General features: G+C 62.9%; 219 protein-coding genes, 1 tRNA gene, 6 pseudogenes and 1 riboswitch (2 of these 227 cut by a window edge). Of the genes and pseudogenes, 107 read left to right on the plus strand and 119 right to left on the minus strand.

Annotation, left to right across the window (positions count from 1 at the left end):
• A protein-coding gene (glmS, locus tag N2602_RS34515; protein ID WP_260380891.1) for a glutamine--fructose-6-phosphate transaminase (isomerizing) crosses the window boundary here: on the minus strand, positions 1-1,576 show its 5' portion. The gene continues 251 nt to the left of window position 1, outside the view; only the first 1,576 of its 1,827 coding nucleotides appear in the window; it begins with the start codon at positions 1,574-1,576; the stop codon falls past the left edge of the window.
• A gap of 772 nt (positions 1,577-2,348) precedes the next feature.
• On the opposite strand from glmS, the gene gmd reads away from it, so the two are divergent.
• From gmd to N2602_RS34535, 4 genes are all read left to right on the plus strand, one after another.
• Positions 2,349-3,461: a GDP-mannose 4,6-dehydratase gene (gene gmd / locus N2602_RS34520; protein WP_260380892.1), complete on the plus strand. Its 1,113-nt coding sequence runs from the start codon at positions 2,349-2,351 to the stop codon at positions 3,459-3,461.
• Entirely contained in the window at positions 3,437-4,444 is a 1,008-nt protein-coding gene (locus tag N2602_RS34525) for a GDP-L-fucose synthase (protein ID WP_311738749.1), read from the plus strand. The genes gmd and N2602_RS34525 overlap by 25 nt, the downstream gene beginning before the upstream one ends.
• Before the next feature lie 421 nt (positions 4,445-4,865).
• Complete coding sequence (locus N2602_RS34530; RefSeq protein ID WP_409241872.1) at positions 4,866-4,988, plus strand: hypothetical protein; 123 nt, start codon at positions 4,866-4,868, stop codon at positions 4,986-4,988.
• Positions 4,989-5,061: 73 nt separating this feature from the next.
• Positions 5,062-6,131, plus strand: a protein-coding gene (locus N2602_RS34535) for an IS3 family transposase (protein WP_260380893.1) whose coding sequence is annotated in 2 segments (ribosomal slippage) — positions 5,062-5,323 and positions 5,323-6,131 — 1,071 coding nt in all. Because the reading frame shifts where the segments join, the coding sequence is not laid out codon by codon here.
• Between the two features lie 84 nt (positions 6,132-6,215).
• On the opposite strand, the gene N2602_RS34540 is transcribed toward N2602_RS34535, so the two are convergent.
• From N2602_RS34540 to N2602_RS38850, 3 genes are all read right to left on the minus strand, one after another.
• Complete coding sequence (locus N2602_RS34540) at positions 6,216-7,712, minus strand: S10 family peptidase (protein ID WP_260380894.1); 1,497 nt, start codon at positions 7,710-7,712, stop codon at positions 6,216-6,218.
• Between the two features lie 530 nt (positions 7,713-8,242).
• Positions 8,243-8,584, minus strand: coding sequence for a helix-turn-helix domain-containing protein (locus N2602_RS38845; RefSeq protein ID WP_311738752.1), 342 nt, complete (start codon positions 8,582-8,584; stop codon positions 8,243-8,245).
• Positions 8,581-8,910: an autoinducer binding domain-containing protein gene (locus N2602_RS38850; RefSeq protein ID WP_311738753.1), complete on the minus strand. Its 330-nt coding sequence runs from the start codon at positions 8,908-8,910 to the stop codon at positions 8,581-8,583. The genes N2602_RS38845 and N2602_RS38850 overlap by 4 nt, the downstream gene beginning before the upstream one ends.
• Before the next feature lie 553 nt (positions 8,911-9,463).
• Here N2602_RS38850 and N2602_RS34550 point away from each other — a divergent pair.
• Positions 9,464-9,628 (plus strand): annotated as a pseudogene (locus tag N2602_RS34550) (ClpX C4-type zinc finger protein); the annotation flags it as partial.
• Between the two features lie 1,193 nt (positions 9,629-10,821).
• Here the strand turns inward: N2602_RS34550 and N2602_RS34555 are convergent.
• The 3 genes from N2602_RS34555 to N2602_RS34565 form a co-directional block, all read right to left on the minus strand.
• On the minus strand, positions 10,822-13,899 hold the full coding sequence (locus N2602_RS34555; protein WP_260380895.1) for an efflux RND transporter permease subunit: 3,078 nt from the start codon (positions 13,897-13,899) through the stop codon (positions 10,822-10,824).
• 1,429 nt (positions 13,900-15,328) lie between these two features.
• Positions 15,329-16,354, minus strand: a complete 1,026-nt coding sequence (locus N2602_RS34560; protein WP_260380896.1) for a PDR/VanB family oxidoreductase — start codon at positions 16,352-16,354, stop codon at positions 15,329-15,331.
• Between the two features lie 10 nt (positions 16,355-16,364).
• Positions 16,365-17,435, minus strand: coding sequence for an aromatic ring-hydroxylating dioxygenase subunit alpha (locus N2602_RS34565; protein WP_260380897.1), 1,071 nt, complete (start codon positions 17,433-17,435; stop codon positions 16,365-16,367).
• Positions 17,436-17,604: 169 nt separating this feature from the next.
• Here N2602_RS34565 and N2602_RS34570 point away from each other — a divergent pair, with 169 nt between their 5' ends.
• Positions 17,605-18,564, plus strand: coding sequence for a LysR family transcriptional regulator (locus tag N2602_RS34570; RefSeq protein WP_260380898.1), 960 nt, complete (start codon positions 17,605-17,607; stop codon positions 18,562-18,564).
• A 317-nt stretch (positions 18,565-18,881) separates the two neighbouring features.
• On the opposite strand, the gene N2602_RS34575 is transcribed toward N2602_RS34570, so the two are convergent.
• Positions 18,882-19,139 (minus strand): hypothetical protein, encoded by a 258-nt coding sequence (locus N2602_RS34575; protein ID WP_260380899.1) that lies wholly within the window; start codon positions 19,137-19,139, stop codon positions 18,882-18,884.
• Between the two features lie 182 nt (positions 19,140-19,321).
• On the opposite strand from N2602_RS34575, the gene N2602_RS34580 reads away from it, so the two are divergent.
• The 5 genes from N2602_RS34580 to tnpC all read left to right on the plus strand — a co-directional run bounded on the left by N2602_RS34580 (position 19,322) and on the right by tnpC (position 22,244).
• On the plus strand, positions 19,322-19,579 hold the full coding sequence (locus N2602_RS34580; protein ID WP_260380900.1) for a hypothetical protein: 258 nt from the start codon (positions 19,322-19,324) through the stop codon (positions 19,577-19,579).
• Complete coding sequence (locus N2602_RS34585) at positions 19,576-19,737, plus strand: hypothetical protein (protein ID WP_260380901.1); 162 nt, start codon at positions 19,576-19,578, stop codon at positions 19,735-19,737. Before N2602_RS34580 ends, N2602_RS34585 begins: the two co-directional genes overlap by 4 nt.
• 63 nt (positions 19,738-19,800) lie before the next feature.
• Positions 19,801-20,202, plus strand: a complete 402-nt coding sequence (gene tnpA, locus N2602_RS34590) for an IS66-like element accessory protein TnpA (RefSeq protein WP_260380902.1) — start codon at positions 19,801-19,803, stop codon at positions 20,200-20,202.
• Positions 20,199-20,546, plus strand: coding sequence for an IS66 family insertion sequence element accessory protein TnpB (gene tnpB, locus N2602_RS34595; protein ID WP_027584861.1), 348 nt, complete (start codon positions 20,199-20,201; stop codon positions 20,544-20,546). The genes tnpA and tnpB overlap by 4 nt, the downstream gene beginning before the upstream one ends.
• 45 nt (positions 20,547-20,591) lie before the next feature.
• Positions 20,592-22,244 carry an IS66 family transposase gene (tnpC, locus tag N2602_RS34600; protein WP_260380903.1) on the plus strand — a complete coding sequence of 551 codons (1,653 nt, stop codon included), beginning with the start codon at positions 20,592-20,594 and terminating at the stop codon, positions 22,242-22,244.
• A 93-nt stretch (positions 22,245-22,337) separates the two neighbouring features.
• Here tnpC and N2602_RS34605 read toward each other — a convergent pair whose 3' ends face one another.
• Entirely contained in the window at positions 22,338-23,783 is a 1,446-nt protein-coding gene (locus tag N2602_RS34605; RefSeq protein ID WP_260380904.1) for an IS4 family transposase, read from the minus strand.
• A gap of 547 nt (positions 23,784-24,330) precedes the next feature.
• Between N2602_RS34605 and N2602_RS34610 the strand changes: the two genes are divergently transcribed.
• Both N2602_RS34610 and N2602_RS34615 read left to right on the plus strand, forming a co-directional pair.
• Positions 24,331-24,609, plus strand: coding sequence for a hypothetical protein (locus tag N2602_RS34610; RefSeq protein ID WP_260380905.1), 279 nt, complete (start codon positions 24,331-24,333; stop codon positions 24,607-24,609).
• The gene (locus tag N2602_RS34615) at positions 24,610-24,738 is read left to right on the plus strand and encodes a hypothetical protein (RefSeq protein ID WP_260380906.1); all 129 of its coding nucleotides are present in this window, start codon (positions 24,610-24,612) and stop codon (positions 24,736-24,738) included.
• On the opposite strand, the gene N2602_RS34620 is transcribed toward N2602_RS34615, so the two are convergent.
• Positions 24,735-25,493: a ThiF family adenylyltransferase gene (locus tag N2602_RS34620; RefSeq protein WP_260380907.1), complete on the minus strand. Its 759-nt coding sequence runs from the start codon at positions 25,491-25,493 to the stop codon at positions 24,735-24,737. The two genes, N2602_RS34615 and N2602_RS34620, sit on opposite strands and share 4 nt — an antisense overlap.
• Positions 25,494-25,828: 335 nt before the next feature.
• Here N2602_RS34620 and N2602_RS34625 point away from each other — a divergent pair, with 335 nt between their 5' ends.
• Positions 25,829-26,041: a hypothetical protein gene (locus tag N2602_RS34625; protein WP_260380908.1), complete on the plus strand. Its 213-nt coding sequence runs from the start codon at positions 25,829-25,831 to the stop codon at positions 26,039-26,041.
• Positions 26,042-26,365: 324 nt separating this feature from the next.
• On the opposite strand, the gene N2602_RS34630 is transcribed toward N2602_RS34625, so the two are convergent.
• On the minus strand, positions 26,366-27,118 hold the full coding sequence (locus tag N2602_RS34630) for a hypothetical protein (protein ID WP_260380909.1): 753 nt from the start codon (positions 27,116-27,118) through the stop codon (positions 26,366-26,368).
• A gap of 77 nt (positions 27,119-27,195) precedes the next feature.
• Here N2602_RS34630 and N2602_RS34635 point away from each other — a divergent pair, with 77 nt between their 5' ends.
• Together N2602_RS34635 and N2602_RS34640 are read left to right on the plus strand one after the other, a co-directional pair.
• On the plus strand, positions 27,196-28,419 hold the full coding sequence (locus N2602_RS34635; RefSeq protein ID WP_260380910.1) for an ABC transporter substrate-binding protein: 1,224 nt from the start codon (positions 27,196-27,198) through the stop codon (positions 28,417-28,419).
• Between the two features lie 476 nt (positions 28,420-28,895).
• A pseudogene (locus N2602_RS34640) lies at positions 28,896-29,206 on the plus strand (IS21 family transposase); the annotation flags it as partial.
• Positions 29,207-29,709: 503 nt separating this feature from the next.
• Here N2602_RS34640 and N2602_RS34645 read toward each other — a convergent pair.
• A pseudogene (locus N2602_RS34645) lies at positions 29,710-30,017 on the minus strand (TauD/TfdA dioxygenase family protein); the annotation flags it as partial.
• A 653-nt stretch (positions 30,018-30,670) separates the two neighbouring features.
• Here N2602_RS34645 and N2602_RS34650 point away from each other — a divergent pair.
• Positions 30,671-32,011 carry an LLM class flavin-dependent oxidoreductase gene (locus tag N2602_RS34650; RefSeq protein ID WP_260383789.1) on the plus strand — a complete coding sequence of 447 codons (1,341 nt, stop codon included), beginning with the start codon at positions 30,671-30,673 and terminating at the stop codon, positions 32,009-32,011.
• A gap of 1,466 nt (positions 32,012-33,477) precedes the next feature.
• On the opposite strand, the gene N2602_RS34655 is transcribed toward N2602_RS34650, so the two are convergent.
• The 10 genes from N2602_RS34655 to N2602_RS38870 all read right to left on the minus strand — a co-directional run bounded on the left by N2602_RS34655 (position 33,478) and on the right by N2602_RS38870 (position 40,459).
• Positions 33,478-33,927, minus strand: coding sequence for a hypothetical protein (locus N2602_RS34655; RefSeq protein WP_260380911.1), 450 nt, complete (start codon positions 33,925-33,927; stop codon positions 33,478-33,480).
• A 16-nt stretch (positions 33,928-33,943) separates the two neighbouring features.
• Positions 33,944-34,144 carry a hypothetical protein gene (locus N2602_RS34660; protein WP_260380912.1) on the minus strand — a complete coding sequence of 67 codons (201 nt, stop codon included), beginning with the start codon at positions 34,142-34,144 and terminating at the stop codon, positions 33,944-33,946.
• 850 nt (positions 34,145-34,994) lie between these two features.
• The gene (gene panC, locus N2602_RS34665) at positions 34,995-35,852 is read right to left on the minus strand and encodes a pantoate--beta-alanine ligase (protein ID WP_260383790.1); all 858 of its coding nucleotides are present in this window, start codon (positions 35,850-35,852) and stop codon (positions 34,995-34,997) included.
• Between the two features lie 2 nt (positions 35,853-35,854).
• The gene (gene panB, locus N2602_RS34670; protein WP_260380913.1) at positions 35,855-36,736 is read right to left on the minus strand and encodes a 3-methyl-2-oxobutanoate hydroxymethyltransferase; all 882 of its coding nucleotides are present in this window, start codon (positions 36,734-36,736) and stop codon (positions 35,855-35,857) included.
• Between the two features lie 207 nt (positions 36,737-36,943).
• Entirely contained in the window at positions 36,944-37,285 is a 342-nt protein-coding gene (locus tag N2602_RS34675; RefSeq protein ID WP_260380914.1) for a hypothetical protein, read from the minus strand.
• Positions 37,286-37,851: 566 nt separating this feature from the next.
• A complete protein-coding gene (locus tag N2602_RS34680; RefSeq protein WP_260380915.1) occupies positions 37,852-38,721 on the minus strand; it encodes a hypothetical protein in 870 nt (289 codons plus the stop codon).
• 211 nt (positions 38,722-38,932) lie between these two features.
• Entirely contained in the window at positions 38,933-39,247 is a 315-nt protein-coding gene (locus tag N2602_RS38855; protein WP_311738762.1) for a hypothetical protein, read from the minus strand.
• A gap of 34 nt (positions 39,248-39,281) precedes the next feature.
• The gene (locus N2602_RS38860; protein ID WP_311738764.1) at positions 39,282-39,872 is read right to left on the minus strand and encodes a Fic family protein; all 591 of its coding nucleotides are present in this window, start codon (positions 39,870-39,872) and stop codon (positions 39,282-39,284) included.
• Between the two features lie 15 nt (positions 39,873-39,887).
• Positions 39,888-40,175, minus strand: coding sequence for a hypothetical protein (locus N2602_RS38865; protein WP_311738766.1), 288 nt, complete (start codon positions 40,173-40,175; stop codon positions 39,888-39,890).
• Positions 40,172-40,459: a hypothetical protein gene (locus N2602_RS38870; protein ID WP_311738768.1), complete on the minus strand. Its 288-nt coding sequence runs from the start codon at positions 40,457-40,459 to the stop codon at positions 40,172-40,174. Before N2602_RS38870 ends, N2602_RS38865 begins: the two co-directional genes overlap by 4 nt.
• Before the next feature lie 188 nt (positions 40,460-40,647).
• Here N2602_RS38870 and N2602_RS34690 point away from each other — a divergent pair.
• Positions 40,648-40,929, plus strand: a pseudogene (locus N2602_RS34690) (zincin-like metallopeptidase domain-containing protein); the annotation flags it as partial.
• A gap of 45 nt (positions 40,930-40,974) precedes the next feature.
• On the opposite strand, the gene N2602_RS34695 reads toward N2602_RS34690, so the two are convergent.
• A complete protein-coding gene (locus tag N2602_RS34695) occupies positions 40,975-42,141 on the minus strand; it encodes a hypothetical protein (protein WP_260380916.1) in 1,167 nt (388 codons plus the stop codon).
• On the opposite strand from N2602_RS34695, the gene N2602_RS34700 reads away from it, so the two are divergent.
• From N2602_RS34700 to N2602_RS34730, 7 genes are all read left to right on the plus strand, one after another.
• On the plus strand, positions 42,140-42,433 hold the full coding sequence (locus tag N2602_RS34700) for a hypothetical protein (protein WP_260380917.1): 294 nt from the start codon (positions 42,140-42,142) through the stop codon (positions 42,431-42,433). The genes N2602_RS34695 and N2602_RS34700 overlap by 2 nt on opposite strands.
• Positions 42,434-42,581: 148 nt before the next feature.
• Positions 42,582-43,622: a S1/P1 nuclease gene (locus tag N2602_RS34705; RefSeq protein WP_260380918.1), complete on the plus strand. Its 1,041-nt coding sequence runs from the start codon at positions 42,582-42,584 to the stop codon at positions 43,620-43,622.
• Positions 43,623-43,726: 104 nt separating this feature from the next.
• Positions 43,727-44,329 carry a hypothetical protein gene (locus N2602_RS34710; RefSeq protein WP_260380919.1) on the plus strand — a complete coding sequence of 201 codons (603 nt, stop codon included), beginning with the start codon at positions 43,727-43,729 and terminating at the stop codon, positions 44,327-44,329.
• Between the two features lie 526 nt (positions 44,330-44,855).
• Complete coding sequence (locus tag N2602_RS34715; RefSeq protein ID WP_260380920.1) at positions 44,856-45,140, plus strand: hypothetical protein; 285 nt, start codon at positions 44,856-44,858, stop codon at positions 45,138-45,140.
• 102 nt (positions 45,141-45,242) lie between these two features.
• Positions 45,243-46,181, plus strand: coding sequence for a tail fiber domain-containing protein (locus N2602_RS34720; protein ID WP_260380921.1), 939 nt, complete (start codon positions 45,243-45,245; stop codon positions 46,179-46,181).
• Positions 46,182-46,297: 116 nt separating this feature from the next.
• Positions 46,298-46,429 (plus strand): hypothetical protein, encoded by a 132-nt coding sequence (locus N2602_RS34725; RefSeq protein WP_260380922.1) that lies wholly within the window; start codon positions 46,298-46,300, stop codon positions 46,427-46,429.
• 125 nt (positions 46,430-46,554) lie between these two features.
• Positions 46,555-47,727 (plus strand): hypothetical protein, encoded by a 1,173-nt coding sequence (locus N2602_RS34730; RefSeq protein ID WP_260380923.1) that lies wholly within the window; start codon positions 46,555-46,557, stop codon positions 47,725-47,727.
• Here N2602_RS34730 and N2602_RS34735 read toward each other — a convergent pair.
• Together N2602_RS34735 and N2602_RS34740 are read right to left on the minus strand one after the other, a co-directional pair.
• On the minus strand, positions 47,724-47,987 hold the full coding sequence (locus tag N2602_RS34735) for a hypothetical protein (RefSeq protein ID WP_260380924.1): 264 nt from the start codon (positions 47,985-47,987) through the stop codon (positions 47,724-47,726). The two genes, N2602_RS34730 and N2602_RS34735, sit on opposite strands and share 4 nt — an antisense overlap.
• A 1,986-nt stretch (positions 47,988-49,973) precedes the next feature.
• The gene (locus tag N2602_RS34740) at positions 49,974-50,258 is read right to left on the minus strand and encodes a hypothetical protein (protein WP_260380925.1); all 285 of its coding nucleotides are present in this window, start codon (positions 50,256-50,258) and stop codon (positions 49,974-49,976) included.
• 478 nt (positions 50,259-50,736) lie between these two features.
• On the opposite strand from N2602_RS34740, the gene N2602_RS34745 reads away from it, so the two are divergent.
• The 3 genes from N2602_RS34745 to N2602_RS34755 all read left to right on the plus strand — a co-directional run bounded on the left by N2602_RS34745 (position 50,737) and on the right by N2602_RS34755 (position 54,068).
• Positions 50,737-51,114, plus strand: a complete 378-nt coding sequence (locus N2602_RS34745) for a nucleotidyltransferase family protein (RefSeq protein ID WP_311738771.1) — start codon at positions 50,737-50,739, stop codon at positions 51,112-51,114.
• Positions 51,115-51,339 (plus strand): DUF86 domain-containing protein, encoded by a 225-nt coding sequence (locus N2602_RS34750; protein ID WP_260380926.1) that lies wholly within the window; start codon positions 51,115-51,117, stop codon positions 51,337-51,339.
• 1,127 nt (positions 51,340-52,466) lie between these two features.
• Positions 52,467-54,068, plus strand: a complete 1,602-nt coding sequence (locus tag N2602_RS34755) for an FAD/NAD(P)-binding protein (protein WP_260380927.1) — start codon at positions 52,467-52,469, stop codon at positions 54,066-54,068.
• 136 nt (positions 54,069-54,204) lie between these two features.
• Here the strand turns inward: N2602_RS34755 and N2602_RS34760 are convergent, their stop codons facing one another.
• The 3 genes and pseudogenes from N2602_RS34760 to istA all read right to left on the minus strand — a co-directional run bounded on the left by N2602_RS34760 (position 54,205) and on the right by istA (position 57,109).
• A complete protein-coding gene (locus N2602_RS34760) occupies positions 54,205-54,417 on the minus strand; it encodes a hypothetical protein (RefSeq protein ID WP_260380928.1) in 213 nt (70 codons plus the stop codon).
• Between the two features lie 404 nt (positions 54,418-54,821).
• Positions 54,822-55,565, minus strand: coding sequence for an IS21-like element helper ATPase IstB (gene istB / locus N2602_RS34765; RefSeq protein WP_260383791.1), 744 nt, complete (start codon positions 55,563-55,565; stop codon positions 54,822-54,824).
• A gap of 11 nt (positions 55,566-55,576) precedes the next feature.
• A pseudogene (istA, locus tag N2602_RS34770) lies at positions 55,577-57,109 on the minus strand (IS21 family transposase).
• Positions 57,110-57,482: 373 nt separating this feature from the next.
• On the opposite strand from istA, the gene N2602_RS34775 reads away from it, so the two are divergent.
• On the plus strand, positions 57,483-57,950 hold the full coding sequence (locus N2602_RS34775; RefSeq protein WP_260380929.1) for a hypothetical protein: 468 nt from the start codon (positions 57,483-57,485) through the stop codon (positions 57,948-57,950).
• Positions 57,951-58,715: 765 nt separating this feature from the next.
• Here the strand turns inward: N2602_RS34775 and N2602_RS34780 are convergent.
• The 8 genes from N2602_RS34780 to N2602_RS34815 all read right to left on the minus strand — a co-directional run bounded on the left by N2602_RS34780 (position 58,716) and on the right by N2602_RS34815 (position 67,782).
• Positions 58,716-59,909, minus strand: a complete 1,194-nt coding sequence (locus tag N2602_RS34780; protein ID WP_260380930.1) for a Swt1 family HEPN domain-containing protein — start codon at positions 59,907-59,909, stop codon at positions 58,716-58,718.
• Positions 59,910-60,043: 134 nt separating this feature from the next.
• Positions 60,044-60,307, minus strand: coding sequence for a hypothetical protein (locus tag N2602_RS34785; protein ID WP_260380931.1), 264 nt, complete (start codon positions 60,305-60,307; stop codon positions 60,044-60,046).
• A gap of 1,224 nt (positions 60,308-61,531) precedes the next feature.
• Entirely contained in the window at positions 61,532-61,717 is a 186-nt protein-coding gene (locus N2602_RS34790; protein WP_260380932.1) for a hypothetical protein, read from the minus strand.
• Positions 61,718-61,728: 11 nt separating this feature from the next.
• The gene (locus N2602_RS34795; RefSeq protein ID WP_260380933.1) at positions 61,729-62,304 is read right to left on the minus strand and encodes a mobilome CxxCx(11)CxxC protein; all 576 of its coding nucleotides are present in this window, start codon (positions 62,302-62,304) and stop codon (positions 61,729-61,731) included.
• A gap of 725 nt (positions 62,305-63,029) precedes the next feature.
• Positions 63,030-63,854 (minus strand): amidohydrolase family protein, encoded by an 825-nt coding sequence (locus N2602_RS34800; RefSeq protein WP_409241873.1) that lies wholly within the window; start codon positions 63,852-63,854, stop codon positions 63,030-63,032.
• Positions 63,855-63,927: 73 nt separating this feature from the next.
• Positions 63,928-64,626 (minus strand): hypothetical protein, encoded by a 699-nt coding sequence (locus N2602_RS34805; protein ID WP_260380935.1) that lies wholly within the window; start codon positions 64,624-64,626, stop codon positions 63,928-63,930.
• 160 nt (positions 64,627-64,786) lie between these two features.
• A complete protein-coding gene (locus N2602_RS34810) occupies positions 64,787-66,436 on the minus strand; it encodes a nitrilase-related carbon-nitrogen hydrolase (RefSeq protein WP_260380936.1) in 1,650 nt (549 codons plus the stop codon).
• The gene (locus N2602_RS34815; protein WP_260380937.1) at positions 66,433-67,782 is read right to left on the minus strand and encodes a cobyrinate a,c-diamide synthase; all 1,350 of its coding nucleotides are present in this window, start codon (positions 67,780-67,782) and stop codon (positions 66,433-66,435) included. The genes N2602_RS34810 and N2602_RS34815 overlap by 4 nt, the downstream gene beginning before the upstream one ends.
• An 859-nt stretch (positions 67,783-68,641) precedes the next feature.
• Here N2602_RS34815 and N2602_RS34820 point away from each other — a divergent pair.
• The 3 genes and pseudogenes from N2602_RS34820 (at position 68,642) to N2602_RS34830 (ending at position 71,485) form a co-directional block, all read left to right on the plus strand.
• A complete protein-coding gene (locus N2602_RS34820) occupies positions 68,642-69,010 on the plus strand; it encodes a hypothetical protein (protein ID WP_260380938.1) in 369 nt (122 codons plus the stop codon).
• A gap of 48 nt (positions 69,011-69,058) precedes the next feature.
• Positions 69,059-70,615, plus strand: a pseudogene (locus N2602_RS34825) (ISL3 family transposase).
• A gap of 69 nt (positions 70,616-70,684) precedes the next feature.
• On the plus strand, positions 70,685-71,485 hold the full coding sequence (locus N2602_RS34830; RefSeq protein ID WP_260380939.1) for a zinc ribbon domain-containing protein: 801 nt from the start codon (positions 70,685-70,687) through the stop codon (positions 71,483-71,485).
• A 181-nt stretch (positions 71,486-71,666) separates the two neighbouring features.
• Here N2602_RS34830 and N2602_RS34835 read toward each other — a convergent pair whose 3' ends face one another.
• Genes N2602_RS34835 through N2602_RS34845 form a run of 3 tightly spaced genes read right to left on the minus strand, consistent with a single transcriptional unit; the run spans position 71,667 to position 74,609 of the window.
• The gene (locus N2602_RS34835; RefSeq protein ID WP_260380940.1) at positions 71,667-72,641 is read right to left on the minus strand and encodes a hypothetical protein; all 975 of its coding nucleotides are present in this window, start codon (positions 72,639-72,641) and stop codon (positions 71,667-71,669) included.
• Complete coding sequence (locus N2602_RS34840; RefSeq protein ID WP_260380941.1) at positions 72,628-73,950, minus strand: class I SAM-dependent DNA methyltransferase; 1,323 nt, start codon at positions 73,948-73,950, stop codon at positions 72,628-72,630. The genes N2602_RS34835 and N2602_RS34840 overlap by 14 nt, the downstream gene beginning before the upstream one ends.
• Entirely contained in the window at positions 73,863-74,609 is a 747-nt protein-coding gene (locus N2602_RS34845; RefSeq protein WP_260380942.1) for a hypothetical protein, read from the minus strand. Before N2602_RS34845 ends, N2602_RS34840 begins: the two co-directional genes overlap by 88 nt.
• 453 nt (positions 74,610-75,062) lie before the next feature.
• On the opposite strand from N2602_RS34845, the gene N2602_RS34850 reads away from it, so the two are divergent.
• Positions 75,063-75,707: a recombinase family protein gene (locus tag N2602_RS34850; protein ID WP_311738773.1), complete on the plus strand. Its 645-nt coding sequence runs from the start codon at positions 75,063-75,065 to the stop codon at positions 75,705-75,707.
• 153 nt (positions 75,708-75,860) lie between these two features.
• On the opposite strand, the gene N2602_RS34855 is transcribed toward N2602_RS34850, so the two are convergent.
• Together N2602_RS34855 and dndB are read right to left on the minus strand one after the other, a co-directional pair.
• Positions 75,861-76,800 (minus strand): IS630 family transposase gene (locus N2602_RS34855; RefSeq protein ID WP_409241874.1). Its coding sequence is split into 2 segments (ribosomal slippage): positions 75,861-76,463 and positions 76,465-76,800, totalling 939 coding nucleotides; the frame shifts between segments, so codons are not numbered across the junction.
• A gap of 99 nt (positions 76,801-76,899) precedes the next feature.
• The gene (dndB, locus tag N2602_RS34860; RefSeq protein ID WP_260380944.1) at positions 76,900-77,976 is read right to left on the minus strand and encodes a DNA sulfur modification protein DndB; all 1,077 of its coding nucleotides are present in this window, start codon (positions 77,974-77,976) and stop codon (positions 76,900-76,902) included.
• A 298-nt stretch (positions 77,977-78,274) separates the two neighbouring features.
• Between dndB and N2602_RS34865 the strand changes: the two genes are divergently transcribed.
• Positions 78,275-78,817, plus strand: a complete 543-nt coding sequence (locus N2602_RS34865; RefSeq protein ID WP_260380945.1) for a recombinase family protein — start codon at positions 78,275-78,277, stop codon at positions 78,815-78,817.
• A 263-nt stretch (positions 78,818-79,080) separates the two neighbouring features.
• On the opposite strand, the gene N2602_RS34870 is transcribed toward N2602_RS34865, so the two are convergent.
• The 4 genes from N2602_RS34870 to N2602_RS34885 all read right to left on the minus strand — a co-directional run bounded on the left by N2602_RS34870 (position 79,081) and on the right by N2602_RS34885 (position 81,353).
• The gene (locus N2602_RS34870) at positions 79,081-79,434 is read right to left on the minus strand and encodes a hypothetical protein (RefSeq protein WP_260380946.1); all 354 of its coding nucleotides are present in this window, start codon (positions 79,432-79,434) and stop codon (positions 79,081-79,083) included.
• 137 nt (positions 79,435-79,571) lie between these two features.
• Positions 79,572-80,039 (minus strand): DUF6538 domain-containing protein, encoded by a 468-nt coding sequence (locus N2602_RS34875; protein WP_260380947.1) that lies wholly within the window; start codon positions 80,037-80,039, stop codon positions 79,572-79,574.
• A 375-nt stretch (positions 80,040-80,414) separates the two neighbouring features.
• Positions 80,415-80,491, minus strand: a tRNA-His gene (locus N2602_RS34880).
• Between the two features lie 427 nt (positions 80,492-80,918).
• Positions 80,919-81,353: a phasin gene (locus N2602_RS34885; RefSeq protein ID WP_172788978.1), complete on the minus strand. Its 435-nt coding sequence runs from the start codon at positions 81,351-81,353 to the stop codon at positions 80,919-80,921.
• Positions 81,354-82,011: 658 nt separating this feature from the next.
• Here N2602_RS34885 and N2602_RS34890 point away from each other — a divergent pair.
• Positions 82,012-85,368, plus strand: coding sequence for a PAS domain S-box protein (locus N2602_RS34890; protein ID WP_260383792.1), 3,357 nt, complete (start codon positions 82,012-82,014; stop codon positions 85,366-85,368).
• Positions 85,369-85,530: 162 nt separating this feature from the next.
• Here the strand turns inward: N2602_RS34890 and N2602_RS34895 are convergent, their stop codons facing one another.
• The 11 genes from N2602_RS34895 to N2602_RS34945 all read right to left on the minus strand — a co-directional run bounded on the left by N2602_RS34895 (position 85,531) and on the right by N2602_RS34945 (position 96,902).
• A complete protein-coding gene (locus N2602_RS34895; RefSeq protein ID WP_172788976.1) occupies positions 85,531-86,703 on the minus strand; it encodes a thiolase family protein in 1,173 nt (390 codons plus the stop codon).
• Between the two features lie 326 nt (positions 86,704-87,029).
• On the minus strand, positions 87,030-88,619 hold the full coding sequence (gene serA / locus N2602_RS34900; protein ID WP_260380948.1) for a phosphoglycerate dehydrogenase: 1,590 nt from the start codon (positions 88,617-88,619) through the stop codon (positions 87,030-87,032).
• Between the two features lie 166 nt (positions 88,620-88,785).
• Positions 88,786-89,958 carry a phosphoserine transaminase gene (locus N2602_RS34905; protein WP_260380949.1) on the minus strand — a complete coding sequence of 391 codons (1,173 nt, stop codon included), beginning with the start codon at positions 89,956-89,958 and terminating at the stop codon, positions 88,786-88,788.
• Positions 89,959-90,037: 79 nt separating this feature from the next.
• Positions 90,038-90,244, minus strand: coding sequence for a hypothetical protein (locus N2602_RS34910; RefSeq protein WP_260380950.1), 207 nt, complete (start codon positions 90,242-90,244; stop codon positions 90,038-90,040).
• A gap of 157 nt (positions 90,245-90,401) precedes the next feature.
• Complete coding sequence (locus N2602_RS34915) at positions 90,402-90,866, minus strand: GNAT family N-acetyltransferase (RefSeq protein WP_260380951.1); 465 nt, start codon at positions 90,864-90,866, stop codon at positions 90,402-90,404.
• A gap of 17 nt (positions 90,867-90,883) precedes the next feature.
• Complete coding sequence (locus N2602_RS34920; protein ID WP_260380952.1) at positions 90,884-91,474, minus strand: glutathione S-transferase family protein; 591 nt, start codon at positions 91,472-91,474, stop codon at positions 90,884-90,886.
• A 70-nt stretch (positions 91,475-91,544) separates the two neighbouring features.
• The gene (locus N2602_RS34925; RefSeq protein ID WP_172788711.1) at positions 91,545-92,432 is read right to left on the minus strand and encodes an outer membrane protein; all 888 of its coding nucleotides are present in this window, start codon (positions 92,430-92,432) and stop codon (positions 91,545-91,547) included.
• Positions 92,433-92,599: 167 nt separating this feature from the next.
• On the minus strand, positions 92,600-93,433 hold the full coding sequence (locus N2602_RS34930; RefSeq protein WP_172788712.1) for an outer membrane protein: 834 nt from the start codon (positions 93,431-93,433) through the stop codon (positions 92,600-92,602).
• A 238-nt stretch (positions 93,434-93,671) separates the two neighbouring features.
• The gene (locus N2602_RS34935; protein WP_212259977.1) at positions 93,672-94,922 is read right to left on the minus strand and encodes an MFS transporter; all 1,251 of its coding nucleotides are present in this window, start codon (positions 94,920-94,922) and stop codon (positions 93,672-93,674) included.
• A gap of 249 nt (positions 94,923-95,171) precedes the next feature.
• Complete coding sequence (gene glmM, locus N2602_RS34940; protein WP_260380953.1) at positions 95,172-96,515, minus strand: phosphoglucosamine mutase; 1,344 nt, start codon at positions 96,513-96,515, stop codon at positions 95,172-95,174.
• A 219-nt stretch (positions 96,516-96,734) separates the two neighbouring features.
• Positions 96,735-96,902, minus strand: coding sequence for a hypothetical protein (locus N2602_RS34945; RefSeq protein WP_172788715.1), 168 nt, complete (start codon positions 96,900-96,902; stop codon positions 96,735-96,737).
• Positions 96,903-97,030: 128 nt separating this feature from the next.
• Between N2602_RS34945 and N2602_RS34950 the strand changes: the two genes are divergently transcribed.
• Both N2602_RS34950 and N2602_RS34955 read left to right on the plus strand, forming a co-directional pair.
• Positions 97,031-98,167, plus strand: a complete 1,137-nt coding sequence (locus tag N2602_RS34950) for an alpha-hydroxy acid oxidase (RefSeq protein ID WP_172788716.1) — start codon at positions 97,031-97,033, stop codon at positions 98,165-98,167.
• A 181-nt stretch (positions 98,168-98,348) separates the two neighbouring features.
• Positions 98,349-99,677, plus strand: a complete 1,329-nt coding sequence (locus N2602_RS34955; protein WP_212257604.1) for an IS1182 family transposase — start codon at positions 98,349-98,351, stop codon at positions 99,675-99,677.
• 118 nt (positions 99,678-99,795) lie between these two features.
• Here the strand turns inward: N2602_RS34955 and N2602_RS34960 are convergent, their stop codons facing one another.
• From N2602_RS34960 to N2602_RS34990, 7 genes are all read right to left on the minus strand, one after another.
• Entirely contained in the window at positions 99,796-100,422 is a 627-nt protein-coding gene (locus N2602_RS34960; RefSeq protein WP_260380954.1) for a hypothetical protein, read from the minus strand.
• Between the two features lie 57 nt (positions 100,423-100,479).
• Positions 100,480-101,319, minus strand: a complete 840-nt coding sequence (locus N2602_RS34965) for a shikimate dehydrogenase (RefSeq protein ID WP_260380955.1) — start codon at positions 101,317-101,319, stop codon at positions 100,480-100,482.
• Positions 101,320-101,383: 64 nt separating this feature from the next.
• Positions 101,384-103,126 carry a SulP family inorganic anion transporter gene (locus tag N2602_RS34970; protein WP_260380956.1) on the minus strand — a complete coding sequence of 581 codons (1,743 nt, stop codon included), beginning with the start codon at positions 103,124-103,126 and terminating at the stop codon, positions 101,384-101,386.
• 105 nt (positions 103,127-103,231) lie between these two features.
• The gene (locus tag N2602_RS34975; protein WP_008566993.1) at positions 103,232-103,504 is read right to left on the minus strand and encodes a helix-turn-helix domain-containing protein; all 273 of its coding nucleotides are present in this window, start codon (positions 103,502-103,504) and stop codon (positions 103,232-103,234) included.
• Positions 103,505-103,770: 266 nt separating this feature from the next.
• Positions 103,771-105,819 (minus strand): elongation factor G, encoded by a 2,049-nt coding sequence (locus tag N2602_RS34980; protein WP_260380957.1) that lies wholly within the window; start codon positions 105,817-105,819, stop codon positions 103,771-103,773.
• A 154-nt stretch (positions 105,820-105,973) separates the two neighbouring features.
• Positions 105,974-106,453, minus strand: a complete 480-nt coding sequence (locus N2602_RS34985; protein ID WP_172788721.1) for a DUF992 domain-containing protein — start codon at positions 106,451-106,453, stop codon at positions 105,974-105,976.
• A 316-nt stretch (positions 106,454-106,769) separates the two neighbouring features.
• Positions 106,770-107,972, minus strand: a complete 1,203-nt coding sequence (locus tag N2602_RS34990; protein WP_172788722.1) for a pyridoxal phosphate-dependent aminotransferase — start codon at positions 107,970-107,972, stop codon at positions 106,770-106,772.
• A gap of 577 nt (positions 107,973-108,549) precedes the next feature.
• Between N2602_RS34990 and N2602_RS34995 the strand changes: the two genes are divergently transcribed.
• From N2602_RS34995 to N2602_RS35020, 6 genes are all read left to right on the plus strand, one after another.
• The gene (locus N2602_RS34995) at positions 108,550-109,200 is read left to right on the plus strand and encodes a glutathione S-transferase family protein (RefSeq protein WP_172788723.1); all 651 of its coding nucleotides are present in this window, start codon (positions 108,550-108,552) and stop codon (positions 109,198-109,200) included.
• A 155-nt stretch (positions 109,201-109,355) separates the two neighbouring features.
• Complete coding sequence (locus tag N2602_RS35000; RefSeq protein WP_162832045.1) at positions 109,356-109,532, plus strand: hypothetical protein; 177 nt, start codon at positions 109,356-109,358, stop codon at positions 109,530-109,532.
• 85 nt (positions 109,533-109,617) lie between these two features.
• Positions 109,618-109,764 (plus strand): hypothetical protein, encoded by a 147-nt coding sequence (locus N2602_RS35005; protein WP_260383840.1) that lies wholly within the window; start codon positions 109,618-109,620, stop codon positions 109,762-109,764.
• A gap of 228 nt (positions 109,765-109,992) precedes the next feature.
• A complete protein-coding gene (locus tag N2602_RS35010; RefSeq protein WP_260380958.1) occupies positions 109,993-110,805 on the plus strand; it encodes a PAS-domain containing protein in 813 nt (270 codons plus the stop codon).
• 86 nt (positions 110,806-110,891) lie between these two features.
• Entirely contained in the window at positions 110,892-111,347 is a 456-nt protein-coding gene (locus tag N2602_RS35015; protein WP_260380959.1) for a GNAT family N-acetyltransferase, read from the plus strand.
• Positions 111,348-111,595: 248 nt separating this feature from the next.
• A complete protein-coding gene (locus tag N2602_RS35020; RefSeq protein ID WP_260380960.1) occupies positions 111,596-112,537 on the plus strand; it encodes an aldo/keto reductase in 942 nt (313 codons plus the stop codon).
• Positions 112,538-112,568: 31 nt separating this feature from the next.
• On the opposite strand, the gene N2602_RS35025 is transcribed toward N2602_RS35020, so the two are convergent.
• From N2602_RS35025 to N2602_RS35040, 4 genes are all read right to left on the minus strand, one after another.
• Positions 112,569-112,892, minus strand: coding sequence for an antibiotic biosynthesis monooxygenase (locus N2602_RS35025; protein ID WP_260380961.1), 324 nt, complete (start codon positions 112,890-112,892; stop codon positions 112,569-112,571).
• Positions 112,893-113,149: 257 nt separating this feature from the next.
• On the minus strand, positions 113,150-113,509 hold the full coding sequence (locus N2602_RS35030; protein ID WP_260380962.1) for an endonuclease domain-containing protein: 360 nt from the start codon (positions 113,507-113,509) through the stop codon (positions 113,150-113,152).
• A gap of 236 nt (positions 113,510-113,745) precedes the next feature.
• Positions 113,746-114,963 carry a DUF1501 domain-containing protein gene (locus N2602_RS35035; protein ID WP_260380963.1) on the minus strand — a complete coding sequence of 406 codons (1,218 nt, stop codon included), beginning with the start codon at positions 114,961-114,963 and terminating at the stop codon, positions 113,746-113,748.
• 2 nt (positions 114,964-114,965) lie between these two features.
• The gene (locus tag N2602_RS35040) at positions 114,966-116,522 is read right to left on the minus strand and encodes a DUF1800 domain-containing protein (protein WP_260380964.1); all 1,557 of its coding nucleotides are present in this window, start codon (positions 116,520-116,522) and stop codon (positions 114,966-114,968) included.
• 116 nt (positions 116,523-116,638) lie between these two features.
• On the opposite strand from N2602_RS35040, the gene N2602_RS35045 reads away from it, so the two are divergent.
• Entirely contained in the window at positions 116,639-116,842 is a 204-nt protein-coding gene (locus tag N2602_RS35045) for a cysteine-rich CWC family protein (protein ID WP_260380965.1), read from the plus strand.
• Positions 116,843-116,948: 106 nt separating this feature from the next.
• On the opposite strand, the gene N2602_RS35050 is transcribed toward N2602_RS35045, so the two are convergent.
• From N2602_RS35050 to N2602_RS35060, 3 genes are all read right to left on the minus strand, one after another.
• Positions 116,949-117,644: a glutathione S-transferase family protein gene (locus tag N2602_RS35050; protein ID WP_260380966.1), complete on the minus strand. Its 696-nt coding sequence runs from the start codon at positions 117,642-117,644 to the stop codon at positions 116,949-116,951.
• Positions 117,645-117,759: 115 nt separating this feature from the next.
• Positions 117,760-117,990 (minus strand): hypothetical protein, encoded by a 231-nt coding sequence (locus N2602_RS35055; RefSeq protein WP_212259384.1) that lies wholly within the window; start codon positions 117,988-117,990, stop codon positions 117,760-117,762.
• The gene (locus tag N2602_RS35060; RefSeq protein WP_172788733.1) at positions 117,987-118,766 is read right to left on the minus strand and encodes a sulfite exporter TauE/SafE family protein; all 780 of its coding nucleotides are present in this window, start codon (positions 118,764-118,766) and stop codon (positions 117,987-117,989) included. Before N2602_RS35060 ends, N2602_RS35055 begins: the two co-directional genes overlap by 4 nt.
• A gap of 262 nt (positions 118,767-119,028) precedes the next feature.
• Between N2602_RS35060 and N2602_RS35065 the strand changes: the two genes are divergently transcribed.
• The 4 genes from N2602_RS35065 (at position 119,029) to uvrB (ending at position 123,597) form a co-directional block, all read left to right on the plus strand.
• Entirely contained in the window at positions 119,029-119,943 is a 915-nt protein-coding gene (locus N2602_RS35065) for a LysR substrate-binding domain-containing protein (protein ID WP_172788734.1), read from the plus strand.
• A gap of 100 nt (positions 119,944-120,043) precedes the next feature.
• The gene (locus N2602_RS35070) at positions 120,044-120,268 is read left to right on the plus strand and encodes a hypothetical protein (protein ID WP_172788735.1); all 225 of its coding nucleotides are present in this window, start codon (positions 120,044-120,046) and stop codon (positions 120,266-120,268) included.
• Positions 120,269-120,316: 48 nt separating this feature from the next.
• Positions 120,317-120,544, plus strand: coding sequence for a hypothetical protein (locus tag N2602_RS35075; RefSeq protein WP_172788736.1), 228 nt, complete (start codon positions 120,317-120,319; stop codon positions 120,542-120,544).
• 92 nt (positions 120,545-120,636) lie between these two features.
• Positions 120,637-123,597: an excinuclease ABC subunit UvrB gene (gene uvrB / locus N2602_RS35080; RefSeq protein ID WP_311738778.1), complete on the plus strand. Its 2,961-nt coding sequence runs from the start codon at positions 120,637-120,639 to the stop codon at positions 123,595-123,597.
• A gap of 104 nt (positions 123,598-123,701) precedes the next feature.
• On the opposite strand, the gene N2602_RS35085 is transcribed toward uvrB, so the two are convergent.
• Complete coding sequence (locus tag N2602_RS35085; protein ID WP_212259382.1) at positions 123,702-124,088, minus strand: hypothetical protein; 387 nt, start codon at positions 124,086-124,088, stop codon at positions 123,702-123,704.
• A 649-nt stretch (positions 124,089-124,737) separates the two neighbouring features.
• Here N2602_RS35085 and N2602_RS35090 point away from each other — a divergent pair.
• The 5 genes from N2602_RS35090 to N2602_RS35110 all read left to right on the plus strand — a co-directional run bounded on the left by N2602_RS35090 (position 124,738) and on the right by N2602_RS35110 (position 128,209).
• The gene (locus tag N2602_RS35090; protein ID WP_260380967.1) at positions 124,738-125,175 is read left to right on the plus strand and encodes a nuclear transport factor 2 family protein; all 438 of its coding nucleotides are present in this window, start codon (positions 124,738-124,740) and stop codon (positions 125,173-125,175) included.
• 200 nt (positions 125,176-125,375) lie between these two features.
• Positions 125,376-125,816, plus strand: coding sequence for a nuclear transport factor 2 family protein (locus tag N2602_RS35095; RefSeq protein WP_212259380.1), 441 nt, complete (start codon positions 125,376-125,378; stop codon positions 125,814-125,816).
• Between the two features lie 371 nt (positions 125,817-126,187).
• The gene (locus N2602_RS35100) at positions 126,188-127,096 is read left to right on the plus strand and encodes a hypothetical protein (protein ID WP_260380968.1); all 909 of its coding nucleotides are present in this window, start codon (positions 126,188-126,190) and stop codon (positions 127,094-127,096) included.
• A 247-nt stretch (positions 127,097-127,343) separates the two neighbouring features.
• Positions 127,344-127,766: a hypothetical protein gene (locus N2602_RS35105; protein WP_172788742.1), complete on the plus strand. Its 423-nt coding sequence runs from the start codon at positions 127,344-127,346 to the stop codon at positions 127,764-127,766.
• Positions 127,767-128,071: 305 nt separating this feature from the next.
• Positions 128,072-128,209, plus strand: coding sequence for a hypothetical protein (locus tag N2602_RS35110; protein WP_007614812.1), 138 nt, complete (start codon positions 128,072-128,074; stop codon positions 128,207-128,209).
• Positions 128,210-128,247: 38 nt separating this feature from the next.
• On the opposite strand, the gene N2602_RS35115 is transcribed toward N2602_RS35110, so the two are convergent.
• The 3 genes from N2602_RS35115 to N2602_RS35125 form a co-directional block, all read right to left on the minus strand.
• The gene (locus N2602_RS35115) at positions 128,248-128,394 is read right to left on the minus strand and encodes a hypothetical protein (protein ID WP_164934669.1); all 147 of its coding nucleotides are present in this window, start codon (positions 128,392-128,394) and stop codon (positions 128,248-128,250) included.
• A 277-nt stretch (positions 128,395-128,671) separates the two neighbouring features.
• A complete protein-coding gene (locus tag N2602_RS35120; RefSeq protein WP_260380969.1) occupies positions 128,672-129,151 on the minus strand; it encodes a MaoC family dehydratase in 480 nt (159 codons plus the stop codon).
• The gene (locus tag N2602_RS35125) at positions 129,151-129,603 is read right to left on the minus strand and encodes a MaoC family dehydratase (protein ID WP_260380970.1); all 453 of its coding nucleotides are present in this window, start codon (positions 129,601-129,603) and stop codon (positions 129,151-129,153) included. The genes N2602_RS35120 and N2602_RS35125 overlap by 1 nt, the downstream gene beginning before the upstream one ends.
• 166 nt (positions 129,604-129,769) lie before the next feature.
• On the opposite strand from N2602_RS35125, the gene N2602_RS35130 reads away from it, so the two are divergent.
• Complete coding sequence (locus N2602_RS35130) at positions 129,770-130,066, plus strand: DUF4282 domain-containing protein (protein ID WP_018648333.1); 297 nt, start codon at positions 129,770-129,772, stop codon at positions 130,064-130,066.
• A 148-nt stretch (positions 130,067-130,214) separates the two neighbouring features.
• On the opposite strand, the gene ychF is transcribed toward N2602_RS35130, so the two are convergent.
• The 4 genes from ychF to N2602_RS35150 all read right to left on the minus strand — a co-directional run bounded on the left by ychF (position 130,215) and on the right by N2602_RS35150 (position 133,293).
• The gene (ychF, locus tag N2602_RS35135; RefSeq protein WP_172788745.1) at positions 130,215-131,312 is read right to left on the minus strand and encodes a redox-regulated ATPase YchF; all 1,098 of its coding nucleotides are present in this window, start codon (positions 131,310-131,312) and stop codon (positions 130,215-130,217) included.
• 5 nt (positions 131,313-131,317) lie between these two features.
• On the minus strand, positions 131,318-131,923 hold the full coding sequence (gene pth / locus N2602_RS35140; protein ID WP_260380971.1) for an aminoacyl-tRNA hydrolase: 606 nt from the start codon (positions 131,921-131,923) through the stop codon (positions 131,318-131,320).
• 58 nt (positions 131,924-131,981) lie between these two features.
• Positions 131,982-132,701 carry a 50S ribosomal protein L25/general stress protein Ctc gene (locus N2602_RS35145; protein ID WP_172788747.1) on the minus strand — a complete coding sequence of 240 codons (720 nt, stop codon included), beginning with the start codon at positions 132,699-132,701 and terminating at the stop codon, positions 131,982-131,984.
• A 331-nt stretch (positions 132,702-133,032) separates the two neighbouring features.
• Positions 133,033-133,293 carry an accessory factor UbiK family protein gene (locus N2602_RS35150; protein WP_100235986.1) on the minus strand — a complete coding sequence of 87 codons (261 nt, stop codon included), beginning with the start codon at positions 133,291-133,293 and terminating at the stop codon, positions 133,033-133,035.
• A 197-nt stretch (positions 133,294-133,490) separates the two neighbouring features.
• Here N2602_RS35150 and lgt point away from each other — a divergent pair, with 197 nt between their 5' ends.
• The 7 genes from lgt (at position 133,491) to N2602_RS35185 (ending at position 140,399) form a co-directional block, all read left to right on the plus strand.
• A complete protein-coding gene (gene lgt, locus N2602_RS35155) occupies positions 133,491-134,336 on the plus strand; it encodes a prolipoprotein diacylglyceryl transferase (RefSeq protein WP_172788748.1) in 846 nt (281 codons plus the stop codon).
• 20 nt (positions 134,337-134,356) lie between these two features.
• Entirely contained in the window at positions 134,357-135,475 is a 1,119-nt protein-coding gene (locus N2602_RS35160; RefSeq protein WP_172788749.1) for a class I SAM-dependent methyltransferase, read from the plus strand.
• Positions 135,472-136,239 (plus strand): peptidoglycan editing factor PgeF, encoded by a 768-nt coding sequence (pgeF, locus tag N2602_RS35165; RefSeq protein ID WP_260380972.1) that lies wholly within the window; start codon positions 135,472-135,474, stop codon positions 136,237-136,239. Before N2602_RS35160 ends, pgeF begins: the two co-directional genes overlap by 4 nt.
• Before the next feature lie 113 nt (positions 136,240-136,352).
• On the plus strand, positions 136,353-136,970 hold the full coding sequence (locus N2602_RS35170) for a hypothetical protein (RefSeq protein WP_260380973.1): 618 nt from the start codon (positions 136,353-136,355) through the stop codon (positions 136,968-136,970).
• Positions 136,971-137,164: 194 nt separating this feature from the next.
• A complete protein-coding gene (locus tag N2602_RS35175; protein ID WP_172788752.1) occupies positions 137,165-138,118 on the plus strand; it encodes a ribose-phosphate pyrophosphokinase in 954 nt (317 codons plus the stop codon).
• A 221-nt stretch (positions 138,119-138,339) separates the two neighbouring features.
• Complete coding sequence (locus tag N2602_RS35180; RefSeq protein ID WP_260380974.1) at positions 138,340-139,368, plus strand: putative zinc-binding metallopeptidase; 1,029 nt, start codon at positions 138,340-138,342, stop codon at positions 139,366-139,368.
• Complete coding sequence (locus N2602_RS35185) at positions 139,365-140,399, plus strand: ATP-grasp domain-containing protein (protein ID WP_260380975.1); 1,035 nt, start codon at positions 139,365-139,367, stop codon at positions 140,397-140,399. The genes N2602_RS35180 and N2602_RS35185 overlap by 4 nt, the downstream gene beginning before the upstream one ends.
• Before the next feature lie 112 nt (positions 140,400-140,511).
• Here N2602_RS35185 and N2602_RS35190 read toward each other — a convergent pair whose 3' ends face one another.
• Entirely contained in the window at positions 140,512-141,069 is a 558-nt protein-coding gene (locus tag N2602_RS35190; RefSeq protein WP_260380976.1) for a 6,7-dimethyl-8-ribityllumazine synthase, read from the minus strand.
• 78 nt (positions 141,070-141,147) lie between these two features.
• Positions 141,148-141,307, minus strand: a riboswitch (FMN riboswitch).
• Positions 141,308-141,740: 433 nt separating this feature from the next.
• Between N2602_RS35190 and N2602_RS35195 the strand changes: the two genes are divergently transcribed.
• Together N2602_RS35195 and proC are read left to right on the plus strand one after the other, a co-directional pair.
• Complete coding sequence (locus N2602_RS35195) at positions 141,741-142,241, plus strand: YbjN domain-containing protein (RefSeq protein WP_212259371.1); 501 nt, start codon at positions 141,741-141,743, stop codon at positions 142,239-142,241.
• A gap of 178 nt (positions 142,242-142,419) precedes the next feature.
• Positions 142,420-143,244 carry a pyrroline-5-carboxylate reductase gene (proC, locus tag N2602_RS35200; protein ID WP_260380977.1) on the plus strand — a complete coding sequence of 275 codons (825 nt, stop codon included), beginning with the start codon at positions 142,420-142,422 and terminating at the stop codon, positions 143,242-143,244.
• 124 nt (positions 143,245-143,368) lie between these two features.
• On the opposite strand, the gene N2602_RS35205 is transcribed toward proC, so the two are convergent.
• From N2602_RS35205 to N2602_RS35225, 5 genes are all read right to left on the minus strand, one after another.
• Positions 143,369-143,761 carry a thioesterase family protein gene (locus tag N2602_RS35205; RefSeq protein WP_260380978.1) on the minus strand — a complete coding sequence of 131 codons (393 nt, stop codon included), beginning with the start codon at positions 143,759-143,761 and terminating at the stop codon, positions 143,369-143,371.
• Positions 143,762-143,857: 96 nt separating this feature from the next.
• Positions 143,858-144,061, minus strand: a complete 204-nt coding sequence (locus N2602_RS35210; RefSeq protein WP_025033847.1) for a tautomerase family protein — start codon at positions 144,059-144,061, stop codon at positions 143,858-143,860.
• Positions 144,062-144,161: 100 nt separating this feature from the next.
• On the minus strand, positions 144,162-145,682 hold the full coding sequence (gene hisS / locus N2602_RS35215) for a histidine--tRNA ligase (RefSeq protein WP_260380979.1): 1,521 nt from the start codon (positions 145,680-145,682) through the stop codon (positions 144,162-144,164).
• 203 nt (positions 145,683-145,885) lie between these two features.
• Positions 145,886-146,410: a YegJ family protein gene (locus N2602_RS35220; protein WP_260380980.1), complete on the minus strand. Its 525-nt coding sequence runs from the start codon at positions 146,408-146,410 to the stop codon at positions 145,886-145,888.
• A 264-nt stretch (positions 146,411-146,674) separates the two neighbouring features.
• Positions 146,675-147,757, minus strand: coding sequence for a branched-chain amino acid aminotransferase (locus N2602_RS35225; protein ID WP_260380981.1), 1,083 nt, complete (start codon positions 147,755-147,757; stop codon positions 146,675-146,677).
• 338 nt (positions 147,758-148,095) lie between these two features.
• Here N2602_RS35225 and N2602_RS35230 point away from each other — a divergent pair, with 338 nt between their 5' ends.
• From N2602_RS35230 to N2602_RS35240, 3 genes are read left to right on the plus strand one after another with little or no spacing between them, the layout of a single operon-like run.
• Positions 148,096-148,638 carry a MarR family winged helix-turn-helix transcriptional regulator gene (locus N2602_RS35230; protein ID WP_172788761.1) on the plus strand — a complete coding sequence of 181 codons (543 nt, stop codon included), beginning with the start codon at positions 148,096-148,098 and terminating at the stop codon, positions 148,636-148,638.
• A complete protein-coding gene (locus tag N2602_RS35235; RefSeq protein ID WP_212259367.1) occupies positions 148,635-149,366 on the plus strand; it encodes a response regulator in 732 nt (243 codons plus the stop codon). The genes N2602_RS35230 and N2602_RS35235 overlap by 4 nt, the downstream gene beginning before the upstream one ends.
• Positions 149,367-149,384: 18 nt before the next feature.
• Positions 149,385-150,773, plus strand: a complete 1,389-nt coding sequence (locus N2602_RS35240) for an ATP-binding protein (protein ID WP_172788763.1) — start codon at positions 149,385-149,387, stop codon at positions 150,771-150,773.
• A 175-nt stretch (positions 150,774-150,948) separates the two neighbouring features.
• Here the strand turns inward: N2602_RS35240 and N2602_RS35245 are convergent, their stop codons facing one another.
• Positions 150,949-151,479, minus strand: a complete 531-nt coding sequence (locus tag N2602_RS35245) for a DUF3617 family protein (RefSeq protein WP_260380982.1) — start codon at positions 151,477-151,479, stop codon at positions 150,949-150,951.
• 45 nt (positions 151,480-151,524) lie between these two features.
• Positions 151,525-151,833, minus strand: coding sequence for a hypothetical protein (locus tag N2602_RS35250; protein WP_172788765.1), 309 nt, complete (start codon positions 151,831-151,833; stop codon positions 151,525-151,527).
• A gap of 182 nt (positions 151,834-152,015) precedes the next feature.
• Between N2602_RS35250 and N2602_RS35255 the strand changes: the two genes are divergently transcribed.
• From N2602_RS35255 to N2602_RS35270, 4 genes are all read left to right on the plus strand, one after another.
• Positions 152,016-152,477, plus strand: coding sequence for a hypothetical protein (locus N2602_RS35255; protein WP_260380983.1), 462 nt, complete (start codon positions 152,016-152,018; stop codon positions 152,475-152,477).
• 117 nt (positions 152,478-152,594) lie between these two features.
• Positions 152,595-153,287: a ribonuclease T2 gene (locus N2602_RS35260; RefSeq protein ID WP_260380984.1), complete on the plus strand. Its 693-nt coding sequence runs from the start codon at positions 152,595-152,597 to the stop codon at positions 153,285-153,287.
• Positions 153,288-153,415: 128 nt separating this feature from the next.
• Positions 153,416-154,288 carry a 23S rRNA (adenine(2030)-N(6))-methyltransferase RlmJ gene (locus N2602_RS35265; protein WP_260380985.1) on the plus strand — a complete coding sequence of 291 codons (873 nt, stop codon included), beginning with the start codon at positions 153,416-153,418 and terminating at the stop codon, positions 154,286-154,288.
• Positions 154,289-154,541: 253 nt separating this feature from the next.
• Positions 154,542-154,757, plus strand: a complete 216-nt coding sequence (locus N2602_RS35270) for a cold-shock protein (protein WP_008544396.1) — start codon at positions 154,542-154,544, stop codon at positions 154,755-154,757.
• A gap of 71 nt (positions 154,758-154,828) precedes the next feature.
• On the opposite strand, the gene N2602_RS35275 is transcribed toward N2602_RS35270, so the two are convergent.
• Positions 154,829-155,452, minus strand: a complete 624-nt coding sequence (locus N2602_RS35275; RefSeq protein ID WP_172788769.1) for an outer membrane protein — start codon at positions 155,450-155,452, stop codon at positions 154,829-154,831.
• Positions 155,453-155,700: 248 nt separating this feature from the next.
• Here N2602_RS35275 and uvrC point away from each other — a divergent pair, with 248 nt between their 5' ends.
• From uvrC to N2602_RS35310, 7 genes are all read left to right on the plus strand, one after another.
• Entirely contained in the window at positions 155,701-157,761 is a 2,061-nt protein-coding gene (gene uvrC / locus N2602_RS35280) for an excinuclease ABC subunit UvrC (RefSeq protein WP_260380986.1), read from the plus strand.
• Between the two features lie 96 nt (positions 157,762-157,857).
• Positions 157,858-158,475 carry a CDP-diacylglycerol--glycerol-3-phosphate 3-phosphatidyltransferase gene (gene pgsA / locus N2602_RS35285; RefSeq protein ID WP_172788771.1) on the plus strand — a complete coding sequence of 206 codons (618 nt, stop codon included), beginning with the start codon at positions 157,858-157,860 and terminating at the stop codon, positions 158,473-158,475.
• The gene (gene moaD / locus N2602_RS35290) at positions 158,472-158,723 is read left to right on the plus strand and encodes a molybdopterin converting factor subunit 1 (protein WP_172788772.1); all 252 of its coding nucleotides are present in this window, start codon (positions 158,472-158,474) and stop codon (positions 158,721-158,723) included. The genes pgsA and moaD overlap by 4 nt, the downstream gene beginning before the upstream one ends.
• Positions 158,724-158,727: 4 nt before the next feature.
• Positions 158,728-159,195 carry a molybdenum cofactor biosynthesis protein MoaE gene (locus tag N2602_RS35295; RefSeq protein ID WP_172788773.1) on the plus strand — a complete coding sequence of 156 codons (468 nt, stop codon included), beginning with the start codon at positions 158,728-158,730 and terminating at the stop codon, positions 159,193-159,195.
• Positions 159,195-160,154: a 50S ribosomal protein L3 N(5)-glutamine methyltransferase gene (gene prmB, locus N2602_RS35300; protein WP_260380987.1), complete on the plus strand. Its 960-nt coding sequence runs from the start codon at positions 159,195-159,197 to the stop codon at positions 160,152-160,154. Before N2602_RS35295 ends, prmB begins: the two co-directional genes overlap by 1 nt.
• Before the next feature lie 91 nt (positions 160,155-160,245).
• The gene (locus tag N2602_RS35305) at positions 160,246-160,830 is read left to right on the plus strand and encodes a phage holin family protein (RefSeq protein WP_212259359.1); all 585 of its coding nucleotides are present in this window, start codon (positions 160,246-160,248) and stop codon (positions 160,828-160,830) included.
• Positions 160,830-161,960: a YihY/virulence factor BrkB family protein gene (locus N2602_RS35310; RefSeq protein ID WP_260380988.1), complete on the plus strand. Its 1,131-nt coding sequence runs from the start codon at positions 160,830-160,832 to the stop codon at positions 161,958-161,960. The genes N2602_RS35305 and N2602_RS35310 overlap by 1 nt, the downstream gene beginning before the upstream one ends.
• A gap of 47 nt (positions 161,961-162,007) precedes the next feature.
• Here N2602_RS35310 and N2602_RS35315 read toward each other — a convergent pair whose 3' ends face one another.
• Complete coding sequence (locus N2602_RS35315) at positions 162,008-162,847, minus strand: class I SAM-dependent methyltransferase (RefSeq protein WP_172788777.1); 840 nt, start codon at positions 162,845-162,847, stop codon at positions 162,008-162,010.
• 313 nt (positions 162,848-163,160) lie between these two features.
• Here N2602_RS35315 and N2602_RS35320 point away from each other — a divergent pair, with 313 nt between their 5' ends.
• Positions 163,161-164,639 (plus strand): EAL domain-containing protein, encoded by a 1,479-nt coding sequence (locus tag N2602_RS35320; RefSeq protein ID WP_172788778.1) that lies wholly within the window; start codon positions 163,161-163,163, stop codon positions 164,637-164,639.
• Positions 164,640-164,654: 15 nt separating this feature from the next.
• Entirely contained in the window at positions 164,655-165,509 is an 855-nt protein-coding gene (locus tag N2602_RS35325; RefSeq protein WP_260380989.1) for a TIGR01459 family HAD-type hydrolase, read from the plus strand.
• A 140-nt stretch (positions 165,510-165,649) separates the two neighbouring features.
• Here N2602_RS35325 and N2602_RS35330 read toward each other — a convergent pair whose 3' ends face one another.
• A complete protein-coding gene (locus tag N2602_RS35330; RefSeq protein ID WP_008567674.1) occupies positions 165,650-166,045 on the minus strand; it encodes a response regulator in 396 nt (131 codons plus the stop codon).
• Between the two features lie 230 nt (positions 166,046-166,275).
• Here N2602_RS35330 and N2602_RS35335 point away from each other — a divergent pair, with 230 nt between their 5' ends.
• The 7 genes from N2602_RS35335 (at position 166,276) to arfB (ending at position 175,280) form a co-directional block, all read left to right on the plus strand.
• Positions 166,276-167,259 (plus strand): bifunctional riboflavin kinase/FAD synthetase, encoded by a 984-nt coding sequence (locus tag N2602_RS35335; protein WP_172788780.1) that lies wholly within the window; start codon positions 166,276-166,278, stop codon positions 167,257-167,259.
• Between the two features lie 202 nt (positions 167,260-167,461).
• Positions 167,462-170,470: an isoleucine--tRNA ligase gene (ileS, locus tag N2602_RS35340; protein WP_260380990.1), complete on the plus strand. Its 3,009-nt coding sequence runs from the start codon at positions 167,462-167,464 to the stop codon at positions 170,468-170,470.
• A gap of 10 nt (positions 170,471-170,480) precedes the next feature.
• Positions 170,481-170,975 (plus strand): signal peptidase II, encoded by a 495-nt coding sequence (gene lspA / locus N2602_RS35345; RefSeq protein ID WP_260380991.1) that lies wholly within the window; start codon positions 170,481-170,483, stop codon positions 170,973-170,975.
• 98 nt (positions 170,976-171,073) lie between these two features.
• The gene (locus tag N2602_RS35350; RefSeq protein ID WP_260383794.1) at positions 171,074-171,799 is read left to right on the plus strand and encodes a hypothetical protein; all 726 of its coding nucleotides are present in this window, start codon (positions 171,074-171,076) and stop codon (positions 171,797-171,799) included.
• Positions 171,800-171,987: 188 nt separating this feature from the next.
• Positions 171,988-173,382, plus strand: coding sequence for a M16 family metallopeptidase (locus N2602_RS35355; RefSeq protein WP_409241875.1), 1,395 nt, complete (start codon positions 171,988-171,990; stop codon positions 173,380-173,382).
• Positions 173,379-174,743: a pitrilysin family protein gene (locus tag N2602_RS35360; RefSeq protein WP_260380993.1), complete on the plus strand. Its 1,365-nt coding sequence runs from the start codon at positions 173,379-173,381 to the stop codon at positions 174,741-174,743. Before N2602_RS35355 ends, N2602_RS35360 begins: the two co-directional genes overlap by 4 nt.
• A 120-nt stretch (positions 174,744-174,863) precedes the next feature.
• On the plus strand, positions 174,864-175,280 hold the full coding sequence (arfB, locus tag N2602_RS35365; protein WP_260380994.1) for an alternative ribosome rescue aminoacyl-tRNA hydrolase ArfB: 417 nt from the start codon (positions 174,864-174,866) through the stop codon (positions 175,278-175,280).
• Positions 175,281-175,338: 58 nt separating this feature from the next.
• On the opposite strand, the gene N2602_RS35370 is transcribed toward arfB, so the two are convergent.
• A complete protein-coding gene (locus tag N2602_RS35370) occupies positions 175,339-175,647 on the minus strand; it encodes a hypothetical protein (RefSeq protein ID WP_172788785.1) in 309 nt (102 codons plus the stop codon).
• 317 nt (positions 175,648-175,964) lie between these two features.
• On the opposite strand from N2602_RS35370, the gene mutL reads away from it, so the two are divergent.
• On the plus strand, positions 175,965-177,779 hold the full coding sequence (mutL, locus tag N2602_RS35375; RefSeq protein WP_260380995.1) for a DNA mismatch repair endonuclease MutL: 1,815 nt from the start codon (positions 175,965-175,967) through the stop codon (positions 177,777-177,779).
• Positions 177,780-177,983: 204 nt separating this feature from the next.
• Here mutL and N2602_RS35380 read toward each other — a convergent pair whose 3' ends face one another.
• The 3 genes from N2602_RS35380 to N2602_RS35390 form a co-directional block, all read right to left on the minus strand.
• Positions 177,984-179,237, minus strand: coding sequence for an IS110 family transposase (locus tag N2602_RS35380; protein WP_172789764.1), 1,254 nt, complete (start codon positions 179,235-179,237; stop codon positions 177,984-177,986).
• Between the two features lie 295 nt (positions 179,238-179,532).
• Entirely contained in the window at positions 179,533-180,090 is a 558-nt protein-coding gene (gene rsmD / locus N2602_RS35385; protein WP_260380996.1) for a 16S rRNA (guanine(966)-N(2))-methyltransferase RsmD, read from the minus strand.
• 1 nt (position 180,091) lies between these two features.
• Positions 180,092-182,119, minus strand: a complete 2,028-nt coding sequence (locus tag N2602_RS35390; protein ID WP_260380997.1) for a pseudouridine synthase — start codon at positions 182,117-182,119, stop codon at positions 180,092-180,094.
• A gap of 117 nt (positions 182,120-182,236) precedes the next feature.
• Between N2602_RS35390 and N2602_RS35395 the strand changes: the two genes are divergently transcribed.
• Positions 182,237-182,695, plus strand: a complete 459-nt coding sequence (locus N2602_RS35395; RefSeq protein WP_260380998.1) for a nucleoside deaminase — start codon at positions 182,237-182,239, stop codon at positions 182,693-182,695.
• On the opposite strand, the gene N2602_RS35400 is transcribed toward N2602_RS35395, so the two are convergent.
• Positions 182,692-183,597 (minus strand): alpha/beta fold hydrolase, encoded by a 906-nt coding sequence (locus N2602_RS35400; RefSeq protein WP_260380999.1) that lies wholly within the window; start codon positions 183,595-183,597, stop codon positions 182,692-182,694. The two genes, N2602_RS35395 and N2602_RS35400, sit on opposite strands and share 4 nt — an antisense overlap.
• Positions 183,598-183,797: 200 nt before the next feature.
• Positions 183,798-185,081, minus strand: coding sequence for a phosphoribosylamine--glycine ligase (gene purD, locus N2602_RS35405; protein ID WP_260381000.1), 1,284 nt, complete (start codon positions 185,079-185,081; stop codon positions 183,798-183,800).
• Between the two features lie 247 nt (positions 185,082-185,328).
• On the opposite strand from purD, the gene N2602_RS35410 reads away from it, so the two are divergent.
• Positions 185,329-185,616, plus strand: coding sequence for a hypothetical protein (locus N2602_RS35410; RefSeq protein ID WP_260381001.1), 288 nt, complete (start codon positions 185,329-185,331; stop codon positions 185,614-185,616).
• A 208-nt stretch (positions 185,617-185,824) separates the two neighbouring features.
• On the opposite strand, the gene N2602_RS35415 is transcribed toward N2602_RS35410, so the two are convergent.
• The 6 genes from N2602_RS35415 to N2602_RS35440 form a co-directional block, all read right to left on the minus strand.
• The gene (locus tag N2602_RS35415) at positions 185,825-186,457 is read right to left on the minus strand and encodes a hypothetical protein (protein ID WP_260381002.1); all 633 of its coding nucleotides are present in this window, start codon (positions 186,455-186,457) and stop codon (positions 185,825-185,827) included.
• 46 nt (positions 186,458-186,503) lie between these two features.
• Complete coding sequence (locus N2602_RS35420) at positions 186,504-187,256, minus strand: DUF5131 family protein (RefSeq protein ID WP_260381003.1); 753 nt, start codon at positions 187,254-187,256, stop codon at positions 186,504-186,506.
• The gene (locus N2602_RS35425) at positions 187,256-188,098 is read right to left on the minus strand and encodes a three-Cys-motif partner protein TcmP (RefSeq protein ID WP_260381004.1); all 843 of its coding nucleotides are present in this window, start codon (positions 188,096-188,098) and stop codon (positions 187,256-187,258) included. The genes N2602_RS35420 and N2602_RS35425 overlap by 1 nt, the downstream gene beginning before the upstream one ends.
• Before the next feature lie 121 nt (positions 188,099-188,219).
• Positions 188,220-188,519 carry a transcriptional regulator gene (locus tag N2602_RS35430; RefSeq protein WP_260381005.1) on the minus strand — a complete coding sequence of 100 codons (300 nt, stop codon included), beginning with the start codon at positions 188,517-188,519 and terminating at the stop codon, positions 188,220-188,222.
• Between the two features lie 4 nt (positions 188,520-188,523).
• A complete protein-coding gene (locus tag N2602_RS35435) occupies positions 188,524-189,078 on the minus strand; it encodes a hypothetical protein (protein WP_260381006.1) in 555 nt (184 codons plus the stop codon).
• Positions 189,079-189,423: 345 nt separating this feature from the next.
• Positions 189,424-190,434, minus strand: a complete 1,011-nt coding sequence (locus N2602_RS35440) for an alpha/beta hydrolase (protein WP_260381007.1) — start codon at positions 190,432-190,434, stop codon at positions 189,424-189,426.
• Between the two features lie 137 nt (positions 190,435-190,571).
• Between N2602_RS35440 and xseA the strand changes: the two genes are divergently transcribed.
• Positions 190,572-192,185: an exodeoxyribonuclease VII large subunit gene (gene xseA, locus N2602_RS35445; RefSeq protein WP_260381008.1), complete on the plus strand. Its 1,614-nt coding sequence runs from the start codon at positions 190,572-190,574 to the stop codon at positions 192,183-192,185.
• 273 nt (positions 192,186-192,458) lie between these two features.
• Here the strand turns inward: xseA and N2602_RS35450 are convergent, their stop codons facing one another.
• Together N2602_RS35450 and N2602_RS35455 are read right to left on the minus strand one after the other, a co-directional pair.
• Positions 192,459-192,602 carry a hypothetical protein gene (locus N2602_RS35450; protein ID WP_260381009.1) on the minus strand — a complete coding sequence of 48 codons (144 nt, stop codon included), beginning with the start codon at positions 192,600-192,602 and terminating at the stop codon, positions 192,459-192,461.
• Positions 192,603-192,671: 69 nt separating this feature from the next.
• Positions 192,672-193,466, minus strand: coding sequence for a dienelactone hydrolase family protein (locus N2602_RS35455; protein ID WP_260381010.1), 795 nt, complete (start codon positions 193,464-193,466; stop codon positions 192,672-192,674).
• A 194-nt stretch (positions 193,467-193,660) separates the two neighbouring features.
• Here N2602_RS35455 and N2602_RS35460 point away from each other — a divergent pair, with 194 nt between their 5' ends.
• From N2602_RS35460 to N2602_RS35480, 5 genes are all read left to right on the plus strand, one after another.
• Positions 193,661-193,885 (plus strand): DUF2093 domain-containing protein, encoded by a 225-nt coding sequence (locus N2602_RS35460; protein WP_260381011.1) that lies wholly within the window; start codon positions 193,661-193,663, stop codon positions 193,883-193,885.
• A gap of 437 nt (positions 193,886-194,322) precedes the next feature.
• Complete coding sequence (locus tag N2602_RS35465) at positions 194,323-195,558, plus strand: TadE/TadG family type IV pilus assembly protein (RefSeq protein WP_260381012.1); 1,236 nt, start codon at positions 194,323-194,325, stop codon at positions 195,556-195,558.
• 35 nt (positions 195,559-195,593) lie between these two features.
• Positions 195,594-196,073: a TadE/TadG family type IV pilus assembly protein gene (locus N2602_RS35470; protein WP_260381013.1), complete on the plus strand. Its 480-nt coding sequence runs from the start codon at positions 195,594-195,596 to the stop codon at positions 196,071-196,073.
• Positions 196,070-196,447, plus strand: coding sequence for a TadE/TadG family type IV pilus assembly protein (locus tag N2602_RS35475; protein WP_257187557.1), 378 nt, complete (start codon positions 196,070-196,072; stop codon positions 196,445-196,447). The genes N2602_RS35470 and N2602_RS35475 overlap by 4 nt, the downstream gene beginning before the upstream one ends.
• Before the next feature lie 409 nt (positions 196,448-196,856).
• Positions 196,857-197,042, plus strand: coding sequence for a hypothetical protein (locus N2602_RS35480; RefSeq protein WP_246708894.1), 186 nt, complete (start codon positions 196,857-196,859; stop codon positions 197,040-197,042).
• Positions 197,043-197,299: 257 nt separating this feature from the next.
• Here N2602_RS35480 and N2602_RS35485 read toward each other — a convergent pair whose 3' ends face one another.
• From N2602_RS35485 to N2602_RS35515, 7 genes are all read right to left on the minus strand, one after another.
• Positions 197,300-197,635 carry a GYD domain-containing protein gene (locus N2602_RS35485; protein ID WP_172787163.1) on the minus strand — a complete coding sequence of 112 codons (336 nt, stop codon included), beginning with the start codon at positions 197,633-197,635 and terminating at the stop codon, positions 197,300-197,302.
• Between the two features lie 261 nt (positions 197,636-197,896).
• Entirely contained in the window at positions 197,897-198,913 is a 1,017-nt protein-coding gene (gene lpxK, locus N2602_RS35490; RefSeq protein WP_260381014.1) for a tetraacyldisaccharide 4'-kinase, read from the minus strand.
• Positions 198,906-200,252, minus strand: a complete 1,347-nt coding sequence (locus tag N2602_RS35495) for a 3-deoxy-D-manno-octulosonic acid transferase (RefSeq protein ID WP_260381015.1) — start codon at positions 200,250-200,252, stop codon at positions 198,906-198,908. The genes lpxK and N2602_RS35495 overlap by 8 nt, the downstream gene beginning before the upstream one ends.
• Positions 200,215-200,934 carry a lysophospholipid acyltransferase family protein gene (locus N2602_RS35500; RefSeq protein WP_260381016.1) on the minus strand — a complete coding sequence of 240 codons (720 nt, stop codon included), beginning with the start codon at positions 200,932-200,934 and terminating at the stop codon, positions 200,215-200,217. The genes N2602_RS35495 and N2602_RS35500 overlap by 38 nt, the downstream gene beginning before the upstream one ends.
• Entirely contained in the window at positions 200,931-201,173 is a 243-nt protein-coding gene (locus N2602_RS35505; protein WP_172787159.1) for a DUF4170 domain-containing protein, read from the minus strand. Before N2602_RS35505 ends, N2602_RS35500 begins: the two co-directional genes overlap by 4 nt.
• 61 nt (positions 201,174-201,234) lie before the next feature.
• Positions 201,235-202,041, minus strand: a complete 807-nt coding sequence (locus N2602_RS35510; protein WP_172787158.1) for a 3'(2'),5'-bisphosphate nucleotidase CysQ — start codon at positions 202,039-202,041, stop codon at positions 201,235-201,237.
• Between the two features lie 171 nt (positions 202,042-202,212).
• On the minus strand, positions 202,213-203,604 hold the full coding sequence (locus tag N2602_RS35515) for a TldD/PmbA family protein (protein ID WP_260381017.1): 1,392 nt from the start codon (positions 203,602-203,604) through the stop codon (positions 202,213-202,215).
• 263 nt (positions 203,605-203,867) lie between these two features.
• On the opposite strand from N2602_RS35515, the gene N2602_RS35520 reads away from it, so the two are divergent.
• Complete coding sequence (locus N2602_RS35520; protein WP_212259328.1) at positions 203,868-204,386, plus strand: DUF6101 family protein; 519 nt, start codon at positions 203,868-203,870, stop codon at positions 204,384-204,386.
• A gap of 138 nt (positions 204,387-204,524) precedes the next feature.
• On the opposite strand, the gene ubiA is transcribed toward N2602_RS35520, so the two are convergent.
• A complete protein-coding gene (ubiA, locus tag N2602_RS35525; RefSeq protein WP_260381018.1) occupies positions 204,525-205,487 on the minus strand; it encodes a 4-hydroxybenzoate octaprenyltransferase in 963 nt (320 codons plus the stop codon).
• Between the two features lie 142 nt (positions 205,488-205,629).
• Positions 205,630-206,295: a hypothetical protein gene (locus N2602_RS35530; RefSeq protein WP_172787154.1), complete on the minus strand. Its 666-nt coding sequence runs from the start codon at positions 206,293-206,295 to the stop codon at positions 205,630-205,632.
• A gap of 210 nt (positions 206,296-206,505) precedes the next feature.
• On the opposite strand from N2602_RS35530, the gene N2602_RS35535 reads away from it, so the two are divergent.
• From N2602_RS35535 to N2602_RS35560, 6 genes are all read left to right on the plus strand, one after another.
• A complete protein-coding gene (locus N2602_RS35535) occupies positions 206,506-207,261 on the plus strand; it encodes a 16S rRNA (uracil(1498)-N(3))-methyltransferase (RefSeq protein ID WP_212259325.1) in 756 nt (251 codons plus the stop codon).
• A gap of 131 nt (positions 207,262-207,392) precedes the next feature.
• Complete coding sequence (locus N2602_RS35540) at positions 207,393-208,544, plus strand: ATP phosphoribosyltransferase regulatory subunit (protein WP_260381019.1); 1,152 nt, start codon at positions 207,393-207,395, stop codon at positions 208,542-208,544.
• 4 nt (positions 208,545-208,548) lie between these two features.
• Positions 208,549-209,526 (plus strand): ATP phosphoribosyltransferase, encoded by a 978-nt coding sequence (gene hisG, locus N2602_RS35545; RefSeq protein WP_260381020.1) that lies wholly within the window; start codon positions 208,549-208,551, stop codon positions 209,524-209,526.
• 97 nt (positions 209,527-209,623) lie between these two features.
• Positions 209,624-210,670 (plus strand): glycosyltransferase family 2 protein, encoded by a 1,047-nt coding sequence (locus N2602_RS35550; RefSeq protein ID WP_260381021.1) that lies wholly within the window; start codon positions 209,624-209,626, stop codon positions 210,668-210,670.
• Positions 210,667-211,512, plus strand: a complete 846-nt coding sequence (locus tag N2602_RS35555) for a ChbG/HpnK family deacetylase (protein WP_260381022.1) — start codon at positions 210,667-210,669, stop codon at positions 211,510-211,512. Before N2602_RS35550 ends, N2602_RS35555 begins: the two co-directional genes overlap by 4 nt.
• A gap of 305 nt (positions 211,513-211,817) precedes the next feature.
• Positions 211,818-212,624, plus strand: a complete 807-nt coding sequence (locus N2602_RS35560; protein WP_172787148.1) for a DUF2076 domain-containing protein — start codon at positions 211,818-211,820, stop codon at positions 212,622-212,624.
• A gap of 647 nt (positions 212,625-213,271) precedes the next feature.
• Here the strand turns inward: N2602_RS35560 and N2602_RS35565 are convergent.
• Complete coding sequence (locus tag N2602_RS35565; protein ID WP_260381023.1) at positions 213,272-214,087, minus strand: L,D-transpeptidase; 816 nt, start codon at positions 214,085-214,087, stop codon at positions 213,272-213,274.
• Between the two features lie 316 nt (positions 214,088-214,403).
• Between N2602_RS35565 and N2602_RS35570 the strand changes: the two genes are divergently transcribed.
• The gene (locus tag N2602_RS35570; protein ID WP_172787146.1) at positions 214,404-215,189 is read left to right on the plus strand and encodes a protein phosphatase CheZ; all 786 of its coding nucleotides are present in this window, start codon (positions 214,404-214,406) and stop codon (positions 215,187-215,189) included.
• Positions 215,190-215,356: 167 nt separating this feature from the next.
• On the opposite strand, the gene N2602_RS35575 is transcribed toward N2602_RS35570, so the two are convergent.
• Positions 215,357-215,878: a hypothetical protein gene (locus N2602_RS35575; RefSeq protein WP_212259320.1), complete on the minus strand. Its 522-nt coding sequence runs from the start codon at positions 215,876-215,878 to the stop codon at positions 215,357-215,359.
• 315 nt (positions 215,879-216,193) lie between these two features.
• Here N2602_RS35575 and groES point away from each other — a divergent pair, with 315 nt between their 5' ends.
• The 3 genes from groES to N2602_RS35590 all read left to right on the plus strand — a co-directional run bounded on the left by groES (position 216,194) and on the right by N2602_RS35590 (position 219,644).
• Positions 216,194-216,490, plus strand: coding sequence for a co-chaperone GroES (gene groES, locus N2602_RS35580; RefSeq protein ID WP_025033779.1), 297 nt, complete (start codon positions 216,194-216,196; stop codon positions 216,488-216,490).
• A gap of 114 nt (positions 216,491-216,604) precedes the next feature.
• A complete protein-coding gene (gene groL, locus N2602_RS35585; protein ID WP_212259319.1) occupies positions 216,605-218,236 on the plus strand; it encodes a chaperonin GroEL in 1,632 nt (543 codons plus the stop codon).
• Positions 218,237-218,435: 199 nt separating this feature from the next.
• A complete protein-coding gene (locus N2602_RS35590; RefSeq protein WP_260381024.1) occupies positions 218,436-219,644 on the plus strand; it encodes a hypothetical protein in 1,209 nt (402 codons plus the stop codon).
• A gap of 132 nt (positions 219,645-219,776) precedes the next feature.
• Here N2602_RS35590 and N2602_RS35595 read toward each other — a convergent pair whose 3' ends face one another.
• Together N2602_RS35595 and N2602_RS35600 are read right to left on the minus strand one after the other, a co-directional pair.
• On the minus strand, positions 219,777-220,175 hold the full coding sequence (locus tag N2602_RS35595; RefSeq protein WP_172787142.1) for an META domain-containing protein: 399 nt from the start codon (positions 220,173-220,175) through the stop codon (positions 219,777-219,779).
• Positions 220,176-220,306: 131 nt separating this feature from the next.
• The gene (locus N2602_RS35600; RefSeq protein ID WP_172787141.1) at positions 220,307-221,971 is read right to left on the minus strand and encodes an L-lactate permease; all 1,665 of its coding nucleotides are present in this window, start codon (positions 221,969-221,971) and stop codon (positions 220,307-220,309) included.
• A gap of 314 nt (positions 221,972-222,285) precedes the next feature.
• Between N2602_RS35600 and N2602_RS35605 the strand changes: the two genes are divergently transcribed.
• Positions 222,286-224,037, plus strand: a complete 1,752-nt coding sequence (locus N2602_RS35605) for an ABC transporter ATP-binding protein/permease (RefSeq protein ID WP_260381025.1) — start codon at positions 222,286-222,288, stop codon at positions 224,035-224,037.
• A 305-nt stretch (positions 224,038-224,342) separates the two neighbouring features.
• Here N2602_RS35605 and N2602_RS35610 read toward each other — a convergent pair whose 3' ends face one another.
• From N2602_RS35610 to glcF, 3 genes are all read right to left on the minus strand, one after another.
• Positions 224,343-225,356, minus strand: coding sequence for a TorF family putative porin (locus N2602_RS35610; RefSeq protein ID WP_172787139.1), 1,014 nt, complete (start codon positions 225,354-225,356; stop codon positions 224,343-224,345).
• 429 nt (positions 225,357-225,785) lie between these two features.
• Entirely contained in the window at positions 225,786-226,133 is a 348-nt protein-coding gene (locus N2602_RS35615; protein WP_260381026.1) for a histone, read from the minus strand.
• Between the two features lie 85 nt (positions 226,134-226,218).
• Positions 226,219-227,447: the 3' portion of a glycolate oxidase subunit GlcF gene (gene glcF, locus N2602_RS35620; protein WP_260381027.1), read on the minus strand. It continues 94 nt past the right edge of the window; 1,229 of the gene's 1,323 nt are visible here — the last part of the coding sequence; its start codon lies off the right edge, out of view — the gene reads right to left on this strand; the stop codon is at positions 226,219-226,221.

The following is a 227,447-nucleotide window of genomic DNA, read 5'->3' on the forward strand; positions in this document are numbered from 1 at the left end:
CGAAATGCGCGTCGTAAGGCGCAATAACCACTACCGGCACGGTATCGTCGATCAGCGCAATTGGGCCGTGCTTGAGCTCTCCTGCGGCATAGCCCTGCGAGTGGATATAGGAGATTTCCTTTAGCTTAAGCGCGCCCTCCAACGCTAAGGGGACTGACGTGCCGCGACCGAGATAGAGCACATGACTTGACTTAGAGATTTCTCGCGCAGTTTTCTCAATCTCGGGCTCGGTCTCCAGAGCCGCAGCAATCAACCGCGGAACTTCAATCAGCTCGCGTGCGAGTCTCAACTCATCAATATCTGACAATTCACCACGCTCTTTGCCAGCTGCGACCGCAAGGGCAGCCATCACCATGAGTTGGCAGGTGAATGCTTTTGTCGAGGCGACGCCGATTTCCGGTCCCGCCAGCGTTGGCAACACGGTTTCGCTCTCTCGCGCAATCGTTGACGTCGGCACGTTGACTATCGATATCGTGTGCAGGCCCTTCGCCTTCGCGTAGCGCAGCGCGGCAAGAGTGTCAGCGGTCTCCCCCGACTGAGAGATGAAGATCCCGAGATCTCCCTTGCGCAAAGGTGCCGCCCGGTACCGGAATTCGGAGGCTACATCGATATCGACGGGAACACGTGCCAGACGCTCGAACCAGTACTTGGCGACGTGACCGGCATAACTTGCCGTACCACAAGCGGTGATCGAGATACGCTGAACGGCATTGAAGTCAAACGGCAACTTGAGCGGCAACATTATTCGCTCGGCAGTCATATCGACGTAATGCGCAAGCGTCTGAGCGATCACTTCCGGCTGCTCGTGAATTTCCTTGGCCATGAAATGCCGATAGTTCGCTTTGTCAACGATGACCGAGGATACGCTAGGCTTTGATGCTTTCCGGTGGACGATAGCACCAGTCGAGTCATAGATCACGCCGCTCGTGCGGGTAAGCACAACCCAATCGCCATCTTCAAGATAGGTGACAGCGTCGGTGAAGGGCGCGAGCGCGATAGCGTCCGATCCGAGATAGATTTCGCCGTCGCCGTGACCGATCGCAAGCGGCGACCCCTTGCGCGCGCCGATCATGAGGTCGTGGTAGCCTTTGAACAGGAACGCCAGCGCAAATGCGCCGCGCAGCCGCTGCAGCGACGCTTTTACCGCGTCCTGCGGAGGGTACCCATCGAGCAAATACCATTCTACAAGATGAGCGACCACCTCGCTATCTGTCTCGGAGGCAAACTTAGCGCCGTTCTGCTCCAGTTCGCCGCGCAGCTCGCGGAAATTCTCGATGATCCCATTATGAACAACCGCAACATTCTCCGTGACATGCGGATGGGCGTTGCTCTCGCTCGGCTTGCCATGGGTGGCCCATCGCGTGTGGCCAATGCCGCCATGACCCGAGAGAGGATCGGTGAGTAGGCGTGCCTCGAGATTTATCAGCTTTCCGGCGGCACGTCTTAGCTCAAGGCAGCCACCTTCGAGCGTTGCCACGCCTGCGGAATCGTATCCTCGATATTCGAGCCGCCTGAGCGAATCGACCAATTTCCCGACGATCGGACCACGTCCTAAGATACCAACGATTCCGCACATATGGATTAACGCACCCCAACGTCCAAGCAAGTAAGAGCCACGCGGGGGAAAACCTCTTGGCTAGATTCACTTACGAAGATATTCAATGCTCTCTGCGGGCTTCGCTGGGACGCAACTCCACACGCTGAGAGCTTGAGCTACGTCTCCCGGTCTTTCGACATGACATGGCCCTTTGTCTGTTAGCTTGGACAAGCATCATCGCACTTTGCCGGTGACTCGACTTCGGTAGTCGAATTCAAAAGCGCGTCTTCATTGGGTAGCTCGATAGAGATTCGCGGCCGGATCAGAGTTTTCGTGTTCGTTGGACCATCGCAACTGTCATTGTCATATGGCTTCGGCGATTGACCATGCTTGAAACTCGGCGGAGCATATCCGCTCTTACGATAAAACTTCATGATTCCTGCTCATCGAGTTCATTGCTGCGTCCGGGCAAAGCGGCACCCGCTGCTCGCTTGATAAGACGAGGCTAGGACCTTGAGATCGTCGGTTCAATCGTACGGAGGTAAGACTTGAGACGCGAAAGGGTTTGAAGAACTATACGATGGTTTGTAACCAAATCGCATGTCTGGGTATCAGCAAGATTAAGATGAACCGATGAGCTTGCTCTGGCCGAAATCCGCCGCTGCGACTTTCCATTGGCGGTGCATATCAATGTATATGATGCGTTTGATCTGCACTGCCGTACAATCATAGAGCAAGGATGGTTCAGTTCATCTGCGTGTAAACACGGAGCTTTCTTTGCGCGTAATATCCCTCCGGAAAGCCGATTTAGATGCGTACAACTGGTGAGACAGTGACAGCTGAAGATTCAAAACGACGGGTTGCGCTGATCACCGGCGTCACCGGCCAGGATGGTGCGTACCTCGCGGAATATCTGCTCGGCCTCGGCTACACGGTGCACGGAATCAAGCGACGATCGTCTTCTCTCAATACCGCACGCGTCGATCACCTGTACCAGGACCGGCATGCTGGCGACGTGCCCTTCCTGATGCACTACGGCGACATGACCGATTCCACTAACCTGATCCGGCTGATGCAACAAATCCGGCCGACCGAAATTTACAATCTAGCGGCCCAAAGTCATGTCGCGGTTAGCTTCGAGAGCCCTGAATACACCGCCAATGCCGACGGTCTCGGCGTCCTTCGCCTGCTCGAAGCGATCCGCATCTTGGGCATGGAAAAGGAGACGAGGTTCTATCAGGCCTCCACCTCGGAGCTCTACGGTCTCGTCCAGGAAGTGCCGCAGAAAGAGACGACGCCATTCTATCCGCGTTCGCCCTATGCCGTAGCCAAGCTCTATGCCTACTGGATCACCGTCAACTATCGTGAGGCTTACGGCATCTTCGCTTGCAACGGAATTCTGTTCAACCATGAGAGTCCGATCCGCGGCGAGACCTTCGTCACACGCAAGATCACGCGCGCCGTCGCCCGCATCGAGGTCGGCCTCGAGGAACGCCTGTATCTCGGCAACCTAGACGCCAAGCGCGACTGGGGCCACGCGCGTGACTATGTCGAGGGCATGCACCGCATTCTGCAGGCAGACGTGGCAGAGGATTATGTCCTGGCGACCGGCGAAACGCGGTCGGTGCGCGAGTTCGTCGAGCGGGCATTTGCCGAGGTCGGCCGGAGCATTGAATGGTGTGGCCAAGGCGTCGAGGAGACCGGCATCGACCGGGCATCGGGCAAGACTGTGGTGAAAATCGATCCGGCCTATTTTCGGCCGACCGAGGTCGATCTGCTGATTGGCGATGCTGGCAAAGCTCGCCAGAAACTCGGCTGGGAGCCTAAGACCAGCTTTGCGCAGCTGGTGAGGGAGATGGTCGCAAGCGATCTCGCCGAAGCACGTCAGGAGTGCCGCCGATGGCCAGTACGCCGTTTGAGCTGAAGCGCAAGTCGGTCTTCGTCGCCGGCCACCGCGGTATGGTTGGCTCGGCGTTGGTGCGCCGGCTCGCGAGCGAGGAGGCGAACCTACTGACGGCGGCGCGAAGTGAGCTCGATCTGCGCGACCAAGCAGCGGTGAACGCCTGGTTCACCGCGAATCGGCCCCAGGTGGTGTTCCTCGCCGCTGCCAAGGTCGGCGGCATCCTCGCCAACGACATACTTCGAGCCGAATTTCTGTACGACAACCTTGCAATATCGATCAATGTGATACAGGCAGCGCATGCGAACGGGTGCGAGAAGCTGATGTTTTGTGGCTCCTCCTGCATCTATCCGCGGCTGGCGGCGCAGCCGCTGCGAGAGGATTCGCTGCTGACCGGCCCGCTAGAGCCCACCAACGAACCCTATGCAATTGCGAAAATAGCCGGTGTGAAGATGGTGGAAGCTTATCGCAGCCAGTACGGCGCCGACTTCATCAGCGTGATGCCCACTAACCTTTACGGTCCCGGCGACAATTATCATCCCGAATACAGCCATGTCGTCCCAGCGCTGATCCGCCGTTTCCATGAGGCCAAATTGTCCGGCGCCACGAACGTTGTAGTATGGGGCACCGGCATGCCTCGGCGCGAATTCCTCTATGTCGACGATCTTGCAGATGCCTGCATCCACCTAATGAAGACCTATTCGTCGCCGGAGCTGGTTAATATCGGCAGCGGCCAGGACATCACCATCGCCGATTTGGCGCTCGCGGTCGCGGCTGCCGTCGGCTTTCGGGGCGAGATCAGCTTCGACACGTCGCGTCCCGACGGCACGCCGCGCAAGCTGCTGGACGTCAGCCGCCTGGCCAGAACCGGGTGGCAAGCCAGCATCTCGCTGGAGGAGGGCATCAGGTTGGCGTATCAGTCTTATCTCGACGACATCAACAACCGGCAGCAGGGTATGCTTGTTTGCCCGCGAGGGGAGCGCCACGGAGGAAGCTCTCGTGCATGATCATTCAGCCGTTGAATCTCCCTCCCTATTGACACGAGTTCTGTTGGCATTTGGATCTGGAAGCTGCCGGATTCGAATGTCTGAAAGCCTGAACGAGGTCGATTGAGCGCATGAAGGTTCGACCCTCTGTGGCGAGCCTGTCGATGCCGATCCCGACTGAACCTCCTTTCGGATTCGGCCGGGTGCGCTCTTCCTGGTGGGCCGAGGGCGGTCGACTATTTTCGGTCAAGGCGACGTCACTTCGTCTCGCTGCTCTATACCCTGCCCTACGCGTGTGCGGGCTCGTCCATTCTTCAACCTTACGACGCTCTCACCGTCCTTCTGCCTCGAGTCGAGCATAGCTGCATCGCCATCACCGGCTTTCACCAGAAGCTTGCGCTCCTTGCGGCTCTACCGGATTTCACCCTGGAGATCGACGGCGTTGGCGCCGCGGCTCACCTTCCGCGGCACCGATGTCGTGGAAGTCCTCGAAAGGCTTTGCAATGAAGTGGGATTTGCGGCGACGATTCGCGTCGATCAAGGCAGCGAGTTTGTGTTGATCTGAGGCCGGCAAACTGGACCAGTTTTGGCTAGAGTTGCGCTGCGTAAATCCCCTCGGCTGGGAGGAGCGGACAACGATGAAGGCCTCGAAGTTTTCAGACGCCCAGAAGGCGTTCATTCTCAAGCAGGGTGCCGACGGCGTGCCGGTCGCGGAGATCTGCCGCAGGGCCGGAATCAGCCAGGCGACCTATTTCAACTGGAAGACCAAGTATGACGGTCTGCTGCCGACCGAGATGCGGCGGTTGAAGCAGCTCGAGGACGAGAACGCCAAGCTGAAGAAGCTGGTGGCCGACCTGTCGCTCGACAAGGAGATGCTGCAGGACGTGATCCGCCGAAAGCTATGAAGCCTGGCCGGAAGCGCAAGCTGGTCGACGAGGTTCGCGGTGAGTGGCAAGTCTCGATCCGCAAGGGTTGCGAAGCCCTCGAGTTCGACCGGTCGACCTACCATTACAAATCGCGTCGCTCCGGCCAGGCTGCCCTCGTTCGCTACGGCTATCGCCGTGTCCACGTTCTGCTCCGCCGCGAGGGCTGGCACCACGGCCAGAACAAGACGCGGCGCGTCTATCGCGAATTGGGCCTACAACTGCGCAACAAATCACCCAAGCGCCGGGTCAAGGCCAAGCTGCGCGATGATCGCAGGCCGGCGACGCGGTCGAACGAGACGTGGGCGATGGATTTTGTCCACGATCAGTTGGCGACAGGGCATAAGCTGCGCGTGCTCACGATGGTCGATACCTTCTCCCGCTTCTCACCGGCGCTGCAGCCCCGGTTCACCTTCCGCGGCACCGACGTCGTGGCGGTCCTGGAAAGGGTTTGCAATGAAGTGGGATTTCCGGCGACGATCCGCGTCGATCAGGGCAGCGAGTTCGTGTCGCGCGATCTTGACCTCTGGGCCTACCAGCGCGGCGTCACGCTCGACTTCTCGCGGCCTGGCAAGCCGACCGACAACGCCTTCATCGAAGCCTTCAACGGGCGCTTCCGGGCCGAATGCCTCAACACGCACTGGTTCCTCAGCCTTGCGGACGCCCAGGAAAAGGTGGAGACTTGGCGCAGATACTACAATGAAGAACGCCCGCATGGGGCAATCGGCAACAGACCGCCGATTTTGCTGCATAACCACGATGGCGCCACCAGCCCGCCACCGTGAAAGAAGCGCAAAACTCTAGTTCTGGGTGGTCCAAAGTTCGGTCTCGCAACAGACATACGATGCACGCGAGCGCATGCTTGTTGATTAATTGGAGGCTGGTTTCATCATCGCTTCGATCTCCGCGCGAAAAAGCTGGCGCGATGCATCACGCGAGTAGAACATGTGGCCGCCCGGATAGACCACAAGCTTGACGCGCGGCGGCTCAGCGAAAGCGGGCAACTGATCGAGCACGATCTGCGAGCGGAAATAGGGCGTTACGAGGTCGAACAGGCCGTGCGCTACCAGCACCCTCATTTTCGGATCCATCGCAAGGATCTGGCGCAGCTCAAACAGCGATTGCGGGGGGCTTGGGCCATAATCCCAAGCTTGCCTGACCGCACCGTTGCTCAACTCATAGGAGCCGTCCGGCCGCCAGTTCAGCTTGCGCGTAAGGAGATCGACGGCGGCACTGGTCAGCGGCGCCTTTAGCGTGCTGCCCGAGGGATCGGCGTGTGCGGGGTCGCTAGACTCGGGGTGGGGATCGAAGCCACGCACCGAGGCGTCGTAGCGGCCGGTCACCTTGCCGTTGTTGCGGTCGAGCTCACGACTGAATTGGCCGGCATCAAAGCGGCCGGCAAGCCGGAGGCTCACTGCTTGGTCGATGCCAGTTAGCGTGGCGACCTTGTCGGCGAGGCGCGCGGCCGCCTCCTTGTCGGCCGTGCCTTTGACGAGGTCGGTCAAGAACTCGCCCCGCGCATAAGCTTCGACGTCGGCGAGATCGGCCCGCTTCACCGGTCCCTTGGCTTCGCGTACGGTCGCGACATAGCTCGGCAGCGTTGCGACGTGTTGGAGAAGGCTCGTTCCGGACTCACGGTAGTCAAACACAGGTGACACCATGATCAGACCTTTAACGCCGACACCTTGCTGCTCCTGCAACTGGCGCACCACCTTCGGCCCGCGAATGCCGCCATAGCTTTCGCCCGCGACATATTTCGGCGACAATAACCGGTCGTGCTTCTCGAGCCAGCGGCGGATCATCAGAGCGAGCGCGCTAACATCGCCGTCCACGGAAAAGAACAGCTGCCGGACATTCTCGCCGGTCGCGACGAAGCGGCTATAGCCTGTCCCGACCGGATCGATGAAGACGAGGTCAGTGAAATCGAGCCAGGTCTCCGCATTGGGATTCACCTCAGGAGAGCTCGATGGTGTGACTTCGTCGGCATTGATGGACAGCCGCCAAGGACCGGCATTGCCGAGCTGTAGCCAAGCCGACGATGCACCAGGCCCTCCGTTGAAGAAGAAGGTGACGGGGCGTGTAGCGCGGTCGCACCCGTCGAGCTGATAGGAGGTGTACGCAATGTCGGCCTGCGGCTCGCCCTGGTCGTCGAACAGGCGGATGGAACCTGCGGTGGCCGTGAATGCGAGCGCCCGCCCGGGCAGCTCGAGGGTTTGCATGGTGGTCGAGTCCGGCGGAAGGCGATGCTGCTCGGCCGCTGAGGGCGTGTCAGGTGTTTGGCCGGCGCGCGCGCCGGGACCGTCCTTCTGGTCTGCCAGCGTCGTGGCCTTGGAGCGCGGCGGCGGATTGTCGGCCCTGCTCCCCATCACGCCACCGGCAAACAGGACCAGCGCGCGAGAGGTGCGGCGCAGCGCGGTTCATCGAAGTGCATCGAGTCTCTCCCGTTCCCGCTGCTCTTTCGTCTCGGCCATCCTTAGCGCGTACGAGCCGTGTCTCCTAAAGAAGTCCAACGACACTTAGCTGACAATCGAGGAAAACTAAACCTACCAAGGTCGGTAGCATTCAGCTCACGCGCTATCGCCAGTCGCGCCAAGCAGAAGGCTGTGCTTGCTTAGGCAATCACTTGTCGACGAGAGAATGGATGACTTACGAGCGTCTGGCGCGCGCGCTCATTGGACAACCTGAAATCTCGCATTCGCACTAGCCGATCGACGAGGCCTGATTGACCAAGCGATCGATATTCCGCTGGCGGACGCGCGTCAGCGCCGCCTTCATTAAGGAGCTGATGAACGTGTCGCGCAATCAAGCATCGTCCGCGACGGCCGAAATATGGCTATCGCGGCGCCGGGCCGCGAGAAGTCCAGTGACGCCGCGCTGTTAGGCCCACAAGTCAAGATCACACGAACTCGCTGCCCTGATCGACGCGGATCGTCGCCGGGAAGCTCATCCGCGATTGCTCCTCCTCTGACGTGATCAGATCGCCACGCGCGTGGCAAAGTGTCGCGAGCCGGACGTGACCGGCTAGGCGACCGATCGGCATCGGCGCCGAAATCAGACCAAGACGAATCGCCTCGGCGATGGCATGGGTGCGGTTTGTCGTGCCGAGCTTTCGAATTGCATTTTTAAGGTGAAAGTTCACTGTATTCTCGCTGATATTCAGGATCTTTCCGATTTCCCAGGACGATTTTCCTTTCGCCACCCAGCGCAGGCAATCTTTCTCGCGCTCTGATAGGCTCACCTTGCTATCGCAGCACTGTTTGAGGGCTTGGCAATCTCCGCAAATGCAATATGGAAGTGCCAAGCCAGCGCTTTGAGCCGCACCACGTGACCTTCAGGATCGGCATCATCAAAACAGGACGCGAATGATACCATTGATAGCCGTCCTGCCGGTCCAAACAACGGCACGCTGATGCCATGCTTCAGGCCTGCCTGTCTGGCCTCCTCGAGGATGCGTTGCTCACAGGCCTGGAGCTGACACTCTTTGGCAAGCTGCTCCCATACGGCGTTGCGGAAAATCGCCCCGGCATCGTCCCTTGGATGTGTCGCGATGTTGTTGGTCGCCATCGTTGTCGATCCGACTGCACGGTCTCTCTTGATTCGAACCACCGCCTGCCGAGAGTGAGGAAGGTTGCTGGCACTCCCCACTCCAGCAACAAACAATGCCGCGCCAGCCGCTTCGTTCAATCCACAAACGAATTGCAGGGAGTTGGCGGCCTCTACCTTCCAATCCCTGCAATCTCAAACGGTCCTCGATCGGGAAAACGACTCCCGCTCAATCGCTTAGAGCCTTGTTCACGGACGACTATGTAAGCTAGACAACAAACCGCAACTAAAGGGCCGAATGACACCGACGACCTCGCCGCAATCGAAGCCCAGCAGGACGATAGTCTTTATCTCAGCACGGGAGGCGGCTGGGCCCTGGCTACGGTTGGCGCCAGTGACAATATGGTTGGCTACGATCGATCGACTATGATCGCGGGAGAACCGCGTGGCTGTGAATCGCACGGGATGTAACGCGTACGGCCTTATTTGGTACGAAATTTGCTCTCCTTAGGCTTCGTGCCGACGCGTCGGCTTGGAGCAATCGAGCGGACTCGAACCGCTGATGGAGACACGAATGAGTAAGGTCGGCACGAGCGACTCCAACAACAGGCTATATTGCTCGCTCTGCGGCAAGAGCCAGCACGAAGTCCGCAAACTGATCGCGGCTTCCACGGTCTGCATCTGCGACGAGTGCGTCGAGCTCTGCATGGACATCATCCGTGAGGAGAACAAGTCCTCGCCGGACAAGTAGCGCTACGGTGGAGAGGACTAGCTCAAGCGTATTCCAAAGTCATCTCTAGCTTGGTGCCCTAACAATAATACTGAACCAAGAAGGCTTGGCGGAACGTCAGGCAGTCACCACGCCAACGTACCGGTGAAGACTGCCGAACAACAAGCGGCCAGCATGATTTTGCGAACGCGTGCGTTTTGAAAATGCATGCCGCACAGACGCCCGCAGGAGGGACAGCACTCGTTGATATCAAGATATTTGCCCATTCCGTGCTGTCGCCAGTACTCGACGGACAAAAGAAGCCCGACCACTTTTGGCGGCCGGGCTTAAGTCAGTCTCGGAAGGAGCGACGCTGTTACACATCGCGCCAGCTTCCGTCGGCAGAGGGAGGGCTCCTGCCGACGGTCGAATTGCGGCGAGGGCATTCGCCGCTAGCTTTAACCACAGAAGACCAAAATCCAGTCCAAATGAAATCTGGCCTTTTCGTTCGATTGAATCAGGGCTCAAGGAATTCGGCTAGATACTCGTCGCTACGAAAAATATGGCGACCGACCGCAGCCCTTTGCCCGCCGCCAGTCGCTACGAACTCGCGGTGTTAGGCGAGAGACCACCTGGAAACGTCGCCGGACCGTACGAGCCCGTGGCTTGACACGACGTACACCGACAATGTTTCTCCCCGCGAAGGCAAGGATCGATAACCATCCCGATCCGATCGTCGGCTGTTTTCTTCCGATGTTATTGCTATGCGACATCATGCAAAGTTGGTAAAATCGATTGTATTGATGGGCGGCATCTACACGGTGGATCATTTCGCGGTCGTTGGCATTTTGTGTTTAGGGATGCGCATACCCTAGCACCGCCTGTCAGGATCGAACTCAATCTGCATGATGAGTGAGAAGGCTCTGGCGAGCGGTGAATCACGGGTGGCATCGTCAGCTCCACACGCAGCGGTCGTCTCGCACTGTCACTTCCGAAGCTATTGGTCATACGCTTGGCGCTCGACCGGCCTGCCATACTCTCCGCGAGCAGCGATAGATCGAGACAAGGCGCCGCAGCCGCAGATCACCTTTCGTGTCCCTCCGCGCCACGAATTGCAACCACCTCAGGATGGTCACGCCTCGGATAGACGAGCAGCCCCGTTACCTAGAGAAGCAACAAGCGAACGCGGGTTTATCATCAGGGGGCATCACTCGCGAGGTGGATCAGCTGACTATGAGGTCGAGCTCGGCGGCCTTCTCGGGGCGCGCACTCGCGTCAGGTCTGTGATCCGACGCCATCGCGACATAGACCGCCGGCAGCACGAATAACGTGAACAGCGTGCCGATAGCAATGCCTGCTACGACCACCAGCCCAATCGAGAAGCGGCTCGCGGCGCCAGCACCCGTTGCCGTCAATAAGGGAAAAAGGCCCGTGACCATGGCCGCAGTGGTCATCAAGATTGGACGCAGTCGGACGCGCGCCGCCACCTCGATGGCCGAGCGACGATCAAGTCTCTTCTTGATCTGCATCTCATTGGCAAATTCGACCATCAGGATACCATGCTTAGAAATCAGTCCGACCAGCGTCAGCAGTCCGACCTGGGTGTAGATGTTCATCGTCGCCGTGCCAAAAAATAGCGGAATTAAGGCGCCGACGATTGCCATCGGCACGCTGACCATGATGATGAGAGGATCACGCAGACTTTCGAACTGCGCCGCAAGCACCAAGAAAATGATGATGAGTGCAAACGCAAAGGTGATGGCAAGTTGGTTACCTTCCCGCACATACTGGCGGGCATCGGCGAGAAAGTCGTGGTTGTAGCCTGCGGGCAGTTCCTTTGCCTTCTCGTCCAGGAAGTCCACAGCTTGACCGATCGTGACGCCGGGCATCGGTACGGCTTGGAAGGTTGAAGAGTTGAGTTGATTGTAGCGGGTGAGCGCGTTGGGACCGGTCGCAGTCTCAATGGAGACCACAGTTGACAGGGGCAGCATCGCGCCCGTCGCAGCTTTTACATAGAAATTCCCGAGTGATTCCGGGGTCAGCCGGTGCTCACGCGGCACCTGCGGGATCACCTGGTAGGAGCGGCCCTCTAGGTTGAAGCGGTTGACGAAGTTTCCGCCAAGTAGGGTCGCGAGCGCGCTCCCGACGTTCTGCATGGTGATGCCTAGGCCATTGGCCTTAGAGCGATCTACCCTGATTCGCACTACTGGCTGGTTGAACTCAAGGTCAGAGTCGCTGACCATAAACAAACCACTCTGGCGCGCGGCATCCTTCAGCTTCGACATTTGCTCATAGATGGATTGGAAACCCTGCGTCGAGTTGATCACCATTTGCACCGGCAAGCCGCCTGAACCGCCCGGAAGTGGCGGCAGGCTAAAGGCAAATGCATTAATGCCTTCATTCTTGGACAGCTCCGCCTGCACTAACGACTTCAGCGCGAGCGATGATCGTTTGCGCTCGTCCCAAGGCTTGAGCAACATGCCGGCCATACCGCCCTGCGCACCGCTGGTGCCGTTAACCACGAAACGCAAGTCGGTCTCGGGAAACTTCTGAAACGCTTTGTCGACCTTGGCGCCGTAATAGTTGAGATAGTCGATATTGGCGTATTTAGGTGCCTTAGTTAGTACAAATAGGATGCCCTGATCCTCCTCGGGGGCGAGTTCCTTAGATGTATGCATATAAAGAAAGCAGACGAGGCCTAGCATAGTCACCGCAAACAGACCGGTAATCGGGCGATAGTCGAGCGATCGGTCGAGTTTGCGGCCGTACCACTGTGTCACGGCGCCGAACATGCGATTTACGAATGTTGCAAACCGCCCCTCCTCAGCACTCTTCAGCAAAACCGAGCACATCATCGGCGACAGCGTCAACGCGATCACGCCCGATACGATCACCGACCCCGCCAACGTGAACGCGAATTCACGAAATAGCGCACCGGTGAGGCCGCCGAGAAAGCCTATCGGCGCGTAGACAGCGGCCAGTGTAATCGTCATCGAAACGACGGGACCGACGATCTCGCGCGCCCCTTCCTTTGCGGCCTGCGTCGGCGTCGCTCCTGCTTCCAGATGGCGATGAATATTCTCCACCACGACGATCGCGTCGTCGACCACGAGACCGATCGCAAGCACCATTGCGAGGAGGGTCAGGAGATTGAATGAAAAGCCCAGTGCCAGCATCATGCTACAGACACCGACGAGCGACAGTGGAATGGTGACGACAGGGATGATGACCGACCGCAGCGAGGCGAGAAACAGAAAGATCACCAGCACAACGATAGCGACGGACTCAATAAGCGTCTTCTCCACCTCATCGATCGACGATTGAATGAATTTTGTGGAGTCGTATGCCACTTTCATTTTGACCGATGGCGGCAGGTTACGCTCGATTTCTGGAAGCAATTCCCGAACGCCTCGCACGATGTTCAACGGATTGCCTTGCGGGCTCGCCTGCACGCCGATAAAGATTGCGTGCTCGCCGTTCATGGCGACGCTGACGTCCGCGGTCTGTGCAGCAAGCTCAGCTGTCGCGATGTCCCCTATGCGAACAAAACCGTCGTCTTTGGCTTTGACGATCATGTTCTTGAACTCGTCGACACTTCGCAGATCTGTATTGGCCGTCACGTCAGAGACGATGAAATAGCCCTTAGCCTGTCCGGCCGCGGCCTGGAAGTTATTAGCTGTGATTGCAGCCGAAACATCAGCTGGAGATACGTCGTGCCCTGCCATTCTCGCGGGATCGAGCCATAGCCGCATCGCAAAACTTTGGCCGCCCAGAATGTCTGCGGCTGCGACGCCGTCTACGGTGGACAGAACCGGTTGTACCACGCGCGAGAGATAGTCGGAGATCGCGCTGGCCGTCAGTTCCTCGCTTGAGAAGCCGATATACATGACAGCTGTCGTCTGACCGGAAGATTTGGTGACGACCGGATCGTTCGATTCCTTGGGGATTAAATATCTGACCGAGTTGACCTTCGACAGGACTTCGGTGAGCGCCTCATTTGGATCGAAGTTGAGTTTGACGTAAACCTGGATCGTCGAGGTACCGAGCACGGAGGAGGACGTTATGTAGTCGACGCCCTCGGCGGAAGCGACAGCTCGCTCCAACGGAGCCGTGATGAACCCCTGAATCATGTCAGCGGAGGCGCCTGGATAAGAGGTCGTGATATTGACGACCGTGTTCGATAGCTTGGGATACTGTCGAACCGGCAAAACGGTGGCCGCGCGAAGACCTATCAGCAGGATCAGAAGACTGACCACAACAGATAAGACCGGACGTTTTATGAAAAGTTCGGTAAATGCCATCGCGACGCTCAGATTCAAAAGACTAATTCAGATCGCAAGCAGACCCGGGCCACCGCCACATTGATAAATGCGGCGACTGCCATTATGCCCGCACATGAGGACAGACGGATCACTCGCTCTAAAAGCTCGTGTTGATGGGCCGCACGCGCTCCCTGGGTTCATCGCCCGGTGGCCAGCTCGAAACACTAGAGCAGAGCGCCTGAGCAATCCGAAGAAAACGCTTACAAACCAGCCCGGCCGCATCAGCCTTTATCCAAAGTTCATCGGCTGCAGGCACAAAAACGAGCGTTGATAGAGCCCCAACACGAAGGTGGGTCCGCCTAGTTCTATCACCTTCGTCCTCACGCCCCATTGGCAGTTAACAACGTCCACCAAACGCATCAAATCAGATTACGGCTTGGTGCCGCACGTCGAGTTCAGATGATTCCGCTTCGACGTCGAAAGTACAAACAACTCGACAGCTGTCTCAACTCTACAAGGGTTAGCGTGCGATATAGAATAGGTCGGTAAATCTATACCAAGGTTTGCCGACAGGAGATGCGCCAGACTTGCGCTGTGCCAATAGAAATGGTCTCACAGATGGATTCTAACGGCCACTGCCGATCCTGGTGGGCTGCGACAATCCAACGTGAACCGCTCGTCGAGCGGCTAATCAAGGAAGCGCTGACGAGCACGACCGCGAATTCGCGCTCGTCACATTGCCGATGCGCCTCGAGCAGGTATGTTATCCTTTTTTGGCCGGCCTGGATTCTTGCTCGCCAGGTTTTCTGACTGGCGGTCGAGCGCCCTCTTACAGCACATGTCGCCTTTACTCCGCTTGCTCTCTGCCCTATCTCGGGTGTGCTTCCTGCACCTGGGCTGGGAGGCCTACGTTCACAACAATCGATTGTGATCATGATGCACAGTCCTACCAAACAGTGTTGCCGACGTTCACCGGCTCGAGGAGCTGCATCAGCAGAGTTGGTGCTGATATGCTGGAAACTTGGCCGTTCAAGTGGATAGCACTTTGTCGCGGCAGATCTGGGTTAGAGGACACTGCTCCTCTACCTCCTTTGGCGTCTTCCGTCTCATGGACTCGGTGAGTTCTGACAAAAGCCCGCGATCAAATTCGCCGTCGCGATTGCGCTTTGTATAGCGATTGTGTCAGTGCAACACGCCTTCGCTGGATTGTGCACGACCTTGGACTTAATGTCGCGAATTGCTCGGAAAGCGCCGCCATCCCCTGCCCAAGCTTTCATTTCTGATGCTGATCTCCATCAGTGTCGACGGCGTTTGTCGTCGCAATTCGTCTCGATCCGCCATTAACTCTCCAAGAGCGGCGGGTTTCTTGTAGCGTTCGTTCCTGGCCGCGGGTGAGCCGCATGATGGAAAAGGCCGCAGTCGAGAGATTGCTTGCGCCGTGATCGGCGGCGCGTTCGTGGCCCGAGGGCTAGCGGGGGTCTTGCGGACCTACACCACGCGCGTCGCGGCCATGACGCAGGATCCGCGCTCGATCGGGCGTATCGAGCGTTAGACTACCGCTCGCCACGCGCGACACGCAGGTGCAGAGCTTGCTGTTCGTCGCCCGCTCTTCACTGCTGAAGAACACGTCACGATGATTGACCTCGGTCGACGCCTCCAGGATCGGCAGCACGCAGAGGCCGCATTCTCCGCGCCGGCAACCGAAGATCATGTCGACGCCAGCATCTTCGAGCGCCTCGAGCATGGAGCGATTGGCGGGAACGTCAATTTCTAGACCCAATCGGGGAATCCTGATTTTGAACGACGCGTCTGCAATGTTGCCCGCATGGCCGAACGTCTCATAGCGAAGATGCGCTTCGGGTCGGGCCGCCTCGCGCCACAGGCGCTTGACGGTCTGCAACATCCCGAACGGACCACACACATAGAGCTCACCACGCGCGTCGAGTTGGGTGATCTCGTCGGCGATGTCGATGCGTTGTCCCTCTTCACTTATGAAGAGCTGAAGGCGTTTGCCAATATAGCGGGCAAGCTCGTCCGCGAGCACCAGGTCGCGACGGCTGCGCGCGGCATATAGCAGACGAAAGTTCGCGTCCGCCTGCTTCAGCGCCAGCGCCATCGGGTAGATGGGCGTGATACCGATGCCGCCGGCCACCAGCAAATATTCCGGCCGGCCGTAGCTCAATTCGAAGCTGTTCTTTGGCTGGGAGACCGTGAGCCGTTCACCCGCCTTGAGGTGCCACATGCCGACAGATCCGCCGCGGCTCGATGCAAGGCGCTTGACGGCGATGCGATAGAGTCCGTCCGCAGAAGGATCCACCAGCGAATAGGTGCGAACCTGCAGCCGTCCGTCGATTGGCATGAGGATGTCGATGTGACTGCCGGGCGTTGCCGTCATCAACAGGCGGTCTGGAGCGATCTCGAAGAGCCTCACGTCAGGCGTGAGTTCGCGCGTGGCACAAAGGCGTGCGCTAGTCCATTCGATCGGCTTGGCCATCTTTTTTCGCTCACTCGGCCGCAACGTTTGCGATGACATTGGCCTGTTCGTTGGTTATCATCCGGTCGATCAATCGTCGTGCCCATAGCGCGCCGGCATCGATGTTGAGGTCATAGAAGGGTGTGCGCGGGTTTTTGTCGATGGCGGCCTGCTGCGCTTCCAATATTCTGTGATCCTGATCGTAGACGCCTGCTCCACCATTGACGTGGGCAAGCTGAAGCTCTTTGGTCAGCTGCGCATCACCCTTCCGATAATCTCGGACGAAGTTCCAGAAATAGTGGCAGGTTGCTTCAGTTTCTGGCGTGATCGCCGCCAAGAACGCGCCACTAACGCCCTGCGAGCGGTCGCCTTGCGGGGCGCCCGTATTTGTCAGCGCCACCCCGACGTCGCCAACGACAACGGACGGTGCCTGGAACGTCACGATCTGCCAGCGATCAACACGGCCCGGCCGCGCAAGCTGGCGCGCCCAGAACGGAGGCGGCTCGATGTCGATCATCCAGCGCGTCATCGTTGCGGTATCGTCGGTGTGTGTCACATCGAAGGGCGCGGCCGTGATCGCCTCGTCGCCGATACTGCCGGCGTGCACGTGGGTCTCGTGCGTGAGATCCATCAGGTTGTCGATCACCAAACGATAGTCGCATTTCAGCTGATAGAACGTGCCGCCCTCGCCGACCCATTGCTTTCCGTCGTTCCAGTGAAAATCCGGAATTTTGGCAGGGTCCGCGAGCGCTGGATCCCCGGGCCACAGCCATACCAGGCGATGCCGCTCGGCGACCGGATAGGCACGCACACAGGCTGACGGATTGATCGTCTTCTGCGCGGGCATGTAGGAGCAGCGCCCGGCTGAATTGAAGACCAGCCCGTGATAGCCGCACATGACGTCGTCGCCCTTCAGGTGTCCGAGAGACAACGGCAGCAGCCGGTGCCAACAGGCATCCTCTAGGGCTGTGATGAGGCCGTCGATGCGGCGGTAGAGCACGACGTTCTTGCCGCAGATGGTGCGGGCGGACAGATCGCGGGCTATCTCGTGGGACCACGCGGCCGCGTACCAGGCGTTGAGCGGAAAAGGTTTGGCGTTCATGGGGCAGCTATCTCCATGGTTTGGCGATGGTCACGGGCTTGCCGTCTAAACTCCCATTTTCGAGCAGATTGCGTTGGCAATAGCTCTCGGACAATCGGACAGAGTTGATATCCCTTATCTACTCTTTCGATAGGGTGTTGCAGTTTTCCGCTAGGAGGATCCTGAAGAGATGGCAAAGGATTGGGATCCACTCGCGATTGATTTTGGCGCGATCCGTACCTTGCGCCTGGTCTCGGAACTGGGTTCGTTTTCGAAGGCTGCTGACGCGCTCGGCACGAACCAATCGACTATCAGCTACACAATCGACCGGCTGCGCGCGGCGTTCCACGACAAGCTCTTCGTGCGCCAGCGCGGCGGCATCGCCCCAACGCCCCGATGCGCCGAAATCGTCGAATGTGCCAGCCGCATGCTCGAAGCCTTCGAGGGCTTGGTGCAGCCTGCGGATTTCGATCCCGCCAGCGCGTCCGGGCGAGTTACGATCGCCTGCAACTATTACGAACGCTCGATCATTCTGCCGCGCACCATCGCGGAGGTGAGGCGCCGAGCGCCCCGACTGGTGTTGGAGATCAAGACAGCGCGCGCCAAAGGCACGGCGCATCTGAAAAACGGTGAGGCAGATCTTCTGGTCGGCCCTTACGACGTGCATGAGGAGAGCTTCTATCACCGCCACCTGCTGGACGACCACTATGTGTGCGTCATGCATCGCAGCCATCGGCTCGCGGGCAGGAGGCTGCGGGTGAACGACTATGTCAACGCGAGCCACGCCGTCGTGACCTATGGCGGCACCTGGAGGTCAGGGTACCTCAGAGAACTCGATCAACGTGGTTTATCGCTCACCCAGGTGGTCGCGATACCGAGCATTTCCGATCTCACGCACATTCTCCCCGCAACGGATCTCATCTCGACGGTGCCAAGCCGCATCGCTTCGAACATCGCCAAATCCGTCGTGGCGACATCGTGTCCCTTCCCCGAACCGTTTCAGATCGGCATGACCTGGACGAGCCGGACCCATCATTCCGCCGCCCACCGCTGGCTGAGACAACTCATCGGCCGAATTGCCCGCAGTTTGCCGTACAAGACCGCTCCCGCTGCGCCCTCTGGGCGCAGGGGCACCAATGCCAGAGTTTGAAGTGCCGCCCCGCGGGACACGGGGGCGTAGTCCCAGGATGAGCGCCAAACTCTTCGATTTGGGCCAATCGAAGGCTTGCTGGATCCCGTCCTGACGAACTCGGTGGCCGTCCGATCGGGGCGGCTGCGACAGCGCGCGAATTGGAACTTTGTGCAAGGATAAATGGAGGCGGCTCCAATCGAAGAGGCTTCGAACAGGTTTCGCCGGCCGACTACATGGAGAAGGAAGCCTCTCCAGGACTAATCGGTCAGCGGGCATCAGAAGCCGGCCGTGGGTAGATGCGGCTAACACGATGATAACATCAAGCTCAACGACATCTACCGTCCGGCCGTCGCCCGAGACGCGATCAATCTGCGGCCAGCTCCGTTGAGGTGCTCAAATTGCGCGCCGAGAATCTGGGCATCCCACTGTCGAGGTGTACGGCTCTCATCGATCGTCACGAGAACGTCATGGTAGAGCCTGCGCAGGTCGTTGTCGGAGGTCAACAGTGCGTCGTTGTACCGGTCCGAGAGGATGCGCCATGGCCCGGGGCCGGCGAATTGACCGCGCGGAACAGACGCAAATGCCTCGATCATTGGGGTTACGCGGGAGCGGGACTTAAAATTCTTACCATTGAGTGGCTAAGATGGTTTTTGTCCGACAAATCATCACCTTAGGCGATTGACGGAGCATACGACGCTTAGCACAGTGTTAGAACAAGTTCGGCTTTAGGACGCTGAGCGTGTGCCGGCCGCGAAGCCAACGGAAGCTCATCGTCATGGACGAAGTCGCATTGCAAAGGGCTGAAAAGCAAAAGAACCACATCATCCTGGGTGGCAAGGTCCATCTTTACCGCCGCGGGAAGCGCGGCCCGTATCATTGCTCGGCAATAATTGAAGGGAAGCAATACAGAGCAGCCACGGAGAAGGACGACCTCCGGCAGGCCGAGGAAGTCGCCGAGGAATGGTATCTCAAGTTACGGGGAATGGTGCGGAGCGGTGACCTGGAAAGGTCACCGCTCATAAGAAGGAGATGACCTTCAAGCCCGCAGCAGAGAAATTCCTGGAAGAGTTTCCTGTGCTGACGGAAAGTCAGCGCAATCCCATCCACATCGCCGGCCACGAGCGCCGGGCGCGGAAGTACCTCATTCCCTCCTTCGGCAAGAAGGCCTTTCGCAAAGTATTCCTCCGTTGAGGGCCGCCTTGTTTGACGGACGCGAACGCTGCAGGTCCTAGGGGTAATCCTAGGAGAAGCGCTATGACGATTTCGCGGGCGGAGGTGATCACATCGGTCGAGCGGCGGCGCCGGTGGTCGCAGGATGAGAAGGAACGGCTAGTTGCAGCATCGCTTGAGCCCGGAGCTAATGTTTCCGAGGTGGCTCGCATGGCCGGCCTTCATGTGAGCCAGCTCTTCCGATGGCGGAAAGAGCTTTGTAAGCAGGGTGAAGCGAGTATAGCGCCGTTCGTGCCGGTCGAGATTGGGCCGTCTGTGCCGGCGCGAGAGGTGGCCGAAGCGCCATCGACGACGGTGCCGGCGCGTCGACGGAAGAGCCAGGGCATCATCGAGATCGATCTTGGTAGCGGGCACCGGATCCGGGTCGATGGCGACGTTGATGGAGACGCGCTACGTCGTGTCCTCGATGCTTTGGTACGCCGATGATCCCGGTTCCGACGGGCGCGCGAGTGTGGCTCGCGACGGGCTACACGGACATGCGCCGAGGCTTTCCGTCGTTGGCACTCCAAGTGCAGGAGGTGCTGCGCAAGGATCCGCTCAGCGGTCATCTGTTCGTGTTCCGCGGTCGCCGAAGCGATCTTGTGAAGGTGATCTGGCACGATGGCCAGGGAGCATGCCTGTTCACCAAAAGACTCGAGAGAGGAAGGTTCATCTGGCCGTCGGTCGCGGGCGAAGCAGTGACGATCTCGCCGGCGCAGATGAGCTACCTGTTGTCCGGAATCGATTGGCGCAACCCGCAAGAAACCCAGCGTCCGACGCGGGTCGGGTAGGTGTTTTGGGTTTGAATCTGCTGCTTGATCTGATTCAATGGCTTCATGACATCGAGGCCGGACGACCTTCCATCGGATCTTGCGAGTGCCTTGGCGGCGCTGCAGGCCGAGCGTGAGGCGCGGCTGCAAGCCGAGGCGGTAGCTACCAGTGCGCGGGCGGAGCTGTCGGCCAACGAGGCGCTGGTCGCGCATCTTGAGCTGCGGATCGAGAAGCTCAAACGCGAACTGTACGGGCAGCGCTCCGAGCGCACGGCGCGGCTGATCGAGCAATTGGAATTGGAGCTCGAAGAACTCGTTACCACGGCAAGCGAGGATGAGCTCGCCGCGCGGGCCGCCGCGGCGAAAACCCAGAGCGTGCGCGCCTTCACGCGCAAGCGGCCGGTGCGCAAGCCCTGGCCGGACGACATCGAACGCGAGCGCGTCGTTATCGAGGCCCCGAAGAGCTGTGCCTGCTGCGGCGGATCGCGCCTGGCGAAGCTGGACGAGGATGTGACCGAGACGCTGGAGGAGATCCCACGCCGGTTCAAGCTGATTGAGACGGTGCGGGAAAAGTTCACCTGCCGCGATTGCGAGAAGATCAGCCAACCGCCGGCACCGTTCCATGCCACGCCGCGCGGCTTCATCGGTCCGCAATTGCTGGCGACGATCCTGTTCGACAAGTTCGGCATGCATATCCCGCTCAACCGCCAGAGCGCGCGCTTCAAGTGCGAGAGGATCGACCTGCCATTGTCGACGCTCGCCGACCAGGTCGGCCACGGAACCTTCGCCGTCATGCCGCTCTTCCAGCTGATCGAGCGTCATGTACTCGCAGCCGAGCGCCTTCATGGCGACGACACCACCATCCGCATCCTGGCAAAGGGCAAGTGCACGACCGGCCGGATCTGGACCTATGTGCGGGATGACCGGCCCTACGGTGGGCCGGCGCCGCCGGCTGCGGTCTATTACGCCTCGAGCGACCGACGGGGCGAGCATCCCCAGAAGCATCTGGCCGCCTTTGCCGGCATCCTGCAAGCCGATTGCTATAGCGGCTTCGAGCCGTTGTTCGACCCGCAAAGGAAAGCAATGCCGATCACGCCGGCATTCTGCTTCGCCCATGCGCGGCGGGGCTTCTTCGAGCTGGCCGATATCGAGAAGAACGCCAGGGAAGGCAGCAAGGGTAAACCGGTCTCCCCGATCGCGCTGGAGGCGGTCAGACGCCTCGATGCGTTGTTCGAGATTGAGCGCGCCATCAACGGCCGCAGCGCCGACGAGCGGCGCGCTGTACGCCAGGAGAGAAGCAAGCCGCTGTTCGACGACATGCACGCCTGGCTGCTGCGCGAGAGAGAAACCCTCTCGCGCTCCTCCGAGGTCCTGAAGCCCATGAATTACATGCACAGGCGCTGGACCGACTTTGCCCGCTTCCTCGACGATGGCAGAATCTGCCTCAGCAACAACGCCGCCGAAAGAGCCTTGCGCGGCATCGCTCTGGGAAGTCGCAATTGGACCTTCGCCGGCAGCCTGCGCGGCGCCGACCGCGCTGCCATCATGCTGACGATGATCACGACCTGCCGCCTCAACGAGGTCGATCCCAAGGCCTGGCTCGCCGACGTCCTCGCCCGGATCGCCGATCTTCCTGCTTCCCGTCTGCACGAACTGTTGCCCTGGGAATGGAAGCTTTTGCGGCAGGCCAGCGAGCCCACCGATCAGCAGGCCGCCTGACCTGCACACAACGCAATCATAGTGCTCGCCGCGCTCCCGCGCATGCGTCAATCAAGCGGCCTTCGTCGTCTTACGATTACCCACATCTTTGAGTCAGAGCTTCGCTCCCGTTGCGATATCGATGAATCGCGATAATCCGCGCCACATGATGAGATTCCCTGGTGGCGGATCGTTGGCGCGGGCGAGATAGCCGCCGAGCCTGGCGATCTTGATGAGATAATGCGACAATGTCTTTCGTTTGCTGCCTGGATTCTTGTCTTTGACGAGCCGATCAAGCAATTGGATTTCAGCTTTGGTCAGCGCAAATTCCGGTGAGGCATTTGGTGCTGAACGATTGAGCATCGTCATCCAAAAAATGCGCCAGCTCACAATGCAGAACACCGAGATCAGATTCGTCAATCGCTGAGCAGTCCGCAGTTGCGAGTCCTCTGCCCTACAGCCGGATTTAAGTATCTTGTGGAAGACCTCGATCTTCCATCGCAGGGAATACCATTCAAGTTTCTCGATGGCGTCCCCGCGCGATTGCACCGGAAGATCGGTCAGGAGTTTCCATTCAATCTTCTTTCTGTTCTTTGGCGCTCCTCTTTCATCAGCGTGGATCACTGTCAAAGTCAAAGCTGGATACCGCGACTGCTTGCCTATCGGTGGCAGAATACGGATTTTACGATACCGGATTTCAAGAACAGCCTGGTCTGGATTGCCCTTGCTATCCTGGACTTCGATCCGGTGGAGACCTTTGACCGCGACCTCGTCCATTATCGTTGCAACGGTATGATCGCCATCGCCTGCCAGGCGATTGACACAGGTCCTAACCACGAAATGCGTGCCAACCTCTTGGGCGGCGCAAAACAACTCATAAATATCGGCCTCACGATCACCGATATGGATGCACTTCGATGGCTTCTCAAAAAGCTCCGTGGATTGCTTGAGGTTCTCCAGCCAACGAATGCTCTCCTTGGTTTCAATGGGGATCCGTGTCAGGTTGACCTCGCGCCTGAGCGCAGCGACCCCTCTGAATTTCTTTCTGGTCCAGAACTTCACGGCGCTGAGCCCCAGTGGAAGCCCCTCAAGGGTCACCGCAAGGCTCGAATGCATCAATATTCCGCATGTCGTGTACGTTTGAGGTTTTCCGTCCAATCTTCGAGAGTTGCTTTTGGGGATGCGCTTAATCATCCCGATCAGATCCGGGCGCTCCCTTTGATAGGTGAATTCGGTCGTATCATGCAGAACAAGAACAGGCCCTTTCGCAGCCGCGATACGTTCCCGCGTCGATTTAAAATGACCAGACAGGATGTCAGCCTCGCTTACTCGTTCATTGGAGAAGAAACGATAGGCCGCCTTGGTATTCGCCCAGTCTTGGCAAACCATCGGAATGCTCTGTCCGATGTCTCCACCAATCTGCTTCAGCAGCATGCGAAATCTCTCGCCAAGTCGAGCGTCCTGGAATTCGCACAGCGCAGCTTCACGATCAAACCAAGTCACCGCGTCAGACGCCAAACGATGCGACTTCTCATCCCGGGCGCGTGAAGTCAGTCCCATAGAGCACCTCTTCTCGAATCAGGTGCCCATCAAAGAATCACAAGTGATTCTGGCGACTCAAGTTTTTCGGCTCAGTACACCTCAAAGAATGTGGGTAATCGTAAGCTTCGTCGTATGCGTACTTCGCAAATTACTGGCGGTCTCGTGAACGAGTACCGCATGCATCGAGTAGCGGACACCAAGGAAAGGTGGGGAAAGCCACCTGTCCGCTGACGATGCACCAGGAAATTGTATGCCTCCGGCAAATCCTCAAGACAGCGCTACGCCATCAATGGCTCCACGCACTTCCTGATCTTTCAGAGCCCTACCGCAAGAGCGGCAAGATTTCGCACCGGGCTTGGTTCTCCCGAGACGAGTATGGTCAACTCTACGAGGCGACCGGGCAGAGAGCCCGTAAACCCAAGAACAACAAATACAAATGGTGGGGCGAGCAGCTGCACGACCTGATCCTCTTCATGAGCAACACCGGCCTGCGGCCGGACGAGGCCTTGCGCCTTGAATACCGCGACGTGACCGTGGCCTTCGATGAAGGCACCCAGGAGACCATTTGGAGATCGAGGTGCGCGGAACGCGCGGCTACGGCCCCTGCAAGAGCACGCAGAATGCCGTGCCGGTGTTTGAGCGCTTGAACAAGCGAAACATCCCCAGCCCACCGATAGGATCTTCCCCAAGTCTCACCACGCGATGTTCAACGAGATCCTCAAGGAGCTTTGGCCTGAAATTCGACCGCGAGGGACGACCGCGCACGCTCTACAGCCTGCGGCACACCTACATCTGCTTTCGCCTGATGGAAAGCGCCGACATCTCCATGCTCGCTAAAAACTAGATGATCGAGAAATACTATGCGGCCCACCTCAAGGACGTGCTGGACGCCAGCGCCATCAACGTCCGCAAGAAGAGGCCCAAGTGGGAAGTTGCTGAAATCCGCAAGGGAGAGCTGGAGACACTGCGCTAGCTTTTCTTGAGATCGCTTAAGGAAAAGAATGGATCGCCTAAGCCATCGGCACCTCCGTGGTGAGGACAAACGGCCGGGATGAGCTCGTAAGTGGGTCGTCGACTGGGAGCTACTGTCTGCTGGTTTCCGTCCAGCTCAAGCCATGTATAGGCATCATCAAAGGGCCACCAAGGTGCGATCAGCCTTACAAACGCGCCAACGGCCAGCGATGCCAAGGTACCGTTCGTCCATACTACCTGCGGATTCACGCCGGCATCGCCATATCGATTTTCCTCTTGGCTCAAGTTGCGTGCGTTGAGGAACCCGAGGCATCTGAGACAAGGGCATCCAGGACGGGTAAAGATCATCTGTCCAGAGATTGCAAAACGCTGCGGGCCGACCTCAGCAACATCCATGCCAATGTCGATATACGGGATAGAAAAGCGTCGAGCCGCACGCTCCAACGATTCCCTCTGTTGAAACCCATCCACACACCCGAAGATGACGTGCGCATCCCTCAGTAGGTGGCTTATCTCCTGCCACCTTGCTTCTTTGGCCTCAACGGCCGCCCAAGGGCGAATGCCCAAAATTGTGCGGCGTACGATCTCGACTTTAGGCCGCGCGTTATCAACGTCCTCTTGAGTGGCTCCAACAAGACGGTTGAGATTGCTTGCCTCAATAGCCTGAGGATCGAACAACCGAAAATGACCGACACCCAAGTGCGCCAACTGTTGAGCAACGTGTGATCCTCCACCGCCCAACCCGACGATCGCCACTCTCGTGGCTCTGAGAAGCTGGTCCGAGTTGGCGCCTAGAAAGCTCTGTCTGGAAAAGTCGGCTGCCTGGCTCATGCGTAGAAGTCCGTGCTTCCGTCTTTGGCCGCCCGCCTTATTGAAAGCCTGGCCCCCACCTCAACAAACTCCGAAATACTTACGACGTCATCCGCACCCAGCCAGACTCTACCGACGGCGCTATACGGGCTAAGCACTATCGCCCCATGCGGCATGTCTCGCCCCACCTTGAAGAAATCAGGGACGAACTTGGCCTGCTCACGAAGGTCCGTTGGGCTGAACCACAATCGCCTCCCAGCCGGAAGGTCATGCAAGTGGACATGGAAGACACCCACCGGCTTCAAGAGCGCAAGCTCGAGAGCCTTGCGCATTCATTCCTGTCCAACCATCGCACCTACCGTGGGATCGGGGACGTAATCGTCGTCCGCAACGGAAAAGTAATCCTCGGCCACGAGGACCAGATGCGCATGACCTTGAGCCGCCCGGACGGTGATAATGCCGACCCTTTCGTAAGCAAATGGGTGGCGCCGTGAAAGATCCCCCTCACCGAGGTCATGAAATCTGCCGTAGCCCCGAAGAGAACGTTCATGGCTTGCCTATTGGCTCAACGAGCTTGACTTCCTCTTCCTTGCGCTGCTTGGCATTCGCGAAGTCCAGTTGGTCCGGCGCTCTGTATGGGCCAATCGGTTTTCCGGAGGCGCGAGCGCTTACTCACGAACGGTCGGAGCCGTCCATGGATGCCGCACTAGGCGCGCCTGCGGCAGACTGTAAAGTCCACACGGGGCATGACTCTAGTCATTGATTTCATACTCCGGACTGGCGATGCTTAGATCGCAATAACAGCTCGACCACTTCCGTCATTTCTTCTCGGCTGCGCTAACGCAAGGCAAGGTCCGCGTATATAGCTTGGCCCCCAGCTGCGCAAATTCGTCACGAATTTCTTGATCTATCGTGACAACGCAAGACTTCTCTATCTTCTTTTCCGAATCAAAGAGAGTGACCGAGAATTTCATCGGGATCGACTTAAGTGGATTGTCCTTCTGGCTCATAAGCTTGAGCAACTCAGACCAATTTAAGAAATTAGACCGATCGCAGCTATCACCAACGCAGGAAAGCCGTGGATAGAAGCGGGTCTCATGGGCTTCAGACTGCCCGCCCGGAATCACTCGGGGCGTTGCGACCTTTTGAGATGCCGAAGTAGTCGTAATGTCCGAAAAGTATGTCCAATCCAAAGCTATCTGTCTGTCACCAATCTTTGCCTCTACTTGCTCCCTTCGAAGTACCGCGTTGTAGGCCGGATCTCCGCGGTTAACATATGACATCGTCGAAGCTGTGACTGTCACCTTGCTATCGGCGGTGCACTCATCCGCCTTCCTCTCGCTGCATCTTAACTCCACCTGATCCGGTGGGAAGAACTGCACGTCGGCTCCTTTTACCCAGTTTGTAATATACCAACCGTACCCAATAATCGACAACGCAAAGGCCGCAAGCCCTGCCAGGTCCGTCGCCTTGTATTTCCAAATACGGGGCGAAGCAGGCTCAGAGCCCCGAGCCTCTGCCTTAGTCTTAGTCTCGGTCTCGGTCTTTGTTTTAGCTTTGCGTGAATTCAAGCGCCGTAATCCTCGCATTTTCGGGATGCAATTTCTAGTGTACAGTTGCTTGTGAGGCTTAGCCAAGGAGTTTTACGATGAGAGTCCTTGCAGTAGTCGTGGCGATTTTCTCTGTTCTTCATCCCGAACAATGCCGCGCCCAGGCAATCACCCGCATTGGCATTTTGGCCGATTTTTCGAGCGTGACTTTGGACAGCCTTAGCACGGCAGCTTCAATGGCGTTGAAGGAGGTCCCGGACCGAGACCAGCGGTTCAAGGTTGAGGTCATTTCGGCAGATCACCAGATGAAGCCCGATGTTGCAGTTGGCATCGCTAGGCGGTGGATTGATACTGAAAAAGTAAGCGCAATTATTGTGAGTGGCGGCAGCGCAGTGTCTTTAGCGGTGGCTGGCCTCACAGGAGAAAGGAAAGTGCTCTCGATTATGTTGGACGTGGCACTACCGCCAAAGGAGCGAAAGGCGCCAACGTTCAACTGGGCGTCTAACGACCGGTTGATCGGACTGACGTTGGCAAATTATCTCGTTGATGATGGTCACAAGAACTTCAGTATCGTTGCACCAGATACTGCATTTGGCAATGCAATCGCGAAAGCGACGAGCAAGGTGGTGACGGGCCTCGGCGGAAACATCATAGAGGTTTCCAACTATAGTTGGCAGGGAAGCTGGTCTGGACTGAAAGCTAGCGCGCGTGACGCCACAATTGTTATGTTTGGCAGTTTCCTGAATGGAATTGTGGATCAGATCGATGATAAGCAGATGCCCTTTCGACTTGCGTTTGGCTCACCCCTTTTACTAGCAGATATCGATAAGATCGGGCGAACTCGTGTTGAGAATGCAATATTTGCCACCTCGTTCTATTGGGACGTGAACGAGGCCACAAGGGATTGGACAAAGCGCTTTTTAAATGCGCGACGTGAACGATCAACGAGTCCACCGGACGTGACAGAGGCTGGCATATACTCCGCCGTGCGGCACTATTTGAGAGCATTGCTGGAAGCGCGAGAGAGCGACGCAGACAAGGTCGCGGAGAAGATGAAGCAGCTTCCTGTTGATGATTTTTTTGCTCCGAACGGCCGAGTACGTGCAAACGGACAGCTGGTGCATCCGGTATATATTGTTCAGATCAAGCCGGAAGGGGACATCCGCTATGCAGGAGATTTTCTCAAAGTCCTGGAAGTGATTCCGGGGATTGCCGCGCAGGAAGCAGCTTGTGGTACGCCTTGCCCGAAGAAGGGCGCCTGCCCTCAAAGCTCTGATCAGCCGGACTGCCCCTGCCCGAAAGGCAACGCGTGCCCGCAGTGAGCCACACTGGTTGAGACCCTTGGCCGGCCAAGTATCAAACTTCCCACGCCAACGCAGGTTGCGCCAGGAGCGATAGTTGACCTTCGAAGCAAGCACTGGAAAGCGAAGGATGTCGCTGCGGTACATGACGATGGCATCTTGCCCGGTAGTCGCATCACTTCGATGCGTGACAGCGATGTTGTCTGCCCGACGATCTCCGATACGAACTTGGCAGCGTCCAGGTCCCTAACGTTGAAGAACACTTTGCAGGCTGCTGATTCCGCTCGAAATCGCCCATGATTCCGAAATGAAATCGCCCGCCATTCCGATTGAAATCGCCCACCATTCCGAGATGAAATCGCCCGGGGTGAAGCGGCCTCTTCTGGCCTGATAGGTTCCTCCTTTCGGCTTTTGGCAGGAGTGGATCGGATGCCGATGGGGAGGCTTGGGATGCGCCATGTGCGCGAGGTGATGAGACTGAAGCGGCGGGGCTTTCGATCCGGGAGATCGGGCGGCGGGTCGGGGCCGTCCTCTCAACGGTGCGGCTGACGATCCGGCGGTTCGAAGCGGCAGGGCTGAGCTGGCCGCTTGCGGACGACGTCGCGGATACGGTTCTGGAGGAGCGCCTTTTGCAGGCGCCGGAGCCAAACGAGGCCAGAGGCGGCGCGCGGAGCCGGACTGGGCGACCATTCACCGCGAGCCCTAGCGCAAGCATGTGGCGCTGTCGATCCTCTGGGAGGAATACATCGCCAGCCAGCCGCATGGCCATCGCTATAGCCGCTTCTGCGAACTCTACAGGGCCTGGGCCGATCAGGTCGCGCCCCCTCTTGATTGGGCTATCGTCCTTGACGAAGTAACCCCTGATAAGTGTTGGTGTCGGAGCCGTAATAACCGACGACAGCTTTGATCGGCGCCTTCGCGCAATCAGCTTGAGGAGCGCGCCATAGAAGGCGCCGCCGATGTCGATATCACCAGTGACGACGGTCTGAATGTCCTGCGGCCCCCTGATGGTGTTGCCGACCCATTTCAGCTTCAGCGGGGCGAGATAGCCGAGGTCCTCCGCGAGCTCGATGAACGTCAACTGCCCGGCCCAGCCCTGGTAGCGGATCTCAGTCTTGTCGAGCGGCGGCTCGGCGAAAGCGGGAGCCGCGAAGCCCAGCATGAAGGCGCCGGCGAGCAGTAGCTGCGCGGTCCTGCGCGCGGTAAGCTGCCGCGCGCGCACAAAGCGAACAAAGAGGTCATTCTGATAAATCCTGTCGCTGATGCGGGATCAGGCGGCCTTGGCCGTCTGCGGTTTCGACAACTTGATTCGCGGCCGCCGCCGCGCCCTGAATCCAGCTCCAGGATCGACGAAGTGCCCTTGGTCGCCCCGACCGTCGGATGCGGCACCAGCTTGCCGAGCCTGACGGCGAAGCGTTCCTGCTCGGCATCGTCGAGATGACCCTGGTTACGGAAGAAGATCACCTTGTGCTCGAACAGCACCTGGTTGATGCCGCGACGACGTCATCGGACAGATCGCCCGACAGCTTGACGTTCTTGATCTCGGCACCGAGCCGCGCCGCGCGCTTGACGATGTCGGCGCGGGGAATGGAATTGCCGATGGTGGTCGTGTTGCTCATGATCGTGGTCTTTCCTGGGATGGTCTGGACAAAGCTCCGCCATGCGCCGGTCACGCCAGGGGCTGCGAGTGATGGGATGTTTCTGATCTAAGTCCTGAGGGACCGCGATGTGCGCCGATGGCTAGATGATCGGCCGCACAAGCGTCCCGGAGGTACAGCTCTCTGCCATCCTGCAGGCACGGCACGGCGTCCACGGCGCAGAAATCAGTCGGGCTGCTTCGTGAACGACGAATAGATCGGATCGCAGCATGGTGAACGATCTCGTTTGGACGTTGCAGATCGCAAAAGCGAACGCGATCCAGTCAATGAAACGAAACCACCTTTGTTTTTCCCGGCAGGCAATGATCGCGTCGCCGATCACACCGACGCGGAAATATTTGCGATGATGACAGCCTGCTCGAGTGCTTAATGCGCTCGGAGCAAGCCAAATCAAGCTGGCCGGCGCAGAAAATTGCCTGATCTACCCATCTTCTTCATCAGCACGACGTCACTCATCTCCGGTAGGCGGCGCGTTCACAAGCTTCATTCTCGCTTCGCTCATAACAACGCAAATCCATTTCATCGACAGCTTCGCGAGCGCCGACATAGAGTCGAGCGACGCCGCAAGCGCGGCACCCACACGCTGTAACGACCAGAGATCTGCGAGCACGCCCATGAGCAAACGGCAACTGTCCCTGAACTTCTTCATTTATCCGGACGGTCATCACGAGGCTGCCTGGCGCCACAAGGCATCGGCCACCGACCGCATCCTCGACGTCACTTATTACCAGGAGCTCGCGCAGCGCGCCGAAGCGCACAAGTTCGACGCGGTGTTCTTCGCTGACGGCCCGGCGCTTGCCGACAATGTCCGTTACGCGCAACGCTTCCGCCTGGAACCGATCACGCTGCTCTCCGCGATCGCCACCGCCACCAAACGCATCGGCCTAATCGCAACCGCGTCGACCACCTACAGCGAGCCCTACAATCTTGCCCGGCTGTTCGCCTCGCTCGATCACATCAGCGGCGGTCGAGCGGGGTGGAACATCGTGACCACGAGCTCGCCGCAGGCGGCGCAAAACTTCGGCCTGCCCGAGCATCCGCCGCACCACGAACGATATGAGCGGGCTCGGGAATATCTCGATGTCATCACGCGCCTATGGGACAGTTGGGAAGACGACGCGCTGGTCAACGATCCCGTCTCTGGCATCTTCGCCGACACCAGCAAGATCCACGCGATCGACCACATCGGAAAGCATTTTCGCGTGCGCGGTCCGCTCAACGTCTCGCGGCCGCCACAGGGCCGGCCGGTCTATGTACAGGCGGGCTCGTCCGAGGACGGGCGTGCCTTTGCCGCGCGGTTTGCCGAAGCCATCTTCACCGCGCACCAGACGTTGGGGAGCGCGCAAGAGTTTTACGCCGATGTCAAGCGTCAGGCGCGCGCGTTTGACCGCAACCCCGACCAGATCAAGATTCTACCCGGCATCTCGCCGTTCATCGCCAGCACGCAGGTCGAGGCCGACCGGCTCCAAGAAGAGTTCAACGCGCTGATCCAGCCGGAGTTCTCGCTGACCCAGCTGCGCCAGATGACTGGGCTCGATCTCACCGGCTTCGATCTCGATGGCCCCTTCCCGCGTCATCTTATCGACACTAGCGGAGCGCATGGCGTGGCAAGCCGCTTCAAGCTGGTCGTCGATATCGTCGATCGCGAGAAGCCGACCATCCGCCAGCTCGTGCAGCGGCTCGCCGGAGCGCGCGGGCATTGGGTGATCGCCGGACCGCCGGAAAAAATCGCCGACAACATCCAGGCCTGGTTTGAAAACGGCGCCGCCGACGGATTCAATGTCATGCCGCCCTTCCTGCCCGGCGGCTTCGATCTGTTTGCCGAGCAGGTCGTGCCGATCCTACGTAAGCGTGGCCTGTTCCGCCAGGACTACGCCGGCAGTACTCTTCGGGATCACTATGGCTTGAGCCGCCCGACGGGCTTATTCTCGCGTTCCCTTCAAGCGATAGCATGATCGATTGAAGGCAATCACGACTTGGGCGGCGCGTGCCTTTCCTTGGGAGGGACGCGCGCAGTCCTGGCGGTCACATACTCGATTTCGGCTTCACAGCCGTCGAGTCGAACCAACTCGCATCGCCGAAATGCGAGCCCTGTTTTCGAGAGTAGCAAGAAACAGTGCCTAGATTTGAGCACGTCTGGTGCCCCCTCGATCAGAAGGCGAGCCCCTGTTTCCGACGCCTCGATGAGGACGCAACTGCGCCACCATCTTCCATCCGCCCCCAGAAGAGCCACCCGGTGTTCATGTTCAAAGTGAACGCGCCTGACTAGCCATTTGCTTCGAAGCATAAACATCACGCCACTCGGCGGCGCCTTCAATTGGATCCATCGAGGAAGTGGAGAGCTCCACGAAGGAGAATATCTTACGGCCCCAGCCCGGTCGGACGAGGCCTTGCATCGACGATGTCGAAAAGGCTTGCCCAGACGAGCCAGAGCGAACTACTCGAATGAAATCATACTTGCGCATGAGTAACACAGGTGCCTGCCCGCTTCGAACAAGGGGCGGTTTTCCTTTGCGGTGAACCCACGTTCTTTTATCGTCTCTAGCCGCACAATTTCGGCCATTGCGCGCCAAAAATGCATTTTTAAGACACCATGTGCGACTACTGAGACGTAGCAGGACACGAATCAACATTAGTTCTGCCACAGGCGCCCATGGCCGTTTCAACCAGCCGCGAGGTGATGCGCCGCGGCCTCATCCGAGCAAGCGGTGAGAGATCCATGGATTGCTAGATAGAGTGGCGAGTACATCCTATGAGTTTGATTATGACTTCCCACGATTTGCAGCGGGTCGACGAAGAGAGTTTCGAGTAGCATTCAGCACAATGCGATAACGCCGGTCCAGCGCGCCATAGCCGCAGTTCTGGCAGGAGCAGGAGAGCTTTGAAGACATGCTGCTAATTTGGGGCACTTACGTTTTCACTCAGATTCGAAGAAAGATTCGACGGCGGGCATCGAGAAAGGTCGACGATGAGCAAAGCTGTGGAAGGCCTTGAAACAGGGATCCGCGCGAGCGCCGCCCCTACTCCGCTCGAGCGCGTGACGGTATCCCAAGACATTTCGGATTGAATTGCGATATGGAAGTTGGACCTTGCCGGCGGTCCCCACGGCCGACGCCTGCGAATGCCTCAGTCAAGACGCTGGCATGAAGTACGCAGCAGACGATGTAGCGGGACCCGCGCCGCGTTTGCGCGCCGGCGTCTGCTCGGCCCGCGATTTTGACCAGGCCAATGTGACTTGAAACTCGAAGTGTGCACGCCCTCGTCGCCTCCCGGAGGCGCTATGCCTCAACAAGGCGAACCGGGCATGGTTCAAAGACCCAAGCAGTTGCCAATTGAGCTAAGTCAATCTCAACCGCTACCTGCTATGAGGCCGCGAGCCGTATGCAGTTTCACCAACGCGCAAACTGCAATATTTTCGAACTCACGACCGTATTGCACGTCCACTTCCAACATTGAGAGGGGAAAGCCGTCGTTTAGTGGATCGTCGTCCGTCGATCTTGGCCGCAGCTGGAGGAGCCGCGTCGGCTTTGAAGGGCTCTATTGCAGCTAAGTTCTGATCGGCAGCAGCGCTGGTCTCCAGAGGAGCCCCGTGCTGATCTATTCGCGCCCCTGTGCCAGACGGCCTCGCTTCCATCGCTTCAAGGACGGCCCTGCCATGGTTCGTGATGCGCCAACCTCCATTGATGCGCTCGATCAATCCTTGCGAAAAGATGTCGAGCCCGGGTACACGCGCCCCCATTCTCTTCGTGCGCTCAGCCCATTCCGGCCCGCTCGTAGCCAAAATGGCCATGTCCCGCTTGAGGTCGGACATGGATGCAAACCCGTCCGGGTAACTGACCAGAATCTTCAATACTGTGACCTGGAAATTCACCGCAGGACCGCCGAGACTATCGCCACATCGTTGGCGCCGAGCGAAGTGCCTCCATGGCCACCTGTTTCAGCCGCTCTGCCGTAATTACACCTTTGCCGGCGGCCTCGAGCATCTTGGAGGCGACATGGGCGCGAAGTCCCGTCTCGCTGCGGGGGAGACCCTCGCAGACCTCGTCGAGAATGGCGCGCAGCAGCGCAGTCGTGGCTGGGTCCAACACTCTGCGACTCCGACATGCAAGGAGATTAATAGCACGAAAACACTAAATGCACTTAAATGACGTTCTTTCAGACCCAAAGTCTGAGTATACATGCACCGAAAAGTTTGTCCTGTCGTGGGTTGCTGGATATCCGAAGTCTCCTCGTGAAGGCGCTAGTCTCAGCGCAGGCGTAACGGCCATCCTGCCGAAATTCAGCGCCAGCCTGACACTTTTTGATGATTTTCACCGCGATCGATATGCAAACTGCCAATAGGATTGTTCAGCAGCCGCGTACCAACTTCGCTATACCGCACTCAGCAATACACTCCACTCCCGAGCAGGAGGGGATCCGCCACGAACCGGAATTCGCCGCGCATAGAACAACGATCGTGCCTGCTTGAGGATTGTTCATATTATCAGATCTTCCTTGGACGCCCCGGACGGAGCTGGTGATGTACGGGGTCGCAAGGATGGCTGGCTCTCGACGCAATCGAGCAGCAGCGAGCGATGAAGCGAGTTGGGCTCTGTTTATGGTTCTGAGCGCACCGATCATTTCGTCTTACCCAACCCGATCGGGAGAGCGGCTGAGGCGATAGTTGGCACATGCTAGGCTTGCCCAGATCACGGCCGATAAAACCGTTGGAGAGTGTCGATGACGCGGACGCAGCAAAGATCAGGCACCAGCTGCTCCGCTCCGAAAGCGCCCGCTCGATCGAAAACAAAGAAGCTGACAGCTACGATGAAGCGTCGCGCGCTGAAAGTGCAAAAATCGAAGCTGCCTGCTTCATCATCTCAGTCGCAAACCCTTGCGATTGACACGCGCGCGGCCTCCGACTTATATCTGCCCTGCTAGCTCGCCTGAACCTCGGTATCAACCAGCATAGCTATCCGGATTAAGCACAACATTGTCGATCAGCCGGGTCGAGCCGACATAGGCTGCTACACAGATCGCGGCGGGACGAGACACCCGATTTGAAACTGGCTCTAGCGTTTGGGTGTCTACAATTTCCAGGTATTGCAGCTCATCGACGTTCTCGATGGGCCGCCTGGCGCGTAACAGCAGCCGGACGGGATCGCGCTCTCCTGCCAGAAAATCGGCCTCTGCCTGGAACAGGCCTCGACTGAGCGAAAGGGCTCGCGCGCGTTCGGCGGCGCTCAGATACCGATTCCGGCTGCTCATTGCGAGCCCGTCAGGATCGCGAACCGTTGGCACGGTGACGATCTCGATCGGGAAGTTGAGATCGGCTGCCAACCGCCGGACCACCGCGCACTGCTGAAAGTCCTTCTGTCCAAAGAACGCGACATCCGGCTGCACCATGTTAAACAACTTCGAGACGACTGTGGCGACGCCGCGGAAGTGGCCGGGTCTGAAGGACCCGCACAAGGGCCGAGCTAGCGCACCTGGTTCAACAAAGGTACCAAACTGAGGCGGATAGACCTCCTCCGCCTGTGGTGCGAAGAGGATGTCAACTCCTGCCGCGCGGCATAGCTCTTCATCGCGCGGGAAGTCGCGAGGATAGATGCTGAGATCTTCCTTCGGGCCGAACTGAGTGGGATTGACGAAGATGCTGACCACGTTGGTGCCACACCGTCTCCTGCTCGCCTGGACGAGGGCCATATGACCATCATGCAGATACCCCATCGTGGGCACCAAACCGATGCGACTTTCTGGGTTGCGAGCTTCCGCCAACGTCAAGCGCAGCTCGCTAACGGTGGTTATGGTGCGTATGGTCACTGTGGTCTGCCTATCTTGCGAGGTACCCAGTTCGCGATCAGATCCTTCAGGGGCTCCGGCAGGCGATAGGATTCTTGGGCAGCCGGGAACATCCCTTCACGGACATCGGCAGCCCAGCGAGAGAGCGCCTCCTGCAACAGATGAAAACCATCGGAATAAGCTCGCACGAATTTCGGTCGGTGCCCTTGCGTCAAGCCCACCACGTCGTGAAAGACGAGCACCTGCCCCGAACATCCAATGCCGGCGCCGATCCCGATGGTCGGGATTGTGAGGGTCTCCGTGGCCCGCGCGGCCAGCTCCGCCGGTATGCCCTCGAGCACAAGAGCAAAGCAACCGGCTTCCTGGAGGTGGTGCGCATCTTCGAGCAGCCGTATTGCATCATCGTCTGAGCGCCCCTGCACCTTGAAGCCACCCATTACGTTGACGCTCTGGGGAGTAAGCCCGAGGTGTCCCATCACGGGAATTTCGCAGTCGACCAACGCGCGAACCATATCGAGGCGCTTGGCACCGCCTTCGAGCTTGACGGCATCGGCGCCGCGCTGCAGAAAACCGCCTGCGTTGCGGATGGTTTCCTGAGGGCTGATATGAAAGCTGAGGAACGGCAGATCCGCCACGAGCAAGGCGCGAGGCCGCGTGCGCGCGACCGCTTCCAGATGGTGGTTCATCATCGACAAGCTGACCGGCAGGGTATTGTCGAAGCCGAGGCACACGTTGCCGACACTATCGCCTACGAGGATGACATCCACGACGGGATCCGCGATATGCGCCGTCACGGCATCATAGGCGGTTGTCATCGTGATTCGCCGCTCCTCATTCTTCAATTGCTGAAGAAGGGGAATCGTAACCTTGGCGCTGGACGGTTGCGGTTTGTCGCTCATCTCACTGCTGGTCCGTCTCCTCGCCCGCATTGTTTCGAGCCGGCGGTTGGTAGGCGAGCTTAAACAGATTGGTCAACGGCTCCCCAAAGAAAGAAACATTTTTCTTCAAAGCGCGAAGCGGACGACAGAACGTTCCAATGATCGCGCAATCATCGTGCGGTTAATTTGCGGTTGGATGCGACGGCGGCGACTTCTTAAGGCCTTGAGTTAGCTACCAAATCTCCGTAAGTCTTGCGCGCGGAATCGAAGCCGCACGGCCGAGACGCACAGCGGCTCGTTCCGAGCGCCCAATGCGGCGAAGGCCGCACGCGCGCCGGCGAAGGATCGGTTCAATTCAATCGGATGATCGCAATTTTCTTCGCCCGCATGCGTCTGCGCGTCATAGATTCTGATTTGAAGCATGGCAAAACGCTCCTTCAGTTCTTCTCCACCTACCCGGCGCGATCTCGGCTTAAAATTCGTTTTCTCGTTGCCCTGCGCCTCAAATGCGCATGGACCGCTAATTTCCCGGTACGCCGGCAGGCACAACAACCGCGCAACCGCGCTCATCCGCTCGCTTGGACATGCCTGAGGCCCAACTCTAGGCTTGCGCTTCGCTCGCCGGCCGTCGCGGACGGACCGACCAACGGCGATCGTCTAGGATCATCCTACCAGGACAATTGGTGACGCGAGACAACGAATCCTGTCGCTTACCAGTCCTCCTTTTCCTTCCGGAGACACATCACGAGGGGCCCGACGTCCCATACTAACTTTCACCGGACGAGACGAAAATCCTGTCTTATCTCTAGCCTATCGCACGATCGCCCCGGAGAGCGCCTTTGCGTCCGGCGATTGTTACATAAGATCTCCACCCTGACTTTGCGTGCTTGGTCAGCGCTTCCTTATGTGGGTGACGATAGACATTACGATAGCCGCAAGAAATGACGAGCGTGCCGCCTCTTCCACTCTGTCTCGGTACGAACCTGTGACTCGAGTTGAAGCGCGCGCCGTAATGAGTTGCGACGAGATGATCCATTCTAGCTGCATTTGAATGCATGAGGTGCGCATAATCAGCATCGCCTGTCAGCAAGGCTGATCGGCCGCTCGTTAGGACGGCAAGAACCGTCAATCCGCTGTCATTGAGGTCTCCGACAGGGCCTCCGCTCCGGTACCAAGTCGCCAAACGGAAACCGAATGGGGGCGTTGGCGGGACGCACCAGCAGGTTGCCCTGCTCGCCAAGGATTCGCGCCAGCCGCGCGGCGCCAGGCCCAAGCCGCTGATCGGGAACAATCCACGGACAATCAAGAGATGCGGGAATGGCGCCGTGAAGATGATCCCAATCCCAATGCGACGGAATGATCGGCGGTCGCACGTTCGGATCGATGTTGAACTTCGAGGGTCGCGTGTGGCGATTGAAGGAGATCGGCAGTCCGACGTCAAAATGCAGAACGGCACGGCCGAGCTCGTCACAAAGAGAGACGAAATTTGCCTGACCGACATCTCTGACCAGGACTGTTTCCGCTTGTGGGACACCCTTGAGAATCGTTGAGATTTTGGCACCACCTGCTGGGTTTGTCAGTGCGATGCAAGCACCGGCGAGCGGGGGTGGCAGTACCAGCCTCGGGGCGACAGAGGCACCCAGACTTTGGTGTCTTGATCTCGGGCCCGTTAGCTCATCCGGTGCATCAAGTCGCCGCGCATAGGTCAAAACGCCGCGTGAGTGAACTGAATAACCATTTCCTTGGAGCTGAGCATGCCAGGCTGGCAGACCGGACCGGCCGGGTTCAATCTCAAGATAAAACCAGTCGGCCGGCGCAGGCGTAGCACCCGCAAATTGACCGAACCTCGCCGGCGTAGTCACGACACGCAGGAGCGCGAACGGTTTGGTATGGTCAGCATGAAACCCGTCCAAAAGCTGCGGTCCGGCGCCATCAACGTAATCGGCATCGATGCAATCGAATTCATAGGACGCGCGGCGTTGAGGACTCGTACTTAACGAATCCACGCGCGATACGCGCGCATAGAGCGATCTGTGCGGAAATTCTGGAGGAAAAAAGAAATGGAAGACGGCCTCCTGATTCAGTAAACAGCTGAGGCGGCGGCTTCATCGGCGCTCGTGCCTAAACCATCTTTATTCCGATCAGCTGAACAGTCCGTGTGAGAGAAGCATCCTACTACCCCAGTATGATTCTGGGAGAATTGGCGCACGTTGTGGATTACTCCGTGAACGTTGCTTGATAGAGCTCCTCAATTCTTGCGACCTCATCTGAGGTCGATTGAGAAAATTCATTATCCCGCGCACGCTTGGAGAGGTGCCCTCCGCTCTGTCGCAAGAATCCCAAAAGATTGTTGAGCGTGCGCTCCGGCATATCGATCATCTGTTCGATACCGGCGCGGAAGGTATCGAAGTTGCGTAAATATTGGGTTTCTCTCGGCAAGTCCTCTTCAATGGTCCTTTGCACGCATTCGTACAGAAATTCTGCGTGGGGCGTCGCGTCAAAGAAGCGATAGAAATCACCCGTATCGTTCATGACGTTGACGTTACCCTTTGGGGTCACCTCCCATTCAACAATGGGAAAATCTGCTCGAATAGCTTTCCAGCACTTCCTTGTATTCGCCGATCTTATCAAGAATCGCTGCAGAAACCGGAAAGTGGATCCCCGCCGGATTGAACCCGCGCCGTGCCAGCACGTGGTGCATCAAGTATCGATGAATGCGGCCATTGCCGTCTTCGAACGGATGGATATAGACGAATCCGAAGGCCAGAACGGCGGCAGCCAGGACCGGTTCAAGCTCATTTTCTGCGGCTTGATCAAACGAAATCAACCCCTGCATGAGAGAGGTAATATCTTCGTGACGCGCACTGATATGATCCGGAATAGGTCGCTGCGTCTCGCGGTCGTGCTCACCGACGAAGCCACCCTCATGACGAAAACCGAGCTTCACGAAGCGCTCATCGCCGATAACGATGCGCTGCAGGCGCAGAAACTCCGCTTCGTCAAGCGGCACCCGCCCCGCTTCGCCGATCACCCTGCCCCACCGCTGCATCCGGTCCTGCGGCGGTCTCTCGCCTTCGATGACATAACTCGACTTTGAGTCCTTCAGGAGAAGGAAGGCCGCAGTGCGCGCGAGCAGATCTTTCGGAACCTGGCTCACCACAACGCGAGCCCGTTACTTAAGGTCTTGAGCAATAAACTGCGTCAGCCTTGTCGTCTTAAAAACGAGGGGACAGAATTCCGGCGTTCCTGGCAGGTTGTTGCGGACACGATGCCGTGCCGAATTCTGGCGAGAGCTTGCGTATTGAAGTTCGGTATCGACAGCGTCGACGTAGGAGATCTTGTCTGCCGCAGGCAGGTCCAGCTGCCGCTTCAATAGCCACTCATAGAGAAACCAGATCCGGCGTGTGTACAGTCCGGTTGGCTTCGCCTTCACAAGCTCCGCAATCTCGTTCTCCTTCACGGCGAGGAAAAGCCGCTCAGGATTGCGAGGTCGAGCCCCTCGTTCTTGAGCGCGAAGGTGAGATGTCCCTCAAGTGTCGCATCCGGGGCATGGCGCGGCGTGTAGATGCGCCACCCCCCTTCCTCGATGATGCGGTGTATTGTTCCAATGGCAGACAGCGCGCGGGGAATGGGAACGGAGAGGTCGTAAGCGTCTATGAGTGCGGCATAGCCCGCGGGGGTCGCGGTCTCCGGCAGCCTGCGATCGTGAAAAACGCTCACCGGCCCTGAAAATTCCATCTGCATGAGCCAAGACTCCTGAAAAACCTTCTCCGGCCACGAATTTTGCTTGCCTAATCGTCCTCGGCGCTCGGAAAACACCTTACTCCACGAAAAACCATCTCCTGAAACGAAAAATATGAAAAATCTTCACACTAGTCCGTAGCAGAGCTTGCTGTCGAAAGGAGCCATCAAGCAGTTCCACGGAGGCCTACTATTCCACCCTGCTCCATGAGCTGACCCACTGGACCGGACCGACTCACCGCTGTGACGGTGACCTGTCCGGCCGGTTCGGTAACGAGGCCTATGCGATGGAAGAGCTGGTGGCCGAGCTGGGCGCTGCGTTCTTTTGCGCCGAGCTTGGGATTGCTGTTGTGCCCCGTGCCGACCATGCGCAGTACCTGGCGCATTGGTTGAAGGTGTTGAAGGCCGACAAGCGGGCCATCTTCACTGCGGCCTCCAAGGCTGGCGAAGCAGTTTCGTTCCTGCGCGGCTAAACGCAGAACTGCCCACTGGCCAGGGACCGGTTGGATGGGGCGCTTTCAGAAGCTGACCCTCAACCTCACATAGGGAAACACTGCCAGTCCATTCCACTCTAGCGCCTTGACCGTCGAAAATTGCTGGGTGGCTTGCAGCACGCCGCTCACCAGAACATTTGAATTAGGTGTCCAGTCCGCCCGCGCCGAAGCCTGAATGATAAGGTCCTCGCGACCGCCCGGAAACTCTGTGAAGTGCCTGCCCTGGATAAAGCCACCGGCCGACGCTGTGAGACCCGCGATCGGCGTTTGCCAAGTCACGGCACCTGACAGTCTTGCGGACGCGTTACGCTGGGTCGCTACGTCGGAGAATGTGAAATCGCCGACCGCAACGAACGTACCTGCAACGCAAAACGTCTCCTGCCCTTTGGCACCGCAGACGGTGCCTCCGAGATCCATGTTGTTGCGTGCCCAGGCAACCGACGGCGTGAAGAGCTCGACCAGGTACGGGTTGAAACCCGAGCCATATACCGTGCTTGAACCCAGAGAATAGCTCATCACATCTGATGTCGTGGTGCCGTCTGTCTTGCCCGGCGCGACAATGTTGAGAACCTGTTGGTAGGTGGCGCTGTTGATGAAGATGTCGACGTTCTTCGCTACCAGCTTCGCATAGCGCTGGTCGCTCACGCCGGTTTGGAAAATGAAGCTGTCGGCGACGCCCACCGGGACATTGACTGTGATCGAGCCTGTCGTGCCGAAGACCGTATCACCCACTGCGTTAGGGGTTTTTGCGGCGTTGGAGTCAAAAACGGATTGCGTTGAGGCTGCGACCGTTACCTTTGTGAGCCGCGGCTTCGGGACCACGACGTCCTCGGTAACTACCTTCTTCTTCGTCACCATCCGTGTCTCGCGATCAAGGCCGAACTCCTTGATGGCCTTCTCGCGCGCGTCAGCGGCCATCGGCAGCATCAGGTTCTTTTCCACGAGGATTTTATTCAGGCGGCGCTGTTGCTCTGCGGGTGGCACGGCGACGACTTCTTTCGTCGTGTAGGTGCGCACGCTCCTTTTCGTTATAACTTCCGTTTCAGGTAGATACGGCTTACGGTCCCTCGGCGGTGTCAGGGTCTCAATGCGCACCTGCAGGTTGGGATCAACCTGGCCGAACGCAGTGACAGTTGGAAGGACGACTAACGCCGCAATCAGGCAGAAAAGACTCAGAAGACCCCTTTGCATGACCCACTCCTGGAAAAACATGAAGCAACAAACGCGCAAGAATGATCTGTTCGCAGTAGCAGTGCTGATTACTTCGGGCTGCCTTGTGCCGGGAAATGGCGCCGGGGCTGACCCGGTAAGTGGTGGGGCCGATCCCAACCTGCAAAGCAGAATAGAGCAAACGTCTCCAGGCGCGGCGGAGCGCCTGCTTAACAATCTGCGGGAAAATCCGCCGCCGGCTCCGTCGAAAAAGAACACGCGGCCCCGCTCTTCCCACCAGCAACATGGAAATGAAAAGAAGAACGCACGCTGACTGCCGGTGGCTTCAGCATCCGGGAATCGCCGAATTGTATTGAACCCCCCGAGGGCAGGTTATAAAACCGCCATACAAGTTCAAGTAGAATTTTCACCCGACACATTTTTCCACAAGCGCTCCGGCGCTCAACATTCCGGTAAGCCCCATGTTCGCCAGTTTTTCTGTTTCACGCTGGTATCCTGCTCTTGTCATTCTCCTGGGTTTGGCACTGTGCCCGGCATCCGCGCATGCTTGGGGGTACAAAGGCCACCGTGTCGTGGGTTCCATTGCGGACCAGATGCTCACCGCGAATGCCAGGCAGCAGGTGGCGCAGATCCTGGGCTTCGACCTGAAGACTGCCGGCCCCTGGCTCGATTGCGTAAAAAGCGTCGTCCGTCAGGGCGACGGAACCTTCGTCTACACCGTCAACCCGAACCATCCGGAATACGAGATCCCGTGCACACAGTTCAGGACAGCCGACGAGCAGCAGCGCATGGAGGACTATGTCGCGCGCAACTGGGTGCAGTGCAGCTACAAAACCGGCAATGTAGAGCGGGGATGCCATAACACCTATCACTTCGACGATGTGGCCATTCAGCGTGACCGCTTCGACCGGAATTACCAGGGTACGAATGACCATGACCTGGTCGCAGCGACGAACGCCACCATAGCTGTCCTTCTCGGAAGGCCATCCCCGCCACCTTTTGCGATCAAGGACAAGAAGGAAGCGCTCTTTGTGCTCTCACACCTGATAGGGGACCTTCACCAGCCTATGCATGTGGGCTCGGTCTACCTGGACAAGGCCGGCAATCTTGTTGATCCCGATGTGACGCATACGATTGACCCGGCAACAGAGACCGCGGGAGCCAACAGCATCCTCGACAGAAACAGGAACTTCCATGGTGAATGGGACGACATCCCCGACGATCTAGGCGAAACCTCAACACCGGAGTTGCTCATGGCGGCTAAAGCCGTTGCGGCGATCCCAGGGCGCATTGAGAACTGGTCGGTGGCCTGGGCGACCGACACCCTTCTGGTTGCCCAGGAGGCGTTTGCGGGCGCGAGCTTCGCCCCGAGCGGCAACCGGTGGGCCATCACGTTTGGCGACCGCGATGCCTACTTGCGGCAGGCGGATACCATGAAGCGCAGGCAGTTAGCGAAGGCAGGCGCCAGGCTGGCTGCCGTTCTGAACACCATCTGGCCGTGAAGCCGTGACATTCCTGCATCGTGCATGCACGCCATCGGCTCCATACCCTTCCGTATGGCCGAGGATGCTCACAGACTCCGGAAAGAAGTAAGCTGAGTACGATGATGAAGGGCAAGATCTTTACACATCGAGAAGTCGCGGCGCGCTGGTCCTACGCCGAGGTTACCGGTCGCTTTGCTGCGGACTATGCCGCCAACCACCAACAGCCGGAGAGTGTTGCTCTGATGGCAAAAATCAAGAGCGGCGCCCCCTTTGATAGCCTGGACGCCGCTGAGCGGGACCGGCTCGGCGTTTGGTTCGATACGGGCCTGCGGCGAGACTACGCAAATGCGTTGAACAACTGGTACAACAGCTTCCGCTGCGAAAGCTGGACCAAATCGCAACTCGCTAGGGTCCATACTCTTCCAATCATTGACCCGCTCGGCCAAGGTCGATCGCTCGCCTTTCTTTCCTACCTCGCTCACCCGAGGCGGCGTCTGCCAAACGGCCAGCTTGAGACACGGGATCCGGCCGTGGCTGCGGACGCAGTCCCGATCAATACTCCTTTCGCTCAACAAGAGCCTTTGGTCATCGGGCATTGGGATGACGGCAAGCTCGTGCTTTGGGAAGGAAACTTTCGTGCGGTGCTTTTTGCGCGCACCGCTGATCCCAAGGCAGAGGTTCTGGTCTGGATGCCTCACGAGGGCAACTGGCCCGGCAAGACCTGAGCCGGTGTCTTTCCTGCCACGCCGGTAGTCACCGATTACTTCACCAATGGCTTGATAAGTGGCAGCCCCGCTGCTGAATGCATCTTTGCCAGCTAAACTGACCGCGTGCACGGACAGACAGCCCGCGTCGCTGCGCATGCCCTGATGATGGCATTGGTCGCGGCGTCTCCGCTCGCTGCACCCAACACCCGGCCGGCACACACGCGCCCGGCCGCACGGGGAGATGCCGAATCTCCGACTACGCCCGCATCCCGCCGCGAAGAAGCGCCGGGCTGCAAGGTCGGCACCGAACGCATCAGCCCCCTGACCGGGCGCAAGCAGGTGTGCAAGTGAGCACGACGTTTGCGATGTTTAGGAAGACAAGGGGCCTCCTCCGCAGGCCACGGATCTGCAACAAAGCGACACGCGACAAATCGCAAACCGTTTACAATTATCTCGCACCGCCATCACTCCCCTTTTCCTTGTTCTTCTCCTTTCACTTCCTCTGACATACAACGCCGCCCCCGGCATATGGTCGGACTACGCGATGGTCAGCCTGACCGACCCGGAAACACCAAAGCTCTACAGCAACGCCATCTGCTGGTCTGACGGCACCAACATTCTCTGCGACGGCACGGCCGGTCTCGCCAGCGGCGGCGGGACGGTTGCCGACACCATCACCTCGGGCACCACCAAAGTCACCGCCAACAACACCACTGGCTACGTCAGCTTCACCACCGGCGGCACCACCACCGGCTACATGGACACGGCTGGAAAATTTGTCGTGCCGGGCATCAGCACCACGGGAATTGTTTCTTTCACCAAAGGCTAAATCAACAACGACCTCAGCGTTGGCCGCGACTTTTACGTCGGCCGTCGTGAATACCTTACCGGCAGCGGCGCCTTCATCAACTTCAGCAACGATGGCTCTGCCTTGCAGTGGAGCAGCACCGCCGCTCAGATCATTGGTAACGTCACCAACAAATACCTCACACTCGGCACCTCCGGCACCGAAGCAATGCGCATCGTCAGCACCGGCTACATCGGCATCGGCACCAGCGCGCCAAGTACAACTCTTACCGTACAGGGCAGCAGCGCGTCCATCGTTAGCCTGTTCCGCACCGCAACCAGCGGACACGCGGTTATTGAATACGCAAACCCCTCCTATGCCATCTATGCAGGCGACGCCGCGCGGCAGTTTTGCAATCGGTCCAGCCACCAATCTCAATACAGCGCCTACCTGACGATAAAAAATAGCAGCGGTAACGTCGGCATCGGGCAGGTTACACCCACCACCAACCTCGAAGTCTCCGGCACCGTCAGCGCCACGCACTTCGCGGCCAGCGGCAGCTCCAGCTTCAACACCATCGGCTCAAGCCTGATCGCGGCCACCGGCATCTCCATCACCACCAACCAGACCAGCGTCACCACGCTCTACGCCAGCGGCGCGGTGCAGCTTGCCAACTATGGCGCGGGTACGCTCACCACCGACGCCAGCGGCAACGTCACCGCCTCCTCCGACGAACGCCTGAAGGATATCCAGGGCGGCTTCACCCGCGGGCTGGAAGCCATCACCGCCCTCAACCCCATCCTCTACCGCTGGAATGAAAAGAGCAGCAACGATATGAGCGCCACTTACGCCGGTTTCTCGGCGCAGGATGTGCAGAAGGCCATCCCCGAGGCGGTGAGCACCGACCAGCGCGGCTATCTCACCCTCTCGGACCGCCCCATCGAAGCCGCCATGGTCAACGCCATCAAGGAGTTGAAAGCCGCCAACGACAACCTCAAGGCCGCCAACGACGACCTGAAGAAGCGGCTGGACAGCCAGCAGCGCGACATCGAGGTGCTGAAGAAGCACGCGGGGATACACTAGACTAGCAGCCTCGATGGGCAACCTCACGCCCAAAGGCCGCACAGAAGGGGATAAGGACCAACAGGACGGAGGCGCGACGACACGCCCGCGCCATCCACGCGGCGATGCGCAGGCTGATGAAACCCGGCCTCTCCGAATACACGGAATTAGCCGCGAAGCTGGAAGAGCTCGGCTTCACCGGCCCGCGCGGCGGAAGAATAACGAGGGAACGCCTCTACGAGATCCGCCAGCGCCTGCACCTCAGGTAGCTACCATCACGGCCCCATGCAGATTTATGTGCCTTGCTAGGGCAGCGAACTAGAAATATTGTCGCTTGTCCGGCCTTTTGCGCCACTTTTTTGATTGAATTGCGAATTCATTTCGAGCCACACCGATGGACAAACGACTTCTCCATGCGATTGAAGGGGTCAAGGCCGAGTTTCTTGATGCGGAAATCTTCAGGCACATAACAGACGAGCTTTCAGCCCATCTTTTCTACCTGAGCTACCAACTAAGTCCTCCACGCTCAGCTCATCTCAGGCTTCTCAAGACCTATGATCCTACGATCCATGTGGTCAAAAAATTCTTCAAAAGGGCCAGGGTTTCGATCTCTGCTGGCCTTGCCATACGCGCTTTCTATTTCGCAAATGCTGTAGCGCGAACGATCGACGGCCTGATCCCTATAGATATTGATTTGGATAGGTACCCGTCATCAGCCCGAGGAAAAATTGAGGATGGCCATAAGCGGATCCTCAAAATGCTGCGGTTTGGCATTTTCGGTCCTGTTCTCCCTCCGCAAAAGTGGCGCCAAATTCTAATCTATACCCTCATGTACAAATCCCTCGAATGGACCTTGGTGCATGAGTCCGCACACATCATGCGGGGACATCTTGAAATGCCCAACAAGCTCAGGAACGCTCCTTGGGTTTCCCAGCTCATCGAATCCCAGTCAGATGACTTTGCTACACTTCGTTTTCTGATAACTCTTCGTCATTTTGAAAAAGAGCACAACTACGGTGAAGAGCCGTGGCAGAAAAACTGGGCTCACTTCGCTTTTTGCAAAAAGAGCGACCGACTTAACATCGAGCTAATTGCTATGATCTTATCGATTGCTCTGGTTGGTAAGGGGAGCGATGAAAACTTCCTGAAGACGCCACCATCTCCGGACCTGCCCTGGGAGCCTTACCCTCCCGCTGCTTATCGAATTTGGCGGGTCATGAATTTGCTGACTACACCAGTTTCGACTAATCCAGGAATGCCCCCTCTCGATCCACTCGATCCAAAAACTGACGGCATTTTGCCTGCTGAGACACTTTATTCCTACGTGGGCGGCCTTCTCGAGAAGGTGAGCATCGATCGCCAGGGACCAATGACACGATTGATGCCTATGCACCAGTCGATTATCCGCGAATACGATCGGGCCTTGATGAGTAATCTCGCACCGGTGGCGGCGTACGAAACTCGTTGGATGGGACGCAATCTTGATCCAACTCGTCATCCGCCCAATCTTGGATTACCGCCAGATTTTGAGGCGACCCGCCAGTTTTTCAAAAAGCAGACTTCCTAGGGCTTAGCGATGCGGGGGCGTCTTCTTATCTCCTTCACGGCGTTCTTTTCACCAAACAGCAACCCAACCAGTCCGCCGAAGGCGATCTTGCCCAAGTCCAGCAAGGTATCCGCTCCACTCTGCCACTGCATCGATTTTGCAAGGAATGAAGCACCGATAAGGCCACCAACGAGCAACAAGCCCACGACAAATCTGGCCAGGACGAACTTATAATCAGTGTCTTCTTCCCGAAGCCCAAATGGTTTTGCATAGAATATCATTGAACGCACCATCGCTAAATCGGATCAGGACTGCAGTAGTCCGAACCTTGAGGGACTTAGATATCAGACACAACTCATGGCTGTCTATCAAACGTGGCCACCAGCCAAGGCCAAACCTTAACAACCAGCCCACCGGCTCAAGATGGGCTTTTGAGTTGATTGGCCAGCGTTTCCGCTCGAACCTCTTTCCAAAACTCTCCTAGAGCATTTGCAACTGCGTCCCGCGCTAACCACGCCCGCGCGAAAAGCGCAGCATCACCCGCCAAGAGCCAGACACACCCCGTACCGCCACGCAGCGCCTATCGTCGTTTCGCTACCAGTAACAAGGAAAATCATCGCCCATTCATCTCTCATGATCCTCTCTTAAACTGTGACCGAAGGCCCGATTCACTCCACGGACCGGGACGTGGAGCAGTGAGGGCACGCTGTTGTCAGCGTGCCCCGAGACGAACGTCTCCATCCTTCGATGCGCTTACTTGCAAGGTTGAGCTACGCTAGCGGAAAGACCAAACTCCACATACTCCACAAGGCTCTGATCCTTCCTCAACGCAATTGCCGCCAGGAGCGACGTGCCCCTTTGGGCACATTAGAATAGGACCAGCACAACTGGTCGGGAGCGGGCACCCATTGGGCGGAGGATCCGGCAGTCCATTGAACGCCGTCAGAATCCCCTCACGGCGAGGTAGGATACTCGCGACGAACGAGCTTCCCTCGTACGCCCTCGGCCCCGCGCCGAGTCCGGCTCCGTCTTCGCTCCAATGGACGCAGGCACGCTGTGGCGGATTACCACCACAACTCGAAAAGGCAGTGAGAACCCCATTCTTGTGTGCTGCCATAGCAGTGACGGGAGAGGACCCCTGATAGACCCTTGGCCCGCCACCCAGCGCCCTCCCGTCTGTACTCCAGTGAATGCAGGCGGGCTGTCCTTCGCCGCACTGGGCGAATGCGGTTAATACGCCACTCTTGTAGGCAACCATAGCCGTTACGGGCGAGCTGCCCTCGTAGACTCTTGGCCCTCCACCTAAAGCCCTTCCATCTTGGCTCCAATGGATGCAAGCAGGCGGCCCGCCTCCGCAATTCGCAAAGGCGGTTAGCACTCCGTCATTGTACGCGATCATGGCAGTAACTGCAGAGCTCCCCTCGTAAACCGTCGGACCAGCGCCGAGCGCTTTTCCGTCTTCGCTCCAATGAATGCAGGCGGCCTGGCTACCTCCGCAATTTGCGAAGGCAGTTAGCACTCCGTTCTTATACTTCGTCATCGCGGTAACGCGTGAGGTGCCTTCATAAACCCTCGGCCCTGCGCCTAGTGCCTTCCCGTCTTCACTCCATTGGATGCAAGCATGCTGACGCGGATTGCCCCCGCAATTCGAAAACGCCGTTAACACGCCGCCATTGTATTCGATCATGCTCTGGACGGATGAACCGCCATCATACATCACGTCGCCAGCGCCTAAACTCCCGCCGGTGCTCAAATGAATTCTGGAATGTTCTGCTTCGGCTGGTTGGACCACAAAAGCTAAGACGCCCAGTATTCCGATCCGTAAGTAAAACTTACACATCTCTGCCTCCGCTGTTGCACCACAATAGACTTGGAGCCGCAAACGCTTCTGGAGGAACAGCAAAATTCATCTGCTAACGCGAACAGTTCCGCGCCAGTTGTGAAAGCTCAACAATGTGCGATTTACCAACGAGCTGGGAAGCTCGCGTTATGCTTCCTCCAACTTCAAATGCTGCAATTTACGATAGCACTCGCTTGTTTGACACGCACTGGGCGAATTTACGCTTGCGCGTGGCATGACACGTTCGGATTGAATCGAAGCTGTCGAATGCATCGGCATCAGATAAAGCTAAATGTGCGACCGACTTGCACGCGAAATATCGACCAGCGTCTGAACATCCCGGCAGCGAAACCTGCTCAAGCCCATCCGACTACGGCAAGAACCGCTACATCCCCGCCAACGGCCACATGCAGGTTTGCGTCCCGCGTTAAGGCTGTTCAAGTCGCCAGCGGGCGGCCTCCCGCAATTCGCGATTGGGGAAATCACCGGGGAAATTGATGACGGCCTGCTCAATGGTCCATTCTTTAAGACCAAGCTCTTTGAGACGCCGAAAGCCGCTCTGGATGTCGCCCTGGCTGACAAGCCGCTTGATAGCCTCGACGGTGCCATGCCTTGCCCGCATCCCGACGAAGGCTGTGGGGTGATAATCATGCTTTGCGCTGATACGGATTGACTCGTCGATCCACGCATCCAGGTCGGATATGTTGCTCATTTTCCCACACCTCCTGACTGGGAGATTATCGACGCGATTGCCCTCCGGCAACATTCAGACCCCGCGTCCGCGCTAACCATGCCCGCGCGGCAGCGCACCTCTTTCATACACACCGCAAACCACCAGTCACACCCCGAGCCGGGACATCAACATCCCCGCCGTTCCACACCCGATCTTCTGACTCATAAACCTTGGACAAAATAGTACGGCGCGTTGGCAGTCCAACCGGGCTCTACGCGCAAGCGCGCCGGGCCAGGACGTCCCGGCCTCCGGTCACGATCCCTCGCGCAAAGACACCCACACAAGAGGCGCCGGCCCACCAACCCGGCAATCCCGCCATTCGACAGCAAGCAACAGCGAACAATCAGGTGACGTCCGAAGCCCCGCATCTGCAACAAAAAATCCGCCATTCCGGCCTCACCAAACCTTGCAGATCCGTCACCTGGCCCACTCTGCCGAAAACTTGCAAATCCGTGACATGGCTGCAGGCAAAGCTTGCAGGGCGCATCCGCTTCATTTCGCTTTTGCCGCAGTTCATAAGTACGTGGTAGACTGGCCTTATGAACCGCACCGACGCCCTAAGAAAGCTCCGTACCCTGGCCAAGGGGCTGCGGGAGCCGGTGCAACGTCTCTCTACCTGTTCGGCTCGACCGCCCGCGATGAAGCCAGGGCCGGCAGCGACCTCGACCTCTTCATTGACTACGACCCGCGCGGCTCCTTCAACGCCCTCGACCTGGTTGCCGCCAAGCGTCTTCTGGAGGAAAGCCTCGGCGTGGAGGTCGACCTCACAACGCGCAACGGTCTGCATCCCCTGATCCGCAGGAAGATCGAGGCGGAGGCCACCAAGGTCTTCTAGGTGCCCACGCGTACGCCCCTGCTGCGCATCCACGACATGCTGGAAAGCATTCGGGGCATTGAGAATGCCGTGAAGGGAAAAACCTATCGCGACTACCAGCGCTCCTGGCTGTTGCGTTCGGCCGTCGAGCGGGGAATAGAGGTCATCTCGGAGGCGAGCCGCCACCTTGGCCGCAAACTGAAGTCGCCCCACAAGGAAGTGCGCTGGAGGGGCATCGCCGGATAGGCAATATCCTCCGCCACGAATACCAGCGGGTCGATGCCCGCATCATTTGGCGTGCGCTCAAGGACCACCCCCGCCGCTCAAGGAAGCCGTACTGGCGATGAAGGCCGCGCTGGACGGACAATAGCTGGCGCCGGCAGCGGAAGCTGCTCAACTACCAACCAACGGATTTGCAAGAAATCCGCCATTCCAGCCCATCACCTTGCCAACCTGTCGCCTCAACTCGACCCGGCAGATCTGCAAATCCGTGACACGCACCGCAAAACAGCCACCCTTCACTCCCTCTCATCACCCGCGAGCGCGTCTACCAAATCCGCCAGCGCCCGGCGTCGCAGATAGCGTCTTGAAATCAGTTTCGTCCACTCTGCCCGCTATGCGAGCGCTTCTTGATGGCCGTGCACTCGGCGCCAAGCTTGGCATGGTGAATCCCGTCCAAGGCATTGCTGGGCCGTCTAAATTCGGTCGAAGCAACCGATGTGCAATTGCAGCAATTTTGTAGTTTTCGCTTCCCGACGCACAAAAATGAGCGTATGACGAAAACCAGACGACCGGTCCAAACGGACTGGAACGTGCCTTTTATAAGAACTCTGAGCTTCCGTCTGCGTGCTGTACGCTTTCCAGCATTGTCCGCAGCGGTAGGGACCGCCGACTGGTCTGAAGGTCGAGGCTGTTGAGGTTGCCGCCTCGTAACAGCCGGCTCCTGCCAAGGGTGCTAAGCGCACCCTGCAGGTGGTGTGACCGTGCACCCGTGAGGGCGAATACAACTTCGTGTCGCCACTTGCGTGCTGGAGTCGAAACGAGACGCCCTTCCAGCGATGGAAGGGCGTTTTTTGTTGTTGCGACCTACGTGATGGCAGCAATGCGTGCGCATTGTGACGTTGCGCAATTGTAATTCGCCACGAAACCGTTTAGCGTTAATGCCGCGATGGGGAGGTCGGCAAGCCGAGCCAGCGCAGACAAGTAAGGAGAGCAGTCAGCCGAAAGGCTGCGGCAACCCCCCCGACTGGCGCGATCTACGGGGCCAATTGTTAAGTGTCCGTCGGGGGACCCGCCGTCATCAGCTCCTGCAAACGACATGACTGAAGTCGTGCAATTCCGCACGCGGTCAATGCTGTCTACAGGGAACGCAAATGCAAAACGCGACTCTACTCACGTCAACCGCTCCGTTTCTGAATCCTTCCGGCAAGCTGGACGGATTTGATCCACGGCACTGGATCGCATTCGTAGGGATGGGAGTTGGAGGAGCCAGCTGCTTTCGCAGCATGCTGAAGAAGGCGACCGCAGATCGCATAACCGGACAGATCGGCTTCATCTGTTTGGATATGAAGCCGATTTCTCAACAGGGTCGTGGAGTTGCATGGGCGCCTGACCAGGCGCCCTTTATTTTGGCGAACATGCATCTTCCGAAAATGAGTAATGATCCTGAAAACCCTCACGCGTTGCTGGAAGCTCTGGGGGTTGATGGAGACAATCTTTCTCAAGATGCCGCGTTCTTTAAGCGCTCCGAGATCGGAGAGGCATTCTCTAAGGATCTTGACCTCTTTGTAGAGGTTGCCCGGCATGCGGGCGTACCAGTGGTGCGGTTGCAAGGGGAGGCGGCCCGCCTCGATCGCCTAGGACAGGGCTTTGCCATCACGTTGTCAGGTGGAGGGCAGCTCTTCGCCAACACCGTGGTGCTAGCCCTGGGACACGTGCCATCGACGAACTTCAAGCATCTCGATGGTTCACCTAAATACATCGGAAATCCATGGGATTTCGAGTCGCTCAAGGCCATCCCGGCTGATGCCCAAGGTGTTTGTGTTCTGGGCTTGGGACCGACAGCTGTCGACACGATTAACATCCTGCGGCATCAGAATGGGGTGAAACAGATCCATGCGTACTCGCGCTCAGGGTGTATGCAGTACCCGCGGCCGAGATATCATCGGCACGAACTCAAAGTGCTGACCAGAGAAGCCATCAAGGAAATGGCTGCGGAGCACGGCGGTCTTACGTGGAAGGACATTCTTCGCGGAATTTCGCGGGAATTCAAAGTCGCGAGGATTGATTGCTCCGGAATGACGAGAGCCTTCGAGAATGCGCGTTTGCATCCAAAGCGGGCCATCCCGCTTGGCCTAGCCGACTGCCATGAGGACAGCGAGTGGTTCTCGGTTCTCAAGGCCTTTGACGACGTCACTCCTCTCATTTGGCACCTTCTTCCGCCAGGGGAGCGCGAGGTCTATAAGCGGGATTACCGCCAGGCTCACACCAATGTAAGCTACGGGTCGGCCTCCAAGGTGGCGAAGGACATTCTTGACTGGCTCGACGACGGTTCGCTGACGGTGGCAGGAGGCCTGGGGGAGGTCCACTTTGCCGAAGGTCTTTTCCACGTCAAACGCCGATCGAAGGACTTCGGGGAAGAGGTCCTCATTCACCTGGGCTTTGAATATCTCGTTAATTGCTCCGGCATCGGCACCGGTCTTTCAAAGGCGCGGTACCCCCTGCTGGGGTACCTTCTGAGGAAAGGCTGGCTTACACCGATGGCCGAGGGAGGAGCGATGGTCGACTTTCATAGCGGCCAGCTGTTGACCCCGGACGGCAAGCCGGTTGGCGAAGTTTACAGCCTTGCGGGGAGCATAACCTACGGAACGCATCTCCTGACGCACTGCCTCGATCAGGTGGTAGGCTCCGCAATCAGGACTGCCGACGCCATTCATGAGAAGCTGATGGAGGCCGTTGCTCCAGAGCGTGTATGAGACGCGGTGAACAGTAGTGATGGGGCCGGTTTCCGGCCCCATTTAGTATAGGTCAGCGGCAGCGCCGGCCGTGCGATGCCCTCCCCCTGGGAAGTTTTCGGCACAAAGCGTGCCACCAGTCACTCGAACAGCCGAACTATTTCTTCGGTGGTGCCTTCTGCTTCTCTCCATCAGGAGCTCGGAGCACCAGCTTGCCACTGACCGCAATCCCGGCAGCCAGGGACACGTTCAAGCCTTTGCCGTCTTCGTGCGTCCAGGCGGCGCCGACCTTGGTCCAATGCGACGTACTGCCGGAGTCATCGACGACGAAGGCCTCGTAGGCCGGTTTGGTTTTGGTGTTTTCACTCATGGGTGCACTCTTTCAAATGTTGGTAGATGCGCAGGTGTCAGCGTCTTCAGTGTGAGCGGACCTGCGTGGGAGCGGAAAGAATTGAAGGCCGATGAGAGCCAGGAAGCCCAGTTTTCCGCGGGCTCGTGCATTTATTGTCTATTGTGCGGATTCCGATGATGTCGCCCAGATGTACCATTTTGAAGTCGCCCGGGGATTCCGAGACGATGTCGCCCACCTTTCCGATCTGATCTCGCCCGAGAGCGAGGCGTTCTGGCCGGTTTGTTCTGTGGCATTGGGCGAGCCGCGCGGTCAATCTGGAATCGCGGCTTGAACCTCTCCTTCTTCAGTTGCGGTTAGTGTGGGCATGTGGGCAACGCGGTGGCGTTGTCCAAGCGCAGCGGCATGTCCACAGCGCCACGAGCTTATGGCCTTCGGGCTGCTGGCTGGGTTCGGCGCAGGCTCTCGCCGGAGAGGTCGAGCCGATGGGCGTTGTGGACGAGGCGATCAAGCACGGCGTCGGCGTAAGTTGGGTCCCCGATCAGCGCGTGCCATGTGTCCACGGGGAGCGGGCTGGTGACGAGGGTGGAGCGGCGGCCGTAGCGATCTTCGAGGATCTCCAGGAGATCGTGGCGGGCACCGGCATCGAGCGGGGCAAGGCCCCAGTCGTCAAGGATGAGCAGATCGACGCGGCCGAGGGCGCGCAGCAGGCGTGGATGGCGGCCGTCACCGCGGGCGAGCGCCAGGTCGTCGAACAGGCGCGGGACGCGCTGGTAAAGGACAGAACGATTGTCGCGGCAGGCCTTGTGGCCGAGTGCCGAGGCGAGCCAACTTTTGCCGACGCCGGACGGGCCGCAGATCAAGAGGTTGGCGTGGTCGTCGACCCAGCGCCCCTCGATGAGGCTGGCAAACAGCGCGCGATCGAGACCCCGCGCGGTGCGGTAGTCGACGTCCTCGACGCACGCTTGCTGGCGCAGCTTGGCATGGCGCAGGCGGGTTGCGAGCCGCTTGTCGTGGCGCAGCGAGGCTTCACGTTCGAGCAGCAGCGCGAGCCATTCGGCGTGGCCGAGGCTATTGGCCTCGCCGGTGGCTTCGATGTCGACGAAGGCCTTGGCCATGCCTTGCAGGCCGAGCGCGTTGAGGCGGTCGAAGGTCGGATGGGTGAGCAGGGGATGGTCTCCTAATTGTAGTAGCGCGGTCCGCGGATGTTGGCATGCAGGATCGGCGCGTCGTCCGCGGAGCGCTGGGGAGCGGAACGCCGATCGAGATTGTTGGCGAGGATCGACTTGAACTGAGCCGTAGGTGCGCGCGCCGATCTCGATCGCGCGGGCGGCCGCGGCGTCGAGACGCTCGCGCCCGTAGGAGGCGGCGAGCCGTAGGATGCCGAGGCAGGCACGGAATACCTGCTCGGGGTGCGAGCGCTCGTCGAGGATGAGGTCGCACAACGCGCTGGTCGCCGGGCCGATTGCGGCGGCGTCCTGGCGGATGCGCGCGATGGTCCAGCCGGCGTAGCGGCGATGACTCGAGGCCATGTGCTCCGGCACGGTGGTGTGCTTGTGATTGCCGCTCATGCGCAGATGGGCAGCGATCCTCTCGCCTTGTGGAAGATCTCGACGGTGCGGGCGGTGAGCCGCACCTCGAGCTCTGTGCGCGCGAAGCGATGTGGAACGCTATAGTAGTGCTTCTCCACCTCGACGTGGTAATCGATGCTGACGCGGCGGATCCGCGATTCGGCGAGCACATAGGCGCTCACGGGCAAGGGCTTGAGCGCCGGCCGGTCGATCTCCTCCAGCAGCCTGCGGCGCGTCACGCCGAGCCGCCGGATTGACCGCTCCTCGTTCAACCTGGTGAGCAACTCGCCGATCGCCGCATTGACCTCGGCGAGGCCGTGGAAGGTGCGATAGCGCAGGCGACCGAGCAGCCAGCGCTCAACGACGAGCACGGCTTGCTTGACCTTGGCCTTGTCGCGCGGCTTGCGCGGTCGTGCCGGCAAGATGGCCGTGCCGTAGTGCGCCGCCATCTCCGCATAGGTGCGATTGATCTGAGGGTCGTAGAGGCAGGCCTTGATGACCGCCACCTTGGTGTTGTCCGGCACCAGCAGCGCCGGCACACCGCCGATCGCCGCGAAGGCGCCGACATGGGCGCTGATCCAGTCGGCGAGCCCCTGCGTCCACGTCGCCTGGGTGTAGGTGAAGCTCGAGGCCCCGAGCACGGCGACGAAGATCTGGGCCATCCTGCGCTCACCGGTGAGGCGATCGAGCACCACCGGCACGCCGTCGCCGGCATAGTCGACGAACAGCTTGTCGCCGGCCGCATGCACCTGGCGCATCGTCACCGACAGGCGGCCGTCCCAGGCGCGGTAGAGTTCACAGAAGCGCGAGTACCGGTAGCCGCCAGGCTCGGCGGCAATGTACTCCTCCCACAGGATTGACAGCGTCACGTGCTTGCGCTTGAGCTCGCGGTGCACCGCCGCCCAGTCGGGCTCGGCGATGCGGCGATGACCCTGCCGGTTACCATTGCCGGTCTTGGCGAACAGGCGGGCTTCCAGGGCCGCGTCCGTGAGTTCGTCGGGCAACGGCCAGCTCAGGCCCGCCGCCTCGAACCGCCGGATCGTCAGCCGCACCGTCGAGGGGGCCGTGCCCACCCGTCGCGCAATCTCGCGGCTCGGCAGCCCAGCCGCCTTCATCCTGATCACATCGCGCACGCGGCGCATCGCAAGCCTCTCCGTCGGCATCCAGGGTCCCCCTTCGCAAAGCCGAAAGGACGGACCCTATGGGAGCCAGAAGAGGCCGCGTCACCCGGGCGACATCATCCCGGAATGCCGGGCGAGATCGTCTCGGAACGGGTGGGCGACTTCAAATCGGAATGGTGGGCGAGATCATCTCGGAACGATGGGCGACATCGAGCGGAATCCGCATGGTTGACGAAGACCGCACAGCTCGGCACCGCATTGCCCGTGCTGTTAAGGCGCATTTGCGGAAGAGAATCCCTGGTCGCGCCAATCAGATTGACACCTCGCGCTGGGATCACAGAGGGTCCGGCTCATCCCGGGCCCGGCTGCGCCAACGTGATGTAGGAGATCTCTCATGAACAAGCTCGTCACTCTACCCATCGTCAATGCGGTGCCGATGATGCCGACTGATGACAAAGTCGTGCGGCTCGCGAACGAGGTGAAGGAAGCCGAAACGCGCGTGCGCCGGGGGCGCGTCGCGCGGAACCTGCAGGAGCGAAAGGGGCTTTCGAAGCAGGCGTATGATGCCCTTTGCGAGCTGGGTGTGCTTGCCGGGAAGCTGACTCGATCAAGGCCGGCGACGGTGACAGGCCTTGTTGCAAAGGCGAGCGTGGCCCAGCTTCTAGATGGTTACTCCGAAGGGTTCTCCGCGGAAATCCAGAAGGAGTTGGCTCGCGACGTGTTGCGTCTGCTTGCGCCAGGCACCGCACCCATGTGTCGGCCGAACTCTCGATCTGTGACGGGTCGCGGCGAACCACCGCCGTCACCGAAGCCGTTTCGGACTATCGCCGCGCCGTGCGCGCAGAGGCCAAAGCGCGGCTAGCCCTGAGCAAGATGGTGGAAAAGCATCCGGAGCTGGAGGACGTACGCCCAGAAGTCGCCACAGGCATCCGCGACTGCAAGCCGATCTCTGTTCGCTGCCTTGCCGACTGGCACATGTATTTTGGCACCCAGCACGACAGCGAGTGGCCGAAGTTCAGCCGGGCACTGGATGAGGCGAGACCAGCCCATTTGCTTGCGCGCAAACGCGGGGGGAGTCACGAAAGCCGCAATTGCACCCGACGAGGCGGGGCGTGTCACCGCGCGGGCGTTCGAGAAGATATGCCGCCTGAAGCCCCAGACGCCTCGCGACATGAAGGCATACGCCAGCGTCATTGTCCGGCACATGGAAAGGGACGCCGACGCGCGGATCCGCAACAGCTATCCCTATTCAAACAACAACGACTATTAGGGCCTGGAAAGGCCGCCGGCACTCGGCCATGTACACGGCATTGCGCATCCTCAATCGTCTTGGCCGATAGTAGCGCGATCATCAGACAGCTTCACCATCGAGTTGCCAGGTGGCGCTTGCATGCTGGTGGGCAGCCCTTCCTCGGATCCCCGCGAGCGCTCGGGAACATCAACGTGCTAGAAAGAAGGTGCCGCAAGGCGCATGGCCGCAACGGTCCAAAAACCAAGAAGAAGCGAGAACGATAAACCTACGTGGCACACTCGCTATATTGCTGGGTCGCTTGAGACTCTTTCTCTCGATCAGCATCAGCCGACAGAGCAACAGGGGCCGCTGGAGCGGCCTCTGCCTCCATCGTTTCTAGATCGAAACCCCAATAGCTTTGAGAATGCGCCTGACTTCCAGATTCAGGATCAACCATTCTTCATTGGTCATGAACCGCATATGAGCCGTTACCAGCCGGATCGGACGTAATCGGTTAAACCCTTCACGCACGGCCTCCTCGCGTTTAAACGTGCCCTTGAAGCAATCCCGCCAATTCGCTGCACCCAGGATAATATCGTTGTAGTCGGTAAAGTCGGCGTAGTTGATGAGCGGCTGCTCGGCCTCGCCCTCTGACAGAGCTTTAGCCCTCTTCTCTTGCCACTTGTCCCGCATCTTCGGAGGCAGTCGTGCCTCCCAGTTGCCGCCGCTCGCTTCCGTCAGGCATTTCAGGATGAACACCCGCAGCTCTCGTTCGAGTACAAACAGCCATTGATAACCGTGCACGTTGAACGCCGGCACCATGTCAGCCGGTGGAGGCGCCAGCATCGGACTGACGGCGCCCAGGTCAATCCCTGTGACAGTCAAGGCATTCTCAAACGCCTCGGCTGGAAAATCGGCTAACTCGGCATTGAAGCCTCGTTCCTCGTAAACAGCGACCCGCCCCTCCGGATCGTCTAGAAGATCAGTGGCATCTACCTCGGTATCACGCCAGTCGCCGAGGTCACGGCGGAGATTCCCAACCAACCCTGCTTCAAAAGGCTCAACGATCCTTACCGCTGCGCCGATTGCTGACAGCTCGCTGAATCCACGGAGAGACTTCAGGCTATCCTGCATCTGGATGAAGGGCGCCCGAATGCTCTCCAGCTGGCGCTGGATGTCGTTGGGCCATTTCGGTACCGTTATGCTCTCAGCCAGCTGTGACAGCCGGGCGAGGTCATGCTGATTGGTGAGGCGGAACTGCTGCTCGAAATGATAAGCGCTCTCCTGCAAGAGCTTGAGGCCCGCCGGCAGCTCTGACATCCTTCGAATGGCCTCGCTGAAATCCCCACCCACACCAGGCATGCTTGCTTTCAGTGAAGCAAGAGCACCAGAAGCTATCCGGGCGGATTCGGCGAAGCTCGCATGAGCACGACTCGCTTGCCCTGCGAGTTTCCGGATACTCTCAAGGTAGTCATTTGCAGCGTAGCCTCCCGTGAGGCGTTGAAGATCAGTCCGGTTAAAAGCCTCCAAGTGCTTGGCAAGGCGCTGGCTGTCCTCGATTTGCTTCTGGATGAGATCTGACGGCTTCATTGATTCACCACTCTCCCGGCATTAAAGCAGAGTTCTGGAGCTTGCCCTGCGATGCATGGGTTGAAAGGTCACTGCTCAGGCTCATCCGATAAACGAGGCCCACACACGGTAAGCCTGAGCAGTAGAACCAACCGCTAGCGGTGAGCAGCGAGCCAGTCGTTGGTTCCCTTTATTGCCTTAGCTTTGGAATTTGCTGGCTTGAACTCCGTCACCACAAGCCGGTCATCGGAATCTACGAATTTAATGAAGTGGTCGAACACATCGACCGCGGTGTTGTCCAGGTCGATGAACCACATCGAGAGCAGGGCCTTATGGCCACCGTGCTTTTCCAGTTCTTTGATGATTTTATCGTAATCCTTACCCTTCATCAGGTCGTAGGTTATTATGAACTTAGGCAACGTATCGCCCTTTCATTGCTGTTAATGCAGCCGGCCAGCTTGACTGAGTATGAGTTGAGTTTGGGACGACATCGGTCCCACGGCACCACTTGATCCGCGCCGACCTGCTAATGTTGCGGATTCTGTGAAGAGGTACCCTTGCAGGGCGCCCTTTCCACATCAACCGCCCGCACGTTATCATTCTATGTGTTCGAGTGCGAGACGAACTGCTTATGGTTTAATCAGCGCGGTGTCGCTGTCCTGGATGTCGAACACCGCGCCCTTGGCAAGCAAGGCCTCGACGATCGCGGTGTAGCCGTTGGAGGCCGCGCCGAACGCGGTATTGCAGGTGCCGATAATTCCGTTGACGTCTGGACGCCGCCAGCAACATTCCCTCCGACACTCTGATATTTTTTCGATGATCGAAGAGCGTTCTGGCCTCGAGAGACTGACGACCTGATCATCTCTCCTCGCTCGGCAGACTCGCGCGCGGCCATGGGCTAGGCCCCTCGCGTCGCGACAGCCAGCCGGTTGCGGCTATTTTTCACAGATCCAGGATTGGGCGTGCCTTCTGCCGGGCTTTAGGCTTCGCCCGGAGCCGAGCAGATATTCGCATGAGAATTGAGCTACGTCTCTGCCCTGCGGGTAACAATCCCTCACACAAGAGCCACACCGGTCCAGCCGCATCAAGGCCAGGCCCTGCGGGCGCTGACGCGGCCTTGACCCGCCCGGCCCGGCGTGGCGTGGGCTCGCCATCGCCTAAGCCGACGTGCCGGCATGGTTATGCCGCAGATTTTTACGGGCTGGCGGGTTGCGTCAGGAATGCTTCAAGTGTCTGAATTTTCCCATCAGAGCCGCTTGGTTGGGCACCACGTCTCCTCACTTGAAGGCATCGTTGAGGACGGCCGCTATGCGGGTATCCGAGCATCGCTGCACGAATATCCGGCCCAGTCTAGGTGTTAATGTAAACTGCCTGTCGCTAACGGCCATGACTTGGCTCTCACAATCGCGATTTTGAAAGAACTCGGATCTTGCAGACCTTGAAAATGCGAGAGTGTCCCTCGAAAGGGCGTCGAAAGTAATTGTATTGCTTGATGATGCACGTAGTTGCATCTCTCGTGGCGAACGGAAACCCTTGCCGAGCGCATGCTCCGGCACTCGTGACAGGACGGGGCGGCCAAAGTCGCCCGGCCCGTTCTTGATCGGTCGGACCGGCAGCCATCGCCACCGATTGCCGCGCGTCGGTTAGGAGCGTCCGCAGTACGGACAGGCTCCGGGAAGCGGCCCCATCGATATTTTCAGATCCTTGCGAATGCTTTCGTGCAGCCGTCCCCGGGTTTCGAAGCCTTTGAGGACTTCCAAGAAGTCCGCCTTTTCCGCATCCGACAAGGCTTCGAACGCCTTCAGGGTCCGCTTCACTTTATCATCCATGAGAATCCTCCCTAGTTGCCGCCGCAGGCGGCGCACTCCACTTTCGGCCGCCATGGCACTTTACGCTGCATAGGAACGGCCCCGCACATGCATTTGCGCTGGCTCTCAATAAGACCATTCCGCAAACCGAATTGCTTTTCACTCTCCGTAATGCCTTTGCCGGCATCACGCGCGTCAGCCAGAGACTGCTGGCGACCTATCAAATTGTATTCGACGGCGAGATTTTCGGAGTCTCCGCGCCCTAACTTTTGCCAGGCTTCCTTAAGCAAATAGCTCTCGCGTGCCGCATTGGTGTCGTAGGCAAGTTCCTCGTCCCAGCGAGCAAGCAGAGACCACAAAACAAGCAGAGCTTGCATAAGCGCTGTCAAACCGAGCAAGCCGATGGCGAATGACCGATAGGGCTTGAGCGGCTCAAACACTTCCGACCCAAGCAGATAGGCAAGCAACATAGGGACGGCGATGCCGACAAAATCCCGCAACAAGATCTTGCGACGCAACCGTGCCGCACGCTGCTCGAATACAGCTCGGGTACCTTCGGCGTGGACGGCGTTGTTCCAAGCATTGGAACGGCGTTCGGCGTCATCCATTTATGCCCGCCTTCGTATCCGTAAATAAAAGTATGCACCGGCACGGCTCTTCGAATATCAGCATTGCCACGTTAGCAGCGCATTCCAGTTCACATCTGCTCTTGTTCTTGAGCGGCTTGAATGAATCGCGCGAAAAAATACCGCCGAACGCCGGAATCCGGCGCTGCGCGCGATGCTAGGTCGAGCTACCCTACACGGCGTTAATCGCGTATCGCTCTAAGGACGGCTGAACCGTAAGGCGGTATTCGATCAGTCGGGTCCCGTCGTACCGAATTTAAATGGTCATCAAAAGGATGCTGCTGATCAGCCTGCATAAAGGATAACGAGTTCCCGCCGAACAGCGGGAGTGAACGTCCCCGCCGGGACGCTAACGTTGGTGAGATCGCCCCTGGCTTTGCGGTGCTCGGCGGGGCAAAGCGCGCTTCACACATTGATCCGCTAACGTCATCATGCGCCATCATGGGGAGGGCACGCCCCTACCGCGGAGAGAACCATGGACCCCGGCGAGGACGTTCAAGGAGAGCTTGACCTCACGCCCGGAATAAGAGAACAGCCAGGGTCACTGGCGGACATAGATCGGGGCCGCTGCGATGTCCGCTTTGGGCGCAAAAGCTGAATTCCTACAAAAAACCCTACTATCTGCGCGGCGAGGAGCGGTGGCGAGGTCCCCGAGGGGCCGGACTCCGTCATTCCGCATGTGAGGCCCCCGGTTCAAATTGTGCTCGCTAGAGCGCATCTTTCAGCCACTGTGGGACATTCATATTCGCCTTGATGCGGCCGGCAAATCCCGGATTGTCGACGGCGGTCATTGGTTCGATAGTGAGGGGGTCTACGTCCGCCGGGCCGGGCAAAGTAGAGGCCGCGAACATCGGCCCAGCGGCTCGATCATCGTAGTCCGGGACTGGACGCCAATGGTCGTGGGCTCCGATCAACGCGGGCGCAAGGGTATGAGCCTCTCCCGCCACGTCAGGTAAGTTCGCCAATGCGTACGTTAGAGTTGCGATTGCACTACTAAGCGATGTGCCGCCGAGCGGATGATCAGCTGCTTCGATGATGTCCAGCACGAGATTTTGCTGGGCGATTCGGATGAGCTCGACTCCCGGCGAATTGGGATCGACGATCGAGGCGCGGCCAGCACGAGGTCGCCCGTCGATCACGACGGCAATAATTTTGGATTCGTCTGTGGCGATCAAGCTAGCGTACGGGTCACCCTGGGTACCCTCAACGATAAGGAGATCGGCAGCTCTGTCTGGTTCAATCGATCCGACATAGCCTTTCCACCCAATCATCGCGGCTGGGACACGCGTGACGGCATCGACCAGTTCCTGGTCGGAAAACAGGCCGCCCTCGCGATCGCTTACCAATTTTGCAATCTTTAATTCGCCCAACAGGTTTTCTGTCCCACTGGGAGCATCGCATCCGATAGCGATTGGCACTCCAGCTTTACGCGCTAGGCCGATCTTTGTGGTGGCGCCGTAAAGCAGGAAGTTGCTGAGCGGAGACCAAACGATGCCCGCCCCTTTGTTGGTCGCGAGCGTCTGAAACTGCAAGGTATTGAGCGCGGTACAATGAATTGCCACGAGGGGAGGGCCGATCAGCCAGGAGCCGTCAGCCTTCTTTAGGTTATCGAAAAGTCCTTGCGTACTGACGTCGGTACCTTCGCATAGGTGGATAATGTAGGGCTTCCCGGACGTGAGGGCCCGGCCCGACGTTCGCCTCGGCTTCTGCCGGTGAATTGAAGTCATTAATGTAATCGTCGGCAATAGGCCATTTCTTAAATGGAAACTCCACATTTCGAACAAGGCCTTCGAAGTACTTCGTGACCTCCTTGTCCGTCTGATATCGCACACCTTGCGTTGTGGTGACGCCACCAAGAAGGGCCCGACACTCGACATATCGTACAACCGCTTTGGGATAGGTCGCGTTCGGGTGATTGCAGAGCAAATAGTCTGTATTGGATACCCAGCGGATATAGCCCTTATCTTTTCGCCAAATGCCACGGTTGTCGAACCGGCGCGGCGCCGTCCACATCGGGATGAAGTTGTACGCCGGATGATTGTGCAGTTCGATTAGCCCGGGGTAGATCGTACCGCCTGTTACAATGATTGGGACGCCGCTAAAGGGGGCGGGCACGCCTCCCGACCATGGGCCGACCTCTTTAATCAGGTCATCTTTTATGCAGACGTATCCATCGGGAATCACGTCGTGGGCGTCATTCATCGTAACGATGCGCCCCCGGAGCACGTAGGACTTTGGGCCAGCCACAAATGCCCGCAGATCCTCCGGCGCAACCTCTGCGGTCTCTTCTCGAAATAGAGCCACTCTTTCCCTCCCCCAGTTGAAACGTTAACGCGCAAATGCTCGGACTGTGGTCAGCCGACAAATCGGTATTTTCAGAGATCGCATATTGTTATGAAGCCGCGCAGGCCGCGAGCGAGCCCGTCAGCCGTCCAGCAAACGGTGCGCAGCATAGGCCTCGTGCCTAACAATTGTTGCCGCCACACGGTGTGAGAAGCTTCGAGAAATCGAGAAATCGCGGAGCCTTCTTTGACCGCACGTGTTTGGTATCGATCTGCGCCATGGCTGCGCCGTCACCTTCGACGAGTTGCGGGCCGGACGGGTAGCCACCGAGATAGATCCCCTCCTTTCCCCGGCGATTAGCTACAACGATGTTGTAGTAGTCCGCGGTTCGACTGGCCCACAAGCTGCTAGCGATTGGAAGATCAGTATCTGCGCTCAGTGCCACGATGTCGACGCCGAGCTTCTCCATCGTAAGAGACGTCTCAGGCGCCATGAGGTCGACATCCTGAAGCAATGCCACTCGTCCATAGTCTCGATCGACCATCCAGAAATGAGAAGCTAACTTCTTGTCGGGAATGGGTTCAGAACGAAGCCGGTGCGTACGATCGTAGCTGTAGCTTTCGCCGTTTGACGCGAACATGACGCTCTGCGGCGGAGCACTTGCGGAATATTGGACAACGACGTCGACGTTGTTCTCTTTCGAGAAGCCTTTCAGTTTGGAGACGCCATCAGCGTCGGCCGTTTTGAAGTAGTTTGATGGAAAAACAATCAGTCTTAATGCGAGACCCTTGCCTTTGGCCTCAGCAAGAACGTTCTGCGCGGCCGTAAGGCCGGCCGCCCAGATATCCGATTGTGGGCCGGGGTCGACAGCCGCGGCAGCGAGAACAGTGGCTGGCGGCAGCCCGAACTGGCCGAACGTGTAGGATTCCAAGGTGTCTTGAGCGAGAACGGAATAGAGCGATGGGCGCCGTACAACAGGAAGCGCGCGAGTTTTGCGAACTGGGAGGTTTGCATAGACAATATGGTTGCTCGGTTCGGAAAAGTCGGCGAGCACCTCTTGCTTGTTGGATACGATGGCGGTCCGGCTGTCGCTGAAATCGTAGTCAAATGGCGACGGGATCGCGAACGAGTCCTGGTTGAAGTAAGTCGGTTTGGATCCTTTGCCGCCGTGACCGAAACGGTTTGCGACAACCATGGAGAAGTCGTTTTCCCAAGTCCGCACTTTCATAAAGTCGGTGGTGATGCCGACATTGGCGGGCGCAATAAGGATGTTTGTGCCTGCTAACGCCGCCAGACGGGGAAAGGCGCTGTAAAACATGTCGGCGCAGATCACGATAGCTACGCGTCCAAACGGTGTGTCGTAGGTCGGAATTGGTGCCCAGACTTCCGAATTATATGACGCTTCAAGCAGATTGTTGCGCTTGCGGTAGGTACCAATGACCTGTCCTCGAGGGCCGACTAGGGTGACCGCGTTGTAGTACAGGTTTGCCGAGGCATCATACTCTGGAAGCCCAAACGCAACATAGACACCGAACTCGCGTGCGACCGCGCCAATGGCACGCGTAGACGGTCCCGGGATCGGTTCGGCAACCTTGCTAAGCTGCTCGCGGCTGAAGAATGAGTAGCCGGCTGTCGCCATCTCCGTGTGAACGACGAGTTTGGCACCCCTTTTTGCTGCCTCACGCGTCAGTTCGACGATTTTGGTCACGTTCGCTTTTACGTCGCCTTCGATCGGCTGAAAGTGGACTGCTGCGACCTTAACCGTCGGTTCGGCGGCATGGACGGCGCTTGTCAATGTAAGAAAGGCAATCGCTATTCTAATGAGCCTCATAGAAATTCCCTCGACCAGGCACGACAGCTTTGAACAAAATGCTGAGGAATTGCAGGATTGGACGCAAAATGTAGGTGGATGTAACTGCCTGTGGCACCGCCACGCTGCATTCCATGTTCGAAATGCTCGCCGTTCGATGCCGTGACCTCATAGAACTCCGTACCCGCAAGGCTCTTCACGATGCGCGATTGGTGAAATTCCTGGCCTCTTGCAATTGTGCCGGCCGGTCCTAGCGCTGAAGCGGTCGTTGTCCGGACGCTGACATAGCGAATGGCGAGGTGTTTCGGGTCCATAACAATGTCGACCGGAAAGACGTCGACCATTGGCTGTGTCGTGCCATCGAAGAGGGTGAGCGACCGCCCCAGATAAATGAAGCCTCCGCACTCCGCGTACATGGGCAAGGCCAGGCATGTAAGCTGTCTTAGCTGATCGACGAGCGGAAGATTAGAGGCAAGCTCGGTCGCGAAACTTTCAGGATAACCGCCACCGAGGTAAATGCCAGATATATTGGTCGGCAAGGAGGTATCGGAGATCGGGCTGAAAGGGCACAGCTCCGCACCAGCTTGTTCGAGAAATGCCAAATTCTCAAGGTAATAGAAGCTAAACGCCGAATCGCGAGCTATCGCGATGCGCACCTTGTCGCCGCTGATCTGCAGTGGTGTTGCTATGTTTTGGCTCTTGGCGCTTGGCGCCGGAATCAAGGCGTCGATATCCAATCCAGACTTTGCAGAGCTCAGAGCAGCCCGTCTGGTCGAAGTGTTTACGGCGTTTTCGTCCGGTGTGACCAATCCCAGGTGACGCTCGGGTATGGCTAGCTGGTCGCTGTGAAGGACATACCCTAGGCACAGTGCCCTGAGATGATGGGGTAGCGCGTCGCGGACCATTGCCGCATGACGGTCACTCCCTGCGCGGTTCATCACAAACCCCGCAAATTTGAGATCTGCATCGAAGGACAGAAAGCCCGTAAGCAGAGGAATGGTGCTCCGCGTCATTCCCCAGATATCGATGACCAGGATAATTGGCACATCGAGCAGCTTGGCGACATCAGCCGCGCTTCCGCGCTCAGTGCCGTCCTCACCGTCGTACAATGCTCCCATCGCCTCGATCAGAGCGACGTCGCTGTCGGCCGAAAACCGCTCAAAGGAACTTCTAACGATATCGGGCCCCATCATCCATAGATCGAGATTGACCGATGCTCGACCAGCGATTTCACCATGATAGGCAGTGTCGATGAAATCCGGTCCGACTTTGAACGGCTGAACCGAAAGCCCCTTGGTCGTCATCGCATGAAGCAAGGTGAGTGTGACGGTGGTCTTGCCGGCACCGCTATGGGTGCCGGCGACCATATACGTCTTTGGCCTTGTCGAAGGAGCGCGCATGAGGAGACCGCTGATCACCACAGCGGGATATCAGCACGTCCCGTGTTTGAGTTCCAGTGCTTTGGTTGTGGCGCAGTCTGAATGCACAAAAGCCGTGTAGTAGCTCTCGCAAGCGCTGCGGGGACAAGAAACGTCGACGCCGTTACATAAGCGGAGGCGAGCCGGACTCGAAGGCCGATTTAACGGTCTCGCTCGCCTAACCGTTCTGTCCCGGTAGGTCGGCCAGATTGGCCTGCGGGCCCGGGACCGGATGCCTTAGCCTGTCGGAGGTTCTCTAGGTCTCGTCAGGATCGAGTACGTGGAACGATCTCCGTATAACCACCGTTTGGTCATCCATTCTTCGAAGGCCGGGCCTGCCGACGACGGTCCATTGCAGATCCTCCTGGCCCTTGAAAGGGGGCCGGGCCTCGCCCTCGGCCGACCTGGCCCTGTTCTCTTCGCCCAGATGCCCTTATGCGCGATCCACTTACGGTGGCCGCCCCGGGGCTCCCACTCGACGATTTAAAAGATTTGCTAGGACCATGAATGACTGGCAGAAATTCGCCTGACGAGAATAGATCCGGATTACCGTATTGAGAGACCGATCTCCATTTATGGAGATTAGCCTGTCGAGGGATATGGACGGTAGGCGAATTTCGCGTTTCACTAGCCTCCGCAATGGCGCGGCGAACCATCGGGTGACGAGGTTCGCGGTTGTAACCGCCGGGGTACCAGAACTATGCGATCTGGATGGGAGCGGAGGAAAGTAATCAAGGCGCTTGCCGCGACAGCAGGCGTTGCGCTTGTTGATCCATTCGCAATCCCACCGGCCAAAGCGATCGCGCCGATGGCAGCACTTGCGGTCGCTCAGGTTGCTCTCTCAGTCTTTAGTGCGATTCAGTCACTCAATGCTAAGGGCGGCGGCCTGGGAGAACAATTTGCAGCCATCAACCTCAAGTTGGATCAGATACTTGAAAATCAGATCTATGCTCTGCAGGCGATAGCTCAGCTCCAGAGGTCAATCGATGCATTGGGACGTCAGGTCGGCGGATTGCTCACCTTAGAGCGGTATCGTTCACTCGCGATAGCGATCTATAATCTGCGGGACGACTTCCAGCGATTTAGCACTGTGCTCAAGCCCACGATCGGCCAACGCAAACGCACTATGTCGCCAACTGTGCTTCGGCATGGAATAAGGGCTCTGACTCACTTTTGATGCAGTTCGAGGGATGTCTGCCGTTTCGATTGGAGGAGAATCAGCGCCATGCAGCAAGCACTCCACCGCTCCAGTCTAGTGCCGCGTGGGTTTGTTGTAGAGAGTGCGTGCTACGAGGGTGACAAGGCCATTATCACGGTCCGGGCGTCCCGGAGTGTCGGCCTGTGTCCATCATGCGGGACAGTTTCGCGGCGTATCCATAGCCGGTATCGACGACGCGTGGCCGATCTGCCGCTGTCCGGGCGGGTCGTAGAGCTCCTGGTGATCGCCCGCCGCTTCCGCTGCGAGGCCGTCCTGTGCGGACGCCAGATCTTCACCGAGCGTTTCGCCGATGGGATATTGGCCCCATCGGCGCGACGCACGGTGAGGCTGGACTCTATCGTCCACCACCTCGGTCTGGCGCTTGGCGGTCGACCGGCAGCGGGCTTCGCAAAACGGCTGATGCTGCCAGTGAGCAAGGATACTCTCCTGCGCGTGGTCCGACGCCGCAGTCGTTCGCCGGCTGACCAGCTCAAGGTTATCGGCATTGATGATTGGGCCTGGCGGCGCAATCACCGATACGCCAGCATCATCTGCAACTTGGAGAGGCGACGGGTAGTCACCTTGCTGCCGGATCGTGAGCCCGCGACCGCACAAGCCTAGCTGGCTGCTCATCCCACGATCTCGGTCGTCGCCCGCGATCGTGGCGGCGGTTATGGCGAAGCGGCAGCAAAGGCCCTGCCACACGCGGTGCAGGTCGCCGACCGCTGGCATTTGATGGAGAACGCAAGTCGGGCCTTCCTTGATGCCGTCCGCAAATCGATGCGCCAAATCCGTACAGTCATCGGCGCGACCACGATCGATCCCAAGCTGCTTACAGCAGCCGAACGCCTTCAGTATGAGGGCTATTTACGCCGCGAGGAGACCAATGCGGCCATCCTGGCTCTGTCGAAGAACGGCATACCCATCAAGCAGATCGTGCGCCAGACCGGCCATAGCAGGAAGCTGGTACGGCAGGTGATCCGCGGCGAACGCACCGATATCTTCCGGACTCGGCAAAGCTCGTTGGATCTGCATTTGCCATGGCTCGATGATCAGTGGGCGGCCGGCCGTTGCAACGGGGCTGACCTTTGGCGTCGCTTAAGAGCGCGTGGTTTCCACGGCTCGCTACGCGTCGTCAGCGAGTGGGCGACCCGCAGACGACGAGCCGAAAGAGCCGACGCACAGAACCTGCAGCGGATCCCGTCGGCCAGAACAATCGCGCGCCTCATGACGATCGGGCGGGACTTGCTCACGAAAGCGGAGACCGTCACGGTCGCGGCGATCGAAGCTGGCGTACCAACCCTGGTCGAGGCACGCGAAATCATCGCCGAATTCCACCTGATGATCCGGCGCAAGACCGAGGCGAGCCTCATCCCATGGATCCAGCGCGCCCGGGCCAGTCTCGTCGCTTCGTTCGCCAGCGGCGTCGCCAAGGATGAAGTCGCAGTTCAAGCAGCATTCACTTTGCCCTGGTCCAACGGACAGACTGAAGGTCAGATCACGCGCCTCAAGCTCGTCAGACGTCAAATGTACGGCCGTGGCAAAATCGATTTGCTTCAAGCCAGACTAATGGGTGCAGAATAGTCGGCGCTGCACCAAACTTGCGTCAGAGCCCCTTTTGGATGCCGATAGGGGGTCCCAGTCGAACGCCGATTGACAGAGATCGTTACATCCAAGGTTCCGGCGATCATCGATCTCCATTTATTTGAAGAGGTCCAGCGTCAACTCCACGCCCGCAGTCCGAAGGTCGCCGCGCCACGCGTGACGACGGGACCGATCCTGCTCACGGGCCTCGCCGTTTGCGCGACCTGCAGCGGGGGAATGACCTTGCGGACCGGCACCTCGAAGACCGGCGCCATCTATCGATATTGCGCGTGCTTGACCTGCGCCCGAAAGGGCAAGAGCGTCTGCAAGGGCCGGTCGATTCCGATGGCGAAGCTCGATACCCTTGTCACCACTCACCTGACAGAACGGTTGTTCCAGCCGGAGCGGCTGGCTGCCATCTTGTCCTCGCTCTCTTCCCGGCGATCGGAAAAGGCGGACGCGGCGAATGCCCGGATTGCCGCTCTGCAGCGCGAGGTCGCCGACGCCGATGACAAACTCAAACGCCTGTATCGGCTGGTTGAGGAGGGCATGACCGAAATGGACGAAGTCCTGAAGGACCGTTTGAATTCGCTCAAGGCCGATCGTGAGCGCACCCGGAGCGCCCTCGAGCGCGCCAAGTCGCATTCATCGGAAGCCGTTCAGATCGACCCCGTACTGCTGGAGCGGTTCGGCCGTACCATGCGGGAGAATTTTACCGCGGGGGCGATTCCATTCCGAAAGGCATATCTGCAAGCCCTGATCGACGTGATCGAGGTCGACGATACCCAAATCAGAATCAAAGGCAGTAAAGACGTGCTCGAAAGGCGGTCTTGGCCACCCGGAACGGGCCTGTTCCGGGTTCAGAGATGAGTACTAGGTGGCGCTCCCTAGGGGAGACGAAGGGCAACCCGGGAAGACACTGAAAGACCAAAACAAATCGGCTTAACTGCTCTTCGATTGCTACCACGGGCTGCTACCACCAGCAAGGTTTGCCTTGAGCTAGATTGCTTGCCGACGACAACCTTTCTGACCCTTACGTCCGGAATTGCCATCAACCGAGTGTAGGCGCCCCCTGATGCGCGGACGGATCGACTGCGGTCTTGATGTAAGCCCAGTAGGGTGAGGCCTCTACAACCGCTCGAATGGTTTCTTCGTCGATCATGCCGCCCTTTGCCGGAATACCTATCTGAAAGCGCCGGAGCTTATCGGAGTAACACTTCCGATAATAGGAATACCGCCAGCGCTCCCGATTTACCATCGTTTGTATGAACATTTCGGTAGTGGGCAGTAGAGGGCCTTTAGGATGACAAACTGCAACGTCGTCTTTCGCGGCAAATTTGTAGGGATGATATTTTGCCGTAAGGGTGTTTTTCCCGTTGAAGGCTATCGTTATACGGTCGGCGTAGGTTGGAGCGTCGCCCACGTCAAAGTAGCCTACGACGCCGTTATCGGAGTGCCCGCAAGAGACGATCGGCACTTTCCCAGGAGGAAGCTCTCCCACGCTGTGAAAATGACCCGGCTCCAAGTCGTAGAAGTCCCCTAGGCGAAACATCTTCAAATTTAGCTTCCACTTTTCCCGCTTGACGTCAGTCCGCTTCGGCAGTGCCGCTTTCACGTCGAAGCTCAAGTTAGCCGGCATCTCGTCGGGGACTTTGAGGTGGCGAAGGCGGTCCACTGTCGTCTGCCGATACCAATTGAACCGCCAGCGCAGGTCTGTATTGATATAAGATGCGATGTAAGCAAGCTGCTCAAGCGGCATGGGCGATTTGGGCTCAAGCACGGAGAGACCATTGCCCGCGCGCCCGCAGGCCACAAAAGGCGCCGCTTGCACTGTGGCCTCGCAGAACGCTGACACTGCAATGCCAGTGAACTGAAAAACTTTATCATCAGGTAAGGGAGTGACGAACCCTGTGACCCCATTATCCGGAAAGCCATTTCCGATGTACGGAACCTCGCCGCTGTCATACTCGCTATAGAGTCCAGACTTGGCTCGATGCAAGTTGAATAGTTCTTCAATCGGCTTCATCGTAGTTCTCTGACCGCGTTTCCTTCCCGAAACGAACCAAGAATGCGGCCGTTTCGCGTACCATGTCGTCTACCGCTTTCGCCAGAACTTCGGGAGAGGGCGGTTCAGAGTCGACGTAAGCTTCTGGCAAGAGCTCCAGCAGAGGATCATCATAGTCGATAGGTGCGGTCTTACATAGTCGCGGGACGTTGATTGACGATGCCCCGGGAGCTGCAATGAAAGCGCGCAACGGGGTCAAGATTGCTGGTACTTGGTCTAACTCAGTTCGAGGCGGTCTAAGTTCCTGAGCAGGAAGCCGCTTAGACTTCACCTTCAAATGACCATCACGCTCGATCCTACCCCAAAACACGGGCTGGTCCTTTGGATGTGGCTGGCCCTTTTTGATGATAACGCCCGCCACTTGCTTTAGTGCAGCAGGATAGAAGAGTTCGTCTGGCATTGTGACTACAGATAGCAGAGTGTGATTTCGCAACAGCTCATCCCTGCGCCAAACTTTCTCTTCGCGGCTCCCAAATAAGGCATCGAGGGGCAATAGGCTAAACAGAACGCCCCCATCGGACATCAAAGAAAGCGCGTGAGTGACGAACTTGTATTCATGTTCATTGCTACCGCGAAGAGCAAAAGGCGGGTTCATGAGAACTCGCGTTACCGGCTCGTTGCCTGGCTCCGCAGCCGATTTCGTGAACCGAGCAGATGCGTGTCCGTCGACGTTTTTTGCGGTTATGAACGTCGTGAAGCAATTCCCTTCGGCGATGTTGTGCTTACCGTCTCCACGGAAGATCATGTTCACAATCGCCATGACAGCGACATAGGACTCCTGCTCAATTCCGAACAGATTATACCGCTTGAACTTCTCAATTTGTTGCTTAGTGCTGTTACGGCGCACATGATCAAACGCTGCAACCAGGAAGCCGCCAGTTCCGCAAGCTGGGTCTAGGACGATGTCCTTGGGTCCCATTCCGATGGCCTCGACCGCGAACCGCGTGATGTGGCGGGGAGTCAAAACTATCCCGATTTCCTTTGCGCCGTTTCCGTACTTGAGAAACACTTCGTAGAACTGCCCCAGCACGTCCGTGCTCGAATTCATCGCCGAGCGGATGTTTAGGTTTTGGAGTTCAAGGATTGTTTTAACGAGCGCGTTTCGGAACTTGACGTGGTTCGTGGTACTTGTTGGGGGGAGCAATTTCACGAAAGGTGCGAAATCCGGCTTTTTGTTCGCCGTCAGCTCGGCTTCACTGCGCGAATTGATATCGGCGATAAGGATTGGGAGCTTTGTATCCAAATCGGGAGGAGTATCAATGACGGCCAAGAGTAACGCGGCGATCGTCTTGGCGCGATCATTTTTATTAATCCCGCCCGCGTGAAGAATTTCGTTGATCCGCTCAGCGGCCGAAATGAAAAGCCATTGTGGCGCGCAAACTCGTGGACATCCGAGCCGCCTTTGAGAAGCACCTTCACGTCGTCGGACGACAATAAGCCAGTCGCTTCTTGCTTGTTGATCGTAACCGTTACCCATTTGCCATCCACGCGGATGGCTGTGCGCATCAGGTAGCCCGCTTCCTCGTTGCCCGCGACACCGGTCGCCAAAAGCGCTTTGTATTGACCCTTGGTGCCATTGATTTTCTCGCAGTAAAAATTCGTCGCTTCGTCAAGCGCCTTGTCCAGTTCCTTCCTCGTTGCCTTCGCCTCGATCACCCACAAGAACTTTTCTGATAGTTTGATCACGTTCTCCGGGCGCACTAACCCAAAAGCCTCCTTCATCTGCGGATCAGCAAGGCACTGGTTCTGAGTCCAGACCTGTCCGTTTCCTCCTTTGCTAGGGTCCTTAACTACCCACCCGAGGTCCCGCAGACGTTGTCTAATGAAAGCATAAGCTTCCACTTCCGACTCTTTTGCCTTGGCTAGCTTTGGGCTCTTCGGGAGCAGCGGCAACTGCGCTTGCTTCGGACTCTTACCGTTCTTGGCCATTATTGTTTGCGCCCTTTGGCAGTTTTTCGGATTGATCGATAGGGTTGATCCCAGTTTGCACTCTTGCACTTCGGGCAAACGCGGGGCTTCTCATCGCTATCGCGGGTTTCTTTCTGCGGCAGCCATTCGTGCCCACAGCGGCAGCGGCAGCCCGAGAGCGGGACCACCCCAATTTCGATCGGAGCTTTTGCCACCTCACGACTCCGTAAAAGGATTTACTCTTGATAAAGACCAAAGGTAGTGAGTGTCAATAAAGAGATTACTAATGGTAGCTACGATTAAGAGCTTCCCTTCGAGAATGCATGGATCGGCGCCGCCCTTCTGAGCGAAACGAGGCGGCGCAACGTAAGAACTATAAGCTTGTATTAATACATAGTTTGTGGAGGGCCACTCGACCGAGCGCAGACTAATTACCTACATCCGTGTCTCGACTCCCAACAAGGGCGCTCGGGGTTGGACATTGAAGCGCAGCGGCAGACGCTCGCTAACTTCGCGCAGGCTGAGGGGTTCACGGTAGTGCGCGAGTTCGTAGAGGAGAACGGCAAGGGTGCTGATGCTCTGGACCGCCGACCGCAGCTAAAGGCGGCCGTTGCTGCCGCAAGGAAGATCCGGTGCCACGTAGCTGTAGCTAAGCTGGACCGGCTCAGCCGCGATGGGCATTTCATTTCCGGGCTGATGGCGCATAAGGTGCCCTTCGTGGTCGCTGAGCTAGGGCCAGACGTAGACCCGTTCGTGTTGCACCTCTTCGCTGCGCTTGCCGAGAAGGAACGCGCGTTGATTTCGACACGGACACGGCAAGCCCTATCGGCCGCCAAGGCTCGCGGGGTCACGCTGGGCAACCCGAGGCTTCAAGTGGCCCGCAAAGGCGCTGTGGCCGCTGTGAAGGCTGAGGCTGATCGCTACGCGGCCAACGTGCTGCCGATCATCGGAGGCGCAGAAGGCCGGTGCGAGCACGCTGCGGCAGATGGCAGAGGCCCCGAATGCGCGCGGTGCTCGTCGTGGCCGCCGGTACGCGCAGTCAATCGCAAACATGCTGGAACGGGCTTGAACGGAAAACAGTGGCGGACTGCGGCCCTGTCCTTCTTAAGTGACCGATAAAGCTCTGCGAAGCCTGAAAGGGCCCAAGGGTCGGCATAGGTTCAATCGCGATGTAGGGTTGGGCATCAAGTCTACGCTGATTGTGGGAACCGCAAATGTGAAGGGCCGCCGGCGAACCGACGGCCCCGCATAGTTCTGCTAAACGTGATGACATTAGGTTCGATAGCCTGAATTTTTGAGGTAGTTGGCGCATTCCTCTGAGGTAAAGGCATCGAGTGCGTGGCCGATTGCTGCGCAGACAGCGTCGACGGTTCGCGCGGCAGCTTTGCGGACCAAGTGCTTAAGCTTGGCAAAGACTTGTTCGATCGGGTTCAGGTCTGGCGAGTATTTTGGCAGGAAGAAGAGTTTGGCGCCGACCGAACGGATGAGCTGGCGAACCACTTTGCTCCTGTGGCTACCGAGATTATCCAACACGACGATGTCACCGGGCTGAAGGGTCGGCAGGAGAACCTTCTCGACATAGGTGCGGAAGCTCACGCCATCGATCGGCCCCTCGATGAACCATGGCGCATCGATCCGGTCATGGCGCAGGGCCGCCAGGAAGGTCATGGTCTTCCAGCGGCCGTGGGGGACTTTTGCGTGAAGTCTGCTCCCGCGCGGCGCCCATCCCCGCAAGGGGGCCATGTCGGTCCTGGTCCAGGTCTCGTCGATGAAGACCAGCCGTTCAGCTTCGACGCGATCTTGATACTTTGCCCACTGGGCTCGCCGCCGCGCGACCTCGGGACGATCGCGTTCGCCAGCCGCCACGCTTTTTTTTGAAGCTGAGCTTCTCGGCATGCACGAAGTCCCATACCGAGTGATAATCGACTTTCAGGCCGCGCCCGGCGAGCTCAGCAACGAGACCGCGTATGGTGAAATCGCCGTCCTTGATCCGCTGCGACAGCCAGACCGCGTGCCCACCCGAGATTGCCTTCGGCTTGTAGCCGCCGATCTGGCTGGGCTCGACACTGCCAGTCTCATCAACCCGCTTCATCCAGCCGATGGCCGTGCTGATTGCCACCCCAAATTGCTTGGCGGCCTGATTGCGGGACATCCCGCCCTCGATCGCGGCCACAACACGCTTGCGAAGATCAAGAGAGTACGGCTTGCCCATCCATGCTGGCCTCCGTCCAGCCAGCATGGTGAATCAGAAACCGGCTGATTTGGGAATCCCAAATCGATTCAGCATAAACCCATCCCGCTTTAGAGCGGCTTAAGCCGCAGCCTTGGTGATCGAGCGCTGCTCGGCTTCTGTCAGGTCCATTCCAAGCCGTCCCTTGATGTAGGACTTGGTGGCGGCACGGGCTTGGCGATTGGAAACAACCGAATTGGCCACGATGCACACATCCTGCCAGTCAGGGTTCGTTTTTGACCATTCGATGTGTTCCAAGGCCGCGAGACGGTCTCGCCAATCATCCGATTTCATCAATTCGGCCCCGAGGCCACCAAGGGCGCGCAGGACGGTGGAATGGGTCGAAATACTATCCGAGCGCACTTCACTCGCCAGTTTCTGGCCCTTCAGGACCTTGCCCCAGTCCGGCATGTGCTGCGCGACGACCGTCCAATACTCGACCAGCCGCTTGGTGTTGCCTTCAACGTCATTTTCGTCCTGGTCCTTCAGAAGATCATTATTGGCGTCGTAGACCGCCGCCAAAGTAAAAATCTTCGTAGACTTGGCCTTGAGGCCGGCTTCCACCTTCTCGGTCAATTCCTTGAAGACCGGGACCTTATCGAGCGCGAACATAGTGGCGATTGAAACAGGGTCGCGCTTATCAAACAGCACGTCGAGCGACTTGGAGGTTTTCACCACGTGCCGGTTCAAATCGGTGAACATCTGCTGAACCCGCGTGATGTTCTCCCAAGGAAACAGAAGAACCGAGATGGTCTGGCTGGCCAAATGGGGGTTCTTCTTCACGGCCTCGACAATGGCCGCGCAACGATGCTGGCCATCATTGATGATTAAGTCATCCCCCATCTTGACCTTGAGTGTGCCGATATTGTCGGACCCGTCAGGCTGCGGGGAAGAAACGAAAATCGGCTCGGCCTTGTAGGAGGCGGTAATCGAGGCGAACAGATAATCGTCTTCGTTGTCGAGAATGTAGGAGGTAATCGACGGTACGCGGCTCTTGTTGAGAGCCCGTTGCTCGCGCTGTTCCGGGCTCAGGTCCGTCCACTGACGCTCGTCAGGGTCGAACTTGAACATGTTAAGAATGGCCTCCAGCGGCATTAGGCAGGAGTAGTAGGTGCGGGTTCCCATTTTCCCGCGAAGGGCCGGTACGTGAACGTACATGTGTCTTGCTCCAAACAGAGCTCAAGTCCCTTTAGAGCGACAATCGCTCATGTCATTGGGAGAGCTCATGCTGTCAACTATGACAGCTCCTTGCTGATTCGCATAGAGCTGACTTGAAAATAGTAGCGAGCTCTTAATCACGTGCTGTGAATTGGGGGGTGCGCTGGTGGCCTCGATGGCTATGCCCTGCCGAGACACGGCGACGAGACGCAAATACTGTCTTATTAGGATTGACTTCTATGTTTCGAGACACCATAGTCTTGTGGTCTAGATCCTAATGAGACAGGAGCGCCCATCAATGACCATTATCGGCTACGCCCGCGTGAGCACCACGGACCAAAACCTCGAACTGCAAGAGACCGCCTTGCGCGCGGCAGGCTGCGACCTGATCCGTGCGGAGAAGCGCAGCGGCACAACCACGGCAGGACGTGAGGAGCTTCGCACTGTACTCGACTTCCTTCGGGCCGGGGACGTGCTGATGGTGACTCGAATTGACCGGCTGGCTCGCAGCATCGGGGACTTGCAGGACATCGTGCGCACCGTGAAGGCGCGCGGCGCATCCCTGAAGGCCACCGAGCAGCCTATCGACACCAGCACGGCAGCGGGCAAATGCTTCCTCGACATGCTCGGTGTGTTCGCAGAATTTGAGACCAATCTTCGCAAAGAGCGGCAGCTCGAGGGCATAGCGGACGCCAAGGCACGCGGTGTGTACCAAGGCCGCAAGGCTTCCATCGATCCTGCACAGGTGAAGGCGTTGCGGGCGCAAGGCATGGGGGCATCGGACATCGCGAAGGCCCTCAAGATTGGCCGCGCCTCAGTTTACCGTGTCCTTGAGGGCTGAGGGTGAGCGCCGCGCGGCAGCTAAGGTGCGTCTAAAGGGACTCCGGCCCCGGTGGGGGCCCTGGGCCACCAGTTTGGGCCCCCCTAGTTCAAAAAGTCGGGCTAAAGCCATAGGCCCCTGTCGAGCTAAACAGGGCCGCTCAGCTAGATGGCAATCTCCGCTATAGCCTCCACAAACCGACTTACTAGAACGATCGGTTTTGAGACAAGGAATTGATTGCATTAGTGGTCCGTTCAAATACTGGGTCCCGGTCGAACCGCCAATCAGTGCGAAATGTATGCGCGCCAAATAGATGTGGCCCCGGCGCCTAGTATGAACGCGCTAACAAACATCAGCACGCGTCCGATCAGCAACTCATTTATGTCCGCGCGATCCTTGATAGAGAGATCAAAGATTCTGTCTATTTTCGCCACCAGGTAACCCGTTACGAACGTTGAAATCGCCGTTCCATAATCGGAAAAATTCGACTTCTCTCCCGGTGATTGGGGGGTCATTAGTATTCCCACGACCCACCCGATTAGCCCCCCAGCAACAATAATCTGAATGCTCAGGGGTGCCGATGCTCCCTGCCGCGATGCGGTCACAAAGATCACAGCTAGCGCGGCAAATGCGAACACGTAACCTATCCAAGGCCCTATCCAAGTAGTCATGTTACCCTCCCAATAGCTTGTGGAAGACACACTTATTCAACCACAGGATGGGCGTGATGGTAAGTCTGCGCGATGGAGGCCACCAAGCTGTTCGCATGTCATGGTCATCCAACTTCGACGATCCAATCGTGCCTCCGAACGGTTGGACGCTGATCACGCTCAAGGACGCCGCGAACTACATCCGCGTTGACATTCTCGCCGTGTGGTCCGGTTGTCTCTAGCCTGCCCGAAAACCTGAGCGCTTCATCTTCCTTCAGCGTCGTGGCGTGGACCCACTCGGCCATACGCTTGATTTCGGCATCGTTGAGAGTGGAGCGCGGCGACACTTTGGATTCGGGCGATTGCTGCTGCGTGAGCGCCTCAGCCGCTCGGATCGTGCGGTCGAGATCAGCGAGCGCGTGCGTCGCCCTCCGATTTGCCTCGCGGCGGTCTTTCGTCCCGAGCGACTTCTTGAGGTATTTCTGCGTCGGCTTCTTGCTGTCGAGCACGCGAGCTACGGCGCTCTGAAGCCTGTCCGGCACCTTGCGCTGAACGCACCAAACGCCAGCAGTGTTTGTCACGAGATAGGGCATTGTGGGCATCAAAAACTACCAACACTTGCTACCAGTCAAGAGCAGCAAGACGTGATTTGCGCGATGTTTTTGAATTCTCAGCGCTTCTAGAGCCGCTGGCGCTCCCTAGGGGAATCGAACCCCTATTTCAGCCTTGAGAGAGCATTGGTGTCAACGCTCGTCACGAGTTGAGCTCGATTAACCGGCAGATCCGGGGGATGCTCGTGCGAGTCCGTTCATTTCCGACCGCAACCCGCAGGCCGGACTAAGCGGCATCTGGCCAACGTGCCATTCGGTCGCGCAAGGCGAGCGCAATGCACTAGTGCTCTCGTGGTAGCTATCTGGTAGCTACAGCAATCCGCAAGCCTTCGATGATTATGTAAGTTCGTGATTTGTTGGTACAGTTGGGTGGGCTCGAACCACCGACCTCCTGTTCCACAGACAGGCGCTCTAACCAACTGAGCTACAACTGCATCCTTGCGAGCCGCGCCTTGGGCTGCCTGAAAAGGCCTGATGCCTGAGGGGGGCTGGACGGGGCGGAAACTAGGTGCAACGGCCCGGTTTGGCAAGGCCGCAAAACCCGATATTTCCCCTCTTAAACACCAGGAAACCAGGTCGATCGGCCGGGCGGGATCACCTCTCCCCGGCGGGGAGAGGTCGGATTGCTCTGGTGCGCGAATGCGCGCCGGAGCGATCCGGGTGAGGGGCCGCATCCCGCAGTGAGACCTGAGCCCCTCACCCGGATCGCGCCGGACGATGCTTCGCATCGCCGGGGGCGATCCGACCTCTCCCTCCGGGAGAGGTGGACGGAGTGCTGGGCGCGAGCGGAGCGAACCCATTTCAAAAGAAAAAACCCGGGCCTTTTGGCCCGGGCTTCGCATCTCACACCAATCCGACCGCTCAGGCGGCGGACGGATAGTACTTCGAGGCGCTGGCCTTGATCGGCTCGGCGGTCTCGGCGGCGACGCGCTGGGTGAGCTCGACCAGCTCCTTGGCCTGGGCCTGGTAGGTCTCGAGCTGCTTGCGGGCGTGGCCGGTCCACAGCTCCATCGCTTCCGTCGGCGACTTGGCGCCGAACAGCTGCTGGGCGAAGTCGAGCTGGGCGCTCGAATTGGCCTTCATGAACTCGACCAGCTTGGCAGTGTACTCGCTCGCGCCCTTGGAGGCGGAGGTGAAGACGGCCTCGACGGTGCCGTTGTGGGTCTCGGCGGCGTCCTTGAACTTGGCGTAGTTCTCGCGGGCCTGCGCCGCGCCCTTCTCGGCGAACGCACGCATCTGCTCGGGAACCTCGAACGGGATGATCGAGGCAGAAAACGGATCAGTCGCACCTGTCATGTTGGTCCCTCACGCTAATTGAAAAAATGGAGTGAGCCTTCTGGCGCGCCCGCCGGCCCCCATCATGGGCCCTCGCATTGAGCGGGAACGAAGACTGGAAACGCGAAACAATCGAGATGGCTCGCCCAGCGCCAAGCACTATGACTGCCTATCATGTCAACATTGTGCATCGCAACGCGGCAGAGACGTGCGGTGCGAAATTTAATCTCGGGGAGGATGAGGTTCCGGGGTGGGGAACCGGGGTTGAAGTGAAGAGGCACGGAGGCGAGCGGCTTTCTTACCCTCCGCTGGAGGGGAGGGTCGATCGCGCGAAGCGCGGGCGGGGTGGGGTGATCTCTCCACTCGGGGACCGCCCGTGGGGAGAGACTGTCACCCCACCTCGGTTCGCTCTCCGCTTCGCTGCGTGCGAACCGATCCTCCCCCTCCAGGGGAGGATGGCAGCGCGCATGCCGCGCGCCCCTCCCCAACCCACGAATCCCTTGGATGCAACATCGGCTCGGCTTGCGGGGGTGGCGGGATTAAGGTTATCGCCGCTTGGGGGGCGCTTGCGGGCTTTGGGCCGTGGACCTGGTCGCGCCTTCCGGGCGATACTAACCCTTTCTTAAGGCTGTCATTCCCGGCAGCCGCCACACGTGATGCGTGAGTGACAGCCGGCCTGATGACGCGTTCGGATTTCCAGTTGCGAGGGGTGGGCGATCCGCGGCTGGCCGTGCATGCGACCTCTGCCCTGCCGGCCTGGCTGTGGTCGACCGACGGCGCGCGCGTGCTGTGGGCCAATCCGGTCGGCGCAAAACTGTTCGGTGCGGCCAACAGCGCCGGCCTCGCGGACAAGGTGTTCGGCCCCGCCGACAGCCATCGCCGCCAGGTGGTCCGGCTCGCCCGACAGCTGCCGGCGAACGGCGCGATGCGGCTCGAGCGGCTGCGCGGCTTCGGCGCCCGGCTAGGGGCGCTGATGACCTGTGCTTGCGCGCGGCTCGACTTTGCCGATGGCAGCCATGCCGTGCTCGTCATCGCGATGGACCCGACGCTGCGCACGATGCCGCTGGTCGAGCGGCTGCATCGGCTGGTCGCCGGCGCCAAGGTGCCGATGGCGGCGTTCGCGCCGGACGGTTTGTTCGTCGGCGCGAGCGAGGCCGCCCACGCCCTGCTCGGCTTTCGCGATCTGTTCGAGGCCGGCCTTGACCGCGCACGCAGCGATGCGCTGGCGAGCGGCCGCGCCGCGACGCCGATCGGCATCGGCCAGATGGTGCTGCAACGGGTCGGTCAAGGCGCCGATGTCGGCCTGGTCGCGCTGATCGAGCCGGGCGCCACCACAGGGGCGCGCGATGCCGCGCCGGAGGTCACGCCCGTCGCACGGCCGGACCCAGTGCCGGATCACGCGCAGCCTGCGCTGCCGGACGAGGCGCCGTCTGCGATCGCGCTGTTCGATGCTTTCGCCGAGCCGGCCGAGGCACCGGTCGAGACGAACGCGCCTGATGTCCCCGAGGCGCCCAAAACTCCGGTTGAAAACCAGCCGCAAGCCATTGTGTCGCCGCAGCCCGCGCCGATCAATGCGGGCATGGTCGAGCCGACTTCGGGCCAGCACTCTTCGGGCCAGCACTCTTCAGGCCATGATTCTTCGGGCCAGCAAGAGCCGGCCGCACCGCGTCAGCATCCGCTGCGCTTCCTCTGGCAGATGGATGAAGAGGGCCGCTTTGCGCTCGGCTCCGATGACTTCATCCGCCTGATGGGCACGCACACGGCCGCCGGCTTCGGCCGCCCCTGGCGCGAGATCGCCGAGGCGTTTTCGCTCGATCCCGAAGGGCGCGTGGCCAAGGCGCTCGACAGCCAGGACACCTGGGCCGGCATCACAGTGAACTGGCCGGCCGACGGCGACGAGCACATTCCGGTTGAGCTCGCGGGCCTGCCGGTCTACGACCGCAACCGCAACTTCGCCGGCTTCCGCGGCTTTGGCGTCTGCCGCGATCTCGACGCGCTCAACCGGCTCGAGGCGCTCAGGCGCTTCGAGCTGCTCGTCGACCCGCCGGCGCAGGATCGCTCCACTGAGGCCGTCGCGCTCGATGCGGAGGCCGAGCCGCAAGCCAAGCCTGAAGCGGCGGCGGAAGCAGAGGTTGAGGGCGAAGCAGTGGCGGCGCCGCCGCCGATCGCGCCATCCGAGCCCGAGCCTCAAGCCGAGCCCGACCTGCCAGAGCCCACAAGCGAGACGACTTCACACCCAACCGAACTGGACACGCCCGTGGAAACGCCTCCCAATGTCGTGCCGTTCCGCCCGCACGGCGATGCGCGGTCTCCGACGCTGACACCGGTCGAGAACAGCGCGTTCAACGAGCTCGCGCGGCAATTGTCCGAGCGGCTCGAACGCGAGCGCGAGAGCATCGCCACCGACGCGGCCGAGCCGGTTGCGGAGCTCACCGCCGAAGCGCCAGTGCCCGAGCCGGAGGCGCCGCAGGCCGCAGCCGAATGGCTGACCGAGCCCGCACCGCCGCCGCGCGGCGCGAGCGCGCGCGACCGCACGCTGCTCGACCTGTTGCCGACGGGCATCCTGATCTATCGGCTCGACCGCCTGCTCTACGCCAATCCCGCCTTCCTCGCGCGCATGGGCTATGACAGCCTGACCGCGCTGGAGCATGCCGGCGGGCTGGATGCGCTCTATGTCGAGCCGGGCGTGTCGGCGGCCAGCAGCACCTCGCAAGGCGGCACGCCTGTGACGATCAGCGCGGCGGTTGCGAATGGCGACGCACCGCTTCCGACGACGGAAGCGCATCTGCACACCATCGACTGGGACGGTGACGGCGCGCATGCACTGATCTGCGCGCTGCCGGAGGCGGCACCGATCGCCGCGCCTGCCGTTGCGGAGACCGTGGTGGAAGCAGAGTCTGACGCCGCGGACGCGGAGCCAGCGGCCGGCGAAGCCGAGGCCGAGGATCTCGCCGCCATCCTCGACACCACGGCCGAGGGCATCGTGATGTTCGATGCCGAAGGCAACATCCACGCCTGCAATCGCAGCGCGGAGGCACTGTTCGGCTATGACGGCGAGGCGCTGCTGCAGCAGAATTTGCTGACGCTGTTCGCGCCCGAGAGCCAGCAGATCGTCGCCGATTATCTGCAAAGCCTGAAGAGCCAGGACATCTCCAGCCTGCTCGATCACGGCCGCGAGGTGCTGGGCCGCGAGAAGAAGGGCGGCGTGCTTCCGCTCGCGATGATCATGGGCCGCACGCGCCCCGAAGGGCCGAACTTCTTCGCCGTGTTCCGCGATCTCTCGCACGCCAAGAAGGGCGAGAGCGAATTGACCCAGGCCCGCCGCCTCGTCGACGGTGCGGCGAATGCCAAGGCCGACATGCTGGCGCGGATCAGCCACGAGATCCGCACGCCGCTCAACGCCATCATCGGCTTTGCCGAGGTGATGATCTCCGAGCGCTTCGGCGCACTCGGCAACGAGCGCTACGGCGAATACATGAAGGACATCCGCGCGTCCGGCGAGCGCGTCATCGCCATCATCGACGATTTGCTGGAGCTGTCGCGGATCGAGACCGGCAAGCTGGACCTGAATTTTTCGAATCTGAACCTCAACGACCTGGTCGAAGCCTGCGTGACGGTGATGCAACCGCAGGCCAACCGCGAGCGCATCATCATCCGCACCTCGCTCGCCCATGCGCTGCCGCAGGTGAGCGTGGATGCGCGCGCGATGCGCCAGATCACCATGAACCTGATCTCGAACTCGATCCGGCTTGCCAGCGCCGGCGGCCAGGTCATCGTCTCGACCGCGCTGACCGATCGCGGCGAGATCGCGCTTCGCATCCGCGACACCGGCCATGGCCTTTCCGAGCGCGAGGTCGCCGCCGCGATGGAGCCGTTCCGCACCCCGCCGCCGGGCGACGCCGCCGACAGCTCGGCACTGAGCCTGTCGCTGACGAAAGCGCTGGTCGAAGCCAACCGCGCGCGGTTCAACATCAAGAGCGCCGGCCATGGCACGCTGATCGAGGTGGTGCTCGCACCGGCGCTGGCGGGGGCGTAGGGCTCCGCCGACATTGCGAGCGGAGCGAAGCAATCCAGACTGCCTCCGTGGTGAGACTCTGGATTGCTTCGCTTCGCTCGCAATGACGATGGGGATACAGCTCGAGCAAAAAAAAGCACGGCGCTTGCGGCGCCGTGCCCTTTCGCATTGCTGCGGCCTGGATCAGCTGTAGATCTCGAACAGGCCGGCGCCGCCCTGGCCGCCGCCGATGCACATCGTCACCACGCCCCACTTGGCCTTGCGGCGGGCGCCTTCCTGCAGCAGGTGGCCGGTGAGACGGGCGCCGGTCATGCCGAAGGGATGGCCGATCGCGATCGAGCCGCCGTTGACGTTGTACTTGGCGGGATCGATGCCGAGCTGGTCGCGGCAATACAGGCACTGGCTGGCAAAGGCCTCGTTGAGCTCCCACAGGTCGATGTCGTCGATCTTGAGGCCGGTGCGCTTCAAGAGCTTCGGAATCGCGAACACAGGACCGATGCCCATCTCGTCCGGCTCGCAGCCCGCGGTCGCCCAGGCGACGAAGCGGCCGAGCGGCTTGAGGCCGCGCTTCTCGGCGTCCTTGGCTTCCATCAGCACCACGGCGGCGGCGCCGTCGGAGAGCTGGCTGGCATTGCCGGCGGTGACGAACTTGCCCGGGCCCTTCACCGGCTCGAGTTTTGCCAATCCTTCCATCGTGGTGTCAGGGCGATTGCATTCGTCGCGATCGACGACGTAGTCGACGATCGATTCGGCCTTGGTCTGCTTGTCGACGACCTTCATCTTGGTCTTCATCGGGACGATCTCGTCCTTGAACTTGTTCGCCTGCTGCGCCGCGGCCATGCGGCGCTGCGATTCCAGCGAGAACTCATCCTGATATTCACGGCTGAGCTTGTAGCGCTCGGCGACGATGTCGGCGGTGTCGATCATCGCCATGAAGATGTCGGGGGCGACCTTGAGCAGCTCCGGATCGATCGATTCCTTCGGCGAGCCGCCGCCCGGAATCGAGATGCTCTCGACGCCGCCGGCGACGATGCAATCGGCGCCGTCGGAGCGGATCGAGTTCGCGGCCATCGCGATGGTCTGCAGGCCCGAGGAGCAGAAGCGGTTCACCGAGACGCCGGCGGTGGTCTTCGGCAGGCCGGCGAGCAGCGCGGCCTGGCGGCCGATGTTCGGCGCGCCATGGGCGCAATTGCCGAGATAGCAGTCCTCGACATAGTCCTTCTCGACGCCGGCGCGGTCCACCGCGTGGTGAATGGCGTGGGCCGCGAGCGACATCGGCGGCGTGATGTTGAACCCGCCGCGGCCGGATTTTGCCAGGCCCGTGCGCGCATAGGAAACGATGACGGCTTCACGCATTGTTTTCTCCCTTGTCGAACGATTTTGAACGGAGCGTATTTACGAGGCGTTCTGGCGCCATTGGTACACAGTTTGGCAGGCGCGGGGAAAATAAAACGCCGCCTCCCGGCGAAGGAAGCGGCGTTGTTCCGCGGGTCGGAATATGTCTGTAGAAGGCGAAGGAATTCGACTCTGTTGGCCTGCTGTGTCACCTCTTCCCAGCGGGGAGAGGTCGGATTGCGCCAGCAATCCGGGTGAGGGGCCGCAGCAATCGGTGAGAGCCTAACCCCTCACCCGGATCGCATCTCGCGATGCGATCCGACCTCTCCCTTCGGGAGAGGTGAAGATCAGAACGTCAGCGCCTTGGCCTGCTTGACCTGCGGCAGGGCCTGCACCTTGGCGAGCACGTCGGCCGGCACCACACCGTCGACCTCGACCAGCGCAATGGCATCGCTGCCGGGCGCGACACGGCCGAGATGGAAGGTGGCGATGTTGATCTTGGCGTCGCCCAGAAGCCCCGCGAACTTGCCGATGAAGCCGGGCTTGTCCTCGTTGGTGACGTAGATCATCGACTTGCCGAACTCGGCATCGACCCGGATGCCCTTGACGTCGACGAGGCGCGGCTTGCCGTCGTGATAGACGGTACCGGAGACCGAGCGCTCCTGGCGTTCGGTCGCGACGGTGACGGTGATCAGGCTCTCATAGTCGCTCTGGGCGGCGCGGACGATCTCGTCCACCACCATGCCGCGCTCCTTGGCGACGACGGGCGCCGACACGACGTTGACCTCGCCGAGCATCGGCCGCAGCAGGCCCGACAGCACCGCTGAGGTGATCGCCTTGATCTTCATCTCGGCGACGTGGCCCTCATAGGTGATCTCGACCTTGAGGATGCCGCTCTCGGTGAGCTGGCCGGCGAACGAGCCGAGCTTCTCGGCGAGCGCGATGAACGGCTTCAGCTTCGGCGCTTCTTCCGCCGTGATCGAGGGGAAGTTGACCGCGTTCGAGATCGCGCCGGTGAGCAGGTAATCCGACATCTGCTCGGCGACTTGCAGCGCGACGTTCTCCTGGGCTTCCGTGGTGGAGGCGCCGAGATGCGGCGTGCAGATCACGTTGGGATGGCCGAACAGCACGTTCTTGGTCGCGGGCTCCTCGACGAAGACGTCGAAGGCGGCGCCCGCAATGTGCTTGGCGTTGAGCGCTTCGACCACCGCCTGCTCGTCGACGAGGCCGCCGCGGGCGCAGTTGATCAGGCGGACGCCCTTCTTCATCTTGGCGATCGCCGTCGCATCAATGATGTTCCTGGTCTTCTCGGTCAGCGGCGTGTGCAGCGTGATGAAGTCGGCGCGCTTGAGCAGATCGTCGAGCTCGACCTTCTCGACCCCGATGTCCTTGGCGCGCTCCGGCGACAGGAACGGATCGAACGCGATCACCTTCATGCGCAGGCCAAGCGCGCGGTCGGCGACGATCGAGCCGATATTGCCGCAGCCGACGACGCCCAGCACCTTGCCGGTGATCTCGACGCCCATGAAGCGGTTCTTCTCCCACTTGCCGGCCTGGGTCGAGGCGTCGGCCTGCGGGATCTCGCGGGCCAGCGCCAGCATCAGCGTGATGGCGTGCTCGGCGGTCGTGATCGAATTGCCGAACGGCGTGTTCATCACGATGATGCCCTTGGCCGTGGCGGCCGGGATCTCGACATTGTCGACGCCGATGCCGGCGCGGCCGATCACCTTCAGCTTCGTCGCCTTCTCGAGGATCTTGGCGGTCGCCTTGGTCGCGGAGCGGATCGCAAGGCCGTCGTAATTGCCGATGATCTCGGCGAGCTTGTCCTTGTCCTTGCCGAGATTGGGCTGGAAGTCGACCTCGACGCCGCGGTCCTTGAAGATCTGCACGGCTGCGGGCGAGAGCGCGTCGGAAATGAGAACTTTGGGTTTGGTCATGGGGATGTGTCCTTCACACCCTCCCCTGGGGGAGGGTCGGCGCGAAGCGCCGGGGTGGGGTGAAGCTGCAACAAAGAAAATTGCCGGTGCGCCGTGTGGAGAGATCACCCCACCCCGCCGCACCTGACGGTGCGTCGACCCTCCCCCTCCAGGGGAGGGTAAGAACTTACGCTGCTTTGGCTAGCGTGGCCTTGGTCTCGGCGAAGGCCCAGTCGATCCACTGCGTCAGCAGCTCGACGTCCTTTGCTTCCACCGTGGCGCCGCACCAGATGCGCAGGCCCGCCGGCGCATCGCGGTAATAAGCGAAGTCGTAGCCTGCGCCTTCCTTCTCGACGAGGGCCACCAGCTTCTTGCTGAACTCCGCCTGCGCGTCCTCGGAGAGCGAGGTGATCGCGGGATCGGTGAACTTCAGGCACACCGAGGTGTTGGAGCGGATCGAGGCGTCCTTGGCGAGGAAGTCGATCCAGGGCGTCTTCGCCTTCCAGTCGGCGAGCACCTTGGTGTTGGCATCGGCGCGCGCGATCAGCGCCTTGAGGCCGCCGATCGACTTGGCCCAGTTCAGCGCATCGAGATAATCCTCGACGCAGAGCATCGACGGCGTGTTGATGGTCTCGCCGACGAAGATGCCTTCGTTGAGCTTGCCGCCCTTGGTCATGCGGAAGATCTTCGGCAGCGGCCAGGCCGGCTTGTAGGTCTCGAGCCGCTCCACCGCACGGGGCGACAGGATCAGCATGCCGTGCGCGGCCTCGCCGCCGAGCGCCTTCTGCCAGGAGAAGGTGACGACATCGAGCTTGGCCCAGTCGAGAGCTTGCGCAAACGCGGCCGAGGTCGCATCGCAGATGGTCAGGCCTTCACGGCTCGCGCTGATCCAGTTGGCATCAGGCACGCGCACGCCGGAGGTGGTGCCGTTCCAGGTGAAGACGACGTCGCTCTTGGGATCGACCTTCGACAGATCGGGGATCTCACCGTAAGCCGCATTGAGCTTGGTGACGTCCTTGAGCTTCAATTCCTTGACGATATCGCTGACCCAGCCCTCGCCGAAGGATTCCCAGGCGAGCGTGGTGACGGGCCGTGCGCCGAGCAGCGACCACAGCGCCATCTCGACCGCGCCGGTATCGGAGGCCGGCACGATGCCGATGCGGTAGTCGGCGGGGACCTCCAGCACTTCGCGGGTGAGGTCGATGGCGAGCTTGAGCTTGGTCTTGCCGATCTTCGCGCGATGCGAGCGGCCGAGGGCTGCGTCCTTGAGATTTTGGGCGTTCCAGCCGGGGCGCTTGGCGCAGGGGCCGGAGGAGAAATGCGGCACATTCGGCCGCGAAGCGGGCTTCGCTACAGTCATGATCTACCCTTCCAGATAGTAAGCCTCCCGTTGGGGGGAGGTGTCCCGCCGCGGCTGATACGGGAATCGGGAAGGTCCGTCAAGGAAGTTCGGGGGCCTCACGCGCCATTGATGGCGCTTCCGGTGCAATATCAGGGGATTCGACGACACCGAGCGCATTCAGCAAGTCCGTGGCTTCGCTGATCAATTGCGCGGCCTTGCGGCGGCTGCCGACCTTCAAAATGCATTTGTCATTGGCCTGCACGACGTAATCGTTGCCGACCTTGATGATGGAATAGCTTGTCATCGAAATCCCCGAACCGACCGAGCTCGGTGCCTGACGCTGCGTAGCACCGTTCGTTCCTTCATCAACGTGAACGACGGCTGGGTAGTTTACCGGCTCTTAACGTGAACGAACGCGCGATCCGATTTCGCTGATTGCGCAACGGCCGCGTGGTGCTGCATCAAAAGCGGACAGTCATGCCGACGTGACTCGCCGCAAAACCGAGCCGCTCGTAGAAGCGCTGCGCGTCGACGCGCGTCTGATGCGTCAGCAGCTCGACCAGATTGCAGCCCCGCGCCTTTGCTTCCGTCACGGCCCATCGCACCAATCGCTCGCCGATGCCGCGGCTGCGGCAATCAGCGGCAACGCGAACGTCCTCGAGCAGGCCGCGAATGCCGCCCTGCGAGCTGATGCCCGGCAGGATCGCCAGTTGCAGGCAGCCGACCACCCTGCCCTCGCTCTCGGCGACCACCAGCGTGAGATTCGGATCGCGCTCGACCCGCGCGAATGCGTCGTAATAGACGGCGGGCAACGGATCCTCCACGCGCTCGCGCGCGCGACCGAGATGATCGTCGGCGAGCATCGCAACGATCGCGGCGACGTCCTCGCGGCGCGCGGGACGGATGGAGACCGTTTCGGCACTCATGTCAGACAGCTCCGGATTCAACGCGCCGGCGGTAGGCCGAGAAACGCTTCGACTTCGCCGATCCAGCGGCGGACGGACGCATAGCGGCCGAGGTCGAAGGCGCCTTCATGCGCGACGCGCGTATAGGCGAGCAGCGACACGTCGGCGAGCGACACCTCGTCACCGGCGAAGAAGCGGCTGGATGAGAGATGTTGCTCCATGCGATCGAGCGCCGCATAGCCGCGCTTGACCTTTTCAGGATCGAGCTCGGAGGCGTCCTTGCCGAGATAGACCATGAGGAAGCGGCACACCGCGATGTAGGGCTCGTGGCTGTACTGCTCCCAGAACAGCCATTCGTCCATCTTGGCCGCCGTGAAGGCGTCGCGCGGAACGAGCGCGCTGTCGCGGGCGAGATAGCGGATGATGGCGTTGGACTGCGCCAGCGTGCGGCCGTCGCCGAATGCAACGGTCGGCACCTGGCCGGCGCCGTTCATCTTCAGGAATTGCGGCGTGCGCGTCTCGCCCTTGCGGGTGTCGATCTCGATCCACTGGTAGGGCAATGCGAGCTTGTCGCAGACCCACTTCACCTTGAGACAGTTTCCGGAATTGCTGTCGCCATAGATCTTCATCGCTGCCGCCCCGCTTTCGGAACGACAGAGCATCAGGGGGCGAGAAACTTGTCAACCAGGCAGGAAGGGCTCAAAACTTGTAGCCGAGGCCGACATGCGCGTTGTTCAGCGTCACCGACGTGTTCATGACGGGCGAGAACTGCACGTACTCATATTCAATTCGCGCGAACAAGCCACCCCACAGGCAATATTCGAGTCCGATGCCGGCGGTCCAGCCGACCACGAAGGCGTTGGTCTTGTGCTGACCCTGCGTTTGCGACTGAGCTGGAACGGGATTAGTCGTTCCTGGCACGATTATGGTGTTACCCAATAGGTCTGTCGTGGTCGTATCGGTACGCAGGGTTACGTTGCTGGATACCGTGCGGGAAACATCCATACGGCCGACGGCAGCGCCGCCGAAGACATACGGCATGAAGTCACCACCATCCCAGCCCATGCGCCCACGCAACGTGACCATATCCTTGACTTGAGCCGTGGCGGCCCCGGTCAGAGTCACGTTCCAATGATTGAAGGCACCTGGCGGCACCGTGTCGCCAGGCGGGTTGATGATGTCGAGAGCGTTGGAGCCGGTCGACGCGGTCTTGAGGTTGTTGAAGTAGGTGTAGGTACCTTCGAGACCAAGCACCGCGTCGTACCATTGCCAGTTGCGGCCAACGAACCCACCGAAATTCGTGCTCTGTGCCGTGTTCTTGCTGAGGAGCGACCATGACGCGGTCGGCTGCTGAAGCACGCTGTCACGAAAGATGTAGTTGGTCAGGCCGACCACGCTCTGGCCGAAATCGGTCGAGTCGGTCGTGTAACCGAAGTGACCGCCAGCGTAGGGGCCATCCCAATTACGGGTCGTCTTCGACAGACCGTCGGTGAAGCCGCCGCGCAGCACGGGCAGGTCCGGCATGTCAGCCGCTTGCGCGGCCGATACCGTCCCCAACATCGCCGCTGCCAACACCAGCCTACGCATCACCACGCTCCATCGGACTCGAACTGTTGAAATGATCATCGCCCGTTAACCTTAACCAATGGTTGCGGCAGGCGCTTTGGTCGATGCTCGCCATGAAAAATACGCAAAGCAAAACGGCGCGGGATGATCCCGCGCCGTTAAGAAGTCCTAACCGATCCGCCTTCCGATCAGCCCTTGGTGACCAGCGGCGGCGGCGGCACGTAGGCCGGCGGGCTGTTGAGATCCCAGCGCACACCGAGCTTGACGTCGTGCGAGGTGAGCTCCTTGATCTTGATCGAGGTCGGGCCGGAGGCGCTGTTGTCGAACAAGCGGAAATTGCCGGGCGCCGCATCGCCGAGATTCATGTAGCTGTAGGCCAGTTCGACGGTGAACCCGGGATTGACCTTGTAGGCGAGACCGGCATGAGCGGCCCAGGCGAAGTTCCACTTTCCGTTATCGGCGAAGTAGGCGACGCTGTTGCTGAGCAACGGGTTGAAGGACACGCCGTCGTCCCGGAAGCCGCTGATCTTGTTGTAGGAGCCGCCGACGCCCGCGCCGATGAACGGCGTGACGCACCACCAGGTGCCGAGATCGACATAGGCGTTGGCCATCACGACCCACTCGGACTTGCTGCCGGTGTAGTTGTTAACGCCCACGAAGCCGGGCCCAACGACGTTATCGCTGCCGTGCAGATTGGCTTTGCCGCGGTACTGGCCGATCACGTCGGCGCGGAACCAGTTATTGAAGCGATAGCCGACGCCGAGATCGAACAGCGGGGATGAGTCGAAGCCGAGGCCCTCTGTCGTCTTCGTGAACCCTGCCGGCAGGGTGCTCTCGATGCGCTTGGCGCTCTGGTTGGTCATGCCGATGTCGCCGCGCAGATACCAGCCGCCGAAGTCGGCGGGCGGAGCCGGCGGCGCGTACATGGGAGGGGGAGCGGCGATCGGCATGTCGGCGGCGAACGCCATCGACGAGATCAGGGTCGCCGCACCCGCGGCAAGGAGAGACTTAACGCTACGCATTGGCTTCGTCCTTATGGCCGGTGAGGCAAAATACGGGCGCCTCACGTTCTGGAAACTCACGGGGAGGACGATGCCAGTAAATGTTTAAGCGCCACTTAACCCTAATTTTTAAGGTTGATTTTTTCTGACCCTACACGCGCGCGCCGCGCGAGCGTTGCAAAATTGCCGCGCAAAATGCGACATCGGCGCCGCATTCCCTAACGATGTGTGAAGCCGCAACGCAGCAAGAGAGGATGCGTTAACGCACGTGCCGCGGCAGCTTGGGCAGGAATACCGCGAGCAGCCCGATCGCCGGCAGCCAGGCGCAGACCTGGTAGACGAACTCGATCGAGGTGTGGTCGGCGAGCTTGCCGAGCACGGCCGCGCCCAGGCCCCCGATGCCGAAGGCGACGCCGAAGAACACGCCGGAGATCATGCCGAAGCGATGCGGCACCAGCTCCTGCGCGAACACGATGATCGACGACGTCGTCGAGGAGATGATCAGGCCGATCGCGACGCTGAGCACGGCGCTGGCAGCGAGCCCGGCATAGGGCAGCGCCAGGGTGAACGGCAGCGCGCCGAGGATCGAGATCCAGATCACGATCTTGCGGCCGAAGCGGTCGCCCAGGGGACCGCCGAGAAACGCACCGACCGCGTTCGCCGCGAGGAAGACGAAGAGATAGATCTGGGCCGCCTGCGTCGACACGCCGAAACGGTCGATCAGGTAGAAAATGTAATAGCTCGACAGGCTCGAGACGTAGAGCTGCTTGGAGAACAACAGCGCGACCAGCACGAGAAGCGCGAGCGCGACGCGACGCGAGCTCGGCGCGCCGGGATGGGTGTCGGCGGCCGCCGCCTGCTTCGTCGTGATCTGCGGCGCGTACCAGCGCCCGATGCGCCAGAGAATGAGGATCGCGAGAAACGCGATCGATGAGAACCAGGCGATGCTGCCCTGCCCGAACGGCACCACGATCAACGCAGCGAGCACCGGCCCCATCGAGGTACCGAAACTGCCGCCGAGCTGAAACACCGATTGCGCAAAACCATAGCGGCCGCCGGAAGCGAGCCGCGCGATGCGCGCCGATTCCGGGTGAAACACCGCCGAGCCGAGTCCGACCAGCGCGGCGGCAACGAGAATGACGAGATATTGGTGCGCGACGCTGAGCAGCAAGAGGCCGAAGAAGGTCGAGGCCATGCCGACCGCCAGCGAATAGGGCTGCGCCTTCTTGTCGGTGTAGTGCCCGACCACCGGCTGCAGCAGCGAGGCCGTGAACTGGAACGCCAGCGTGATCATGCCGATCTGCGCGAAGTCGAGCGCGTAAGTGTCCTTCAGGATCGGATACACCGAGGCGATCAGCGACTGCATGGTGTCGTTGAGGAAGTGCGAGACGCTGATGCCGGCGAGCACGAGGTAAGCCGGCCCCGCCGCCTTGGCAGCGGCCGGCGCCACGTCGGCGACGACGACGGGCTCGGTCAGCGTTTCCTCGGAGACGACGACAGGCTTGTTCAAGGCGGCAATCCCGGCAGGCGCGGCGAACCGCAGCAACCGCTCATTACGATGCAAGCCGCGGTGAAACCACCGTCAATCGCAAATGGCTGGGATGCGCGAGGCCCTCTCCCCGAGTCGGATATAGTAGGGTGGGCAAAGGCGCCCTTGCGCCGTGCCCACGATCTTTCCGATACGGCGACAGACGCGTGGGCACGCTTCGCTTTGCCCACCCTAGGATGCTCTGCGCTCCATCCGGTCTACGATCGCGCCTTACGCCGCCGCCTGCCCCAATGCCAGAACGATGGTGTCGACGACGTCCTCGACGAGGTGACGATCCTCGCCTTCGCCCATGACGCGGATCACGGGCTCGGTGCCGGAGGAGCGGATCAAGAGACGGCCGTGGCCGTTGAGGCGCTTCTCGCCGTCGGAGATCGCCGACTTGACGTCGGAATCGTCGAGCGGCTTGCCGCCCTTGTGGCGGACGTTCTTGAGGATCTGCGGCAGCGGATCGAAGCGGTGGCAGACTTCTGAGACCGGACGGCGCAGCTTCTGCACCACGGCGAGCACCTGCAACGCCGCGACGAAACCGTCGCCCGTCGTGGCGTAATCGGACAGGATGATGTGGCCGGACTGCTCGCCGCCGAGATTGTAGCCGCCGTTCAGCATCTGCTCGAGCACGTAGCGGTCGCCGACCGGCGTGCGCACGAGATCGAGCCCCTGCCCTTTGAGGAAGCGCTCGAGGCCGAGATTGGACATCACGGTGGCGACGATGCCGGGACGCGACAGCCGCCCATCCTCCTTCCAGCTCTGCGCGATCACCGCGAGCAGCTGGTCGCCGTCGACGACATGGCCGCGCTCATCGACCAGGATGACGCGATCGGCGTCGCCGTCCAGCGCGATGCCGATGTCGGCGCGCATCTCGCGCACCTTCTTCGACAGCGCCTCCGGCGAGGTCGAGCCGCAATCCTTGTTGATGTTGAAGCCGTCGGGCTCGACGCCGATCGGCACCACGTCGGCGCCCAATTCCCACAGCGCTTCGGGCACCACCTTGTAGGCGGCGCCATTGGCGCAATCGATCACGACGCGCAGGCCCTCGAGCGAAAGGTCGCGCGGCAGCGTGCGCTTGGCGAACTCGATGTAGCGGTCATGCACGCCGTCGATACGGCGGGCGCGGCCGAGGCTCGCGCTCTGCGCGAGCCGCTTGTCGAGGGATTCGTCGAGCAGCTGCTCGATCTGCCGCTCGACGTCGTCGGAGAGCTTGAAGCCCTGCGGGCCGAACAGCTTGATGCCGTTGTCCTCGAACAGATTGTGCGAGGCGGAGATCATGACGCCGAGATCGGCGCGCATCGACTTGGTCAGCATCGCGACCGCCGGCGTCGGCATCGGGCCGACCAGCAGCACGTCCATGCCGACCGAGGTGAAGCCTGCGACCATGGCGTATTCGATCATGTAGCCGGACAGGCGGGTGTCCTTGCCGATCACGACCCGGTGGCGGTGGTCGCCGCGCTGAAACGCAAGGCCCGCGGCCTGGCCGACCTTGAGCGCGAGCTCCGGCGTGATCAGTCCGTTGGCGCGGCCCCTAATCCCGTCCGTCCCGAAATATTTGCGGCTCATATCGTCCCCCAAGCAACAACCAGGGAGTCCCCTCTACAACCACGGGCTGCCCCAACGGGACCCGCATCCCTGATTTGCCGAGGTCTTATAAAGCTATCGCGGCTAACTTGGCTTCAAAAAATATGATGAATCGTTACGGAACCGGCGCCGCGACCGCCCCGATAACATATTGTTAACATTGTAATTCCTGCGTGACCAGCGAAAAGCGGCGGAACTCGCCTAATCCGAGCGCTTCACATGGCTGTCGGCGCGGCTAGGGGCCGGCTGGGTGACATTGACTGGATCTGAGCCCGGGAAGGTCTCCTCCAGTCCCTCTTCCAGCGCCTCCTCGAGATCGTGCTTCTCCTTGATCTCTTCCGGCGAAGGTGGCGCGTGCGGCTTCGTCATGACGCTCTCCTTGGCGCTCTCCTTCCAAAACGTTCTGCAAACGATTTGGCTGTGCATCCAACCATGCTAGATGACCCCGAAATCTTCCGATGCAAGACTGTTGGGACATGACGGGCCGGGGAAACGACATGAAGCATATTACCTGTATCGACGATCTTCGCACGCTGCATCAGCGCCGCGTGCCGAAGGCGTTCTTCGACTATTGCGACCGCGGCTCCTATGCCGAGGAGACGCTGCGCGCCAACCGCGAGGACATGCAGGCGATCAAGTTCCGCCAGCGCATCCTGGTCGACGTCTCCAAGCGCGATACCTCGACCACGATCCTCGGCGAGCCCTCGACCATGCCGCTGATCCTCGCGCCGGTCGGCCTGCTCGGCATGCAGCACGGCGACGGCGAGATCCACGCCTGCCGCGCCGCGCAGGCCGCCGGCATCCCGTTCACGCAATCGACCATGTCGATCTGCTCGATCGAGGACATCGCCGCCAGTGTCGAGAAGCCGTTCTGGTTCCAGCTCTACGTGATGAAGGACCGCGGCTTCATCAAGGAATTGATCCAGCGCGCGATGGCTGCCAAGTGCAGCGCGCTGGTGCTCACGGTCGACCTGCAGGTGATCGGCCAGCGCCACGCCGACATCAAGAACGGCATGACGGTGCCGCCCGAATGGTCGCTGTCGAAGCTGCTCGACTTCGCCAGCAAGCCGGCCTGGGTTTCCGGCGTGCTGCAGGGCAAGCGCCGTACCTTCGGCAACATCGCGGGACACGTGAAGAACACCGAGGATCTCAACCGCCTCGCCGAGTGGACCGCCTCGCAGTTCGACACCTCGTTGAACTGGAAGGACGTCGAGTGGGTCCGCAGCATCTGGCCGGGCAAGCTCATCATCAAGGGCATCCTCGACGTCGAGGACGCCGAGGAAGCCGCCAAGACCGGCGCGCAGGCGCTCGTCGTCTCCAACCATGGTGGCCGCCAGCTCGACGGCGCGCCGTCCTCGATCGAGGTCCTACCGGAGATTGCGGACGCGGTCGGCGACAGGATGGAGATCATGTTCGACGGCGGCATCCGCTCCGGCCAGGACGTGATGCGCGCGCTCGCGCTCGGCGCGAAGTCCTGCATGATCGGCCGCGCCTATGCCTACGGTCTCGGTGCCGGCGGCCAGGCCGGCGTCGCCAAGGCGATCGACATCATCCAGAAGGAGCTGCTCACCACGATGGGCCTGTGCGGCGTCAACCGGATCGACGAGATCGACGATCACGTCATTGCAGTGTGAGTGCGCGGCGGTGCCGTAGGGTGGGCAAAGCGGAAGCGTGCCCACCATTGGTGCGCGAATGAGCGAGAGAGAGCGTGGGCACGGCGCAAGCGCGCCTTTGCCCACCCTACGAGACTGTGAATCTTTTGTACCGCGCGTCAGACGAATGTGATTCTCTGGGCAGACTGATCTGCTGGAGAGGATGATGGCTGACGACGGACTTTTTGGTGAATTGCCGGAGCAGTCGGCACGAACCGAAGCGGTGCCGCAAGGCGCACCTCGGCTGCGCGAGCCTGTGCGCAATCAGGTCGAATTGCGAGCGGTCGATATCGACAGCCTGATCGGGCAGGATCATCCAGCGCGGGTGATCTGGGCTTATGTCGAAGGGCTGGACCTGAGCGAGCTGGAAGATCGCGTCAAGGCACGGGAAAACAGGCCGGGCCATCCGGCGCCATCGCCACGGTTGTTGCTGGCGCTTTGGCTGTACGCCGCGAGCGATGCCGTTGGCAGCGCGCGGGCGCTGGACCGGCTCTGCGACAGCCACGACGTCTACCGCTGGCTCTGCGGTGGCGTGTCGTTGAACCATCACGGGCTGTCGGACTTCCGGGTCGGCTGTGCCGACTTGCTCGACCGTTTGCTGGTTGAACATCTGGTGGCCCTGAACGAGGCAGGGCTGGTCGATCTGGAGAAGCTGACCCAGGACGGGGTGCGGATACGAGCGAATGCCGGGACCGGATCTTTCCGGCGGGAGGCGACGCTGGATCGGCAGATGGCGCAGGCCGAGGCCATTGTGGAAGAGCTCAAGCGCGAGGTCGATGCGGACCCGGAAGCCAGCAATCGGCGGATCCGGGCCGCCAAAGAGCGGGCGGCGCGCGAACGCAGCGAGCGGGTGCAAGCCGCGCAGGCCGCGCTGGCCGAGATCAAGCGCAAGCGAAAACAGCTCGACGACAAGGGCGGCAATGGCAAGAAGCCGAAGGAGCCTCGGGCCTCCACCACCGACCCGCAGGCCAGGGTGATGAAGATGGCCGATGCCGGCTTCCGTCCGGCCTATAATGTGCAGGTGGCTAGCGCGGCTGGCGAACTGATCGTGGTCGCGATCGATGTCGACAACAGCGGCTCAGATCGTGGCTTGATGCGCCCGATGCTGGAGCGAACGCGCGCTCGGCTGAAGCGCTTGCCACGCCGCTACCTCGCCGATGGCGGGTTCTGCACTGGCGACGACATCGAATGGGCGCATGGCGAGGGCATCGAGGTTTACTGTCCACCGCCCCAATCCAGGAGCGGTGTCGATCCCTTCTTACCCCGGAGCAGCGACGGTCCTGGCATAGCGGCCTGGCGTGCTCGCATGGCCAGCGAAGCCGGCAAGGCACAGTACCAGGCCCGTACCATCTGCGAATGCATCCATGCCCGCTGGCGCAACTGGGACCTCAGGCAACTGACCGTGCGCGGCATCGAGAAGGTCCGTGCCGTCGTGCTCTGGTACGCCCTCACCAACAACATCCTGCAAGGGCATCGTCTCGCAAAAGCATAGATAACCAACAGCCTGACGCCGCCGGCTTCCCCCATCAAGGGGCGATACCACCCCTTGATGCCGAAGCCGAAACAAAACGAATTGGCTCACAGGCTCTACGAATTCAACGCTCGATCATTCACATCGGCGGCGTCAGGCCGTCGCGGCCGACGCTGACACGGCTGGTCTCGAAGGAGCCGTCCGGCAATTGCTTCAGGAAGGCGATCACCTTGGCGCCGGCCTTCAGCTCGGATTTGTCGCCGGGCACGAAGGTCACGACCGGCGTGTCGTCGGCGACGAACACCTTCTTCTCGCCGTCCTTGTACTTGACCAGCAGCATGTGACCGTCATTGCCGACGACGCTCTCGGCCACCGTCGCATTGGTCATGCTGGAATTGGGCTTGAGGTCCCAGGGCCGCGAGCCTTCGCCGGTGCCGCGCATGGCTTCCGGAAACACGTGCACCTCGACGGCGTTCTGGCTGCCGTCCGGCCCCGGCACGGTGGTCGCGCCGATGAACGAGCCCGGCTTGATGTCGGCGAGCGAGATCTTGGTAACGCCCGACACGTTCACGTCGGAGGCGAGGCGAAGCTTGACCTCTTCACCGCTGCGCGACTTGACCTGCATGGTGTCGCCATTGACGCTTTCGATGGTGCCGCGCACGCGCGTCGGCACCGGCGCCTTCTGGGCGAAGGCGCAATAGGTCGAGACGGCCACCATCGCGACGGCGATCAGCGGACGTGTGAAAGTTGCACGTTGAACAGACATGACGGTCTCCGATTGTCCCCAGGAAGAGAGAACTCCGAAAGACCCCGCACTATTCTCTCAAGACTTCGTGAGATCGGCCTCGATTAACGCGCGCAGCTCGGCCGTGACCTCGGGCCGCCGCCCGAACCACAGCTCGAAACCGCGCACCGCCTGATGCAGCAGCATGCCGAGCCCGTCGGCGGTCTTCAGGCCGCGCGCCATGGCCGCGGCGAGCAGGGGGGTCACCAGGGGAACATAGACGAGGTCGGCGACGACGGCGTCTTGCGGCAGGCGCGCGACGTCGATATCGAGCGAAGGCTGGCCATGCATGCCGAGCGAGGTCGTGTTCACGAGAAGTCTTGCGCCCGGCAGCACGTCCCCGATCGCATCCCACGGCAGCGGATGCACATTCGATCCGAACTGCCTTGCCAGCGTCCCGGCTCGTGCAAGGGTGCGATTGGCGACATGAACGCAGCTGATGCCGCGCTCCAGCAGGCCGAACACGACCGCACGCGCGGCGCCGCCAGCGCCCAACACCAGCGCCTCCTTGGCCATGTCCCAGCCGGGCGCGCTGGCGTCGAGATTGTTGATGAAGCCTTCGACATCGGTGTTGGTCGAGCGCAGCTCGCCCTCGGCGAACCACAGCGTGTTCGCAGCGCCGACGGCCCGGGCGCGCGCGTCGGGGGTCGACAGCGCCAGCACGGCTTCCTTGTGCGGGATGGTGACGTTGGCACCGACGAAGCCGCCCAGCGACAGCCGCAGCACGAAATCGCGCAGATCCTCCGGCGGCACCGCCTCGATGACATAGCCGCCCTCAATGCCGAGCGTGCGCAGCCAGTGACGGTGGATCAGCGGCGAGCGCGAATGCGCGGCCGGCCATCCGATCAGACAGGCTGCGGGGATCCTGGACGCGGTCATCTTTCCCTCGGGTCGTTTCCGAGGCGATCCATTTCGCGTCGCGCCCGCTCTGTCAAGCGCGCGGTCAGCTCGCAGCGGACTCGTCGGCGGCCCGGCCCTTGATGTCGGCGATGGCCCGCTCGAGGCTCGTGCGGTAGCGCGCCCGCGGCGGCGTGACGCCATGGGTGAGCAGCGCGCGCCGGACCGCGGGCGAGGCCCCCGTGATGAACAGCCGGATGCCCTGGCGGTGCGCCTTGGCGGCGACGCGGCCGAGCACGTTGGCCGCGGTCGAATCCAGGAACGGCACCGCCGCGAAATCGACCACGAAGGCCTTGCGCTTGTCGGCGATGCCGTCGAGCACGCCGCCGATCGCCGAGGCCGCGCCGAAGAAGAACGCGCCGGTGATGCGATAGACCAGCACGTCGCGGTCGACCGCAAGCGCGGGATCGTAACGCACGCGGTCGCCGTTGCCGTCGTCGGGACGATCATCCGCAACCAGCGGCGAGCGCTCCTCGATGCCCGTCATCTCCGCCATGCGATGGATGAACAGCACCGCACCCAGCGCGAAGCCGACCAGGATGCCCTCGGTGAGATCGCGGAAGATCGTGAGCAGGAAGGTCGCGAGCAGCACCACGGCATCGCCCCATGACGAGCGCACGAGCGTGGCGAATTCGTGCTTCTCCGCCATGGTCCAGGCCACCACGACCAGCACCGCGGCGAGCGCGGCCAGCGGAATGTAGCTCGCGAGCGGGGCCGCGATCAGCATGAACAGCAGCAGGAACACCGAATGCAGCATGCCCGCGAGCGGCCCGCGCGCGCCGGCGCGGATGTTGGTCGCCGTGCGCGCGATCAGCCCGGTGACGCAGATGCCGCCGAACAGCGCCGAGCCGATATTGGCCGCGCCCTGCGCCACCAGCTCGCAATTGGAGCGGTGACGGCGGCCGGTCATGCCGTCGGCCACCACCGCCGACAGCAGCGATTCGATCGCCGCCAGCAGCGCAAACGCGATCGCATCCGGCAGCACGGCCCGTGCCTTCTCCAGCGAGAACGCGGGCAGCGCCGGCGATGGCAATTCTCGCGGGATGCCGCCGAAGCGCGAGCCGATCGTTTCCACCGGCAGCGCGAATATTGCACAAACGAATGCGGCGAAGACGACCGCGATCAGGATGCCGGGCCAGGAGGGACGCCAGATTCGCAAGGACGCGATGATGGCGATGCTGACGATCGCGACCAGCACTGCGGACGGATTGATCGTGCTGAGGCCGCCGGCGAGCGCGGCGAGCTTCGGCACGAACTCGCTGGGCTCCTTCCCCGCGAGCGTGATGCCGAAGAGATCGCGGAGCTGGCTGGCAAGGATGATGACGGCGATGCCGGCGGTAAAGCCGACCGTGACGGGATAGGGAATGAACTTGATGTAGGTGCCGACCCTGAGCAGCCCCGCGCCGATCAGGAACAGGCCCGCCATCATGGTGGCGAGGATGACTCCGTCGACGCCGTGGCGCTCCGCGGTCGCCGCGACCAGAACGATGAACGCACCGGCCGGGCCGCCGATCTGGAACCGGCTGCCGCCGAGCATGGAGGCGATGAAGCCGCCGGCGACGGCGGTGTAGAGGCCGCGGTCCGGCGTCACGCCCGAGGCGATCGCGATCGCCATCGACAGCGGCAGCGCGACGATCGCAACCGTCAGGCCGGCGAAGACGTCGGCGCGGAAATCCGCGAGGCCGTAGCCTTCACGAAAGACGGTGACGAGCTTCGGCAGATACAATTCGGCAAAGGTCGGCTGACGCAGCTGGTGCAGCCGGCCTGCCTGATCGCCTGTGATGCTCATGTCAGCAAAGTGCTCCGCTGGCCCCACGATGCTCCGAAGCATCGTGCGTCCCAAGGTGCGACGATGCGCTAGCCCAACTTGATGCCGGGCACGATCAACGCGCGATCATGCTCCGACGCGGCGCGGCGGCCCGGGCTCCTTCAAGCGAACGCCACGTCCGCCGCTGTCGCTTCGGGCCTGCTCGCCGATCAGCTCGACGCCGGCCCGGTCGAACGCCTCGACCACCTTGATCAGGGTCTCGACCACGCCACGAACATTGCCGGTCGAAGCCTCCATCCGCTGGATGGTCGGCAGCGACACGCCGGCGAGCTCGGCCAGGGTTTTCTGGTCGATGCCGAGCAACGCGCGGGCTGCCCGCATCTGGAACGAGGTGATCACCTTGGCCTCACGTATCAGAGCTTATATGTGATATTCTGTACATATACAATGATGTAAAATACATCATCCTGAGGCTAGTGCAAGCGTCTCCTCCGTCATTGCGAGCGAAGCGAAGCAATCCGGACTGCCTCCGCGGAAAGACTCTGGATTGCTTCGCTGCGCTCGCAATGACGCGTGGAGAGACAGCGCCGCACATCCCTCTCCCCGTTAGATCGGGGAGAGGGCGTGAGAGAGTTTCTCCGTCTCTCACTGCGCGCTAGACGGACTCACGCCGCGTGCTGATGGGCGGCGATGATCTGGTCGGCGGCGCGGCCGGTGACTTCGGCCATGTGGTCGAACTGGCGCGTGAAGCTGCCGGCGCCGGCGGTGGCCGAGCGCAGCTCCACGATCAGCTCGCCGATCTCCGCTTCCGGCATCATGGCGCGGACACAGTCCCAGCCGGTCCAGCCATCGCGGGTGTCGAAGCCGAGGATCTGGCCGCGCCGCGCCGACAGGATCGCGTTGATCTTGGCGGTGGCGTCGGTCGGGCAGACGATCTCGACCATGTGGATCGGCTCCAGCAGCACCGGCTGGCATTGCGGCAGGCCTTCGTTGAGCCCGACCCGCGCCGCCGTGCGGAAGGCGAGATCGGAGCTATCGACGCTGTGATAGGAGCCGTCGGTCAGCGTCACCTGCACGTCGGTGACGGGGAAGCCGAGCGGACCGCGCGTCAAGCCATCGACGACGCCCTCCTCAACCGCCGGGATGTAATTGCGCGGCACCGCGCCGCCCACCACCTTCTCGGCGAACTTGAAGCCGTCGCCGCGCGGCAGCGGCTTGATGTCGAGCACGACATCGCCGAACTGGCCGTGGCCGCCGGACTGCTTCTTGTGGCGGCCGCGCTGGGTGATCGGCTTGCGGATGGTCTCCTGATAGCCGATCGCGGGCGGATGCGAGGTGACCTTGACGCCGAAGCGGTCGCGCAAGCGCTCGCTGGCGACACGCAGGTGCATCTCGCCCTGGCCCCACAGCACGGTGTCGTGGGTCTGGGCGTTCTGCACGATCATGAGCGAGGGATCCTCCTCGTGCAGGCGCGTCAGCGCCTGGCCGAGCTTGACGTCGTCCTTGCGGTCGGTGGCCGCGACCGAGATCGCGAGCACCGGCGGCGTCGGCTCGATCGTGATCAATGCCGCGGGCGCCGTCTTGCCGTTCGAAACCGTATCACCGGTCTTGACCGGATCGAGCTTGGCGAGCGCCACGGTGTCGCCGGCTTCGGCCGAGGCGCGCTTGGTGTCGTAGGCGCCGTTGACGGCGAGGATGCCGGAGATGCGCCCTGCGCCGCCGGAGGAGGATTGCAGCGTGGCGCCGTCGTCGAGATGGCCGGCGAGCAGCCGCGTCAGCGACAGCTTTCCGCCGTGCTGCGAATGCAGCGTCTTGAAGACGTAGCCGAGCGCGTCCTTGGTCTCGGGAACGCCGAGACGTTTTGCGGTCTCCGCAACACCGGGCGCCTCGTGACGCAACGCCTTCATCAGGCGCAACACGCCGTTCTCGCGCGCGGCGGCGCCAAGCAGCACCGGGCAAATCAGCCCTTCGCGCAATTCGCGAGCGAGATCGTCGAAGACGGCGTCGCGCGGCGGCTGGATGTCCTCGAGCAGCTGCTCCATCAGCGCATCGTCGTGATCGGCGAGCTTCTCCAGCATCGAGAAGCGGGCTTCCTTCTCGCGATCGAGATCGCCGCCTTCGAGCGCGATCACCTCGGAGGCCTTGTGCTCGCGATAGATGAAGGCGCGCTCCAGCGCGAGATCGACGAAGCCCTCGATCAGCTCGCCCTTCCAGATCGGGATCTGGCGCAGCACCAGCGGCACGCGCGAGGCGGGCTGCAGCATCGCCAGCGTCTCGCGGATGCGCTGGCTGGCGCGGTCGATCTTGTTGAGGAAAAGGAAACGCGGGATCTTCAGCTGTTCCAGCTCGCGCAGGATGATCTGAAGCTGCGGCAGCTTCTTCTCGTCGGCCTCGCAGACCACGATTGCGGCGTCGACCGCAGGCAACGCGGCGCGCATGTCGTGGGCAAACTCGACGGAACCGGGACAATCGAGGAAGGTGTAGCTGTCGCCCATGAAACTCGTGGTGGCGGCAGTGAGGCCGACGGTCATCTTGTGATGACGGGCCTCCGGCGTGGCATCGCCGACGGACGTTCCGGCGTCCACGCTGCCGGCGCGCGGGATTGCGCCCGTTCGCGCCAATATTGCTTCCAGAAGTGTGGTTTTACCGCTTTGGAAAGGGCCCACCAGCGCGATGCACCGTGGACCTCGGGGACTTCTGACGTCTTGTCCCATTCGCCGCCTCCTTCTTGTGGAGCTCGGCCCATGATTGGGTCGGCAAACGCCGATGCTCTGCCCCTCCCCGAGATTTGGCAAGCAACAAACGTCGCTGCGGTGCGTCGTCCGTAAAATCGCGCCGCTTCGCGCGGCGCGATCACACGCAAAAGTGTTACCGGCCCGGACGGAGTTCCAGGCTCTCGAGGCCCGCAGCGATATTGAGGCCGACCTGGCCCTGCACGCTGAGCGGCTGGAGCGCGATCGAATTGTTGGAGCCGCCGACCAGCACGTTGCCGCCGAGGCCGACGCCGATCGAGGCGCTGCCCTGCGCGCCGGCGTAATTGCCGGCGAGGTCGCCGGGGCCGAGCCGGTCGACCGGTGCGAACACGCCCCAGGCCAAAGCCGTCTCCTGGGTGATGCCGATGTCGAGACCGACCTTGCGGATGGTCGCGACGTAGCGATCGTCAGGCAAGCCGTCGGCGCGCAGCACGCAGCCGAGATGGGTCACCGACCCCACGATGAAGCCGACGCTGGCGCCACCGCGGCATTCGAGCACGCCGACCCGCGCCATCCGCTGCTGCGCACCAGTGCTCACGACGGAAGCAATGAGGCCGGCAGCGGTGAGTCCGGCGAAGAGGAACGAACGGCGCATGAATATCTCCGGCGATGATGTGATGCGAGCAGGACGGCGCGGCGGGTGCCGCGCGATGGTCTATGCCACAAGAGCCGTGAGCGTGCCAGATCATGCACGGGGATGAACGTGCAAACAATATAAAGGCCCGCCGGCGGCGGGCCATTTCGCAGATTTCGTAGGGTGGGCAAAGCGAAGCGTGCCCACGCATCTTTGCGATCGAGAGAGATGGTGGGCACGGCGCGAGTGCGCCTTTGCCCACCCTACGATTCCAGACTCGCGGAGAGAAATCCCATCCCACAAGAGCGGGAAGAGGACATCGCATGCCGCGACAGTCTTACCGCAGATTGCCACAGAAGCGCTGGATGCGCTTGCAGGCGTCTTCGAGGTCCGAGGTCTTGGTCGCGTAAGAGATGCGGAACGCCGGTCCAAGGCCGAAGGCCGACCCTTGCACCACGGCGACGCCTTCGGTCTCCAGGAGCTCGGTGACGAACGTCTCGTCATTGTCGATCACCTTGCCCGACGGCGCGGTCTTGCCGATCGTGCCGGCGCAGGACGGGTAGACATAGAAGGCGCCCTCGGGGCGCGGACACTCGATGCCCTTGGCCTGATTGAGCATGGAGACGACGAGGTCACGGCGCTCCTTGAACACCTTGTTGTTGGCGGGGATAAAGTCCTGCGGCCCGTTCAGCGCTTCCACCGCAGCCCATTGCGCGATCGACGACGGGTTCGAGGTCGATTGCGACTGGATCGTCGACATCGCCTTGATGAGCTGCGCCGGGCCGCCGGCATAGCCGATACGCCAGCCGGTCATGCAATAGGCCTTGGAGACGCCGTTCACCGTGAGCGTGCGGTCATAGAGACCGGGCTCGACCTGCGCGACGGTGGTGAACTGGAAGTCGTCATAGACGAGATGCTCGTACATGTCGTCGGTCATCACCCAGACGTGGGGATGCTTCATCAGCACGTCAGTGAGCGCTTTCAGTTCCGAGCGCGTGTAGGCAGCTCCGGTCGGGTTCGACGGCGAGCACAGGATGACCCATTTGGTCTTCGGCGTGATCGCGCGCTCGAGCGCCTCGGCCTGGAGCTTGAAGCCGGTCGCGGCGGTGCAGACCACCGGCACCGGCTCACCGCCCGCGAGCGCAACCATCTCGGGATAGCTGACCCAATAGGGCGCGGGAATGATCACCTCGTCGCCCGGATTGATGGTCGCCATCAACGCGTTGTAGAGCACCTGCTTGCCGCCGGTGCCGACGATGATCTGGTTCGGCTTGTAGGCGACGCCGTTCTCGCGCTGAAACTTCGCGATGATGGCTTCCTTCAGCTCGGGGATGCCGTCGACCGCGGTGTACTTGGTCTTGCCGGCCTCGATGGCGCGGATCGCCGCCAGCTTGATGTTGGCGGGCGTGTCGAAGTCGGGCTCGCCGGCTCCGAGGCCGATGACGTTGCGGCCCGCCGCTTTCAGCGCACGTGCTTTATCCGTGACCGCGATGGTCGCGGACGGCTTCACACGGTCGAGCGCAGCGGCAAGGAAGGACATCATCATCTCCTGGCGAGCGTCGTGAAGCCCTTCGCCTCACGACTCTGATTGTGGGAATGAGCCACCCTAAAACGTGTGCCGCTGCGCCGCAAGAAACTTCGGCCCGATCCCGGAAAAGTTTACGATTTGGAGCGGTTCAAGCCGCGATTTCCCGCAATTTTGCGCAACTTTGCCGCCGGAATTGCTCATATCCGGCAAAGCGTGTCCTCGGAGCAATTCTGCGTGTTGCGAGTCAGGTTCTTCTCCGTCATGGCCGGGCTTGTCCCGGCCATCCACATCTGGCCGCGCAGCACGAAGAACGTGGATGCCCGGGACAAGCCCGGGCATGACGACGCGGGAGCGTGCGCGATCGTCCCCCGACTTAACGACTATCCGACGCGCCCCGCTCCGCGTTGACGCAAGCGTGAACTAAATTGCATCGTCGCGGAAATGATCTTCCCAGGCATCGCAATGCGGTAGGGTTTTCGAGTTTTTCTATCGGCCGGCTCTTGCGGCGGATTCGCATCGGCATCATTGTTTAACCGCCTCGCGGAGCAACGAGCGCCGCGTCTTCTCGTCCTCGGATTCGAACGCCAGAATGTACAAGCTCTATTCGATGCAACGCTCGGGCAACAGCTACAAGGTCCGCCTTGCGCTGGCGCTGCTCAACCTGCCTTACGAAGCTGTGGAGGTGGACATTCTGCGCGGCGAGAGCCGCACGCCGGATTTCCTGTCAAAGAACCCGTCGGGCCAGGTGCCGCTGCTCGAGGTCGGCGAGGACCGCTATCTCGCCGAATCCAATGCCATCCTCTGGTACGTTGCCGTCGGCACACCGCTCGCGCCGGAGAACCGCATCGACCGCGCCGAGGCGCTGCAATGGATGTTCTTCGAGCAGCACGCGCTCGAGCCGAATATCGGCGCGGCCTATTTCTGGCTGTCGCTGGTCAAGGGTGGTCGCGACCTGCAGACCCATTCGCTGGAGGACTGGATGGAGCGCGGCTACGGCGCGCTCCAGGTGATGGAGAACCACCTCAAGACCACCCCCTATTTCGCCGCGCGCCAGCTCACGGTCGCGGACATCGCGTTGTACGGCTACACCCACCTCGCCGAACGCTGCGACTTCGACCTCCAGGCCTTCCCGGCGATCCGGGACTGGCTGAAACGCGTCGAAGCCACGCCCGGCTTCGTGACGATGGACTGGCGCCCGGCCGACATCGACGACCCCGCCAGCATCGCCGCGAGCGCCTGACGGCGCGCCCCGCTGCGGCGAATAGCGGGCATAACGGCCGTCTTTGCCGCAATCCCGCCACTTTCGGCGCGGGCGCCGCCGCAATATTGCCGGTTGAAACTGGGAAATTCTGGAAAGTCGCGGGTGATTCGCTCGCGTGTTGAAGGATTTAGACCATGATGCGGGCGTCCGGCACGGCGGGCTTTCAGAGCCCATCCGCTACCGTCGCGTCTTCCCGGCTCACCCATGCGGTCGCGGCCTCGCTCGCCGTCGCCGCGCTCTCGCTGTGCCTGATCGTCACCCTCACGGTGCTGTCGACCAAGGCGACCATGGCGATGGGCCTGCCGGTCTGATTCCCGTTTCATCCTGGACCAGCCTTCAGGGCGCCGTGCGGCCCGCGCCGACCGGCATCGCGACAGGACGTCGATGAAATCACCTGTGGTAGTCGTTGCAATCACCCTGACTGCGGCCATCCTGGTCGCGGCCTCGCTGCTGATCATCGTCGGCACGCGCAAGGGCGCAGGCACGTCGACGCTGAATGCGCCGACGCTGCAGCAGCGCGTCAAGCACGCGCAGATGGTCTAAAGCGCGATGCGATTAGGATGTATCGTCATCGCGCTTTAGGTTGTTGTTTGAGCATGATCTTTTCGGAAAACCGCTTCACACTTTTCCGGATCATGCTCTAAATCTTCCGAAAGCCTTACGCTTGCGCACAAGCGAATCTTAAGCACGCCGCATGAAATCGCGGCGCGGTCACGCAACAATCAGCCAGTGTTGCGGCCTTACCTCGTTCGGGAGGAGCGAGACAGGTCCATGCGGTTCGGATGGCGTGCGATCTCCGGTCCGGCGCTGACGGCAGCGACCCTGCTGCCGGCGCTGCTGCTCGATCGCCTCGTCCCCGCGCCCTCGCCCGCCCCGCTGTTCGTCGGCATCGTGGCCCTCGCCGGCGCGCTCGCAGGACTCGCCTCCGCCGTGACGACCGCTTTTGTCGCGGTGATCGGCGCGGCACTGTTCTTCCTCCATCGCCACGGCGTTTCCGGCCATGGTGCCGCCGATCTGGTGCCGCTCGGCCTCCTGGCCGTCACGGCTTTCGGCACCGCCGGCATCACCGGGCTGATGCGCGAGCGGCTGCTCGGCAGCTTCGCCGCCGAGCGCCGCAGCCACGCCACTGCCGCGCGGCTGTCGGCCGCGCTCGACAAGGTCGATATCGGCATCGTGCTGCTCGATGCCGAGACCCGGGCCGAATTCATCAACCGCGCATTCCGCGATTATTTTGCGGTGCCGGACGAGATCGCCGACGCCAAGCCGCCCTTCATCGCGCTGATGTATCACGGCCGCGACACCGGCGCGTTCGAGCTGCCCGAGGACGAGCTCGGCACCTTCATCGCGCAGCGCATGGAGATGGTGCGGGTCGGCGATGCGCCGCCGATCAACATCAAGCTGCGCAACGGCGAGGTGCTGCGCTTCGTCTGCACCGCACTGCCCGACGGCGGGCGGATGCTGAGCTACACGCCCGTGACCGACCTCGTTCGCCACACCGATGCGCCGGCAAGTGCCGACTACTACCGCTCGCTGCGCGATCCGACCGGCCGCAAGCTGATCCGGTACTTGCGCGCTGCGGAATGAGGCGAGTGTGCGATTGATCGGCAATACGATCATCACGTATGAAGGACATCCCTTCGTCGCGCACCCCCGAGATCGCGGAAATTCACATGTCGCTCATCATTCGCGCCGTCACCAGGCAGGACTACGATCAATGGCTGCCGCTGTGGGACGGCTACAACGCCTTTTACGGCCGCTCCGGTCCGACCGCGCTCGCGCCCGAGATCACGCGGATGACGTGGCAGCGCTTCTTTGATGCCTATGAGCCGATGCATGGGCTGGTCGCCGAGGACAACGGCCGCCTGCTCGGCCTGACGCATTATCTGTTCCATCGCAGCACCACCGCGATCGAGCCGTCCTGCTATTTGCAGGACCTGTTCACGTCCGAGGCCGCGCGCGGCAAGGGCGTCGGCTCGGCGCTGATCCATGGCGTCTACGAGCGCGCGAAGCTGGCGGGATCGCCGCGTGTCTACTGGCAGACGCACGAGACCAATCTCACGGCGCAGCGCCTGTACGACAAGGTCGCCGAGCGCTCCGGCTTCATCGTCTATCGCAAGATCTTCTGAGCCCCGGGGGCCTGTGGATAACTCCGCCTGTCACCCGCGCGTAACATAGCAAGACTAGGCTGCCCCTGCGTCTGGTCAGGCCCCCGTCACCGATCATGCGCCCCAAGCGGTCCCCGTCAGTCGCCGCGTCTGACAGGGGCCGCATTTTTTTGTCCGCGCTGCCGGCATGGCAGCAGCGCGGCCGCCCGCTTGCTGCTGCGGCGCGTGGTGGTCAGAATATCCGCCGCTCATCTCCGACAGGATCTTTCATGGAAATTCGCAATCTCGGCGCCTCCGGCCTTCGCGTGTCCGCGGTCGGGCTCGGCTGCAACAATTTCGGCCAACGCACCGACCTCGAGACCTCGCGCAAGGTGATCCATCGCGCGCTCGACCTCGGCATCACGCTATTCGACACCGCCGACATCTATTCGAACATGGGCGGCTCGGAGACCGTGCTCGGCACCGTGCTCGGCGATCGCCGCAAGGACATCGTGCTGGCGACGAAATACGCCAAGCCAATGGCCGAGGACGGCACCAAGCAGGGCGCCTCGCGCCGCTACATCATGGAGGCCGTGGAGGCGAGCCTGAAAAGGCTGAAGACCGATTACATCGACCTCTATCAGCAGCACGATTACGACCCGCTGACGCCGATCGAGGAGAGCCTGCGCGCGCTCGACGATCTCGTGCGCCAAGGCAAGGTCCGCTACATCGGCAACTCGAACTTTCCGGCCTGGCGGATCGCGGAAGCCGAATACGTCGCGCGTGCGATGAATGTCAGCCGCTTCGTCTCCTGTCAGGACGAATATTCCCTGCTGGTGCGCGACATCGAGAAGGACCTGCTGCCGGCCGCGACGGAATACGAGCTCGGCCTGTTGCCGTTCTTCCCGCTCGCGAGCGGCCTGTTGACCGGCAAATACCGGAAGGGCGAGGCCGCGCCTGCGGACACCCGTTTCGGCAAGGTGCCGCGGCTGCGCGATCGCTACGTCACACCGCGCAATGAGGACATCGTCGAGAAGCTCGCCGCCTTCGCCAAGGCACGCGGCCATTCGATGCTGGAGCTCGCCTTCTCCTGGCTCGCTGCGCGCCCGCAGGTCTCGAGCGTGATCGCGGGCGCGACCCGCGTCGAGCAGATCGAGGAGAACGTCAAGGCGATCGCCTGGAAGCTCAGCGCGGAGGAGACGGCGGAGATCGACAGGATCACGCTGGGTTGATTTTGCGACGACCGACCTTTGCGGCGCGGCGCTATTTCGCGCCGCGCCCCACCGTCTGCATCACCTCGAAACCCTCGAGCTGGGGATGACCGAGATAAAGCGGCTTGTTGTCGCCCGCCCTATGATGCGCGGCGCGAAACGCCTCCGACTTGGTCCAGGCCTCGAACGCCGCATAATTCGCCCATACGGTGTGCGAGGCGTACAGCGTGTGGTCCTCGGCTTCCGGCCCGCGCAGCAGGTGAAATTCGACGAAGCCCGGCACCTTGTCGAGATGGGTGTCGCGCGTGAGCCAGACCTGCTCGAAGGCAGACTCGGAGCCCTTGGCGACGCGGAAGCGGTTCATGGCGATGTACATGGGGTGGTGTCTCCTCTAGGCGCGATCGTCAGGGATGCGATGCTCTCTCGCTCCCTCTCCCCGTTCTTACGGGGAGAGGGTGGGGTGAGGGGCTGCCTCCGCGAGTTCGGTTTCGATTGTAGGCGATGTGCGCGATGCACGCACGGTGAATGTGGGAGTCGGATGGACTGCCCTCTCGGAAACAGTGTGCCAGGCCCCTCACCCGGATCACATCTGCGATGTGATCCGACCTCTCCCCGCAGAAGGGCGGGGAGAGGTTAGGTCCCGTCTCCCGCTGCCGCGAGCTCGGTCTGAATCACGGTGAGAACACCTTCGATATTCCCAAGGACATCGTTGTTCCAGAAGCGAAGCACCTTGTAGCCCTTCTTGATCAAGCGCTCGTCTCGAATTGCATCCGCTGCGGACTCATTGTGCTGCCCGCCATCGACCTCTATGACGATCCGCTTCTCGCGACATACGAAATCGCAGATGTAGCCGATGATCGGCTCTTGCCTGACGAATTTGTGCCCATCGATCCTCCGATTGCGAATGCGATTCCAGAGAACCGTCTCGACATCTGTCTGATCGGCGCGCAAGCGTCGAGCGAGTCGGATGGATTTTTCGTTGTGGCCACGCATTGCACTGCCTCCGCCCGTGATGGACGCACCGCCCTCTCACTCCCTCGCCCCGTTCTTACGGGGAGAGGGTGGGGTGAGGGGCTGTCTCCGCGAGTTCGGTGTGGATTGTAGATACGGTGCGCGCAATCGCAACCGTCTTGCGAGTCGGAAGGATTTTGTTCGTGGCAGTAGAGTGCTCTGCCCCTCACCCGGATCGCTGCGCGATCCGACCTCTCCCCGCAAAGAGCGGGGAGAGGTTAAGCTAACAGTCCCTTCATCGGCCGCGCGCTTGCGCTGTCGGGAAACACCGTTTCCGCCAGCACGCGATCGGACAGGCCGAACTGGTCCTGCAGCACGCCTTTGATCACCGAGCGCAGATCCGTCGTCGGCTTGAGGTCGCGGCCCTCATACAGGCTTGCGAGCTTGAGGCCCGGCCAGTCCGAGATGACGCGTGCGCCTTTCACCGCGCCGCCGGCGAGCAAGGCGATCGTGCCGGTGCCGTGATCGGTGCCCTCGGTGCCGTTGATGCGCGCGGTGCGGCCGAACTCGGTGGCGACGACCACGACAGTGTCGCGCCAGCGATTCCCGAGGCCGCTCTCGAACTCGGCGAGCGCGCCGTCGAGACCGCCGAGCAGGAAGGCGAGACGCCCCACGGGACCGCCTTCATTGGCATGCGTGTCCCAGCCGTCGAAAGCGAGCGCGGCAATGCGCGGGCCGTCATCGGCCGCCATCAGCTTGGCCGCGCCGCGCGCGACCTGCCGCATCTGCGCGACGGCGTTGCCGCGTGTCGCCTTCATGTCGTCGCCGCTCGCCGCCTTGTCGAGCTGGAGGCCTTGCGACAACGCGGAGGCCAAGGCGGGATCGCGGTGACGGTAGAGCTCGACGAGGCGCATCGCGGTGTCGTCGTCGGCCTGCGGCAGCGCGACCGGCGCCCAGCCCACGGTGGGTGCGTTGCCGCGCAGCACCAGCGGCGTCGTCGGCCCGACCGCCAGCCCGCTCGACACCCGCTCGCCGCGTGGCAGCGCTTCCAGCGCGCGATTGAGCCAGCCGGACTGCACGCGGCCCGGGCCGGCATAGCCACTTTCGAGCACGTCCTGGCCGTCAAAATGCGAGCGGTCGCGATAGGGCGTCGCGACCGCATGAACCACCGCCGCGTGCTTGTCGCGATACATGCGGGCGAATTCCGGCATCGCCGGATGCAGTGCGAAGAACGAGTCCAGCATGATCGCGGGATGCGCACCATCGGCCGCAAGCGCAATCGATCCGTGCAGGCCGGCATAATCGGGGTCGCCGATCGGCGCGACGGTCGAGAGCCCGTCCAGCGCGCCGCGCAAGATCACCACGACCAACCGCGGATCGCGCCCGTCGGCCGCGCGGGCGAATTTCGGCAGGTAGGCCCAGGCTGCAAACGAGGCGCCGCCGAGCAGCAGACCACGGCGGGACGTGAGGAGCCGGTTCTCGACGCAGTCGGTCATCATCATCTCCTCTGCATTTCCGGCGACATCAACAGCAGCGCCAGCGCCTGCTGCCGCGACTCCGCGCGCTCGATGGTCCGCCGCGTCTCGGCCGAGGCGGCATCGGCGGCGGCAAACTCCAGGAGATCGAGCGGATCGATGTTGTTGCCGAGCCGCGCACCGATCTGCGCCGCGATGTCGAGCCTGAGCTTGATGCCTTCAGGCGCGGCCCAGGCGGCATTGGTATCAGGAAAGCCGTTGGGGCCCGGCGGCGACCACAGCGGCTGGCCGAGCAGATTGAGGTTGTTCAGATAGGCGCCGGGATCCTCGGGCACGCGTGCCAGCAGCCGGCCGCTCGCAACCAGGAAATCGTATGGCGAGCGCATCTTGGTGAGCGGCGCCTTCCAGGCTTCATCGGAATCGACCAGCGCCGTCGCCAGCGCCTTGAGATCACCGTCGGTCTTGACGAAGACGTCGCGCAGGCGCGCAACGAGCGCCGGCGGCGGATCGTCCGCGACGAAGTGACGGACGAACTTGGCGGCGATGAAGCGCGCGGTCGAGGGATGCCGCGCGAGATCGGCGAGCGCGGCTTCGCCCTGTGCGAGGCCGGCCTGATCGTAGGTCTTGCCGAGCAGGACTTGCGGCCCGGGCTGATGCGCATTGACGTTGAAGACGAAGGAGCCGGGAACCCCGAGCTGCCCTTGCCTGCCGGCAAAGGTCCAGCCGGTGATGATGCGCGCGAGCGAGGTGACGTCGCCTTGCGTGTAGCCGGCGCCGACGCCGAGCGTATGCAGCTCCATGATCTCGCGCGCGAGATTTTCGTTCAGCCCACGCTTGCGGTTTTGGCCAGCGCGCGAGTCAGGGCCGAGCGATTGCTGGTTGTCGAGGAAGAACAGCATGGCCGGATGCTGCTCGACCGCCCTCAGCATGTCGGCGAAGCGCCCGAGCACGTGCGGCCTGATCGCCTCGCGCTCGAACGCGCCGGCCCAGATCCGCGCCAGCTCGCCCTTGCTGGCGGAGATGCAGAAATGATTGGACCAGAACGCGACGAGGCGCTCGGTGAAGCCGCACTCGACGAGCATTGCGCGCTGCAACCGCGCCAGCGCCTCGGCGCGAAAGGTTTTCTGGATCACGTTGAGCGGCTGGGGCGCGGGCTTGGCGGCGGGCTGCGGCGCGGGTGCGCTCGGCTGCATGGTCTCAGGCTTCGGTGCGCCGTCGGCGGGCTTCGCATCGGCCATTTGGCCGGTGATCTCCGCCGCGGCATTCAGCGAGAGATTGCGGCGCAAGGGCGGCTTCTGATCGGCAGGCGCTTGGGCCGGCGTCTCGACGGGCGCGGCGGCCTTCGCCGCCTCACGCGCCTGCTTGACCTCGTCCTGATAGGCAAACACGGCCTGACCGAGTTGCGGCGTCGACTGCAGACCCGGCGCTTCCAGCAGCACGCCATTGGGACGCGAAAGCTCCGTCTTCACGAAGCCGCGCGGGTCGGAGCTTGCATTGATGAGATCGCCCGATGCACCGCCGCGGGCGCCGAAGCCGAAGCGGTTGAGCGCGACGAGGGCGGCTTGCGAATCGCGGGCCATCGATGATTGTCCTTCGCGCGTTGGGAGGTGCTTTCCTGCGACGCGGGCGGCGCGTAATATACCGCAGCGACAGATGAACCCGACATGAAAATGACGGCGAAGCTTCGACGTAAATCATGACAAATCCGAAAGAAATGCCGTCAGCGCCGGCACTTGCGCGGCGTCTCACCTGCTCCCGCTGCGGCAGCGAATTCGGCTGCGATCTCTCCGGCAATTGCTGGTGCGCGGAGGAGACGGCACGGCTGCCGATGCCGATCGAGGGCGAGGACTGCCTGTGCCGGGAGTGTTTAAGGAAAGCGGCGGCGGAGGCAGTCTCGTAGTATCGTAGGGTGGGCAAAGCGAAGCGTGCCCACGCATTCTTGGCGATCAAGAGAGATGGTGGGCACGGCGCTTTGCGCCATTGCCCACCCTACGAAACTACGTGCGTTACACCGCAAATCCCGGCGACTTGCGGGCCATGCCGTCGAACGCATCCAGCAGCTTTTCGCGCCAGGCATAGACCGGATCATCCGCGTCGAGCAGCTTGAACGGGCTGACCACGCGCGCCCATTGGAATCCGCCGAACACGATGTAGTCGGCGTAGTTCGGCGCCTGCCCGCCGATGAAGGGCTGCGTCTTGAAGGTCTGACGCATGATCTCCAGCGATTTGCGGAACGCGACGATGCCGGTGTCGCGGCTCGCCTGGACCTCTTCCAGGCCCTTGCCGAACCGCGCCTCGCGCGACTTGCGGAAATAGGCGGTATCGACCTCATTCAGATTCTTTGGGATGTCGGCGATGATGAGCGGAGAGAGACCGCCGACGATCGCGATGTCGCCCCACGCATTGATCATGCGCGCCATGGCGCGGCCGCCCTCGCCGCCGAACAGCGACGGGCGATCCGGAAAATTGTCCTCGAGATAGTTCGCGATGGTCCAGGAATCGACCACCGGCTTGTCGTGATGCAGCAGCACCGGGACCCTCTCCGAGCCGTGCGGCGCGATGGCGCTCTTCTCGGTGAAGCGCCAGGGCAGCGTCTCCGCCGCAAGGCCCTTGTGCGCCAGCGCCATCCGCGTGCGCCAGCAATACGGGCTGAAGGGGCGCGTGGGATCGGTGCCGACGAGTTCGTAGAGCTTGAGTGACATTGGCTGGTGCTCCGTCATTGCGAGCGCAGCGAAGCAATCCAGACTGCCGCCGCAGAAACATTCTGGATTGCTTCGCTGGCGCTCGCAATGACGTTTGTGGAGGCAGAAGTGGGTCTCACCGCCCGTTGGCGCGCAACAGCCTCTCGCCGCCTTCCGTCACCGCGATCACCAGCCCGAGACCTGCAATCGTCTCGCGCGCGACGTAGCCGCGCTCGGCGGCGTCTTCCCAGATGGTGAGGCGCGGGCACGAGGTCTTCCAGGTCGCGAGCACCTCGGCGTAGGCGCGCGGCTCGCGCGCCACCCATTCGACGAAGTCCAGCACCAGCGGATCGGCCGTCTCGCTCATTGCAAACCTCCCTTGTCGAAGGCGGCCAGCACCGGCGCACGCAGCAACAGCCAGCCGCCATAGGCGATGTAGTAGCAGGCGATGGTGGTGATCAGCTTGTTGGACCAGGCGATGAACTGCTGGTCAGTCATGGCTTCGAGGATGCGCCGCGCCAGCGTGGTGCCGAGCATCGAGGCTGCGATCGCGACGGCGGCGAGCACGGGATCGAGGCTCGCGGCCTGGTCGATGATGCCGCCGAAATAAATCAGCTTGGTGAAATGGCTGATGAGCTGGCACATCGCTTTCGTCGCCACCTTCTCGCGCCGGCCGAAATCGCCGCCGAGGAAGAAGGTGTCGAGCAGCGGGCCGGAGACGCCGGTCATCAGCATCAGGCCCATGCAGATCGTGCCATAGACCGTGCCCTGCCAGAGCCTGTCAGGATCCGGCTTGATGTTCGCGGGCAGGAGCCGCGCCATGAACGGCGTGGCGCCGAGCAGCAGCAGCGCCGTCGGCTTGTCCGGCACGTAGCGGGTCAGCGACCAGGCGGCGAGCGCCACGGTCGCGCCGACCATGTAGTTCGCAACCGGCCGCCAGCGGATATGCGCCCGCCACAGGAACGCCCGCCAGCCGTTCGAGGCCATCTGCGTGATCGCATGCAGCACCATCGCGGTCGGCAGCGGCATCAAGGCCAGCAGCACGCCGATCAGGATCAGCCCGCCTGCCATGCCGAACAGCCCCGACAGGAACGCGGTGGCCACCATCAGCAATCCGAGGGCAGCGATCATGATGGGCGTCACGAGGGTCTCCGGGGTAGCGAGCAAGGGACGCAAGGCTGTCTGCTCCCTCTCCCCGTTCTTACGGGGAGAGGGTGGGGTGAGGGGCTATATCCGCGATCACCGTAACAGTCGGATTCGCGGAGAGTCCCCCTCACCCGCCGCGCTTCGCGCGTCGGCCTATCCCCGCAAGCGGGGAGAGGCGAAGAGGAACGTGCCTCGCTTGCCCCTCTCGCGCAAACTGAGTTATCTTGCCCTGGCATCAGCTTTCCTGAGGGTGGGTCATTTGCGGCGGCTGCTGTTTCTCAACGGCATCAAGGCGTTCGAGGCGGCGGCGCGGACCGGCAGCTTTGCCGCGGCAGGGCTGGAGCTGAGCGTATCGGCGGCCGCCGTCAGCCGCATGGTGCACCTGCTCGAAGAGCGGCTCGGCGTCGCATTGTTCGAGCGCAAGGCCAATCGCCTGGTGCTGACGCAGGCGGGCCGCGCCTATCAAGGCGGGCTGACCCCGATCTTCGATGCGCTGGCGAGCCTCACGGCACAGGTGACGGCGCCTGCCAGCGTGCGCGTGCTCACCATCGGCGTCGGCCACACCTTCGCGATGCGCTGGCTGATCCCGCGCCTGTCGGAGTTTCGCAGCGAAGAGCCCGACATCGAGGTGCGCTTCACCACCGGCGGCGCCGCGGTGCCGTTCGGCGAGGACTGGAGCTGCGGCATCAAGCTCGGCACCGGCGACTGGCCCGGCCTCGTCGCCGAGCCGCTGTTCGCCGGCGATCTCACCCCCGTCTGCGTGCCGCGCCTGGCTGGCGGATTAAAGCGCCCGGCCGACCTGAAGGGACCGAGCCTGATCCGCGTCGCGCACTCACCCGAGGACTGGCCGATCTGGCTGAAGGCGGCGGGCACGGCGAGGATCAACGCGCGCGGGCCCGAGTTCCAGTTCTACGGCCAGGCGCTGCAGGCCGCGGCGGACGGGCTCGGCATCGCCATGGGCATCCGCCCCTATATCGACGACGATCTCGCGGCCGGCCGGCTGGTGGCGCCGTTCGACCTCTCGGTGCCCAAGGGCATGCGCTGGTACCTGCTCTATCGCAGCTTCCAGACCGAGCAGCGCGACTTTGCCGCGTTCCGCCGCTGGATCATGCGGGCGGCATCGGAACCCGCTGCCCGCCCGCGCAAGATCGGCCGCGCTGCAGCGCGGAACTGAAGGCGGGCAAAAAAGCCGCCTGCTTGTGAACGGCTTCACATCCCAAAATCCGCAAATGTGGTCCCCTGACCCTCCGAAAAGAAACGTGGGACCTACACTCATGACGACCCTCTACGACGGCTTTGACATCGAATCCTTCGAAGCTGGCAAGGGGCTGTGGCACGCGCGGATCCGCCGTGCCGATCTCAGCCCGGTGGCCATCGACGGCGTGCTGTTTCCGGCCATGGAAGTCGGCTTCGCCTGGCCCGATCGCGATGCCGCGATTGCCGATGCCAAGCACCACATCGATCGTTTCCGCCTGCGGGCCGACAGCGACGACGAATAGGCGGTCCGCAGGCGGACCAGGGCGGCGAAAAAAGGGGGCAAACCGGTCATGTCCATCATCGAAACCGATGCAGCTCGGCCGCGGATCTACGCCCGCTCAGTGCTGTCCAATTGCCCGGAATGCGACGGCGATCTCACAGTGCTCCGCGTGATCGGCGGCCGCGCCGGATGCGAGTACTGGACCATGCGCTGCACCGATTGCGGCGGCATTCATCTCGACATCCTCGAGCCGAATGTCGCCGCCGGGAACGACGACGGGCCGCTGCCGGCGGCGTGAACGGAAGGCTGCTGCCAACCTGCTGTCAGCAGCCTGCATGGCCACGGGCATTCACCCTTTATTGCGGGGCGGACTCGTCCCATATTCGCCTCATGGCGAAGAAACCTGCTCCCCCCAAATCCCCCAAAACCAAGGCTCCGAACTCGAAGGCGCATCGCCCCGATGTGCAGCCGATCGGGCCGGCGCTCGCCGAATTGCTCAATCCCGCGATCAATCGCGGCGATGCGGGCTTGGGATCAGGCACAGGCCTGCAGCCGCCGCCGGACAATTCGCGCGACCGCCGCGCCGGGGGCGAAGCCGCCGCGCATCGCGCGCGGGCTTCGACGCCGAAGGAATTTCCGCAAGATGCGGCGCGGCCGATGCCACTGCGGCCCAATCCGCAGCCGCCGGGCGCTCGTCAGTCCAGTGAGCTTGCTGGGCTGGAGGAGGCGCCGCAAGCCAATTACGGAACCGCGGCCACCATTCCGACGCTCGATCCGGAACTGGCGCGACAGCTCGGCCTGCCCACGGAGGAGGACGATGCCGAGGCGCTGGCGCGTCCGCCGCGTTCCAAGATGGAGGCACTGGGCGTCAAGGCCACCGCGGATGCGCTGGAATCGCTGATCCGCGAGGGCCGGCCGGAGTTCCGCAAGAACGACGGCTCCATGAAGGTGTGGACGCCACACCGGCCGCCGCGCCCGGAAAAGTCCGAAGGCGGCGTGCGCTTCGAGATCAAGTCGTCCTACGAGCCCAAGGGCGACCAGCCGACGGCGATCGCCGAGCTGGTCGAGGGCATCGACCGCAACGACCGTTCGCAGGTGCTGCTCGGGGTCACCGGTTCGGGCAAGACCTACACCATGGCCAAGGTGATCGAGGCGACGCAGCGCCCGGCTCTGATCCTGGCGCCGAACAAGACGCTGGCCGCGCAGCTCTATGGCGAGTTCAAGAACTTTTTTCCCGACAACGCGGTCGAGTATTTCGTCAGCTATTACGACTACTACCAGCCGGAAGCGTATGTGCCCCGCACGGACACGTACATCGAAAAGGATTCGTCGATCAACGAGCAGATCGACCGCATGCGCCACTCGGCGACGCGCGCGCTGCTCGAGCGCGACGACGTCATCATCGTCGCCTCGGTGTCCTGCATCTATGGTATCGGCTCGGTCGAGACCTACACCGCGATGACCTTCGCGCTGAAGAAGGGCGAGCGCATCGACCAGCGCCAGCTGATCGCCGACCTCGTCGCGCTGCAGTACAAGCGCACCCAGGCCGATTTCACCCGCGGCACGTTTCGCGTCCGCGGCGACGTCATCGACATCTTCCCGGCGCACTATGAAGACCGCGCCTGGCGCGTGAATTTGTTCGGCGACACCATCGAGACTATCGAGGAGTTCGATCCGCTCACCGGCCACAAGCAGGACGAGCTCGAATTCATCAAGATGTACGCCAACTCGCACTACGTGACGCCGCGCCCGACGCTGGTGCAGGCGATCAAGTCGATCAAGTTCGAATTGAAGCAGCGGCTCGACCAGCTCAACAACCAGGGGCGTCTCCTGGAAGCGCAGCGGCTGGAGCAGCGCACCACCTTCGACCTCGAGATGATGGAGGCGACGGGCAGCTGCGCCGGCATCGAGAACTATTCGCGCTACCTCACCGGGCGCCGCCCGGGCGAGCCGCCGCCGACGCTGTTCGAATACGTGCCCGACAACGCGCTGATCTTCGCTGACGAAAGCCACGTCACCATCCCGCAGATCGGCGCCATGTTCCGCGGCGACTTCCGCCGCAAGGCGACGCTGGCGGAATACGGCTTCCGCCTGCCCTCCTGCATGGACAACCGCCCGCTCCGCTTCGAGGAATGGGACATGATGCGGCCGCAGACCGTCGCGGTGTCCGCGACCCCGGGCAGCTGGGAGCTGAACGAGAGCGGCGGCGTGTTCGTCGAGCAGGTCATTCGCCCGACCGGGCTGATCGATCCTCCCGTTGATATTCGCCCTGCCCGTACGCAAGTGGACGATCTCGTCGGCGAGGTCCGCGCCACCGCGCAAGCGGGCTATCGCTCGCTGATCACCGTACTCACAAAACGCATGGCCGAGGACCTCACCGAATATCTGCATGAGCAGGGCATCCGCGTCCGCTACATGCACTCCGACATCGACACCATCGAGCGTATCGAGATCATCCGCGACCTGCGGCTCGGCGCGTTTGATGCGCTGGTCGGCATCAACCTCTTGCGCGAAGGCCTCGACATTCCCGAATGCGCGCTGGTCGCGATCCTCGACGCCGACAAGGAAGGCTTTTTGCGCAGCGAGACCTCGTTGATCCAGACCATCGGCCGCGCCGCGCGCAACGTCGACGGCAAGGTGATCCTCTATGCCGACCAGATGACCGGCTCGATGGAGCGCGCCATCGCCGAAACCAACCGCCGCCGCGAGAAGCAGGTCGAGTACAACAACGCCAACGGCATCACGCCGGAGAGCGTGAAGAAGCAGATCGGCGACATCCTCAACTCGGTCTACGAGCGGGACCACGTGCTGGTCGAGGTCGGCGGCCACGACATGACCGACGACGTCATCTCGATCGGCCACAATTTCGAGGCCGTGCTCGCCGATCTCGAAACAAGGATGCGCGAGGCCGCCGCCGATCTGAACTTCGAGGAAGCCGCCCGCCTGCGCGACGAGGTCAAGCGCCTGCGCGCCACCGAACTCGCGGTCGTCGACGACCCCACCGCGAAACAGCGCGTGGTCGCGGGCAAGGCCGGCGCTTATGCCGGCACCAGGAAATATGGTGACGCCGCCAACCTCCCCGTCAGCGCCATGAAGAACAAGAGCGCCGCGACCGCGCTCAAGGCCGGCGGCGGCAAGGGCTCCCGCGTGCACAAGCCGCATCTCGACGAGATGCACGGCCCGGAATCGCTGCCCTATCGCGAGAGCCGCGCGCTGCCGTCAAAGCCGTTCGGCAGCACGAGCCGGATCATCCAGCCGACGAACTCGCGGCAGTCGGGGCCGGAGTTCGGGCCCGCGCCGAAGTCGACGGGCGGGGCACCGGGACGACGTGGGGGGTGGAAGAAGAGGTAGGCAACGCAGGTTTATCGGCGACGTTCGTGGTTATGGATTCTCAGATGCGCAATCGCGCATCATAGCTCGCCGCACTGCGGAATGACACGCGGAGAGATTCCCCCTCACCCCACGCTCGCCGTCACCACGGCCATCACCGACAGCAGCAGCATGATCGTCACCAGTTGCAACGAGGCGACGGGCTGGGTGCGCCATGCCGTGATCTTGTCGGAGAGCGACAGATGGGCCTCGAAGAATTTCGGCTCGTAGACGGTCTTGAAGAGGTGCGGGAAGCTCGGACCCAAGGTCACGGCCAGCATCGCGTGGGCGAGCGAGGCGAAGGCGACGAAGATGGCGACGCCGGGGTCGCCGACGAGGTCGTGGTTGCCCACGAGCTTGAGCAGGAAGGCCGCGGTGGCGAAGGTCGGGAAGCTCTGCAGGGTCGCGGTCAGCGCGAGGCCTTCGAGCGCGTTATGCAGGCGGGACTTTCTGACGGTGGCGATGGCGGCCATGGCACGTCTCCCTGATGACATGCCGATGACCGTAGTCGCGGCGCCGGCGGGATGATGTGAGATGGGTCACGCGGGGAGCGGTACGGGCTCCGGCTCTTCCCGGCATGCGGGGACAGGCCGGAAGCCAAAAGTCCGGGTTGAGCCCGCAGCTGCTCTCAACGTCGTCATTGCGAGCGCAGCGAAGCAATCCAGAGTCTATCCGTGGACGGGATGATTGCTTCGCTGCGCTCGCAATGACGTGTTGAAGGAGCGCTGCTCCCGATCATCATCGGACTCGCGGAGCCTGCCCAACCCTTCCAGCGCGAGCGAAGCTCGTCGCGGCCAGCATCCGCCTTCGCCAAGGCTTCGGCGGATCAGAGCGGGGCGAGGGAGTAGCCCGCGGGCGTGGCGGAAACCTCGCGGTTCCGTACGTGTGCGTCGTGATGACGTTGCGCACGGCTCCATGCGCGTTGCGCGCCAGGCAACCGAACTCGGCGCGAATTCGTGCAGCCCATCCCACAACTCAACTCACAGTTGCACACCATGAACCGGGCATTGCCCTCATGCGTCAAAACGTCTGCAACATCCCTGTGATTTCGCGGATTGCCGGTGCGCGACACCGCGCGTTAGCGTTGCGCGACGTCACGGGGCCAAACGAGGACGGGCAGGAATGACGGTGGAGCAGCTGAATCGCCAACGCGTCGTGCATCTGCTCGATGCCTTCGCGCGCGGCGATATCGAGACGGCGCTGGCCTGTTGCACCGACGACGTCTATTTCCTCACCCACGCGCCGATCGACGTGCTGCCGCACATGGTGCCTCGCCATGGCAAGCAGGAGCTGCGCGACCTCTGGCAGACGGTCTGGTCGCGCTATTCGGAGATTCGCTACAAGATGCCGCACATCGTCGCTGAGGGCGAGGCGGTCGCGACCTACATGCACGCATTTTTCAAGAAGCGCAGCAACGACCGCGTCGTGCAGTTCGACATCGCGGTGTTCTACACGTTCCGCGGCGCCCTAGTGGCGGAGATCCGCGAGATCATCGATTCCTACGACCTGGTGCAGCAGGTGCTGGAACGGGAGATCGGGCCGCTGATCACGGGGCGGTGAGCGTCGAGACCCGGACAATTACGGGATCCTATTGTAAATCTCACAAAGAGCGATCAAGTGTGCATTGCAAAAACGTGAATTGCGTTTTGGCCGAAATCTGCTATTTCATTCGTATACAAATGAGTTGAGCCCCGGCGCCTGACTGCGCGTGGGGTTGTTTTCCGTTTTCTTCCGTAAAGCCAGCTTCAGGACTGCCCCAAATGACAGAGCACAGCCTCTGGCGTTTCTCGCGCGCGTTGCACCGCGCGATCAACGACCGGCATTTTAGGGATATCGAGGCCCTGATCGACGAGGACGTCGAATGGGCGCTCTACGGCCCGATCGACATGTTTCCGTTCCTCGGCGCGCGCCAGGGCAAGAATGCCGTGCTCGACGTCATCCGCCAGCTCGCCGACAATTTCCACGTCCGCCGCTTCGACCGCGAGAGCATCATGCTGGGCGTCGATTCCGCCGCCTCGATGCTGCGCTATTCGCTGACGGCCCTGGATTCCAACAAGCCGATCAGCTTGCGCGTGGCGCAGTTCGCCCAGTTCAAGGCCGGCAAGCTGATCAGCATGCGGGTGCTGATCGACACCTTCGATCTGGTCGAGCAGGCACTCGGCCGCGCCATTCATCTGCCGAAGATGACCAGCGTCGGCTAACGCATGATCCGGACCCGAAGGGCCGCGTTAGCGCAAAGTGTGAAGCGGTTTTCCGAAAAGATTATGCGCAAACAACAACCTGAAGCACGATGATGATCATCGCGCTTTAGGGGGGACGCCAACGGGCCCCGCTGTTCGGGACCGATGACAGGCGATCGCGACGTCCTGGCCTCCAGCCCCGCCGGATGCCGTCGTATCACGAACCCGTCATCGGGCGCGCGCCTTTCGCGCGGCCCGTTGGTTCGCGTCCCCTTGCGACCCGCCACAATTCCGCAACGATAAATCGGCACCTTCAGCGCAGGAATGGCGCATGGTCATTGCGGCCGCTATAGTGCGGCGGACAGCATGCGCTGGGGTTCGTGGGCAGGACGATGGAATTCTCGACAGGGTTTGGCTGGACCAGGCTGCCGTTGCTGGCGGCCGCATTCATTTTGGGCTCGGCGCTGACGTTACAGGCGCAGATCATTCCGCCCTTCTCCTCACCGCCATCCGACGACCAGGCCGAGGCGGCCGAAGCTCCCGAGGTCAATGATCCCGACATCATGAAGGGCATCGACGTCGACAAGCTCGACTGGAGCCAGCTCGCGGTCGATGCAGGGACCGGCATCGACCCGATGGCCGCCAAGAAGCGCGCCCAGGCCGCCGCCAGGGAAGGCCTCGACTGGTCATCGAACCCCAATGCCAACGGCTCCTCCGCGGTGACGGTCAAGCAATCGGTGTTCTCGTTCTGGGATACGCGGATCGGCGCCGACATGACGGTGGCCAGCGAGCCCAAGACGATGTCCGAGCTGCTGACGCAGAAGGCCAGCAACGGCGGCAACCTGCCGCAATCCTCGGGCAGCGCCTGGGCGACGGCAACCGCGCCGGGCGCGGGCGCGATCTGGGACAAGACCGCGGTGGAAGCCAGGGTCGATCCCGGCGCCGAGCACAGCAAGATCGGGGCGTCACTGACCAAATCGGTGCCGCTGTCGGGCGACACCTCGCTGACGCTGCAGAACGGGTACAGCGTCAACCAGCAGGGCACCAGTGCGGTCCCCGGCCTCGGCGGCCACGTCACGCGCAATTACGAGACCGACCAGAGCGCCAAGGTCACCGTGACCGACACCGGCACCAGCGTCATTGCCGGCCAGACGCTGTCGACCACCGAGGACAAATGGCTGCGCAAGGTCGGCGCGGAGCAGAAGCTGTTCGACAACGTCACCGTTTCCGGCTCGGTTGGTGAAACCTCGCAAGGCACGCTGAACAAGAGCGTGACCGCGGGCTTCAAGAAGAGCTGGTGAGCCCTTCGCCGCTCCCCGCCTGCGGGGAGAGGGAGTGAAGCACCGGCCGAGTTGCGCCCTAACCTCGCCGCAGCCGCCGATTCACACTTCCCTAACCATACGCCACGGCAAAACCCCCGAATGGTCCGTCCTTGCCGCATCTCGGCCCATTTGCGGTCAAAATCGGACGCCCTGATGCGGCCTGCCTCACAGACGTCGTCGTGCGGGGGACACTCGCGCTGCGCTCAACGCGAACAGGGGAACAACGATGAACGCCATGCGTCCTGAAAAGGTCGAAGCCACCGAGACCGAGACGGTCGACACCAACCTTGCCGCCGTGACCGAGGTCGAAGCCGGCATCCGCGATTTCGTCCGCAACGACATCGCCTATCTGCGCCGTCCGGCCGCGACCACCACCGACGCCCCGCCGCTCGATCCGAGCGCGGAAGCCACCGTCAACAACGTCAACTCGCTGATCCAGCGCGTCGCCGGCACCTCGCTCGCCGAGATCGAGAATTTGATCTCCGAGCTCGAGAGCCTGCGCGACCTGCTCCACGCCGAAGGCCAGCGCGTCCAGCGCGAGATCTCCGGCTACGCCCAGCTCAGCCAGGCCGCGATGAAGTCGACCCGCATGATCGCCGACAACGTCGCGCAGTGGAAGCGCGCCGCCGACGGCCTGCGCAACAGCTGATCGGTCAGCACCGCATCATTGGCCGCCGCGTTCCGGACGGGACGCGGCGGTTTTGATTTGCGGGAGGTGACGGCTGCACACTCTCCTCAACGAAGGTGTCATCGCCCGGCTTGACCGGGCGATCCAGTATTCCAGAGACGCCAGCGATTTAGCCGAGAAGCCGCGGCGTACTGGATGCCCCGGTCAAGCCGGGGCATGACAGCGAGAATGTGGCGCGGCCAACGCCCACCATTGAACCCACCGCCCCTTCCCGGCGACAAACGCCAAGCGCCCGTGCCGTCGCGGCCGGGCTCAGGGGACATGTCATGGAAAGCATTCGGCCCGACACCACGGACCCGATCCCGTTGCGGCCCGCGCCGAATCAATTCGGCACGATCATGCTGCGCTTTGTCGGGCTGCTGGCGGTTGCGATCGCCATCCTGGCGTTCGTCTACAGCCGCTGAGCTGCGGCCGGATGCCGGCCGCGATCATTAACGACTTCTTACCGGGCCGCTTCCACGGTCGAGGCTTCCAGCGTGTAGCCGCCATCGGCATAGCCCTTCACCACCATGCCGGCGACCAGCATCACGGCCAGCGTCGCAGTCGCGAAGATGAATCCAACAAATTTGAGTGCGCCGCGGTCAGCCATGGTCCTCGTCCCCTGTCTCTGCCAATTCGTTTCAAATAGACAGCGACAGGTTCATAATTAGTTAGCAACTCACTGGTTCCGCCAAAACGCGGGGTCACCATGTTGCGCAGGCTTATGGCAGCCACCCGGAATCGCGTCCATAGCGCGCGGGCAACACTCGCTCGGTTTCTCTTCCCCCTCTCCCCGTTCTTACGGGGAGAGGGTTGGGGTGAGAATTCGACCTCTCCCCGCAAGCGGGGAGAGGTGAAGGAACCGCGACCGCTCGATCAATTCTAAATCACGAGCCCTTGCGCAGCGGCACGAAGGCGGAGGCGGTGATGGAATAGACCTCCTCGCCGCGCTGGTTGGTGCCGGTGGTGCGGGCCGTCAAAATGCCCCAGCCGGGACGCGAGGCGGAGGTGCGCTTGTCGATGACTTCATTGACGTAAGAAACTATGTCGCCGGCGAGCACCGGCCTGATCCAGCGCAGATCGCGAAAGCCCGGCGACGGGCCCCACACCGCGACCTCCTCGCCGCGCGAGGCGGCCTCGCGCGCCAGACGCTGGCCGTCGGCGACAAGCAGGCTCATGCAGGCCGAGCCGACATGCCAACCCGAGGCCGCGAGCCCGCCGAACAGCGAATTCTTGCCCTCCTCCTCGTCGAGGTGAAAGCGCTGCGGATCGAACTTGGCGGCGAATGTCTTGATGGATTCCGCCGTGAACGTGTACGCGCCGATCTCCCGGCGCTGTCCGATCGCGATGTCTTCGAAGTACCGCATCAGGCGGCTCCCTCGCGCCGCTTGATCAGGATCGGCGAGGTCATCTCGGCGAGCGCCTGCCCCGCCGCATTGCGCGCGGTGCATTTGAACTTGACGATGCCGAGCTCAGGACGGCTCTTCGAGACCCGCGCATCCAGGACGTCGACATCGAGCGTGAGATCGTCGCCGGGCCGCAGCGGCGAGAGCCAGCGCACCTCGTCGACGCCGGGAGATCCCAGTGACGCGGCGCGGGTGATGAAGCCGTCGGCCATCATCCGCATCATCAGCGAGCACAGATGCCAGCCCGACCCGGACAGGCCGCGCAGCATGCTTTTGGCCGCGGCCGCCTCGTCGAGGTGCATCGGCTGCGGATCGAACTCGGCGGCAAAGGCCAGGATCTCGTCGCGGGTGACGTGGCGCGGGCCGAACGTTCCGAACCGGCCGGGCGGGAAATCTTCGAAGGTCAGGGTCATCTCGGGAAAGCTTTGCGGGAATGACAGATTGTGGCCGCACTTTGCGGCAATCTCAACCCGCCGGCCCGCATGGCTCGTGCTACATACTTGGGATCGCCGTTGATTTGAGTCGGATCGATCGACGACAGAAGCCCGTTTGAAGTCCCGATTTGCCTTGGGGAGAGCAATGTTTTCATTCAGCGACCTGTTCCAATGGGACCGCTTCATCACGCCGACGATCATCAAGACCTTCTACTGGCTGGTGATCGCGCTGATCTGTCTGTTCGGCCTCTCCGGCATCTTCTCAGGCCTCGCTGCGATGGCAATCAGCCCGTTCGGCGGCTTCCTGGTGCTGCTGTCATCGATCGCCAGCGTCGTGGTCGGCATCGTGTTCTCGCGCATCGTCGCGGAGCTGATCCTGATCGTCTTCCGCATCAACGAGCATCTCGGCGCGATCCGGGACCAGGGCGGCGGGATGCGGTGAGGTCGGCGCAAGTGCCGTAGGGTGGGTTAGGCGAAGCCGTAACCCACCTCTTCTGTCTCTGCGGACCGAGACAGTGGTGGGTTACGCCGAGCAGATGCGCTTCGCGCATATGCTCGTCTAACCCACCCTACGGCACCGATGATGGTGCCTACGTATTAAACCTGAAATGCATCACGTCGCCGTCGGCGACGACGTAGTCCTTGCCCTCGAGGCGGAGCTTGCCGGCATCGCGGGCACCGGCTTCGCCGCCGAGCGCGACGTAATCCTCGTACGCGATGGTCTCGGCGCGGATAAACCCCTTCTCGAAATCGGTGTGGATCACACCGGCCGCGCCGGGCGCCTTGGTGCCGCGATGGATGGTCCAGGCGCGCGCTTCCTTCGGACCCACGGTGAAGTAGGTGATGAGATGAAGCAGCGAGTAGCCGGCGCGGATCAGGCGATCGAGGCCGGCTTCTTCGAGGCCCAAGGTCTCCAGGAAGTCCGCGCGCTCGTCACGCGAGATGGTCGCGATCTCGGATTCGATCTTGGCGGAGATGACGACGGCAACCGCGCCCTCCTTCGCCGCCTGCTCCTCGACCGCCTTGGAGAAGGCATTGCCGGTGGCGGCCGAGCCTTCCTCGACGTTGCAGACATAGAGCACGGGCTTTGACGACAACAGGCCGAGCATGGAGAACGCCCGCTCCTCCTCCGCCTTGCGCTCGACGAGGCGCGCGGGCTTGCCGTCGCGCAGCAGCACCAGGGTGCGGTTGACGAGATCGAGCTGCTCCTTGGCGTCCTTGTCGTTGCCCTTGGCCTTCTTGGTGAGGTTGTCGACGCGCTTTTCGAGGCTGTCGAGATCGGCGAGCATCAGCTCGGTCTCGATGGTCTCGATGTCGGCCAGCGGGGCGATCTTGCCTTCGACATGGGTGATGTCAGAGTCTTCGAAGCAGCGCACCACATGCGCGATGGCGTCGACCTCGCGGATGTTGGCGAGGAACTGGTTGCCGAGCCCTTCGCCCTTGGAGGCGCCGCGCACGAGGCCGGCGATGTCGACGAAGGTCAGCCGGGTCGGGATGATCTGGCCCGACTTGGCGATCGCCGCGAGCTTGTCGAGCCGCGGATCGGGGACAGCAACCTCGCCGACATTCGGCTCGATGGTGCAGAACGGATAGTTCGCGGCCTGCGCCGCGGCCGTCTCGGTCAGCGCATTGAACAAGGTCGACTTGCCGACATTGGGCAATCCGACGATCCCGCATTTGAATCCCACGAGCGTTATTCCTTGCCGTTCTCGTCCTTGGTCAAAAATCCCTTCGCCTGCATCGCCAGATGCACCCTGTTGGCAAAGGTCGCGTCCGTGCCCTTGGCGAGCAGTGCGGCGTGCTCGGCGACCGCGTCGCAGAGCGTCGCCACCCATTCGTTGTCGGCCTTGGCGAAGTCCGACAGCACATGGCCGTGCACCAGCTCCTTGACGCCGGGATGACCGATGCCGAGCCGCACCCGGCGATAATCGTTGCCGATATGCGCCGAGATCGAGCGCAGGCCGTTATGGCCGGCGATGCCGCCGCCGATCTTCACCCGCACCTTGCCCGGCGGCAGCTCGAGCTCGTCGTGGAACACGGTGGTGTCCCCTGGCGCGATCTTGAAGAAGCTCGCCGCTTCCTGAACGCTGCGGCCAGACTCGTTCATGTAGGTCGTGGGCTTGAGCAGGATCACGCGCTCAGTGCCGAGCGCACCTTCCGAGGTCTCGCCCTGAAAGCGGCGGCGCCACGGCGAGAAGCCATGACGCCGCGCAATCTCGTCGACGGCCATGAAGCCGATATTGTGCCGGTTACGTGCGTATTTCGCGCCGGGATTGCCGAGCCCAACAAAGAGTCGCATGACGCGGCGCGCCCCCCGCTCGGCGCGCGGTCAAGGACCGCGCGCCAGCTTCGAGAGATTACTTCTTCTTGTCGCCGCCGGCGGGAGCCTTGGCAGCAGCGGCAGGAGCAGCAGCAGCCGGAGCCGCGGCACCAGCGGCCGGAGCAGCCGCAGCGCCCGGGGCCGCACCAGCAGCGGCAGCCGCAGCAGCGGCCTTCTGCTCTTCGGCGTAACCGGACGGCGGCACGATGGTGACGAGGGTCGCGTCCTCGCGGGTCAGCGCCTTCACGCCGGCCGGCAGCTTGATGTCGGCCAGATGCAGGGAGTGACCGATCTCGAGCGCGCCGACATCGGCTTCGATGTATTGCGGGATGCTCTCGACGCCGCATTCGAGCTCGATCGCGTGGGCGACGATGTTGACGGTGCCGCCGCGCTTCACGCCCGGGGAGCCTTCCGCCTTCACGACGTGCAGGGGAACGCTGATGCGGATGGTGGCGCCTTCGCCCAGCCGCATGAAGTCGACATGGATCGGGAAGTCCTTGACCGGATCGAGGTGGTAGTCGCGCGGAATGACGCGGTGCTTCTTGCCCTCGAGGTCGATGTCGACCAGCGTGGTCAGGAACCGGCCGGCGAGGATGCGCTGGCGCAGTTCACGATCTTCGATCGAGATCGTCAGCGGGGGCTGGTTGTTGCCGTAGATCACTCCGGGCACTCGCCCGGCGCGACGCTCAGCCCGGGCGGCCCCCTTGCCGCTCTTCGGACGTGCGGTCGCCTTCAATTCCTTGACGGTCGTCGCCATGTCGTTAAGTCCTTGTTTTTGCAAAAGTTAATGGGCCGCAAGGCGGCCCATGGCATGGTCCACAGCAAGCCTCCAGGGGTGCGGGGGCCGCGGACGTGGCGGGCTTTTACCCGGAAGCTGCGGAAATGACAAGGAGAATGGGCTGGCAGCCCGGGGGGTTGCACCCTTGCTTCTTACGCTCCCCTGGAGGGGGTGGGTCGATCGCGCGAAGCGCGAGCGGGGTGGGGTGACAGTCTCTCGATCGAGGCGGTGCCCGAGTGGAGAGATCACCCCACCCCGGCGCTGCGCGCCGACCCTCCCCCTCCAGGGGAGGGTTAAGAGAGACCGCGGCTTACGTCGGGGTACCGCCCAGCTTTGCCTCCAGCGCCGCGATCCGCGCCTTCAGGGCTTCGTTCTCCTCGCGCGCCAGGCGTGCCATGTCCTTGACCGCCTCGAACTCCTCGCGCTTGACGAGGTCCATGTCGCGCAGGAATTTTTCGGCCTGGCTGCGCATCACCGTATCGAACTCGCGCTTGACGCCCTGGGCAGCACCGGCGGCGTCGTTCATCAGGCGGCCGATCTCGTCGAAAAACCGGTTGCTGGTCTGGGTCATGTTGGCCTCCGATAAACTTTGCGCGAACTCGCGGGGAGACAATGGCAATCCGACGGGGCCGGTTCAAGGGCGAAGCGGCGGTATCCTTGTCATGCGCCGGTTTCCTTGCAATCGTATTCAACGTCCCTGCATAAGAGGAATCACGGGGCGTCTGCGGCGCCCAACCGCCGCGATCCGGCTTGGACATAGAAGGCGCGATGCCGTTTCTGCTGATCGACTTTCCCGCCTTCAAGCCGATCGCGATCGAGATCGGCCCGTTCGCAATCCGCTGGTATGCCCTCGCCTATATCTGCGGCATCGTGTTCGGCTGGCTCTATGCGCGCTCGCTGCTGAAGAAGGAGCACCTGTGGGGCGGACCGGCGCCGATGTCGCTGGTGCAGATCGACGACTTCATCCTGTGGGTCACGCTCGGCATCATCCTCGGCGGCCGCACCGGCTACGTGCTGTTCTACAACCTGCCCTTCTTCATCGATCATCCCGCCGCGATCTTCAAATTGTGGGAGGGCGGGATGTCGTTCCACGGCGGCTTCCTCGGCTGCGTCGTCGCGGTGATGTGGTTCGCCTATCGGGGCGGCATCTCGATCCTGTCGCTCGGCGACATCACCACCGCGGTCGCCCCGGTCGGGCTCTTGCTCGGACGCATCGCCAATTTCATCAACGGCGAATTGTGGGGCCGCGCCACGGACCCGAGCCTGCCCTGGGCGATGATCTTCCCCAACGATCCGACACAGCTGCCGCGCCATCCGAGCCAGCTCTACGAAGCGGGCATGGAGGGCATCCTGCTGTTCACCGTGCTCGCGATCATGATCCGCTTCGGCGCCTTGAAGCGCCCCGGCATGATCCTCGGCAGCTTCATCCTGATCTACGGCCTGACCCGCATCGCCGGCGAGCATTTCCGCGAGCCGGACGCGCAGCTCGGTTTTCTCTGGGGCGGATTAACCATGGGCATGCTGTTGTCGATCCCGATGCTTATCGTCGGCGCCATACTTATTGTATGGGCTGTCAGGCGCGGTGCGCCGACGCCCGTCCAGGCCATTCGTTAATTGATTTCGAGAAGACCGCCGTGACCGACCAGCCGCTCCTCAACGAGATCAAGGCGCTGATCAAATCCTCTGGACCGATGCCGGTCTGGCGATACATGGAACTGTGCCTGATGCATCCGCGCTACGGCTATTACGTCTCGCGCGATCCGCTCGGGCGCGAGGGCGATTTCACCACGGCGCCCGAAGTCAGCCAGATGTTCGGCGAGCTGTTGGGGTTGTGGACCGCCTCGGTGTGGAAGCAGATGGGCTCGCCGCAATTCTTGCGGCTGATCGAGCTCGGCCCCGGCCGCGGCACCATGATGGCGGATGCGCTGCGCGCTCTCCGCGTGCTGCCGCCGCTCTACCAGGCGCTCCACATCCACATGGTCGAGGTCAATCCCGTGTTGCGCGACCGGCAGAGCGCGACGCTCGCCAACGTGCGCAACATCGCCTGGCACGACAGCATCGACGAGGTGCCGGAAGGACCGAGCATCATCCTCGCCAACGAATATTTCGACGTGCTGCCGATTCACCAGATGGTCCGGCTCGAGAACGGCTGGCACGAGCGCGTGATCGAGATCGATCCCAACGGCAAGCTTCAGTTCGGCGCGGCGCCGGAGCCGACGCCCCGCTTCGACGTGCTGCTGCCGCCCCTGGTGCGCGCCGCCCCCATCGGTGCCGTGTTCGAGTGGCGCCCCGACGGCGAGATCATGAAGCTCGCCACGCGCGTGCGCGATCAGGACGGCGCGGCGCTGATCATCGATTACGGCCACTTACGCAGCGACGCCGGCGATACCTTCCAGGCGATCGCGCGCCACACCTTCGCCGATCCCTTGAAGGCGCCGGGCCAGGCCGACGTCACCGCCCATGTCGATTTCCAGGCGCTGGCTCGCGCGGCCGAGGATGTCGGCGCGCGCGTGCATGGGCCGGTGACGCAAGGTGACTTCCTCAAGCGGATCGGCATCGACACCCGCGCCGCCGCCCTGATGCAGAAAGCTGCGCCCGACGTCGCCACCGACATTTCAGTGGCGCTCAAGCGCCTGACCGATACCGGGCGTGGCGGCATGGGCTCGATGTTCAAGGTGCTCGGCATCTCCGAGCCGCGGCTGACGGGCCTTGCCGGCCTCAGCGATCTCGAACAGGCAGGAGAGGCCTCATGACGATCGCTTCGTCGCTGCTGTCGGCAGTGCCCGGCCTCCGCCATGCCTTCTTCACCCGCGAAGGCGGCGTCTCCGGCGGGATCTATTCCGCGCTGAACGGCGGGCTCGGCTCCAACGACGACCAGGCCCTGGTCGCCGAGAACCGGCGCCGCATGGCCGAGCATGTCGGCGTCGCGCCGGAGCGCTTCATCAGCCTGCACCAGATCCATTCGCCCGACGTGCTCATTGCCGAGGCGCCGTGGCCGAGCGGGCCGCGGCCGAAAGGCGATGCGCTGGTGACGAAGACGCCGGGCATCGCGCTCGGCGTCTCCACCGCCGATTGCGGCCCGGTGCTGTTCGTCGATCCCCAGGCACGCGTGATCGGCGGTGCGCATGCCGGCTGGAAGGGCGCGCTGACAGGCGTGCTGGAAGCGACCATCGCGGCGATGGAGCAGCTCGGCGCCACGCGCGGCGGCATCATCGCCGCGATCGGCCCCTTGATCCGCCAGGACAGCTACGAGGTCGGCAACGAGTTCGTCGCGCGCTTCATCGAGGCGGATGCGGAGAACGCTGTGTTCTTCATCCCGTCGGTACGCGAGGGCCACGCGATGTTCGACCTCGCCGGCTTCATCCGCAAGCGGCTGGAGGCCGCCGGCATCCTGATGATCGACGACCTCGGTCTCGACACCTACGCCGACGAGCGCTTCTTCAGCTATCGCCGCTCGGTGCACCGCAAGGAGCCGGATTACGGCCGCCACGTTCACGCCATTGCGCTGGAAGCGTGAACACACGGGCAACTCCGTGTTTTTCCGGGGCGATGCCCCGGCACGATGACAGTGGCCTGTGTCGCGCCTGCCCTAGACCTTAATCGATTTTAACGATATCGCTGCCCTCCATAATGAGGGACGCGTCATTCATCTTCCGCCGTGCGGGTTCGCGCGTGCTGGCGGTCATGCTGCTGGCGGCAGCGGCTGCGCTTGGCGGCTGCGCCGGGGGTGGCGGCAGTGCCGCCAATTCCTATGCGATGGCGCCGAGCGCCGGCAGCGGGGCGACCGTTGCCTTCGAATCGATTGACGGCCCACCGCCGCAAGTGTTCGACCGCATGGTCGGCGTGCTCGACAGCGAATCCAAGCTGCGCAGCCTGTCCGTGGTCTCCCGCGAGGGCACGGCTGCCTATCGCGTGCGCAGTTACCTCTCCGCCCAGGTGGTGCGCGGCAAGACCGTGATCGCCTGGGTCTGGGACGTCTACGACGCCAACCAGCAGCGCGCGCTGCGCCTCTCCGGCGAGGAACCGACCTCGGCCAAGGCTGGTCGCGACGCCTGGGCTGCTGCCGACGACCTCGTGCTGCGGAAGATCGCCCAGGCCGGATTCAGCGGACTTTCCAACATGATCAACGGAGCGCCGGATGCACCAGGCGCGGCTCCGGCGTTGCGGGGACCGGCAGTGGCAAGCGTCGTCAAGGACGCTCCAAGTCCGGACATGCCGGCATCAGCGCTCGGCTATGCCGAGCAATAACCCCCGCTAAACCACGGCCTCAACTTGCGGCCAAGCCGTTGGCCCGACTCAGGATTTTCAAAGGGAAAACGTATCATCCCGGGTTGCCATTGCGGCCTTCCGCCTGATATTTCCTCGCCCGTCGTAACCGTGCTGCCAGCGGGTATTTTCTGATGTTGAAGGTCGTATCCAGCAAAGCGCGGGAGGAAGCGTCCATGTCGGCCAAAAACGGCTCCATCAAGCTCGTCGCCGGCAACTCCAATCCGGCCCTCGCCCAGGCGATCGCGCAAGGGCTCGACCTGCCGCTGACCAAGGCGGTGGTGCGGCGCTTCGCCGACATGGAGATCTTCGTCGAGATCCAGGAGAACGTCCGCGGCTCGGATGCCTTCGTCATCCAGTCGACCTCGTACCCCGCCAACGACCATCTGATGGAATTGCTCATCATCACCGACGCGCTGCGCCGCTCCTCGGCGCGCCGCATCACCGCGGTGCTGCCCTATTTCGGCTACGCCAGGCAGGACCGTAAGTCCGGTTCGCGCACGCCGATCTCGGCCAAGCTCGTCGCCAACATGATCACGCAGGCCGGCGTCGACCGCGTCATGACGCTCGACCTGCATGCCGGCCAGATCCAGGGCTTCTTCGACATTCCGACCGACAACCTCTTCGCCGCGCCGCTGATGGTGCGCGACATCAAGGACAAGTTCGACCTGACCAAGACGATGGTGGTCTCGCCCGACGTCGGCGGCGTCGCCCGCGCGCGCGGCCTCGCCAAGCGCATCAACACCCCGCTCGCCATCGTCGACAAGCGCCGCGAGCGGCCGGGCGAGTCCGAGGTCATGAACGTGATCGGCGACGTCTCCGGCCACACCTGCATCCTCGTCGACGACATCGTCGATTCCGGCGGCACGCTGGTGAATGCGGCCGATGCGCTGCTCGCCAAGGGCGCCAAGGACGTCTACGCCTACATCACCCACGGCGTGCTCTCCGGCGGCGCCGCCGCCCGCATCGCCGGCTCCAGGCTGAAGGAGCTGGTGATCACCGACTCCATCCTGCCGACCGAGGCGGTGACCAAGGCGCCGAACATCCGCACGCTGCCGATCGCCAGCCTGATCTCGGATGCGATCGCGCGCACGGCGGCGGAAGAATCGGTGTCGAGCCTGTTCGACTGATTTTTTGCGGCCGTCATTCCGGACGCCTGGAGGGAGGCCAACCGGGAATCCATCTTCCGGTCCGCGTAGATCGATGGATCCCGGCACGTGCTACGCACGCCCCGGAACGACGACCATCCCGCAACGCCACGGTCCCCGCATCACAGCCCCCGCGGGTTGTTGCCGTCGGCGACCCATGACATCATCCAGATACCGAGTCATCTCTGCCCTCTGGATGCCTGATGCGACGCCGGAAATTTGCTTGGGAGAAGCTGTCGGATGACGAGTTGCTCAAGCAACGCCTCCGCAGCCTGAGGGTTACGGTCGAAGGCACCTGGCTCGAGGACTGCGTCGGCACGCTCTACGAGGAACTCGAAGAGCGCGGCATCCGGCTGCGGCCGCACACATGGATCTCGAGCGAATGGTTCAGTCCGGGCGACGTGCCCGGCATCGCCATCCCCTTCTATCTCGCCCATCCGCGCCTGATGAAGCTCGAGAAGAAGATGATGTTCGACGTCGAGGGCGGAACCTGGCGCGAGTGCATGGCCATCCTCCGTCACGAGGCCGGGCATGCCTTGCAGCATGGTTACCAGCTGCAGCGGCGGCGGCGCTGGCAGCAGCTGTTCGGCCCATCGTCGAAGCACTACCCGCGCTACTACCGGCCCAATCCCGCCAGCCGGCGTTACGTTCAACACCTTCGGCTCTGGTACGCACAGAGCCATCCGGACGAAGATTTCGCCGAAACCTTTGCGGTGTGGCTACGGCCGCGCTCGAACTGGCGAACGCGATATGCCGGCTGGCCGGCGCTGAAGAAGCTCGAATATGTCGACGAGCTGATGAGCGAGATCGCTGGAAAGCGGCCGTCGATCACGACGCGGGAGCGCGTCGATCCGCTGGGTCGGCTCAGCCAGACACTTGAAGAGCACTACAAGAAAAAGCAGGCGTTCTACGCGTTCACGCCACCAAAGACCTACGACCGCGACCTCTCCCGGCTGTTTTCAGCCGATCCGCGGCACCATCGGTCAACGCCGGCCTCGACCCTGATCAGGCGGCACCGCGCCCAGATCAGGCAATTGGTCGCGCGCTGGACAGGCGAGAACCAGCTCACGCTCGATGCCGTGCTTGACGAGATGATCTCCCGCTGCCGCGATCTCGATTTGCGTGCCGTGGGTCCCGAACAGAAGCTCGTTCTCGATTTCATTGTCCTCGTGACCGCAAAGACGATGCACGCGCTGTTTGGCCCGTCTCGGCGCAAATGGATCGCGCTATGAGACGTCTCCGTATTCTGGTGCTGATGCATCCGGACTTCCTGCCGCCGGACTCCTCCGACGGATACACGCCGCAGGAGATCAACATCTGGAAAACGGAATACGACGTCGTCAGCACCTTGCGTGCGGCCGGCCACGAGGTGCGCCCGCTCGGTGCGCAGGAGGAAATCAGACCGATCCGCGAAGCGATCGAGGAGTTCAAGCCGCACGTGGTTTTCACGCTGCTGGAGGAGTTCCACTACAACGTCGCCTACGACCAGCACATCGCCAGCTATCTCGAGCTGATGAAGGTGCCCTACACCGGTTGCAACCCGCGCGGCCTGATCCTGGCGCGCGGCAAGGATCTGTCTAAGACGCTAGTGCATCACCGCCGTATCGCGGCGCCGGCCTTCGCCGTCTTTCCGATGCGCCGCAAGGTGAAACGGCCAAAACATCTTGCGCTGCCGCTGATCGTCAAGGCGCTGAACATGGACGGGTCCTTTGGCATATCGCAGGCCTCGATCGTCGATACCGACGAGAAGCTGGCGGAACGGGTCGCCTTCATCCACGAGCGCGTGGAGACCGCCGCCATCGCCGAGCAGTTCATCGAGGGTCGTGAGCTCTATGTCGGCGTGCTCGGCAACAACCGGCTGCGCGTCCTGCCGGTCTGGGAATTGAAGTTCGGCAGCATGGGCGGGCGCAGGTCACGCCACATCGCCACCGAAAAAGCCAAGCACGACACCGAGTACCAGGAACGCGTCGGCATCGTCGACGGGCCGGCGAACGATCTTGCGCCCGAGGTCACCGCACGCATCCAGCGTGCCGCGAAACGCATCTACCGGGCGCTCGGCCTCGACGGTTACGCGCGCATCGATTTTCGTCTCGCCGCCGACGGCACGCCGTATTTCATCGAAGCGAATCCCAACCCGGAGATCGCCAAAAGCCAGGAATTCGCCACCGCGGCTCAGCACGACGGGCTGAACTATGGAGATCTTCTGCGTCGCATCCTGACGCTTGGGATCACCCGCGCCAAGGCGGGTGTGTCGCTGGGGTGACGAGAGGCGATCGCATCGCAGGGTGGGCAAAGGCTCAAAGCGTTGTGCCCACCCTTTTGTCTCGCGAGAAGAGGTGGGCACGCTTCGCTTTGCCCACCCTACGGCAGTGTGCCTATCCCACGATCCCCGCGGCGACCTGGCCGCGCAGGCGCTCCAGGCCGTGCAACGTCTCCGCGCAGGCGGTCGCGACCTCGACACCCTTGATCGCAAAGTGCTTGCGGAAGAAGTCGTAATGCACCTCGGTCTCGTGGAATTGCTGCGGCGTCAGCACGGCCGAGAACACCGGCATCTCGGTGCGCAGCTGCACGTCCATCAGCGCCTTGATCACGGTGTCGGCGACGAATTCGTGCCGGTAGATGCCGCCATCGACGACGAGGCCGGCCGCGACGATCGCGGTGTAGCGCCGCGTCTTGGCGAGGACCTGCGCGTGCAGCGGGATCTCGAACGAGCCCGGCACCTCGAACACGTCGACATGGGTGAGGTGACGGGCTTCCGCCTCCTTCATGAAAGCGATGCGGGCTTCCGCGACCACGTCGCGGTGCCAGCAGGCCTGCACGAAGGCCACCCGCTGCGGTTTGGCGAAGCGCGGATGCGCAGGTGCCGGGTCCACGGGAACCGGCGGCGGCGTTTGGGACGTTTCGGTTTGGGGATCTTGCAGCATCTGATTCATGGCTTTCCTCGGTTTAAGGACCAGAATCAGGGCACACGGAACGACAAACAGCCGCATCGTCTCGATGCGTCTGCCAGCGACCGTTCTCTTTCATCCGGACTTTAACCGTCGGCTTCGGAGTTGCACCGAATCTGCTGACCCTTCCCTTCGGGATAACCCCTCGCGGAAGGCGCTCGCGGGCTTGGACCTTTCGGCCCTTACCGCCGGTGGGGACTTTCACCCCGCCCTGAGAACATCGGCCGTCCGGGATGAACGGCCTGGTCGGAAATATGCCGCCGGCAGGCGGTCGCGGCAAGCGTGTTCCGCATGGGCAAAGCGCATGGTCCCATGCCCGGACGGCGGCCCAGCCCTCGCCCGGCGGAATTTGCGGCGAGCGCTTTTGCGGAATCCGATTCCGGTTTGTTCTCGTCCGTTAAGAATTGTGGCGGAGATGAGCTGTGGACGAACGAGTCCTGGCTTGTGGACGGACTCGCGACCCCGTTGCGCAGATTCCGCAAATCACATCACTTGATCCGCGACAGGCCCGCGCTGATCCGAGGGATCGCAACAGCGACTCCGAGGAGATTGCATAGGCTAATCCGAGGGGACGCCGTAGCGACGTTTAGGGAGCGCGTGCCGGGCCCAACCGCGTGCGTATCAAAGACAACAAGAAGGCAAGAGGTCGAGACGGCATGTCCCTGCTCGAAGGCACTATCGATTCCAGAAACCATCCGCTCGCGGTGGTCGAGGACATCGCCGCCAGCAACAACTGGCCGTTCGAACGCTCCGGCGAGGACGAACTCACGATTGTCTCGAAGGGACAATGGACCGACTACCAGCTCTCCTTCACCTGGATGGGCGAGATCGAGGCGCTGCATCTGGCCTGCGCCTTCGACATGAAGATTCCGCCAGCGCGCCGCGGCGAGGTGCAGCGGCTCGTCGCCGCCGTGAACGAGCAGCTGTGGGTCGGCCATTTCGACCTGTGGACCAACACCGGCATGGTGATGCACCGCCAGGCCCTGGTGCTGCCGGGCGGCCTCACCGCTTCGCCCGCGCAATGCGAAGTCATGCTCGCCGGCGCCATCCATGCCTGCGAGCGCTACTTCCCCGCGTTCCAGTTCGTGGTGTGGGCCGGCAAGACCACGGCGCAGGCCATGGACGCGGCGATGTTCGACACGGTCGGGGAGGCGTAGGGCTCGCCTCGCTCCCAAACGTCGTCCCGGACGAGCGAAGCGAAGATCCGGGACCCATACCGCGTGATTTTCGCCGTATCGCACGATGCTTGTTGCTCTGCTCTCCATCCATTAGAACCGCCTGTGGTTATGGGTCCCGGCCTTCGCCGGGACGACACCTTTGTTTGTGGTGACCACAGTGGCGAACAGCACCCTCCAAAACATCACCGGCACCATCCTGCTCGCCGGCGCGGGCAAGATGGGCGGCGCGATGCTGACCGGATGGCTTTCGGGCGGGCTCGATCCGCGCCGCGTCGCGGTGATCGAGCCGCACATTGCGCCCGAGATCTCCGCGCTGGCCGCCAACGGTGTCGTGCTCAATCCTGATGTGACGACCGCAGGCGCTGTCGAGACGCTGGTCGTGGCGGTGAAGCCGCAGATGTTCCGCGAGGCCGGCGCCAAGCTGAAGCCGTTCGTCTCGGACAAGTCCTCGGTGGTCTCGATCATGGCGGGCACCACGATCGCCTCGCTCCAGGCGGTCTGCGGCGGCGCCGTGGTGCGCGCGATGCCGAACACGCCGGCCGCTATCGGCCGCGGCATCACCGTCGCGGTCGCGGCGAACGACGTCAGCGCCGCGCAGCGCGCGGTAGCGGATGCGTTGCTGCGCGCCACCGGCTCGGTCGAATGGGTCGAGGACGAAGAATTGATGGATGCGGTCACCGCCGTGTCCGGCTCAGGCCCGGCCTACGTGTTCCTGCTCGCCGAAGAGCTCGCCCGCGCCGGCGTTGAAGCGGGATTGCCCGAAGCGCTGGCGACCAAGCTCGCCCGCGAGACCGTCGCCGGCTCCGGCGAGCTGCTGCACCAGTCGGAGCAGCCCGCGAGCACGCTGCGCCAGAACGTCACCTCGCCCGGCGGCACCACGGCCGCGGCGCTCGGCGTGCTGATGGGCGAGCCGGGGTTGCGCGATCTCATGATCCGCGCCATCGCCGCGGCGACGCAGCGGTCGAAGGAACTGGCGAAGTAATCAGGTGCCGTAGGTGCCGTAGGGTGGGCAAAGGCGCGAAGCGCCGTGCCCACCATCTTTCAATTGTCCCTCTGAAGTGGTGGGCACGCTTCGCTTTGCCCACCCTACGGCACGGCGCTCGCCGCTACGCCCCTAACCGCTTGTTGAACGTCTCGACATTCACCAGCCCCCGGGCGTGGCGGCCTTCGCCGAGCTTGCGCGTGCCCTCGAACGCCTCGACCTCGAAGCGGATGACGCGGCGCTCGACCGCGACCACCTTTGCGGTGGTCCGCACGGTGGCGCCGACCAGCGCGGCGGCAAGATGGCGGATGTCGACCTCGGTACCGACAGTGACCCAGCCTGGCTGAAGCGCGGCGCGGATCGCATCGCCCGACGTCATCTCCATCTCCAGGATCATCATCGGGGTCGCGTAGACAAAAGGCATGCCGGCCACGAAATGCCCGACAGTGCGCTCCACCGGGACCACCAGCGTGCGCTCGGCGCTCATGCCTGTCGTGATGAAGTCGCGTGCGTCCATGGTGCTTGCTCGATGTCGTCCCGGACAAGCGCGCCTTAAGCGCGCGCTGATCCGGGACCCATGGCGAACGGCTGTGGCTACCCGCTCCAGCCGAAACTACTTCTTCGCCGCCGCCGCGCGCTCCACGAACGTCTTGCCGCCCTTCATCTTGTGGCGGAGCGGGGCTTCGTTGATCTGAATGACGACGGCATCGGCGTCGACGCCGAGATTCTTCACCAGCGCCTGGGTGATGTCGCGCATCATGCCGGCCTTCTGCTCGTCGGTACGGCCTTCGGCCATGCTGATGGTGATCTCAGGCATTTTTCTCTCCCTTGCGGCCGAACACCGGCCATTGACGGTCGCCATCAAACAAGACGTGGATGCCAGGGACAAGCCCGGGCATGACGGCGTCAGCGAATAGCTAGCCCCAGCTCACGTCATGGCGGGCCAGGACCTCGCGCACCTTGGCGACGAGATCGGCCTCGCTGCACGAGAACTGCGCCGGCCGCGTCTCGCGCCATTCCTGGTTGGAGGCGATCGCGGCGGCCGCCTTGGCGCCCTCGATCAGATCCTTGACCTGCACCTCGCCGCGCGCCTTTTCATCCGAGCCCTGGATGATGACGCAAGGTGAGTTGCGGCGATCGGCATATTTGAGCTGGTTGCCCATGTTCTTGGGGTTACCCAGATAAAGCTCGGCGCGGATGCCGGCACCTCGCAAGCTCGCCACCATCTTCTGATAGTCGGCGACGCGGTCGCGGTCGAACACGGTAACGACGACGGGTCCGAATTCGGGCCGCGTGTCGAGCTTGCCGAGCAGCGTCAGCGCGGCCTGCAGCCGCGATACGCCAATCGAGAAACCGGTCGCCGGCACCGGCTCGCCGCGGAAGCGCGAGACGAGGCCGTCATAGCGCCCGCCGCCGCCGACCGAGCCGAAGCGCACCGGGCGGCCCTTCTCGTCCTTGGTGTCGAGCAGCAATTCGACCTCGTAGACGGGGCCGGTGTAATATTCGAGGCCGCGGACGACGGAGGGATCGATCTTGATGCGATCCGCGCCATAGCCCGACGCCGTGACCAGCTTTGCAATCTCTTCCAGCTCGCTGACACCGGCCTGACCGACTTCGCTCTTGGCGAGATAGGTTTCTGCCGCGGCAATTGCTTCTTTCCAATCCTCGCGCGGCTTGGTGATGGCGAGAACAACGTCGGCTTCCGCCGCGCTCAAATTGGCGCCCTTGGTGAAGTCGCCCTTGCCTTCCTCGCCACCGTCCCAGCGTCCGGGACCAAGCAGCTTGCGCACTTCGTCCGCGGAAAACTTGTCGAGCTTGTCGATCGCGCGCAGCACGGTCAGTCTGCGCGCCGCATTTTCCTCACCCGCCAGGCCAATGGCTTCCAGAACGCCGTCGAGCACCTTGCGGTTGTTCACCTTCACCACGTACTGGCCGCGCGCGATGCCGAGCGCCTCCATCGTATCCGCCGCCATCATGCAGATCTCGGCATCCGCCGCCGGCGTCGCCGAACCGACCGTATCGGCATCGAACTGCATGAACTGGCGGAAGCGGCCGGGGCCGGGCTTCTCGTTGCGGAAGACATAGCCGACGCGGTAGCTGCGATAGGGCAGCACCAGACCGTCGGTGCCGTAGCGCTCGCCGACATAGCGGGCGAGCGGCGCGGTGAGGTCGTAGCGCAGGCTGATCCACTGCTCGTCGTCGTCCTGGAACGAGAACACGCCCTCGTTCGGGCGATCCTGGTCGGGCAGGAATTTGCCGAGCGCGTCGGTGTATTCCATCGCCGGCGTCTCCACCGGCTCGAAACCGTAGAGCTCGTAGACGGCGCGGATCTTCTCGACCATCTCGCGCGTCGCCCGGATCGCTGAGGGATCGCGATCCTCGAGCCCGCGCGGCAGACGCGCCTTCAGTTTCTGGGGTTTTTTGGGTTTCTCGGCCATGCGCGGCGTTTACCAGCCGCGGCGCGGGGCGGCAACCGGGGGCTTTTACCCTCTCCCCTTGCGGGAGAGGGTGGCTCGTCGCGAAGCGGCGAGACGGGTGAGGGGTCTCTATCCACAAACGTCATGCTGAGTTCGCGGAAACAACCCCTCATCCGGCGCTTCGCGCCACCTTCTCCCGCAAGGGGAGAAGGAAGAAGGTCATTCTACGGCTGCTCCATCCGCGCCCGGAGCGCGTCGGCGTCGGCTTTCGGCATGGATTTGAGCAGCGGCTTGATGGTTTCGCCCCCGACGATCTTGCCGTTGCGCATGAACATCCAGTCCGAGATGTCGGCCTCGGTGAACTTGACCGCGTCGCCTGCGTGTTTGCCCGGCAGATCGCGCGGCTCGTTGGCGAACAGACCCGAATATGTCCCGCCGGGCTGCTTCTTCAGTTCGCCGATCCAGACGTGCTCGCCGCCCCTGCGGGTCGTAAAGTGTACCTTCAGGGCGTGTCCGGTCTCGGACGGCTTTGGCGATTCATAGGAAGTCCAGAAGGTGGGGAGCGTGGCGCGGGCTCGCGCGATCGCCGCATTCATCTCGGGATCGCCGGTGCGCACGTCGACGATCGGCGAGCGGTCCTGCGCTGCGACCTCGCCCGTCGGGCCGATGGTCAGGATGCCGAAAACGGAAGCGCCGGTGATGGCGGCGAGTACGACCCATTTCATGGGTTGGGAGAGTTTCATTGCCATGATTGCGATGTCCAGGATGCTTGTTGTGTCCTGGCTTTGTCGCCTGTCGGCAGCAGCACGTTCACTGCGCAAGAGTCCACAAACATTGCGCTTCTTACCCTCCCCTGGAGGGGGAGGGTCGGCTCGCATCTGAGCGTAGCGAAGATGAGAGACGGGGTGGGGTGACGGTCTCTGCACATCGAACACTGCCCGAGTTGAGAGATCACCCCACCCCGCTCGCGCTGCGCGCGATCGACCCTCCCCCTCCAGGGGAGGGTGACGAGATCAAAACACCTTGCGGATCCAGTTGTGCGGATCGTTGGTGCGGCCGTACTGGATGTCGACGAGCTGCTTGCGGAGGCCCATGGCGACGGGGCCGGCGGCGCCGCCCGAGATCTCGAAGTCGCCGCTGACCGAACGCACCTTGCCGATCGGCGAGATCACGGCGGCGGTGCCGCAGGCGAACGCTTCCTTGAGCCTGCCTGCGGCCGCATCCTTGCGCCACTGCTCGAGCGAATAAGGCTCCTCGCGCACCGTCTTGCCCGCATCCCGGGCGAGCGCGATGATGGAGTCGCGGGTGATGCCGGGCAGGATGGTGCCGAGCGGCGGCGTCGAGAGCGAGCCGTCGTCGAACACGAAGAACACGTTCATGCCGCCGAGCTCCTCGATGTAGCGGCGCTCCACCGCATCGAGGAAGACGACCTGGTCACAGCCATGCTGGATCGCCTCGGCCTGGGCGCGCAGGCTCGCGGCATAATTGCCGCCGCATTTCACTGCACCGGTGCCGCCGATCGCGGCGCGCGTGTAGTTCTCCGACACCCAGATCGAGACCGGCGCAGGCCCACCCTTGAAGTAGGAGCCGACCGGCGAGGCGATCACCGCGAAAATGTATTCGGACGACGGCTTGACGCCGAGAAAGGTCTCGCTCGCGATCATGAACGGGCGCAAGTAAAGGCTGCCCTCGCCGCCCGGCATCCAGGCGCGGTCGATGCGCACGACCTGCTCGACCGCCTCGATGAAGACGTCTTCGGGCAGCTGCGCCATCGCCATGCGATCGGCCGAGTCCTTGAAGCGCCGCGCATTGGCGTCGGGGCGGAACAGGTTCACGCCGCCGTCGTCGCGCTTGTAGGCCTTCAGGCCTTCGAAGATCTCCTGGGCGTAGTGCAGGACCGCGCCGGCGGGATCGAGCTGGAAGTTGGCGCGCGCCTCGATCTTCGCCTCGTACCAGCCGCCCTTGGCCTGGTTGTAGCGGACGATGGCCATGTGATCGGTGAACACCCGCCCGAAGCCGGGATCCACCAGCTTGGCGACACGGTCCTTCTCAGGCGTCGGATTGGATGCGGGCTGGATGTCGAATGTCATGCTCATGTCCTTGCCTCCCGCTGCCGGTGGCGGCGCTGTTTCTCGCGCCCGCCTGCCCGTTCGGGCCCGGCTGGCTTGATTGGGTTTCTGGCCGGACCGCCACCAGCCATGTTACGGCCGGTTTCCGCGGCCAGCATGTCCCCGAGGACATGCTTTTGCGGAAGGCGGAAGTCCAGTATGTTTTGCCGAAATGCCGCTCGACAATCGCACGGTAGATCTGCTTCGGCCGTCGCCGCCTGTCCGGCTCTCTCCGGCCGTCCTGCTCCGATGCCACCCGGCGCGAAACGATCTAAAGTTTCGTGTGGGTCGATCCTTTTGTAACATTGAACCCAAGATACGTCAATATGCCTGACATAAATTTCGCGACTCCCCCTCAAGATGCCGCCGGGACCAAGCCGGCCGCAGGCGACGGAGGCAATTTGCGCTGGGATATCATCGAGCTGCTGTTCTTCGCCTATCGTGATTTCGTCGGCGATCCCGACCAGGAGCTGGAGGCATTCGGCTTCGGCCGGGCCCATCACCGGGTCATGCACTTCGTCTACCGCTATCCCGGGCTGAAGGTCGCCGATCTGCTCGACGTCCTGCGCATCACAAAGCAGTCGCTCGGCCGGGTGCTGAAGCAGCTCCTGGACGAGGGCTATATCGTGCAGAAGACCGGCGACAATGACCGTCGCCAGCGCCTGCTCTACGCGACACCGAAGGGCGAGGCGCTGGTGCAGAAGCTCGCCGGACTGCAGACCACGCGGATCACCAGGGCGCTCGCCGAGATGGGGCCCCAGGATGCCGAGACGGTCAAGCGCTTCCTGCGCGCGATGATCGACCGCGACGATCCGGACAAGGTGCTCGAGACGATCTTCGCTTCCGTCAACCAAGACGCCAAGGAGTGACCGTGCCGCTCGCTGCCACGATCGCCCGCCCGCCGGTGCAACCGGCCGATGATGCCCCGCATCTCTTGCTGGTCGATGACGACCGCCGCATCCGCGACCTGCTCTCGCGCTTTCTTGCGAGTGAGGGCTACCGCGTCACCACCGCGGCGAGCGCCGGCGATGCGCGCTCGAAGCTCATGGGCCTGCATTTCGATCTCCTGATCCTCGACGTCATGATGCCCGGCGAGACCGGCTTCGACCTCGCCCGCTTCATTCGCACCTCATCGTCGGTGCCGATCGTGATGCTGACGGCGCGCCACGAGGCGGAAGCCCGCATCGAGGGCTTGCAGATCGGTGCCGACGATTACGTGGCAAAGCCGTTCGAGCCGCGCGAGCTGGCGCTGCGCATCAACAACATCCTCAAGCGCGCCGCGCCGCCGCCGCAGGCCACGGCCGTCGAGAAGATCGCGTTCGGCCCCTATGTCTACCATCTCGAACGTGGCGAATTGCGGCAGGGCGAGGAGGTCATCCACCTCACCGACCGCGAGCGCGAGATGCTGCGGATTCTCGCCGAGACGCCGGGCGAGACCGTGCCGCGCAGCGCGCTGACCGGCAACGGCAGCGTCAATGAGCGCGCCGTCGACGTGCAGATCAACCGCCTGCGGCGCAAGATCGAAACCGATCCTGCCAATCCGCTGTTCCTGCAGGCGGTGCGCGGCATCGGCTACCGGCTGGTGGCCTCGCCATAAACCAGTGAAGCGCGCCAGATGAGCACGATCGATACCGGCCTGACGCTTCTGAAGAGCGCCGCCGGCCGCGTCTCCGCCGCTAATGGCTGGATGGGCAACGCGTTCAAGGGCTGGATGCCGACCGGCCTCTACGCCCGCGCGCTCCTCATCATGATCGTGCCGATGGTGGTGCTGCAATCGGTCGTCGCCTTCGTGTTCATGGAGCGGCACTGGAACACGGTGACGCGCCGCCTGTCGGCCGCGGTGGTGCAGGACATCGCCGCACTCATCGACGTCTACAAGGGCTATCCGCAGGACAAGGACCGCAACGAGATCCGCCGCATCGCGCAGCAGCGGCTCGGTCTGGTCGTCGATTTCCTGCCCGCCGGCGACATGCCGCCGCCGGGACCAAAACCGTTCTTCTCGCTGCTCGACCAGACGCTGTCGGTGCAGCTCGGCCGCCAGATCGGGCGATCGTTCTGGATCGATACGGTCGGCCGCTCCAACTTGGTCGAGATCCGCATCCAGCTCGACGATGCCGTGATGCGCGTGTTCGCGCAGCGCAGCGCCGCCTATGCCTCCAACTCGGAGATTTTCCTGTTCTGGATGGTCGGCACGTCCTCGATCCTGTTGATCGTGGCGGTGCTGTTCCTGCGCAACCAGATCAAGCCGATCCTGCGCCTTGCCGATGCCGCCGAGAGTTTCGGCAAGGGCCGCGAGGCGCCGAACTTCAGACCGCGCGGCGCGCGCGAGGTGCGGCGTGCGGCCGTCGCCTTCCTCGAAATGAAGTCGCGCATCGAGCGCACGATGGAGCAGCGCACCGCGATGCTCGCCGGCGTCAGCCACGATCTGCGCACCATCCTGACCCGCTTCAAGCTCGAGCTGGCACTGATCGGCGACAATCCCGAGCTCGAGGGCATGCGCAAGGACGTCGACGAGATGTCGATGATGCTGGAGGATTACCTCGCGTTTGCGCGCGGCGATTCCGGCGAGCAGTCGCAACCGACCGACATGGCGCAGGCGCTCGAGGAACTGCGCAGCGATGCCGAACGCCACGGCCATACCGCGACCGTCGCGTTCAACGGCCTGCCCGTGGTGACGGTGAAGCCGGCCTCGTTCAAGCGCTGCCTCGCCAACCTCGTCACCAATGCAGCGCGCTACGGCAAGAACATTGCCATCACCGGCCAGCGCGATCACCGTTATTTGACGGTCACCGTCGATGATGACGGCCCGGGCATACCCGCGCACTTGCGCGAAGAGGTGTTCAAGCCGTTCCTGCGGCTGGACAACGCCCGCAACCAGGACGAAGGCGGCACCGGCCTCGGGCTCGCGATCGCCCGCGACATCGCCCGCTCGCATGGCGGCGACATCACGCTGGGGGACAGCCCGATGGGCGGATTGAGGGCGAGCGTGCGGATTCCGGTGTAGGCTTTCTTACCTCTCCCCGCTTGCGGGGAGAGGTCGAATGCGATCGCAGATCGAATTCGGGTGAGGGGGTACCGGTCTCACAAAAATCTCGTTCGCGGAGAGAGGCCCCTCACCCCAACCCTCTCCCCGTAAGAACGGGGCGAGGGAGCGCACCGTCCGCGCGCGCCGAGCACGCCTACTTCGGCAGCAGCGCCTTCAGCTTGTCCATGTCGCGCGTGTTCATCTTGAAGCCGCCGGGCATGACGATGTCGCCGGGTTTCTGATCCGGCTTGCAGGCCCCGAGCCATTTGGCTTGCAGCGTCGTGGTGCTATCGCGCCCGGCCGTGCCGGCGACGCCGCCTTGCGCATGCGAGGTCGTCTTCACCGTGTAGGCCGAGTTGAAATCGCCGGTGATCTCCGCATGCGAGGTCGTGCTGACGCCGGCGACGCTGCACTCGGAATCGCTGACATAGCCGGTCGCAGTCTTCTTGATCTCCTGCTTGGCGCAGATCTGCTTGGCCATCGGGGAGACGTTGTTGCTCATCTCCTTGTCGACGGTCTCGTCGGTGCAGTGCTGCATGGTCATTTCGGGCACCGGCGAGCCTGATGTGACCAGCTTCATCTCCCAAAGACCGGGTTTGCGTACCGGCAGGTCGTCGGCGCCGGCGCCGCCAGCCGACAACGCGAGGCAGAGCGTCGAGCCGAGCAAAGCGAATTTGCGCGTCATGTCGAAGGCTCCCGGCTGAGAGAAGTGCGGCGCTACGACAGCGCCTCAGTAGAGCGTGCGGATCGGCCGATCGGCGGCGCCATAGGGCACCCAGCGGCAGGCGAACGAGATGTAGCCGCCCTCATAGGCCTGCACGCCCAGGAATTTCGCGACCTTGCCGTAGCGGGCGCAGTGATCGACCGCGACCTGACGCGCATCGACCTGGGTCGCCATCGAATAGGCGATGATGCCGCCGGTGTCGTTGCCCTTGAACGGCGGCACCGGAGCAAAGATGTCGGCGCGCGCCGACTGGCTCGCCATCATGCCCGAGACAACCAGGCTGGCAAGAAGGCCCGCGGCCGCAATGATTCGCATTCCCGTCACTCCAATTGGCTGGCGCCAGTTTACGGTGCCGGGAGGGGCGTGAAAAGAACCGAACCCTGTTGGCCGCGACATCTTCGCCAAGTCCTGGCGAAGTGTTGCCGCGCTGCACTTGACCTCCCCCAACCTTCGCGGCACCGTCCGACCTTCGCAAGAGCCAGCTGTCCGGATTGACCATGCGCGCCCCCTCCCAGAAATCGCTCCGCTTTGCCGCCGTGCTCGGCCTCATGTTGGGAGCGCTGTCGCTCGGCGAGGCCAGGGCCGCCAATCCGCTCGAGCTGAATTTCTGGCTGAGCGGGCCGCGCTATGACGGCGCCGTGGCCGATTGCGACAGGGCGCTGCCGACGATCGCCACCCAATTCTGGGAAAAGGAAAGCGGGTTCTGGAATTCCCCGTTGAAGATCACCGGCTTCTCCGCCGTTCGCGAGGTCGCGTTCCGCCCCTGGCAGTCCGACAACATTCCGCGCCGCTATTGCACCGCTGACGCCATGCTCACCGACGGCAAGGTACGCAAGGTGCATTTCTCGCTCATTGAGGATGGCGGCTTCGCCGGCTACGGCAACGGCGTCGAGTGGTGCGTGGTCGGCGTCGACCGCAACTGGGCCTACAATCCGGCCTGCCGCGCCGCCAGGCCCTGACCGGAAGCGGCTGATTCGGGCTGATCAGCCGGCCGACGACTGCCGCCCCAATTTTGTTCTTGAAATGTTCCCATTGCCTGCTAGGCTGTGTGCACAGTCTAGTTGAGGGGCGTCGCCATGTTTCACTCCAGATTGCGTTCGTTGTCCCATCTGATGATCTCGCTGATCCTCGCCGCGGGGTTGGCCACCCTCGCCGGCGGTGCGAAGGCGCAGGACAAGCGGCAGAACGCACCCGGCGAGTTCGATTTCTATGTGCTGTCGCTGTCGTGGTCGCCCTCGTTCTGCGAGGAAGCAGCCGAACGCGGCGGCCGGTCCCAGATGCAATGCGGCGGCCGGCCCTACGCGTTCGTGGTGCATGGGCTGTGGCCGCAATACGAGAACGGTTTTCCGGAATACTGCCAGCGGCCGGCGCCGCGCCTGAACCGCAACATCGTCTCCTCGATGCTCGACCTGATGCCGGCGCCGGGCCTGATCTTCAACGAGTGGGACAAGCACGGCACCTGTTCCGGGCTCGAGGGCCGCAGCTATTTCGAGATGATCCGCAAGGCGCGCGCCGCGATCAAGATTCCGACCGAGTATCTCGATCTGTCACAGCCCAAGACCGTCGCGCCGGCGGAGGTCGAGGAGGCCTTCATCAAGGCCAATCCGGGTCTCAGCAATGCCGCCGTCTCGGTCACCTGCAACCGGACACGGCTGTCCGAGGTCCGCATCTGCCTCAGCAAGGACCTGCAATTCCGCGCCTGCGACGAGATCGAGCGCCGCGCCTGCCGCCGCGACCAGGTGACGATGCCGCCGATCAGGGGCGGGTAGGCCCGTCATTGCGAGGAGCCCTTGCGACGAAGCAATCCAGACTGCCTCCGCGGAAAGATTCTGGATTGCTTCGCTGCGCTCGCAATGACAAGGGGATGGGATCGCGCCAGACAACGTAGTCCTATCCCATGAACTACCGCCACGCCTTCCACGCCGGCAGCTTCGCCGATGTCATCAAGCACATCGTGCTGGCGCGCATCCTCACTTATCTGCAGGACAAGCCGGCAGCGTTCCGCGTCATCGACACCCATGCCGGCGCCGGCCTCTACGATCTCGACAGCGACGAGGCGCGCCGCGGCGGCGAATGGCTGACCGGCATTGCCCGGCTGCTGCAGGCGCGCCTGTCGAACGAGAGCGCGGCGCTGACGAAGCCCTATCTCGACATCGTCCGCGCCTTCAATCCGAAGGGCGAGCTCAAGGTCTATCCGGGCTCGCCGTTGATCGCGCGCGGCCTGCTCCGGCCGCAGGACCGGCTCGTCGCCTGCGAGCTCGAGCCGAAGGCACGGAAAGCGCTGATCGACGCGCTGCGTCGCGACGAGCAGGCCCGCGTGGTCGATCTCGACGGCTGGGTGGCGCTGCCGGCTTTCGTGCCGCCGAAGGAGCGGCGCGGCCTTGTGCTGATCGATCCGCCCTTCGAGGCCAAGGACGAGTTCGAGCGGCTCGGCGAAGTCTTCTCGGCGGCGTTCGCGAAATGGCCGACCGGTATCTACGTAATCTGGTATCCCGCCAAGAACCGGCGCGCCACCGACATGCTGGCGCAAACCGTGGCGCGGCTCGCAGCTGCAGCAAAGCCGCCTGGAAAATGCCTGCGCCTCGAATTCAGCGTCGCGCGGCAAGCCGACAGCGCCGCCCTCACCTCCACCGGCCTCCTGATCGTCAACCCGCCCTACACGCTGCACGGCGAGCTCAAGACCATTCTGCCGGAGCTGGAAATACCGCTCGGCCAGGGCGGGGCTGCCAGATTCCGACTGGAGGCGCCCAAGCCTAACGTCAGGCCGTAACACTCCGGCATTCTTGGGAAAAATATGCAGGACCGGTAGTCAATCTGCGAAGAACCGTATTATGCTATTTCCGTGACTGGCTTTACGTTCCGCTTCCGCGAATGGTTGCGGCGGAGTGAAGGCCCTAAGAAAGATCCCGCCGGACCGATCAGGTCCGTCCAAGGGATGGCCAGCTCCCGGGCTCCGTATGGCCCGGTCATGTCGCGACGTGAGTCTGCGTCGCGGCGGAGGAGCAATGAGGGGGAGTTTCCCGATGGCCATGACGGGAACGGTCAAGTTCTTCAACGGCGAGCGCGGCTACGGCTTCATCAAGCCTGACGACGGCGGTCGCGATGTCTTCGTTCACATCACCGCTGTGGAGCGGGCGGGACTGAAGGACCTTGCCGAAGGACAGCGTATTACTTTCGAAGTCGAACCGGACAAGAAGGGGAAGGGACCAAAGGCGGTCAATCTTGTGATCCTCTCCTAGCGAGCCTGGCGCGAAAAAAATCCCGGCCGCGAGCGGCCGGGAGGCTGGTCCGGTATTTTCTTCTTTGGATGTCAGAAGCGATAGTTCACGCCTGCGCGGACAACGCTGGCGCTATAGCCGTTTGATACGCCCGTAATTGCGAACTGGCTGGTCGACAGATCGATGTAGAGATATTCGAGCTTGGCGCTCCAGTTCGGCGTGAGGCCGACTTCCGCACCGGCACCGATGGTCCAGCCGGCGGTGGTGTGCGACTCCGTCCAGCCGAAGGTCTGCGCCCGCAGCTCGCCGAAGGCGAGCCCGGCGGTGCCGTAGAACAGCACGTTGTTGAACGCATAGCCGGCGCGGCCGCGCAGGGTGCCGAACCATGGGTTGGAGAATTTCCACGGCGCAAAGGTGTCGTCGGCGCCGGCGGCCTGGATGTCGCCCTCGACACCGAACACCCACGGGCCGTTCTGGAAATTGTAGCCGGCCTGCACACCGCCGACGAAGCCGGACGGCTTGGTGGGGTTGTTGTCGACCGAGCCCCATTGATAGCCGATGTTGCCGCCGAGATAGGGACCTGCCCAGCTATAGGCATTGAGCGGCTGATTGACGGTATAGGGCGCACGCTGCCCGTAATTGAGATCGGCGGCCTCTGCCGAAGCTGTCCAGCCGGCTGCAACCAACGCGGCTGCGCCCACAACGAGCCTCTTCATCACTCACTCCAACGCAACTGTCGCAACCGAGCGATGTCCGCGCCGCCGCGCGAGCAAAACCGGACGGTTACGGAACCAAGAACTTTTCGCGTAGGATTTATCGAGAGTTTTAAGTTAAAGGGCTGTTAAGCCGGGTTACCGCCCGCTTAACAGACTTAAGGAAGCGTTACCGGAAACTGGCCGCCATCCTCTTGCGTGCGGCATGGCCGGAACTTCAAATCGGCACCCCCAGCGCCTAAATTCGCCCCATGGTTCACGATTCCTCCGACAATCCGGACGACCGCGCGCGCAAGCCGCCGCAGGCTGCTGCGAGCGAGGCCCCGCCCGAGCGGCTGGCCGCGCCGGACGTCGATCCCGCGGCGGCAGGCGGCGACGACGAGGACGATGCGCTGCTGCCGGACATCCTGGAAGAGAGCGGCGCCGTCGGCGAAGGCCCGCTCGCGACCGGTCACGAGGCGATCGAGCGCGCGGTCCGCCTCGCGCCGACCTCGCCCGGCGTCTATCGCATGCTCAATGCGAGCGCCGACGTGCTCTATGTCGGCAAGGCCAAGAACGTCAAAAAGCGCCTGTCCAGTTATGCGCGCCAGAGTGCGCCACTGCCTGCCCGCATCCTGCGCATGATCGCGGCCACCGTCACCGTGGAGATCGTCTCGACCACGACCGAGACCGAGGCGCTGCTGCTGGAAGCCAACCTCATCAAGCAGCTGCGGCCGCGCTTCAACGTGCAGCTGCGCGACGACAAATCGTTTCCCTACATCCTGATCACCGGCGACCATTGGGCGCCGCAGATCCTCAAGCATCGCGGTGCGCAGACCCGGCCCGGACGCTATTTCGGCCCGTTCGCCTCTGCCGGCGCGGTCAACCGCACCATCACGGCGCTGCAGCGGGCGTTCCTGATCCGCTCCTGCACCGATTCCTTCTTCGAGAGCCGCACCCGGCCCTGCCTGCTCCACCAGATCCGCCGCTGCGCCGGCCCCTGCACCCGCGAGATCGATTTCGGCGGCTATTCGACGCTGGTGCGCGAGGCGAGCGACTTCCTCTCCGGCAAGAGCCATGCGGTGAAACAGGAGCTCGCCGGCGAGATGGAGAAGGCCTCGAACGAGCTCGAATTCGAGCGCGCCGCACTCTACCGCGACCGCCTCGCCGCGCTGTCGGCGATCCAGTCGCAGCAGGGCATCAACCCACGCACGGTCGAGGAAGCCGACGTGTTCGCCATCCACCAGGAGGGCGGCTTCTCCTGCGTCGAGGTGTTCTTCTTCCGCACCGGACAGAACTGGGGCAACCGCGCCTATTTTCCGCGCGCGGAGAAGAGCTTTACGCCCGAGGAAGTGCTGGGGTCCTTCCTGGCCCAGTTCTACGATGACAAGCCGCCGCCGAAGAACATCCTGCTCTCGCACGAGATCGAGGAGAGCGAGCTGCTCGCCAATGCGCTGTCGATCAAGGCCGGCCACAAGGTCGAGGTCACCGCGCCCAAGCGCGGCGAGAAGAAGGAGCTGGTCGCCCACGCACTGACCAATGCGCGCGAGGCGCTCGGCCGCAAGCTCGCGGACACGGCGACGCAAAGCCGCCTGCTCGAGGCCATGGCCGCGACGCTGAGCCTGCCGCACATGCCCAAGCGCATCGAAGTCTACGACAACAGCCACATCCAGGGCACCAACGCGGTCGGTGCCATGATCGTCGCGGGCCCTGATGGCTTCGTGAAGAACCAGTACCGCAAGTTCAACATCAAGTCGGAAGGGATCACGCCCGGCGACGACTTCGCCATGATGCGCGAGGTGCTGGAGCGCCGCTTCAAGCGCCTGATCAACCCGCCCGAGGACGCCGCCACCAAGGCCAAGGACGACGATTTCCCGCAATGGCCCGACCTCGTCATCATCGACGGCGGCCGCGGCCAGCTCAACGCGGTGCGCGAGATCTTCGCCAATCTCGGCCTGACCCAGGTGTCGCTGATGTCGGTGGCCAAGGGGCCGGACCGGGATGCCGGCCGCGAGACCCTGTTCATGCCGGAGCGCGAGGCGATCAAGCTGGAGCCGCGCGATCCCGTGCTCTATTTCATCCAGCGCCTGCGCGACGAGGCCCACCGTTTCGTCATCGGCTCGCACCGCAAGCTGCGCAAGAAGGACATCCGCGAGGCCGGCTTGCAGGAGATTCCGGGCATCGGCCCGTCACGCAAACGTGCCTTGCTGCATCATTTCGGGACCCTGAAAGAGATCGAACGGGCCTCGATCGCCGATCTCGGCAAGGTTCCGGGGGTCAGCGCCGAGAGCGCCCGCAGGATTTTCGAGTATTTCCATCCCCAGCCGGGGTGAACTAAAGGAGGCGACGGTCATATGGTCGTCGCATCCTGCATCCCATTTGGGAGTGGAACGGTTGACCTTCAGGCTTGAGCGGTATTGGTAGGACGGATGAACATCGCCACGACACGAGGGACCACCAGCCGCGCGATGTCCCTCCCCAACATCCTGACCTACGGCCGGATCGCCGCGATCCCGGTCGTGGTCGGATGCATCTATGCGCAGTCGATTCTGGATCAGCCGCTCTGGCTGCGCTGGCTCGCGGTCGCCATTTTCATCGCCGCAGGGGTGACCGATTACCTCGACGGCTATTACGCGCGGATCTGGAATCAGCAATCGGCCTTCGGCCGCATGCTCGATCCGATCGCCGACAAGCTGCTGGTCGCCTCCTGCCTGTTGATGCTGGCCGCGGATGGCATCATTCACGGCTGGTCGCTATGGGCCGCGATCGTGATCCTGTGCCGCGAGATCCTGGTCTCGGGCCTGCGCGAATATCTGGCTGCGCTCCGCGTCAGCGTGCCCGTGACCAAGCTTGCGAAATGGAAGACCACAGTCCAGCTGGTAGCGATCGGGTTCCTGCTCGCGGGACCGGCCGGCGACGAGGTCGTGCCAGTGGTCTCGATGATTGGCCTCGCACTGCTGTGGGCCTCGGCGATCCTCACCATGTACACCGGCTACGACTATTTCCGCGCCGGCATCCATCACCTCATCAAGGAGGACGAGGGATGAAGGTGAAGTATTTCGCCTGGGTGCGCGAGCGCGTCGGCAAGGCCGAAGAGACGATCGAGCCGCCCGCGAGCGTGCGCACCGTCGAGGAGCTGATCGCCTGGCTCTCCGGCCAAAGCGAGGCTTATGCGCATGCGTTCGAGAAGCCGAAGGTGATCCGCGCCGCGATCGACCGCGCTCACGTCAAGCAGGACGCCGCCATTGCAGGCGCCCGCGAGGTCGCGTTCTTCCCGCCCATGACCGGCGGCTAGGCTCATGACCTGCCCCGTCACCATCCGTATCCAGGAAGACGATTTCGACATCGCGCGCGAGATCTCGGTCCTGACCGGCAGCCGGACCGATATCGGCGCGGTCGTGAGCTTTTCCGGGATCTGCCGCGCCGACGAGGACAGCGCCAACGTCGCGGCGCTGACGCTCGAACATTATCCCGGCATGGCGGAGGAAGAGATCAGGCGCCATGCCGACGAGGCCATTTCGCGCTGGCCGCTCAACGGCGTCACGGTGATCCACCGCGTCGGCCGCTTCATGCCGGGCCAGAACATCGTGCTGGTCGTGACCGCCTCGCAGCACCGGCAGGCGGCGTTCCAGGCGGCCGAGTTCCTGATGGACTATCTCAAGACCAGCGCGCCGTTCTGGAAGAAGGAAGAGAGCGCCACCGGCACCGGCTGGGTCGAGGCCCATGCCCGTGACGACGAAGCCGCCGCACGCTGGACGAAATCCTGATGGCTAAAGTTACGAAGAAGACCGCGCGCGGCCGCGCCGCGCCGAAGCTCGCGAAGGTGGGACCCGGCGAGCTTCTCACGCTGCTCGACTTCGTCCGTTACGCGGTGAGCCGCTTCGTCGAGGCGAAGCTCGCCTTCGCCCATGGCACGACCGATCCCGTCGCGGAAGCCGCGTTCCTGGTCTGCGAGGCGCTGCATCTCACTCCCGACCAGTTCGAGATCTTTGCCAACGCGCGCGTCACCGCCGCGGAAGGCAAGACCCTCCTCGATCTCATCCATCAGCGCGTCACGACGCGCAAACCGGCCGCCTATCTCGTCAACAAGATCTACATGCGCGGCCTGCCCTTCTATGTCGACGAGCGCGTCATTGTTCCGCGCTCCTTCATCGGCGAGCTCCTGGAGTCGCATTTCGGCGCCGACGGCGAGGCCGGATCGCTGATCGACGATCCGACGGCGGTCGAGCGCGTGCTCGATCTCTGCACGGGCTCGGGATGCCTTGCGATCCTCGCCGCGCATCATTTCCCGAACGCCACCGTCGACGCCGTCGACATCTCCAAGGGCGCGCTCGAGGTCGCTGCGCGCAATGTCGGCGAATACGGGCTCGAGGACCGGATCAGCCTCTATCGCGGCGACCTGTTCGCCCCGCTCGGCGGCAACAGATACGACCTGATCATCACCAACCCGCCCTACGTCGATGCCGAGGGCATGGCGGCATTGCCGCCGGAGTGCCGGGCCGAGCCGAAGCTCGCCTTCGATGGCGGCGCCGACGGTCTCGACGTGGTGCGCCGGATCCTGCGCGATGCGCCCGGTCACCTGACGCCGCAGGGCGGGCTGATCTGCGAGATCGGCCGCGGCCGCGAGCTGGTCGACGAGGCCTTTCCGGAACTGCCGCTGCTCTGGCTCGACACCGAAGATTCCGAGGGCGAGGTGTTCTGGATCGCAGCCGCCGATCTCGCCTGATTCATCACGGCCGGTCACGCTCAATCGGAACAAGTCAAATATCGCCACGTTCATCCCCCGACGAATTTTCTAGTCCTTGGAGGATGTCCGCATGCTCGCGCCATCGGGCGAATTGCTGCGCGCCGGGATGGCGCTCAAACTCAATCACGTCAAACGCGCTGCTCAATCCTATCTGCGCGACCAGACCAGCCAGGCCACGGGCAAGTTGACGTCTTACGCGGTGGCCGGCGGACTGTTCGCGGTCGCCGGCCTGTTCGTTGTCGCGGCGTTTTTCGTCGGACTGATCGCCTTGTACCGCTGGGTCGCGATCATCTACGGGCAATTCTGGGGATTTGGCGCGGTCGCCGCAGTGCTGCTGGTGCTGGCTGCGGTCTGTGCCGGCGTGGCCATGGCGCAGATGAAACGCAAGGCCAAGCCGGTGGTGCCGCTCGCGAGCCGTCTGCGCGTGGCGGTCGCCACGCCCCGGATCCCGCGTGGAACGGTCAAGGAGGCCGTGAAGGAGGTCGCAACGACGATTCCCCTCGCGCCGCTCGCACCGGGCGAGCGCGGCGGCATCAAGACCTGGCCGGCCCGCGCCAACCATCCCGTGCAGCTCGGCCTGATGCTCGCGGCGGTCGGCCTGGTCGGGCTGACGGCCGCCCGGCGGCGACGCAACAGGCGCAGTCTGGAGGCGTGATGCTGGCGCGGCGCTCCGAACAGATCGACTCCTGGCTGCTGGTGGCGGCGACGGCCGTGTTCGTGCTGACCGCGGAGCACTACTTTCAGGATTCCGGCCTGGCGAGGCCCGGGCCTCCGCCAGACCACCGCAAGGGCGAAGCGAATTCCCCGGAAACACACCCGGCCGGCGCGGCGATGCAGCCGGGCCGCGGCCGCCGGGCGAAAAGCCCGTTCGAGATCCCCTGGGCGGGCTGGAAGGATATTTTCTGGCGGACCTATCAGCGCATCGACGAGGATCGCCTGCTCGCGACGGCGGGCGGCGTCGTCTTCTTCGGCCTGCTCGCGCTCTTCCCCGCCGTCACCGCGCTCGTCTCCTCCTATGCCCTGTTTGCCGATCCCGCGACGATCAGCGCCAACCTCCAGACGCTTGCGACCATGCTGCCCGAGGGCTCGTTCCAGATCGTCGAGGACCAGGTCGCGCGCGTGGTGTCGAACGGCAATACGACGCTCGGTGTCACCTTCCTGGTCGGCCTGCTGCTTGCGATCTGGAGCGCCAATGCCGGCGTCAAGGCGATCTTCGACGCCCTCAACGTCGCCTATGAGGAACGCGAGAAGCGCAGCTTCATCCAGCTGAACATGATCTCGCTGGCCTTCACCGTCGGCGGCATCGTGGCGCTGCTGTTGATGGTGGGAGCCGTCGTCGCCTTCCCGCTTGCGCTCAATCATCTCGGCATGGCGCCGGAAAGCAAGCTGATCGTGGCGCTGGCACGATGGCCGCTGCTGTTCGTCATCCTGCTGGTCGCACTCGCCATTCTCTACCGCTTCGCGCCCAGCCGTGACGCGCCGCGCTGGCAATGGCTGAGCCTCGGCGCCGTGATGGCCGCGATCCTCTGGATCGCAGGCTCTGCCCTGCTGTCCTGGTATCTCTCGGAATTCGCCAATTACAACGCGACCTATGGCTCTCTGGGCGCGGCGATCGGCCTGATGATGTGGATGTGGATGTCGGCGATCGTCATCATGTTCGGCGCCGAGCTGAATTCGGAGATCGAGCGGCAGACGCTCAAGGACACCACCGAGGGGTCTCCCAAGCCGCTCGGCACCCGCGACGCCGTCTCCGCCGACACGGTCGGCGCCACCGCGCCATTTTGATCGGTGGCGGTCGGGCCGGAGCTGGCCCGACCGCATCTCGGGCGCGGTCAGCGCTTGGTGATCACGGCTTCCAGATATTCGCTGTGCACCACGATCGTGCCGTCATCGGCGTGGTTGAACTCCCCGAGCAGCGCCAGCAGATCGCGCGTCAGCGCGGCCTGGCCGCTCGCGTCGAGCGCAGCAAACGCCTTCAGCGTGGGCCCGTAGAACGTCTTGAAGATGTCGAGCCAATGGTCCGGCGAGCGATAGCGGAACACGAACATGCGCGGCTCGGCGGCGATCTCCGCGGCCACGCCGCCGAACATTTCCTCGAGCCGTGCCGTCGTGCCCCACATGGCGGGCGATTTCACGCCCGCCGGCGGCGGCAAATGCTTGCCGATGGTCTTGAACAGCTGGCCGATGAAGCCTTGCGGCGTCCAGTTGGCAAGACCGATCTTGCCGCCGGATTTGCAGACCCGCGCGAGCTCGGACGCGGCCTTGTCCTGATCCGGGGTGAACATCACGCCGAAAGTGGAGAGCACGACGTCGAAGCTGGCGTCGGCAAACGGCAGCGCTTCGGCATCCGCCTCGCGGAACTCGACGGTGAGATGTTCGGCCATCGCGCGCTCGCGCCCGCGCTTGAGCAGCGCCGGCACGTAGTCGGTGGATGTGACGTCGCACCAGCGCCGCGCCGCTGCCAGCGTCGCATTGCCGTTGCCGGCGGCGACGTCCAGCACCTTGCTGCCGGCGCGCAAGTCGATGGCCTCGCAGAGCTGTTCCCCGACGATCTGCAAGGTGGTGCCGACCACGGCATAGTCGCCCGACGACCAGGCGCCGTGCTGGCGCTGCTTGACGGCGGCAAGATCGGGTTGGGGGGCAGCTGGCTTGAGGGCGGCGGATGTCGACATGGCAATCTCCTGCGGTTGAACGCCGGGACGATAGAGCGCATGCGGCTCGCTGGCCTTGAGGGCGGCATGATTTTCCGCTGAGAGCGTCTTGATTTCCGCCCCTCGGCCGCAGAGGCCGTGCGAGGTTTCGCAGCCGCTGCCTCGAAAGCTTTCGGCCGCGGACCGACCGGGCTGCGAAACAGCCACTATCCCCTCGAATCAACAATGATGTTAGGCTCATGGATGCTTGGGGGAGCATGAGGCGTGACGGAGTCGAGCGCGACCCGTGTTTTCCCGGGTGAAGCAGTCAGCTCTTAAAGGCACAACGCGCGGCATGATTCGCATTTCGACGATCTTCATCGCCATCTGCATGGTCCTGGTCGCGGCCTCGCTCGGGCTCGTGCTCTATTCGGTCGCCGGCATCAGCGGAACGGAATCGGCGATCGTGGCGCTGACCGCGCTGACCTTCCTGATCCTCTACAACGCGGTGTCGATGCGACTGCGCGACCGCAGCGACGTCGGCGGCCAGATCGCCGACCTGTCGCGCGGCACCGCCGACCTCGCCCGCCAGGTGGCCGAGTTCGGCCGCCGGCTGGCTGCCATCGAGAGCCGCATCGCCTCGTCGAATTCGACCAATTCCGACCGAATCCAGTCGGTCATCGGCGAGATCAACGAACTGGGCGGATTGGTCAGGCAGCTCGCCACCACCGTCGCGGCCCATGAGGATCTGCTCGCCGGCCACGCGCCGGCGCCCGCACCCGCCCCGGTCACGCGGCCCGAGCCGGAAACGCCGATCGATCTGGCTGCCCCCTTCGAGGAGAAGCCGTTCGCTCCTCCTCCGCTTCCGGAGCCCCCGCCACGGCCGGCGCCGCCGCCGGTCCAGGTCCAAGCGGCCAGCCCGGTTCAGGCCGCCAATGGACGCAACCAGACCCAGTTGCTGGCGACGCTGCGCAATGCGGTCGACGAGAATCGCATCGATATCTTCCTGCAGCCGATGGTGACGCTGCCGCAGCGCAAGGTGCGGTTCTACGAGGCGGTGACGCGCCTGCGCGACGAGCGCGACCAGTTGATCGCGGCCGAGGAGTTCATCAGCATCGCAGAAGCCTCGGGCCTGATCGGGCGCATCGACAACATGGTGATGCTGCGCTGCGTGCAGGTGCTGCGGCGCCTGATGGTGCGCAACAAGGACGTCGGCGTGTTCTGCAACGTCGCCGCCTCCACGCTCGGCAACTCCACCACGTTTGCCCAATGCCTCGATTTCCTCGAAGCCAACCGCGCGCTGGCGCCCGCGCTGGTGCTGGAGTTCAAGCAGTCGACCTTCCGCAATCTCGGTCCGGCCGAGACCGAGAACCTCGCGGCACTGGCCCAGCGCGGCTTCCGTTTCTCGATCGACCATGTCACGGATTTGCGCATCGAGCCGCGCGAGCTGGCCGATCGTGGGGTCCGCTTCATCAAGGTGCCGGCCGCGCTGCTGCTCGATCCCAAGCAGGCTTCCGCCTCCGACATCCACCCCTCCGACCTCTCCGACCTGCTGGGCCGCTTCGGCATCGACCTGATCGCCGAACGGATCGAAGGCGAGCGCGCGGTGGTCGACCTGCTCGACTATGACGTGCGGTTCGGCCAAGGGTTCCTGTTCGCACCGCCCCGGCCATTGCGGCCCGAAGGGGCATCTGCTACCGGCGGGGCCTCGCCGAACCAGGCGCAGGACATTCAGGGATCCAATGGCTCCGCCACACCCAGCTCAGGCGCAACGTCCGCTGCGCCTCCGTCCCAACGCATCACAGGCAACGCGGCGCTCGCGCGCCGCATCTGATCGGCCGCGCACGTCATGACCGCGCTGCATTTTGCCGAAGGCCTGCGCGAGCTCGTGGGCGGTGTGGAGGTCGTGCTCAGCGACATCTGGGGCGTGGTCCATAACGGGCTGGAATCCTTCCCCGAGGCCTGCGAGGCGCTGCACACCTATCGCAGCCGCGGCGGTACGGTGATCCTGATCACCAACGCGCCGCGCCCGGCCGACTCCGTGCAGCGGCAATTGCGCAAGCTCGGCGTCCCCGATGAGACCTATGACGCGATCGTATCTTCAGGCGATCTGACCCGGCTCTATGTCGCCGATCATCCCGGCCGCAAGATGTTCTGGCTCGGCCCCGAGCGCGACAACTCGATCTATCGCGGCCTCGATGCGGTGACCGCGCCGCTGGAGGAAGCCGATTATATCGTCTGCACCGGCCTCTACGACGACGAGACCGAGACGGCGGAAGACTATCGCGGCATGATGCTGAAGGCGCGCGAGCGCAAGCTGACGCTGGTCTGCGCCAACCCCGACATCGTGGTGGAGCGCGGCGACCGGCTGATCTACTGCGCCGGCGCGATCGCCGAGCTCTACCGCGAGCTCGGCGGCGAGGTGATCTTCTATGGCAAGCCGCACCGGCCGATCTACGAGCGCGCCATGGCGCTCGCCGGGGAGCGACAAGGCTACCAGATCGACCGGAAGAAGGTGCTGGCGATCGGCGATTCCGTCCGCACCGACTTAACCGGCGCCCGCGAATTCGGCATCGACTGCCTGTTCGTCACCCGCGGCATCCATGCCGAGGAGTTCGAGGGCCTCGACCAGCTCGACCCGAATTCGGTGATGGAGCTGTTCGGCCACCCGCCGAAGGCGCTGATGCGCGAATTGAAGTGGTAGAAAATATCGTCCCCCGGACGCAGCTCGAAGAGCTGCAGAGCCGGGGCCTAGAAGCCGTAAGCGATGTCGTGGGATAGACTGGGTCCCGGCTCAGCGTCGCGTCACTAACGTGCCGCGCCTTGTCCGGGACACGATCGCGCTTACGCGCTCGCCATGTCCGGGAAGACCGCCTCGATCTTGGTCTTCAGCGTCGCCGCGTTGAACGGCTTGACGATGTAATTGTTCACGCCGGCCTTCTTGGCCGCGATCACGTTCTCGGTCTTCGATTCCGCGGTGATCATGATGAAGGGCGTGGTGGCGAGGTTCGGATCCGCGCGGACTTCGCGCAAGAGGTCGTAGCCCGTCATCGGCTCCATGTTCCAGTCGGAGATCACGAGCCCGTACTTCTTGCCGCGCATCTTGTTCAGCGCTGCCGAACCGTCGCTGGCATCATCGATGTTCTCAAAGCCAAGCTGCTTCAGCAGATTCCGGATGATACGGATCATGGTGCTGTAGTCATCCACCACCAGAACCGGCATCGACAAATCAACCGCCATCTCGACTCCCCCAACGCAAACCAAGGAATATTACGATCGGACCTGCCAGGCCGGCGCCCGGCAGTTCCACGCCTCAAGCACTAGCACCAAGGCCTTAAACAGCGCGTTAACTGCGGGCAGCTCCGAAGGACTGAAATCGTGTTCAATGTCTGCCCGCCCCGCCGCTTGACTTCGCACGGCCGGTCGCGCCACGGTCCGGGCCGGTCCTGCCCGGTTCGAGAATTCCCCTGATGGCTCCGCCTTTTACCGTCATCCGCGATACAACGCCGGATTCCGCGATTCCAAGGGGCGCCGTGGTCGCCATGGGCAATTTCGACGGCGTTCACCTCGGCCATCGCGCCGTCATCGCGGCTGCCCTGGAGATGGGCAGGGCGCATGGCCGCCCTGCGCTGGCATTGACCTTCGAGCCGCATCCGCGGCGGTTTTTCAGTCCCAACACCCCGCAATTCCGCCTGACGGACGAGCGGGCCAAGCTGCGGCTTCTGGCTGGCACCGGGCTTGCCGGCGCCGTGGTCATGACCTTCGACAAGGCCCGTGCCGGAACCAGCGCGCAAGATTTCATTCACCATGACCTGATCGGGCGTCTCGGGGTCAGCGGCATTGCCGTCGGCTACGACTTCCATTTCGGCAAGGGTCGGGTCGGCTCGCCCAGCCTTCTCGTCAACGAGGCGCCCCGGCTCGGCATCGAGGTCGACGTGCAGGCGCATGTCGATATCGACGAACGGCCGGTCTCCTCCAGCGCGATCCGGATCGCCCTTGCCGAGGGCCAGCTCGACGAGGCCACGACCATGCTGGGCGCGCCCTGGTTCATCACCGGCGAGGTGATCCACGGTGAAAAGCGCGGCCGCGATCTCGGCTATCCCACCGCCAACATCCGCCTGGACGCCAATTGCGGCCTCAAGCATGGCATCTACGCGGTGCGGGTCGGCCGCGGCCAGGGAAAGGATCAGGAGCGTCTGGACGGGGTGGCCAGCTTCGGCCGCCGCCCGACCTTCGACAATGGCGCTCCGCTCCTCGAAATCTTCCTGTTCGACTTCAAGGGCGACCTCTACGGACTGGCGCTCGACTGCGCCTTCATCGGCTTCATCCGCGAGGAGCTGAAATTCGATGGTGTAGAGGCCCTGATCCGGCAGATGGACGACGATTCCGCCCGCGCCCGCGCCATGCTCGCCGCCGCGCCGGACGCGTTTCCGCGGCTGGGCGCGATCGATTGAGCCGAAACCGGACTCGCCGGCCCTTTGCGCTTCCTCCGCCCCCCTGCTATGGAGAGCCCATGTTTGCGCGGCGCATCATAGGGATTAGCGGCCCGGCTTCCGCCTGAGCCTGAAGGCTCGGCGCAAGACCGGGATTTCGTCGTTTCACCCGCGATTCCGCATCGCCATCCGTTCCCGCGCCCTTTCCGAGCCAGTCAGCCTCATGTCCGAAAAGCCGCAAAAGTCCCAAAAGTCTGAAGCCAAAGACTATTCGAAGACCCTGTTCCTGCCGCAGACCGAATTCCCGATGCGCGCCGGCCTGCCGCAGCGCGAGCCGGAGATACTCAAGCGCTGGTACGAGATCGGCCTCTATGAGAAGCTGCGCCAGAATGGGAAGGGCCGCGCCAAGTTCGTGCTGCATGACGGCCCGCCCTACGCCAACGGCAACATCCATATCGGCACGGCGCTGAACAAGATCCTGAAGGATCTCGTCACCAAGAGCCAGCAGATGCTCGGCTTCGATTCCAACTACGTTCCGGGCTGGGACTGTCACGGCCTGCCGATCGAGTGGAAGGTCGAGGAGGAGCATTATCGCAAGAAGGGCAAGCAGAAGCCCGACTTCCGCGACTCCGCCGCGATGATCGATTTCCGCAAGGAGTGCCGCGCCTATGCCACGCACTGGCTCGGCGTGCAGCGCGAGGAGTTCAAGCGCCTCGGCGTCATCGGCGATTGGGACCATCCCTACGCCACCATGAGCTATCCGGCCGAAGCCCAGATCGCGCGCGAGCTGATGAAGTTCGCCGCCAACGGCACGCTCTATCGCGGCTCCAAGCCGGTGATGTGGAGCGTGGTCGAGAAGACCGCGCTGGCCGAAGCCGAGGTGGAGTACGAGGACCACACCTCCGATACGGTGTGGGTGAAGTTCCCGGTGACCTCGCCCGCGCACGGTGCGCTCGCCTCCGCAAGCGTCGTGATCTGGACCACGACGCCCTGGACGCTGCCCGGCAACCGCGCCATCTCGTTCTCGCCGAAGATCGCCTATGGCCTCTACAAGGTGACGGACGCCCCCGCCGACAATTGGGCCAAGATTGGTGACCTCCTGATCCTCGCCGATGCGCTCGCGGAAGACGTCTTCAAGCAGGCGCGGGTGACGGCTTACGAGAAAGTCCGCGACGTCCCCGGCGACACCATGGACGCGATCGAGTGTGCCCATCCGCTGAGGGGCGTTGGCGGTGGCTACGACTTCGTCGTGCCGCTGCTGCCCGGCGACCATGTCACCGACGACACCGGCACCGGCTTCGTGCACACCGCGCCCGGCCATGGCCGCGAGGACTTCGATGCCTGGATGGCACAGGCGCGCGATCTCGATGCGCGCGGCATCAACACCGCGATCCCCTACACCGTCGACGAGAACGGCGCCTACACCGATCATGCGCCGGGCTTTGCCGGCAAGCGCGTCATCACCGACAAGGGCGAGAAGGGCGATGCCAACGAGGCCGTGATCAAGGCGCTCGTCGACAGAGGCATGCTGCTCGCGCGCGGTCGGCTCAAGCATCAATATCCGCACTCCTGGCGCTCCAAGAAACCGGTGATCTTCCGCAACACACCGCAATGGTTCATCGCGATGGATAAGGACATTGCGCAGGGCGGCAAGGCCAAGAGCGGCGACACGCTGCGCGCCCGCGCGCTGCATGCGATCTCGGTGACGCAATGGGTGCCGCCGTCGGGCGAGAACCGCATCAACGGCATGATCGAGGCGCGCCCGGACTGGGTGATCTCGCGCCAGCGCGCCTGGGGCGTGCCGATCGCCGTGTTCGTGCGCGAGAAGGGTGACGGCTCCGCTGAGATCCTCCAGGACGAGGCCGTCAATGCGCGCATTGGCGAAGCCTTCGAGAAGGAAGGCGCCGACGCCTGGTACGCGACGGGCGCGCGCGAGCGCTTCCTCGGGCCCCGCGCGAACGAGGACTGGCAGAAGGTCGACGACATTCTCGACGTCTGGTTCGATTCCGGCTCGACCCACGCTTTCGTGCTCGAAGATCCCGTGCAGTTTCCCGGGCTCGCCGGCATCAAGCGCAAGGTCGACGGCGGCGCCGACACGGTGATGTATCTGGAAGGCTCGGACCAGCATCGCGGCTGGTTCCATTCCTCGCTATTGGAAAGCTGCGGCACGCGCGGCCGCGCGCCTTACGACATCGTGCTGACCCACGGCTTCACCCAGGCCGAGGACGGCCGCAAGATGTCGAAGTCGCTCGGCAACACCATCGAGCCGCAGGCCGTCATCAAGGAATCCGGCGCCGACATCCTGAGGCTCTGGGTCGCGTCCTGCGACTACACCGACGACCAGCGCATCGGCCCCGAGATCCTCAAGAACACCGTCGAGACCTACCGCAAGCTGCGCAACACCGTGCGCTGGATGCTCGGCACGCTGCATCATTACAAGCCGGCCGACGCCGTCGCGCCCGCCGAGATGCCCGAGCTCGACCGCTTGATGCTGCACGAGCTCGCGGTGCGCGCCGCTGCGATCGGCAAGGCCTATCGGGAGTTCGACTACAAGACCGTGGTCGCGATCCTGTCCGCCTTCCTGAACAGCGAGCTCTCCGCATTCTATTTCGACATCCGCAAGGATACGCTCTATTGCGATCCGCCCTCCTCGCTGACGCGCAAGGCGGCGCTGACGACGATCGACCTGTTATGCGCCTCGATCCTGAAATGGCTGGCGCCGATCCTCAGCTTCACTGCCGAGGAGGCGTGGCGCATGTACCGGCCCGACGCCGAACCGTCGGTGCATCTGACGCTGTTCCCCGCCGACCTCGAAGCCTTGCGCGACGACGAGCTCGCCGCGAAGTGGGAGGCGATCCGCAACGTCCGCCGCGTCGTCACCGGCGCGCTCGAGCTGGAACGCGCCGCCAAGAACATCGGCTCGTCGCTGGAGGCATCGCCTGTGATCTATGTCGCCGATCGCGGCATGCTGGCGACCTTGTTCGACATCGATCTGGCTGAAGTCTGCATCACCTCGAACTACGAGGTGCGGGAGGGCGAGGCGCCGGCCTCGGCATTCCGCCTCGATGCCGTCCCCGGCGTCGCGGTCGTGGTGGAGAAGGCGGTCGGCACCAAATGCGCCCGCTCCTGGAAGATCTCGCCGATGGTCGGCGAAGACGCCGAATATCCCGACGTCACCCCGCGCGACGCCAAGGCGCTGCGCGAATGGAAGGCGTTGGGGGTGGCGGTCTGACCGACCGGCCATGACCCCGCTCCGCGCCGGCATCCTCGCGGCCATGGTCACGCTCGTGGCCGACCAAGCCTCGAAGCTCTGGCTCCTGAACGTGTTCGACCTCGCCCGTCGCGGCGCTGTGCGGGTGACGCCGTTCTTCGACCTGGTGCTGGCCTGGAACATCGGCATCAGCTTCGGCTGGCTCCAGAACGACAGCCAGGCCGCGCAGCTCGCGCTGATGGCCGTCAAGGCCATTGCCGTGGTTGCGCTGGCGATCTGGATGGCGCGCTCGCACACCGTGCTCGCGACCGTCGCGCTCGGCCTGATCATCGGCGGCGCCATCGGCAATGGCATCGACCGCCTGGCCTATGGCGCGGTGGTGGATTTCGCCCTGTTCCACATCGAGATCGCCGGAAATACCTATAATTGGTATGTGTTTAACCTCGCGGACGTGGCCATCGTTGCTGGGGTGGCGGCGCTATTGTATGATTCCTTCCTGGGGGTACCCGCCGCAAAAGCGCCCTGATCCCGGCCGATACGGACCGGCAGGTGGAACCTGGCTTTTTGCAAGGGTTTGAGCCGCGCGTGAGCGGCAATCTGCTACAATATGAAACAGGTACGGTCATGCGCAGCTCGAAGACCAGCGGTTCGATGGTTCGAGACCCCCAATCGGGGGTCTGGCGGGCACTGAAATTGTCCGCCGTCGCGCTCGGTATCGGCCTCGTCATGTCGACCGGCGCCGCCCGTGCTGCTGACGATGACGACGACGACATGACCTTCGAAGAGAAGCTCATCGACGGCCTGATGTCCGGCCTTGGCGCCAAGAGCATGGGGAAACCCAGCATCGAATACCGCGAGCGTTCGCCGCTGGTCGTGCCGCCCAAGCTCGACCTGCCGCCACCCGCCGCAGCCGAGGCCGCGGCTGCGCCAAACTGGCCGAAGGACCCCGACGAGAAGCGCCGCAAGGAAGCTGTCGCCGAGCGGAAGAAGTCCGGCAACAAGGCAACGGAGTACTGGAAAAATGCCCAGCCGCTGTCGCCCGCCGAGATGAACGCCCACAAGACGGCCGCCGCCGAAAAGACCGGTAATGATCCGGTCCAGCCAGGCGCCAACATCGCCAATCCGACGATGAGCCCAGCCGAACTCGGATATACCGGGGGGCTGTTTAAACTGTTCAAAGGGAACGCGCCCGAGTCGAAGCAGTTCACGTCGGAGCCGCCGCGCCAATCGCTGGTGGAGCCGCCGCCCGGATATCAGACGCCGTCGCCGAACTACGCCTACGGCTCCGGCCCGGATGATTCGAAGCGAACCTATTTCGACGTCCTATCCGGCAAGGAGAAGGAGCGATAACGCTCCTGCCCCGCCCCGACATTTGGGCAGCCGCGCAATTGCTGCCGGCACTGCACGCAGCTTCAGCTGCTGGCTGCTCCCGAGTTGACTAGCGTTCTCTGCTTCGTGACGCGAAGCCTCCGCCGCACGGTGTAGCATGCCGTGCCTTCCGAGCCGGAGATCCGGGCTCGGCACCTCAACCAGGGATCATGATGTCCTCTTACCGATCGGCTGCCTGCCTCCTTGCCGCGCTGCTTTCGACGAGTGTCCTCTCGGCCGGCGCCGCCCTTGCCCAGACCACCGTGACATCGGCTCCACCCGCCAGCTTCACGCTTCCCAACGGCATGCAGGTCGTGGTGATCCCGGATCACCGCACCCCCGTCGTCACCGAGATGATCTGGTACAAGGTCGGCTCGGCCGACGAGACGCCCGGCAAGTCAGGCCTCGCCCACTTCCTCGAGCACCTGATGTTCAAGGGCACCTCGAAGCATCCGGCCGGTGAATTCTCCCAGACCGTGCTGCGCGTCGGCGGCAACGAGAACGCTTCGACCTCGGTCGACTACACCAACTACTATCAGCGCGTGCCGAAAGAGCAGCTGCCGACCATGATGGAGTTCGAGGCCGACCGCATGACGGGCCTCATCCTCAAGGACGAGAACGTGCTGCCCGAGCGCGACGTCGTGCTCGAAGAGTACAACATGCGCGTCGCCAACAATCCGGATGCGCGATTGAACGAGCAGATCATGGCCGCGCTCTATCTCAACCATCCCTACGGGCGTCCGGTGATCGGCTGGCATCAGGAGATCGAGAAGCTCGATCGCGAAGATGCGCTCGCCTTCTATCGTCGCTTCTATGCGCCGAACAACGCGATCCTGGTGATCGCCGGCGACGTCGATGCCGCCGAAATCCGACCGCTGGTCGAGCGCAATTTCGGCTCGATTCCCGCCCAGCCCGCGATCCCGGCGCGGCGGGTGCGTCCGCAGGAGCCGGAGCCCGCCACCCCGCGCACCGTCACGCTGGCCGACCCGCGCGTCGAGCAGCCGAACATGCGGCGCTATTATCTGGTGCCCTCGGCGACCACGGCCGCGGCCGGCGAGAGCGCCGCCCTCGACGTACTGGCGCAGCTGATGGGCAGCGGCAGCAATTCCTATCTCTACCGCGCCCTCGTCGTCGACAAGCCGCTCGCGGTCTCAGCCAACGCCAGCTATTCGAGCATCTCGCTCGACCCGACCCAATTCGCGATCTCGGCTGCGCCGAAACCCGGCGTCAGCTTCGCCGAAGTTGAACAGGCGGTCGACGGCGTCATTGCCAACGTGGCGCAGAACCCGATCCGTGCGGAGGATCTGGAGCGCGTCAAGACCCAGCTCATCGCCGAAGCGATCTACGCCCAGGACAACCAGGCTGTGCTGGCGCGCTGGTACGGCGGCGCGCTGACCACGGGCCTGTCGATCGAGGACATCCGGAGCTGGCCCGATCGCATCCGCGCCGTCACCGCCGAGCAGGTCCGCGCCGTTGCGCAGAAATGGCTCGAGAAGAAGCGCTCGGTGACGGGCTACCTGATCAAGGACACTGCAACCGCCAAGCGCGAGGAGAAGCGCTCGTGACCTATTCCTTCCTTCGACGCGTTGCATTCTCCGTTGCCGCCGGCGCGGTCCTCGCATTCTCTGCGGCCTCGCCGTCGCAGGCCGCCGCGAAGATCCAGCACCTGATCTCGCCGGGCGGCATCGAAGCCTGGTTCGTGCAGGACGCAACTGTGCCGCTGATCGCGATGGAATATTCCTTCGCCGGCGGCTCGGCGCAGGATCCCAAGGACAAGCCCGGTGTCGCCAACCTGGTCGGCGATCTCCTCGACGAAGGTTCCGGCGATCTCGATTCCAAGACGTTCCATGAACGGCTCGACCGCCGCGCCATCGAACTCTCCTTCAGCGCCACCCGCGACACCTTCCGCGGCAGCCTGCGCATGCTGCGCGACAACAAGGACGAAGCCTTCGACCTGCTCAGGATGGCGCTGACCTCGCCGCATTTCGACACGGCCGACGTCGAACGCATCCGCTCGCAGGTCATCTCGGGCCTGCGCCGCGAGACCACCAATCCGACCTCGCTGGCGAGCCGCAAATTCCTGGAGGTCGCGTTCGGCGATCACCCCTACAGCCGGCAGAGCAACGGCAATCTCGACAGCGTGCCGACCATCACGGTCGCCGACATGAGGGATTATGTCGGCCGTGTCCTCGCCAAGGATGGACTCAAAGTAGCGGTCGTCGGCGACGTCGATCCGGCCACGCTCGGAAAGCTGCTCGACCACACCTTCGGCAGCCTGCCGGCCAAGGCCAATCTGACGCCGGTCCCCGACGTCGAGGCCGCGAAGCCGCCGCAACGCGCCTTCGTGACGCTCGACGTGCCGCAGACCGTGATCACCTTCGGCGGACCCGGCGTGAAGCGCAGCGACCCCAGCTTCATGGCGGCCTATGTCGTCAACCACATCCTCGGCGGCGGCGGACTGTCCTCGCGGCTCTATCGCGAGGTGCGCGAGAAGCGCGGGCTGGCCTATTCGGTGTACGAGTCGCTGCTCTGGATGCAGCACTCCGCGGTTTTCATCGGCAATACCGGCACCCGCGCCGATCGTGCCGGTGACACCATCGAGGCCATCGAACAGGAGGTGCGCCGCATCGCCCAGGAGGGCCCGACGCAGAAGGAGCTCGATGAGGCCAAGTCCTACCTCAAGGGCTCGCAGATGCTGGCGCTCGACACCTCGTCCAAGCTGGCGCAGGCGCTGCTGCAATACCAGCAGGACAAGCTGCCGATCGACTATATCGAGAAGCGCAACGCCATCGTCGACGCCGTGACCCTGGACGATGCCAAGGCGGCCGCCAGGCGGCTCTGGGGCCAGGGGCTGCTGACTGTCGTGGTCGGCCGGGCCCCCCAGGCCGCTGCGCAACCGGCGGCTGCGACACCGAAGTCGAACTGATCTCTTTTCTGGACGTTTTTCTGAATGGCCGGGCTCGCCCCGGCCATTTGCGTGTCGCGGCAGCGCCATTGCTGAAGGCAGATGTCCGCGGTATGTCCTGACATCACGAATGGTGCCAGCATGCTGCGGATATCCCGCGATCTCGTCATCGACGAGGACGACATCGAGATCGGCTTTGTCCGCGCCTCCGGCCCGGGCGGGCAGAACGTCAACAAGGTCGCGACCTCCGCGCAGCTGCGCTTCGACACCCGCAAGCTGACCTTGCCCGAGGACGCGGCGCTGCGCCTCGCCCGCATTGCCGGCCAGCGCATGACCAAGGACGGCGTGATCGTGATCCACGCCCAGCGCTTCCGCACCCAGGAGCGCAACCGTCAGGATGCCATCGACCGTCTCGTCGAGATCCTCAAGAAGGCCATGGTGCGACCGACGCCTCGCCGCGCGACGCGGCCGACCTTCGCCTCCAAGCAGCGCCGGCTCGAGGGCAAGAAACGCCGCAGCGATATCAAGGCGAAGCGCGGGCGCGGTTTCGACGACTAGGCAATGAAAAACCTCCGGCCGCGAAGCGACCGGAGGTTTGCCAATTCGCACGCTGGCGTCAGTAGCGCTTGCCGGTGGCAGCACCACCCGCCGCCGAATCGTCGGCCGTGCCCTTGCGCGTCGCGCTGCCGGTGGTTCCGACGGACCCCTTCGTGCCCTTGCTCGACTTCATGCCGACCTTCTCGCCGGCAGCGCCCTGCTGGGCACCGAGATCCTCATCCTCGCTGCCTGACGCACCGCCTTGCATGGGCTTGCTTTGTATGGTGCCGCCGGGCCTCGCCCCAGACGAGGTGCCTTGGGCGAGAACGGGCGTTGCAACGAGGGCCGCGAGAGCGCAAGCGATCGCAGAGGTCTTCACCAACTTCATCCATGTCTCCTGGAATGTCGCGATGAACCGTTCGGCTGCGTTCTGCACCGTTCGCCTGCACCAGACCGGTTCATCGCGAAAGAGAGTTCGAACGGCGCGGTGTGATGCAAGCTGCGCCGTGTGGTGATCGTTTAGGATTTTCGCGGCGCTTTCGCGGAATTGTGCTCCTCATATGCGGCGGCGCGGAACATGCCACGCATTCCCGACGGGCGGTGCGCGCCGAAAATGTCCCCATTTCGGGTGTGGGAAGCTCGACCTCCCCCATGCATTTGTTGCTGCGCGGCATTAGACTTGAGAATATTCGCCGAGTGAGCCTCATGCCCGTCCGCCAACTGCCAGAACAGGTCGTCAACCGCATCGCCGCCGGCGAGGTGGTGGAACGTCCGGCGAGCGTGGTCAAGGAGCTGGTCGAGAACGCCATCGATGCCGGCGCGAGCCGGATCGACGTCTTCACCGACGGCGGCGGGCGGCGGCGGATCGGCATCACCGACGACGGCAGCGGCATGACCGCGAAAGATCTTGGGCTCGCGGTCGAGCGTCACGCCACCTCCAAGCTCGACGACGAGGACCTGCTTCATATCCGCACCCTCGGGTTTCGCGGCGAGGCCCTGCCCTCGATCGGCTCGGTGGCGCGCCTCTCCATCACCACGCGGCATACCAGCGAGCCCCACGCCTGGGCGCTGTCGGTCGAGGGCGGCGAAAAGTCCGAGATCATGCCGGCGGCGCTGGCGCATGGCACGCGCGTCGAGGTTGGCGACCTCTTCTACGCGACGCCGGCGCGGCTCAAGTTTCTGAAGACCGACCGCACCGAGGCGGAGGCGATCCGCGAAGTGGTGCGGCGCCTCGCGATGGCACGGCCCGACATCGCCTTCACGCTCGCCGGCGAGGAGCGCGCGCCGGTGACCTGGGCTGCGGCGCTGCCCGGCGCGGCCGGACGGTTGACCCGGCTCGGCGACATCCTCGGCGCCGAGTTCCGCAGCCACGCCATCGAGGTCCATGCCGAGCGCGAGGGCGTCGTGGTCGCCGGCTATGCTGCAGCTCCCGCGCTAACCAAGGCCAACGCGCTCGGGCAATATCTCTTCGTCAATGGCCGGCCGGTGCGCGACAAGCTCATTCTCGGCGCCGTGCGCGCGGCCTATTCCGACTATCTGCCGCGCGACCGCCATCCGGTGCTGGCGCTGTTCGTCACGCTCGATCCGCGCGAGGTCGATGCCAACGTGCATCCGGCCAAGACCGAGGTGCGCTTCCGCAATGCCGGCCTCGTCCGCGCGTTGATCGTGCACGGTTTGAAGGAGGCGCTGGCGCGCGAGGGCCGACGCACCGCCGCCAACAGCGGCGAAAGTGCGCTGTCCTCGTTCCGGCCCGCGTTCACGCCACAGCGTCCGGCCAGCTGGGATTGGCGGACCTCGCCATCCGCTCCCGTGGCGCCAATGCCGTCGTTCGATGGCGCTGCCGCACCGGCTTTCGCGGAGCGCGCGCAGGCCGCCTTCGATGTCGGCGCGCCCAGCGCGGACGTGCGGATCGAGACCCAGCCCGTCAGCGACCTCGTCGATCGCCCACTCGGCGCGGCACGCACCCAGATCCATGAGACCTATATCGTCTCGCAGACGCGCGACGGCCTGATCATTGTCGATCAGCACGCCGCGCATGAGCGCATCGTCTATGAGCGGCTGAAGGCCTCGCTGGCGGCGAACGGCGTGCAGCGGCAGATTCTCCTCATTCCCGAGATCGTCGAGATGGACGAAGCCACGGTCGAGCGCCTCCTGGAGCGCAGCGAGGAGCTGGCATCGTTCGGCCTTTCCATCGAATCCTTCGGCCCCGGCGCGGTCGCGGTGCGCGAGACGCCGTCGCTGCTCGGCAAGACCAATGCGGGCGGCCTCTTGCGCGATCTTTCCGAGCACATGGCCGAATGGGACGAGGCGCTGCCGCTCGAACGTCGCCTGATGCACGTCGCGGCGACCATGGCCTGCCACGGCTCGGTGCGCGCCGGCCGCCGCTTACGGCCGGAGGAGATGAACGCGCTGCTCCGCGAGATGGAGGACACCCCGAACTCCGGCCAATGCAATCACGGCCGGCCGACCTATGTCGAGCTGAAGCTGAGCGACGTGGAGAAGCTGTTCGGGAGGCGGTGACGGTGCCGTAGGACCTCCTACCCTTGGTCAAGGGGAACGTCCTTATAGGGCAATATGGTAGCGCCGTGCTCGATGCAGTCCAGGACGCTGCGCGCCGGCTTTGCCGGTGCCTTCGGCATCCTGGACAGCATCTGCGGGCGGCGCTCTGGCGCTCGGCAGGTCGGGACGAAGGAATGGTCGCCCGGCCGAACAAAGGAATGGGGCTCACCCGTTCGCGGAGTTCTTTGTGCCGTTATGGTCCGCATCGTATGGGGTCTGTCGCTTGAGCGTCGTGCACAGGGCAAAAAGCAAGCGATCTCCCACGCTGCGCAGAGCCCGCGCGTGACCGTGTCCTTTTCTGCGCAAGGCATCATACCGTCGCCTGCTGGCAGCGTCGTGTTGGATGGCGACACGCGACCAGTGATGGACGGCGCTCTGTAGCCGCCTGTTGCAGGCGAGGCGGCGGATCACGAAGCGTTGTTTGCCGCTTTGCCGCGTCACCGGCGCAGCCCCTGCCAAGGCGCGCAGAGCATGGTAATCTCGTCTGCGCAGGGGCTCTGCGGCCTCGGCGAGCAGTGTGGCGAGATTGATCCTGCCGATTCCTGGCCAGGAGCGTAGGATCGTCACGTCGCACTGCTCCGAGCTCTGCCCCGACGGCTTCTCCTCTCCTTCGAACTCGGCACATAGCCGGTCCAGGTTCTGATGAGCCTCTTTGATCTGCCGATTGACCAGGTGCAGACGTGCCGCCAGGCTGCGGATGTGAGCGCAGGCTGCCTCCGTCGTGCCGGGGGCTACGAACAGCGGTGCCTCGCGCAAAGTCCCGAGCACCGTCGCCGCATTGAGACGGCGGATACGATAGTCCCTGAGAACACCTGCGATGGCCTTCTCGCTGGCCTTGACCGCACTGGCGGGGGTCGGCACCTTCTGCCAAAGCGCCAGGAACCATTCGTCGGCGACATCGTCGGTCAACTTGGTGGCCTGGGGATAATATCGCCACAACTGCTGACGCAAGCGGTTGGCAAGCCGCGTGCGTTCCTGCTGCAGTTCGTCCGCCAGGCGCGACCACTCCCGTAGCTCAATCATCGCCGCATCGTCTGCCACAAGCCGACGGAAAGCAGCACGGTCAGTGCGCAGCGAGGCGCCGAGCACATGAGCATCGCGGCGGTCGTCCTTGGCACCGGCCACCGTGAAGCGATCGCGGAAGCGATCCAGTTGCTTGGGATTGATGGCAAACACCGCAAACCCGTGCTCGAGCAGCATCTCCACCACCGGGCCGTGCGGCATCTCGATCGCCACGGCGATCTGTCCCGGTGCGGCCTTGGTCTTCTCCAGCAGCCAGTCACGCAACTCCGTCAGCCCGGCGCCGCCATGGTCGAACTCGTGCTGCGCAACCTGTCTTCCCGCGGCATCCAGCAGGCAAACGCTATGGCTCCGCGTTGCCCAGTCGATCCCGACGAACCAGCGTACATCTTCGATCATTGTTGAGACCTCCTTGCTCGCAAGGCGGGACACCACGATCCTGATCAGTCCCTGTACCGGCGCTCTTGGCGCGACCTCCTACCGGATCTCGATCGCGGTCGCTCCGCCGGGGCGCGGTTCCTACGTCGGTGCTCGAGGCACAGGTGGACAAGGCTGCTCCCGGCGGATCGGCCCGGACGGCCAGTCTACATCCGAAGGCCGCCACGAACCCCACAAGGGTACAGGGTGGATTAGCCGAAGGCGTAATCCACCTCTTCTGCGTCCGCGGTGAGAGACAGTGGCGGATTACGCTTCGCTAATCCGCCCTACGCAAAAACACAAACTCCGTGTCGTCATAAGTCCGCCGCTCCAGCTCCTCAAAACCTTCCGGCGTCGCGAACTGCGCGGCCTTGGCCTCTTCCACCACCAGCAGCGCGCCCGGCGTCAGCCACCCGCCGTCGCGCAAGGATGCGAGCGCCTTCTCGGCAAATCCCTTGCCATAGGGCGGATCGAGGAACGCCAGCGAGAACGGCTCGACGGGATGCGCGGGGCCGAGATCGGTGGCATCGCGGCGGTACACCTTGGTGACGCCGCCGAGGCCGAGGGCCTCGACATTGTTGCGGAGCAGCGCACGCGCCTCCGCGCCGTTGTCGACGAACAGCGTGAACTTGGCGCCGCGTGACGCGGCTTCGATGCCGAGCGCGCCGGTGCCGGCGAAGAGATCGAGCACGCGTGCATCCTGGATCGGATCGTCATAGGCGTGCACGAGGATGTTGAACAAGGACTCGCGCAGGCGGTCCGCCGTCGGGCGGATGTCGCGCGAGGACGGTGAGGCGAGATTGCGCCCCTTCAACCTGCCGCCGACGACGCGCAAGCTAGTCCTCCCGCGGCGTCAGGTCGCGCTTGCCGTGATAGCCGCGCTTGGGACGCCGCGGCGGGCCGTAGCCGTTCGCCTCCATCTCGTTGCGCTCGCGGGCCTCCTCGCTGCCGGTGCGCTGAACCAGCACGCGACGGCCCTTGCGGTCGTTGATGACGGCGCGCTTGCTGGTCGGCTTCTTCTCGCTCGGTGCGTCGTCGGCGCGCGAGGATGACTTCGAGGGCGCGTCGAACTGCGCACCCGACTTCTCGATCACCTTGTCGCCGAGCTGCTCGCGCAGCACGCGCGCGCGGATCTCCTCGACCTGGCCTTCCAGAATCTCGCCGAGCTGGAACGGGCCGTAGGAGACGCGGATCAGCCGATTCACTTCGAGCCCGAGATGGGCGCAGACATTGCGCACCTCGCGGTTCTTGCCCTCGCGGATCGCGAACACCAGCCAGACATTGGCGCCCTGGTCGCGCTCCAGCGTGGCCTCGATCGGACCATACTTGACGCCCTCGACCTCGATGCCGTTCTTGAGCTCGTCGAGCTGCGCCTGGGTGACGTCGCCATGGGCGCGGACGCGGTAGCGGCGCAGCCAGCCGGTGTCCGGCATCTCGAGCGTGCGCGCAAGCCCACCGTCGTTAGTGAGCAGCAAGAGGCCCTCGGTGTTGAAGTCGAGCCGGCCGATGCTGATCAGCCGCGGCAGGCCTTCGGGCAGATTGTCGAACACGGTCGGACGGCCCTCGGGATCGTCATGCGTCGTCATCAGCCCACGCGGCTTGTGGTAGAGGAACAGGCGCGTGCGCTCGCGCTCCGGCAATGGCTTGCCGTCGACCATGACGACGTCGTTCTTGGTGACGTCGAGCGCGGGCGAGTTGATCACGCGGCCATTCACGGTGACGCGGCCCTGCGTGACCATCTCCTCGGCGTCGCGGCGCGAGGCAAGCCCGGCGCGGGCCAGCACTTTGGCGATGCGCTCGCCGGCCTTCTTCGGCTTCGGCGCGTCGTCGCGGCGCGGCCGGCCTTCGAAATCACGATCGCGCTCGCGGTAGGCACCGCGGCCGCCGAAGGCGGGACGCTTCTCGAAAATCCTGCTGTCGTCCTCATTGTCGCGGCGCGGACGATCGCGGAAGCGGCCCTCGCTGCGCGGATGCTCCTGCCAGTCCATGCGACCTTCGGGGCGCTTATCGCGCGAGCGGTTGAAGCGCGGACGATCGTCACCGGTGCGCTCCTCCCGCGGACGCGAGAAACGCGGGCGATCATCGCCCTCGTCCCGGCGCCGGGAGAAACGCGGACGGTCCTCGCCACGGCCACCCTCATGGCGATCGTCGCGCTGACGCCAGGGCTTCTCCTCGCCGCGATCGCGGCCGCCGAAATCCTTGTTGAAGGACTTGCGCGGGCGATCACCGCGAGGTGCGCGATCACCGCGATCGAAATTCGGGCGGTCTCCTCGCGGCTTGAAGCTGCGTTCGCCACGATCCTCGCGCGGCCCGCGATCCCCACGGTCGCGTTCGCGATCCGGCCCGCCCTTCGAAAATTTCCGTTCGCCGTCGAACTTGCGCTCCGGGCGGTCGCCGCGCGGCGCGTAGGGTTTCTTGTCGCCGAACTTCCTATCGCTGGAGCGGCCGGCCGAGCGGGCCTCGTCGCGATCCCTGCGCGGCGGACGGTCGTCACGGCCATAGGACGGGCGATCACCGCGCGGCTTGAAGGGTCGCTTCTCGCCGTCACGCGAGGAGCGATCGGAGAACGGGCGATCGCCGCGCGGCTTGAAGCTGCGCTCGCCGCGGCCTTCACTGCCGCGGTCGTCGCGCTTGAAGCGGGGACGGTCACTGAAATCGCGGCGCGGTGCGTCGCCCTCGTCGCGGCGGCGGAATGGACGGCTGTCACGGTCGCCACGGGGCGGGCGGCTGTCGCGCGCGCCTTTGCCCTCGAAGCCGCGCTTGGCGAATTTCTTCTCAGGGCCGCGCGGCTTGCCGCTGCGGCCGCCTTTGGCCGGGCCTCGCCGGCCGCGGGAATCGTTGTCTTTGTCGCTGTCGCGAGGCATGACTAATCTCACTTATGGGGTGGCGCGAGCAGTGTGCGCGCTCGTTCCGAGCCGCATGCTCAGGCAAAATCGGTATCCACTCTTGCTGAAGGCGGAGCTAGTAGCAGGTTTCTGGCGATGATACGAGGCATGAAAGCCCCTTCTTTCATGGATTTGGCGCTTCTGGCGGCCGAAAATGCCGGAAAATCGGGCGAAGTTCCGATCGGATGCGTGGTGGTCCGCGATCACGAGGTGATCGCCACCGGCGCCAACCGGACGCTGACCGACTATGATCCGACCGCCCATGCCGAGATCGTCGCGCTGCGCGCCGCCGCTGCGAAGATCGGCAGCGAGCGGCTCGTCGATTGCGACCTCTACGTGACGCTGGAGCCCTGCACCATGTGTGCGGGCGCGATCTCGTTTGCAAGGGTGAGGCGGCTCTATTACGGCGCGGCCGATCCCAAGGGCGGCGCGGTGGACTCGGGCGTGCGGTTCTTTGCCTCGCCGACCTGCCACCACGCGCCGGACGTCTATTCCGGCGTCGGCGAGAGCGAGGCGGCGCGGCTGCTCAAGGAGTTCTTTCGGGAGCGGCGCTAGGGCGCGAGGAAGAACTCGCGCAACGCCCTCGCAGTCACATCCGGATTCTCCTCCGTCAGGAAGTGCCCCGAATCCACCGGCATGCCGTCGACGTTGGTGGCCCATTGCTTCCACGTGTCGAGCGGCGTCGCGGCGGCCTGGGCGATGCCGGCGTTGCCCCACAGGATAAGCATCGGCACCGTGATCTTCTTGCCGGCCTCGAAATCGGCCTTGTCGAGGTCGTAGTCGAAATAGGCGCCGGCGCGGTAGTCCTCGCACATCGCGTGGATGCGCGCGGGATCGCGGAACGGGGCGAGGTAGTGCTCGAGCGCGCGCTCGTCGATCGCGTCCAGCGTCTTCGACTTGGTCTGGCTCGCCATCTTGAAGCGCAGGAAGAACTCGCCTTGGCCTGCGATCAGCGTCTCCGGCAGCGGATAGGGCTGCGCCAGGAAGGCCCAGTGATAGATCTTCAGGGCGTAGGCGCGGTTCATCCGCTCCCAGTAATCATAGGTCGGCAGGATATCGAGCACGGCGAGCTTCGACAGCCGGCCGGGATGGTCGAGCGCGAGGCGGTACGACACACGGCCGCCGCGGTCGTGGCCGGCCAGCGCGAAATGCACGTGGCCGAGGCGCTCCATGACCTCGACCATGGCCTTGGCCATGGCGCGCTTGCTGTAGGGGATGTGCAGCGCATCGCTCGCGGGCATGTCGGACCAGCCGTAGCCCGGCAGGTCGGCGATGATCAGCGTGAAGTGCTCGGCGAGCTCAGGGGCCACCTGGTGCCACATCACGTGGGTCTCGGAGAAGCCGTGCAGGAGCAGCAGCGGCGGGCCCTTGCCGCCGACACGGGCGAAGATGCGGCCGAACGAGGTGTCGATCCATTCGGCGGCAAAGTCCGGATAGAGGTCGGCGAGATCGGACATCTTGTTGCATCCTTATGGTCGTGGGGGCGCTCGACAAACAAAAGTTCGAAAACAACCCCATGCACAGTACCGGTATTATGGTCGGGGCAACTAACCCCAACTGCTGATTGCACATTCTGGATTGTAGATGTGGCGGCGCGGTGACGCGAACGTCGAGATTCCGGATCGACGCGTCGGCGCGTTTGCGCGCCGTCAAGGCGCTAATTTTTGGCCTTCTCCGCCTCCACCGCCTGCCAGCCGATGTCGCGGCGGCAGAAGCCGTCCGGCCAGTCGATGCGGTCGACGGCCTGATAGGCGCGCGCCTGCGCCTCCGTCACGGTCGCCCCCAGCGCGCAGACATTGAGCACGCGGCCGCCATTGGCGAGGATCGCGCCGTCCTTCTCAACCGTGCCGGCGTGGAAGATCTCGACGGTGTCGACCTCTGAGGCCTCCTCGAGCCCGCCGATGCGCGTGCCCTTCTGGTAGTCGCCGGGATAGCCCTTCGCGGCCATCACCACGGTGATGGCGGATTCCGGATACCAGCGCAGGTCGAAGTTCTTGAGCTGCCCGTCGCAGGCGGCGAGCAGCGCCGGCACGATGTCGCTCATCATGCGCAGCATCAGCACCTGGCACTCGGGATCGCCGAAGCGCACGTTGAACTCGAACAGCTTTGGCCCCTGCGTCGTCAGCATGATCCCGGCATAGAGCACGCCGCGGAACGGCGTGCCGCGCTGCTTCATGCCAGCGACCGTCGGCAGGATGATCCTGGCCATGATCGCGTCGTGGACCGCAGGCGTGACCAGCGGCGTCGGCGAATAGGCGCCCATGCCCCCGGTGTTCGGGCCGACATCGTGGTCGAACACGCGCTTGTGGTCCTGGGCGGAGGCCAGCGGGATCGCCGTCTCGCCGTCGCACAGCGCAAAGAAGCTGATCTCGCGGCCGGGCAGAAACTCCTCGATCACGACTTCAGTGCCGGCCTCGCCGAAGGCGCCCTCGAACATCATGGCGATGGCGTCCTCGGCCTCGCGCACGGTCTTGGCGACGACGACGCCCTTGCCGGCGGCAAGGCCGTCGGCCTTGACCACGATCGGCGCGCCCTGGCTCTGCACATAGGCGCGCGCCTCATCGGCATTGGTGAATCGCTGGTAGGCGCCGGTCGGAATGCCGAACTCGGTACACAGCGCCTTGGTAAAGCCCTTGGAGCTTTCGAGCTGGGCCGCCGCCTTGCTCGGGCCGAACGCCTTGATGCCGGCTTTGGTGAGATCATCGACGATGCCGGCCGCGAGCGGCGTCTCCGGCCCGACCACCACCAGCGCGACCGCGTTCTGCTTGCAGAAGTCGATCACGGCGGCATGGTCGGCGACATCGAGCGCCACGCATTCCGCCTCCCTGGCGATGCCGGCATTGCCGGGCGCGCACCAGAATTTGGTCACCAGGGGAGAGGCCGCGATCTTCCACGCCAGGGCATGTTCGCGGCCGCCGGAACCAAGCAGGAGAATGTGCATCAGGGGCTCAGGATGAGGGGTTTTGCTTGGGGGCGGAGGTCGCACGAATCGGGGTGCGGCTCAAGGGGGTCACAATACCCCCAAAGTGTACCTCTTCGCGAAGTCCGACAGTGCGCCTTCGCGCGTAAAGAGACATTTCGACCATTTAGACTTGATACAAGCTCTTTTCAGGCCCGAACCTCGCCCCTGAGTTGCGGCGGTGGTATCCTTCGTTGAGTTCAACTGTCTGGAGGGGGAGGACAGAGGCATGCCGAGCTTGCGCGGCGCGAAGGTCTATCGGTCTGGGGTGACTGCACCGAAGTGGAATTTTGAAACGGACCGCGTGGTCGTAAACAACTTCAGCGAAAAGGATCCTTCGCTGCACTTCAAATTCGAGATTGCCTCAAAAGGGGGCGGTACAACTGAAGTATCTCTACGCGTCGGCAGTTCTTCTTTTGATGCCATCTTGCACCAGATGTATTCGGTGGCACCCGAGCAAGTGGTGGCCCTGATGGCGCGGCAGATGAACGAACACTTTTGGCCAAACGGCCAGTAGTCCCACGAGCCTCGACGATCGTTCGCGCGGGCGTAAACTCGCGCGGCTGGTATCGTGTGCGATTTGGTTCGGGACGGAAGACATCAAAAGCGGACATGAAGGTTGACGAAGGCGAACAAGTATTGCCGAACTGATTGACTAGTACGGGAGAAGATCCTCGCTAAGATCTATCGTGCGTCTCGCGCACAAGCGCGTTGCACGACTACACTCAGGTTCGAGAGGCATTTGCTGAGCGCACCACTAGGCAGCTGGTGGAGAGCAGAGCCAAATCTGATGACCAACCTGTCCTCAACAGGGCCGCTCCCAAAAGATTCAAGCATTCTGGCGACGTAATCGAGCTCTCGAACGACTGAGGAGCCGAAATGCCCCGCCGAAAATCAGCTATCGCGAGACGAGCATCTTCAACATGTCGCGTTGCCGTATTTTTACGCTGATCGCTAACAAATGCCTCGAACAGCAGGAGTTCACCCGGTTCGCTCAGCCGACGTTTCCAATCAAACGTCGCAAAACCACCGACTACGCGCGCGCGAAGCTCGGAGAGCACATACGGAACAACTACTAGCGATGTTACAAGCACCGTTGCCCCTGCGCTGGCCGAGAACGTTCTGGTTGGCTGACCGGGACCAAATTCTCCTATTCGACCAGCAGTGAGAGCCATCGGATCGTTCCGCAAAGGCACAAACTGTGGGGCCTCGAACCCGAGGGCTACAGGACCGATCTGAAGGGCGGCAGCTATCTCCGCCACACACTCATCAAGATCCACGCCCTCGATGTAGGGTCCATCCATCGCCCAGCCGAGGTTCTTGCCGGGCTTTCCGATGTCGATGACCGCAACACGCATGCTGTCCTCACGATGCCGCCGAACGAGCCATGATGTCGGCCCGGCCTTAGCGGCCTATCTCAACGCGAGGCATCTCATCGAACGTGAGCCCGCGGTAGTGCCTGCCGGTGCTCTTCTTGCGAACGCCGCCCCACTGCTTGAAGAAGAAGGCCGTCCCCGCTATGCGACATGCCATCTCAATCTCCGCCACCCACTGCTCTTCCATCGGTCGCGCCCTCGGGCCGCTCTCGCCGCCGACTATGGCCCACTGAATGTCTTTCAGATCGGCATCCGCCACTGAACCGAGTAAGGGTTCAAACGAGACAAACCTGACCGCAGCACGGATCTTGCGGATTTCGTCAATGCGTCCGAGATAATCTGTGCTCTCGACGCTCGTACCGAGCCATACGTTCGGCAGCGCCTGCAATGATGCGGTGATGACGGCCATCCGATCCGGCCGCTTCGTCAGAATTTGATAGGTGTGCTGCGGCGTCACCTGCATCGTGTGCCAGACCGCCGCAACGAACTCCGGCGGCACGGCTTCGTGGAATAGGTCCGACATAGAGTTCACGAAAATCCGGCGTGGCTTCTTCCAGCTTGCCGGTATGCCGAGCGCGGCGCGATCAAGCCGGACCTTGCCGGTCCAGACCGCGCGCTTGCCGCTCTTACGGGTCAGCCCGCGATACTTCGGCATGCCCATCGCATCCAGCCGCGCCGCCATGCGCATCGCGTAACAGTTCGTGCAGCCCGGCGAGAGCACCGTGCAGCCAGCGACAGGGTTCCACGTCGCGTCGGTCCACTCGATTGAGGTGTCAGCCATCACAGTCCCTCTAAAAGCGACCCTTGGCCGCCCAAGTTTTGTACGTCGTTCCAGAGCTTGTGTCCTAGCGGATTTGAACTCACGAATACCAGCCAATAGAGCCGCTGGTTCTTTGAGCCGACGATCAACGGTATGCCGGTTGCGGGGTTTGTCCCAAGCGCGCGAATAGAGCTGAGCCAGTACTCAACGAGTGCCGCGCGGAGGGCAGCCATTGATTGTCGTGCGTTCACCGCGTTGCGCCAACCGGGAGCGAACACGTCGAATGTTCCTCCTTCACGTGTATAGTCGTCTAGGTTGCGCTGCAGGTCCTGCAGGCTGACATGGATGATCATGTCCATCCGCTTCACGCGCAGCATTCGCTCGATGATCGAGAACGGCAGTTGCGCGAGATTGAAGGGGTCGAGAAAGGCAAGGTGAAGACCATACGGATTGATCGCCTTCATCACTTGATCGACTACGACACTTGCCTCGCCGACGTAGCTTGTTGCGGATCCACCCAAATTCGTGATGCGTTGGGCCAACGCAGCTGAGTTTTGCGCATTCAAATCGGACAGGTGCATCTCGGAGAAGTGATAACGGCTCGCTCGCCCGGCGTTGAACGCCACCACGGCGCTACCCTCGATGATCTGATTTGTGCCAGTGATGCGTGAACGCCCAGCGCCTGAATACAGCTCGATGTATGTCGCCCCGCCGTTTCCTTTTGGAGGCAAGAACTTCGCGCGGGCACCGCTCGCCGCTTGAATGTACCTCTTTACGCGGTCGTGCTTTTCGACCGCCCACGGGCCGACCTCGCCGATGATCAGTCCGTCATCGGGATCGAATTTGACTTCTTTTTTTGCCATGCAGTAAAGCCCCCCACCTGGAACCACTACCACACCTCCAAAGGTTGAGGGTTAACGCGCCGGCACGTTTCTCGCCGATCGACCCAACATCATTGCTGCTGCGCCCGGAATGACGGCCGCCCTATCCCTGCTTCCCCGCAATGATCTCCTGCAACGTCGCCACGTGCCGCGCAAACGCCCCGCGGCCCGCAGCTGTGGCCGTCACCGTCGTCTGCGGCTTCTTCCCCACGAACGCCTTCTCCACCGACACATAACCGGCCTTCGCGAGCGTCTCGATATGCGCACCAAGATTGCCGTCGGTTGCGCCGGTGAGCTTCTTCAGCCGCGCGAATTCGAGACCGGTGCCGGCCGGCAGTGCGTTCAGCGCGGCCATGATCTTCAGCCGCAGCGGCTGGTGGATGATGTCGTCGAGCTCGGCCATCCCGCTAGATCCGCCGCATCCAGAGGCCGCCGAGGATCAGGCCGCCGCCGTTGACGAAGGCCATCCAGAGCGGGAAGGCTTCGCCGATGGTGAAGAAGCCGATCAATGTCAGCGCGGCGATGCCGAGGCCGATCGCCACGAAGGCGGAGCCGAACCACAGGCCCGCCAGCGTGTAGAACAGCATGAAGTAGAGTGGCCAGAACGTGCCGAGCTGGCGCGGACCGAAATGGCCGATCACATCGGTGCAGAGATAACCGAAGGCGAAGAACAGCACGAGCACCAGGAGCATCCTGATGCTGGCCGCGGTGCTCTTGGTGTGTTGCGGCGGATTCAGCAAGCGGAGCAAGACCAGCCCGCCGACGCCGAGCACGTCCACGGCAACCCAGGCATACACCGCATAGATCGGCCAAAGCCAGGTCACGAGATTGGCCGCGAACACCAGCACGCCCCACCACATCGCGGCGAGGCTCGCGAGCTCATAGAGCTGCGATTGCTTCACGCGCTGGACGATGTCGTCGATGTCGGCCAGCGCTGCGGATGCCTCCTTGCTATCGATCATGTCGTTCTCTTTATGCCCGTTATCGCACATGAATAGCGGTGGGACCTGAGCAAGCGCCTCGTCCTTCGAGACGACCGCTCCGCGGTCTCCTCAGGATGAGGCTCATTGGGAGCTTTGCCTTTGGATGAGGCTCAGTGGCAGCCATGCCCGTTGAGGGGGCTGCCGCAAACTCCGCCCTCATCCTGAGGGCCCGCCGCAGGCGGGCGTCTCGAAGGATGGCCGCGCGCGCGGTGACGCCGGAGCAAGCGCCTCGTCCTTCGAGACGACCGCTTTGCAGCGGTCTCCTCAGGATGAGGCTCCGTGACAGCACCGCTCCCTGCGATTGCCTTGCCGCCACGAGGCGCATCATGATTGCCCGCTCCCGCGCGTCGCCACGTCCTCGGCGATCGCATTGACCGCCTTCGGGTTCGTGACCATGCCCATGTGGTTGATGCCGGCGATGATCTTGACGTCGACCGACGGCTTCACCGCGTGGACGGTGTCCGCATATTTGTCCGAGATCATCATCTCGTCCTCGGCGCCACTGATGATCGTGATCGGACGCGTCGTCGCCGGAAGATCGATGCGATAGCCGTGCGTGGCAAAGTTGCGCATCAGGCGATCGGAATAGGTGGAGGTGAGGTACTTCGCCGAACTCGCCGGCACCGCGAAGGCGAGCACCGGAAGCTGGGAACAGCAGTCGATCCCAAGCTTGCGCAGCGCCGCAAGTCCCAGGAAACGTGGAATGTCGGCACTGACCCAACCACCGTTGTTCGGCCGGTTGGTCGGCGCGTCATAGCCGAGATACGGCGCGAGCAGCACGGTGCGGACGAACATGTCCTGCATGATCGGTGTCGCGGCGACCCGCAGCGAAAAACCGGCGCCGGCGGAATGGCCGATCAGGGTCAGCGGCAGGTCCGGCGCGCTCTTGCGGACATGCGCGACGAAATCGATGAGATCGTCCTCGAGCTGGCCGACATATCCGATATCGCCGCGCGTGCCGGAGCCGCCATGGCCGCGGATGTCGAGCGCCCAGGTCTCCACACCGCGCGCGGCGATGGCATGCGTCAGGGCGTGGTTGACACTGCCGCTTGACCCGGAGGAGCCGTGGATGAAGACCGCCCCGCCGCCGGTCGCCGAGCCGCTCGGCGAATAGTGGCGATAGCCGATCCAGGTCCCGTCTCGGGCCTGAAAGCGCTCGAGCGGGGGCAGCGTGGACCAGTCGATCCCCTTGGTGGAGTCGGAGACCGACCGCATCTCAGGCGGCCGCTGCAGTGGCGTTGCGATCATCGCAGCCAGGATCAGCGCCACGGCGCCGACCGCACACAGAGCCCATTTCAGGCCGTTCAAGACGCCGCGCAGCAACCGGATCGCCATGGCTCACTCCTCAAACTCATCAATCAATAGAGAACTCTATAATACAGAGTACTCTTCCGATCAACCCTGGGATTGGCGCTGGCCTGCGAAAATCCTTAACGTCGGGCCTGACCCCAAAATGCCGAATCGTTTTTGAGATGCCGCCTGCGGAACAACTGCTCAACGCGCCTGAATTCACCGTCTCCGAACTGTCCCTGTCCCTGAAGCGGACGGTCGAGGACGCCTTCGGCCATGTCCGCGTCCGCGGCGAGATCTCCGGCTTTCGCGGCGCCCATTCCTCGGGCCATTGCTATTTCGCGCTGAAGGACGAGAGCGCCAAGATCGAGGCGGTGATCTGGAAGGGCGTGCATAGCCGCATGCGCTTCAAGCCCCAGGAGGGGCTCGAGGTGATCGCCACCGGCAAGCTGACGACCTATCCGGGCTCCTCGAAATACCAGATCGTGATCGAGGCGCTGGAGCCGGCCGGCATCGGCGCGCTGATGGCGCTGATGGAGGAGCGCAAGAAGAAGCTCGCCACTGAGGGCCTGTTCGACGAGGCGCGCAAGCAGCTGCTGCCGTGGCTGCCGGAGGTGATCGGCGTCGTGACCTCGCCGACCGGCGCCGTCATCCGCGACATCCTGCATCGGCTGGAGGACCGCTTTCCCCGCCGCGTGCTGGTGTGGCCGGTCAAGGTGCAGGGCGACGGCTCGGCCGAGCAGGTCGCGGCGGCGATCCGCGGCTTCAACGCGCTCCCCGAGGGCGGCAGGATTCCGCGGCCCGACGTCTTGATCGTCGCGCGCGGCGGCGGCTCGCTGGAGGACCTCTGGTCGTTCAACGAGGAGATCGTGGTGCGCGCAGCCGCCGAGAGCATGATCCCGCTGATCTCGGCGGTGGGGCACGAGACCGACATCACGCTGATCGACTTCGTCGCCGACAAGCGCGCGCCGACGCCGACGGCGGCGGCCGAGATGGCCGTTCCCGTGCGCAGCGACTTGTACGTCGAGGTGGGCGATCTCGGGCGCCGCACCCGCGCCTATTGGCAACGCGCCCAGGAGAGCCGCCGCAGCGAGCTGCGCGCCGCCGCGCGCGCGCTGCCGGCGGCCGGCGATCTGCTCGCGATCCCGCGGCAGCGGCTGGATTCGGCGGGCGCGTCCCTGCCCCGCTGCCTCAAGGCCAACACGCATGCGCATTTCCGCAGGTTTACTGCGGCAAGTTCAAAGCTGACCCTGCGCGTGCTGCACGGCCAGATATCGCAGGCCGATCATCGCCTCACCGTTTGCGGCGAGCGGCTCGGCCTGTCGGCGCGCTCGCTGCTGCGGCGGCGGCGCGACCGCTTTGCCGGGCTGGAGGTGCGCCTGCGCGCCTCGAAGCTTGCGAATGCGCAGGCCCAGCGCAACGCGATTGCCCGCCAGCGCGAGCGCACCCATCGTCTGACTGAGCGGGCAGAGCGCGCGCTGGCGACGCTGCTGCACCGGCTCGAGGCGCGGGTCGAGAACAGCGGCAAGCTGCTCTCCGCGCTGTCCTATCGCAGCGTGCTCGCGCGCGGCTTTGCCCTGGTGCGGGACGAGGCCGGCCATCCCGTGCATGCGGCGGATACGATCGGCCCCGGCGCGCGGCTCGAGATCGAGTTCGCGGACGGCCGTGTCGGCGCGACCGCGGATGCGGATCGTGTGGCGCCCGCGGCCAAGCCCGCACCGGCGCAGCCGAAGCCGGCTACGGAGACGAAGCCGGCACTGAGGCGCAAGCCGGTGGATCAGGGCAGCTTGTTCTGAGGAGGGAGGACGGTGCTCCGCCCTCACTGTCATTCCCCGCGCAGGCGGGGAATCCAGTACGCCGCGGCTTCTCGATGACCCACAGCCGCCCCGGCGTACTGGATCGCCCGGTCAAGCCGGGCGATGACACCGAGTGTGTGGAACGCGCCTAGCCACAAACTCGTCATTGCGAGCGTAGCGAAGCAATCCAGAGTCTTTCCGCGGAGGGACTCTGGATTGCTTCGTCGCAAGTGCTCCTCGCAATGACGGGTGTGGCGAGAGCGCCGGCCGCCCCTACCGACACGACAATCCAGCGTCGATCGTGGTCCAGAAACCGCAATGTTCCGGCTGCGGGGCGCCGGCTTGGGCTTCGAACAGCAGGATCGCGACGGTGAAGACGATCAGGGCGGAGGCGAAGAGCGTGATGCGGTTGCGCATGTGAGATGCGTTGAATCGACATCGTGGTCGAATGATGGCACGGCCACATGCCGGGCTACGATACGCTCGCTACCGCGCCAGCCATTGCGCGACGTCCTTCTGCGAGGCGGCGCGGGCCTCGGCATCCGTTTGCTCGGGCGCGGCGGCGGCGTGCAGTGGCGTGGTGGCGCGGTCGAAATCGTGATCGGCGCCGGGATAGACCACGATGCGCGCCAGCGCGCTGCGGCCGCGCGCGCCGTCCACCATCTGGCGACAGGCCGGCGGCGACGACACCTCGTCATCGGCGCCGATCATGACCAGCGTCGGCACCCGCGTGCTCCAGCCGAGGCCCGCCGAGATCCGGCAATCCGGATAGAACGCGATCGCGGCACGGAAGTCCGGACCGAGATCGCGTCCCGCACTCTGCGGACGCACGGCCCAGAGCAGCGCGCTCGCACCATTGGCCCAGCCGATCAGGCTGACGCGGTCCTGCGCCACGAAAGGCTGCTGCATCAGCCAGGCGCGCGAGGCCGCGATATCGGCGACGCGTTCACGCCGCGCCTTGACGTGCATCTCCTTGACGCGGCATTGCGGGCCGAGCTCGCGCGAGCCGTAGCTGTCGGGCAGCAGCACGGCATGGCCGGCCTTGAGCAGGCGCTCGGCCCAATCGCGATAGCGCGGCAGCACGGGATCGGAATGGCTACCGAGCCCGCCGCAGCCGTGCAGCGCGATCACGGCCGGAAACGGCCCCGCTCCCTCGGGCTTGTAGAGCTGCGCATGAAGCACCCCGGAGGCGAGCGGAATTTCGACCGGCTGCGGCGCCGGGGCGGCGTGCGCGGCCGACATCAGCAGCGTCAGGAACACAGCGGTGAGGCGCAGGCGCATCGGACTCTGCCGCAGGAGATGCTGGAACCAGTGGCCCTTCGACTGAAGCCCTATCACGCGAAAACGGCGGCAAATCATCACGAACCGGTGGGTTTAACGGGCGGACAAGCCACCCCATCTATGCTACATCCCGTCCAACACATGGTGCCTTCCACGGGTTTCCATGGAGAGGCCTTCCGCGGAGACTTTCGACCGTGCTGAACAAGTTCGGCCCCTCGGGCCATGGCGAAGCGCAGGTGCAATATCTCGACGGCGATTTCCGCGTGATCTCGCCGGGCACCTTCGTGCGCTGCGCGATCACCGACGCCCGAATCCCGCTCGACGAGCTGAAGTACTGGAGCGTGGATCTGCAGGAAGCCTATTCCACGCCCGCCGCGGTGCTGCAGCGGCATTTTCCCGGCGCGCTGAAGCAGCCGTGATCCCTCGGCTCTCGCAACTCTCGTAGGGTGGGCAAAGCGAAGCGTGCCCACCTTGGGCGTCGCGATTGCGAAGAGATGGTGGGCACGGCGCGGTGCGCCTTTGCCCACCCTACGAGACTTCGCCTTGCCCACCGCACGGCATCGCACTGTCACTGCTCCGTGGCGGGCAAAACCGGCAGACCTATGAGGCTGGGGTTAAGAATTGCAGACCGCAATTTCATCTGGCTCTCCTGGACGCGGCTTCATCGATAAGATTTCGGCCATGAATGCCGGCTGAATGTTCGCCGATGTTTAAAATTGTCCGGCTTCCATTGGGGCGCATTTAAGCCGCCCCGCACCACATTGCCTCGGGATAAAATGGCAATCGGGCAGGAACGATGGACCTCCGGAGAATTTTCAGCCGTTCGTTCGGTGCAGCTTCGAGCTCAAGGCATCATGTGCTCGAACGGTTCATCCGCGACGAGCAGGGCAGCTACGTGCTGATTTCCGCGGTGCTGATGCCGGTCCTGGTCGGCACCGCCGGCCTCGGAACCGAAGTGGGCTGGTGGTACTACAAGCACAAGAACATGCAGAGCGTTGCAGATTCCGGCGCGGTCAGCGCTGCGACGGCTGCCAGTGTCGGCGGCGACCCCTCGTCCGAAGCCAAAGCGGTTGCGGCAAATTACGGTTACACCGACGGGGCGAACGACGTCACGGTCACGGTGAACCAGCCGCCAAAAACAGGCAGTCAAGCGTCGAACGCGCAGGCCATCGAAGTCATCGTCAGCCAACCGCAGCGCCGGCTGCTGTCGGCCTTGTTCGGCTCGGATCGCGTGCCAATCACCGCGCGCTCGGTCGCGCTGCCCAATTCCGGGACGGGCTGCGTGCTTGCGCTGAACGCGAGCGCAAGCCCCGCCGTCAACGTCAGCGGCGGCAACCAGCTCAACCTGATCAAGTGCAATCTCTACAGCAATTCGAGCGCAAGCCCCTCGCTCAATGTCGCCGGCAGCGCCTCGGTCGCGGCAAACCAGGTCGGCGTGGTCGGCGACGTCTCCGGCGCAAGCAGCATCACGGCGACCAACGGGGTCAAGACGCACATCACGCCTGTCGCCGATCCCTACGCCGACGTCTCTCCGCCGGCGCGGCCGAGCTGCAGCAATGCCAAGATCACGGTCAACGCCAACGGAAAGACGAACTCGCTCGACCCCGGCTGCTACATGGGCAGCATTACGGTCAATGCCGGCGCAGTCCTGAACCTCAATCCGGGCATCTACTATCTGGACGGCGCCAGCCTGAGCGTCGCCGGAAATGCCACCATCACCGGCAGCGGCGTCACCCTGGTGTTCACCGGCTCCGGAAGCGACTGGGGCACCGCCTCGATCGGCAGCAACGCGACCGTCGACCTGACCGGGCCGACCAGCGGCCCCACGAAGGGCATCGTCATGTACGGCGACCGCAACATGCCGGCCGGGACCAATTTCAATCTCACGGGCGGCAGCACGCAGAATTTCGGCGGCGCCATCTACCTGCCGAAGGCCAATCTCAGCTTCAGCGGCGGCAACGGCACCAGCACATCCTGCACCAAGATCATCGCGGATACGCTGACGTTCAGCGGCACGTCGAACCTGCAGGTCAATTGCACCGCGCTCGGCACCGCGACGATCGGATCGCAAACCGCGCAGCTCGTCGAATGAGGTTTGGAGCGATGCAAATCCAGAATTTCTCATCCATGTTCGGCCGTCGATGGCTTGGTTCTCTGGCGCGGCAGGTGCGCAATGCTGCCGGCGATCAACGGGGCGTCGCAGCAGCCGAATTCGCCATCCTGATTCCACTGCTGTCTCTGATGGTCGTCTCGGTCACGGACATCGGGCTTGCCCTCTATCGCAAGATGCAGCTCGAAAATGCCGCGCAAGCGGGAGCCCAGTACGCGATCGCGCGCGGCTTCGACACGAACGGCATCGCGAACGCGGTCGCAAGCGCCACCAGTGCGACCAACATCACCGCTTCACCTCCGCCGGTCCAATTCTGCGGATGTCCAACGAGTGCGGGAGTCAGCGCCACCAGCTGCGGAACGGTCTGCACCGGCGGTGCGCCGGCCGGAACATACACGACAGTCTCGGCGCGGGCGACGTATTATACGATCATCGATTATCAGATCGTGGCGGCCACATACACCTACACCGCGCAGTCCACCACGAGGCTGCAGTGAAGCTCACCGCACTATGGCGAGACACGCGCGGCGCCTCGGCACTGGAATTTGCGCTGACCGCTCCCGTGTTCTTCCTGTTCATATTCGGGATCATCGAATGCGGACTGCTGTTCTGGACCCAGCTGGGAATCCAGCATGGCAGCGAAATGGCGGCGCGCTGCGCGACCGTCAACAACACGCTCTGCCCGAGCAGCAGTGCGATCACGACCTACGCTGCCCAGCAGGCCTTCGGCCTCACGCTCCCTCCGGGGACATTCACCTTTGCCACGGCCGCGTGCGGCAACCAGGTCAGCGCGACCTATTCATTCGAGTTTCCGCAGATCATCAACCTGTCCCCGGTGACGCTGACCGCGCGTGCATGTTTTCCGAGTTGAGGCCACCGGCAGGCGGTTTTGCCGCGCGAAGGAAAAGGGCGATGTGCCCGCGCCGCATTGCCGGCAACTCGGCAAGATGGTCTCTGCGTGCGGGTCGATTGCGTTCTACATTCGTTGCAGCCGTTGGTGAGTCGTTTCGCGTTGTGGTTGGATTTTTTGTTGCGGTTCGGCGCCTTAGAGTTGTTTGATGAAGTTCTGCTGAAACAAAGCGCTGCTATAGTGCATGTTAGGTAATTGGCCCTGTTCTTTTATCGCACGGACGATCAGGTCAACCAAACAGCCATCGAGCATTGGAATTGGCGCGGTCTGTGAACGGGCTCATATCGAAGAGCCACCCGACGGGCTACCGATCACCTTGAAAATTCGCGGTGGAATATCTGTAATCCAAAGTCAATCGATGGGGGTGATCATGCCCGCCATTTTCGAACTGCTCTATCGTGAATATTGCCGCGCCCGTCTCGCTGAAATGCGCAAACAGCTTCTGATCGCAGCTGAGCGCGCAGAAGCTATCGCAGCAGATTATCATCCTGCGACGCAAGTGGACGACGAGACGACGGATGCATACAGCAAGTCCGGTCACGGCCTGCCGAATTGAAGCGGCTGCAAGACCGGCGATCACTCCCGCGTAGCAGTGACCAAGCAATTGGCAACAGTTTGGGAGACGGCAATGAATACACCCGAATGCTACACCGTCGTCGTGGCCTGCATGTCGTGCCTGACCATCATCGGATTGATGGCCGCCGGCGCGTGGTGAGCATGCCCCCTCGGCGCGTCGCAGACATGATTTCGACTTTAACATGAGTACAGCCGCCGCGTCGTCCGACAACGGCGGCTGCGCCCTGGGTCCGGAGATCAGCTGCCCGGCGGCGAATACGACGGACGCAGCTTCGCCGCGTTCTGGCGGACCTGCTTGATCTCGTCCTGCGTGAACAAACGAACCAGCTTCACGTTCTGCAGCGTACCGGCCGTCACGGTCAGGCCGGAAATGGCCGGAGCCGCGCTGGGATCAGGCACATCGAAAATCACGAGCACGCCGGGGCCGTCGGCCGCGACGCTGTACATCGAGACCAATTTTCCACCGGCCGCTTCGATGAGCTTTCGAGCTGCCTCCTGGCGATTGGTCGTGGGATTCTCCAAAATGGCATTGAGAGCGCGTGGCGTGTATTGTCCGGTGAGGCAAAAATGCATGGCAAGTTCTCCTCTGAATTGTTGGCAATAATTCTCCGTGCCGTTGCGAACTGGTCGTTACGGCCGCTGCACCTGACATGATGAAGATTCATTGCCCGCCGTGGGCATCAACGCCGTCGATGATTCCCGGGACTTCGGCACGTCCCGGTGACGGCTCTCATGCAAGGCTACATCAACTGCCGAACGCGCGGAAGAAGATTCGCCAGCCACGACACTTCGCGTTTTGCGACTAGGGCAGAGACGTTGCCGCACGTTGCGAGATCAGCGCGCGCTGAACCTTCGCTCGCGCGCTCTGTACAGATGATCGCTGATCAATTGCCGCAGCTTTGCCGGGTCATCGAACTCGAGCTGGACGGCGAACGGCACGATGCCGTCAGGCACGCCTTCGCGGCCGTGCAAGCGTGCAAGATCCTTCTCCGTGGTCACCAGCGTGAGCTGCTCGCGCTGAGCGTCCGCTGCGAGCGCTGCGATCTCGTCCTGCGAAAACATGTGGTGGTCGGCGAAGGCGCGCGTCCGCGCGACCTCGACGCCGCTCGCACGCAGGGTGCGGAAGAAGCGCTCGGGATCGCCGATGCCGGCGAAGGCGAACACCCGCTTGCCGAGCAGCTGCGCGAGCGAGGCCGCATCCGGCTTCAGGCGCGCACGCAGCTCGGGCTTGTTCCGCTTCGCGATCTCCGCCGCGACATCGTTGGCGGCATTGCCGTCGCCGATCAGCACCAGCGCGTCGGTGCGCGCGAGCTGCACCTCGAGCGGTGCGCGCAGGGGGCCCGCGGGAAACACCTTGCCGTTGCCGAGGCCGCGCTCGCCGTCGATCACGATCAGCGAGGCGTCCTTGAACAGAGCAGGGTTCTGGAAGCCGTCATCCATCAGGATCACGGTGGCGCCTTGCGACTTCGCCAGCGCGACGCCGTCGAGGCGGTCGCGCGCGACCGCCACCGGCACGTCGCGCGACATCATCAAGGGCTCGTCGCCGACGTCGGACGCATCGTGGCGCGCGCGGTCGACCATGACAGGACCCTTCAGGCGCCCGCCATAGCCGCGGCTGAGCACGACAGGCGTCTCGCCGAGCTCGCGCAGGAGCTTCGTCAGCGCCAGCACGGTCGGCGTCTTGCCGGCACCGCCGACATGGTAGTTGCCGACGCAGATCACGGGGATGCCGGCGTCAAAGCCCTGGCGCAGCATGCGCCGTGCGGTGATCGCGCCGTAGAGCGCACCGAGCGGCCATAGCGCATACGATTGAAGGGAGCGTGGCCGGTACCAAAAGGCCGGCTCACGCATTGGCGGCCCCCATCTCGATCCGCAACTGCAACAGATAGGGCTCGAGCGCGGTCATGGTGCGATCGAGCGCACCGCCAAGCTGCTCGACCACGCCCGTGCCTGCGCGCTGCATCTTGTCGCGCGTGGTGGGATCGGCCAGCAGCTGGCCGAGCTGCTTGACCAGCGCTTCCTGCGTGTCGGCCTGCCGCGCCCCGCCGTTCGTATCGAGCGCCTCATAGACGTCGGCAAAGTTGAACACGTGCGGACCGTGGACGATCGCGGCGCCCAACTTGATCGCCTCGATCGGATTCTGCCCGCCATGGTGGATCAGCGATCCGCCCATGAAGACAATTTCCGAGAGCCGATAGAACAGGCCGAGTTCGCCCATCGTGTCGGCGACATAGACGTCGGTCGTCGCCGTCGGCAGCTCCTCGCGCGAGCGCAAGCTGGGCTTCAGCCCGGACGCGGTGACCAGGCCTGCGATCGAGGAGCCGCGATCCGGATGCCGCGGCACGATCACGGTGAGAAGCTGCGGAAAGAAGCCGACCAGGCTGCGATGCGCCGCGATCAGCATCTCGTCCTCGCCCGGATGGGTCGAGGCCGCAACGATGATCGGACGCCCACGCGTCATGGCCATCAGCCGTTCGAGCTTGGCGGGATCGGCCGGCGGCGCCGGCACGTCGAGCTTGAGATTCCCCGTCGTGACGACGTCGCGGCCGCCGAGCGCGGCAAAGCGCTCGGCGTCGGTCTTCGACTGTGCAAGACAGATGTCGAACCGCGACAGCAGCGCCGAGATGGTGCCGCGCATGCGCCGCCAGCGCGGGAACGAACGCGGCGACATCCGTCCGTTGATCAGCACCATCGGCACCCGGCGCGCGGCGCCGGCGAGGATCAGGTTCGGCCACAGATCGGATTCGATGAACAGCGCCAGCGACGGCTTCCAATGATCCAGGAAGCGCGCGACGTAGCGCGGCGAGTCATACGGCACGTATTGATGGATGACGTCGGGCGGAAAGCGTTTGGCGACGACCGCCGCCGAGGTGACCGTGCCCGAGGTGAGCAGGATGCGCAGATTGAGCTCGCGCAGGCGCTCGATCAGCGCCGCCGAGGCCAGCACCTCGCCGACGCTAGCGCCGTGGATCCAGACCAGCGGGCCATGCGGACGCACGTCGCGGGACAGGCCGCGCCGCTCGCCGACGCGCGCAGGATCCTCCTTGCCCTGCTTCAGCCGCCGCTTGATCAGCGCAGGCGCGAGCGGCACCAGGCCGGCGGCCAGGCGCCGGTACATCCGCAGCGTGATCGGCAGCGCAATGGGCAGCGACTTAGGCATCTTCCGGTCCCGGACGGCCGAGCTGCGCATAGGCGCGGCGGGTCGCCTCGTTCAAGGTGTCTTCCAGCTCCTGCCGCAACGTCTCCATCATGGCGGCGTCAGCATCTGCGGGAACGTGGATTTCCTTGATGCCGACCAATGCGCCCCGCCCGAATGGCAAATTGATGGTGGTGCGGTCCCAGTTCTTGAGCCGAACGAAGCGGCTGGTCGCCATCGCGAAAGGCATGATCGGCCGTCCCGATTCCCGTGCCAGCATGATAATGCCGAGCCCCGCCACGCGCGAGCGCTTGGGGACGTCGGCGGTCAGCGCGACATTACAACCGGCTTGGAGCGTCCGCACCATTTCCTTGAAGGCGCCGACACCACCTTTACGGTGAAACGCGCCGCCATGGTCGCCGGAACCGCGGATCGTGCCGATCCCGAGCCGCTCGGCGGCGATCGCATTGAACTCGCCGTCGCGGTGCCGGGAGATCAGCACCTTGGCCCGATAGGAGGCCTTGTTCTGGTTCTTGATGAAGGGCGTCAGGAAATGCTGGCCGTGCCAGAACGCGAAGATCGCAGGGAGCTGCGGCTCGACGCGCTCATAGATGTCGGGCGGATCGATCGTGAAGGTGTTGGTCCGCCAGACCAGACGCAGATATTCGGCCGCCAGGACCCCGACGGCACGCTGAAACCAGCTGCTTCGCAGCGTATTGCGAAGCAGTTTTTTCAACGCGCCGGTTCTTGATTCGGATCGAGCAGCCGATGCAGGTGGACGATGAAGTAGCGCATCTGCGCGTTGTCGACCGTGCTCTGCGCCTTGGCCCGCCAGGCGGCGTGGGCGCTGGCATAGTTCGGATAGAGGCCGACGATGTCGACCTCGTCCAGGTTCTTGAAGGTGTTGTGCTCGAGATCGACGAGCTCGCCGCCGATGACGAGGTGGAGCAGTTGTTGCGGGGCATTATCTGGCATGAGTTCTGTTCCTAACGAGCTGCCCGGCAAAGCAGTGTTCGAGAAGCACGACGAAAGCGCCTTAGGCTAAGGGACGGTTGCGAAAATGCGCGACAATGCCCGCATGACGATCGCGTCCCGCTGCCACCAGCACTCCGTGCGCCACTTCCCGGCGGTTATAGAGGATGGGTTCTCCGGAGAGGTCGCTCATCCTACCATCCGCTTCCTGCACGATCAAATCGGCGGCCGCAAGGTCCCAATCATGGCTGTTGCCGCCCGCAAACGCCGCATCCAGCGCGCCATGGGCGACCCGGCACAGCCGCAGCGCCAGCGAGCCGATCCGCCGATGCAGCTTGATCTCGCCGAGGGACGGCTTCAGCCGCTCGACCAGCGGCTTCGGGCCGGCGACGCGGGCGAAGTCGAGCTCGGATCCGCGCGTCGCGCGCACCGGCTTGTCGTTGAGCGTCGTGCCCTGGCCGCGCGTTGCGAAGAAGAACTCGTCGGTAGCAGGGGCGAACACGGCGGCAAGCACCGGCGAAGCGTCCTCAACCAGCGCCACGCTGACGCACCATTCGTCGTGGCCGCCGAGATAATTGCGGGTGCCGTCGATGGGATCGACGATCCAGGTCAGCCGCCGCGACAGCCGCGCCGCATCGTCGGCGCTCTCCTCGGACAGCCAGCCATAATCGGGCGTCGCCGCGCGCAGGCGCGCCTCGAGCAGATCGTTGACGGCGATATCGGCCTCCGAGACCGGCGAGGACGCGCCCTTGGTCCACTTCCGCAGCTCGGTGCGGAACATCGACTGCGCCAGCGCGCCCGCCTCCCGCACCGTGTCCTTCAGCAGCGCCGCGTCGCGGGTCAGGATCGTGTCGTCGAGAGCAGCTGCCATCGGGTTCAATCGCGCGGCGCGGCGAGAACACCTCTCCCCATCGGGGAGAGGTCGATTTGCGCAGCAAATCGGGTGAGGGGGCTCAGGTCACACGAGAGAGCGGTCCCCTCACCCGCGCCTCCGGCGCGACCTCTCCCTACGGGAGAGGTGAGCCAAGCAGCAGCAGCTCGATCAGCGTCCGCCAAGCGTCAAACCCTCGATGCGCACCGTCGGCGCATTGACACCGTAGCGGAATTCGAGATTGTTCGCCGGCTGCATCGACTTGAAGATCTCGAACAGGTGCCCGGCGATCGTCACTTCGCTGACGGGATAGGTGATCTCGCCGTTCTCGATCCAGAAGCCGGAGGCGCCGCGGCTGTAATCGCCGGTGACGCCGTTGACCCCGGAGCCGATCAGATCGGTGACGTAGAAGCCCTGCTTGATGTCGGCGATCAGCTCGGCCGGCGTTGGCGTGCCGGGCTCGAGATGCAGATTGTACGGCCCGGGCGAGGGCGAGGAAGACACGCCGCGATGGGCGTGACCGGTGGTGGTGAGGCCAAGCTCGCGCGCGGTGGCGCAATCGAGCAGCCAGGTCGTCAGCACGCCGTCGTCGACCAGCGCGGTCCGCTTCACCGCGACGCCTTCGGCGTCGAAGGTCTGCGAGCGCAGGCCGCGCTTGCGCAAGGGATCGTCGATGATGCGGATGTTTTTCGCAAACAGCTGCTGGCCGAGCTTGTCCTTCAGGAAGCTGGTCTTGCGCGCGATCGAGGCGCCGTTGATGGCGCCGACGAGATGGCCGACGAGCGAGCCGGCGACGCGCGGATCGAACACCACCGGCAACTTGCAGGTCTCGACCTTGCGCGGATTGTAGCGCGCCACGGTGCGCTCACCGGCGGAACGGCCGACGACCTCCGGCGACAACAGATCGGAGCCATGCGGCGCCGAGGTGAAGTCGTAGTCGCGCTCCATGCTGGTGCCATCGCCCGAGATCGCGGTGGCGGAAATGCCCTGGCTGGAGCGCAGGTAGGAGCCGTGGAAGCCGGTCGAGGTGACGAGCACCATGCCGCCGATGCCGGCGGAGGCCGAGGCGCCGCCGGACTTGGTCACGCCCTTGACGCCGAGTGCCGCAGCTTCGGCCGCGAGCGCGCGACGCTCGAGCTCGGCGGTCGTGGGCACGGCGGGATCGAGCAGGTCGAGATCGGGGAAGTCGCGCGCGAGCAGCGCGGGATCGGCGAGGCCGACATATTTGTCGTCGGGCGCGACGCGCGCCATCGCGACCGCGCGCTCGGCGAGCTTGGTGACGGCATCGCCGCTGACATCGTTGGTCGAGACCACCGCCTGGCGCTGGCCGACCAGCACGCGCAGTCCGACATCGTCGCCCTCCGACCGCTCGGATTCCTCCACGCGCCCGTCGCGGACCTCGACGCCTTGCGAGACGCCGCGCACCGCGACCGCATCGGCCGCATCGGCGCCGGCGCGCCTGGCTGCCTCGACCAGCCGCTGCGCGAGATCGGAGAGCGCGGACTGATCGAGCAGGTCGCGATTGGCGGTAGTCGAAAGCGTCGAGCTTGGTGAAGAGTTCACGAACGAAATCCTGTTGGGGCGGGGTTCGGGACCGGAACCCACAGATGTGCCCTGATAGCGCGGACTTCAAGCATTTTCAGCCCGCCAAAAGCTCAGATTCGCGACGTCGGCGCAACGTCTCGTCAATCATGCGCGCCAAGGTCTTGTCAATCATGAGGTGCAGTGACGGTGGGTTAACCAGCCTTTTTAAGCGGTTTCGGACCGCCGCGCGCTAAGGTCCTCGCATCGACCGGGAACATAATCCCGGCGGGGAGAACGAAGCCGTGAGGCGTCAAACAGCAACATGCGGGGCTAACCCCGCCGGGTCGAGCCGCTCCCTGCGGCTCGACCCTCTTTCCCTTCCGGTCCGCTTCGATGCGCATGACCCGCGCGCCGACGGACATGTCAGGCAGATCGAGCTTCATCGCGAGCGCGTCGTGCTGCGCCGTGCCGTGCGCGGCATGCAGATGGCGATCAACGTGCGCGTCGCCGACTTCACCGGCGTTGCCTTGCGCGGCAATGACGAGGCGCAGACGCTCGTTCTCGTGCACCGCGATCCCTCGCTGTCCATCCCGCTGCTGATCGGCACTGACGCGGACGAGATCGCGCAGGCCTGGACGATCTGGAGCGAGATCTTCGCGCTGCCGCAGCTCGACGAGGGCGCCCGCAAGCCCGCACCGCGCCGCCGCCGCGCCAACGCAATCCGCGCCCGCCGTCCGAAATTCTTGATGCGCCGGCGCACCGCCATGGCGCGCGAGCTACTGGTTCACCGCGACGAGCGCGAGATCATCGCGAGGAATTAGGCGGCAATCACAGGTACCGTAGGGTGGGCAAAGCGACTTGTCCGCCGTAGCTCGAAGAGCGAAGGCGGAAGCGTGCCCACCTCTTCTGTCGCAGCTGAGAGAAGGAACGCGGGCACGGCGCAAGCGCCTTTGCCCACCCTACGAGAGCTGCGCTCGCATCATGGCGTCCGCGAGCAATCCTGCGAACAGCAGCAGACCCGCATGCTTGTTCGACTTGAACAGGCGAAGGCACAGCCCGGGATCGTCGATCTTCAGCCGCACGATCTGCAAGGCCAGATGCGCTGCGAAGGCGGCAAGCCCGAGCCAGGCCGGCCAGCGCGCTTCGCCAGATGCCAGCGCGACGCCGATCAACATCACCGCGAGCCCGTAGAACAGCACCAGCGCCTGGCGCGTATGCGCACCGAACAGGCGCGCGGTCGACTTGATGCCGATCAGCGCATCGTCCTCGGCGTCCTGATGCGCATAGATCGTGTCATAGCCGATCACCCAGGAAATCGCGCCGGCATAGAGCACGAGCGCGGTGACATCGATGCGGCCGAAGGTGACGGCAAAGCCCATCAGGGCGCCCCACGAGAAGGCGAGCCCGAGCACGATCTGCGGCCACCAGGTGATGCGCTTCATGAAGGGATAGATCGCAACGATCAGGAGCGAGGCGATGCCCGTTGCGATCGCGAAGCGGTTGAACTGCAGCAGCACCACGAGACCGACCAGCGCCTGCGCGACCATGAAGACCAGCGCCTGCCTGGTGGTCACCTGCCCCGACGGCAGCGGCCGCGAGCGCGTACGCTCGACCTTGTCGTCGAGGTCGCGGTCGGTGATGTCGTTCCAGGTGCAGCCGGCCCCGCGCATCACGAAGGCGCCGATGAAGAACAGCACGATGGTGAGCGGCAGACCACGCACGTCATGCGCCATGCCGGCGGCCAGCGCCGCCGACCACCAGCATGGCATCAAGAGAAGCCAGGAGCCGATCGGGCGATCGAAGCGGGACAGGCGCAGGTAAGGCCGCGCCCAATGCGGCGCGAGCGTATCGACCCAGTTGCCGGTGGCATCGGCAACGCGGGCGGATGTGCTAGTGCCCAGTTTTCGAAGTTCGTATTCCATCGCGGCGTATTCCGGTACGAACTTCGAAAACTACAAGGGCACTAGCCAGAAAATTATAATTCACGTGCCGCTTATCGATTTGAAGTTCCTATGAGGATCTCGCGGCGAGCACCGTAGGAACTTCAAATCGGCGGCACGTGTATCATCGGGTCAGGACGTTGCCGTTGAGCGTATCGAAGGTGCTGCCGCCCTTCTTGCCGGCATTGGCCTCGGGCGCCGAGCCCGAGCCCAGCACCTCGCTCAGCGACGGACCGGCCGGACCGCGCGGCTGATTCTGCATCTGCTGCGCGACGTTGCAGACCTTGGTCTGCATGGCCTCGGTGTTCTTGTGGCCGTCCTTCATTTGCGCGCCGATCTGCGGCGGGATTCCGCACTTCGAGGCATTGGCCTCGATGTACTTGATCATCTTCAACTCGGCCTGGCTGAAGTTGCGGATCAGCTTGCAGGCCTCGTCCGGCTGCGCATGACGGTCGCTCGCGGCCTTGATCAGCTTGCCGCGCTTCTCGGCCTCTTCGCGCAGGGGCATGAACGCCTTCATGCAGTCCTCACCGGGACCGGCCTGCGTCGGAGGAGCCGCGCTGAAGCCGCCGGCGCCGCCGCCGACCGGGGCAGCGCCGTTGACGGGAAAGGACGATTGCGGCGCGCTCCCCATCGACGCGGTGGGCGCCGAGCCGTTCACGGGCGGAAACGGCGAGCTGTTCGAAGCCTGGTTGGGCAGTGGCGCCGGGAAGGCGCTTTGCGCACAAGCGCCGGCGGCACTCATGGCGACCATGGCGGCAGCGAGCGGAACCATCAAATGACGGATCATCAAGACAGTCTCTCCGGCAGGAGCTTACGGGATTCAGGGCTTCCCAATTGAAGCGTGACCAGCGTGTTCGCGTTTTTACGATTCCCGCCGGCGCTTAACAACCCGTGGAATAGGGCGAGAGCGCGGCGCTGGGACGCACCAGTTTGGCAATATTTACCCCGGAATGGCGCCTTTCGGTTAAGAACAGCCGGTAACCGGACCCCCAAAGCGATGCCTTCCCACGATTTTCGCGCCCCGCGCCTGTTCGTCGATGCCCCCCTGGCCCAGGACGCCAGGGTGCCGCTCGACCGCGACCAGAGCAACTATCTCGGCAATGTGCTGCGGCTCGGCGCCGGAGCCGAGGTCCTGGCCTTCAACGGCCGGGATGGCGAGTGGCAGGCCGCCATCGAGGGCCGCAAGCGGCCGGACGGCCTCGTGATCCTCCAGCAGACCCGGCCCCAGGACCGGCTCGCCGACCTCACCTACGTGTTCGCCCCGCTCAAGCATGCCCGGCTGGATTACATGGTGCAGAAGGCCATCGAGATGGGCGCCGCGGCCCTGCAGCCCGTCCTGACCCGGTTCACCCAGGCCTCACGGGTCAATACCGAGCGGATGCGCGCCAATGTGGTCGAGGCGGCCGAGCAATGCGGCATCCTCAGCATCGCCAGCGTGGCCGAGCCGGTGCCGCTGGAGCGCTTCTTGAGCCAACGTCCCGCCGATCGCCTGCTGATCTTCTGCGACGAGGCAGCGGAGGTCCAGGATCCGCTTCAGAGCCTGCAAGGCGCGCGCGAGGCCAGGCACGGGATCGACCTGCTGATCGGCCCGGAGGGCGGTTTTGCCGAGGAAGAGCGGGCGCTGCTGCTGCGCCAGCCCAAGATCCTGCGGCTGGCGCTTGGCCCCCGCATCATGCGGGCGGACACCGCCGCCGTCGCCGCCCTGGCGCTGGTGCAGGCGGTGCTGGGCGATTGGGGCGGCAAGAGCACCTGATCCTGCGCATTGCCCACCCGTTAAGCGATTGATCCTTTGGAGGTCGAAACCGCTGTCGGGCCATGCTAAGGCCTGCGCCAATTCGCCTCCCCTTGCCCTGCCCGGTTCCGCCGGGACGATGGACTCCTGAGATGACCGCGACTGCCACCTCAAATGCTCCCGGCTCCGCCGCCTGGGCGGATACGCTGCTCTTGTCGTTCGCGCAGGCCGGCTATGTCAGGGCCGAGCCCGCCATCCTGCAGCCGGCCGAGCCGTTCCTGGACCTCTCCGGCGAGGACATCCGCAAGAGCTTGTACCTGACCACCGACCTCTCCGGCGAGGAGCTCTGCCTGCGCCCGGACCTGACCATTCCTGTCGCGCGCGACTATCTCGCCTCAGGCCGGGCCGGCCAGCCGGCGGGGTTCAGCTATCTCGGTCCGGTGTTCCGCTACCGCAGCGGCCAGGCCAGTGAATTCCTCCAGGCCGGCATCGAATCATTCGCCCGTCAGGACCGCGCCGCGGCCGATGCCGAGATGCTGGCGCTGGCACTGGAGGCGACGGCCGCCTTCGGCGTCCGCGACGTCGAGATCCGCACCGGCGATGTTGCCTTGTTCAATGCGCTGCTCGACGCGCTCAACCTCTATCCGGTCTGGCGCCGCCGCCTGGTCAAGGATTTCAACCGCAAGATCAGCCTGGAGCAGGATCTGGAGCGGCTGGCGGCCGCGACCACCGCGACGCGCAGCGAATATGAGGGCGTGCTGGCGGCCCTTGCCGGCTCCGACCGCAAGGCGGCGCTCGCCTTCGTCACCGATCTGATGTCGATCGCCGGCACCACCAATGTCGGCGGCCGCACCACGGCCGAGATCGCCGATCGCTTCCTCGAGCAATCGACGCTGAAGGGCGGCGCGCTGCCGCGCGAGGCGATCGCCGTGCTCAAGCGCTTCCTGTCGATTTCGGGCAATCCCGACGATGCCATCGCCGAGCTGCGCGCACTCACGACGGACGCGAAGCTCGATCTCGCTTCCGCGATCGATCAGTTCGAGAGCCGGGTCGGCTTCATGGCCGCGCGCGGCATCGATGTGAAGCAGACCCGCTTCTCGACCGCGTTCGGACGCGGGCTCGACTATTACACCGGCTTCGAATTCGAGCTGCACCACAGGGGCAACGGCGCCGAGCCGCTGGTCGCCGGCGGCCGCTACGACGGGCTGATGACCCAGCTCGGCTCGACCGAGCCGATCCCCGCGGTCGGCTTCTCGGTCTGGGTAGACGCGCTGAACCGGATCGGCCGCAAGGTGGGAGCGTAAAATCATGAGCGCGCCATTCGTCCTGGCCGTTCCCTCCAAGGGCCGCCTGCAGGAAAACACCGAGGCCTTCTTTGCCCGTGCCGGCCTCAAGCTGTCGAAGGCCGGCGGCGCCCGCGACTATCGCGGCACCATCGCAGGGCTCGACAATGTCGAGATCGCCTATCTCTCGGCGAGCGAGATCGCCGCGCAATTGTCCCGCGGTTTTGCCCATCTCGGCGTCACCGGCGAAGATCTCGTGCGCGAGAACATCGCCGATGCCGACAAGCGCGTGTCGCTGATCGAGGGGCTCGGCTTCGGTTATGCCGACGTCGTCGTCGCGGTGCCGCAGGCCTGGATCGACGTCCGCACCATGGCCGACCTCGACGACGTCACCACCGGCTTCCGCGAGCAGCATCACATGCGGATGCGGGTCGCGACCAAGTTCGTCAACCTCACCCGCGGCTTCTTCCAGGCTCACGGCATCACCGATTACCGCATCGTCGAAAGCGCAGGCGCCACCGAGGGCGCGCCGGCGGCCGGCAGCGCCGAGCTGATCGTCGACATCACCACGACCGGCGCGACGCTCGCCGCCAACGGCCTGCGGGTGCTCGACGACGGCGTGATCCTGCGCAGCCAGGCCAATCTGGTGGCCGCCAAGGAGGCCGACTGGTCGCCGCAGGCGCGCGAGACGGCGCGCGTCATCCTCGACCACATCGCAGCCCGAGCGCGGGCCAACAAGTACCGCGAGGTCCGCACCCGCTTCCGGCAATGCGATGCCGCCCTGCTCGGCGACGCCCACAGCCGGTTCGGCGTGGAAGCGCCGTTCGGCGGCCCGACCTCGTCAGGCATGCTGACGCTGCACTGCCCACCGGGGCAGCTCTACGCGCTGGCGAGCTTCCTGCGCGAGCATGGCGCCGAGACCGTCTCGGTGGTCTCGCTCGACTACGTGTTCGACCGGGAGAACCCGCTGTTCGCCAAGCTCGAGGCGTTCCTGCGGCGGTGAGCCCGACGTTTTGAGCAGCTCCGTTCAGCGTAGCGACAGCAAACGGCTGCTACCATATGCTGTTGAGAAGACCTAAACGCCTCTGGAACCTTGATCGATGACGCTGGGCTCTGACGTTTCCGGCATGACGACCACCGCAGCCAACGCCGCAGCGAAGGGGCTGTCGGTCGTCATCCCCGTCTATAACGAGGCGGCGGGCCTGTCGGCCCTGCACCAGCGTATCTGCGATCTCGCCAGGACCCTGCGCCAGCGCTATCGGCTGTCTTGCGAGGTCGTTTATGTCGACGACGGCAGCAAGGATGCGACGCTGTCGATCGCGCGGTCATTGCCGGCCGACGCAATCGACGTTCAGGTGGTGTCGCTGTCGCGCAATTTCGGCAAGGAGGCCGCGTTGATGGCGGGCCTGGACCATGCCCGCCTCGGCGCCGTCATGTTCATGGACGGCGACGGCCAGCATCCGCCGGCGCTCGTCGAACAGCTGGTGCGGCACTGGATCGATGACGGCTATGACGTCGTCTACACCGCGAAAGCGCATCGCGACAACGAGCCATTCCTGCGCCGGGTCGCGGTGCACGGCTTTTACGCGCTGATCAATTGGGGTGCCCGCCAGAAGATTCCGGAGGACGCCGGGGATTTCCGCCTGCTGTCGCCGCGCGCGGTCGCTGCGCTGAGGCAGCTGCCGGAACGCAACCGCTTCTTCAAGGGCCTCGCCAGCTGGATCGGCTTCCGCCAGATCCGCGTCGACTACGAGCCCGCAGCGCGCGCCCATGGGGTCACCACCTTCAACGCCGCGAGCCTGCTCGGCCTCTCGATCGAGGGCCTGACGTCGTTCTCGGTGGCGCCTCTGCGCTTCGCCAGCCTGTTCGGCGTCATTCTCGCCGGCGGCGCCTTCCTGTTCGGCCTGTCCATCCTCTGGGAGGTCTGGACCACAGGCAAGCAGGTCCCGGGCTATCCCTCGCTCGTGGTCGGCCTGATGACGATCGGCGGCGTGCAGCTCATCATGATCGGCATCGTCGGCGAATATATCGGAAAGATCCTTTCCGAGCTGAAGGCGCGTCCGATCTACTTCGTCGCCGAGCACAGCGAGAAGCATTTCGAAGCCGGCAAGGCCGATGAGGCCGCGAGCAGGACGGCGGCCGAATGAGCGTGGCCGCGAGGGCGCGGCGGATCTGGCTCTGCGCCGACGATTACGGCATCAGCCCGGGGGTCAACCGCGCCATCCGCGACCTGATCGAACGCGGCCGCCTCAACGCCACCTCGGTGATGATGGTGGGGCCCGCGATCGCGCGCGGCGACGTCGAGGCGCTTCAGGCTTCGGCAACGCAAAGCCCGCGTTGCGCGATCGGATTGCACGTGACGCTGTCGGCGCCATTCCGGCCGCTCACCATGCATTTCCGCCCCTTGGACGGCGACATGTTCTTCGCCTTTCCCAAGCTGCTGCGCGCCGGATTGATGCGGCGGCTCGACCGTGAATTCATCCGCAACGAGGTGAAGGCACAGCTGGCCGCCTTCACAGACGCGTTCGGACGCGCCCCTGACTTCGTCGACGGTCACCAGCATGTGCAGCTCTTCCCGCAGGTGCGCGACGGCTTCGTCGATGCGGTGGCCGAGGCTGCGCCAAAGGCCTGGGTGCGCCAGGGCGGCCGCGACCTGCCGCTTCGGCAGCGGCTGGCCTCACCGAAAGCCCTGGTGCTCGATGGTCTCAGCGCGCAATTCCGCCGCCGCGCCGGCCATGCGGGCCTCAGCTTCAACCCCGGTTTCGCCGGCGCCTATGATTTCACGCGCGCCGCCGATTTCGGCGCCTTGATGCGGCAATTCCTGGAAGGCCTTCCCGATGGCGGCCTCGTGATGTGCCATCCCGGCTTCGTCGATGATGTCCTCACCGGCCTTGATCCCATGACCGACGTCCGCGAGCGCGAGCACGCCTATCTCGCCGGCGATGCCTTCGCGCACCTGTTGGCGGATAGCAACGTGACATTGGAGTGATATGCTGCCCTCATGGACAATCGAGACCGCCCTTTTCCAGAGCTGCCAGGCTGGCGTTTCACGTTGACGGAGACGTCTTTCGGCGTTTACCGGGCTGAAGGCCTCCACGACGACGGTCGCTCCGTCAGCCGCATGGGGCACGACGTCCCACTTCTGATCAAGGAAACCGCCGAAGACGCGAGAAATCTGCCGAAGCGGCGAGGCAGCTTGTCGCATACCGAAATTTAATCCGGCCGGCACTGTTGGGGCCATATTGGAACCCTACATCTCCTTTCGCGCTTGGTTTTGCGCGAAGGAGACAGATCATGACGCCGCAGGAACGCCAGCTCGTCGACGACCTTTTCGACCGGCTTTCAAAGCTGGAAAATGCACCGCGCGATCCCGATGCGATCGCCGCGATCTCCGACGGCCTGCGCAAGGCGCCCGGCGCCATCTACGCGCTGGTGCAGACCACGCTGGTCCAGGACGAAGCGCTGAAGCGCGCCAATGCCCGCATCCAGGAGCTGGAAGCGGCCCATGCGCCCGAGCAGGCGCAGTCCGGCGGCTTCCTCGACACCATGCGCGACACCCTGTTCGGCTCGAGCCCCTCGCGCGGCTCGGTTCCGAATGTGCCGCCGCGTGAGCAGCGGCCGACGTGGAACAGCGGCCAGGCGATGCAGCAGGCCCAACCTGGCTACGGCGCTCCTCCGCCTTACGGACAGGCCTATGGCCAGGGTCAGGGCTATGGCGCTCCGCCGGTCGGCGGTGGCGGCGGCTCGTTCCTGGGCACCGCGGCGGCGGCCGCGGCCGGCGTCGTCGGCGGCTCCCTGCTGCTCTCGAGCATCCGCGGCATGATGGGCGGATCGCACCAGCAGGCTTTTGGCGACACCAACGCGCTCGGCGACCGCAGCCCCTGGAGCGGCGGCGATCAGTCCGGCGGCTCGCTCGCGCGCGATGCCGGCCTCGACGACGTCGGCTCAAACCGGGAGTCCCGCCACGGCTTCTTCGACCAGGCGTCGAACGACCGCGACAACAACGACCAGAACTACGGCGACGATCGCGACGATAGCTTCGACACGGCCGACAACAGCGACTTCGGCGGCGATGACGACGGCGGCAGCGATTACGCGTAGGCCATTCGACCGACAGATGTGAAACGGCCGCCTCCGGGCGGCCGATTTCTTTTCGAGCAGGGCTCAACGCGCGCTGCTCTGCACCACAGGCCAAGACGCCATTGGATATAATATGACTAGTGCATGCGTTGTCGGACAGCACCATGCAGAACGTCACGACGTGCACCTGACTTCACCATACAGAGCGAAATCGTCCTCCGACACACGCTGCCGTAGACTCCCGGATTTCCAAATTTGGACATGGGTGTTCAACTGGAAGAACACGTTGCTTATGCCACACGCCGTGGCTGCCTCTCTTGGCTACAGTCGGGAGTTTCAAGAAATGAGCCCACTTCAACAGCGCATCGCGAACCTGAGCGACGTCACAACCCATCTCATCACCGAATTGTACGAGTTGGAGGGACTGCACGAGCGCCTCAGGAAGGCCGAGCTGTCGGTGCGGCGGTTGAAGCGCTTTGCTCGCGCACCGCATTCGGCTACATCAACTCGCCGTCGCCGCTCCGCTGTCCCTCGTCCTGGATCGAGGCAACGTCAGTAGACGTGACCATTCAGGCAGGCGTTCGGCGGCAGCAGCGCCCCCTTCGATGCCCCGCAGGTCGAGCCGACGCGGCACGCGGATCCGATCGCTCCATCGATCGCATGACCCTTCACATCACGACGACCTTGGTGCCGACATTGACGCGGCCGTAGAGGTCGATGACGTCCTCGTTGCGCATGCGAATGCAGCCGGAGGAGACGTTGGTGCCGATGGTCCAGGGCTCATTGGAGCCGTGGATACGATAGAGCGTCGATCCCAGATACATCGCGCGGGCACCGAGCGGATTTTCCGGGCCGCCTTCCATGTGCCTGGGCAGATCGGGCCGGCGCGCGAGCATTTCCGCCGGCGGCGTCCAGTCCGGCCATTCGCGCTTGGCGGTGATCGATTTCACGCCGGACCAGGTGAAGCCGGGACGACCGACGCCGATGCCGTAGCGCAGTGCCCGGCCGTTGCCCTCGACGAGATAGAGGAACTTGTTCGGCGTATCGACCACGATCGTGCCGGCACTTTCCTTGCCGCTATAGTCAACGAGCTGTTTCTCGAATCTCGGATCGAACGGACGCTGCCGCGGATCGACCGCCTCCTGCTGGAGAGACGCGCCCTGCTGATAGCCGCCCTGCATCTGCGGCTCGCCCATCGGCGGCAGGCGCCGCGGATCGTAATAGCCCGGCTGCTGCTGATACACCGGCTGCTCCGGCGCGTAGGCCGGGCCGCGGCCGGGGCCATCGCCGAACAGGAATTCGATGAAGCCGCCGCCCATGTTGGAATTGGACGCGACGCGCACCGGCGCCGGCGGCACGCGCGGCTGGTAGAGCACCGCAGGCGGATCGTTCGGCACGCTGTTGTCGAAGGCGCTGGCATCGTTCGCGCCGGCCATGAAGGTGCAAGCGCTGCCGAGCAGCGCGACAGACATTTTCTTGAACATCGACGTACTCTGTACTGTTTCGTCTAGATCACATGCGTCGTGGAGAGCCGGTGACTGATCCGCGCCCTTCGACGTGGTCAATAAAAAGCAAAAGCCGTTTTGTTTGGTAAACGGAAAGCGCGTTTCGATTCACCACGTCGCGAGCGCGCCGGCAATTTGGCGATCAGCGTTTATTTTCGATGAACGCAGCGCGGCCATGGTTAATCGCTTCTTTGCGCCGCGTCGCGCGACGCCGCACAACAGTTCCGGTTGTGAACTTCGTGTTAAATCGCTTCTGCCTACAAAGACGCGTGAGTGAGGTGGGGGGAGTATCCTGATGGCTGTTCACCGCAAGCGTTTTCGCGTCGAGGATATCGCCGGTGGCGAGATGCCGATTTTGGACGTAACCGAAGAGGCAATCCCGATGCATAGCGAGATCATGGCCGAGCTGCGCGCGATCCGCGCCCAGATGGCGAAGGGCATCGTCGCGGCCCCGCTGTCCGGCAGCGCCGCCATGGCGGCGATCGACGCGTCGACGGCGCACGAGCTGTCCGAAGCGCGCACCATGCTCGAGACCTACCGGGCGCAGATCGAGCAGTGCGAGAAGCTGAAGGTGGAGCTCGACCTCATCCACGACGCCATCGACCGCACCAAGCGCGAGATCGCGACGCTGCACGGCAAGAGCTTCGACGGCGGCGAGATGGCCAAGGTCAATGGCGAGCTCGGCGCGGTGGTCGGCGGCACCGAGCAGGCGACCCAGCAGATCCTCGAAGCCGCGGAATCGATCGACCAGGCCGCCAGCGCGATGTCCAAGGTGGACTCGGTCGATCAGCAGAAGCGCCTTGCCGACGACATCCAGGAACGCGTCATCTCGATCTTCGAAGCCTGCAACTTCCAGGACCTGACCGGCCAGCGCATCAGCAAGGTCATGACCACGATGAAGTTCATCGAGCAGCACATCAATGCGATGATGGAGATCTGGGGCGGCGTCGACGCGATCAAGTCCCATGTGCCGGCGCCGGTCGACAGCCGCAGCGAGGACGAGAAGCTCCTCAACGGCCCCAAGCTCGCCGGCGACGTCGGCCACGCCTCGCAGGACGACATCGACGCGCTGTTCGACTGAACGGGGGCGATATTTAAAAAACAAAGCGCCGGCCTTGGGGCCGGCGCTTTTTGTTTTTTCGTCATTGCGAGGAGCGAAGCGACGAAGCGATCCAGGCTGTCTCCCAGGAGGCAGTCTGGATTGCTTCGCTCCGCTCGCAATGACGAGACGTTAGGCCAAAGGCTGCCTCACGCCCTCGGCGCGCAGCGGACGTAGACCATGTTGCCGTAGCGGGTGGCGGCGTCCTTGTCGATGAAGCGGGTGATCATGACGCGACCGTCGAAGGAGACGATCTCGCGGTCCTGCTCGCCGGGGGTCGGGCCGGCCGGTCCGATGTAGTTCTTGCCGCTCGGCGAGCCCTTCAGCCGCAGCTCCTGCGGCGTCGCCTGGTCGGCGAGATGCATGATCACGCCGCCGGAGGAGCCGGCGGTGATCACGTAGGGATTCTTGCATTGCTCGCGCGCCATCTTCTCGGTACGGGCGCGGTCGGCCGGGTTCTGGAACGAGGCGAGGCCCCAGCGGCCGACGATCTCGTCGCCGCGGATGGTGGCCGGCATTTCGGGCGCAACGCCCGGTTCGGCCTCGGGCGGCGGCGAGGACGACGTGAGGGACGGCAGGCTGAAGCCGCCGCCGCAGGCGCCCAGCAGCAGCGCCAGACAAGAGGCGGCCGCCAGATTGGCAACCGTGCGCGCGTGAGCCGAACTGATCATGGCATTCCCCCGAACAAGACCATGGCCGCACCCCTCGAGCAGCCAAGCGCAAAATCGCTGCCGGAGCAATGACGTCGTTCTCTAAGCCGGCGCCCCGAGCGAGTTTCCAATGCCACCATCCTATATCCGCCTCAACAACCGCTTAACCACCTTTGCTTGACAGGATCGCGGCCAAGCCATATTTCCGGACCCACTATTAGCACTCGGAAAGCCCGATTGCTAAGCGCGCCGTTCGATCCTCGACGAGAGGGGTGGACGGAAGCGCCGCCCCACCGACCGCACTACTTCCGAAGCGAGCCTCCAAAGGGAAACGTCATGGCTAAATCCAAATTTCGTCCGCTGCATGACCGTGTCGTGGTCAAACGTATCGACGCCGAGGAAAAGACCAAGGGCGGCATCATCATTCCGGACACTGCCAAGGAAAAGCCGTCCCAGGGCGAGGTCGTCGCCGTCGGCCCCGGCGGCCGCGACGAGACCGGCAAGCTGATCCCGATCGACCTCAAGGTCGGCGACCGCGTGCTGTTCGGCAAGTGGTCGGGCACCGAGGTCAAGATCGACAACGAAGAGCTCCTGATCATGAAGGAGTCGGACATCATGGGCGTGCTGGCCTAAGGCCATCCGCCTGAACGGCCGCTGAATGTCATGCCCGGATCCAGGCGATCCGGGCATCCATCGTTCCGCCGCGACTAGACAAGACACATCACGTAACACGAGGGATTGCAGACCATGGCTGCCAAAGACGTCAAGTTTTCCGGAGACGCGCGCGATCGCATGCTGCGCGGCGTCGACGTTCTCGCCAACGCCGTCAAGGTGACGCTCGGCCCGAAGGGCCGCAACGTCGTCATCGAGAAGAGCTTCGGCGCCCCCCGCATCACCAAGGACGGCGTCACCGTCGCCAAGGAGATCGAGCTCGAGGACAAGTTCGAGAACATGGGCGCCCAGATGGTGCGTGAGGTCGCCTCCAAGACCAACGACCTCGCCGGCGACGGCACCACCACCGCGACCGTGCTGGCCCAGGCGATCGTGCGCGAAGGCGCCAAGGCGGTCGCCGCCGGCATGAACCCGATGGACCTCAAGCGCGGCATCGACACCGCGGTGGCCGCCGTCATCAAGGACATCGAGAAGCGCGCCAAGCCGGTCGCCGCCTCCTCCGAGGTCGCCCAGGTCGGCACCATCTCCGCCAACGGCGATGCCGCCATCGGCAAGATGATCGCCCAGGCGATGCAGAAGGTCGGCAACGAGGGCGTCATCACCGTCGAGGAGAACAAGTCGCTCGAGACCGAGGTTGACATCGTCGAGGGCATGAAGTTCGACCGCGGCTATCTCAGCCCCTACTTCGTCACCAACGCCGAGAAGATGACCGCCGAGCTCGAGGACGCCTACATCCTCCTGCACGAGAAGAAGCTCTCGGGCCTGCAGGCCATGCTGCCGGTGCTGGAAGCCGTGGTGCAGTCGGGCAAGCCGCTCGTCATCATCGCCGAGGACGTCGAGGGCGAGGCGCTGGCCACCCTGGTCGTCAACCGCCTGCGCGGTGGCCTCAAGGTCGCTGCCGTCAAGGCGCCGGGCTTCGGCGACCGCCGCAAGGCCATGCTGGAGGACATCGCGATCCTGACCGGCGGCCAGCTGATCTCCGAGGAGCTCGGCATCAAGCTCGAGAACGTCACGGTGAAGATGCTCGGCCGCGCCAAGAAGGTGGTGATCGACAAGGAGAACACCACGATCGTCAACGGCGCCGGCAAGAAGCCCGACATCGAGGCCCGCGTCGGCCAGATCAAGGCCCAGATCGAGGAGACCACCTCGGACTACGACCGCGAGAAGCTGCAGGAGCGCCTCGCCAAGCTCGCCGGCGGCGTCGCGGTGATCCGCGTCGGCGGCGCCACCGAGATCGAGGTCAAGGAGAAGAAGGACCGGGTCGAGGACGCGCTCAACGCCACCCGCGCCGCGGTGCAGGAAGGCATCGTCCCCGGCGGCGGCGTCGCGCTGCTCCGTGCCAAGAAGGCGGTCGGCCGTCTCACCAACGCCAATGACGACGTCCAGGCCGGCATCAACATCGTGCTGAAGGCGCTGGAAGCCCCGATCCGCCAGATCTCCGAGAACGCCGGCGTGGAAGGCTCGATCGTGGTCGGCAGGATCCTGGAGAACAAGTCCGAGACCTTCGGCTTCGACGCCCAGAACGAGGACTATGTCGACATGGTCGAGAAGGGCATCATCGATCCCGCCAAGGTGGTGCGCACCGCGCTGCAGGACGCCTCCTCCGTGGCCGGCCTTTTGGTGACCACCGAAGCCATGGTCGCCGAGCTGCCGAAGAAGGAAGCTCCGCCCGCCATGCCCCCCGGCGGCGGCATGGGCGGCTTCTAAGCCTCCGTTCCGTGACAGAGTTGCGAAGGCCGCCTCCGGGCGGCCTTCTTTTTTGCCGATCCTGCCTGTTTCGCTTTCCGATTCAACCAGCGGCCAAAACCCACTACGGTGGCGCGCCGATTCGATGTTTGGGCATGATCCTCTCGGAAAACCGCTTCACACTTTTCCGGATCATGCCCGTTGCGCGAGGATGTCATCAATGCGTGCGCTTCTGGTCTGTTCGACAGCCGTTCTGGCGGCCCTGCTCGCCGTTCCGCCGCAGGCGTCCGCCCAGATGAAGCTGTCACCGAAGGCGACCGCGCCGGGCGGAACCGAGACGCGCTATTTCACCTCGATCGACGGGCTGATGGACGGCAATGCCGACGTGATCCTGAAGGAGACGCGCCAGGGCAAGACGGTGACCGCAGCGGTGCTCGACGTCTGCTATCCCGTCGCGAAGAACTCCGACCGCAAGGACCGCTTCGTCGTCAACCTCCAGGTCGCGGGCCAGACGCTGACGGGAACGACGCAAAGCGTCGGCGAGAAGTCGCCGGTCAGCGTCAAGCTGACGCGCAAGCAGTCCGGCGACATGTTCGAATTCCGCGGCCAGATCGCGATCGGCCAGGCGGTGACCGAGGTCACCTCGCCGGACAATTCCGATCTCAGCGAAAAGGAATTCCTGGACAGTCAGACCTCAGACGACGGCATCACGCCGCAGCCGAAGGATTTCACCGACGTCTCGCCGGAAGCGATCGCGGTCAAGGTCAAGCTCGACGCGGCGACCGACTTCCTGAAGAGCCTGAAGGGCCAGGAGGTCGAGGTGACGCTGGCGAGCCTCAATGTCGGTTGCGACGCGCTGCGCGCGGGCGAGCAGACCATCACCATGTCGGTCGATCCGGAGCGCGCCGGCGCGCTGCTGGCGAAATTCAAGGCGATGCCCGGCGTCACCGCCGCAGGCTGGACGGCGGGCATGACCGAGATGGACCGCACCATCCGCTTCGCCGCGGCGGACTGGCGCGAGGGCGACAAGATCAACAAGGGCAAGCTCGCAACGGCGGTCGCGAACGTGCTGAGCAGGACGCTCGCGGCAAAGCCGGTCTCGCAGAACTTCAACCCCGCCACCGGCAAGCTCAAGCTGGTGTTCAAGCGGCCGAACCAGGATTTCCCGGCGCTCGAGCTCACCGACACGATCGAGGTCGCAGGGCTGGTCTCGCCCGACAAGCCGGGCACCACCGACAAGCTCATGCTCTGGATCGGCAGCCCGGCGACGACGACGGCCGACGAGGGCAGCGGGGCGAGGCTCAATCTGTCGGACGACGCTTCGGCCGACGAGGAAGGCGATCTGCCCGACGACAACGGCTCGATCGAGGCGCTCGTCAAGGAGCTGAAGGGCCAGCGCTGGGATGCCGACAAGTCGGTGTGGAAGTGAGCTAGTCACGAACTCCGCTGTCATCGCCCGCGAAGGCGGGCGATCCAGTACTCCGAGACTGTACTAATTGAATCGATAGGTCGCGGCGTACTGGATTCCCCGCCTTCGCGGGGAATGACAGTGAGTGTGCGGTCAGTTCCCCGTCGTCCTGAAGCGCAGCGGCTTCGGGCCGATCAGCGTCAGCACGTCGCCCTGGCGCTTCCAGGTCTCGATGCTGGCGAGGGCGGCGACGAGCTCGTCATCGGCCTGCGCTCTCGCCGGCGGACAGTTGCGGTCCTGGATCTGGCCGGGGACGAAGATCACGGTGTTGCCGGCGACCGAGAACTGGCCCTTGCCGCCCTTGCACCAGAGCTCCAGCACGACCTCGCCATTGTCCCCGATCTCGATGTTGGGAATCCGCTTCGAGCCCGCTTGCGGCAACGCCTCCAGCGTCATCTCGGTGCCGAAGGGAAACCCCTCCTCGGCACGCGCGAGCGTGGACATCGCCAGCATTGCAACCGCCGCACACAGCAAGCGCAGAAGCGAAACCATGAGACCTCTCGACCGACCTGTTTTGCGGCACCTTCTATAGGACAGCCGTGCCGTTGAGAAGGTTCGCGGAAGGTGCAAAAAATCCCCGCGGGGACGAACCTCGCGGGGATTTGTGGACGCGGCGCAGTCCGCTACTTCAGAACCAGCGCCGTGAACGGCCAGACATAGGCCTGCAACGTCACGAGCACGCCGACGAGGCACGCCAGCACGATCGAGTGCCAGAACACGAAGCGCAGGATGGTGCCCTCATGGCCGTACCAGTTGGTGGCCGTGGAGGCGACCACGATCGACTGCGCGTCGATCATCTTGCCCATCACGCCGCCGGAGGAGTTCGCTGCGCCCATCAGGATCGGCGACAGGCCGAGCTGCTCGGAGGTGATCTTCTGCAGGTTGCCGAACAGCACGTTGGAGGCGGTGTCCGATCCGGTCAGCGCGACGCCCAGCCAGCCGAGCAGCGTGCCGAAGAAGGGATAGAGCACGCCGGTGGCGGCGAACGCCAAACCAAGCGTGGCGTCGACGCCGGACAGGCGCGTCAAGGTGCCGATCGCGAGCATCGCCGAGATCGTGATCAGCGAGATCGCGCAGAGCCGGATGGTGCGGCCATATTCGGTCAAAAGCTTGCCGGGACCGACGCCCATCAACAGGCCGGAGATGATCGCGGCGATCAGCATGCCGGTGCCGGTGAAGGACAGGTAGGTGAAGGCGAACACCGCGCTCTCTTTCGTCGGCCCTGGCGCGACCGGCGGCATCTTGTTGATCATCTGGTGCAGCTCGGGAACGGGATAGTTCCAGACGAAAATCGCGTTCGCCCAGGCCTTGAAGGCGCCGTTGCCCCAGACCAGCATCACGATGCAGACGATGATCCACGGCAGCAGCGCATTGAAAAGCTCACTCTGCGTCAGCGGGGTTTTGTCGAGCGGTTTCGCCGCCGCCATCGTGGCGGCCGATTCGTCGCGGCCGCGCAGCGCCGGCGACAGCCAGAGCTGCCTCGGCTGCCACACCTTCAGGAACAGGATCAGCGCGCCCATCGAGATCAGCGAGGCGCCGATGTCGACGATCCAGGGATTGATGTGGTTCGAGATCACGTATTGCGGGATCGCGAACGACACGCCGGTGACGAGGATCGCCGGCCAGACGTCCTTCATGCCCCGCCAGCCCGCGAAGGCCCACACCACCCAGAACGGCACGATCAGCGAGAAGAAGGGCAATTGCCGTCCGACCATCGCGCCGAGGATGTAGGGATCGAGGCCGGTGACCGAGGCGAGGCCCTGGATCGGAGTGCCCAGCGCGCCATAGGCGACCGGCGCGGTGTTGGCGATCAGCGACAGGCCGGAGGCCGCGAGCGGCGAGAAGCCGAGCCCGATCAGCACCGCGCCCGTGATCGCGACCGGCGTGCCGAAGCCCGAGGCGCCTTCGAAGAACGCGCCGAACGAGAACGCGATCAGCAGCAATTGCAGCCGCCGGTCCTCGGTGACCCCGCCGACCGCGCGCTTGAGCAGCTCGAAGCGCCCGGTGGTCACCGTGACCTGGTAGAGGAAGATGACGTTGAGAACGATCCAGCCGATCGGGAAGAACCCGGTGACGATCCCCAGCATCGAAGCGCGGATCGACATGTTCGCCGGCATGGTGAAGACGAAGATCGTGATCAGGTTGGTCACGATCACGGCGATGACGGCGGCGATATGCGCCTGGACGCGACCGCTCGCGATCAAAACCAGCAGCGTGACGACGGGCACCGCCGCCGCGATCGTCGACAGCACCGGGCTGTGCAGCGGGTCATAGATTTGATTCCACATGGTCTTCCTCTCCCACGCATGTTTGCGGCAGGCGGCCCGCGTGGAGAGCCGGTCCTGCTTGACGCTGGGAGCGATAACCCCCGCGTTGGACGTGAATTCCTCGTGAATGCAGCGGTTCCCGGCCGCTCACAAGGTCGCGAAATCCCGGGGCATCCCACCCCGCGGCATCGAAGCCCATGCTAGGGTTGCAAGCTGCGACAAGCCAACGCAAATTGCAGACCTTGCGACTTTAGTCTAAGTGCGCCCATTTTCGCCGTTGCCTCAGGTCTTTGGCTCCGGGCATTTGTGCACATCCCCCGAGGAGACCCTGCTCTGTGAAGAACATCAGCGCCACGCTCGCGATCGTCTGGCGAATCGCCGCCCCCTATTTCCGATCCGAGGACAAATGGGCCGGCCGCGGCCTGCTCGCGGCGGTGGTCGCGATGGAGCTGGCGCTGGTCGCGATCGACGTGCTGGTGAACCAGTGGCAGAACCGGTTCTACAGCGCGCTCCAGAACAGCGACTGGGACGCGTTCGTCACGCAGATCTGGATCTTCGTCGCGCTGGCCTCGACCTATATCGCGCTGGCTGTCTACAAGCTGTATCTGAACCAATGGCTCCAGATCCGCTGGCGGCAATGGCTGACGCGACATTATCTCGGCGAGTGGCTGGCGGGCTCGACGCATTATCGCATGCAGCTCAAGGGCGATGCGGCCGACAACCCGGACCAGCGCATCACCGAGGACGTCAAGAATTTCGTCGAGCAGACGCTGACCATCGGGCTCGGCCTGCTCTCGTCGATCGTGACGCTGTTTTCCTTCGTGATCATCCTTTGGGGCCTTTCCAACGCCGCGCCGCTGCGCCTGTTCGGCACCGATGTCATGATCCCCGGCTATCTGTGCTGGGGCGCGCTGATCTACGCGATCTTCGGCACCGCGCTGACGCACTGGATCGGCTCGCCGCTGGTCAACCTCAATTTCGAGCAGCAGCGTTATGAAGCCGACTTCCGCTTCAACCTCGTCCGCGTGCGCGAGAATTCCGAGCAGATCGCGCTGCTCAGGGGTGAAGGCGCCGAACGTGCCCGCCTGCTCGATCGCTTCGGCTTCGTGATCGCCAATTGGTACGGCATCATGAGCCGGACCAAGCGCCTCACCGCGTTCACGGCCAGCTACCAGCAGGCCGCCGTGCTGTTTCCCTACGTGCTGGTGGCGCCGGCGTTCTTCGCCAAGAAGATCCAGCTCGGCGACATGATGCAGACCGCATCCGCCTTCTCCAGCGTCCAAGGTGCGCTGTCGTTCTTCGTCACGGCTTACCGGTCGCTGGCGGAATGGCGCTCGATCGTTGCCCGTCTCGATGGCTTTGAGATGTCGGTCGCCTCGGCGGTCAATTTGCCGGCGCATGAGCCGGCCATCACGCTGGAGGTCGCCGGGCGCCATGTCGATCTCGCGCAGCTCTGCGTGAACCTGCCCAACGGCACCCCGCTGGTGGCCGCCAAGGCCTTCACCATTCAGGCCTCGGAGCGCGTGCTGGTGACCGGGCCGTCCGGCTCCGGCAAGTCCACGCTGCTCCGGGCCATCGCCGGCATCTGGCCGTTCGGCACCGGCACGGTTGTCATCCCGGAGAAGGCCAAGCTGATGATGCTGCCACAGCGGCCCTATTTCCCGCTCGGCATGTTGCGCGATGCCGTGGTCTATCCGGCAGCGTCCGGCGCGTTCGAGGCCACGCAGGTCCGCGACGCCCTGATCGCGGTCGGGCTGCCCGATCTCGCCGAACGGCTCGCGGAGGACGGCCACTGGAACCGGATGCTCTCGCTGGGCGAGCAGCAGCGTCTCGGGCTTGCGCGCGCGCTGCTGCATGCGCCGGACTATCTGTTCCTGGACGAGGCCACCGCCTCGCTCGACGAGCCGTCGGAAGCCCGGCTCTACCGGCTGCTGGCGGAGAAGCTGCCGCAAGCCACCATCGTCTCGATCGGCCACCGCTCGACGCTCGACGCCTTCCACACCCGCAAGGTGACGCTGGTGAAGGACGGCGCGATCCACGTGGTCGGCGGCGAGCGGGCGGCGGCGGAGCCGAGCGCGGCGCGCTGAGGCGCAGGCGGCCTCGCCCGCTGTCCTTACGGTCTGAGGGACGGCCCCAACTTGGGCCTCGTCATTGCGAGGAGCCTTTGCGACGAAGCAATCCAGACTGCCTAGGCGGAAAGACTCTGGATTGCTTCGCTGCGCTCGCAATGACGGAGTGTGAGGCAGCGGCGGCGTCCTGCCGGTTCGCAAGCCCCTAACGCAGCTTAGTAGTATCTTGGCCGGACTGCCCCGTCTCTTCCTACCTCCGCCGCCCAAAGCAAAAGGGCGGCAGGTTGCCCTGCCGCCCTCGCGAAGTCGTTTCGGAAAGAAACTTACTTCAGGTTGGTCATCGCCGTCAGGTCGAACGAGAGCTTGGCGACGCCAGCCGCGCTGCACCAGTTGGAGCCGAAGCCGCCCGGGTTGATGGGGGTGAAGCTGCTGCTGAACTTCGCGGTGTGATCGCTGGTGAAGGCGTTGCAGTCGCCCTTGTTCAGATCGGTGTCGTAGTAGCGCAGATCGAGCGTGAACACCTTGTAGGTGAAGCCGACGCCAACGTTCCAGGTGTTGTAGCTCGGCTCCTTGATGCCGTTCGCATACACCGGATCGCCCGCGATGCCGTAGAAGATGTCCGAAGTGCCGAGCCACTGCCGGCCGAACTCACCCGACACGTACATGCCGACGCCACTGGCGCCGAAGATCGTGCTTGGCGCGGTCCACTTGGCGGTGACCGAGGCGTAATTGCCCCAGGCACCGAGGTTCAGGAAGTTCGGCGAGTAGTACTCGTTGAAGCCGACCGTCCACTGATCGTTGAGGGTGACGTTCAGCTTGGCATAGGCCTCGAAGAAGCTCGCGTCCTTCTTGGCGAAGTTGCCGTTGATGGGAAGGCCGATGGCGCCCTGCGAGTAATCGATGTCGCTGCCGCAATTGCCCTGCGCCAAGGTCCCCTGCGAGCCGAAGCAGCTTCCGCCCGGATAGAGGTAGCCCCAGACACCGAAGTCGAAGGCGAACATGCCGAAGGTCGGGCGGATACCGCCGTAGATGTCGACTTCGGCCGCAGCACGGTTCGGGAACGAGATGCTCGAGGCAGACGTACCGATGTAGAGCTGGAGGTCCTTGTTGACGTTGTAGCGCGGCTCGAAATAGGCCGTGACCGACGGATTATGGTTGGACTGGGTGATGCCGCGGAAGATGTAATCGCTCATGATGCCGGCGCCGAAGGCGATATCCCACGGATCGAAGGCCGGCGGCGGCGGGGCTTTCAGTGCCTTTACGCGCAAGTCTGCCGCGAAAGCCGAGCCCGTCGTCACAATTGCCAGCGCCGTTGCCAACAAAGCCACTTTTTTCATTTCGGTCCCCATTTACCCGTTCTTACTCAGCAGTCGCCCCCGGAAGCCCCCCGGGACATGCGGCCTACCTGCAAAATTGCGTTACTGCGGCAATTTGGATCGGTGGATCGGAACGGTGAAGCAAAAAGCGCGGGCATCTGCCGACTTTTTGGGCGTTTTGACGATTCTAAGAAAGGTTGTCAGCCGGTGTGGCTTCTCGATCACATCATTTGCCCTCTAGAGGGCACGGCAGACCCGTGTAAGCCCGGGGACAAGCCGGCGGCGTGACATCTGCGCTTACGAATCAGGCTGGGCCGGACACGGCGGCCGATGCTGGGCTGCGGCGATGCAAAAAGGCCGCAGCATCAGGATGCCGCGGCCTTCTTGTTACAGTCCCAAGCTGTAGTCCAAGTGACAGTCTGAAGCGACAGTCCGTGAAAGGTCGGCTTCCTACCCCTGTCCCTCGGCAGGCGCCGCTTCCGCAGAAGACGAAGGCATCGCCCAGCTTGTCTCGGCGGGCGCCGGGGTCTCCGCCGGTGCCGACGGCTTCGGAGCAGGCGCTGCCTTCGCCTTCTTCGGTGCCGCCTTCTTCGCGGCCTTCTTCGGAGCAGCCTTCTTGGCCGCCGCCTTCTTTGCTGTCTTCTTGGCAGCCTTCTTCGGGGCGGCCTTCTTGGCAGACTTCTTCGCGGTCTTCTTGGCTGCCTTCTTCTTCGTCGCCTTCTTCGCGGTCTTCTTCGCCGCTACGGCCTTTTTGGCCTTCTTGGCCTTCTTGCTTTTCTTCTTCTTCGCTTTCGCCATCGTGGTCCTCCTGTTGCCGCCGAACAATGATCGATCGGGCGTCTTCAGTCGTCACCTCGGGAGGACAGTTCAAGCTCCTGAAAGCTCAAACCTGCGCGTTCAGTGCCGGCCGCGCCCCGCCCGTCGCCCAATCGAGAAGCTCAATCGTGTGTACGACCGGAACTGACGTGCCACTGGCAATCTGCACCATGCAGCCGATATTGCCCGCGGCAATCATGTCCGGCTTGACGCTCGCGATGTTGGCGACCTTGCGATCGCGCAACCGGCCCGCAAGCTCGGGCTGGAGAATGTTGTAGGTCCCCGCCGAACCGCAACACAAATGGCTCTCGGGTACATCTTTCACCACGAATCCATTCTTGGAAAGCAATTCTTTCGGAAGGGCTGTGATTTTCTGTCCATGCTGCAACGAACACGCGGAGTGATAGGCGACGACGATGTCGTCCGCTCTCGCCGCCGTCGCGAGCTCGAGGCCGGCGACGTATTCGGTGATGTCCTTGGCGAGCGCCGACACCTTCGCCGCATCGGCCGCGAACGCAGTGTCCTCGCGCAGGAGATAGCCGTAATCCTTGATCACCGTGCCGCAGCCGGAGGTCGTCACCAGGATGGCATCGAGCCCCTCGCCGGCCATTTCCTTGCGCCACGCCGCGACGTTGGCGCGAGCCCGCGCCAGCGCATCCTGGTCGTTGCCGAGGTGATGGGTCAGCGCGCCACAGCACTGCTCGTCCCTGACAAGGACGACCTCGATGCCATGGCGGGTCAGGAGACTGATGGCGGCCTGGTTGATGCGGGGCGCCAGCACCTGCTGGGCGCAGCCCTGGAGCAGCGCCACGCGTCCGCGCTTCTTGCCGAGCGCCGCGAACACGCTGCCGGCGGCGGGTCCGGCGGGCGGCAGCCGGTTCGGCGCCAGCGCCAGCATCGCCTTGATGCGCTGGATCAAGCCGGGCGTCGCCGAAGGCCGGGGCGTCGGCAGCAAGTCGCCCAGCGGACGGGCGAGCCGCGCCAGCCACATGCTGATGCGAAAGCGCTGCGGGTCCGGCAGGACGAAGGCCAGCACCTGGCGCAGCAGCCGCTCGGCCAGCGGCCGCTGGTAGCGCTGCTCGATCCGGACCCGGGCCTGGTCGACGAGGTGCATGTAGTTCACGCCCGAGGGGCAGGTCGTCATGCAGGCAAGGCACGACAGGCAGCGGTCGATATGCTTGACGACATCGGCGGTCGGCGCCTGGTCCTTCTCCAGCATCTCCTTGATCAGATAGATGCGGCCGCGCGGGCTATCGAGCTCGTCGCCAAGCAGCACATAGGTCGGGCAGGTTGCGG

It is taken from the genome of Bradyrhizobium sp. NC92 (genome assembly GCF_025200865.1).
Taxonomy (GTDB): domain Bacteria; phylum Pseudomonadota; class Alphaproteobacteria; order Rhizobiales; family Xanthobacteraceae; genus Bradyrhizobium.

Bases quoted from the DNA above. Each gene is read 5' to 3' on its own strand.
- gmd (WP_260380892.1), top strand. From the start codon at position 2,349: ATGCGTACAACTGGTGAGACAGTGACAGCTGAAGATTCAAAACGACGG.
- N2602_RS34525 (WP_311738749.1), top strand. From the start codon at position 3,437: ATGGCCAGTACGCCGTTTGAGCTGAAGCGCAAGTCGGTCTTCGTCGCC.
- N2602_RS34540 (WP_260380894.1), bottom strand. From the start codon at position 7,712: ATGGGGAGCAGGGCCGACAATCCGCCGCCGCGCTCCAAGGCCACGACG.
- N2602_RS38850 (WP_311738753.1), bottom strand. From the start codon at position 8,910: ATGGCGACCAACAACATCGCGACACATCCAAGGGACGATGCCGGGGCG.
- N2602_RS34555 (WP_260380895.1), bottom strand. From the start codon at position 13,899: ATGGCATTTACCGAACTTTTCATAAAACGTCCGGTCTTATCTGTTGTG.
- N2602_RS34560 (WP_260380896.1), bottom strand. From the start codon at position 16,354: ATGGCCAAGCCGATCGAATGGACTAGCGCACGCCTTTGTGCCACGCGC.
- N2602_RS34565 (WP_260380897.1), bottom strand. From the start codon at position 17,435: ATGAACGCCAAACCTTTTCCGCTCAACGCCTGGTACGCGGCCGCGTGG.
- N2602_RS34570 (WP_260380898.1), top strand. From the start codon at position 17,605: ATGGCAAAGGATTGGGATCCACTCGCGATTGATTTTGGCGCGATCCGT.
- N2602_RS34575 (WP_260380899.1), bottom strand. From the start codon at position 19,139: ATGATCGAGGCATTTGCGTCTGTTCCGCGCGGTCAATTCGCCGGCCCC.
- N2602_RS34580 (WP_260380900.1), top strand. From the start codon at position 19,322: ATGGACGAAGTCGCATTGCAAAGGGCTGAAAAGCAAAAGAACCACATC.
- N2602_RS34585 (WP_260380901.1), top strand. From the start codon at position 19,576: ATGACCTTCAAGCCCGCAGCAGAGAAATTCCTGGAAGAGTTTCCTGTG.
- tnpA (WP_260380902.1), top strand. From the start codon at position 19,801: ATGACGATTTCGCGGGCGGAGGTGATCACATCGGTCGAGCGGCGGCGC.
- tnpB (WP_027584861.1), top strand. From the start codon at position 20,199: ATGATCCCGGTTCCGACGGGCGCGCGAGTGTGGCTCGCGACGGGCTAC.
- tnpC (WP_260380903.1), top strand. From the start codon at position 20,592: ATGACATCGAGGCCGGACGACCTTCCATCGGATCTTGCGAGTGCCTTG.
- N2602_RS34605 (WP_260380904.1), bottom strand. From the start codon at position 23,783: ATGGGACTGACTTCACGCGCCCGGGATGAGAAGTCGCATCGTTTGGCG.
- N2602_RS34615 (WP_260380906.1), top strand. From the start codon at position 24,610: ATGATCGAGAAATACTATGCGGCCCACCTCAAGGACGTGCTGGACGCC.
- N2602_RS34625 (WP_260380908.1), top strand. From the start codon at position 25,829: ATGGAAGACACCCACCGGCTTCAAGAGCGCAAGCTCGAGAGCCTTGCG.
- N2602_RS34635 (WP_260380910.1), top strand. From the start codon at position 27,196: ATGAGAGTCCTTGCAGTAGTCGTGGCGATTTTCTCTGTTCTTCATCCC.
- N2602_RS34650 (WP_260383789.1), top strand. From the start codon at position 30,671: ATGAGCAAACGGCAACTGTCCCTGAACTTCTTCATTTATCCGGACGGT.
- panB (WP_260380913.1), bottom strand. From the start codon at position 36,736: ATGAGCGACAAACCGCAACCGTCCAGCGCCAAGGTTACGATTCCCCTT.
- N2602_RS34675 (WP_260380914.1), bottom strand. From the start codon at position 37,285: ATGAGCGCGGTTGCGCGGTTGTTGTGCCTGCCGGCGTACCGGGAAATT.
- N2602_RS38855 (WP_311738762.1), bottom strand. From the start codon at position 39,247: ATGAACGATACGGGTGATTTCTATCGCTTCTTTGACGCGACGCCCCAC.
- N2602_RS38870 (WP_311738768.1), bottom strand. From the start codon at position 40,459: ATGCAGATGGAATTTTCAGGGCCGGTGAGCGTTTTTCACGATCGCAGG.
- N2602_RS34700 (WP_260380917.1), top strand. From the start codon at position 42,140: ATGACCCACTCCTGGAAAAACATGAAGCAACAAACGCGCAAGAATGAT.
- N2602_RS34695 (WP_260380916.1), bottom strand. From the start codon at position 42,141: ATGCAAAGGGGTCTTCTGAGTCTTTTCTGCCTGATTGCGGCGTTAGTC.
- N2602_RS34705 (WP_260380918.1), top strand. From the start codon at position 42,582: ATGTTCGCCAGTTTTTCTGTTTCACGCTGGTATCCTGCTCTTGTCATT.
- N2602_RS34710 (WP_260380919.1), top strand. From the start codon at position 43,727: ATGAAGGGCAAGATCTTTACACATCGAGAAGTCGCGGCGCGCTGGTCC.
- N2602_RS34715 (WP_260380920.1), top strand. From the start codon at position 44,856: ATGGTCAGCCTGACCGACCCGGAAACACCAAAGCTCTACAGCAACGCC.
- N2602_RS34725 (WP_260380922.1), top strand. From the start codon at position 46,298: ATGAAACCCGGCCTCTCCGAATACACGGAATTAGCCGCGAAGCTGGAA.
- N2602_RS34730 (WP_260380923.1), top strand. From the start codon at position 46,555: ATGGACAAACGACTTCTCCATGCGATTGAAGGGGTCAAGGCCGAGTTT.
- N2602_RS34735 (WP_260380924.1), bottom strand. From the start codon at position 47,987: ATGATATTCTATGCAAAACCATTTGGGCTTCGGGAAGAAGACACTGAT.
- N2602_RS34740 (WP_260380925.1), bottom strand. From the start codon at position 50,258: ATGAGCAACATATCCGACCTGGATGCGTGGATCGACGAGTCAATCCGT.
- N2602_RS34745 (WP_311738771.1), top strand. From the start codon at position 50,737: ATGGCTGCAGGCAAAGCTTGCAGGGCGCATCCGCTTCATTTCGCTTTT.
- N2602_RS34755 (WP_260380927.1), top strand. From the start codon at position 52,467: ATGCAAAACGCGACTCTACTCACGTCAACCGCTCCGTTTCTGAATCCT.
- N2602_RS34760 (WP_260380928.1), bottom strand. From the start codon at position 54,417: ATGAGTGAAAACACCAAAACCAAACCGGCCTACGAGGCCTTCGTCGTC.
- N2602_RS34775 (WP_260380929.1), top strand. From the start codon at position 57,483: ATGAACAAGCTCGTCACTCTACCCATCGTCAATGCGGTGCCGATGATG.
- N2602_RS34780 (WP_260380930.1), bottom strand. From the start codon at position 59,909: ATGAAGCCGTCAGATCTCATCCAGAAGCAAATCGAGGACAGCCAGCGC.
- N2602_RS34790 (WP_260380932.1), bottom strand. From the start codon at position 61,717: ATGGATGATAAAGTGAAGCGGACCCTGAAGGCGTTCGAAGCCTTGTCG.
- N2602_RS34795 (WP_260380933.1), bottom strand. From the start codon at position 62,304: ATGGATGACGCCGAACGCCGTTCCAATGCTTGGAACAACGCCGTCCAC.
- N2602_RS34810 (WP_260380936.1), bottom strand. From the start codon at position 66,436: ATGAGGCTCATTAGAATAGCGATTGCCTTTCTTACATTGACAAGCGCC.
- N2602_RS34815 (WP_260380937.1), bottom strand. From the start codon at position 67,782: ATGGTCGCCGGCACCCATAGCGGTGCCGGCAAGACCACCGTCACACTC.
- N2602_RS34820 (WP_260380938.1), top strand. From the start codon at position 68,642: ATGGCAGCACTTGCGGTCGCTCAGGTTGCTCTCTCAGTCTTTAGTGCG.
- N2602_RS34835 (WP_260380940.1), bottom strand. From the start codon at position 72,641: ATGAAGCCGATTGAAGAACTATTCAACTTGCATCGAGCCAAGTCTGGA.
- N2602_RS34845 (WP_260380942.1), bottom strand. From the start codon at position 74,609: ATGGCCAAGAACGGTAAGAGTCCGAAGCAAGCGCAGTTGCCGCTGCTC.
- dndB (WP_260380944.1), bottom strand. From the start codon at position 77,976: ATGTACGTTCACGTACCGGCCCTTCGCGGGAAAATGGGAACCCGCACC.
- N2602_RS34865 (WP_260380945.1), top strand. From the start codon at position 78,275: ATGACCATTATCGGCTACGCCCGCGTGAGCACCACGGACCAAAACCTC.
- N2602_RS34875 (WP_260380947.1), bottom strand. From the start codon at position 80,039: ATGCCCTATCTCGTGACAAACACTGCTGGCGTTTGGTGCGTTCAGCGC.
- N2602_RS34885 (WP_172788978.1), bottom strand. From the start codon at position 81,353: ATGACAGGTGCGACTGATCCGTTTTCTGCCTCGATCATCCCGTTCGAG.
- N2602_RS34890 (WP_260383792.1), top strand. From the start codon at position 82,012: ATGACGCGTTCGGATTTCCAGTTGCGAGGGGTGGGCGATCCGCGGCTG.
- N2602_RS34895 (WP_172788976.1), bottom strand. From the start codon at position 86,703: ATGCGTGAAGCCGTCATCGTTTCCTATGCGCGCACGGGCCTGGCAAAA.
- serA (WP_260380948.1), bottom strand. From the start codon at position 88,619: ATGACCAAACCCAAAGTTCTCATTTCCGACGCGCTCTCGCCCGCAGCC.
- N2602_RS34905 (WP_260380949.1), bottom strand. From the start codon at position 89,958: ATGACTGTAGCGAAGCCCGCTTCGCGGCCGAATGTGCCGCATTTCTCC.
- N2602_RS34910 (WP_260380950.1), bottom strand. From the start codon at position 90,244: ATGACAAGCTATTCCATCATCAAGGTCGGCAACGATTACGTCGTGCAG.
- N2602_RS34915 (WP_260380951.1), bottom strand. From the start codon at position 90,866: ATGAGTGCCGAAACGGTCTCCATCCGTCCCGCGCGCCGCGAGGACGTC.
- N2602_RS34920 (WP_260380952.1), bottom strand. From the start codon at position 91,474: ATGAAGATCTATGGCGACAGCAATTCCGGAAACTGTCTCAAGGTGAAG.
- N2602_RS34925 (WP_172788711.1), bottom strand. From the start codon at position 92,432: ATGCGTAGGCTGGTGTTGGCAGCGGCGATGTTGGGGACGGTATCGGCC.
- N2602_RS34930 (WP_172788712.1), bottom strand. From the start codon at position 93,433: ATGCGTAGCGTTAAGTCTCTCCTTGCCGCGGGTGCGGCGACCCTGATC.
- glmM (WP_260380953.1), bottom strand. From the start codon at position 96,515: ATGAGCCGCAAATATTTCGGGACGGACGGGATTAGGGGCCGCGCCAAC.
- N2602_RS34945 (WP_172788715.1), bottom strand. From the start codon at position 96,902: ATGACGAAGCCGCACGCGCCACCTTCGCCGGAAGAGATCAAGGAGAAG.
- N2602_RS34950 (WP_172788716.1), top strand. From the start codon at position 97,031: ATGAAGCATATTACCTGTATCGACGATCTTCGCACGCTGCATCAGCGC.
- N2602_RS34955 (WP_212257604.1), top strand. From the start codon at position 98,349: ATGATGGCTGACGACGGACTTTTTGGTGAATTGCCGGAGCAGTCGGCA.
- N2602_RS34960 (WP_260380954.1), bottom strand. From the start codon at position 100,422: ATGTCTGTTCAACGTGCAACTTTCACACGTCCGCTGATCGCCGTCGCG.
- N2602_RS34965 (WP_260380955.1), bottom strand. From the start codon at position 101,319: ATGACCGCGTCCAGGATCCCCGCAGCCTGTCTGATCGGATGGCCGGCC.
- N2602_RS34970 (WP_260380956.1), bottom strand. From the start codon at position 103,126: ATGAGCATCACAGGCGATCAGGCAGGCCGGCTGCACCAGCTGCGTCAG.
- N2602_RS34980 (WP_260380957.1), bottom strand. From the start codon at position 105,819: ATGGGACAAGACGTCAGAAGTCCCCGAGGTCCACGGTGCATCGCGCTG.
- N2602_RS34985 (WP_172788721.1), bottom strand. From the start codon at position 106,453: ATGCGCCGTTCGTTCCTCTTCGCCGGACTCACCGCTGCCGGCCTCATT.
- N2602_RS34990 (WP_172788722.1), bottom strand. From the start codon at position 107,972: ATGTCCTTCCTTGCCGCTGCGCTCGACCGTGTGAAGCCGTCCGCGACC.
- N2602_RS34995 (WP_172788723.1), top strand. From the start codon at position 108,550: ATGTACAAGCTCTATTCGATGCAACGCTCGGGCAACAGCTACAAGGTC.
- N2602_RS35000 (WP_162832045.1), top strand. From the start codon at position 109,356: ATGATGCGGGCGTCCGGCACGGCGGGCTTTCAGAGCCCATCCGCTACC.
- N2602_RS35010 (WP_260380958.1), top strand. From the start codon at position 109,993: ATGCGGTTCGGATGGCGTGCGATCTCCGGTCCGGCGCTGACGGCAGCG.
- N2602_RS35015 (WP_260380959.1), top strand. From the start codon at position 110,892: ATGTCGCTCATCATTCGCGCCGTCACCAGGCAGGACTACGATCAATGG.
- N2602_RS35020 (WP_260380960.1), top strand. From the start codon at position 111,596: ATGGAAATTCGCAATCTCGGCGCCTCCGGCCTTCGCGTGTCCGCGGTC.
- N2602_RS35025 (WP_260380961.1), bottom strand. From the start codon at position 112,892: ATGTACATCGCCATGAACCGCTTCCGCGTCGCCAAGGGCTCCGAGTCT.
- N2602_RS35030 (WP_260380962.1), bottom strand. From the start codon at position 113,509: ATGCGTGGCCACAACGAAAAATCCATCCGACTCGCTCGACGCTTGCGC.
- N2602_RS35035 (WP_260380963.1), bottom strand. From the start codon at position 114,963: ATGACCGACTGCGTCGAGAACCGGCTCCTCACGTCCCGCCGTGGTCTG.
- N2602_RS35040 (WP_260380964.1), bottom strand. From the start codon at position 116,522: ATGGCCCGCGATTCGCAAGCCGCCCTCGTCGCGCTCAACCGCTTCGGC.
- N2602_RS35045 (WP_260380965.1), top strand. From the start codon at position 116,639: ATGACAAATCCGAAAGAAATGCCGTCAGCGCCGGCACTTGCGCGGCGT.
- N2602_RS35050 (WP_260380966.1), bottom strand. From the start codon at position 117,644: ATGTCACTCAAGCTCTACGAACTCGTCGGCACCGATCCCACGCGCCCC.
- N2602_RS35055 (WP_212259384.1), bottom strand. From the start codon at position 117,990: ATGAGCGAGACGGCCGATCCGCTGGTGCTGGACTTCGTCGAATGGGTG.
- N2602_RS35070 (WP_172788735.1), top strand. From the start codon at position 120,044: ATGACGACCCTCTACGACGGCTTTGACATCGAATCCTTCGAAGCTGGC.
- N2602_RS35075 (WP_172788736.1), top strand. From the start codon at position 120,317: ATGTCCATCATCGAAACCGATGCAGCTCGGCCGCGGATCTACGCCCGC.
- uvrB (WP_311738778.1), top strand. From the start codon at position 120,637: ATGGCGAAGAAACCTGCTCCCCCCAAATCCCCCAAAACCAAGGCTCCG.
- N2602_RS35085 (WP_212259382.1), bottom strand. From the start codon at position 124,088: ATGGCCGCCATCGCCACCGTCAGAAAGTCCCGCCTGCATAACGCGCTC.
- N2602_RS35090 (WP_260380967.1), top strand. From the start codon at position 124,738: ATGACGGTGGAGCAGCTGAATCGCCAACGCGTCGTGCATCTGCTCGAT.
- N2602_RS35095 (WP_212259380.1), top strand. From the start codon at position 125,376: ATGACAGAGCACAGCCTCTGGCGTTTCTCGCGCGCGTTGCACCGCGCG.
- N2602_RS35100 (WP_260380968.1), top strand. From the start codon at position 126,188: ATGGAATTCTCGACAGGGTTTGGCTGGACCAGGCTGCCGTTGCTGGCG.
- N2602_RS35105 (WP_172788742.1), top strand. From the start codon at position 127,344: ATGAACGCCATGCGTCCTGAAAAGGTCGAAGCCACCGAGACCGAGACG.
- N2602_RS35110 (WP_007614812.1), top strand. From the start codon at position 128,072: ATGGAAAGCATTCGGCCCGACACCACGGACCCGATCCCGTTGCGGCCC.
- N2602_RS35115 (WP_164934669.1), bottom strand. From the start codon at position 128,394: ATGGCTGACCGCGGCGCACTCAAATTTGTTGGATTCATCTTCGCGACT.
- N2602_RS35120 (WP_260380969.1), bottom strand. From the start codon at position 129,151: ATGCGGTACTTCGAAGACATCGCGATCGGACAGCGCCGGGAGATCGGC.
- N2602_RS35125 (WP_260380970.1), bottom strand. From the start codon at position 129,603: ATGACCCTGACCTTCGAAGATTTCCCGCCCGGCCGGTTCGGAACGTTC.
- N2602_RS35130 (WP_018648333.1), top strand. From the start codon at position 129,770: ATGTTTTCATTCAGCGACCTGTTCCAATGGGACCGCTTCATCACGCCG.
- pth (WP_260380971.1), bottom strand. From the start codon at position 131,923: ATGCGACTCTTTGTTGGGCTCGGCAATCCCGGCGCGAAATACGCACGT.
- N2602_RS35145 (WP_172788747.1), bottom strand. From the start codon at position 132,701: ATGGCGACGACCGTCAAGGAATTGAAGGCGACCGCACGTCCGAAGAGC.
- N2602_RS35150 (WP_100235986.1), bottom strand. From the start codon at position 133,293: ATGACCCAGACCAGCAACCGGTTTTTCGACGAGATCGGCCGCCTGATG.
- lgt (WP_172788748.1), top strand. From the start codon at position 133,491: ATGCCGTTTCTGCTGATCGACTTTCCCGCCTTCAAGCCGATCGCGATC.
- pgeF (WP_260380972.1), top strand. From the start codon at position 135,472: ATGACGATCGCTTCGTCGCTGCTGTCGGCAGTGCCCGGCCTCCGCCAT.
- N2602_RS35170 (WP_260380973.1), top strand. From the start codon at position 136,353: ATGAGGGACGCGTCATTCATCTTCCGCCGTGCGGGTTCGCGCGTGCTG.
- N2602_RS35175 (WP_172788752.1), top strand. From the start codon at position 137,165: ATGTCGGCCAAAAACGGCTCCATCAAGCTCGTCGCCGGCAACTCCAAT.
- N2602_RS35180 (WP_260380974.1), top strand. From the start codon at position 138,340: ATGCGACGCCGGAAATTTGCTTGGGAGAAGCTGTCGGATGACGAGTTG.
- N2602_RS35185 (WP_260380975.1), top strand. From the start codon at position 139,365: ATGAGACGTCTCCGTATTCTGGTGCTGATGCATCCGGACTTCCTGCCG.
- N2602_RS35190 (WP_260380976.1), bottom strand. From the start codon at position 141,069: ATGAATCAGATGCTGCAAGATCCCCAAACCGAAACGTCCCAAACGCCG.
- N2602_RS35195 (WP_212259371.1), top strand. From the start codon at position 141,741: ATGTCCCTGCTCGAAGGCACTATCGATTCCAGAAACCATCCGCTCGCG.
- N2602_RS35205 (WP_260380978.1), bottom strand. From the start codon at position 143,761: ATGGACGCACGCGACTTCATCACGACAGGCATGAGCGCCGAGCGCACG.
- N2602_RS35210 (WP_025033847.1), bottom strand. From the start codon at position 144,061: ATGCCTGAGATCACCATCAGCATGGCCGAAGGCCGTACCGACGAGCAG.
- hisS (WP_260380979.1), bottom strand. From the start codon at position 145,682: ATGGCCGAGAAACCCAAAAAACCCCAGAAACTGAAGGCGCGTCTGCCG.
- N2602_RS35220 (WP_260380980.1), bottom strand. From the start codon at position 146,410: ATGGCAATGAAACTCTCCCAACCCATGAAATGGGTCGTACTCGCCGCC.
- N2602_RS35225 (WP_260380981.1), bottom strand. From the start codon at position 147,757: ATGAGCATGACATTCGACATCCAGCCCGCATCCAATCCGACGCCTGAG.
- N2602_RS35230 (WP_172788761.1), top strand. From the start codon at position 148,096: ATGCCTGACATAAATTTCGCGACTCCCCCTCAAGATGCCGCCGGGACC.
- N2602_RS35240 (WP_172788763.1), top strand. From the start codon at position 149,385: ATGAGCACGATCGATACCGGCCTGACGCTTCTGAAGAGCGCCGCCGGC.
- N2602_RS35245 (WP_260380982.1), bottom strand. From the start codon at position 151,479: ATGACGCGCAAATTCGCTTTGCTCGGCTCGACGCTCTGCCTCGCGTTG.
- N2602_RS35250 (WP_172788765.1), bottom strand. From the start codon at position 151,833: ATGCGAATCATTGCGGCCGCGGGCCTTCTTGCCAGCCTGGTTGTCTCG.
- N2602_RS35255 (WP_260380983.1), top strand. From the start codon at position 152,016: ATGCGCGCCCCCTCCCAGAAATCGCTCCGCTTTGCCGCCGTGCTCGGC.
- N2602_RS35260 (WP_260380984.1), top strand. From the start codon at position 152,595: ATGTTTCACTCCAGATTGCGTTCGTTGTCCCATCTGATGATCTCGCTG.
- N2602_RS35265 (WP_260380985.1), top strand. From the start codon at position 153,416: ATGAACTACCGCCACGCCTTCCACGCCGGCAGCTTCGCCGATGTCATC.
- N2602_RS35270 (WP_008544396.1), top strand. From the start codon at position 154,542: ATGGCCATGACGGGAACGGTCAAGTTCTTCAACGGCGAGCGCGGCTAC.
- N2602_RS35275 (WP_172788769.1), bottom strand. From the start codon at position 155,452: ATGAAGAGGCTCGTTGTGGGCGCAGCCGCGTTGGTTGCAGCCGGCTGG.
- uvrC (WP_260380986.1), top strand. From the start codon at position 155,701: ATGGTTCACGATTCCTCCGACAATCCGGACGACCGCGCGCGCAAGCCG.
- pgsA (WP_172788771.1), top strand. From the start codon at position 157,858: ATGAACATCGCCACGACACGAGGGACCACCAGCCGCGCGATGTCCCTC.
- moaD (WP_172788772.1), top strand. From the start codon at position 158,472: ATGAAGGTGAAGTATTTCGCCTGGGTGCGCGAGCGCGTCGGCAAGGCC.
- N2602_RS35295 (WP_172788773.1), top strand. From the start codon at position 158,728: ATGACCTGCCCCGTCACCATCCGTATCCAGGAAGACGATTTCGACATC.
- prmB (WP_260380987.1), top strand. From the start codon at position 159,195: ATGGCTAAAGTTACGAAGAAGACCGCGCGCGGCCGCGCCGCGCCGAAG.
- N2602_RS35305 (WP_212259359.1), top strand. From the start codon at position 160,246: ATGCTCGCGCCATCGGGCGAATTGCTGCGCGCCGGGATGGCGCTCAAA.
- N2602_RS35310 (WP_260380988.1), top strand. From the start codon at position 160,830: ATGCTGGCGCGGCGCTCCGAACAGATCGACTCCTGGCTGCTGGTGGCG.
- N2602_RS35315 (WP_172788777.1), bottom strand. From the start codon at position 162,847: ATGTCGACATCCGCCGCCCTCAAGCCAGCTGCCCCCCAACCCGATCTT.
- N2602_RS35320 (WP_172788778.1), top strand. From the start codon at position 163,161: ATGATTCGCATTTCGACGATCTTCATCGCCATCTGCATGGTCCTGGTC.
- N2602_RS35325 (WP_260380989.1), top strand. From the start codon at position 164,655: ATGACCGCGCTGCATTTTGCCGAAGGCCTGCGCGAGCTCGTGGGCGGT.
- N2602_RS35330 (WP_008567674.1), bottom strand. From the start codon at position 166,045: ATGGCGGTTGATTTGTCGATGCCGGTTCTGGTGGTGGATGACTACAGC.
- N2602_RS35335 (WP_172788780.1), top strand. From the start codon at position 166,276: ATGGCTCCGCCTTTTACCGTCATCCGCGATACAACGCCGGATTCCGCG.
- ileS (WP_260380990.1), top strand. From the start codon at position 167,462: ATGTCCGAAAAGCCGCAAAAGTCCCAAAAGTCTGAAGCCAAAGACTAT.
- lspA (WP_260380991.1), top strand. From the start codon at position 170,481: ATGACCCCGCTCCGCGCCGGCATCCTCGCGGCCATGGTCACGCTCGTG.
- N2602_RS35350 (WP_260383794.1), top strand. From the start codon at position 171,074: ATGCGCAGCTCGAAGACCAGCGGTTCGATGGTTCGAGACCCCCAATCG.
- N2602_RS35355 (WP_409241875.1), top strand. From the start codon at position 171,988: ATGATGTCCTCTTACCGATCGGCTGCCTGCCTCCTTGCCGCGCTGCTT.
- arfB (WP_260380994.1), top strand. From the start codon at position 174,864: ATGCTGCGGATATCCCGCGATCTCGTCATCGACGAGGACGACATCGAG.
- N2602_RS35370 (WP_172788785.1), bottom strand. From the start codon at position 175,647: ATGAAGTTGGTGAAGACCTCTGCGATCGCTTGCGCTCTCGCGGCCCTC.
- mutL (WP_260380995.1), top strand. From the start codon at position 175,965: ATGCCCGTCCGCCAACTGCCAGAACAGGTCGTCAACCGCATCGCCGCC.
- N2602_RS35380 (WP_172789764.1), bottom strand. From the start codon at position 179,237: ATGATCGAAGATGTACGCTGGTTCGTCGGGATCGACTGGGCAACGCGG.
- N2602_RS35390 (WP_260380997.1), bottom strand. From the start codon at position 182,119: ATGCCTCGCGACAGCGACAAAGACAACGATTCCCGCGGCCGGCGAGGC.
- N2602_RS35395 (WP_260380998.1), top strand. From the start codon at position 182,237: ATGATACGAGGCATGAAAGCCCCTTCTTTCATGGATTTGGCGCTTCTG.
- N2602_RS35400 (WP_260380999.1), bottom strand. From the start codon at position 183,597: ATGTCCGATCTCGCCGACCTCTATCCGGACTTTGCCGCCGAATGGATC.
- purD (WP_260381000.1), bottom strand. From the start codon at position 185,081: ATGCACATTCTCCTGCTTGGTTCCGGCGGCCGCGAACATGCCCTGGCG.
- N2602_RS35410 (WP_260381001.1), top strand. From the start codon at position 185,329: ATGCCGAGCTTGCGCGGCGCGAAGGTCTATCGGTCTGGGGTGACTGCA.
- N2602_RS35415 (WP_260381002.1), bottom strand. From the start codon at position 186,457: ATGCGTGTTGCGGTCATCGACATCGGAAAGCCCGGCAAGAACCTCGGC.
- N2602_RS35420 (WP_260381003.1), bottom strand. From the start codon at position 187,256: ATGGCTGACACCTCAATCGAGTGGACCGACGCGACGTGGAACCCTGTC.
- N2602_RS35425 (WP_260381004.1), bottom strand. From the start codon at position 188,098: ATGGCAAAAAAAGAAGTCAAATTCGATCCCGATGACGGACTGATCATC.
- N2602_RS35430 (WP_260381005.1), bottom strand. From the start codon at position 188,519: ATGGCCGAGCTCGACGACATCATCCACCAGCCGCTGCGGCTGAAGATC.
- N2602_RS35435 (WP_260381006.1), bottom strand. From the start codon at position 189,078: ATGATCGATAGCAAGGAGGCATCCGCAGCGCTGGCCGACATCGACGAC.
- N2602_RS35440 (WP_260381007.1), bottom strand. From the start codon at position 190,434: ATGGCGATCCGGTTGCTGCGCGGCGTCTTGAACGGCCTGAAATGGGCT.
- xseA (WP_260381008.1), top strand. From the start codon at position 190,572: ATGCCGCCTGCGGAACAACTGCTCAACGCGCCTGAATTCACCGTCTCC.
- N2602_RS35450 (WP_260381009.1), bottom strand. From the start codon at position 192,602: ATGCGCAACCGCATCACGCTCTTCGCCTCCGCCCTGATCGTCTTCACC.
- N2602_RS35455 (WP_260381010.1), bottom strand. From the start codon at position 193,466: ATGCGCCTGCGCCTCACCGCTGTGTTCCTGACGCTGCTGATGTCGGCC.
- N2602_RS35470 (WP_260381013.1), top strand. From the start codon at position 195,594: ATGTTCGGCCGTCGATGGCTTGGTTCTCTGGCGCGGCAGGTGCGCAAT.
- N2602_RS35480 (WP_246708894.1), top strand. From the start codon at position 196,857: ATGCCCGCCATTTTCGAACTGCTCTATCGTGAATATTGCCGCGCCCGT.
- N2602_RS35485 (WP_172787163.1), bottom strand. From the start codon at position 197,635: ATGCATTTTTGCCTCACCGGACAATACACGCCACGCGCTCTCAATGCC.
- lpxK (WP_260381014.1), bottom strand. From the start codon at position 198,913: ATGCGTGAGCCGGCCTTTTGGTACCGGCCACGCTCCCTTCAATCGTAT.
- N2602_RS35495 (WP_260381015.1), bottom strand. From the start codon at position 200,252: ATGCGCAGCTCGGCCGTCCGGGACCGGAAGATGCCTAAGTCGCTGCCC.
- N2602_RS35505 (WP_172787159.1), bottom strand. From the start codon at position 201,173: ATGCCAGATAATGCCCCGCAACAACTGCTCCACCTCGTCATCGGCGGC.
- N2602_RS35510 (WP_172787158.1), bottom strand. From the start codon at position 202,041: ATGGCAGCTGCTCTCGACGACACGATCCTGACCCGCGACGCGGCGCTG.
- ubiA (WP_260381018.1), bottom strand. From the start codon at position 205,487: ATGGAATACGAACTTCGAAAACTGGGCACTAGCACATCCGCCCGCGTT.
- N2602_RS35530 (WP_172787154.1), bottom strand. From the start codon at position 206,295: ATGATCCGTCATTTGATGGTTCCGCTCGCTGCCGCCATGGTCGCCATG.
- N2602_RS35535 (WP_212259325.1), top strand. From the start codon at position 206,506: ATGCCTTCCCACGATTTTCGCGCCCCGCGCCTGTTCGTCGATGCCCCC.
- N2602_RS35540 (WP_260381019.1), top strand. From the start codon at position 207,393: ATGACCGCGACTGCCACCTCAAATGCTCCCGGCTCCGCCGCCTGGGCG.
- hisG (WP_260381020.1), top strand. From the start codon at position 208,549: ATGAGCGCGCCATTCGTCCTGGCCGTTCCCTCCAAGGGCCGCCTGCAG.
- N2602_RS35550 (WP_260381021.1), top strand. From the start codon at position 209,624: ATGACGCTGGGCTCTGACGTTTCCGGCATGACGACCACCGCAGCCAAC.
- N2602_RS35555 (WP_260381022.1), top strand. From the start codon at position 210,667: ATGAGCGTGGCCGCGAGGGCGCGGCGGATCTGGCTCTGCGCCGACGAT.
- N2602_RS35560 (WP_172787148.1), top strand. From the start codon at position 211,818: ATGACGCCGCAGGAACGCCAGCTCGTCGACGACCTTTTCGACCGGCTT.
- N2602_RS35565 (WP_260381023.1), bottom strand. From the start codon at position 214,087: ATGTTCAAGAAAATGTCTGTCGCGCTGCTCGGCAGCGCTTGCACCTTC.
- N2602_RS35570 (WP_172787146.1), top strand. From the start codon at position 214,404: ATGGCTGTTCACCGCAAGCGTTTTCGCGTCGAGGATATCGCCGGTGGC.
- N2602_RS35575 (WP_212259320.1), bottom strand. From the start codon at position 215,878: ATGATCAGTTCGGCTCACGCGCGCACGGTTGCCAATCTGGCGGCCGCC.
- groES (WP_025033779.1), top strand. From the start codon at position 216,194: ATGGCTAAATCCAAATTTCGTCCGCTGCATGACCGTGTCGTGGTCAAA.
- groL (WP_212259319.1), top strand. From the start codon at position 216,605: ATGGCTGCCAAAGACGTCAAGTTTTCCGGAGACGCGCGCGATCGCATG.
- N2602_RS35590 (WP_260381024.1), top strand. From the start codon at position 218,436: ATGCGTGCGCTTCTGGTCTGTTCGACAGCCGTTCTGGCGGCCCTGCTC.
- N2602_RS35595 (WP_172787142.1), bottom strand. From the start codon at position 220,175: ATGGTTTCGCTTCTGCGCTTGCTGTGTGCGGCGGTTGCAATGCTGGCG.
- N2602_RS35600 (WP_172787141.1), bottom strand. From the start codon at position 221,971: ATGTGGAATCAAATCTATGACCCGCTGCACAGCCCGGTGCTGTCGACG.
- N2602_RS35610 (WP_172787139.1), bottom strand. From the start codon at position 225,356: ATGAAAAAAGTGGCTTTGTTGGCAACGGCGCTGGCAATTGTGACGACG.
- N2602_RS35615 (WP_260381026.1), bottom strand. From the start codon at position 226,133: ATGGCGAAAGCGAAGAAGAAGAAAAGCAAGAAGGCCAAGAAGGCCAAA.